Source organism: Pseudomonas helleri (assembly GCF_045830615.1).
GTDB lineage: Bacteria > Pseudomonadota > Gammaproteobacteria > Pseudomonadales > Pseudomonadaceae > Aquipseudomonas > Aquipseudomonas helleri.
Map to the genome: position 1 here is coordinate 3948186 of NZ_CP174501.1, position 228991 is coordinate 4177176.

The following is a 228991-nucleotide window of genomic DNA, read 5'->3' on the forward strand; positions in this document are numbered from 1 at the left end:
GGACAACGATTAACGTGAATCAGCTTAAGTCCAATGGGTAATTGACCTTCGGCTAATTCTTCGCGCCGCGTATAAAGCAGCGCACGAAGCGATTCAGCCTCCATGTCCATTAAAGGCTGCGGATCAAAATGCAGGTCATAGACAATCAATGCATTACGGTTTTTGGGATGCCAGGCCAAGGGTAAAACCACACCGATATAATGCCGCGCCGCCGAAAAACGCCCCGAGATATGCACCATCGGTTGCAACAATCGAACTTGATCCAGCACCCGCTGTTTAGTTCGCAATTGAAATAACCAGTCATACAGTTTTGGTTGTTTTTCACGGATCAGACGCGCCAATGCGATGGTTGCACGCACATCGGACAGCGCATCGTGTGCCTGACCATGGTCAATGCCGTTGGCGGCCGTCAAACGCTCAAGCTTGAGCGTCACCCGCCCGTCTTCTTCGGGCCACACAATGCCTTCAGGGCGTAGCGCATACGCCGCACGCACAACATCAATCAAATCCCAACGACTGTTGCCGCCTTGCCATTCGCGCGCGTAAGGATCGAAGAAGTTGCGATACAGACTGTAGCGCGTGACCTCGTCATCAAAACGCAAGGTGTTATAGCCCGCCCCGCAGGTGCCTGGCTGCGCCAATTGCGCATGGGTGCGGGTCATGAACTCGGCTTCGCCCAGGCCTTTGTCTTCCAGAACGCCCGGCGTAATGCCGGTAACCAGGCAAGCCATGGGGTGCGGCAGGATATCGTCGCTGGGCTGGCAGTACAGATTGAGCGGCTGGTCTATCTCGTTGAGCGCAAAGTCGGTGCGGATCCCGGCAACCTGCACCGCACGATCGTTGCGCGGATTGATGCCGGTGGTTTCGTAGTCGTACCAGAAAATGGAAGTCACGGGGTGTTCCTGGGCAGTATTCCCACTCAGTCTAGGCGTTCAACGCCAGGCAAGACCAGCCCGAAGCCTTAAGGGCAAGCTGCTGGTCTCGTCTGCGCCAGCCCGTCAGGCAGAGGCTTGTCTGGGGTAAAAGCTGAAATAGTGGTGCAGGTCGTCGATCAGCGCGAGGTATTCCTCAGGCGGCTGATAGAGGATAAAACCGGAGTCATAGACGTTGGGCGTGACATCTTCACGGCACCACAGGCACCGGGCGACAAGGTCGATCAAGTGCACATGGCCATCACTGCCGGGCAGCTTGAAACGCAGCTGAAAGTCGGCCTCGACCAGCAGAGGCAAGTGGCTGATCAGCACCAGACCGCCCTCGGAGGCATTGCCCAAATACCCCATGGGCTTGTCCGTGAAGCGATTGAAGACTTTGAGAAAAGATGTCAATTCGTGACGCTGGATGCGGCGCTCAGTAACCATATTGAATTCACTTGTAAAGGCCCGGGGTAACTGCCCGGAAGGCCGCACGCCAAAGGGCTGCCGACCAGGCACTGAGTCTTACGGTGTTGCGTACCGATTCAGGTAAAGCATAGTCAATAAATAATCGGGTGATGGCTATGCGCCATCAATCACCGCCAAGATCCCGCCACGCAGGGGTTATGGCCCTGTAGCGCGCACTCAACACACCTCAGATCTTCGCCGGCAGGGCTTGAGCCTGACTGGGGCCAGGAATGAACTTGAGAATACGCAGCGTTTCGATCCGAGCTTTGGCTCGATAGGCGTACTCGCTCTTCGGGAACTCGTTGATGATGTATTGATAGGTCTGGGCGGCATCCAGGTAAAACTTTGTACGCTCAAGACACAGACCGCGCAACATTGCCGTTTGCGGCCAGATATAAGGACGGCTGCGGCTGTCACGGTCTACCTCTGACAGCTCCAGCATCACCGCTTCACAATTACCACGGTCATACGCCCGGTAGGCATTGTTCAAATGATGGTTCATTGACCAGCGGGTACAGCCAGCAACACTGCTGACCACCACTAAAATAAGCAAAAAGCGCATGGGCATCTCCTGTTCTAAACAGTGTATCGACCCCGTAGGCAAATTCTTCATAGCCTGTGCACCACAACTTAAGTCGAAAGTAGTGCAGAGGAACAATGACTACAGCCAAAGACCATAGTAGCCTTTGGCAGCGCTTGAACTCAGGAGTCTTTGCATGTCCGTTCGTCGAACTAAAATCGTTGCCACACTTGGCCCTGCCAGCAATTCCCCGGAGATGCTTGAACAGCTGATCCTCGCTGGCCTGGACGTCGCCCGTCTGAACTTTTCCCACGGCACTCCCGATGAGCACAAGGCTCGCGCCAAGCTGGTGCGTGACATCGCCGCCAAGCACGGCCGTTTCGTCGCGTTGCTGGGTGACCTGCAAGGCCCGAAAATTCGTATCGCCAAATTCGCCAACAAACGCATCGAACTGAAAATCGGTGATCGTTTCACCTTCTCCACCAGCCACCCGCTGACCGAAGGTACCCAAGAAGTTGTCGGCATCGATTACCCGGATCTGGTCAAGGATTGCGGCGTCGGTGACGAACTGCTGCTCGATGACGGTCGCGTGGTCATGCGTGTTGAAACCGCCACTGCCGATGCTCTGCACTGCGTGGTGTTGATCGGCGGCCCGCTGTCGGACCACAAAGGCATCAACCGCCGTGGTGGCGGCCTGACAGCCCCTGCGCTGACTGAAAAAGACAAGGCTGACATCAAGCTGGCTGCCGAAATGGAAGTCGACTACCTCGCCGTGTCGTTCCCGCGTGACGCTGCTGACATGGAATACGCCCGTCAACTGCGTGACGAAGCCGGCGGCACCGCTTGGCTGGTGGCAAAAATCGAACGCGCTGAAGCAGTAGCCGACGACGAAACCCTCGACGCACTGATCAAAGCCAGTGACGCAGTCATGGTTGCCCGTGGCGACCTGGGCGTTGAAATCGGCGACGCCGAGCTGGTGGGCATCCAGAAAAAAATCATTCTGCACGCACGTCGCCACAACAAGGCGGTGATCGTTGCGACCCAGATGATGGAGTCGATGATCCAGAACCCGATGCCAACGCGTGCCGAAGTGTCCGACGTTGCCAACGCCGTTCTCGACTACACCGACGCCGTGATGTTGTCGGCCGAAAGTGCTGCCGGTGCTTACCCACTGGAAGCCGTGCAGGCCATGGCGCGTATTTGCGTCGGTGCTGAAAAGCACCCGACCAGCAAAACCTCCAGCCACCGCATCGGCAAGACCTTCGAAAGCTGCGACCAGAGCATCGCGCTGGCGGCCATGTACACCGCCAACCACTTCCCTGGCGTTAAAGCGATCATCGCCCTGACTGAAAGCGGTTACACGCCGTTGATCATGTCGCGCATCCGTTCTTCGGTGCCGATCTACGCGTTCTCCCCGCACCGCGAAACCCAGGCCCGTGCGGCCATGTTCCGTGGCGTCTACACCGTACCGTTCGACCCGGCTTCGTTGCCGCCAGAACAAGTCAGCCAGGCCGCTATCGACGAACTGCTCAAGCGCGGCGTCGTAGAGAAAGGTGACTGGGTCATCCTGACCAAGGGCGACAGCTACCACACCATCGGTGGCACCAACGGCATGAAGATCCTGCATGTCGGCGACAAAATGGTGTAAGCCCTAACCGGCCCACACCCAAAGCCCCGCCCGAGCAATCCGGCGGGGCTTTTTTATAACAACCCGCACCGTTCCTGCGTAGGAGCGAGCTTGCCTCGCGATCTTTTGACCTTAAAAGATCGCAGCCTTCGTGATTCGACAGCGCCTACATCAACTGCGGGTCAAAAATGCATCGGCCAACAGTTGATTGCGCGAAAGCCCGGCCAAAAACAGCCGTTTGGCAAACGCTTCAACCGTGTCCGGATGGCCGCAGACCAACGCGTGGGTCTGCCGCGCCACCACCCGCAACTGCAACAGATAGTCTGCCAACTCGCTGCGCAGCACCCACTCAAGCGTCAGATTGGCATGTTCGGCCGCCAATGCTTGCAACTGCGCCCTGAGATAAAACTCGCTGTCATCGCGGGCCACGTGCACCAGCCGGATCGGCCCTTGATGATCCTGACGCAGCGCCTCGCGCAGCACGCCAAACAGAGGCGCCAGCCCGGTCCCCGCCGCCATTAGCCACAACGGTTGCTCTTGCCAGTCCGGGTCGTAACGCAACGCCCCACCCCGCAATTCGCCCAAACGCACAGGATCGCCCACCTTGAACTGCCGGGCCGCATCGGCAAATTCGCCGGGGTGCGCGCAATCGACATGGAACTCCAGAAAGCGGTCTTCATCAGGCAGGCTGGCCAACGAATAAGGCCGGGCGATGCCGCCGGGCGTCCATAGCACCACATGCTGCCCCGCCCGATAGCGCACCAGGCGCTGCGCCCTCAAGCGCAGGCGCAACACCGTGGCGCTGAGCCAGTCGACTGCCGCCACCTCGGCGGGCAGGCCGTCGCGTTGCGGGTCAAAGGCTTCTATATGCAGGTCAGCGCTCACCTGGCACTGGCACGCCAGGCGCCAGCCTTGCTCGCGCTGCGCACGGCTCAGCGCCTCGGGCTTGAGGTCATGCGGCTCACCCTGCACACAACGCACCAGACAGGCATGACAACTGCCCGCCCGGCAACTGTAAGGCACAGACACGCCTGCCTGATTCAAGGCATCCAGCAAATTGCAGCCATCAGCAACTGACCAGCGTTTGTCAGCGACGTGTAACTCGGGCACTTCTGGCCTCCTGTGGGTAATTAGTCTTATAGACGCTAGGGCCGGGCGAGTCGCTTGACCCAGCTCAGTGCGCCTAGCCCCCGAAAAGCGAAGGTCCTGCGGCCCTTATCGCAGCCTTCGGCAGCGGCTACAAGTTTTGCCTGCTCAGGTGTAACAAAGACAGGGGCGGGTTATACTGCCGCGCCTTTTTTGTACCGGTCATGCGTGCCCGGTACATCTCTCAAGTTGTTTACGACAGACCGAAACACCCAGGTCGCAAACACCTTATTGATTGAATGTTCCCGTCTTATAGAGGAGCGCGACCCATGACCGTGATCAAGCAAGACGATCTGATCCAGAGCGTTGCTGACGCCCTGCAATTCATTTCTTACTACCACCCCGTTGACTTCATTCAGTCCATGCACGAAGCCTACCTGCGCGAAGAATCGCCAGCGGCCCGTGACTCGATGGCGCAAATCCTGATCAACTCGCGCATGTGTGCCACCGGCCACCGCCCGATTTGCCAGGACACCGGCATCGTCACCGTGTTCGTGCGTGTGGGCATGGATGTGCGCTGGACCGGCGCCACCATGAGCCTGGACGACATGATCAACGAAGGCGTGCGTCGCGCTTACAACCTGCCAGAAAACGTCCTGCGTGCATCCATCCTGGCCGACCCGGCCGGTGCTCGCCGCAACACCAAGGACAACACCCCGGCAGTCATCCACTACTCCATCGTCCCGGGCAACACCGTGGAAGTGGACGTGGCGGCCAAGGGCGGCGGTTCCGAGAACAAGTCGAAAATGGCCATGCTCAACCCGTCCGACTCGATCGTTGACTGGGTGCTCAAGACCGTTCCGACCATGGGCGCGGGCTGGTGCCCACCGGGCATGCTCGGCATCGGCATCGGCGGCACGGCTGAAAAGGCGGCAGTGATGGCCAAAGAAGTGTTGATGGAGTCCATCGACATTCATGACCTGATCAAGCGCGGCCCGAGCAACCGTATCGAAGAGATGCGTATCGAGCTATTCGAGAAGGTCAACCAGCTGGGCATCGGCGCCCAGGGCCTGGGCGGTCTGACCACCGTGCTCGACGTTAAAATCATGGACTACCCGACCCACGCCGCTTCCCTGCCGGTGTGCATGATCCCGAACTGCGCGGCCACCCGCCACGCACACTTCGTGCTCGACGGTTCCGGCCCTGCCGAACTCGAAGCGCCACCGCTCGACGCCTACCCGGAAATCGTCTGGGAAGCTGGCCCGTCGGCCCGCCGTGTCAACCTCGACACCCTGACCCCGGAAGACGTACAAAGCTGGAAGCCGGGCGAGACCGTGTTGCTCAACGGCAAAATGCTTACCGGTCGCGACGCAGCGCACAAGCGCATGGTCGAAATGCTCAACAAGGGTGAAACCTTGCCGGTCGACCTCAAAGGCCGCTTCATCTACTACGTTGGCCCGGTTGATCCGGTAGGCGACGAAGTGGTTGGCCCGGCAGGCCCGACCACCGCTACGCGGATGGACAAATTCACCCGCCAGATCCTCGATCAAACCGGCTTGCTGGGCATGATCGGTAAATCCGAGCGCGGCCCGACTGCCATCGAAGCGATCAAGGAACACAAAGCCGTGTACCTGATGGCCGTGGGCGGTGCAGCCTACCTGGTTGCCCAAGCGATCAAAAAATCGCGCGTGGTGGCGTTTGCCGAACTGGGCATGGAAGCGATCTACGAGTTCGACGTTAAAGACATGCCAGTGACCGTGGCAGTCGACAGCAAAGGCGAGTCGGTGCACATCACCGGCCCGGCGATCTGGCAACAAAAGATCCACGACAGCCTGGCCGTAGAAGTGCAATAAGCACGTCCACGCCAGACACAAAAACGGCCGGGTGAATAACCCGGCCGTTTTTTTATGCGCGATAACTTAGAACGCGTTACGGAAGATCTCTTCAATCTGCGCCTGATCAGCCTTGCGCGGGTTAGTGAAGCCGCACGCATCTTTCAGCGCATTGGTGGCCAGGACCGGGATGTCATCCAGTTTGGCGCCCAAGTCACGAAGGCCCGCCGGGATTTCTACGTCCTTGGCCAAGGTACGAATCGCCGCAATGGCCGCCTGCGCGCCCTCTTCCGGGCTCAGGCCGCGCACGTCGGCGCCCAGCGCATGGGCCACATCCGTCAGGCGCTGCGCACAGACATTGGCGTTAAAGGTTTGCACGTGGGGCAGCAACACGGCGTTGCACACACCGTGCGGCAGGTCGTAGTAACCGCCCAACTGGTGCGCCATGGCATGCACAAAACCCAACGACGCGTTGTTGAACGCCATGCCCGCCAGGAACTGCGCATACGCCATGTTTTCACGCGCTACCAGGTCTTTGCCGTCACGCACCGCCTGACGCAGGTTCTGGCTGATCAGCTCCATGGCCTTGATCGCACAGGCATCGGTAATCGGCGTGGCCGCCGTCGACACATAGGCTTCAATGGCGTGGGTCAAGGCGTCCATGCCGGTGGCGGCGGTCAGGCCTTTAGGCATCGCCACCATCAATTCAGGGTCATTGACCGACAACAGCGGGGTCACGTTACGGTCGACGATGGCCATTTTTACGTGGCGCTCTTCATCGGTAATGATGCAAAAACGCGTCATCTCACTGGCCGTGCCGGCCGTGGTGTTGATCGACACCAGCGGCAGTTGCGGCTTGGCCGACTGATCGACGCCCTCATAGTCACGGATATGCCCACCGTTGGTGGCGCACAGGGCAATGCCCTTGGCGCAGTCATGGGGCGAGCCGCCGCCCAGTGACACCACGAAATCACACGCGTGCTCCTTGAGGACTTTCAAACCGGCTTCGACGTTAGCAATGCTCGGGTTGGGCTTGGCTCCGTCAAAAATCACCGATTGCACGTCCTGCAACGCCAGCTTTTCAGCAATCAACGTCGCCACCCCGGCCTTGGCCAGCCCTGCGTCCGTAACGATCAACGCCTTGCGAAAGCCATAATTGCGAATCGCGGCCATGGCTTCGTCCAGACAGCCGTTGCCCATGATATTTACCGCAGGGATGAAAAAGGTGCTGGTCATCGTGAGTCCTCTGCGCGGGCACTGCCCGCAACGCTTGTTGTGTCGGTGGGGGGTAGCTTCCTCCAATCAAATGGCGCAGATGTTGACTTGGCTCAACGGTTGGGCGTGATAAAGTCCCGCACCGCCCCAGTATCGAGACACAAATAGACATGACCCCCTTCCAGGAATTTGATGCCGAACTAGAAGACTGGAACACGCTCAGCGCCAGCCAGCCTTGCAGCGGGTTGCTGCTGGGTAACGGCGCGAGCATGGCCGTGTGGCATGACTTTTATTACGACTCATTGTTTGAGAAAGCCAAAAGCGTCAGCGAAAAGCCCCTGAGCCAGACCGAACTCAGCGTGTTTGACGCCTTGGGCACACGCAACTTCGAACACGTGCTCAGCGCCCTGAAAACCGCGAGCAAGGTCAACAAAGCGCTGGCGATCAGCTCGGCCTCGCCGCGCAAACGCTATTACGCGATCAAGGAAGCCCTGATCAACTGCACCCAGGATGTGCACATCCCGTGGCGCTTGATGCAGGCCGACACCTTGCGCTGCTGGCAGCAGGAACTGGCCCGCTACGCCACCGTGTACTGCTCCAACTACGACCTGCTCACCCCGTGGGCGGTGATGCAGGCGCCCAAGCAGTTCAATGACCTGTTCGACAACCCAAGCGCCACCTTTGAGTTGGGCAACGCCCTGGGCAAAGGCAAAGCCACGCGGGTGCTGTACCTGCACGGCGCCATGCACCTGGTAAAAAACCAGGAAGGCAAGGCACGCAAACTCAACGCAGACGAAGCCACCTTGCTCAGCAGCTTTGCGGTCAACCATTCGATCAGCGCACTGGATGATGTGCCGCTGTTTGTCAGCGAAGGCAGCAGTGATGACAAGCGCAAATCCATTCGCTACTGCGACTACCTGAGCTTTTGCCACGAACAACTGATGACCCACAAAGACGCGCTGTGCCTCTTTGGCCACAGCTTGAGCGAGCAAGACCAGCACCTGATCAACGCCTTGCGTCAGGCACCGCTGAAAACCCTGTGCATCTCGATCTACCCGCGCAGCGAAGCGTTTATCCGCTTCCAGAAAAACCACTACACGGCGCTATTTGCCGACAAAAAGCTGACATTGCGTTTCTATAATTCAAAAACTCACCCGCTGGGCTCCACTAAACATTCAGTCCCGGTGGAGGTGTAACCCCTCATCAAACTGTTGGAGCGAGCTTGCCTCGCGATCTTTTGATCTTTCGCAGCCTTCGTACCTCGGCAGCGACTACAGGATTCAGAGACATCGGTAATAAAACGAGACAAATAGCAATAATTCTCGATACCATTCGCGTCTTATTGCTCCGTTTTCCTACAGGGATGTACATGTCTCGCCTTAAACCCGACCCGCTGGCGGCCGAATCCTTTCGCGAGTTCTATACGCAAATTCTGCACTTCCTGCGCAAGCGTACCGACAACGCCAGCGATGCCGCTGACATGACTCAAGATGTGTTCACGCAATGGCTGGGTTATCAGGACCGGGCCAACGTCGAGCAACCGCGGGCGTTTCTGTTCCAGGTGGCGCGCAATCTGCTGCGCGATCACTGGCGTCGTCAGCAGGTACGCCACGAGGCACACAGCGAGCATCTGCAACCGGCAACCGAGCCTTTAAGCGACGAGAGGGATGAGCCCATGGCCGCTGCCCAGCGCCTGCAACGCCTTGAGCAACTCAAAAGCGTACTCGCCGAACTCTCGCCCAGACGCCGCGAAGCCCTTATGCTGCACCGCTTTGAAGGCTTGAGTCAGGCACAGATAGCTGAACGCATGGGGATCTCCGTCAGCATGGTGGAAAAACACATTGCCTTTGCCTTGTTGCACTGCAAGCAGCATTTACACCGGGATAGCGGCAAGGAACAGCCAAAATGAGCCCTTTTCACACAAGCGACACCGACAGCATCGACGCGCAAGCCGCCCTGTGGTTTACCCGTAACCGTGACGCGCACAACGCCCCGGCAGACCCCGCGTTCAGCACCTGGCACGCGGTCCCGGCGCATGCCCGGGCCTACGCCGAATTCGAAGCCTTGTGGGCCGACCTGGGTGAACTTGAACGCCTGAACAAACCCGTGCCGTTGCCCGTTAAAAAAAACCCACGCAAAGGCTTCGGCTTTGCCGTGGCCACGGCGGCCGCGATTGTATGCGCCCTCTTCGCCCTCAACCTCGGTGCGCCCGTTGCGCTTTATCAGCAGCCAGTGGCCACGTACCGCGAAGGGGCAAAAACTCTGCTACTGCCCGACGGCAGCACGCTGAACGTCAACGCCAATACCCAGCTGCGAATCGACTTCACCGCTCAGGTGCGCAACATTTACCTGGAACAAGGCCAGCTCTACATCGACGTTGCGCCCAATAAAGAGCATCCGCTGGTGGTGCATGCCGGTGACGCGCAGATCAAAGTGGTGGGCACCGGCTTTGATGTCCGTCGCAGCCAGCGCCAACTGGAAGTCAGCGTCGCCCATGGCCAGGTGGCATTTATGCCCGATGCCAAGACCGCGACCTTGCTCGGCGCCCAACAACAAGCCACCTATGACTACGCCAAAGGCACCCTGCAAACGCACACGTTGAATGCCAATGAAGTGGGCAATTGGCGCAGTGGCCACTTGTCCTTTCGCAATCGCGAGCTGGCCAGCCTGGTGGATGAACTGGATCTGTATCGCCCTGGGGTCATTGAGCTGGCGAGCGGGCCGCTCGAACACTACAAAGTCTCGGGCAACCTCAATACCGCCGACCCACTGGCGCTGGTCAAAGCCCTGCCCGCCCTGATCCCGGTGAAAACCGTGCTGCTGGACAGCGGAAAAATCCGCATTGAGCCGCGCTAAAAAAACAACTGCGAATATTTTGCATTCGCATATGTGGTTTTTCATGCCTGCCGCGTCTTCCTCCGGTCTGCGTTGCTAACGCACGCCTTTTTTGGCCTTTGTTGCCGCTCTGGGGGATTTCATGTTTCGCGCACCACATCACTTCTCGTATTTGTGCACCCGCCCGACCTTGCTCGCCGCGTGCATGACGTTCAGCCTGTATGCCCAAGCCGACTCGATCCAACTGCAACTGCCTGCGCAATCGCTGGCCAGTTCGTTGAGTGACATCGCGCAACAAGCGAACATCGCCCTGCTGTTCGACGAAGCGCTGCTGCGCAACATCAAAGCCCCGGCACTGAGCGGCGACTACAGCCCGCAAGACGCCATCCAGCGACTGCTCAAAGACACCGATTTCAACCTGATCCTGGTCGACAAAACCTACGTGGTGCAGCCCAAAGAGCAAGGCACCACCACCAGCAACAGCCTCGAACTCGGCGCGCTCAGCGTGGTGGGCAGCGGTAACGAGGTCGACTCCAGCAACGTCGGCAAGTCGACCATGACCCAGACCGAAATCAACCGCTACCAGGCCAATAACATCCCGAGCCTTCTGTCCACGTTGCCTGGCATCTACCTCGGCGGCTCGCTCAAACCTGGCGGCCAGACCATCAATATCTGGGGCCTGGGCGAAGCCGAAGACGTGCAACTGACCGTCGACGGCGCGACCAAAAGCGGCTTTGAGCGCTACATGCAAGGCACGATTTTTGTCGAGCCCGAGCTGATCAAGCGCCTCGAAGTCGAAAAAGGCCCCCACGACGTACGCACAGGCAATGGCGGCTTTGCCGGTGCGGTGCGCATGATCACCAAAGATGCCCCGGACTTGCTCGAAGACGGCAAAAACACCGGCGGCATGCTCAAATACGGCTACAGCAGCAACGACCATCAACAGGTGTACAGCGGCGCCGTATACGGGCGCACCGACGATGGCCGCGCCGATGCACTGGTGTATTACACCAAGCGCGACGGCGACGACATGAAGCTGGCAGGCCGCATGCCCGACCCGAACAACAACTACCCGGTCAACCCCAAGCGCTTGCCCAATACCGCTCAGGACCTGGACGCGCAACTGCTCAAGGTCAACCTGCACTTCAACGACGAACACAGCCTGGGAATGACCTACTCCCACGTGAACAATGCGCTGTGGGTGCCCTTTTCGGCGATCAGCTACCCGGCTCCGCCCAGCCAGGCCAACATCGACAAATACGGCTATGACGGCGCCACCCGCAGGTTCTTGTCTAACCGCTCGACCATCGACAACACCTGGACGAGCCAATACAAGTACCAGCCCGTTAACAACCCGCTGATTGATCTGGAGGTGAAGCTCTCGCACTCCAAAACCGAGCAGACCGACAAGCGCGGCGAAAACGCCTTCTTCCAGCCCGCCAGCGGCGGTCGCAAGATGGACACCGCCTACACCGACAACATGCTTCAGATCGAAAACGTCAGCCTGATCCCCACCGGCCCGTTGAACCATGCGGTGACCACCGGCGTGCAAGTGCGCAAGCACCAACGCGACGTCGACATGTGGATGCCGGGCGGGATTTACGAGTCCGAGAAATACAACTACGGCCACTACCAGCCGGGCTTTATGCCCAAGGGCAAAGTCGACACCCACAGTGTTTATATTCAGGACGCCATTACCTGGGGCGACTTCACCCTGACCCCGTCATTGCGTTACGACCACGTACGCAACCGTGGCCAGGAAAACGACGCGCCCCTGTATAACCAGGCCGAACTGGGCCACGACTACAGCAACCAGACCTACACCGGTTGGTCGCCGCGGCTGTCAGCCTTCTGGAAAGTCACCCCCAATACCGCCTTGTTTGTCGACTACAGCAAAACCTGGCGTGCGCCGGTGATTGATGAGCAGTATGAAGTGCAAGGCACGGGCAACCGCACCACCACCAGCCTGGACCTGGACCCGGAGCGCATCACCGGCTGGCGCGCAGGCAACATCACCAACTTCGATCATATTTTTAGCGACAGCGACCATGCGCTGATCCGCACCACGTTGTTTCGCAACAAAATCGACAACGAGATCTTCAAGGCCACCGGCGTCGGCTGTGCCCAACAAACCACCGCAGGCGGCATGTCCAAGGAATGTGCAGGCATGCTGCCCATGTCCAACTACCGCAACATCGGCAGCGTGACCATCAAGGGCTTTGAAGTTGAGAGTTTCTACGATTCGACCTACGTCTTTGGATCGCTGTCGTACGCCTGGATGACCGGCAAACACGAAGGTGCTTACACCAACCCGTGGGGGCCTGATGTGTGGGCGCGGGACATTCCGGCACCTAAATGGATTGCGGTGCTGGGCACCAAAATCCCGAGCCTCGATGCTCGCGTGGGCTGGAAAGGTGAATTCGTGCGCAAGACCGACCGCCTGCCAAGCGACAAATACGGCCCTGGCCCGTTGACCGCTCTGGGGGACAGTTACTACAACCAATACGGCAACGACGACTACAACGTGCAGGGCCTGTTTGCTGAGTGGAAACCCCAGCAGCCGTACCTCAAAGGCACCGAAGTCAACTTCACCCTGGACAACATGTTCAACAAAAGCTATCGCCCGATGCTCAGCGGCGCCAACGCCTACAGCCAGGGCCGCAACGCCAAAATCAGCATCACGCGGTTCTTCTGAGCCATCCCGACCTCGCGATCTTTTCATCGTTAAAAGATCGCGAGGCTATTGCAGGTGCGCCCCTCCCCCCGTAGCAGTTGACGAGCCTGCGAGGCTACGTCAAAACCAACCACCCCGATTCTCTACGCATGCCCGCTGCTGCGCGGCACCACCGTCAATTCCGGGGCTTGTACCCGGCGCTGGCTCAAATAGCGCGTGCAACTGACCCGCAAGAACGAGGCGAAATTGACCACTTCGCCGCGATAATCCATCACTTCTTCATACAGCTTGGCCACCAATTGGTTGGTGGTCAGGCCATCCGCTTCTGCGATTTCGGTGAGGATGTCCCAAAACTGGTTTTCCAGGCGCAAGGTGGTGACCACGCCACAGATACGCAATGAGCGCGAGCGCGATTCATACAAGATCGGGTCGGCTTTTACATAGAGCTCACACATGGTCACGCCCTCTTCTTACAAAGTGATCCGGGTGCCCAACAACCCCAGGAAAGCCGCCAACCAGCTTGGATGCGCTGGCCAGGCCGGTGCCGTGGCCAAATTACCCTGCACATGGGCCTTGGTCACGTCGATATCAATGTAAGTCCCGCCCGCCAGACGCACTTCTGGCGCACAGGCCGGGTAGGCGCTGCATTCACGGTCTTTGAGCGTGCCTGCGGCAGCGAGCAATTGCGCGCCATGGCAGACCGCAGCAATCGGTTTGCCCGCCTTGTCGAAATCGCGCACCAGCTCCAGAACCTTTTCGTTCAAGCGCAGATACTCCGGCGCACGGCCGCCCGGTATCACCAGCGCGTCATAGTCGCTGGCCTTGACCTTGTCGAAATCATAATTCAGGGCAAACAGGTGGCCGGGCTTTTCGCTGTAGGTCTGGTCGCCCTCGAAATCATGGATCGCAGTACGCACCGTCTGGCCAGCTGTTTTACCGGGACATACGGCATGCACCTGGTGACCGACCATCAATAGCGCCTGAAACGGCACCATGACTTCGTAGTCTTCGACGTAATCGCCAGCCAGAATCAGAATTTTCTTTGCCGCCATGGTGCGTGCTCCTTACAGGTAAGACCTTGGGCCAATAAGAGTAGCCAAGGTAAACCCTATGCGCCTGCACGGGTAATAGCCAACTACTACGTACCCGAGCAGACGCTTCGCGCACGCTTACTTCAACAAGCCATCAGCCTGCAGCAAGGTTTCAAGGCAGTGCTCTTGAATGTGGTAGAACGCCTTGAGTTCCTGAATTTTCACCAACAACTGCGCCGGGTCTTGAGGTTCGGCACGTTTGACCGCGAGGATCATTTTGTTTTTGTTGGTGTGTTCCAGCGAGATGAACTCAAACACCTTGGTTTCATAGCCGCAGGCTTCAAGGAACAACGCACGCAGGCTGTCGGTGACCATTTCGGCCTGCTGGCCCAGGTGCAAGCCGTATTGCAGCATCGGCTTGAGCAGTGCCGGGCTCTGGATTTGCAGGCGGATCTGCTTATGGCAGCACGGCGAACACATGATGATCGCGGCCCCGGAACGGATGCCCATGTGAATCGCATAGTCGGTGGCAATGTCACAGGCATGCAGGGCGATCATCACGTCAATCGGGGTCGGCGCAAAACTGCGCACGTCGCCGTGCTGGAAGCTCAGGCCCGGATGCTCCAGACGCTGGGCAGCGTTGTTGCACAGCGTGACCATGTCTTCGCGCAATTCAACGCCGGTGACCAGGCCTTCAGCGTGCAGGCTGTGACGCAGGTAGTCGTGGATGGCAAACGTCAGGTAACCCTTGCCTGAACCGAAATCCACCACTTTGACCGGCTGATCGAGCTTGAGCGGCGAGCTGCTCAAGGCGTGGGAAAACACCTCAATAAACTTGTTGATCTGCTTCCATTTGCGCGACATCGCCGGGATCAGCTCTTGCTGCTTGTTGGTGACGCCAAGGTCCGCCAAAAAAGGCCGTGTCAGGTCCAGAAAGCGATTTTTCTCACGGTTGTGCTCAGCCGACGGCACTTCTCGCGGTTGCTGGCTTTTACCTTTAAACAGCGAGCTTTTGCCTTTTTTGCTGTACTCCAGCTGCACTTCGTCGGTCAGCGTCAGCAGATGCGCGTTTTTGAACGCTTCGGGCAACAGACCGGCAACCGTTGCAACGGCCTCGTCGAGTGCAAAGTTCTTGGTGATGTCACGGGTTTTGTAGCGGTACACAAACGACAGGCAAGGCTGATCCTTGACCGTGACCTGCTTGATGATGACCCGCTGCAACTCGGCCTCCGGGCCGACATATTTGGCCAGCACCAGCTTGATAAACGAGTTTTGCGCCAGACCGGTTTCCAGCAGGTTCAAAAATTGCGCACGATGATCCGGCACAGACGGGGCGGTGGTAGCAGTCACTGACATTTAAAAAGGTGCCTCGAGGGGTGCAGAAGAGGAATTCGCAATGGCCGCCATTTTAGGCGTGTTGACGGCCGGGGGCACGGGGTTATTTCGCAATCCGGGCCGTGCATAGCTATGTACCGCGTCTGTGCCCCGGCCATTGCGTTAAATCAAGGCCTCGATCTTCGCCGGATAAATCCCGGCGCAGAAGCCCTGTTTTTTGATCCCTGACGCAATGGCACCTCATGAAAACACTCTCATCGACACCCGATTTCCTGGCGCGTTTTGTCGCCCTTGGCAGCTTCCCTCAAGACCAGTTTTTACCGCGCCCAACCTTTAAAAACGTGGTCGCCGAAGCCTTCAAGCAGGCCATGCTGGAGGCATACCCCGGACTCAAGGCCGATGTGTCACACGCGCACATTAGCCAATCACTGCCCTCGGCCGATGCTCAACCCGCCCCGGCACCCGATCCACCCAGCACCTGGCGACTGATCGCGCCATCGACCCTGCTGATTCAAGGTTTTATCGATCAGCGAACACTCAACCTGTCAGCGGACAGACACCGCCTCACCATTGATCAGAAAGTCGAAAATCCCGCGCCCTTGAGCGTGAGCATGGCAACCCTTGAGAAGCTTCTCAATGAGTGGGCCCCTCAGGTGATCGATGTTTTCGCCCAAGCCTTGATCCATTTCTGGAGCACCCCCTCACCCGCCGGTGTCAGCCCCTGGCTATGGTTGAGCCGGGTGCTGCAAGTCGGCTTGAGCGCCACCCACAACGACACCCATCGCCAGCCCGCATTGACTCAGGAACAGTCAGCCGGGCTGGGCGCCTTGTCAGGCTTCGCGGACAAAGAGCAGCGATTAAAGCTCACCCTGGAAACCCCGCTGCACGCTTATCTGGTCAACATCGACACCACCGATGCCCAAGGCCCGCGGCGCTTGCAAATCCCGGGGCTGGCTCTGATTACCCGCAGCATCGGTGAGCGCCTGATCGTCATGGCCTGGTCACTGGCCGACGGCATAGAGGTGTTTGATTCACTGCAAGACTTCGCCCAGACACTGCCCCGGCGCATATCGGGCCTGGCAGATGACAGCCCGGTGGTCTGGAGCGCGTATGAGCCCGAAGGCCATTTTTTTCAGGCATTGGCCCAAACCCTGCTCGACAAAACCCTGCGCACGCTCACTGCACTGGGCCAAACCGCCCGGGCTGAACGCTGGAGCGCTGGCCGGCTGGCATTGGCGCTGGATGAAGAGGCGTTGATGTTTCATTTTTTCAGCGCCCAGGAATCCAAAGATTTTGAGCAACTGGTCAGCAAACTCCCTCAATGGTTGACCACCGCTGCACGCGCAGACATTCGCGCCTACAGCCGCCTGCTGGCCAATCAAGTGGCGCAACAACAGAGTGCAGAGGGCAAAACCTTCCTCGATGACATTCCCACGCTGCTGGATTTCGCTCTGCAAACCCTCAATGCCCGAATGCAGCAAGATCACCCGGACGACCCGGTGGACGCGGCCCGGATCGACATTCACGACATTGCCATCCAGGACCTGCAAATGGCCTGGCTGACAGAAGACGTCATGCCTCTGACCGAGTTTTCGCTGACCTACGTGGGCGGTAAACCGGCGGCGTTTATCCAGGTTATAGAGCGCAGCGGCCTGCCTCTGCCCACTTGGCTGAACGCCAGCTATATCAAAAATTTGCTGGAAGAAATCGACATCGGCTCGCTGTACATCAGCCTGCTTAAAGCCAATCTGGTAGACGATGCCGAGCAAGTGACGAAGCGCAAGGCGCTGTTCAAGTCCCAGTTGCAGGCGCAACTGCCACTGCTGGCGCTGGAGCATAAAATCCGCGACAGGTTCGGCTTCACTGAAGCGGGCTGGCAGCTCGTCGCACGCCTGATGAAGTCTAATGCCGTGCCCCTGAATAATCAGGACTGCATTCGGCCACTGGCTTTCACCTTATATGACGGCGCCTCCGCCAATATCGTCGGCAACATGTTTGTGCTCGGCCCCAGAGACCTCAGCAGCGGGCCTTTAGTGCTCTACCGCCCTTTCGCCACTGATTCACTGCTCGAATTTGCTGACAGCAAAGCCCTGATGAAGGCCATCCAGCAACCCGGCGAACTTCAGGATCTGGTCGTGGCCTGGCTGCCTGATTCGGTGCGCAGTTATTACGCCGAGGGTGGCTTTGAACGCCCGCACCTCGAAAGCGTGGTCAATGCCGGGTTGCTGGGGCTGCTGCCCATAAGCCCTGCCCAGTTGGCGGATCTGATCATCAAGGACGATGCGCTGGCGTATGCTTTCGACAGCCACGTAGAGGCCCTGATCACGCTGTCGGACAAACAGACTGTGTCCAGTTCCGAGCGGCGCTGGATTCTGTTCAAGCGCTACGCCTGGATGCTGTTCAACGGCCTGACCTTTTTTGTCAGCGGCCCGTTGCAAAAAGCCGCCTGGGTTTTCCAGACCCTGATCAGCATCGACGAAACGCTGCAAGCCCGAATCGAAAGCGACCCCGAGGCGGCCAAACAAAGCGTGATCAGCCTGCTGCTCAATCTGAGCCAGGCGCTGCTGTACGAAGGGCTGAGTTTTCACGCAGCCCTCAATGTGCACTCACACCTGCAAGCGCCTCCCGACCTGCCCATGCCAGCACCGCTGGAGCTGCCCGCTCATTACGCCCTAAAACTTCCGCCAGCCAGTACACCAGCACAGGCCGTGAGCCGTAAAACCGGCCCGGACCCGGATGCCCAGGCCGCCAGGGCCTATTCAACACTGGATTTTTCGTGGTTCAACGGCCAACCCCAGCCATCAATCCGTCAGCGGGCAGTCCTGGACACCTTCATCACCGATCTCGATATAAGCAGCGGCACGCCCATTGAAGTCGGGCCGTTAAAAGGCCTGATCAACTTTCAAAGCAACACATACGCCGTCATCGATAAAAAAACCTATCGCATCAGCCGTCAGGATGATGGCGTCGTCATTCAGGACGCCAAACAACCGACCCGTTTGGGGCCCTGGTTGATGAGCGATGACACCGGCCATTGGGACTTCGACCTGCGTCTGAAGCTGCGTGGTGGCGGGCCTAAAAAGCGTATTGGCGTCTTGCGCGAAGAAAAAAAACAGGCTCTGGCACAGTTAGTGGCCGAGGAAGCACGGTTAATCACTGAAAAGCAGACCCGAGACCGGGTACTGCTGCTCACTGAAAAACTGATGGCGGCGCCAACCGGGCGCCAAGCAACCTTCTTCGAGCGTTACGAAACAGAGTTTACTCAATGGAGCATCAGTGCCCGTGCGTTAATTAAAACCCTGCAAAAGATGAATGAGATCACCCCAGTCTCTTCATTTGAGAGCAAATTGCAGGCGTTATGGGCCGAATTGACCCTGAAACTCTTCAAGATGCAAAACTTTCTTGAAGAGCAGCGCAAAGACTTGCCGCTCACAGCATTAAGTACCGAGTTCAAAATCCGCCTGAGCGCTGCCATTAACCAACTCGACGCCAATAATCAGCAGCCTTACTTGGAAATCATCCAACACCTGAAAAAGGCCGAAGAACTCGAACACAAAGCCTTTGCTATCGCGCTGTTAGAGTATGAAGCGATTGGAGAAACCAGCAAGTTGCCCATACCGCGAGACTCACCGCTAGCAAACCTGTTTCTGAAAAAAGATAAACATTTTTTCGACCGCCACTGGGCAGTCATCTACATGGAAACGCTACTGGAACTGGTCTTGAACCGGGCGGCCAGCGACCTCAACGCCGAAGAACTGCACGCTTTCAACCACCTCAACACCGATGTCTTCGTCAATATGGGCTGGTCGCAGTTAAGACTGCGCCTCCAGGAAGGGCAGGCCAGTGTCGAGCACATCGATTTTTACGAGTCGGCCATCACCCTCTACCAGGGTTTAACAGCCACCTGCGAAAACTTGATCACTCTCAAATCGGAACATTTTCGCAATGAATACCTGCCCTCTTTACTGGCAGCCATCAAACCGTTGCAGTCGTTTGCCGAAATGCAATTGTCGAAGGTGATATGGGAGTCAGAAAGCTCAAGCTCCGAGTCTGATGAGCCGCAGCCCGGCCCCAGCTGGAAAACAGCGCTGCCGCCCGCCAAAACAAAGACCGGCGCGCCCCGACAAAAAGTATTCAAGACCACCGACAAACAAGTTCTGGTGGGCGTGGTCCGTAATCGCAGCCCTGACGACCCCACTGAAATTGTCGATGTGGTGGATGCCTTCAGCCAGATGAAAGTCAGTTCTTACCGGCGTGGTGCGAGCGATGAATGGGAGCAAATCGAAAACCTCAGGCTCACCACCCCCACTGTGGTATCCCATGCCAAATCCCTTGCCAGGCTGGAGGCCGACGCCGTCAAACTGCTGGGCAGGGTCGAGGCCAGCATTCAACAGACACGCGCGTTCGCCAAAACGTCGAAAATCCCGGTAGAAATCGAAGAAATACTGGAGTTCAAAAGCCAGTCCCTGGACGAAACGGCCAGGCAAATGCAAGTTCTACTCGCCGCTGAAGGCCCGGACGTCGAACCTCTGACACGCAGTCAAAGGGGCATCGCCAATGGGTTGATCGCTCAGCTAGAGCTCAATTCAGTGCGGCTGCGCGCGGAAGGTAAACGCCTGCGAATCAGCCTGATTACCGACTTGCCCCCCACCGCGGCGAATATCGACTACCTCAAGACCCATGACCAGGTGGAGATTGTGCGACTGGGCAAACGTCGCCCAATGAGCGGGCCAAGAAAGGATTACGTGCAGGAATATGAGGTCCGCAGTCGCGATGGCAAAGCATTGTGGTACGCGCACTTTCATTACAGCTCGCCGGATGCAGCACCCGAAGCCTTTACCGCCGCACACTTGAAAACAGAGGCGCATCGGTTCATGAGTGCTCAGGCCTTGTATGCCCAAGCGGGCTCAACCTCCGATGTGATTCAGATTTACCGCAGCAAGATCACCCTGGCGCTTGCAGAAAAACTGTTCCTGGCAGTTCAGTCAGTGTGATGAAGGCGCCGTACAGGCGCCTTCACACGGTTACAACACCACTAACCGATTCGGCAATTGATTACGCGTAGCGGTTTTGGGCACGTGTTTTTCAAGCAGTTCAGCACTGGCGTCGATGCAGGCGATAAAGCCTTCTGCGGTGTGCCCCAGTGCAACGCGGCGTACAAAATCGCTGACGATGCTGCCCCAATCGCTGTTGTCCAGGCGCTGGGAGATGCCTTCGTCAACGATGATCTCGACGTAGCGCTCGGCTTCACTGACAAAAATCAGCACCCCGGTGCGGTCTTGGGTATGGTGCAGTTTTTGTTCGAGAAACTGGCGCCGCGCCAGGTTGCTGGCCCGCCAGTGGCGAACCCGCGCCGGGATCATAAAAGTGGTCAGCACCGGAATGCGAAAGATCAAACTGAGGAAGACAAAAGTGGCCCATTGCAGCATGAGCAATGTGTAGATCGTCATGTCGCTGTCTATAAAGTGCACCAGCGCCGGTACCACCAAGGCGATCAAGCTGGCCCAGAGTAAGGGGATGTAGCTGTAATCGTCGGCGCGCGGTGCGAGCACGGTGACGATTTCGGCGTCGGTGCGCTGTTCAGCGCGGGTCACGGCCTCTTCAACCTGCCCTTTTTGCTCTTGCGTGAGTAAAGCCATAAGTGTCGATGCCCGTTTAAAAATGAATTACCAGCCGCCCGAAGCGCCGCCGCCACCAAAACTGCCGCCGCCTCCACGAAAACCACCGCCGCCACCGCCACGTCCAAAACCACCGCCGCCAAAACCACCGGAACGCGAGCCGCCGCCTCCCCCGGAGTTGCAAATGCCATAGAACTGGCAGGCCGCGACCACCACGACGAACGCTAAAAACAACAGCAGCACCACGCCGGGATGCTCAGCCAAAAAGTCATCACCACCGCCCTGCCCGCTGGCGTAGGCAGGCTCAGCCAGCGGCGCACCGCCCAGCACCTGAAGCATGGCCGCCACGCCGTCGCTGATGCCCTGGCTGAACTGTCCGGCTTTAAACGCCGGGGTGATCACCTGGTTGATGATGACCGACGCCTGCGCATCGGTGAGTCGGTCCTCCAGGCCGTAGCCGACTTCGATGCGCAGTTTACGGTCATCCCGGGCGACGATCAGCAACGCACCGTTGTTTTCATCCTTTTTGCCAATGCCCCAGGCGCGGCCCAATTGGTAACCGAAATCTTCAATGGGCTCGCCTTGCAGGTTCGGCACCGTGACCACCACCACTTGCTCGCCGGTGGCTTTTTCGTGGGCTTCGAGGGTCTGTGTCAGTTGTTGACGCGTGGCGGGGTCGAGCATTTGGCCATCGTCCACCACCCGCCCGCTCAGTGTCGGAAAAGTCAGCGCCTGTGCGCTGGCTATTAATAGCCAAAGCAGCAGGCCCACGCCCAGTTTTGATACGCGCATCAGCACCTCGTGTGGTTATTGATACGGTAGGAGCGAGCTTGCCTCGCGATCTTTTGATCTTTAAAAGCAAAAGATCGCGAGGCAAGCTCGCTCCTACCGTAGGGGGCAAGCTGTTAGAACTTCACCTCGGGTGCTTTGTCGGCATTTGGGGTGGTGGCTTCGAAGGTCGCACGCACCGGCAAGTCGCTGTACATCACCGCATGCCACAGGCGACCGGGGAAGGTGCGAATCTCGGTGTTGTAGCGCTCGACCGCGAGAATAAAGTCCCGACGGGCCACGCTGATGCGATTTTCGGTGCCCTCAAGTTGCGACTGCAACGACAGGAAGTTCTGGTTGGACTTGAGGTCCGGGTAACGCTCAGACACCACCATCAAACGGCTCAAGGCCCCGGTCAGCTGGTTCTGCGCATCCTGGAACTGCTTGAGTTTTTCCGGGTTATCCAGGGTGCTGGCATCAACCTGAATCGACGTGGCCTTGGCCCGCGCCTCAATCACTGCCGTGAGGGTCGCCTGTTCTTGCTTGGCCGCGCCCTTGACCGTCTCGACCAGGTTGGGGATCAAGTCGGCACGCCGCTGGTACTGGTTCTGCACTTGCGACCAGGCCGCCTTGACCTGCTCATCCAGCGTCGGGATGGTGTTGATCCCACACCCCGCCAGCACGCTGCTGAGGGCCAGCAATGCGACAACCTTCCACCCCATCCGTTTTACGCTCTGTATGTGCATGCATCGACACTCCGTTTTAATTCCATTGCGTTCATTGACCCGCCAACCCGCTTAAAACTCCCTGACAGCGCGCCAATATCTCCCGGCACCACTGGATTGCGCACGGCGAATCAGCTAAAAGACTGCATCCTGCGCAGGAATACTCACTTTAACGATAGGATATTTCCTTAAGTTGAGTAGCTCATGCGCCTTTCCCAGAACAATATCGCTACGATAGCGCGGGCCTCCCTTCGCGTTCACCGAGCGGCCGCGTAGAAGAATCTCATGAGAAACCTGTGTTTGCTGGGCCTGGCCATCAGCCTGGCCAGTCCTTCGGTATGGGCCCAAACCCCGACAGCGCCGCTCCCGCCCAAAGACGTTTTTGTCGCAGACCTGATGAAGCAAATGACTGAAGCCGAAAAAATCGGCCAGTTGCGCCTCATCAGCATCGCCACCGACATGCCGCGCGAACTGATCCGCAAGGAAATCGCGGCCGGGCACATCGGCGGCACTTTCAACTCGGTGACCCGCGACGAAAACCGGCCCATGCAAGACGCTGCCATGCGCAGCCGCCTGAAGATCCCGATGTTTTTTGCCTACGACGTGATTCACGGCCATCGCACGATTTTCCCGATCAGCCTGGGCCTGGCGGCCAGCTGGGACATGGACGCCATAGCCCAGAGCGGGCGTGTTTCTGCCCAGGAAGCCAGCGCAGACGGCATCGACATGACCTTTGCGCCGATGGTCGATATAGCCCGCGACCCGCGCTGGGGCCGGACCTCGGAAGGTTTTGGCGAAGACACTTATCTGGTCTCGCGCATCGCTGACGTCATGGTTAAGGCTTATCAGGGCCTCTCCCCCGCCTTGCCCGGCAACATCATGGCCAGCGTTAAACACTTTGCACTGTACGGCGCTGTTGAAGGCGGACGGGACTACAACATCGTCGACATGAGCCCGACACGCATGTTCCAGGACTACCTGCCGCCCTACCATGCTGCGATCAAGGCCGGGGCTGGAGGGGTGATGGTGGCGCTCAACTCGATCAACGGCGTACCGGCCACCTCCAACATGTGGCTGATGCAAGACCTGCTGCGCAAGGACTGGGGCTTTAAAGGCGTGGCCATCAGCGACCATGGCGCGATTATCGAGCTGATCAAGCATGGCGTGGCCAAAGACAACCGCGAAGCTGCCAAGCTGGCGATCAAGGCCGGTATCGACATGAGCATGAACGACAAGGCCTACGGCGAAGAGTTGCCTGGCCTGCTGAAGTCGGGCGAAGTGCCGCAGAGCGATCTGGACAATGCCGTGCGTGAAGTGCTCGGGGCCAAATACGACATGGGCCTGTTTGCCGACCCGTACCTGCGCATCGGCAAGGCCGAAGATGACCCGGCCGACACCAACGCCGAAACCCGCCTGCACCGCCAGGAAGCCCGCGATGTGGCACGCAAGAGCCTGGTGTTGCTGAAAAACAACAACCAGACCCTGCCGCTTAACAAGCAGACACGCATTGCCCTGGTCGGCCCGCTGGCCAACTCCAAGGTCGACATGCTGGGCAGTTGGTCCGGCGCCGGGGTGCCTGCACAATCGGTAACCGTGTATGAGGGCCTGCAAAAGGCCATGGGCCAGCAAGGCTCAGTCACCTATGCGCGGGGCGCGAACATCTCCGACGATCCAAAAATCGCCGAGTACCTGAACCACATCAACACCGGCGGGATCGACGTCAAAGACGACCCGCGCCCGGCCCAAACAATGATCGACGAAGCGGTCAAAGCCGCGCAGCACGCAGATGTGGTCGTCGCCGTGGTGGGTGAGTCGCGAGGCATGTCCCACGAGTCATCTAGCCGCACCTCGCTGGACATTCCCGATAGCCAACGCGCCTTGATCAGCGCACTTAAAGCCACCGGCAAACCTTTGGTACTGGTGCTGATGAACGGCCGCCCGCTGTCGATCGAACAGGAACAGGTGCACGCCGATGCGGTGCTGGAAACCTGGTTCAGCGGCACCGAAGGCGGTAATGCCATTGCCGACGTACTGTTCGGTGACTACAACCCGTCCGGCAAGCTGCCAATCACCTTCCCACGCTCTGTTGGCCAGATTCCTAGCTACTACAGCCACCTGAGCATTGGACGGCCCTTTACGCCGGGTAAACCGGGCAACTACACCTCGCAGTACTTCGACGCCGAGAACTCACCGCTGTACCCGTTCGGCTATGGCCTGAGCTATACCGACTTCAGCCTGTCGCCGGTTACGCTGTCGTCGAAAACGTTGAAGCCCGGAGGCACTCTCACCGCCAGCGTCACCGTCAAAAACACCGGCAAGCGCGATGGCGAGACGGTCGTGCAGTTGTACCTGCGTGACGTCACCGCCTCCATGGCCCGCCCGGTCAAGGAGTTGAAGAACTTCGAAAAAGTCATGCTCAAGGCAGGCGAGCAGACAGTGGTGCGCTTTACCCTCAGCGAAGACGACCTGAAGTTTTACAACGCGCAATTGAAGTACGCCGCCGAGCCGGGCGAGTTCGACGTGCAAATCGGCCTCGATTCACACAACGTGCAGCAAAACAGCTTCGAATTGTTGTAACCACGCGCAATAACCGAAAAGGTCTGCAAGGGCCTTTTCGGCCCCTCTATCGAGCATTTTGTGCTTGACCTTTATGATCTTTGCGCCCACCTGAAAATGCGTTCGGACAGGGCTGTTTTTTGTGGTAGGGTTCGCGCCCTCAAAATTCAGACGGCTCGATTGGGTGCTGAAAAATTCAGTGACAAGCGGTTCAATCCAGCGTCTATGCGGCCTACATGGTTTATCAACCCTTCATACACACTTTACGCACAGAGTTATCCACAGGCCGTACATTGCACAGCGCCACTAAAACGCATATCTTGTATCTGTCGCGCCAAAAACACCTACATATAGGGTTTTAGGCCAATAACCCAACACAACTCAGACGAGAATTTCAAGCCCTTTTCTCGCGCCTGTCGGGTTAAACCAAACGCAGTTCTCAAAGTCCAAACCGCTCATGCGGATGGCAACCGTTTTCCGGCTCCACAGCAGGAAAGCGGCCCGGGTGTTGCAGTAAAAATACTGTCACCCACGAGGAATACGGTTTGAGGCTGCACGCACAGACCAAGACTTCGGCACGGAAGCGGCTTAACCCCCCCTTTCTGTACGTCCCGAGGTTGTTATGCCCGGTTCATGATCGGTTGTAGTGCTTCAGGACGGAACGGTGGGCCCCCAAAAGGAGCCCAAATAAACATAGAGAATGTGGAGACACCCCCCCATGCAAACCGACACAGCTCGCGAGAACTCGCAGGGTTCCGATTCAAATCTGGATCTGTCTGCGACCGCGCCAGGCCAATTGCGCGTGATCAAACGTAACGGAACCGTGGTTCCTTACACCGACGACAAGATCACCGTCGCCATCACCAAAGCGTTTCTCGCAGTTGAAGGTGGCAATGCTGCTGCCTCGTCACGAATCCACGACACCGTTGCGCGCCTGACTGAACAAGTCACCGCGACCTTCAAGCGTCGCATGCCATCGGGTGGCACCATCCACATCGAAGAAATCCAGGACCAGGTTGAACTGGCTCTGATGCGCGCCGGCGAGCAAAAAGTCGCGCGTGACTACGTGATCTACCGCGACTCGCGCGCCAAAGAACGCGCCACTCGCGCTCCGGCCGAAAGCGCCGTGGTTGCTCACCCGACCATCCGCATCACCCGCGCCGACGGCACGTTCGCGCCACTGGACATGGCCCGCCTGAACACCATCGTCAGCGAAGCCTGCGAAGGCCTGGCAGAAGTCGACGGCGACCTGATCCAGCGCGAAACCCTGAAAAACCTGTACGACGGCGTGGCCCTGAGCGACGTCAACACCGCCCTGGTGATGACCGCCCGTACCCTGGTTGAGCGCGAGCCCAACTACTCGTTCGTAACCGCCCGCCTGCTGATGGACACCCTGCGCGGTGAAGGCCTGGGCTTCCTGAACGTTGCCGAAAGCGCTACCCACCACGAAATGGCCGACCTGTACGCCAAGGCGCTGCCGGCTTACATCGCCAAAGGTATCGAATTCGACCTGCTGAACCCGGTGCTGGCCACCTTTGACCTGGAAAAACTGGGCAAGGCGATCAACCACGAGCGCGATCAGCAATTCACCTACCTGGGCCTGCAAACCCTGTACGACCGTTACTTCATCCACAAGGATGGCGTGCGTTTCGAACTGCCGCAGATCTTCTTCATGCGCGTGGCCATGGGCCTGGCGATCGAAGAGAAGCAAAAAGAAGACCGCGCGATCGAGTTCTACAACCTGTTGTCGTCGTTCGACTACATGGCCTCGACCCCGACCCTGTTTAACGCCGGTACTCAGCGTCCTCAGCTGTCCAGCTGCTACCTGACCACCGTGCCGGACGACCTGTCGGGCATCTACCACGCGATCCACGACAACGCCATGTTGTCCAAATTCGCTGGCGGCCTGGGCAACGACTGGACCCCGGTTCGTGCTTTGGGTTCGTGGATCAAAGGCACCAACGGCAAGTCCCAGGGCGTGGTTCCGTTCCTCAAGGTTGTGAACGACACCGCCGTCGCCGTCAACCAGGGTGGCAAGCGCAAAGGCGCTGTCTGTGCCTACCTGGAAACCTGGCACATGGACATCGAAGAGTTCATCGAGCTGCGTAAGAACACCGGTGATGACCGTCGTCGTACCCACGACATGAACACCGCCAACTGGATCCCTGACCTGTTCATGAAGCGCGTCTTCGATGACGGCAAGTGGACCCTGTTCTCGCCGTCCGAAGTACCGGACCTGCACGACCTGACCGGCAAAGCCTTCGAAGAGCGTTACGAGTACTACGAAGCCCTGACCGAGTACCCGGGCAAGGTCAAACTGTTCAAGACCATCCAGGCCAAAGACCTGTGGCGCAAAATGCTGTCCATGCTGTTTGAAACCGGCCACCCGTGGCTGACCTTCAAAGACCCGTGCAACCTGCGCAGCCCGCAGCAGCACGTGGGCGTGGTTCACAGCTCGAACCTGTGCACCGAGATCACCTTGAACACCAACAAGGACGAGATCGCTGTATGTAACCTGGGTTCGATCAACCTGCCAAACCACATCGTGGACGGCAAGCTGGATACCGCCAAGCTCAAGCGCACCATCGACGTCGCCGTGCGCATGCTCGACAACGTGATCGACATCAACTACTACTCGGTGCCGCAAGCGCGCAACTCGAACTTCAAGCACCGCCCGGTCGGCCTGGGGATCATGGGCTTCCAGGACGCGCTGTACCTGCAGCACATCCCTTACGCCTCGCAAGCCGCTGTTGAGTTTGCCGACAAGTCGATGGAAGCGGTCAGCTACTACGCGATCCAGGCGTCCTGCGACCTGGCTGACGAGCGTGGCGCTTACGAGACGTTCCAGGGTTCGCTGTGGTCCAAAGGCGTATTGCCACTGGATTCGCAACAGATCCTGATCGAGCAGCGTGGCCAGAAGTACATCGACGTTGACCTGAACGAATCCCTGGACTGGGCACCGGTTCGCGCCCGTGTACAAAAAGGTATTCGTAACTCCAACATCATGGCCATCGCACCGACCGCCACCATCGCCAACATCACTGGCGTGTCGCAGTCGATCGAACCGACGTATCAAAACCTGTACGTGAAATCCAACCTGTCGGGCGAATTCACCGTGATCAACCCGTACCTGGTTCGCGACCTCAAGGCTCGCGGTCTGTGGGATTCGGTCATGATCAACGACCTGAAGTACTACGACGGTTCCGTGCAGCAGATCGAACGCATCCCGCAAGAGCTCAAAGAGCTGTATGCCACTGCGTTTGAAGTCGACACCAAGTGGATCGTTGACGCGGCCAGCCGTCGTCAGAAGTGGATCGACCAGGCTCAGTCGCTGAACCTGTACATCGCCGGCGCATCGGGCAAGAAACTCGACGTCACCTACCGCATGGCCTGGTACCGTGGTTTGAAAACCACCTACTACCTCCGTGCCCTGGCGGCGACCAGCACCGAGAAGTCCACCGTTAACACGGGCAAGCTCAACGCAGTATCGAGCGGCAAAAACAGTGAAGACGTAGCAGCAGCGCCTGCTGGCCCGGCTCCCGTGCCAAAAGCCTGCGCGATTGACGAGCCGGATTGCGAAGCTTGCCAATGAAATTCAGGTAGGGAAAAACGTATACATTAATCTATAAAACACTAAGAACCCCCTGATAATAAAGGGGGTTTTTTGTTTACAGAAAAAAATCACCTACCTATACTCCTCGCCCTGCTATCACAGGTTCAGGGAACGTATACATTGAAAGCCTTCCGAATAAAATCCTTCACCGCCACTGATGGCCTGCCCATGGCTGTACTTGTGGATGAGGACGGCTTCCCTCCCTTCCTACCCAACGTCTACGCGACTGTAAGATACCGTGACAGGGGCGCAGCCCTCACAACCACTGAGAAAGTCCTGCGCGCCATCGGGATGGCCTACCTATGGGCTCACTGTCGCGAGATCGACATCCACACGGCGCTTACCTCAGAAACGTTCCTGACGCTTGAGCAGTGCGAAGACCTGGCCAACTTCCTGAGAATGAGCCGGGCGGGGCAGGATGCAGAAGTGAAAGAATCAGCCACTGCGAAGCCACAGAAGATCATTCGACTCGAACACGTGCGCGGCAGGATGGCGGTAGCTCAATCGCACGATCATGCCTCTGCAGCTGAAGGTGGCTACAGGATCCAGACGATTGCCAAGTTTCTTGACCACCATCACGAACGCCTCTGCAACCAAGTGCTGGCAAAGAATCGCGAGAGCCTAAAGGACGCCCGAGAGAAGGCGATACGCCGACTCCGCTCCCTAGCCCCAAGAGCAGGCAATCCGACGCAGGGAGACCCAGTAGAGGGTCTTCCTGAAGACATGATGATCGACCTGGAGGAGATCTTCACTCCAAGATCGACAGAAAACCCCTTCAAAGAGGGTTTTATCCAGACTAGAAACTTTCTGATGTACAGGATTTTCTCGGATAACGGCATGCGTAGGAACGAACTAAGACATGTTCGCGTTGACGACATCGACTACGCTCGCAAACGCGTGAAAGTGAGAGTTACGAAGACACGTCCCAGAGACTTGGTCATCTCGCAGAAAACCGCAGATGTCTTCCGCGATTTCGTCAGAGACTATTGGAGCACTCTTCCTCCACGTAAGCGTGCACATGGCTACCTATTCATCACTCGCTCTGGTGATCAGATATCCCTATCGGCTATTAATCTCATATTCCAAGTTGGGCGTGATAGCTCGGAACTCGTGTCGGATTATTTCGCTCCACACGCCATGCGAAGGACGTGGAACGACCGACTGAGCCGAAAAATCGATGCAATGCCGCCCGAGAAGCGCATCTCTGCAGAAGAAGAAAAGAAAATCCGAAACTATAACAACGGATGGTCGGCCAACTCTAATCTTTCCTCTAGGTATGCTGCAAGATCAATCAGAGAGAAAGCCGACAGGATTGCAGAAGAATTAGCGAATGATATTGCAGGTAAATAACATGATGGAACCAGCAACCCAGATCGTGCTTGATCTCATTCCTCAAAATGAGACAAGCAGCACGGCCAAGTCAGTGGTACTCCTAGACGGTCGTGTAGTAACCGTGAAGCCTGGAGAAAAATTATATATCAAAGATAGGGATGGTAAGGCGTGCCCGATTCACCTCGACCAGCTTGATGCCAAAAACCCATTACACCTAAGTATCTTCAGCTGCATAACAGGGACTCTATCGACCCACAGCCTTTCCTACAACAACACAATAACTAGGGCGCTTAAGTCATGGTTATCTCTGGACGCCATGAAAGATCGCGCGACTGCCGACCTGAAAGCCATCGGCTCAATTCTTGACATCAGCTCATCATATCGAGCTTTCCTTATCCCGCTTTTGAGGCGAATTAAAGCTCAGGGTTTTCCTGGACTTACCGAAGAAACTTCTGACTTCCTTGAAAATGATCACAAGTGGGAGCAAAAAGGCGGCGGATCTTACTACACGCTAATCACGAACGACCCAGAAAGGGGAGCGCTAACGAATCAAGAGCTGCATAACATTCACCTCGCTCTAAATGAAGGCTATGCAAGCAAACAAATTTCCCTCTACGCCTTTACTCTGTGCTGGTTTTTTATTGGAACTGGAGTTCGCCCAGTCCAAGCTTGCCGAATGAAACGAAGCGATGTAATTATACATGATCGAGCCGGCATGGAAGTTACGCTTAGAATCCCTTTAGCTAAGGGTGAGGGTCTAGCTACCAATGAGTATTGGATCAGAAAAGCACCAACAGTATTAGCAGAGTGCTTAATTACTTACCTAGACTCATACAAAAACAACTTTTCGTCCGGCGAAGCTCCGTTATTTGAAGGTTCACCTTCCGTAATTAGCCACTTAGTAACCGATACTCTGTCAGCACTTCCGACATATTCGGAGCGACTGGAAGCCTCGATTCATATTACGCCATACCGATTTCGTTACACCATGGCCACTCGCGCTTTGGCACAAGGTGCATCCGATGCGGAAGTAGCTAGGCTGCTCACTCACCGGAGCACCTCATGCATCAAGTTCTACAGAGCTTCAATGCCGCAACTTCAGAAGCCAATCAGGCATGCGATTGGTAAAGAGATGGATTACTTCGCTAGCGCCTTCAAGGGGCGTCTGATTGAGCATCTCGATGAAGCTAGCCGTGCAGGAGATGGCGAATGCGTTATTGCTGACTATCTACGGTTGACTGGCGAGACGCTGGGCGCTTGCGGAACTCGCGCTGAATGCCACCAGCACGCCCCTATCGCCTGCCTGTCATGCCCATATTTTGAACCCTTAATTAATGCTCCTTGGGAAACGCTGATGGTCACGTTGATTGAGGATCAAAAAGTTGAAACCGAGCCACGTATCCAGCAGATCAATCACAATGCTATGGCAGCTATTCAGCAGATTATTACAGTGCGCGATAGTAGGATGACTGAGGCAGTGTCTTGACATGGGTGAGCTAGTACATTTCGCAGGCAAGGCCGAATTGGCGGCAAGCGCCAACCTTGAAAACTTTATTCTTCATGCCAAAGCTAATATTCCGTTCACCCATGTGATTTGGGATGAAAATAGCTGGGACATTACCAGCTTCAATATTGGTAAAAACCAAGGGCGAAAGAAAGATATCGCTCATTTTAAATGCATGAGAGACCCTTCAAAAAGCAAGTCCATTGTCGAAATACCATTTGAGCGCCCATTTCTAGATTTCGCAAAATCGGCTTTCAGTGAAATCATGCGACGCTTTCAGCTTAAAGAATTTAAACGTTATCTCTACGCAATGCAGGCGGTAGAGCAGGCTCTATTGAATGCTGGCAGGAATGCATGCGTAACTGCGCTAGACGCCACTGTATTAGACGATGCGGCACAGTTGCTACGTGAGCGCTTCAAAGATGCTTGGAGTACCGGGCGCTGCCTGGAGCGTCTACTAACCCAAATCATTGCGCCCGCCAAGCTAACACCAATGTTTATTGAGTGGGTTTCTCCGATACCTTACAAACAGCCAATCCGGACGGATCGTGTTGCTCCAAAAAATAACGATAAGGTTGTTGGCCGCCTGCCTAGCGTACAAACAATTCTCGATCTCGCAGATATTCACCATACGAGTGACCATATCCCGGATCGAGTCGTTACAGCGTTTGTTACACTAGCAATGTTCGCCCCCAGCCGGGGATCTGAGATCCTGTCGCTCCCACTGAACTGCATACGTCATGTTCAGAGCGACGAAGGCACGATGATGGGACTGGCGTGGGATCCGGCAAAGAATGGAATGCCGCTTACTAAGTTCGCCGCATCGGAGAAGTTCGAAAGATTGGTGACAGAAACTGTCGATTTCTTACTTGACCTGGGAATATCCGCCAGAAAGGCTGCATTGTGGTACGCACAGAACCCTGGACGGCTTTACCTACCACCCGAACTTGAAAACATAAGGGGGAAGCCTATTACCCTTTACGAAGCATCCAAAATCTTAGGCAAAAAAACCGAGATCCATTCCAGCCACGCCGTTAGGTACGGTTTGGTGAGGACAGGGGGAAAAACAAGCGAACCTTCACGTGTAAACGATCTAAAGGCCCGTGGCGCTGCACTCTTCGAATTTTCGTCACTCGAAAGCTTTGTGCTCAAAAAACTTCCTGAGATCTTTCCCGTCCTAGATGGATCGACTGGTTTGAAATGGCAGGACGCACTATTCGTACTACCAGAGAATGTGCTGAACCCTACCGCAGAGTCGCTTTTCAATGTTCCCGCAGTCTTCAGTATTAATCAGATAAATAACCAACTGGGCTCCAATCCAAACGGTGTTACCATTTTTTCTAGGAACGGGAAAACGAACCGTGACGGCAGTCCAATGACTATCACGACTCATGGTTTCCGACACCTACTAAACACCCTTGCGCAGAGCAAGCACCTAAGCCAATCGCTGATTGCCTTTTGGTCGGGACGCAAAGATGTCCGGCAGAATGCGTGGTACGACCATGTACCTCAAGAGGCATTCATCGAAGCCTATCTCAGACTTGGCGACAACGTCGGAGGTTTATCCTCAGGAGAAGCACTGGGCGATAAACTGCACGCTCTGATTGCCAGCCATGGGCTGACAGAACGGGAAGCGATGGGCATTGAGCTAGGCGCAATCAGCATGACGCGCTATGGCCTCTGTAAACATGACTATGCCTTGACGCCATGCCCTCTAGATAAAGACTGCGTAAATTGTTCCGAGCATGTATTCGTGAAGGGTGACAGTCGCCATAAGGCAGAGGCTGAGTTTCAATTCAAAATGCACAAAAACGCTGTCGCTGCTGCCTCAGCAGCGCTAGCAAGCGGCGAACCGGGGGCCTCACGCTGGCTCAAGCAGAACCAACCAAGAATGGAGCGTTGGGCTTTGGTACTTGAGAAAATGAATGATCGGACTATTCCTGATGGAACCATGATCACGCTCCCTCCACCAGAGAACACACAATCCAAAACCGGCTTGGCTCATGCCGTTCGAATGATCACAACAGACAGTAAACAGCAGCAGGAGTCTTATTCTGCCGACGAAGCTGAAGCCGCTCTGCTGTCTTTGGAGTTCTTTTAATGGGCGCGCCGAAGATGACCGATGCGATGATCAATCAATCGGTAAATATACTAGATGGATGGGCAGGAAAGCTCACTTGGGATTTATACTTAGAGACTTTGGCCGTAGATGTAGGTCATCGATACACCAAAGCAGCAATGCTGAGACATGATCGAATTAAAGATGCCTGGAATCATGCGAAAGAGCGGTGCAGGAGTTCAGATGAGGGTTCATCCAAGTCTCCCGAAATAGCACTCATGGAAACTCGGAACAAAGAACTGGAAGAACGCGTACAACGCCTTACGCGCGAAAACAACAGGTTGCTTGAGCAATTTGTACGCTGGGCTCATAACGCCACTCGACGGGGAATGAGCTTTGAGGATTTAGAGCGACCTTTGCCGTACGTCAAAACCAAAGATCTATCCTGAATACAGGTCTTCTGAGAGGTAAGCGTAGGCCGCAGGAGACAGCTGTCTGTGTTGCTGAATACCTCGATTCGCTAGCATTCGAGTCAGAAAGCTTTGAGTACAATGCTCGTGAGATACTTCGGGCTACCGTACTGCTGGAGACACGCATTGAAGCTGATCTCGATTTTTTGGAACCTCATCAGCCCCGACCGCCGCCCTGACCATGAGAAAGCTCTTGAACGCGAGTTCATCAGGGCAGCGAACACCCTCAAAACCCTCAGGGTGACCCCTGAGGGCGGCATGTCCATCGATCCAGAAGAGCTCCGTGAACAGATTGTCTCCGCACGCGAGCAGTTGAAGCACCTCGTGCACAACCCTGGAACGCGTAGTGAGCCGTGCCAAGCAGTCTCAGCTACCGAGGTGGCCAAGGAGGCTGAGCCTTCTTCTGAGGAGCTGCAGGACTCCATAGAGGTTGTGGCTTGGCGTCGACTTCCCAGCGGCGCTGCTGTGCGCTATGTATGCCTTCAATCCACGCATACCGGTAGATATGCCGTAGCTATGGCCAGCATGTTCTCCAGCGCGTTGGAGCCCCTTCCTACTTGGATCGACGGCAATACCAACAGACAGGTTGCTAACGCCCTACAGGGTTCTGAACTCCACTGGTACGCGACTGTGAATAAAGCCATGGATGCCTGGGACGCAGAGCTCTGAAGGTCGTACAGGTGTTACTAACACCAAGGGCCCCAAGTAGGCGGATCTTCGACGATTTCGATTGAGATGCTGAGTTCACGCTGCATGCGCTCGAAGACCCTGTTGAGCGTCGGATGGGCATTGGACTCTCTAAGTGTTGTCACCAAGAGCAATAGCTCTCGGCCTTGAGCCAACGGCATCTGGATGTCGCAGTAGACTGTGTCGTCATCGTCTGTCATTCCAATCGAAAATCCTCGTAGGATGGTATTCGCTTCTCGCTTATCGACCTGGCGTTGGGGCGTGCCCCTTCGGGGGTGGGCTGTCGTGCACCGAGCCTGCGTCTCGGCCCTTCGGGCTTCCATCCCGCACGCCTGCGCGCTCCGCTTGCCCACGTAGAGCGGCCTCTGCACACTACTCGGTACTCCGAACTACTCATCAAGGATGATCCAGCATGCCCGAAACGCAAACCCCGCCAGAGACTGCCCAATGGTTCGCAATGCTCGGCCTGGGCGATGCTCCCCACTACAGCGTCATCTCCATGACGCTGAGCAACGAACCCATCGAGCATTGGTTTTACAAGCGAAATAAATTGAGACCTGAGAGTCTGAAGCTCGAGTTGCTCGTTCCTTCCACGGGGGGCTGGCGGGTCGACCTGGCAAGGCATGACAAGCTGTTCCGGGCTCAATGGCGTCACGGCGTAAGCGTGCGGCGAACTCACCTTGAGTAAGTCAGGCCGATACTTGCCGGCACTGATGCTGCAGCAACTGCTCCCTCTCGCTGGCCGGCTGCGTTGGCAGCCGCGTCAGCAAACCTTTGAGCCAGTAGGCATATAGATCATGCCCAGTGATGTGAGCCAAATGGATCAGACTATCGATCCTCGCCGCCCAACCGAGTTGTTCAGTTGTAACTCCAGCGCATTGTAAGCTCCTGCTGCCCCGTAACTGGATCATGCGACTCAGCAACAGTTGAAAAACCGCCAGCCTGATAAAATGCTATTGCTCGTTCGTTGGCACTATAGACATTCAGTTCAAGAGCCGTACGTAAGCGCTTGGCCTCTTGCAGTAGCTGTCGCCCCAACCCACGCCCTTGGGCGTGAGAACTGACAAACAACGCTTCTAGACGATTCTCATGCAACGACATAAAACCAAGTACACGACCTTCGCCTTCAATTACAAAATTTTCGGCTTGTGGTAGGTAATGGTCGCGCATGGCACCTAATTGCTCCCGCCAGAACGCTTCAGGAATAAAATCATGTGCCTTGATTGAAGCGTCCAGCCACAGATCGAGGACATGGTTAATGTCGCAAGGTTGATAACGCCGGATCATACTGAATTCCTATTTAATGTTGTGTTAGTGTTTGAGCAGCGTACATTGCGCAGCTAAAAGGGCGCCCACTTGTGCGGCAGCAACTGCTCTATCTTGCTGTCCCGCTGTGTCGGCAGCCGCGTCAGCACATCTTTGAGATAGGCATACGGATCATGCCCATTCATGCGCGCCGATTGGATCAGGCTCATGATTGCAGCCGCCCGTTTGCCACTGCGCAACGACCCGGCAAACAGCCAGTTCGAGCGTCCGAGTGCCCATGGCCGTATCTGGTTCTCGACCTGGTTATTGTCGATGGGCACAGCCCCATCTTCCAGGTAGCGCGTCAGCGCTACCCAGCGTTTCAGGCTGTAGTCGAGGGCTTTGGCCGTGGCTGATCCATTGGGCACCAGGTCGCGCTGGGCCAACATCCAGTCATGCAGTGCTTTGCTGATCGGTACCGCCATCTCCTGACGTATTCGCCAACGGTCTTCGTTGCTCATGTCCCGAGCCTGGCGTTCAACCTCGTACAAACCGCCGATTGAGTGCAGCGCCTGTTCGGCCAGCTGGCTTTTGTTAGCGACATGCAGGTCGAAGAATTTGCGGCGAGCATGAGCCATGCAGCCGATTTCCGTGATGCCTTGTTCAAAACCAGCTTTGTAGCCAGCGAAGTCATCGCAGACCAACTTGCCGCTCCAGGGGCCCAGGAAGTTACGCGCATGTTCGCCGGCACGGCTTGGGCTGAAGTCATACACCACTGCTTTCAGTGCCGAGAACGGCGTGCTGCTGTAGGCCCAGACGTAGGCCCGATGGGTTTTCTTCTCGCCTGGCGCAAGCATTTGAACCGGTGTTTCGTCAGCGTGAATCACGCCCTGCTTCAGCACCGCTTTACGCAGAGCATCGACCAGTGGTTGGAGTCGCACACCGGTTTGTCCGACCCACTGGGCCAAGGTCGAGCGAGCGATTGCCAGCCCGGCGCGACCAAAGATTTTCTCCTGCCGGTAGAGCGGCAAGTGATCGGCGAACTTGGCCACCATCACGTGGGCCAACAGGCCTGCGGTTGGAATACCTTTGTCAATGACCTGCGCGGGCACTGGCGCCTGAGTCAGAGTTTCGCACTGACGGCAGGCCCACTTGCCACGCACATGTTGCTCGACCGTGAACACGCCTGGCGTGTAATCCAGCTTTTCGCTGACATCTTCGCCGATGCGCTGAAGTTGGCAGCAACAGGAGCACTGGGTGTTTTCTGGCTCGTGATGAATCACGGTGCGCGGAAACTGCGGCGGCAATGGTGCACGTTTGGGCGATTGCCGTGGCTCGGCCTGCGAAACGGGGAGAAGCTGTTTTAGCTCGGCCTCAATAGCTTCAAGGTCTGTGTCGAGCAAGTCATCCAGCAAGCTGCCTTGCGCCGGGCTGATTTGCTCGCTGCGCTTGGCAAATTTGTGACGTTTGAGCAGGGCGATTTCGAACTTGAACTGTTCGATGAGGATTTCATCGTTCTGGATCTTCCTGCTCATCGCCTCGACTTGGGACTGCAACTGCAACGCCTGTGCCGCCAAGGCACGAAGCTGTTCCGGGGTCATCTGGTCGAGGTTGGGCGAGAAAGTCATGCCGCCGATTGTGCCAGAGCAGGCCCGAAACGACTACAAGCAGGCCGGTCAAATGGCAGGCGATTACAGCATGCTGATCACGCCACCCGCGCCGACTCGCTGCCACGGCAACCCCAGTACCAACGCCCGGAGTTGTTCGCTGTCGAGTTCGACCTCGCAGCCGTGGCGAATACCGGGCCAGTGAAACTTGCCTTGATTCAGGCGCCGCGCGGCAAGCCAGACGCCCACGCCATCGTGCACCAAGACTTTCATCCGGTTAGCCCGGCGGTTGGCGAACAGGTAAGCGCAGTGCGGCTTCGCCGCACCGAACACCGCGATCACCCGAGCTAATGCAGTTTCGGTGCCGGCGCGCATATCCATCGGCTCGGTGGCCAGCCAGATCGCATCGATGCGGATCATTGGGCCACAGCCCGGATAAATTGCGCGCAGCCCTCAGGATCCGAGGCTGGCCATTTCACCGTGATCAATTGCCCGGCTACGGGCAACTCAATGATCACTGACGCTTCGGCTGGCCGTTTAGGTGCGGCTTTTAGCGGAACGAATGCCGGTAGTGAAGTCGCTGCGGGCTGGTCTCGATAGAGCGGCATCCATTTGCGGATGACATTGGCATTGATGCCGTGGCTGATGGCGACACTGGACACGGTTGCGCCAGGTTGCAGGCATTCCGTAACCGTCCGGCCAAGGCACCTACCGAACTCCACCATCGCCCTTATCGCTAGGACTTTCATGCGCCAACGAAGCTCTTACCCCAAACCATTCAAAGCCCAGGTCGTCCAGGAATGTCTGCAACCCGGAGCGACGATTTCCAGCGTGGCCATCCATCACGGCATCAACGCTAACGTGATCCGCAAGTGGCTACCTGCTTACCGGGATCAATCGCCTGCAACCTTGCCGGCTTTTGTTCCAGTAAAAGCGGTACCAAGGCGAGCAACAGAAGAGATGGTCACCATCTCGCTGCCTCTGGGTGATAAATCCATCACCGTAAAGTGGCCAGCCTCGGATCCGGACGGCTGCGCGTGTTTTATTCGTGGCCTGGCCCAATGATTCGTGTCGATGCCATCTGGCTCGCCACCGAGCCCATGGACATGCGCGCCGGCACTGAGACCGCGTTGGCCAGAGTGGTCGCGGTGTTCGGTGCGGCGAAGCCGCACTGCGCTTACCTCTTTGCCAACCGCCGGGCGAACCGGATGAAAGTCCTGGTGCACGACGGCGTCGGTATCTGGCTGGCGGCGCGGCGCTTGAACCAAGGTAAGTTTCATTGGCCAGGCATCCATCGGGGGACGGAGGTCGAACTCGACCCCGAACAACTTCAGGCACTGGTACTTGGATTGCCCTGGCAACGAGTCGGTGCGGGCGGCGCAATCACATTGCTTTAAACGCTCCTTTCAGCTGTAGCACTCGGGCTGCTTTGGTAAAATCCACGGCATGACTTCCTTGCCCGATCTCGACCAAATGACTCCTGAACAACTGCGCGCACTGGCTGCGCAGTTGATGTCCAAGATCGACACCCAGGACAGAAAGATTCATCGTGATGAGACGATCATCGAGCAACTCACTCACGAAATCGCCATTCTCAAACGCCACAAGTTCGCCAAGCGCAGCGAGCAGATCAGCCCGGCGCAAGGCAGCTTGCTCGATGACCTGCTCAATACCGACCTAGAAGCCATCGAGGCGGAGTTAAAAGCACTTCATCCTGCACCTGCGCAGACAGAACCACGCCAGCAACCCAAGCGTGCACCGTTACCGCCGCAGTTCCCGCGTACCGTGATCCATCACGAGCCAGACAACACCCAATGCACCTGCGGCTGCCAGCTTCAGCGCATCGGCGAAGATGTCAGTGAGAAGCTGGACTACACGCCGGGCGTGTTCACCGTCGAACAGCACGTTCGTGGGAAATGGGCCTGCCGCCAATGCGAAACGCTGATCCAGGCGCCGGTGCCGCCGCAGGTAATCGACAAGGGTATCCCCACGGCGGGCCTGCTGGCCAACGTGATGGTGGCCAAGTTCGCCGACCACCTGCCGCTGTATCGACAGGAAAAGATCTTCGGTCGTGCCGGTCTAGCCATCCCGCGTTCGACACTGGCGCAGTGGGTGGGCCAAACTGGCGTGCAGCTTCAGCCGCTGGTCGATGCGCTGCGCGAAGTGGTGCTGGCCCAGCGTGTGGTTCACGCCGATGAAACGCCGGTAAAAATGCTGGCGCCCGGCGAGAAGAAAACCCACCGTGCCTATGTGTGGGCCTACAGCACGGCGCCGTTTTCGGCACTCAAAGCCGTGGTCTACGACTTCAGCCCCAGCCGTGCCGGCGAACATGCGCGTAACTTCCTGGGCACCTGGAACGGCAAGCTGGTTTGTGACGACTTCGCCGGCTACAAGGCCAGCTTCGAGCTGGGCATCACCGAAATCGGCTGCATGGCCCATGCGCGCCGCAAGTTCTTCGACTTGCATATCGCCAATAAAAGCCAGTTGGCGGAACAGGCTCTTCACTCGATTGGCGGACTGTACGAAGTCGAGCGAAACGCCAAGGAAATGAGCGACGAAGATCGCTGGCGATTACGCCAGGAAACAGCGGTGCCCATCGCCGAAAAACTGCATGAGTGGATGCTGGCCCAACGCGAACTTGTGCCCGAGGGTTCGGCTACGGCCAAGGCTCTGGATTACAGTCTCAAACGCTGGATAGCGCTGACGCGCTACCTGGAAGATGGTGCTGTGCCCATCGACAACAATCAAATCGAGAACCTAATCCGGCCGTGGGCTCTTGGCTGCTCGAATTGGTTGTTCGCAGGCTCGCTACGCAGTGGCAAACGTGCCGCAGCGATCATGAGTTTGATCCAGTCTGCGCGGCTCAATGGGCATGATCCATATGCATACCTGAAGGATGTACTTACACGCCTGCCGACGCAACGGGCGAGTGAGGTTGATCAGTTGTTGCCACATTGGTGGACGCCTACCTAAGCACGTAAGTGGATTTAGGTAGGCGCTATTCCGCTAGCTATAGGATCCGAGACGGATCAGATCCAATCTAGCGTCCAGCGGATTCAGCTTTGGCAGAATCTTATCCGATTACCGAAAGGGTCATAAACCTCCAGAACCTGCCCCCATCCCTGCTGGACAATATCCGGACGACCGTATCCGTACCGTTTGCCAAGTAGCTCATCACGAAGCATTTCGATATTTTGCATCGGAACAAATATCGTCGACCCTGGACTGGCATCACCATGATGTTCGGACAAGTGGAGCTGTAACCCGTTTCGATTGATCCCTAAATACAGCGGTAGATCCGCTTCGAATCGGTGCTCAAACTCGACGCTGAAGCCCAGAAAATCAATATAAAACTCGCGGGCCTTGGTTTCGTCAAATATTCGCAATATGGGAATTGCTTTGTCGAATGTTACAGCGGGTTGAGGATTTTCATCCGGAAGCATCGCTGATGCTACGTTCCAGTCCTTATAGCCCAGTTGCTGTGCCACCAGTTCGAGTGCAACGGAGTGCGACACTTCCTGATTGCGCTTCTCCAACGAAGCACGCAGGCTCTTGGCCATCTGTTTGGCTTTCTGGATTGAAGACATTATTTCTCCTGGAGTCGAAGCATTTTGGTGCTCGCCTTGCCAAACCTCGACCATCAAGAGAGATACGATGTGGTTTGTAAAAATATGCTTTCACCTTTCCTTTACGGAGCGAGCGGCTGGCAGCATCGGCCAGCCCTGATAATACACAACCACTAATAAAGGCGAAAGTTTGTGCCAGCAGGCCGCGTAAAATCACGCAAGGTGGGTTAACCGGGCGCATACGGCATTCCTGAACGACCTGGGCTTTGAATGGTTTCGGATAAGAGCTTCGTTGGCGCATGGAAATCCTGGCGATAAGGGTGATCGCGTCCGCTTAAAAATACGAGGACACCATCGCCCTTAATGCTGGAGTTCGGAAGGTGAGTTCGCTGGACGCTTACGTCACGGCGACGATCTAAGAATTGAGTCTCAGCAACTGCGATATCGAAAGCTTTTGGAGTGGCCGCGCCTGGCGAGCGTCATGGACTTTCCGCAATTGATCGGATCGTTGGAGCGCACCCTTGAGGTAAGTTTCTTGCCGCATGCAGATATAGGCGCGCGCCTGCTAGAGCCTGAGGCGTTGGCCTCCAAACCGGAGCTACGCCAGTGGTTGGCTCCCTGCGCCAGTAACCTCGGTTGGAACTGGAAAGTGCAGTCGGTATAGAGGCGAATCGGCAATCGGCCACTCGCCTTGTTAGAAGGCCTCAAGCCTCGCCTGAATACCGGCGTCACTGGCCATAGCAATCATGATGTCGACGCGGTCGAGATCTACGATGAAGCCTACGTACTCGTCACCGCCGGTATTCAGGTGCAGATAGCGTTTGCCGAACCTGGTCAGCCACTCATCAAACTCGGCCAGCACCTGTACAACGGTCATCCCTTCGCGTAGCTCGTACGGATATGGTTCTTGGATGCCATAGGCCTTGGTCAGGTATGGGGCCAGATGTTCGAAACCATCGAATCCTTTCCAATCTATGGCGAGCAGGATGAGGTGCTCGAGTGATTGTCCTTTGTCAGGATCCAGCAAGCCTTCTGTCAGCGCGCTCGATGGCTCCTCTCCCTGGCCATAGGAACGTATGACTCGTCGAACCAGACGCGCCTGCTCCTTCTCAGGGAGAGGTGTCAGCAGGCTCTGAGTGAAAGCCTTGAGCTCATCGCGGTAAGGATGAAGATCTCGCATGATTGCGGCGTCACTCAATGGCGGCTCATCAGGAGGTTGTTGAGTGAAGCGGCCACCGAATAATCTATCCAGAATTCCCATATATCTCCCTTCCTTTGACTGAAGGCTTGCGCCCTGCCCCATCGATAATCAGCTCTTACCTAGGTTAGAGCATTGAGTGCTACAACAGTTGGCCGTGGCCTGGGGTACGGCTGTCGTGAACCAAGCCGCCAGCAGGCGTCTTGGCCCTTCGGGCTTCCATCCTCACGCGCTCGTATTTGCTTACGAACTACAGTGCCATCCGCGTTATTGGTTGCGCGGTAAGGGGGTACGGAAATGGGAATGGAGCCCTGATTCGACCGAAGGATACTCTCCGGTGACACCTCTATCTTCGCTAGTCGCTGAGCTACTAGGTCATACAATGACCCAGTTACAACGCTGCCCATACACGAGAAATATCTTCAACTGACGCCGTTCGGCCCTATCAGAACCTGACGCACCTTCTTCGCCAAATCGGTTGGTATGTACGGCTTGGAAATGACATCAAGATCTTTTCCACCGGCGTCTGTACGCTCCAGAGAGTTTTCGGAGTAGCCGGTAGTCAGTAATACTTTCAGACTGGGGTACAGCCGTTTTGCCTCACGGGCCAGCATTACCCCGTTCATACCACCCGGCATTATCAGGTCTGTGAACAGTAAGTCGAAATGGTCGGTCTTTAGAAGGCCCAGCGCCTCCTTGCCGTTGTAAGCCAACTCGCACGAGTAGCCATACTCTTCCAGCACCATCCTGGCTAGCTCGGCAACATCAGGTCGGTCTTCCACAATCAGGATCCGCTCATTTCCTAACTGATCATTAACGTGCTCTGCTGGGCCCAATGCATGGAGTTGGCTATCGTCAGCCGGGAAATACATGCGGATTGTTGTTCCGATGCCTTCTTCCGAATAAATGCGCGCAGTCCCACCGGATTGCTTTACGAAACCGTACACCATGGATAAGCCCAAGCCTGAGCCTTTACCTTCGTCCTTGGTGGTGAAAAATGGATCCATCACTCTATCAACAATCGCAGCGGGCATCCCAATACCGTTGTCGGTTATGGCGATGCTGACGTAGCGGCCCGGCATCAGGCCGTCATAAGAGGTTGATCCTAAATCTTGGATAGTTACGTTCTTCGTCTCAACCGTCAGCCTGCGCGCAGAACGAGAGTCCATCGCGTCTCGGGCATTGATGAAAATGTTCAGTAAGGCCACTTCGGTCTGCGTTGTATCGACGCGGCAGTTCCACAGATCTCCCTGCAACGCCAACCTAAGCTCGGTGTCGACAAGAGTACGTTCAGCCATTTCCTGGGAGGAGCCGACGATGTTGTTCAGGTTGACTACACGTCCCTGTAGTTTCTGTTTGCGAGAGAACGCCAGCAATTGCTGCGTCAAGGTTTTAGCCCTCTCAGCCGCATCACGGGCATTTGCCGCGCTGCGCAGAATACGTTGTTGATCGTAATTAGGCTTGTCGGCGGTGCGCTGAATCATGTCCAAGTAGCCGATCATGACTTGCAGCAGATTGTTGAAATCGTGCGCGATACCTCCTGTTAGCTGACCGAGAGCTTCCATCTTCTGCGCCTGCCGCAAACCATCCTCGGCGTCCCGGCGTCGGCTGACATCCAGTTGCGACGCGAAGAAATAGATCAGTTCGCCAGCTTCGTTATATACCGGGGAAATGAAAAGGGCGTTCCAGAAGGAGGATCCGTCCTTCTTGTAATTCACCAGCTCTACCGCCACTTCGGTTTCAGATTCAATGGCGTCCCGTACCTGCATTACAACAAGCGGATCTGTTTCCGGGCCCTGAAGGAAACGGCAATTATGACCAACAATGTCTTCTCGATCATAGCCAGTCATGTCGATAAAGGCGTTGTTCGCAAAAATGATCGGATTGTCTGGTCGTTTGGGATCCGTGACGATCATTGGCATGCGCGTAGTTTCAACTGCGGCAAAGAAGACGTTGTGATCTGAACCGCTAATATCGCCGGTTGAAGTGTTGCTGACGGGTGTCGAGCGGTTCGGCATAAAGATCCTTACTTGAGTTGGTACGCGGCCAGGGCGCGAGCGACATGAGTACGACCGGCTATCTAGGCTGAGGTGCAAGTTTTTTACAGATGGTATGCAACTGCTCAATTTCGAATGGTTTGATCAACCAGTGCACGTTGAGCGAATGCAGTTCTCTTGCTGCAGGATGAAACCCCGAGGCAACGACTATCGGCACCTCTGCATCAGCATCGCGCAGCCGTTTGGCCAGTTCGAGACCATCTATGTGGCCTGGCATCCGTAGATCGGTGATTAGCAAGCGTGGTGGGTAACCGCTTTGCTGAATGAATTGCCAAGCGAGGTCAGCGCTTTCAAACGCACGCACACGTTAGCCGTACATTTCAAGCGCTTCAGTGATGAGCTCCAAGATCAGAGGCTCATCCTCCACAACCAGAATAGAGTCCATAGCATGAGGGTTCGTGAGAATTTTCAGTGGGACAATCGCTGCCGTCCAAAATTCCACTGAGCAGGAATCGCTCGTAGTTTTCAGCTGTCCTCAGGCGATGTACAGCAACGCAGCTGACCTGCAGTGTTCGGCTGCCTTTGCGCGGTAGGCGATGCGGTATTTGCTCCAGGGCTTCTTGGCGCTGGAGAGGAGATCGTAGTGTCTAGCTACTCAGCCATTTTCGCCAGACGCTTATGAATCTAGTGGAATCGAGGTAGGTATTTGCCATGCAGGTTTCTTGTCATCCTGGCTGTCGAAAATCTGCCGGGCCTTGCGGAAATCCTCAGCGTTTTCGACTACCCAAGTCCAGATAGGGGACATACGAACCAGCAGCCCCATACCCAGCGAGGTCAGCTCATACTCGACACGTGGCGGAACCTCACCGAACTCCCGCCGAAGTACCAGGCCATCCCGCTCCATCGAGCGTAGCGTCTTGGTCAACATCCGCTGAGTCACCCCAGTCATCTGCCTTTTTATTTCGGCATGACGCATGGTGCCGTACACCCCCAAGGCGTGCAGGATACCTAGCGACCAGCGGCTGCCTGCGTGAGCAAGCACTTCCCGCCTGACACCATCATCGTCCTCTCTTAGCGTTCTGCAGATTGTCTCTGCCTGGCTAAGAGCCTCCTCATCGGTCACTTCTTTGTCTGGTATCACAGGTGTGCCTTCTTACGAGCGTTGCCTAATCGTGCAAGCATTTGCTCATCTTACAGGCACGAGGTCTCAGGAGAAATCATGACCGAAGTCACCCCATTTCAATCCCAATTCATTCTGGTTTTAGGCGCCGGTGAGCTTGGGCTACCGGTTTTGCGAAATCTTGCGCGGGTAGCAAAACGCGCGCCCGGTTCCACAATCAGCGTCCTGCTTAGAGATTCAACCATCAACAGTGAGGTGCCCGAGAAAAAGATCGAAATCGATGAGCTTCGGGCTCTTGGCATCCAGATGGTGGCCGCAGACCTCGTGAATGACTCAATTGATCAGTTGGCTGAAGTCTTCGCACGTTTCGATACCGTAATAGGCTGTGCAGGCATGGTTGCAGGCCGGGAAACTCCGATGAAGCTGGCCACCGCTGCGCTCAAGTCCGGAGTGAAGCGCTACTTCCCATGGCAGTTTGGCGTCGACTTTGAAGTCATCGGTCGGGGCAGTCCCCAGGATCTGTTCGATGCTCAGCTAGATGTTCGTGAATTGCTTCGTGCACAGGACAAAACTGAATGGGTGATCATCTCTACTGGAATGTTTACCAGTTTCCTATTCGAGCCTGTATTCGGGGTGGTTGATTTCGAAAACGATACCGTGAACGCACTCGGCAGCCTTGAGACCAGCGTGACCCTTACGACTCCAGACGACATCGGCGCATTGACAGCGGAAATCGTTTTCTTCGAACCCCGCTTTCGCAATGAAATAGTTTATCTATCGGGAGACACTGTGACGTACGGAGAGGTCGCCAGCCTCCTTGAACGTGTGCTGGGCCGCCCGTTCAAACGAAACGTGTGGACTGTTCCATACTTGCTTGAGGAATTGGAGAAAGATCCAACGCATCACATCAAGAAGTATCGTGCTGTCTTTGCCCAGGGTAGAGGCGTGGCTTGGCCTAAATCGGGGACTTTCAACGCGCAGCAGTCGATTGAGGTCACGACTGCTGAGCAGTGGGCCCAGGCAAATCTGGCATCACGCACACCAGCGATTAATTGATGGGCGTCAGTCCTTCACTGACGGGCAGGATGACTCGCTCAAGAATACCGAGCGCTCGTGCCAATTCCAGATATTCGACTAGATCACTTGGCCGGACGGTTTCAGATAACCGTCCTCCAAAGTAGTCAAGCTTCGAAAAAAACCCGGCAGGCAAGCATCAAAGCAGACGCATCAGGGAGAGCTCGGTGGATCCTGGTTGTGGGCAGCAGACGATAAATGTCACTGGCAGCCTGCCGGCCCACGAACGATTCCAAAGGCTTCAACTGGAAGGTGGGCGCCAGCTCTGCTGCTTCGTAGAGGACATCGAGCCAAAAAGTATCTTGTGGCGAGTCGCTGCAGAGAATTTGACCTGAAAAAAGCTGGTTCATACGTCTCGCCACACCGACCGGCGCATCACCTTGCTCACGCAGTTGATCCTGACTGAGACCATGCATGTCCTGTGCATCGAAAGACCAGTGCGTCCAGTAACGAGCGGGCTTGATCAGCGAGCTGAAAGAGGTGTCACTCGACACGACAGCTACCTCAATGGGATAGCTGTCCGGTGCTATCCCTGAGGCCTCGAAATCGATAAAGAACGAAGGCCGTTCCATCCTGCTACTCCTGTTTTGAGGTTGCGATTCCAGCTACTCCTAGCCAGTTGCTCTAGCCGCTAGCAGGTTGTGCAGCACGGTGATTTTGCAGATGCTGCATCTCACGCTCCCATTCAGTCAGAAACTTCTCCCAGTCACATGCGTATGGCCCTTCAGGGAGTCGCGTTGATCCGATGGAGGCTTGTAAGAAGCGCTCTCTCCAGGGCTCGGGGATGCCTAGTTCCAAGACTATATCGATGCCGGAGGTGTGGCGTTCCACCGGGACAGAATGACGAGCTTCGTTGAGCTCGAGTGGCTGCTGGGTGGAGGCTGAGATGCCTCGTTCCTGCGCTTCAAGATCGTCAAGGATGGCTAAAACACCGATTGCCAATGAATCACCCGGATGCAGGCTGGCAAGCGCCCAGAGAGCCCTTCGTCTTGTTCTTTCAAGCTCGCTGAGCTCATCACTACTCAATGCAGACTCCTCTGAGTTGGTTCGAAGCTGAGGAGCGATAATGGCGTGCCGCCCCTGGCGGAAGGGCTGTCGTGAATCGAGCCACGGCAGGCCGCGTCTCGACCCTTTGGGCTGACATCCCGCACGCCTGCGCGCTCCGCTTGCTTGATGCTCGCATGGGACGTAGCTCCGACGTTGCGAATCTGGGATTCTTGCTGCGCTTTCTAGCGAGTGGGGCACGATGTTGCACGTACCCCTGCGTACCACCAGGTTGGCTACTTATGAAATTTACTGAAGCGACTCGAAAGTGTCGCAGGCTCGATGCTTTCCCAACCCTCTGGGTTCGCCGTTGCGCTGAGCATCACCTGAGCGCGCCAAAGAAAAAACAGCGCAGCCAAGCTGCCTTCCACTACCGCAAGCACAGTAGCGTTGGAAAACACGTCCGGGTTAGGCCCAAACAGGAGTCCCAGAGCGAACAAAGACGGAACCCACCCAATTACGAACATCGCGCAAAACGCGATAACTGCAAATCCTGTCATAGCGACAGGTACTTTGAATCGCTGGCTAGTATCAAATATTTGCTCACCGCGCTGGTTCAGACCGTAAAGCACTCCATGATTTTTCTCTTTTTTCTTACTCCGGTTGAAAATTCCATAGAGGGTCGCAGGTTCACCTGCTTCTAGCTCTTCGTAGAGCTTGTTGGAGACCTGGAGGTTCGGAATCACCGCGCCATCAATGCTAACCAGGATTTTGTGACCACCATTTATAAGGTTTACAGACCTTACATAGTCGACCTTTCCGGCGAATTTCACACAATCAAACTTCATTACTAACTATCCCTGCCATCGCGAAAAAAAGATCCCATTGATGCCAGGAAGCTGCTTGATGACGACTGCGGGCTGGCTGACGCGGCTCATGGACGTCGGCTCAATGGCGCATCTGATGAGCGTGGTGGTCGCCAGGACTCCTTTGCTATGCCAGTCCTCACATCACGCCACCGTAAACAAACGTCTGCCTGGCAAACAACATGTCACGATAATATCATTATGATCTGTTTATCGGAACACGCCAACCGTGGCTCTATCCTCAGTTTTGGGGGTATGGGTCATGCAACTGAAAGAGGCGCTAGCGGCGGCGTTGCGTGGAGCGCGTGCTCATCAGGGCTTGGACTACGAAGACCTCGCTGGTGCAACACACAGGACGTACGTTGGAATGCTCGAGCAGGGACGAGCGAATCCCACGCTCGAAAAGCTCAACGAGATTGCTGGCTATCTCGGGCTCGACTTATTGACGGTAGTCGCATTGACCGTAGCTGCTCAGGGAGATGAGCCCCCTTCAGAGCTAATGCAGCGTACGGCATTGAAGATCCGGGAGTTTGAAGTGACCGGAGGATGGGCGTTGGTGGTGGAGCAATTCAGTGACGGTAAGCTCATCAGGCGCTCGCAGGGGAAACCCAGGCAGCCCCTGAATTCGGACGCTATCCGGGCCCTGAAAGCACAAGGTCTGGACAGGAAAACAATTGCTGAAAAACTTGGCGTTGCCAGAAGTACAGTCCAAAAATATTGGAATACCTGAGCCGGCAGAACATCAGCGATCCTTGACCCACCCTGGCGCAACCATCCTACTCGACTAACCGTTTCTGCCTGTATTCGCTCATGCAGTTTCTGACACGGTTTTGAGTGGTTGCTCTAACTTCGCAGAGGTAAGGTCTGCCCTCAATCAAAGAAGAGAGCAGGTGTTTTGATGAAAAAAGTCTTAGGCGTAGCTTTGCTGCTAATTGTGGTTGATGCGCAGGCACAGACTGTGGAAGCGGAGATGACAAAGCTGAAGCAGCTTGCCGACAGCTGTATCGCTTCACTTTCCACTCAGAGCTGCGGCGCTACCAATGCCTGTGATGTGTTCAAGAGCTACAGCAGAGAGTTGATGCCGGATGGCCCTGCTGGCTATTACGAGTTGCATGGCCCGGATAAGTCAATGAACCCTCAAAATGGAAAGCTGGTTAGCGAGGCAGTGAAAGCCGCTTCCAAGGCTAATAAGGCTGGAGAAAAGTGCAACCCGACGTAGCTGCTTTTGGATCTCATGGGATTCAGGTAGCCGACAGCAGTCTAGCGCCAGGCAGCTATAAGCCGGTTCCGTCCGTTTACGTAAAGCCCAGGCGCTCGAGCGACTGCTGAAGACAATCTGAGCAAATCGCGGTTTATGGCGCGCCTTATCGGGTCGGCTGTCGTAACCCATGCCATGGCTGACGCCATTTCATGGCCCTTTGGGCTTACATCCTCGCGCCTTTGGCTTACTGGCCTATGCGCTCCGCATCATTCGATGATTTCTGGCGCGAAACGGTATGCGTCCGAGCAGATTAATCAGGACGGGTGAGCGAAAATATGGCGACCATTGGCCGCCATACGTCATCAATCTGGTGTGCGGTACAGACTACTGACACAAACTCCGCAAACCGAACGCCCCCTTTGAGCGCAACTGACCCTCGCTGCAGCTTCCTCCTGACAGGCAAAAGGCGGAACTGTCACCTTCCCATCTAGACCTTTGCTTCGTTCTCCCTTGTCCATTTTCTTGCAGATGGACTTGAGTGCAACCGTGCAAGTCTTGGGTTCGATGGTTTCGTTTAACTCTCCCTCGAACAAATGGTACTCATCAGAGTCCCCATTCTTAAGCAGTGTGTAGACCTTCATTACAACTCCAAAAATAGCAGGATGCCATCATGCTTAGTAGGGTTGTGGGGTTACACCTTCAAGCCTTTGAAATATTCGCTTACAGTCTTGATGCGATGTGTCCCTCTAGCTTCCACGGCGTACGCTTCCTAGTTCAGCGTTAAGCATCCCCGCTGCTATGCTGCTTTTCTTTTTCCGCCTGACTGAGGGGAGCATCATGGCCGGGTACTCGCTACCCGATATTTTCGACCAAAGCCCACTCGCCTGGGGGAAGGCTTAATGGAGTTGACCCTTCATATGGTAGCCCTCGGATGTGCGGGTGTAGGAGCTAGAGTCCGTGGTGCCCTGGAGGCAATCGGCGAGAACTCGGGCCACAAAGAACAGGGCTTGGCATATCTCAATAGGCTCCCATGATTAAGCCGCTCTTAGATTATGACCTCAAACGTGTTTCTCGCCGGCACTACATAACTGGCAAGGCCGCAATCAATTTTCCGTACCCAGGGTGCACCACTGGTGGATGGCATTTCCTTTCTTACTTCGACCGAGATTCGGTCGTTGCAAAGGTGTCGCTTGCAGGGATTCACTATCCAGACACCGATGCGTTTTTTGGCGACACGGGCATCACCGATGTGACCGAACAACTGAGGGAGCGTGGCTGGCTCGTCGAAGACAGAAGACTCTTCATGGCTGACCACTACAGAGCCGCAGCAGACATGGTAGTGAAATGGGCGATCAGTGATTCAAGGCACTGCAACGTGGAGGTCGCCGAATGGTTTTCTTCCCCTGAGGCGAGAAGTCGGCTGCTTGAGTTACTGGATCTTGGCAAGCCCAAGCTTTCGGAACTGGACAGGCTGCAAAAAGTGGAAGCTTGGCTAAGCTCGCAATAGGTGATGACGTCAGGTTGGTCAGGAGGACAGCCTGTAATACGTGCTGAATGAGAGCAATGGATATGCGCAAGAAGTCCCAATCATGGTTTGTCCCGCTTCTGATTCTTTTTGCCGTTCTGTGGGGAATGGGGAAGAAAGACGCCCCTCCTGCCCCGGTACAACCGAGCGTCCCGAGCACGCCAAATACGCTAACGTCAATTTCGCCAGCTCAGTTCTCTGCGCCGGCTCCCGCCTCTGCGACTGAGCACTTTGTAAGTGCTGATAATCTCAATGTCCGGGATCAACCAGGTGGCAAGGTCGTCTCGAAGCTGAAGCGAGGAGAAAAGGTTCAGATTTTCGAGACGAAGAATGATTGGGCACGCATCAGCACTGACGGTCAGTCTTCGAAATGGCTTTCGTCAAAAAGCCTGTGCAGCGGGCCGGGCTGCTATATCGTTTCGAAACGCAAATCAGTGACTCAGCCACTACAGCCTGCTCGCCAACAGCTACCTGCGTACGGCTCGTCCTGTCCTTGCTCATCAGGCAACGTGTGCATTGGGCCTCGAGGTGGTCGGTACTGCATAACGTCGGGAGGAAACAAACGCTACGGCGTTTGAGCCATTATTTGATGACGGTCTTCACGAAGATCAGTGATTTTGCAGACCCGTTGGCAGAGCGCCCAATAGATCATGCTGCAACGTCACGATAAATTTCCCTTCCGATCACGGGGTATTGGCGTTGGATCGGTACAACCGCCCCCATTACCGACCGATGGGCAGGATCAAGGGGCGGGAGGATGAGCGCAAGAGGCAGCTCTCTATTGGAGAGTCCTTCCTGCCTGAATCAGCCTGGATCAGCGGCGCAGTAGCCGGTTAAGTACCAGCAGGGCTACTGCACCAATCGCGATTGCAGCCACTGGTTTTTCTTTCGCGAATCTAGACACGCTATCAAGCGCATCGCCATAGGTTTGAGTCAGCTGGCCAGCAGCTTGGCGTCCCGCACCTTCGGCTTCAATCTTCGAATCACCCAGTAGTTTTCCCACTGCGCTTTGAGCTTTGCCGGCAACCTTCTCTACAACGCCTTCAACCTGTTCGCTTTTCATAATTTCAGTACCTTCGTGAGTGAGCAGCTCAGATTCAGCTGAGCTAGCGGCGATCTGCAGAGCTTTAGGGGGATGAACTTCAAAATAAGTTCAAAGTTGATAAGACCCTGGAACGAACCCATCTAGTAGATAGGACATTTGCGACTCTGCTATCTTGACCGTCGACCGCTACCTGCATGGAGGGGCATTGGATGAATTATTTGGCTCATCTGCACCTTGGGGGGGCAGTCTACTGACGAGCTCTTGGGTAGCCTGTACGGGGACTTTGTTAAAGGCCCACTCGCAGGGCGCTTTTCTCCTAAAACTGAGGCTGCGATTCAGCTGCATCGTACGATTGATGCATTCACTGACGCCCACCGGGTCGTCAAGCGAGCGCTGTCACGATTTCCCAGCGAGAAAAGGCGCTATGCGGGGATCGCTCTCGATATGTTTTTTGACCACTGCCTCGCGCGGGATTGGGAGCAATACTCTAACGTCCCGCTGGATGACTTCGCGCAGCATATTTACGGGATGCTGGAGGCAGAGCCTAACCTTCCTTCGTCACTGGCGCAGGTCGTGCCCTTGATGATCTCGGAGGACTGGCTGTGCGCTTACAGAGACATTGAAATGATTGGATATGGCCTGGGCGTAATCTCGAAGCGCCTCTCCAGACCAGAGGGCCTTGATGGCTTGTTCGAACATCTCGAAGGCAACTATGAGCTGCTGAGCGCAGACTTCAGCAATTTTTACCCAGCACTCCAAGATTTTGCGCGTGTGCCTGGGGACGCAAAAGTCACCTAATGAGGTTGGGGGGAGCAGCGAGCAGTCACTTCGAAGCTGCGCTCTGGCGACCGACATCGCTTGATGTTCTCGGCAGGAATGAACGCTCACAGCCGCGAACCTGTTGTGGCTGGCATTTCAGAGCGTTTCACGCATCAGGTAGCGCGGTGCTGCTCATTGCGAACGCTGTCTTATGAGGAGTGACTAATTTATGATGTCCGGATGACAAATTCGGATGCCGCATCATGAGTACACGTTCAGACCTTTTGACCAGCGCTGAAATCCTGTTGCGCACAAAGGGCTATGCGGCCTTCAGCTATGCCGATCTGGCAGAAGACATTGGTATCAAGAAGGCAAGCATTCACCACCATTTCCCTACCAAGGAAGGCATGGCGATTGCCATTGTCGAAAGCTACCTGTTTCGTTTCAGAAATCAGCTAGACGCTATCAATGACGAAAATACCTGCGTTGTCGACCGACTAAACGCCTTTGCCTTGATGTTCTCGAATAGCAGTGAAAATGGAATGCTTCCACTCTGCGGCGCCTTGGCCGCAGAGCTTTTAGCCTTGCCTGAAAGTCTACGGGCATTGACTAAGGATTTTTTTGAAATCCATCTCACTTGGCTCCAGGGGAACCTTGCTCATGGGCAAGCCATGGGTGAGTTCAAAGCCGATCTGGATGTTACTAAGGTGTCGAGGTTCATGCTGAACACTCTTGAGGGTGCAAGCTTTGTCTCGTGGGCCATGAACGATGATTATCAGAAGTCTTCTGGGTTTGATTTGATTCTGGCCGGGCTTTTAGTTCCTCAATCTAAGCATTGAGAGCCTTATTGTAAGGCTCTTCACCGGCGTGATTCCGCTGAACGTTTACCGCTCAGTATTAGACCGATGCCTCCCAGTACGGCAAGTGATGTGATCACTAAACGAGAGGTGAGGCTTTCGTTTAAAACTAGAGCTCCCGCCAGCGATGCTAATACAGGAACGCTCAGCTGGATGGAGGCCGCCTGGAATGAGGGAAGCGTACGCAAGGCTGCGTACCAAATCGCATAACCTACTCCCGAAGCAATCGCGCCTGAACCAATCGCACAAAGAGCACCTGTAAGATCGATGGACAGGTGACCGAGGAAAGGTGTTGAGGCCAAAAGCATGAAGGGAATGGCTCTCAGGAAATTCCACGCGCTTGAATTGAGCGGGTCATTCGAGTGCCTACCAATCAAGGAGTAGATGGCCCATGCGAACCCTGAAAGCGCCATTAGTGCAGCACTAGCCGGCGCAGGCGATGTCGCTCCTGGAAGCAGTAAGGCAACCAGCCCTCCTATGGCGAGTACGAGGCCCAGAATCGCCACTGCTTGCATCCTTTCGCCTTTGTAATACCCGTATCCCAGCATGGTGAGTTGCACTGCGCCGAACAGCAGGAGTGCGCCTGCTCCAGTTTCCAAATGTACGTACGCGTACGAAAAAGCGAAAGCGTAGACAAATAATGTGAAGGCACCAAGCCAAGTTCCAGAGCGCCGGGCGCGAACACCTTTAATTGCTACAATCACCCAGAGCATGATAGCTCCGCTTAATAACCGGATCAGTGTAAAAGATGTAGGATCTATTTCAGTGTGACGAAGTGCAACTCGGCATAGTAGCGAGTTGGCTGCAAAGGCTAGCATGGCCAGAATGGTAAGGGTGATTACTTTGCTGGGCCCATTGAAAGAAAACTGCTTAATTGTTGGCACCAGACGCTCCTAACTGGACGAATACGGTATTACCTGCCTTGCAGCACAGTCCGATTGAAACTGTGCTAAATGCACTTTTCAAGAAATATCAGCTACTACTGATTACGCAACTTGTTAAATTGCGCAAAGCCATTCTCAAGATCCGCGATAAGGTCGTATGGATCCTCAAGGCCAATGTGGAGTCGGATCAAATGACCATCAATTTCCCAGCGTGTAGCACTTCTGACAGGCTTTGGATCTGCCATCATTGCCAGGCTTTCAAAGCCACCCCAAGAGTAACCAATTGAAAACAGCGATAGACTGTCCAAGATAGCGTCAGCAGCTAACTGCGAAGAAGGCGTTGTGGTAAACGACAGCAAACCAGATGCCCCTTTAAAATCTCGCTTCCACAATTCGTGTTGGGGATGGGACTCCAATGCCGGATAATAGACCCCGGTTACTTCCTCTCGGCTCTCCAACCACTTGGCTACTATTGTTGCATTTCTATAGTGTCGCTCCAGTCGCACATCCAGCGTCCTCAATCCCCGAAGAGCTAGTGTCACATCGTCAGGGCTAGCAAATAAACCCATGCTGAAATGGTATTTCTTAAGACTCTCCCAAGCACGCTTGGATGCGGACACGGTGCCAAGAACTGCGTCTGAATGGCCAACAATGTACTTGGTTGCTGCCATTATTGACAGGTCTACACCAAGCTCTAACGCTTGGCAGTAAAGCGGCGTGCCCCATGTATTATCTGCAATGACAAGAATGTCATTATCATGAGCAACTTTGGCTATTGCGGGGATATCCTGTATTTCTAATGTCAGTGAGCCTGGCGATTCAAGGTAGATGGCTCTGGTGTTGGATCGAAGGAGATCACTGATGCCTGCCCCTATAGTGGGATCGTAAAACGACACTTCGATCCCCATACGCTCACCCACCTGCTTACAGAAGGCTCTGATAGGCGCATACACGTTGTCAGCGATCAAAACATGATCACCCATCCCCACTACTGAAAGTATGGCAGTTGTACAAGCAGAGAGCCCTGAAGGGCATAGAACAGTGCCTTCTGCCCCTTCCAAAAGCTGGATGGCCTGGGTGAGGGCCTCGGTAGAAGGATTGTTCCAGCGTCCGTAGGCATATTTCTGACGCCCTTCACGCATCGATTCACATGTGGGAAACGCGACGGTCGAGCCTCGGTAGACAGGTGTATTCACAAAACCGTGATGCTGCTCCGGATCAATTGACGCGTGGGCCAAAAGGGTTGATGCATTCTTGTAGGTATTCATACGAGCTTCCGGATGACCACGCTTGTAGGTGAGTGTCGGCTGAGATTCATATCGCCTCCTTCGCATACTAATCTACATTTTTTAAATGTCTATCATTAGGTAGGCTTTTAGCGCCTTTCGACTAAGCTCATCCTCGGCAGCGCTTCGGCGATGGGTTGGTGGGCACGCGGTGATGTGGAGCATGCTTCTGCGGATTGAGCAGGTTGATTCGTGATGAACGTAGCCCACACGGCGGAACTAGATATGAACTCGGGTGTTCCTGACTCGATGTCAGGGAATGAGGGAGCGGAGGATCAATCTGAAATTAACGATGGGGTGGCTAGAGGAAGACAGGGCTTTGCCTGGAGCGCCGTGAGCATTTACACGTGATTCGATACCAGTCCAATAAGGCGTTGCTGGTCACGCAATCCCGAACGCAGATCTGCTGTCGCTTTTAGTCTGATGGTCGGTCTATGGTGGCAGTGAGTTACGCTCGCAGCACGAAACCGGTTAGGCGACCAGAAGCCAAGATTACATTTCGATTTTCAGAGCTACTAGGGGCAAGCTCAATGCCCGGTAGCTTCCAAGGACTTCACAAGCCTTTGTCCGTGGGAGGTGACGTGATCTGCCGCTAAGCGCTCAGCCAAGATGCTGTCACCAGACACAATTGCGTCTACCAAAGCCCTGTGTTCTGGGTAGATCGACTCTGCACTCTCCACCATCCTGTTGGTATGGAGGATGTAGAGCAACACTGTATCAATGATCAGCGCATACTGCTCTAGAAGCCGTCGATGCCCGGCAATCGACACGATAAGCTTGTGCACCGCCAGATCTGCCCCAGCAATCCCGCGCCAGTCTTCGGCTCCAATTGCGATCTCAAGGGTATTGAGCGCTGTCAGCAAGGTGGTCTTGCCCACCTCATCGATAGTTTCCGCAGCAAGCCTGGCAGCCAGACCTTCGAGGCAGCTCCGCAGGGTATACAGCTCGCGTGCGTCTTGAGAGGAAAGCGAAAACACCTCCCACCCCGTGTAAGCGTGCTGAACCACCAATCCTTCCCCGCTTAACCGGTGCAAGGCCGCACGTATCGTCGAGCGAGATAGACCGATCTGCGTCGCCAAACCGATCTCGGTCAGGCGAGAGCCAAGAGGAAGCTGCCCAGAAATTATGGCATCCCGGATGCAGTCTGCTGCTTTGCGGTCGAGGCTACGGCGGTCGATATTTTCGCCGGAAATGGAGTGGGCATTTTTCTGATTCATGCCACGATAGTGGCAACCGAGCTGGTAGCTGTCAACAGTTAACAATTAGCTTCGTTAGCCTCCGACCCGCTGGAAAAGAGGGGCTTCGAGAGGGTGTTGACGAGCCAAAGCTTTCGGCCTAGGATCGATCTCGTCGATTGTTAACAATTAACTGTTGGACGATATGGCCTTGGAGAACAATAAGAATGCGTATTGAACAGATCGAAACTATTGCTTGTGACGCAGGTTGGCGGAATTACCATTACCTCAAGATCGTTGCTGACGATGGGACTGTAGGGTGGGCCGAATACGACGAAGCATTCGGGCCCGCTGGCCTCACTGGCGTGATCGAAAAAATTGCACCCAGACTTATAGGGCAGTCAGTTTTGGGTCATGAAGCGGTGATTGGCCCACTTGCTGCGACCTTGAGACCAGCTCCCCACGGACTGGCGGCAGAAGCTCTCGGGGCTTTCGAGAATGCGCTTCTTGATCTCAAAGGGAAGGCGCTAGGAGTACCGTGCTATGAGCTCCTGGGCGGAAAGCACAGAGATAGCATTCCCGTGTACTGGTCGCATTGCGCTACCTGGCGCATCAACCATCCAAAATTTTACAGTCCGGTCATCACCGATCTGGGTGGGGTTACGCAGGCTGGCGTGGACGCACGCGAGCTTGGAGTCCCGGCGGTTAAAACAAATTTGTTTGTCCATGATGAGCGCGGTATTCGGCAGTGGATGCCAGGATTCGCGGCTCCGTACGAGCCTTCCCTGAACTTGGATAAGAAGCTGGTCACGAGTGTGCGCTCCCACCTTGATGCATTGATAGCAGGTGCGGGCCCAGACACAGAGCTCCTGATCGACTTGAACTTCAACTTCAAAACTGAAGGGTTCGTGAAGATCATCAAAGCGCTGCGTGACTATGATTTTTTTTGGATAGAACTGGACAGTTATAATCCCCAGGCTCTCGCATACATACGCTCGCAAAGCCACGCACCAATCGCTGCCTGCGAAACGCTGTTCGGCATACGTCAGTTCCTACCGTATCTACAAGCTCAAGCCGTTGACGTTGCGATCATTGATGCAGTTTGGAATGGAGTGTGGCAATCCATGAAAATTGCGCATGTGGCAGATGCACTAGACGTAAATATCGCGCCTCATAACTTTTATAGCCATCAAGCAACAATGATGAACGTGCACTTCGCGGCTGCGGTTCCGAACCTCAGGATCATGGAACACGATATTGATCGCCTGGCGTGGGACAAGGATCTTTTTAGTTATATACCCGAAATACAAAATGGCGCAATGGTTGTGCCTGATACTCCAGGTTGGGGATGTGATCCAATCGAAGACATGATGCGAGCCCGCCCTGCTAGAGCTTTTAAAGGATACCTAGGTTTGTAACAGCTACTTAAAAGCGAGGGGGATCACTCCTCGCAAACAAACTAACGGGAGAATAAAAATGATAACCTCTCAATTTATAGCGGCAAGAATCTACAAGCCTGCTAACCCAAAACTGTACTGCTCTTCGATGCCTTTCGGTTCTGGTGGGCATCATCATGAATAAATCAAATACTGTGAGCGGCCAAGAGGCAGGTGGCGCGGATGTCTGTGTGCTGGCGCCTGATATCTACAGAAAAATCACGATTCGCCTAATTCCTTTCCTTTTTATATGCTATGTCTTCGCCTATCTTGATCGTGTGAATATCGGATTTGCGGCCATTCATATAAAACAGGATTTGGATTTTTCAGACGCTGTATACGGGTTGGGTGCTGGAATTTTCTTCCTAGGCTATTTTTTGTTCGAAATACCTAGCAATCTGATTCTGGAGAAAATTGGCGCCCGGCTTACGCTAATGCGCATCATGATTGTTTGGGGACTGATCTCGGGCAGCTTTGCGTTTATCCAGACACCAATGCAATTCTATATTGCACGATTTCTTCTAGGTGCGTTTGAGGCCGGGTTTTTCCCAGGAATCGTCCTTTACCTGACATTCTGGTATCCGTCTGCAATGAGAGGAAAAATCATTGCGATGTTTATGTCCGCAATCGCAGTTGCAGGAATAATCGGCGGGCCCGTTTCGGGTTGGCTGCTGGCCCACATGGATGGTGTGCTCGGCTACCGGGGCTGGCAGTGGATGTTCGTGATTGAGGCGATCCCGACTCTAATATTGGGTATCTCTGTATTCTTTGTGCTCTCGAATAGTCCTAACGAAGCCAGCTGGCTCAGTAACAGCGAGAAGAGCGTTGTTGTTGACGCCTTGGCGGAAGAGAACTCAAGTGATAAAGGGAAGACTCATCATTTTGGTGCAGCACTGAAGGATTATCGACTTTATATTCTCGGCGCTGTTTACTTCTCTATCTCGGCTAGCTTGTACATTATAAGCTTTTGGTTGCCATCTCTGATTCGAGAGCACGGAATTTCCGACGCAGTAAATATAGGCCTGCTGACTGCAATACCCTATATCGTAGGTGTAATTGGAATGATCTTGATATGCAAACACTCTGACAAGAAACAGGAGCGCCGTTGGCATTTGGCTGTTTGTATGTTCGGTGGTTGCATCGGGCTTTTAATGGTTGCGTGGTTCGGCCAAAGCTTGGTGGTTTCTTTGGGCGCGATCACGCTAGCAGCTACGTGCATACTGACTGCGATGCCCGTTTTCTGGACAATTCCAACCTCCTACATGTCCGGTTCTGCGGCAGCAGGTGGAATCGCCGCAATCAATTCCATTGGCTTGCTGGGCGGTTTCACCAGTCCAGCTGTGATCGGTTGGATCAAGATCACTACCGGATCCATAAACTACGGCCTATGCATTTTCTCAGCTGTACTTGCATGCGGAGCTGTTCTTTTGTTGAAGGGCATACCTGCAGCACTGATACCGCGTAAAGACTTTCAAGCTACTGTAGGTAGCCATTTGCACGCGGGGCAGATCCACTGAAATCGTGCAGTGCCAAGTCAGCGGATGGCTTGGCACTGCACGGCTCGGCTCGGCTCGGCTCGGCTCGGCTCGGGCAAGAATAGAGCACATCCCTGTCAGCATTTTCTAATCGTATTTCCCTTTCAAACAGCCGCTCAGCGGATGTGGAACAGTTGATTCCTCCCACGCTATCTCTCTGATTCTTGACCAGTAATTGCCCTATCCCATTGATTAACCTGGATTTACTCGCGGGGGAGAGGCCTCGATGCGCACTCCAATATGCGGGTCTCTACAGCTACCCGCTTAACAATTTTGCTAAACTCCTTGCAAGCAAACCATCTAGTTGGTAGGGTTGTTTGGTCAACGATTCATTCAAGCGACCTTACGTAACCTAGAGGATTTACCAAATGACTAACAACCTGAACGGTATTGACGTAGCTGCCCTGCAACAGTTTGCTCAAGGTGTTGCTGAGGATGCGAACAAGCGCCATGCCAGCTTCAACGTTAAGACCGCGTGGAAAGGCCAGACCCGCTCCGTGGCCAAAGTAAGTCGCTACAGCCTCGCCGGTGAAATTTACTCGCGTGATTTCGAAATCGTTGCAGACGAGCCAAATGAATTGCTGGGTGAAAACACTGCGCCTAACCCTCAGGAGCTGCTGATGGCTGCTCTCAACGCCTGCATGTCGGTCGGCTATGCCGCCAATGCCGCGATGATGGGCATCAAAATTCACAGCCTGGAGATCGAGACTGACGGCACCCTCGACCTGCGCGGCTTCCTGGGCATCGACGAAAGCGTTAACCCTGGCTACGACGAAGTGAGTGTTGTCATTCGCCTGCACACCGACGCCTCGCGTGAGCGTGTAGAAGAGCTGCACAACCTGGTGCTTAAGACTTCGGTCAACTACGCAAACTTCTCCAGAGCCATTCGCATGGTGCCAACCCTCGAAGTGCGCGAGGGCTGATCCCAAGCCTGGTCACATCCGAGCACTGGCGTGCACCGGCAGTCTGCTTGCCGGTGCCACCCTCAATGAAATCTGGATAAACGGCGCCTGCAATGAACGATTTTTTTAATGGCAAAAAACTGTTGGTCGTCGGCGGCACGAGTGGCATGGGCCTGGAAACAGCTCGCCAGTTCTTGAAGTCAGGCGGCAGCGTGGTTCTCACCGGCAGCAAACAGGATAAAGCCGACGCTGTGCGTGCCGAGCTGAGTCCGCTAGGGAACGTATCCGTGATCGTTGCCAACCTCATGACGGAGGAAGGGATGAATCATGTACGCAACGAGATCAATGCCAACCATAGCGACATTGGTTTCATGGTGAACTCTGCAGGCATCTTCATTCCGAAGCCTTTCATCGAGCACGATGAGGCTGACTACGACATGTACCTGGATCTGAACCGCGCTACATTCTTCATCACTCAGGCTGTGGTCAAGAACATGCTCGCTGCCAAGCGCGAAGGCTCCATTGTCAACGTTGGTTCCATTGGTGCCCAAGCCGCACTGGCCGGTTCTCCAGCGACTGCTTATTCGATGGCCAAGGCGGGTCTGCATGCCGTTACCCGAAACCTGGCAATTGAATTGGCTCACTCAGGTATCCGCGTCAACGCCGTTTCACCTGGCATTGTTCACACCTCGATCTATGAAGGCTTCATGGACAAGGATGCGATCCCGGATGCGATGAAGTCGCTGAATGATTTCCACCCGTTGGGTCGAGTGGGTGTTCCCGAGGACGTCGCCAACACCATCCTCTTTTTGCTCTCCGACAAAACTTCCTGGGTCACCGGTGCTATCTGGGATGTTGATGCTGGGGTGATGGCGGTACGCGCCTAGTACCGTAGCGAGCACTGCGTGTAGCGCCTCCGAGCGAGGCGCTTTTCCAGTGCACTGCTTCGGTGGAAAGGATGCTGGCTGTAGGAGTTCTAAATGTCTATCACGACAAAAGCTGCGCTGATGAGTTATGCGGAAACCCAAATGCGTTCTAAGGGTTATTCAGCATTTAGTTACGCTGATCTCGCCGCGAAGATCGGTATCAAAAAAGCCAGTATTCACCATCACTTTCCTACCAAGGAGTGCCTGGGCGCGGAGCTGATCAACGACTACATCGCTCGGTTCAATGAGACTTTGCTCTCAATCGAGAGCATGCATTCCGAGCCACTGCAGCGCTTACAGGCTTTTTCCCGACTTTTTGTGATCAGCGCGAATGAGGGACTGCTGCCGTTATGCGGCGCATTGGCGGCAGAAATGGCTGCTTTGCCTCTGTCGCTCCAAGGGCTCACCAGGGATTTCTTCAATTCGCAGCTCGCCTGGCTTCAAAGCACCCTCGAGGACGCCGTCCGGCAGCACAACTGGTCACTGGGGACAACCGCTGAAAACTTCGCCTTCATGCTGCTGAGCATGTTGGAGGGAGCCAGCCTCATTGATTGGACACTCGGTCGATCAACCGACCCTTTGGCTGGTTTTAACCATTTGCTTGAAATGGCGGCAATTCAGTCTTCATTTCTTCGTGCAGGATAAATCATGAAAACTCCTTCGAAAAAATACGTTGTCGATATCTGGTCTGATTATGTGTGTCCTTGGTGCTGGATTGCCAAGCGCCGCTTTGAGAAAGCACTTGAAAGCTTCCCAGAGAAAGACGACGTACAGGTCAATGTTAGGGCCTATCGATTGGCTGCGAACCACACCCCAGAACCGATGATTCCGGCCTTGAAGCGTAAGCTCGGAAACGCAAACTCCGCTTTATCGATGATGAGTACCGTCAGTAAATATGGCGAGGCCGACGGGCTGGATTACCGCTTTGACACCATGATGTTTGGCGACACTGCAGATGCTCATGTGCTTGTAAAAGCTGTTGAAGACTCTGAGGTAAAAAAACGTCTTGTGGAAGCGCTGTACGAGCAGAGTACCAGCCACGGTAAGTCCCTTTTTGATCGCGCCAGCTTGGCGGCGATTGCTAAAGGCGCAGGTGTGTCGGACGAGTCCCTTCAACTGGCTTGGTCATCTGCAGAGCTGCGTGCTGAGATAAAAGCGGATGAACAGTTTGCCGCCCAATTGGGTTCCGGCGTACCGCTCTTCGTTTTCAACAATGAGTTTTCGGTGGCAGGTGCGCAGCCTGAAGCTGCGTTTCTTGAAGCACTGAACCACATGGTTGAGAGCATGAAAGTCGACGATAGCGCATTGACAGGTCAGGTCTGCGGGATCGATGGCTGCAAAATTTGATTGGCATCGAATGGCGGCACTCTCAAGGTGCCGCCTTGTCCTGACACGGAACGAGAGACCTAGATGATCCGTATCGTTGAGTTGAGTGCTCCCCAATTTGCTCGCTTCGTAGCCAAAGGCAGCAGTGTCGTAATGTTTTCAGCCTCTTGGTGCAAACCCTGTAAAGAAATGAGGCCGGTCTTTCTTGAACTCGAAGGAAAACTCCATTCGATAGCATCTTTTGGGAGGATTGATATCGCTGTGTCTCCGACGATTGCGCAGATGTACGGCATCCGCTCTGTGCCATCCTTGGCCGTGTTTAACGAAGGCCGGTTGTTGAAAGTCTTCGCAGGGTCTAAATCGGTCTCAGCCTTGAAGAAAGCGATCATCGCTGAGCTGGAAGACGCCAGCTAATGGGCGTCCTCCATGCTCATCAGTCTGGTCGCCTATGCACCTGGTGATGTCGAAGACTCGTTTTTACCTGGGCCAGCGTCCATTGGATGAGCGCGATCCTCATTGAAAATTTCTGTTAGCAATGCGTTGGCACGTTTGTAAGCGTCGTATCTGAAATCGGTATCACCCTCGGGTTGAGCCGCCATCTCCTCCAACATTTCCAGGTTCAAGCGACGGAACCGATCTGCACGCTCACGGGCTTCGTAGCGGCCTATCCCGAGTTGCTCCAAAGCCCTGCGCCCGAGGGACAGCGCGCTTTCAAAGGTTTCCCGCTCGACGTCTTCAATTCCCATCTGACGCAGCGTGATGATATGTCCCATATCACGAGCGCGCACCACCAGCTTCAGCGATGGAAAATGCTCTTGAGCCAGCTTGGTCAGTGCCAGATTATCTTCCTGATTGTCGATGGCATTGATAAGCACCACGGCTTGTGCGGCACCCGCAGCGTGCAGTAAATCGAGACGAGTGGCATCTCCGTAGAATACCTTCACCCCAAACTTGCGAAGTGTCTCGATATGGTCTGGGTCGTGATCCAAGACCACTACCTCGAAACCACAGGACATCAGCAGACGTCCCGCGATCTGACCAAATCTTCCGAAGCCTGCGATGATCACTCGAGGATTACTTTGGTCAATGGTGTCCGCTTCCTTGCTGCCCTGTTTGTTCGCTGACTCCAGGTGATTGAGCAAGAGGATCAACAAAGGCGTTACACACATGGACAGCGCCACTGCCAACGTCAGGCTTTTACCCCAAGGATCGACCAGGATGCCGGCGACTGTGGCGGCGCCAAATACAACAAAGGCAAACTCACTGCCTTGGCCAAGGAACACCGCCTGCCATGAACGCTGGTCATTTGGGACATTCAGCAAGCGACCCAAAAGCTTGATCACGAGTAGCTTGATCAGGATGAAGCCCAACGTCAGGGTGATGACTTTCAGAGGGGCGTCGATCAGCGTTCCGAAGTCAATCGACATACCTACGCCGATGAAGAACAAACCCAGCAACAGTCCTTTGAAAGGTTCGATATCGCTCTCCAGGGCATGACGATATTCAGAGCTGGCCAACAGCACGCCGGCTAGGAACGCGCCCATGGCCATGGATAAGCCCGCCTCTTCCAACAAGAGGCCGAACCCGAACACCAGGAACAGTGCGACAGCACTAAAGATTTCTCTCAGGCCTGAGCGCGCTACGAAGCGGAGGACGGGGCGGGAGACGTATTGACCCAAGAGAACGACCGCGACAATTGCACCGACGATTTTGGCGATAGACAAGGCCAGCGCTGCCCCTGAGGGCGTACCACCATCTGCGGCCAGGAGCGGGATCATGGCCACCAGGGGAATCGCGGCGATGTCTTGGAAAAGTAACACCGCAAAGCTGCTACGACCTACAGCGGTGGAGTTCATGTTTCGCTCGCTCATGGCCTGCATGGCGATAGCAGTCGACGACAGGCTCAACGTCAGGCCGACCAACAATGCAGCCGTCCAGTTCAAGCCTAGGGCTGCGCAAAATATTGCGATGGCAACACCGCACGCCAACATCTGTAAAGCTCCGCCCCCGAAGACCATACGGCGCATGGCCCAAAGACGCTTGGGGTCGAGTTCCAGGCCAATGATGAACAGCATCAAGACCACGCCAATTTCGGCGAAGTGCAGGATGGACTCGACGTCAGTCACGAGCTTCAAGCCCCAGGGGCCGATCACGCAGCCAGCTATCAGGTAGCCCAAAACAGGCCCCAATCCTAACCGGACGGCAATCGGGACTATCAAGGCAGCCGAGCCCAGGTAGATGAGCATTTCAATCAGGCTGTGAGTTTCCATTCAGTCTTCCTTCCATGAGGCCAGGCGCTCGCCGTAACGACGAATTTGCTTAAGTAGTGCTGTTTGATCTGCTCTATATGCGCCATGAATTGCTACAGGACTTAACCAGTTCATCGCGCAGTAATTCGCGGTCGCCTGAAGGGGTTGGGACAACACCGCGAAGCCTGGGTGGTCGCCTCCTTCAAAATGATCGTGCTCTCCGCCCGTAGTTACGGCCCACAGCAGACTCTTGTTTTTCAAAGCAGTAGCGCCCGCACCGTAGGCCCAGCCTTGCGTGAAGACCTTATCGATCCACAGCTTTAAAAGTGGCGGGTAGCTATACCAATATAATGGGTGTTGGAGAACCAACAGGTCTGCTTGCTCCACGGCCTTTTGCTCGGCTTCAACGTCGATATTGAAATCGGGGTAAAGGTTGTACAGGGAGCGGATTACAACATCAGAATTAATCGCTGCGAACCTGAGCATCAACTCATTTACGTTGGATTTCTCAGGGTAAGGATGGGCGTAAATGATCAGAATCACGGCGTGACCCCCCACAAACCGGGCGTTCTTCTAGAACGGAAAAAGCCCCCTGACCATTGAGCGTAGATGCACTCAGCAATCAGGGAGCTAGTAGTTAAGCGATGAAGCCTTATTGACCTGCTTGCAGCTTCAAAACATCCTGTGCAGTGACGGGGTTGCCAGCGATCCCCCAGTCTCCGCTCTTAACCTCTTCGAAAATGACCCAGGTCAGGGCACGCATGTTTTCGCCTTCCACCGACACCATAGCATCGGTTACCTTGCGAATGACCTCTGCTTTTTGCTCGTCGGTAAAAACGCCTTCGATGCCTTTGATAGTCACGAGTGGCATGGTGTTCTCCTAAGGTCTTGAATGGGAATATCAGGCTTTGGCAGCTGAGTATTCCGGGTAGTCGGTGTAACCCTTATCAATCGAATCGCTAACCCCGTAGTAGGTCGCGCGATCACCCTCGGCCAGCGGCCAATCGTTCTGCATGCGCTCTACCAAATCCGGGTTGGCGATGTAGGCAGTGCCGAAAGCGATCAGATCGAGTTCGCCTTTGGCCAGCTCAGACTCTGCGATCTCTTTGGTGAAGCCGCCAGCAGCCATCAGGGTGCCTTTGTAAGCTTCACGGAACGCAGCGCCGAAACCTGGTGGTGTTTGCGCGGCCAGGATGGTCGGCTGGTAGTTCAGGTGAACAAATGCCAGCTCTCGTTCGTTGAGGGCAGCCGCCATGCTCATCCAGGTTTCTTCTTCGCCTTCGTACACACCGAAATCGTACAGTCGACCGAACGGAGAGAAACGCACGCCAATTTTCGATCCGCCGATTTCAGCAGCAATCGCGTCAATCGTTTCTAATAGGAAGCGCTGGCGATTGGCGATGGAGCCACCGTACTGATCAGTACGAGTGTTCAAGGCGCTGCTCAGGAATTGGTCGAACAGGAAGCCGTTGGCTGCCATGATTTCGATACCGTCAAAACCGGCATCCATCGCCATCCGTGCAGACTTAACGAAGTCCGCGATGACGCGTTTCACTTCTTCGGTTTCTAGGGCACGTGGAGCGCTCGGTTGAACAGGGCCCGCCTTGGTAGGTTCGATCCAGGCGTACACTGTGGTATCCACCGCAGGCACCGTGCCGGAGGAGACAGGCACCATGCCGTGTATCGAGACGTGGGACATACGGCCAACGTGCCACAGCTGTGCAAAAATCTTCCCGCCTTTGGCGTGCACCGCGTCAGTCACGTTGCGCCAACCTGATAGGTGCACATCTTCGTAAATGCCAGGGGTATACAGATAGCCACGAGCCTCATCGGAGATAGGCAGGCCTTCGGTTATCAGCAAGCCAGCAGAAGCACGTTGCGCGTAATACAGCGCGTTCGATTCATTTGGGATGTTGTTCAACGTTCGGGTGCGGGTCATGGGCGCCATGACAACGCGGTTTTTTAGCGGGATACCCGCCAAATCGTAAGGGGTGAACAGCTTATTCATGATTGCTCTCGAAATCGTCTAAGAGGAAGTCGGCGTAACGCTTAGGACTTATCGAAAGCGTCGAGTACATGAGTGCTGTAGACCAGAGCGGCACCAGCGTTCATGTTGATGGCTACGCCCAGTGCTTCGGCCACTTCTTCGCTGGTAACACCGAGCTTTTTAGCTTCCGCTGCGTGGAATGCAATACAGCCATCGCATCGGGTTGTCACAGCTACTGCGAGGGAGATCAGTTCGCGAGTTTTCGCATCCAAGTGATTAGTCTTGCTGCCGGCAGCACCAAGAGCAGCCATGCCCTTCATGGTTTCAGGGGAAAGGCCGTTCAGCTCTACCAGACGAGTGCTGATGTCTTTGCGGGTTTGCTTCCAATCTTGCATGGGGCTCTCACGTGGGCGTTCAACGCCCTGCAGGTTCATGGGTGATTTCTGAATCTGCATATAATCTACCATCTAGTTGGTAGGCTTGCAACAGGTCATTAGCAATCATGTCACTCAACAGGATTTTAGTGATAGTTTAGATGGGGATTTTTCTAAGCGTGGGCGGTAGGCCTTTCCAGTAAGTTTGACTGCCTATAGGTAGCCTTTCTTAGGGTAGGATTCTTATTTTGAAAAGGCAGTGCACCTGCTCGAATGGATGCACGTGCCGAATGCTCCGGGGGGTAAAGCTTGCCGTATCAAGGTTGAGGTTCTTTACACGGAGCTGGGCACAACCATGCAGAGGTGCGTATCGTCCAAGACGATACGGCGAGAAAAACGTTTACACCCAGCTGCTGCCATTGCGACAGAGCTGAGTGCATAAAAACTGCCTTAAACCGATCAGCCTCCGACCGGGGTGCGCATGGTTACAAACTCTTCAGCGGATGTAGGATGCACGGCGATGGTCTCGTCGAAAATGCGTTTGGTCGCCCCCGACTTCAGCGCAATCGCTAACCCCTGCACAAGCTCCCCGGCTTCAGGGCCTACCATGTGGCAGCCCAAGACCTTGTCGGTCTTAGCATCCACAACGAGCTTCATCAACGTGCGCTCCTGGCACTCGGTCAACGACAGTTTCATAGGTCGGAAGCGAGTTTCAAAGATTACTACCTCGTGCCCTGCCTCCCGTGCCTCATCCTCGGTCAACCCCACGGTTCCGATATTAGGTTGGCTGAAGACTGCCGTCGGGATCATCTGGTAGTCAACCGGACGATATTGCTCAGGCTTGAACAAGCGACGTGCCACTGCCATACCTTCGGCCAGTGCGACCGGCGTGAGCTGAACTTTCCCTATCACGTCTCCTAAAGCTAGGATTGACGGCTCAGCAGTTTGATATAGCTCATCGACCTCAACAAAACCTCTTTCGTCTAAGTTTACACCCGTATTTTCCAAGCCCAGGTTGTCGAGCATCGGGCGTCTACCCGTAGCGAAGAGGACACAATCTGTCTCAAGCTGCCGACCATCCTTTAGGGTTACTTTCAGGCTGCCGTCAGGTTGCTTGTCGATACGCACAATGTCGGAATTGAATTGCAGATCCATCCCACGCTTGGCCAACTCTTCCTGCAAATGCTTGCGTACAGTACCGTCGAAGCCGCGCAGGAACAGATCACCGCGATACATCAGCGTGGTGCTGGCACCTAAGCCATGGAAGATCCCGGCAAACTCAACGGCAATGTACCCGCCACCGACTACAAGAACGCGCCTGGGCAGATCTTTGAGAAAGAATGCTTGGTTGGAGCTGATCGCGTACTCGTGACCTGGGATTTCGGGGATCTTCGGCCAGCCACCTGTAGTAATCAGGATGTTATTAGCTGTGAAGCGTTCGCCATTGACCTCGACGGTATGCGGATCAACGATTTTCGCGTGTCCCTCATGGAGGGTGACGCCGCTGCTGACCAGCAGATCGCGATAGATATTGTTCAGACGATTGATCTCACGATCTTTGTTGGCGATCAGCGTCGCCCAATCAAATTTCGCCTCACCAGGAGTCCAGCCAAAGCCCTGCGACTGCTCGAAGTCTTCGGCGAAATGTGCGCCGTAAACCAGTAGCTTTTTCGGCACGCAACCAACGTTCACACACGTACCGCCCAAGTAACGACTTTCGGCAACTGCCACCTTCGCGCCAAATCCGGCAGAAAAGCGAGCAGCACGCACGCCACCAGAACCTGCGCCGATTACATATAGATCAAAGTCGTAAGACATAGATAATCTCCGAATGGGTTGGCACCATTTCACGGCCTGTATGACAAGTGGTGTTGGCTGATTTAAAAAGAAACTAATTTAATGATTAACACTGCGCTACTATTTCCATAGGTCGGCTATTAACGCTACAGTAAGCGAGACGACTACAATCGACACAAAAATATTTGGCCAAAGGTTGCTGTCATCACTGCCCTGCTGGCGGTGCGCGAACTCACTGTCACAACAAAACGGTTGTTTTTTCTCTCTTTCCCTGGCTGCTTTTAGAGCCAATACTGAGCAATACCGCATAGAATTAACCTCTATAGGATTTAAGGTGATGAAATACGTCTTACAAGTATCTCGAACTCCAAGCTGTAATGCATGACGCTACATAGCTTGCGTCTTTGCTGTTGGTAAGGAGGTGGTCTGCTGAGTCCAATGAGATGAAACTTTTCGGATGCTTAGCCTTGAGATAGATCTTCTGTGCTTGTTCTATCGATACAACGTTGTCTACTGGTGAGTGGAAAATAAGCAATGCGCGCTGCAGGTTGGCGATGTTTTGATCCTGTTGCTGCGATTCGATGTCATCAAGGAACTGCTTCTTTATCGTGAACTCTCGTCCTGCGAGCGTAACTTTGAATTCACCAATATCTCTAATCGCGTCCACGTCTCTCCTGAATTGCTTCATTACATGGGCAGCTTCTGCGGGGGCCCCAATGGTGACAACTCCCTTTGCTTCCGGGATGTGCTTAGCCGCAGAGATAACCGCCGCACCGCCCAGACTATGACCAATTAATATGGAAGGAGCCTGGTGCGTTGTACGCAAGAAATCAGCCGCCGCGAGTAGGTCGGCTACATTGGATGAAAAGTTGCTATTCGAGAAGTCACCATCACTACCACCTAGGCCAGTAAAGTCGAAGCGAAGCACTGCCACATTATTGTCTACCAGAGCTTTGGAAATCCTCGCTGCGGCTTTGATATCCTTTCCGCACGTAAAGCAATGGGCAAATAAAGCGTATGCGCTAGGCGCATCGGGGGCTTCAAGCAGGCCAGATAGACTGATGCCTTGGGGGTTTTGGAACGTGATCTTTTGCTTTTTCATATGGAGTCTTCCTTAGCACGTAGGCCTTCGGTCTCAGGCTGAACCGCCGCATGACGAATGCGTCCGAAGCGTAAAAGGCTTTGACCATCAGTAAAGGCCGCCTTGTGAAAGGCTACCATTCAGTTGGTAGGGTATCAATGCGGCAGTCTAGATTTCCAGTCTCCTCCGGTCGGAGTAGGAGCTTCTGAAAGTTTTGAAAAGAATGTGCAGGGGGGGTAGCCGTAAAGCGTCACGCTGATTCGCGCGCCCTGTTTTGACAGGTGCGCCTGAAGCCAGTATCAGTTTTACGTAGGGCGGGATCGCAATCGCGGAGAGAAGATCTCTGCCGTACTACACCGCGAAACGCGGGGGTCTGAGGTTTCGCTAGCAGGTACTCACTGTTGTGAGACCACCTGTTCCTTTGGGCGATGTAGGTCACTCGATGGAACTCACCGCCTCGCGACACGTGGCTGGTAATGGGCGGTTACCACCTGCCTCGTGGCGAAATCATGAATTCACCACGAAATCAGCAGCGCTGATACCGAGCTGGGATCATGACAAATGTAATGGTCGGAATAGTGACCACATATGAGATATGCGATCAGTTCGCAGCAATCAATTTTGAGCATGCCACAGTCGTCGAACGGTGGTTCTGGGCATTCCTAGCTGCGCGCTGATTTCAGTTTGCGAAAGCCCTGCGCGTTTCAGCTCCTGTACCTGTCTCAGCTTTCCTTCCACCGCCGCTGTTTGAGGAGGGGTGAGCGTTTGAGGCTCATGTGGCAGAAACTCGTCCAATACACCGAGCTGGTGCAATTCGGCCAGGACTTCGTCTAGGGCGGCGCGTGCTGTTTTACCTTCATCCGCCGCAGCCACAAGCGTCAGAAACGACAAAGGCCGAAGGCCAAGAGCCTGAGCTAGATCTGCACTGAGATCGACGCTGGCTGAGACCGACGAGGCTTCCAGCCGACTGATGTGACCTTGATCAGCTTTATCCTGAAAATCAGCCTGCGATAAACCACGCCTCACTCTCAGCCACTGCAACGTCGCCGCGTAAGCCTTGCGCAATGACATCAGACCATTCCCTCCCAAAAAGAGGACGGTATGCCGGGTTTGATTGAGGCCAAACAAATGTATATAGTCATGGCGATGGCCTTTTAGCCATAATCGCTGGCTGATTAGCGCCCGGAGGATGCTCCATTTCTCTCCGCTGTTTTTAGGAGTTGCAATTTATGGGTAATTCTTCAGACCCTGGACTGCTTCGGGAGGGGGAGATTTCCTCTTTCGGAACACAACTACCCAGAGCCGAAATCGAGGCATTGGTTGAGGATCGCTTCGGTCGAAAGCCGTATTGCCTAGTCGAGGATTGGCTCATTTTTCACGTCGACGAATCTCCCGAGTCGCTCGCGAAGGTACGAGCAACAGGCCTGCAACCGATGTTCATGTACGCACATTGCGTGATCCAAGACCAACAAGGCCGATTTCCACCAGGAGGATGGGTGCGCTCGACTCTGTGCAAGTCTTTCGACGGTGTTTGCCTGTTTGAGACGCGGAACACCGTTTACGTGCTGGTAGGCGAAGGGCGCGAGATGAGGGCCTCGCTGAAGACAATATTTGGCTTATGTTAATCGCAGGTGCGCTAGGCGGGCCTGCATCACAAGAGATACATAATGTTCCGTATTTGCATGCAAGACCAAGCCGGGCCGGTAGGGATGTTTGGCGACGGCTTGGCTCACTTTCACGCGGTCTCACGATCTCTCGCGACGCATTGGTATCACGTCAGTCTCAAGCGCCGACTTGAAGGAAGATTTGTGGCCTTTGAGGAGATGGTCAGCGATGAGCCCCGCCTTGTGGAGCTTCTCATTGCTCAGGATGAGAGCTTGGTTGTCCAGGACGTCCAAGTCGTAACACCTGACTGGATGAACAAAGGTTCGGGCTGGAAGATGGAGCAATTGACGTCTTTGTCGATGGGACTCAACCAAGTAGAGGTGCCGATCTGCGTTCTTCATGTCGAGAGCGGTGATGTGTACGTCAATACTCACCAGCGTGATCTCGACGTTGGCTCACTGACTGGGTTGAAAGAGCTGTATCGGCGTAGTGCTGTGGTCAATGGTGCGCATTGCACCTCTGGGGCCGCGTAGTCATGGCAGAGATCAACACCGTTGCGGTCGACCTGCACGTAAAGCGTTACTCGGACTTTGACCTCCTTCGCATCGCAAAGGCTGTCAGCCACGATTACGAAGGGTTGATCACTGCTTACCTGGTCAATGTGCATATCCATGCGTGCAGTGCTGTTGGCGTTGTATTTGGCCATCTTCTCGCGATAGCAGATCCGCGATTCTCGGATGGTCGACTACTCCGGACTTCGGACATCCAGAGCGTCAAAAAGGAGGGAAGATTTTGGGTGATCACCACGGTCAATTCCTCGTACGTGATTGCGACCTTCAGGCGTGATGTGGGGCGGCGAAGCTTGCGTGAATTCCTGCGCATTGCGGGGGATCGGTACATCCCAACGCCTCGTCGAGTTCAATAGCCGTTGCGCTGCTTTTTTGAGCTTGTCCCGCTTCGGGGGCGACTGTCGTGAACCCATCCCGGATAACGCCGGGCTTTGGCCTAGGCTGGCGTCCATCTTAAGCCATCGCCTGTGCACACTGCTTCATCTTGACCGCCTGAATGATGCCTAGTCTTCATCCCTGACGAACCTTGGACACTATGAATCAGAACACTGAAGCTCTGCCCGAGATCGACATCAAAGAGTTCAGAGAACGCTTCCCCCAGATTTTCTCTGACCCTGCCGTCGACGAGATCTACTGCGACCCCGGCTGGAAGAATCTCCTGATTGCGGTATGCGAAGTTCTTCAGGACTACCTAAGGCGACACCCTGAGGTCACTCCAGTCACCGTCGCGCAGATCAAATCCAAGTTTGGGGAGCTGCGTTTTTTCTACGATGGTGGGGACGCTTTCTGCAGGGGAGCAGTAGACGTAGCGATCCAGCTATCTGCGAAGACCTGTTCGCATTGTGGTGCACCTGGCAAGCAAGTCGGCAGAGCATGGATCAGCACTCTGTGCTCGACCCATGATGGGAGTGATCAGTCGCACACTGGTCGCTGACAGGTTTGCCTCCGATCCCTTCCGCGCTTAGATGCGATTTGATAGGAGTCGGAGGACAGGCATTTATACTTGTGCGACATTTATGTCAAATTAGCGACAAAATAAAATGCTCGCCCTTGAATCCGTTTTTCAAAAACGGAGATGTATATTTTGAGTTCAAAAGAAAAGCAGCGGTGCCTGAGCCTCTTCATTTTTTCTTTGAGAATCTGGTTGTTCTTCTGATCGCTTTTTTTGGTGTGGGCTCTTCGATCTGAAGGATTTTTTAAGCAGATCTTCAAGCCCATAACATCGTTTCGGGTTGCCCTTCCGACCTCTGCATCCTACTCGCCATTTGGGGCCGCAGGCCCCGGCTCGTTTTTGCCCCCAAAAGCCAAGTATTTAACCCTACTTTTTTGTGTAGTTATTCGAGGTTTGGTGTGAATAGAGATCGAAAAATCCAGCGAATAAGCAAGAGGCATAATTCCGTCTAGCCCGCTCAGGTTCCATCTGGCGTTCCTCGGCACTCGGACGCGAACATACCGGCGATAATCCTGGCATCGAGCAAAGCGTGATGAGGCAGCTCTTTTCCTTCGTGGGTAGGAGCCAGCTTCGTCGCGTCGGTAGGAAAATTCCGAACATTTCTAGGCCAGCGTCCAGACTCATAGACCAAGTCGCAAAAAAGCTCCCAGTCGAATTGCGGGGCGTCTGTGACGATTTCGACCTCGTTTTTGAAAGACGTCAGAAACCCCAGTATTGCGCTCCTCGCCTCCAAGGTCGGCAGCGAGTAGTTACCACCCCATAACTGCGGAAGCACGATCTCCTTCACAAAGTCACTGCAGTCACCGGCCTGCCACGTGTCCTGCAATTCAACGTAGAATTCGCGCCCATCCTCAGCCACAAGTGCCAGCGATATCAGCTTCGCTGCAGATGAGAGCTGGGTGAACTCGCAATCGAGAAAAAGCCTATGCATTCAGAACCCAGTAATGACTAGAAGTCGCTTGGATATAGCGCAGGAGCGTCTGCTTTGGGATATGGCTCTCGACCATTTGGGCTCAGAAGGGCTGCTCCTGCTAGTCGTAGAAATGTGGAGCAGCGCCGTTCCTCCAGCAAAGCCAGTAGTTGAGCACCTGTCCACGAAACAGGTGAGCCAGGATGTCCTGAATATACTGAAAATTGCCCAAGAGCGAGTCGGAGCTTTTGTACCGGGCCGAGGCCCAGCTCTAGGTATCGTAACGCTGTACGCTCGTCATGCGAGTGATCTCGCGGACGGGCTCATTACGCGACTGCCGAAAGAGCTGCTATCGCGAGCATGGAGAGGCTCCTGTCTCGAAATCGACCTGGGCATTTGATGTCCATCTTTACTCAATAGGGCGTTGTGGCATAGCCACCCTACTAGAATTCATTAAGCAGATTTTCGCTCCATCGAGAGGTTTTATGAACGCGGATCTAACCGAAGAAGAAATGCGTCGTGCATTGTTCGGTACGGCTGAACCTGAGAGACAGGTGCCTGCTGCTCCAGTTCGAGACCCTGTGCCAGAGGTCGTGTTTAACAGGCCGGTAGCAGCTCCCTTAGCCAACAAGAAAGTGGCGAAAGCATTCACGCCAAGGCTTAGGGTCACGCTACGAGTCGGGAACGAGTTTGAGGGGAAAACGTACGAGCTGATTCACGAGGCTGATACGCTGAGCTCGTTGCTCGCTGAGCAGGAAGCAGTGAAAGCGGCCCGGAAAAAGTACAAATATTTAGAGGTGGTCTCGGCCAAATCCATGTGACGCACTTTCATGAGTCACGGTTTTAACCCGTCAGAGAGTCCGCCTCTAGAACCGAGTGACGTTCAAATTGTAAGAGGAAAGCAAATCGAGAACTCTGTCCCCACAGCTAGATTCCGCGCTTTCAAATCACCCCGGAGGTCGTTTACAAAAGACTGAATCAACCTGCTGCCAAGCCGACCTTTGCTGGACACAAACACGCCATTCGGCAGGCCTTTTCCATCATCGGCAACGGACAGCACTGCGGCGTCACGGTAGCGTCGCAAAGTCACCGCTATCGTGCCCTCATGGTCTTCGCCAGTGAACGCGTGCTTCATCGCATTCAGCACAAGTTCAACCATGAGTAGGCCAAGCGAGGTGCATTTCTCTGGAGGTAATAATATACCGTCATCTTTCGCAACCACCAGATTCACTTTTTCGGCAGAGACAAACGCCTGGGAGATGGCGCCGGCTAGGTCTGCTAAGAAACTCGAAGCATCGAGATCAACCTGCAGGTTTTGAGTGACGGCGAAGAGCTTCTGGTGAACCATAGACATTGAGCGAATTCGCTCCAAGGCCTCCGATGCGATGGCCTTGGCATCCGGATCACTGATAGAGCGGATTTTCACAGAGAGAACACCCTCCAGCACATGGAACGTATTCATCACTCGATGGCTCACTTCGCGCGTGGCCATTTCACTTCGGCACAGAGCCTCCAAAGTCATCTGTAATGTGTTGTCAGCGACTGATCGCTCGATCAGCATCCCGGCGGTGTTAGCTAGGAACTCGATTGCCTCAAGCTCGACGGGTGTAGGTATTTCCGGCGTCCGATGATAGATCGCGTACGTACCGATAACTTTGCCCTGGGCGTCAGTCAATGGCTTCGACCAGCATGCGGCGATGCCATGCTGATTTGCTAATTGGAGCAGTGGAGCCCATAGCTGATCGCTCGCCACATCACCCACAATCACCATTTCGCCGGTGTAGGCTGCCGTGCCACAGGAAGGTGAATGCGGCCCGATCTGAAATCCCTCAATCGCCGCAATGTAGCTGGCATCCAGTCCCGATGAAGCCCCGTAACGGAGGGTTTTACCGCCTTCGTCGACCAAAAACACTGCTGATCTACCGCCCAGGTGGTTGCTTCCGACCCCTGCTATGAAGGTTAGAAGGTCATCCAGATTAGAGCGTGACATTGCCATCTGAAGTACACGCCGCTGAGCGGTCAAGAGTTCAAGCCAAGGGGACGGCTGAGATTGGTTGTTCACTACTGGTTCGATAACGGCCTCCGGGCGCAACCTGCCAAGCACAACGCTTCCACGTATGGCGGCGGCGCTCGAATCGACCAGGTGACGCCATCAGGATTTAAGTAAAAAGGACTGGTGGAGAGATGCCGTCCTAAATCAGCACTTTTCCGCAGCAAATCATCCAAGCCATAAGATAGTTCACCGGATATAGATTATCACCTACCAGCTCGCGCTGTATGGATGAACAGGTTTAGGGCTCCTGCTCGTTACGCCGCGATGGCCGGTCTAATCCGTGTCAAAGGGGTAAATGCTGTGTCCCTCAAACGTAAGCGGAGCGCGCCGGCTCGCGACGGGCCAGAGGCTTGAGGATGGAAGCCCGTTAGGGCCGAAACCCGGCGCAGCAGGGGTTTCGTTCACGACAGCCGTGCCCCGACAGGGGTCAAGCACAAACATACTTAATCAGTGATGACCAAGCACAATGATGCGGGAGGTCACGCTAGAGAGCGACAACGGATTTGAGTGGAAGACCTAAGATTTGAGGCATAAGAGCGACACGTTGATTGTGCTTGCTGCAAAGTTAGGTGTAAGTGATATCCGTTAAGCCGATGCAGCGAAAATCAACTGATGAAGGTGTGATGGCTTTTAGCATCTACTCCAGCTAAATTCAGAGCTTCAACTATCAAGGACGACCATGAAAAATTTGATCGCAGTTATGGCCATTTGTCTGGCACTGGGCGGTTGCGCTACGTCGCACTTCACCGCAGGTAGAGACTTTCCCTCGGCCAGTGTGGCGAGCATCACTAAAGGCAAAACCACCACCTCTGAGTTGAAGTCGCTGCTTGGTGAGCCCTACGCCAAGAGCGCTGTCAGCGAAACTGACGAAAAGTGGATCTACACTTACACCAATGGCTCAGCACATGCCCAAAGCTACGTGGTCACCATGAAGGTGACGACCACGGGCACTCAGAAAACTCTCGACGTCCTGATCCGTAATGACGTAGTTATCAACTACACGTTCAGCGAAGGCCCTGCTCCGGGCACTACTACTGCGACGAACTGAGGTCGCCACCTTGCCATTGGGTGACCACCGCTCAGTAAGGTGTTGATGGAGCAAACTCATGGATAGAACGTATGCCTTCGTGGATGAGTCCGGGAATTCCGACCTTGATACTTCAAAGGGTGGAAGCTCGGGCTTCTTCGTCGTGTGCTCCATTCTAGTGGCAGAGAAAGACCTCGAAGCGGCTTACGCCCAAGCTGAAGCACTCCGCAAGCGTCATTTCCAAACAGGCGAGATCAAATCCAGCAATCTGAAGCCCAAGGATTCAGATCGCCGTGGCCGGATCCTCAACGAGCTAGCCGAGCTGCCATTCAAGCTCTATTTCACCGTCGTTGATAAGTCCCGAATCCACAAAGATGGCGGCCTCCGTATCAAGACCTCGTTCATAAAATATGTGAACGGGTTGCTCTATGAACGCTTGTTCCGCGCATACCCTGACCTCCAGATGATCGTAGACGAGCATGGTGGTCAGGAATTTCAGGACAGCCTAAAAAGCTACGTTGCAGCACGGTTCGTCGACGACTTATTTGGCGATAAGGATGCCTTCCAGACGATGGCCAGCAAGGACAACGTTTTGGTTCAGGTTGCAGATTTCTTTGCTGGCTCAGTGGCGCAGATTTACGAGAAGAAAGCCTCGGAAGAAGCAGTTCTTGCCTACAAAAAAATGCTGCGCAGTCTGACTCTGGGAATGCTGGAGTGGCCATCGAAATACCAGCCTCTCCTGCCGCCGCCGGCTGATGAATTTGGGTACGCAGACTACCAGGTACACCAAGAAGCCCTCCGCCAGGCTGACCTTTTTAGCGAACGGGTTGGTGAGCACCCTGATGAGGATGAGCGCCTACAGCTAAGCATTTTGCGGTTCTTGAGATTCCAGAGCGAATTTGTCACCAAAGACTACGTGCCAACCGCAGAAATAGTCGCCCACCTAAAAGATAGCGGCTTCGGAGATATCAATGACCAGAGGATCCGCTCCAGCGGCATCGCCAAACTTCGCGATTCAGACGTGATCATCACAAGCGCGGCCAAAGGCTACAAAATTCCTCAGACACGGGCTGACATCAATGAGTTTCTGGAAAGGGCGTCAGGCATAGTCGTCCCTCTGCTAGAGCGTGTCAAAAAGGCACGAGAGGTTTATCGGCTGAGCAGTCGGGGGGAATACGACATCGTCACGGCAGGCAACCTGACTGAGCTAGCCAAGCTGCTCGGTGCGCTCGAGGCTTTTGCAGATGACTGACTGTGCACTCATGCCGACGCTTAGTCGGCTGAGCTGCAAGATATTCTCGATTTCGAGAGCCGCTGAAACCAAACACGGCTCTAACTGGTACAGAGTATTCCCTAATGAAAATATTGATGTACCCTAATTAAATTTTCAAACCACACCGTTAATTATGAGTCAAATGGATATAACATGCCAATCACTGATCTTAAAGGAAAAGACGGCTTTGAAGTCGATGACTATTTTTCAAAGAAATCGCTGGAGGGTCTAGAGGTTTCAGAACTAGCGTATCTCCACTTGAACATGATAACTGCAAAAAAGCGCCTATCAAATACAGCAGTATCTTCCAGTCTGTACGATTTGATGGAGACGGCCAATGCATCCTTCAATAATTCGAGAACCAGGATATACACACCACTTCTTTCATGTTTTTCAATATTGGATCAAATTGGTGGAGCATATAGCAGCCATTTAAGCACTTCTGACTTCCAAGCAGGAGTTAAATTTGCTCTAGCCACTTTTGGGAATTTCACTAAAGAAGAAATAGAAAAGATATATTCGCTTAGAAATGGTCTGTATCACGACGGAAGCCTTGTAAACATTAGCAAGCATGGGAGCGCCAAGGTTGTTTTCCGTTTGTCAGCCGAGTCATCAGATAAAACCATCACTCCTTCAGAGATTGAGTGGGACGGAATTTATCACGACGACCTGACCAAATACGTCACAAAAATAAATACAAAAATGTTCAGAGATGACGTTTATGAAATTATCAAAAGGTGCACGACTGAACTTCTCGACGGAGCACTAATTATGAAAATAAGTGACCCTAGAGAGTTTTTCTATAAGTTCTTATTTACCGCCCCTCTCTGACACTGCCTACACCAGAGCTCTGGTGAGTTACTCGGATCCACACTAGGCTGCGGAGATATAAGCCTTTAATTGCCGAGAATTAAGGGGCGTCGTCCAAGGGCATGTTGCTTTCACCTTTGGCCGACGGGTTGGATGGACGCCCGCAAGGGCCAAAATCCGCCTCCTCTGGGGTTTGGTTCACGACAGCCGTACCTAGCCAGGCGGCAAGCCCGAAAACTGAAGTAATGTGAACCACCATCGACTACGAGACAGGATGGTCGCCAAAAGCTTCATGTAGCAGGTTCTGCATCATCATCGAAGCAGGGCCTTCAAGAAAGTGCTCTTGGCTGCTGACATCGAAGCGCACAGGGTTGACGTGTACGACAGTTGCCCCCAGTCCCAACGCTCGTAGTGGGAGCTCCGCAGCTGGGTAAACAATCCCTGACGTACCAATCGACAGAAATACATCACACCTTTCTGCAGCAGCGAGCCCTAAGCTCCAAGCGCCTTCCGGCATCATCTCACCAAACCAAACGACTCCAGGTCGAACATGCCCATCACATGCAGTGCATCGTGGCGGCTCAATTCGACCCCCACCTTCAGGCTGAGCTTCGGACGTGAGGGGCAACATATAATGCAGCCCACAATCGATGCACCTAGGCGAGTGCAGGCTGCCATGCAGATGGATCACATCCTGGCTGCCCGCCCGCTCATGCAGGTCATCAACATTTTGTGTCACCACGGTCAGCTTGGGCACATGCCTGGCCAGTTCGGCGATAGCGAGATGGGCTCCATTTGGATGGGCCTGTAGAACCTTATGCCGGCGCCATTCATACCATCCCCAACACAGTGATGGATCAGCTCGGAATGCGTCGCTAGTAGCGAGCTGTGCAGGATCAAACCGCTCCCAGAGTCCTGTCAAAGCGTCCCTGAATGTCGGGATACCACTCTCTGCTGAAGCACCCGCCCCGGTGAAGACTACGACGTGCTGAGCGTTACGCAATTGCTCAGCTAGGGAGCGGGTGATCATAAGCATTCCTTTGGGCCGTATCTCATCTGGGTGCCGTCATTATGGTCTGGGGCTAAGCTTGCCTGTCTCGCGCCATCATAAAGTCAGCGAAGGCATTCGCTGGGTTGTGCCCACCTTCATCACCAGCCCTTCCAAGTGCTTCTGGAGTGACGTCTGTCGTCGGCCAAACACAGCCGCTCACGAAATCATGCAGAAAGCCTACCCTACTTCACCTGCGTTTCCTTCAACAACCAGTGCGCAAATGCCTGGATTGGTCTTTGGCTAAGCTCAAGATTTTGGGGCAACACAAGGCAAAAGGTCTTGGCTACATTCTCCTTCTGGGGCCATGGCGCCACCAACTTGCCTTGCGACAGCTCTGTTTCCACGTATATGCGCGGTACGAGTGCCACACCGAGGCCAGCTAGTGCTGCCTCAATCAACATCGCATGCAAGTCGTAGCGTGCGCCCATCGCTGGGTTACTCAGGACAATTCCTGTTTCCTCGGCATAGCGCTGCCACGCATCCGGGTTCTGTCGTCGGTGTAATCGCGGCAATGAGTTTAGCGCCGTTCCCTGCTTTCCCTGCTTCAGTAGGGCAGGATGACAAACCGGAATTAACACTTCGCTCAACAGGCGGTGGGTGTGCATGCCTGTCCAGGCCGGATGCTCAAAATGGATGGCTGCATCAAAACCACTTCCGGCGAGTACGAATGGTTCAATGCGTTCCGAGAGGTGTACACAGATATTTGGGTGTTGCTGGTGAAAGCTCGGCAAACGAGGGATTAGCCAGCGCAAAGCAAAGGTAGGGCTGACGGCGATATCAAGGCTTGCGCTGTTTACAGGCTGGCCTTTCAAATACTGGGTATCTCTATCCAAGCGGTCGAGTAGTTCGCGCACTTGGGATGAATAGCGTTCACCGTTAGGCAGAAGCCGCACGCGGTTGCCCACGCGCTCAAAGAGGGTGACACCCAGAAAGGCTTCAAGGCGGCCTATCTGTCGACTGATTGCGCCCTCGGTCAAGGCCAGCTCATCAGCAGCACGGGCGAAGCTGCCATGGCGGGCAGCTGATTCAAAGGCCACCAATGCAGTGTTACTGGGCAGTGCTCGACGCATGGTTTTTTCTCTTATCAATACAACAGCTTGATTTTTAGTCACTGAAGGGTGTCAAAATGTCGTTTTCTTGGTCGCTACCGTGCCACTAGCATGACGGAACATCAACTCATGTGGTGGCTTTATGATTTACACAGTCGAATGCAACTACACTGATCCTTCCAGCGAAGCCGAGTGGAATGATTTTTACAGCTTTGAAAAACTGCCCGCTCTGATATCGGTAGTGGGATTCAGCTCTTCACAGCGCTTCAAGGCCTTGAGCGGAAATTGCCCGGCCTACTTGGCCTTGCATTCAGTCGAAGCGCCTGTCGTATTGCAGAGTGACGAGTACCGCCAAAAGGGAGGTGGCAATTTTTCCCGCTGGCAGTCGCACATTACTGACTGGAGACGTAATCTCTACGGCGGGCAAGACCGAGCATTTGCCTTAGGGTCGGACGAGTTCCTGCTGGTAAGTGAGCAAGGCCCTGATGTACTCATCGAGTTAGGCCTTACGCCTGTAGCGCTGCACGCCGTTGCGTTGGATAAGACTCCTAAGCAGCGCTGGTTGGCCAAACTAGATTGTGTTCAAGCGGGGGCTAGAGATCTGCAGGGGCTGTATGTATATCGTGCAATGGCAGAGCAGTTACAGTCATGAGTAATGCGAACATACCTTGCCCGCGACTCCCCAGTCAGCACGTAGGCGAATTTTCGATTACCGCTATCAGCGACGGCTATCTGGACGCCAGTCTGGATTTTCTGGCTAACATCACACCTCCGGAGGCAGCCCACATTCAGTCAGCCGCCGGAATTAGCAATCCTGCGTCGATCCACATCAATTGCTATCTGATACGTGGTCGTGGCCGAACAATTCTAATAGACGCAGGTGCTGGGGGCTTAAATCAATGGGGCGGCGAATTGGAGGCAAATCTTGCACTGGCGGGCGTGCAACCCGCTGACATAGACACAATTCTGCTTACTCATGCTCATCCCGATCATATCGGCGGCTTGTTGACCGCCTCCGGAGAAATGGCCTTCGCCAATGCTGAGTTGGTTGTGCACCAGCGGGAGTTGGCATTCTGGAAGGACGATGGACACCTTGGTCAGGCCAGCGAACGCGCACGTGGAAACTTTCTTTTTGCACGAAGGATGTTTGAGCGATACCGGAATAATCTGCGCCCATTCACGTCGAATGACGTTCTGCCTGGCATCAGTGCGATGCCACTACCTGGGCATACCGTCGGGCATTGCGGCTACCGACTAGATTCCGTGGCAGGAAATCTGCTGATATGGGGCGATATTGTTCATTTTCCTCAGATTCAGATTGCGCGCCCTGACGTTACGATTGCATTCGACCACGACCCGATGCTATCAGCGGCCACGCGGACGAAGCTGCTGGACGTTGCGTGCTCCGACAACTTGATGGTCGCTGGGATGCATCTGGGGGCGCTCGGTTTTGCCCGTATCAAGCGTGTCGGGAACGACTACTCCATTGCGTATGAACCTTTGGCCGCTGGGAAACAGGAGTTATCCTGCTAGTAGGTGTGCCCGTCGCACCGGATGGGCGATGCAAATAAGTACCGATAATCGAAGGTACGCAAGGGGGGCACAAGGGACTCGCCCATCCGTGCTTCGCGTTAAGCGTAATCACGATAGCAACGCAAATTGGCAGTCGTTGTTTTCGTAACAACGCTTCGATCTGCTTTTGCGAATGGCAAAGTGTCCAGGCGCATGGCCACTTTTTCGACCCACAACGCTTAGTGAAACTGCTCATGATTTCGTACTCGCGAAGCATCGAGCGCAAGCGGAGCGCGCCGGCCCTCTGGGCCAAAGGCCTGATGATGGAAGCCCGCAGGGTCAAAACCTGGCGAAGCCAGGGTTTGGTTTACGACAGCCGCACCCCGATAGGGGGCTGGCCCAAAGCAGGGATATTCAGATCGCCGTCAACCTATCAGAGCAGGGAAACCGCCAATGGCCTCGCGAATGGAGCTCTGTACCATTTCCGACTATGGCCCTAGTGAACAGTGCTACTGGTTGTCCGTAATCCGACTGCGTATGCCAATGACGTGTTTGCTGAGTGGTGCCCCATCCTCTCGCTCATTTTGCGTATCAAATCAGCATACACGAGCGGAAGTTCTTGATGTGTATTTTGCTTAAGGAGTGCATCGTGGAAATTTCCTGTCTACGGTGGGCATAGCACCACAGCGTAGTCGGAAAGCGGCCATGCGCCCCCCCCCTCCTTCACTATGGTTCTGGCCAGCATCTATAACCTTTTGTCGGAAACGACCACCGACGCCTCGCCCTAAAAACCACTACGAGAGCCCGGACGATTTCCGTATACTTTAAGACAAGAAAGCGCTGAAAAAGCGCTAAATGTATACGATTCACAGCTACAAAAACGACAAAATCGCTCTGTAGAGCCCGACTGGCGTCGACTTCAAGAAAGTATACGAATCCTGGCTGGCTACTATGCCAGTAAGCTGAGTGGCCAGGCGGCTTGACCGCCTGACTAAAAACCCCCGTTAAGCCCTGGATACAGTTGGGTTTAGCGGGGGTTTTGTTTTTTGGGGTTGTCACGATGTAACGCTTCAACCCTGTAGTCGCTGACGAGGCACGAAGGCTGCGAGCTTCCAAGATCAAAAGATCGCGAGGCAAGCTCGCTCCTACAGAGGTTTCAGGCGGGCTGCAAACGCCAGCTCACCACATTCATCAGGTCGCAGCCATCACGCAGCAACAGCATGGCCGTGGTTGCCAGGTGTTTGAGGTCGACCGCGTCGGCCTGCTCTATCTCGCGGCAGGAAAAGGTTTCCATCAATTGGGTAACCGCCAGCACACGGGCCATGGCGTTGGCATGCAACACATCCAGCGGCGCGTTTCGGTCAATCAGTAAGGCGGGAATGGTGCAGTCGATCGCGGTTAACGGGATGTAGGGGGATGCAGTCATAAGTAAAGCTCCTAAATGTCAGATTTGAGCCAACCACTCTCGTCGCCAAACGAAAATAGGTGGCCACTGTGCGCGGGTTGGCGAACCGGTAACATTTAGGAAAACCCGGCAGACCCGAAGATCTCCCACGCACAGCTGCCATAAAGCAACGCAAGCAAAATACACGCTCCGCCGCATATAACAACCGCATGCCAGCTAAATGTTGCCCAAGTCGCCAAACCCGGTCGCCCAAACGGCGAGCAACGACTATAGGCGTCGCCCCCTTGGCCCGGCAATTGGCAAACCTGTGCGAAACATCCCGGAAAATCGTGAGCCACTTGACCCTGCCACCTCTGTAGGAGCGAGCTTGCCTCGCGATCTTTTAAAAAGATCAAAAGATCGCGAGGCAAGCTCGCTCCTACCGGGGGGTTACCTTTCTCCCCGCCTAAAACAGTGCACGCGCGCTTCAAAATAAAGCAAAATGCACACCATCCTTATAAAAATACAACTCGGTATGTGCACTTTGAACACCCTTCATTATTACTTCTGCCCGCTTTTATTCAGCATGTTGCCACCTAGTAAAATAGGCCCGGTAATTGCTTTGGCCCAGCCAGGCCACGGACCACGGCCAACCCACTAAAGGCGGAGAAAATCTCATGAGTTCACACGGTGAATTTGCGTTGAGCGAAGCACCCAGCACTGCTCGCAAGGGCCTGCTACCGATATCGATGGTGTTGTTCAGTTTTACCTTTTTCACCGGCACGATGTTCGCCGGCGGCAAGTTGGGCATGGCGTTCAATTTTGTCGACATGCTGTGGATTGCCGCTATCGGCAATGGCTTGCTGGCGCTGTATGCCGCCGCGCTGGCGCTGATCGCATCGCGCAGCGGGCTGAACACGGTGTTGATGGGGCGCTTTTGCTTTGGCGAGGCCGGCAGCCGTCTTTCGGACTTTATTTTGGGGTTCGCCGAACTGGGCTGGTACGCCTGGGGCGCGGCGACGGTGGCGATTGTGCTGGTCAAGATGCTCGGCCTGGCCGAGGGCTTTACCGTCCCGCTGATGATCGTGTTTGGCTTTGGCTTCAGCATCACCGCCATCATCGGCTTTAAAGGCCTGGATGTGCTGTCGCGTATTTCAGTGCCGTTGATGCTGGTGCTGATGATTGTCTCGATGGCCCTCGCCACCCAGCACGTCGGCGGCTTCAAGGCGCTGGCAGCGGTGATCCCGCATGAAACCATGACCTTCTCGGCCGCGATCACCATGGTCTTCGGCACCTTCGCCAGCGGCGCGACGCAAGCCACCAACTGGACGCGCCTGTCGCGTACCGGGCGGGTTGCAGTCATCGCCAGCGTGGTCAGTTTTCTGCTCGGCAACGGCCTGATGGTGGTCGCCGGTGCCTGGTGCGCCATCGTTTACCAACAGGCCGATATCGTTGAAGTGATGATGCTGCAAGGCTTGTCGTTCGCCGCGGTGATTATGCTGTGCCTTAATTTGTGGACCATTCAGGGCCCGACCATTTACAACGTGTCGGCCGCTGCCTGCCACTTGGTGCGCACTGAACGTCGCCGCACCATGACCCTGATTGCCGCCGCCATCGGCGTGGTGCTGGCCATCGGCGGCATGTACGAAATGCTGATTCCGTTTCTGGTGCTGCTCGGCTCGGTGATCCCGCCCATCGGCGGCGTGATCATGGCCGACTTCTGGTATCGCCATCACGGCAAGTACCCGCAACTGGCCTCGGTCAGCCTGCCGCGCTACAACCTGCGGGGCCTGGTGTCGTATGCCGTGGGCGCCATACTGGCCTACTCATCGCCCTGGATCGCGCCGCTGGTAGGCATTGCCGCTTCGGCCCTGTGCTACGTGTTGCTGCTTGAGATCGGCAAACACCGCACGCAGGAGGCGGTTTGAGCCTCACCGTTGAAGAAATTCTGGCGCTGCCCGGCCTTGAAGAAATGGCCATTCGGGCAGGCGCCCGTAACCTGCATCGCACCGTGCGCTGGTCGTACGTGGCCGAGAACGAAGGCATTGGCGAATGGGTGATGGGCGGCGAGTTGGTGTTTGTCACGGGGATCAACCACCCCCGCGATGAAGCCAACCTGCTGCGGCTGGTGCACGAAGGCGATGCCAGCGGCATCGCCGGGCTGGTGATTCTGACCGGCGAGGCGTTTATCCGGCGCATCCCCCAGGCCGTTGTAGAACTGGCCGAGCACTATGGCTTGCCGCTGATTGAGCAGCCGTACCTGCTGAAGATGGTCATCGTCACGCACCTGATCGGCACCGCGCTTGTGCAAATGGCCCAGGCCAAGCGCTCGCGCCATGACATTCTGGCGCAGTTGCTCAGCGGCGATTACCCGAGCCTCGCCACCGCCCGCCAACGTGCCGCGCATTTAAAGCTGCCGCTGGACAGCCCGCGACGCCTGGTAGCGTTGCGCCTGTCGGCGGTTGCTACGCTGTTTGACAGCCACGCCCCGGATGAAGCCGAGCGCTTGCTGCAACTGATTCGTCAGGCCGTCCAGGACCATCTCGACGCCTGGAGCCGTGCCCTGCCGGATGCGCTGCCAGTGGTGGTGCAAGGCGATCTGTTTATCTTGCTGCTGGCAGACCACGACAACGTTCGCGCCGACCTGGCCCGCCTCTCTCAGCAGTTGCAACCGGTGATCGGCGACCTGGCGCTATTCATGGGGCTGGCGAGCAAGGTCGACGCCTGTGAGCACTACCCTCAAGCCCTCAATCAGGCCCGTCAGGCGCTGGACGTTGCCGAGAACCTGCGCCCGGCCACCGGCCTGTGCGACTTCAACGAACTGGGGGTGCTGCGCTTGCTGCAGGCCATTGGCGATCGCTCGGTGATCGACCTGTTCGTCAAGCAAACCCTCGGGCGAATGATCGAGAGCCGCCGCAAACAGCCCAATAGTTTGATCGACACCCTGGACGCCCTGCTCCAGGAAAACGGCAACGCCCTCAAGGCCGCGCAACGTTTAAGCATCCACCGCAACACCCTGAACCAACGGATTCAACGTATCGAGCAGCTCAGCGGGCAATCGCTCGATGATCCACTTTTTAGAATGAACGCTTCGGTCGCCCTGCTGGTATGGCGCATGACCGAAGCCCAACGACAGGACCGACCATGAACATCATCAACGCCACCTTGCGCAAAACCCCAGGCCTGTACACGGTCAGCTGTGAAGGCGAGCGCATCAGCGCCATCACCCTGCAAACCGGCAGTGTCGCGGCACAACCCGGCGATATCGACGCTCAAGGCCAATTGGTGATCGCACCGCTGGTTGAGCCGCATATCCATCTGGATGCAGCACTCACCGCCGGCCAACCCGAATGGAACCTCAGCGGTACGCTGTTCGAAGGCATCGAGCGTTGGGCCCAGCGCAAAGAAACCATCACCCACGAAGACACCAAGCAGCGCGCCCACACCACCATTCGCATGCTGGCCGAAAACGGCATTCAGCACGTGCGCACCCACGTCGACGTGACCGACCCAACGCTCGCAGCGCTCAAGGCCATGCTCGAAGTGCGTGAAGAAGCGCGCCACCTGATCGACCTGCAAATCGTCGCCTTCCCCCAGGAAGGGATCGAGTCGTATGCCAATGGCCGCGAACTGATGACCCGCGCCGTGGAGATGGGCGCAGACGTGGTGGGCGGGATTCCGCACTTTGAAAACACCCGCGACCAGGGCGTCAGTTCGATCAAGTTTTTGATGGACCTGGCCGAGCGCACCGGTTGCCTGGTGGACGTGCACTGTGACGAAACCGACGACCCGCACTCGCGCTTTCTCGAAGTGCTGGCCGAAGAAGCCCGCGTGCGCGGCATGGGCAGCCGGGTCACGGCCAGCCACACCACCGCCATGGGTTCTTACGACAACGCTTACTGCTCCAAGCTGTTTCGCCTGCTCAAGGCCTCGGGCATCAACTTTGTCTCGTGCCCGACCGAAAGCATCCACTTGCAAGGCCGTTTCGACACCTTCCCCAAACGCCGCGGCGTGACCCGCGTGGCCGAACTGGACCGCGCCGGCATGAACGTCTGCCTGGGCCAGGACTCGATCAAAGACCCGTGGTACCCGCTGGGCAACGGCAACATCTTGCGCGTGCTGGATGCCGGTTTGCACATCTGCCACATGATGGGCTTTGAAGACCTCAAGCGCTGCCTGGACCTGGTCACCGACAACAGCGCCCGCACTCTCAACCTGGGTGAAGGCTATGGCATTGCCGTCGGCCGTCCGGCCAACCTGGTGATCCTCGACGCAGAAAATGATTACGAAGTGTTGCGCCGCCAGGCCAAGGCTCGCGTCTCGATCCGTGCCGGTAAAGTGCTGATGAACCGCGTTCCTGAGCGCGTAGAGCTGATCGGCGCGTGATCAAGCCCCGCCAGCCGCCGCCTCGTGGCAGCGGCTGGCGGGTTATCGAGCCCTGCACGTTTACGGCATAATGTGCACCGCTGGACAACCCGACCTTGGGCTAACGCACACTTAAAAGCATGGATGTAGGGATTCCTCCCACCTGTTGTACCTGCTGTACGGTGGTAATGCCGTTTACCGCCAAGAAGCCAAACTCAGCATTCTTTCGGCCCTGCGCGAACGACGCACGCCCGACAGTTTCACCATCACGTTAATGACCGACGAGCCCCAGACCTTTGAAGGCTGGCCCGTCACGGTCATCGCCCTGAGCACCGAGCTACTGGCGCAGTGGAAAGGCGCCTATGGCTACACCCATCGCCGCAAAGCTTGCGCCATCGCCGCCGGGGCCAAACTCGCGGACAAGACCATCTTCGTCGACACCGACACGGTGTTTTTCAAAGACCCGGCCCTGCTGTTTGAACGCGTCAGCGATCAGCAGTACTTATTGGATGAATTTGAATGGGAGTGGGCCGAAGCCAAGTTGCGCGCCGATTACGTGGCGTTTTCAGATGAACTGATCGCCAACGGCAAAGCCCCTGCCGACAGCCTCAAGCTGTACAACAGCGGCATTTGCGGCATGACTCGCGCCAATGCCGGGCTGCTGGACAAAGCCATCGCGCTGATCGATGAATGGAACGGGCATTACGCCAAGCTGCACACCATCGAGCAGATCGCCGTGTCCTTTGCCATGGCCGGCACGAACGTGGTGACCGCCAATGATTGCATCCACCATTACTACTCCAAAAAACGCTATCACCACACGATGAACCAAGGGTTCTTCGATCATCACGGTGAACGCTACCACGCCGAACTGCCGACGCTGGCAGCCACGGTGCCGGTGCACTTCCCAAGCCGTCCTTGCTTGCCAAGGTCAAGGCGCAACCGCGCCTGATCGCTGTCAACAAAGCGTTCAGACCAGCGGCCAAGTTGATGATTCAGGGGCAAAAAGTAGCTACCGCGGAGTATCTGCAACCTTATTGCCGCAAAGCCCTGTGGGTCAGGGCGATTGAGTTGCTGCAACAAAAGCACGCAACCGCCCGGCAAATCGAGCATTTGATCAAGATCTGCATCGCCCCGGCGCAGCAGGCCGAGTTCAAGGCGTTGCTTAACGGCTAGACCCTCGTCTTAGACGCCGCGCTGTCGCGCAGCAAGCAGGCTACCGAGAAACCCCGGCATCCCCCAATCAGTCCCCTCTCCCTCCGGGAGAGGGTTAGGGTGAGGGGCTCTTAGATCAAAAGATCGCGAGGCAAGCTCGCTCCTACGGTTTGCCAGCGGTTATCAGGTCATCTGGATGATGGTCTGCATGATGGTGCTTTGGGTCGAGATGGTTTTGGCGTTGGCCTGGTAGTTGCTCTGCGCCTTGATCAAGTCGACCAGCTCGTTGGTCAGGTTGACGTTGGAGTCTTCCAGCGAGTTGGAGGCAATGGCGCCCAACGTGCCGGTTTTCGGCACGTCAAAACCGGCCTGACCCGAGGCGTAGGTTTCTTTCCAGGCGGTGCCGCCTACCGGTTGCAAGCCCTGCTCGTTGGTAAAGCTGGCCAAGGAGATCTGGCCAATGGCACGGCTCTGGTTGTTACTGAAGTTGGCGAACATCACGCCCGAGCCATCAATGGTCAGGTTGTTGATGTGGCCGGTCGCGTAGCCGTCCTGGGTAGGCGGGTTGCGGGCGGTGTCGGTATTGTACTGAGTGGTATTGGCCATGTTGATGGCAATCCCCTTCTCGTTGGCCCCCGCGCCATTGGACACCCACGCACCGTTCACGGTCGCGCCCGGCATCCAGTTACTGATGGTCAGCGTGCTGCTGACGATCGGGTCCCCACCGGCCACCGGGTTAGGCGTGGTCACACTGACCAGCCCGCCGCTGGAATCAAAGCTCATGGTCGAGGGCACGGGCGCTTTGGCGTTTTCGCCGGTGGCCACGCTGCCATCGGGGTTGCGGCCGTCAATCAGGGTGTAGGTGTTCCAGGTGTTGGAACCGGTCTTGACCATGTACTGATCCATCGGGTGCGGGTTGCCCTGGGTATCGTAAATGGTGGTGCTGAATTTTTTGCTGTAGGACGACGTTTCATTCGGGTCGAACGGCGTGGTGGTCTGATTGATCACGTCCGACGTGGAGTTCAGGTTGATCGTCGAGTCCACTTTGCTGCTGGCTTTAGGCGCCAGGTTCGAGGTGTCGATGCGCAGGTCGGTCAACACGCTGGTGTTGATCACGCCGTTGGCGTCCACGCCATAACCTTGCAGGCGCGCCGTGCCATTGGTGTTGGTCACGTAGCCGTCTTTGTCGGCCTTGAACGTACCGGCACGGGTGTAGCTCAGAGCGCCGTTGTCGCTCAGCACGAAGAAGCCGCTGCCTTCAATGCCCATGTCCAGCAGGTTGCCGGTGTTGTTGACCGCGCCCTGACCAAAGTTCTGCGACACGTTGGCCAGGTTGACGCCGCTGCCGATGGTCTTGCTGCCCACGCCCAGCTTGCTGGCAGAGTAGACGTCCGCGAATTCGGCACGCGAAGACTTGAAGCCCGTGGTGGCAACGTTGGCAATGTTGTTGCCGGTCACGTCGAGTTGTTTGTTGGCTGCATACAGGCCGCTAAGGCCGATATTGAATGACATATGTCTCTCCTTAAAGGCCTATCGTCTGGACTTTTGATATACCAATGCTGCCCAGCCCGGCGAGGTTGAGCATGATTTCGCCACCGGTCTTGCTCAGGGTCACGCTGTTGACCGTGGCTGGCAGGTAGGTGGTCAACGCCGTTGTACCGGCGTCAGTTTTGGTCGAGGCGCTGAAGGTGTAAGAGCCCTTCTCCAGCAGCTCGCCGTTGGCGTCTTTGCCGTCCCAGGTGAAGTCGACATTGCCGGCCTTCTGCACACCCATGTCGATGGTTCTGACCACTTCGCCGTCGGCATCCTTGATGGTGATGGTCGGCCGCGAGTCCGCGTCTTTGACCACCACAGTGCCGTTGAACGGCTTGCCGCTCGACGGGTCGACATAAGCTTCGCCGGTTTGCACGATCACCGAGCGACCCACCAGCGACGACGCTTGCAACGCTTGCGAAGACTGCAAGCCGCCCGACAACGAGGTCACGGTATCGTTGAGGGTGGTGATGCCTTCCAGGCTGCTGAACTGCGCCAACTGCGCGACGAACGCGGTGTTGTCCTGCGGGTCGAGCGGGTTCTGGTTTTTCAGTTGGGTCACCAGCAACTGCAAGAACGCATCCTTGCCCAGCGACTGGTTGCCGGTTACCGCCCGGGATGCCGCGCCCACGCTGGTGTCGGTGGTGGTGGTCCGGGCAGAGTTGGCGAGGATCTGATTGAGGGTCAAACCACTGGTGCTATCGGTCACGCTCATGAGTGTCGCCCCTTATCACTGACCGAGGGTCAGGACCTTCTGCATCATGGTTTTGGCGGTGTTCATCATTTCTGCGTTGGTCTGGAACGAACGGCTGGCAGAAATCATGTCGGCCATTTCTTCAACCACGTTGACGTTGGGGTAGTACACGTACCCTTTGGCGTCGGCAGCCGGATGGTTGGGTTCATAACGTGCTTGCAGCTCGCTCTGGTCTTCGACCACGCCCAACACTTGCACGCCCTGACCGGCAGCGTCCTGATTGTTGAACAGCGAGTCGCCGTTACCGCCCTGCGCGCCCTGGAACATGGTGGCGAACACCGGGTGCCGGGCGCGGTAGGTCTGATCGATGCTCGACGACACGGTTTCGGCGTTGGCGATGTTACTGGCGACGGTGTTCAGGCGGGTGGTCTGAGCGCTCATGCCGCTGCCGGCAATGTTGAAAACACTGGCTAGGGACATGACTTACTCTCCACGCAGGGCCGACATCAGCCCTTTGAATTTGCTGTTGAGCAGCGTAAAGCTGGCCTGAAAGTTGACCGCGTTTTCGGCGTAGTTCGACTGTTCGAGCTGAGCGTCCACGGTGTTCTGGTCGATGGAAGGCTGCATCGGCGTGCGGTACTGCAGCGATTCGTCGCCACTGCTCAGGCCTTGCGCTTCGATATGACGGCTGTTGGTCATGTTCAAGGCAAAGGTGCCGTTCTGGTTTTTATCGTTTTGTGCGGCAAGCACAGACGCAAAATCCAGATCCCGAGCCTTGTAGTTCGGGGTGTCGGCGTTGGCGATGTTGTTCGCCAATACTTCCGCGCGCTTGGCGCGAAAGCCCAGGGCTTGCTCATGGATACCGAGCGCTTTATCGAAGCTGATGCTCATGTCGGGAAACCTGTGTGGACTGGCCTGAGCGTGTACTTCAGGCATTGCATGACATGAACACAGCAAACCCCGTGCCAGTTTGCGCAGGGCCGTATTTCAAGGGGTTGCAGGGGGATGGAAAGCGGCAACGGCCCAAAAGCGGCAACGGATTTCCGCTGCCTGCCGCTTTTCTGCCGTCCAGAGTTGGATACACCTTCACTGTAGGAGCGAGCTTGCCTCGCGATCTTTTGATCTTTGCGTGAAGCCGCAGCATCGAGGCGCAGGGTTTTACGACTGCTGCGCAGCCGGACGTAGCCTCGCAAGGCTCGTCAACTGCTACAGGTGTAGGAGCGAGCTTGCTCGCGATCTTTTGATCTTTTAAAAGATCGCGAGGCAGCGTTTATTTCGCCTGGTAGATGATCCCAGGGCTGCACTGGACCATCTGGTAGTGGTCCGGCAAGCCGTTCAGCGCTTCGGAGGCACCTAAAAACAGGTAACCACCCGGCTTCAGGGTGCTGTGGATGCGCAGCAGGATGTCTTTTTTCACGTCGGCCGAAAAGTAGATCAATACGTTGCGGCAGAACACGACATCGAATTTGCCGAACCCGGCGTAGCTGTCCAGCAGGTTGAAGGGGCGGAACTCGACACGGCTTTTGATCGGCGCCTTGATCACCCAGCGGCCCGGGCCTTTGGGCTCGAAGTAACGCTGCAAACGCTCTTGCGACAAGCCGCGGCCGATGGCCAGGCTGTCGTATTCACCGCTTTTGCAGATGTTGAGCATCGTACTGGACAGTTCGGTGGCGACGATCTGCACACCCGCTTTCAATTGCCCAAGGTTGCTGCGCTCGAACTCATCAATCGCCATCGACAGTGAGTACGGCTCCTGCCCAGACGAGCATGCCGCCGACCAGATGCGCAGGCGCTGGCCCGGATGGGCCTTGATCAGCTCGGGCAGGACTTTGTTTTTCAGCACTTCAAAGGGATAGGTGTCGCGAAACCACAGGGTTTCGTTGGTGGTCATGGCATCGACCACCTGCTCGCGCAAGCCGCTGCGTGGCTGGCTCTGGATGCGCTGAATCAGCTCGCCCAGGGTTTTGATCCCCTGCTGCTCCATCAGTTTGTTAAGACGGCTGGAGACCAGGTATTGCTTGTTTTCACCGAGCAAAATGCCACAGGCTTTTTCCAGGAAGACCCGGAATTGTTCAAAATCCAAATTAGCCGTCGACAAGTGATCGTGCCTCTAAAAACCTATTGATCGCCATGGGCATCGCCCCTAGCTGTGATCTGCTGCCTTGATCCGGTCGACAACCCGGGATGCCAGGTCATCAGGGCGGAACTTGGCCAAAAAGTCATCCGCGCCGACTTTCTTGACCATCGCCTGATTGAAAACACCGGACAACGACGTATGCAGAATGATGTGCAAGTCTTTCATCCGCGGATCGTTACGGATCTCGGCGGTCAGGGTGTAGCCGTCCATTTCGGGCATTTCGATGTCCGAAATCATCATTAAAAACTCGTGCGCCGGGTCCTTGCCCTGATCGACCATTGCGCGCAGGTATTCCAGCGCCTGGCGCCCGTCATTGAGTGAAACCACCTCAACCCCGACCGATTGCAGGCAACGGGCAACCTGTTTGCGCGCCACCGACGAATCATCCACGGTCAGCACCCGCAACGACAGGGCTTTTTCCTGGGTCTCGACGTCCACCACACCGTGAGAGATGGTTTCCGGTGAGGGCGACACTTCAGCCAGCACTTTTTCAACGTCGATGATTTCGACTAACTGATCGTCCACTCGAGTCACAGCTGTCAAATAATGGTCACGCCCGGCGCCCTTGGGTGGCGGATGTATGGCTTCCCAGTTCATGTTGACGATGCGTTCAACCGCACCCACCAAAAACCCCTGAGTCTTGGTGTTGTATTCGGTGATGATCACAAACGGATTGCTGTGGTCTCTCAGAGCCCCCGCACCGGTGGCCATCGCCAGATCGAGAATCGGGATGGTTGCGCCGCGAATGCTGGCCACGCCGCACACCACCGGGTGGGATTTGGGCATCACCGTCAGTTTTGGGCATTGCAGCACCTCGCGGACTTTGAACACGTTGATCCCATAGAGCTGCGGCCCACCCAGACGAAACAGCAACAGTTCCAGGCGGTTTTGCCCGACCAGTTGAGTGCGCTGGTTAACCGCATCCATCACCCCAGCCATACTCAGCTCCTTTAAAAATCGTTAAGTTGCGACACGCTGCCCGGTAAACGGCACGGGCTTTGCTATTTATCCGCCATGAAGCCGAAAACGACAAAAACCTGCCACCGATCACGCTTTCAGCCCTTGCGTCGCTGCGCACTGCGCCTGCTCGCGGCCGGGTGCCTGCTGAGTGTAGGCACACCTGCCGGTGCCGACACATTTACCTCTTCTGACCAGCTTATCGGCGTGACCCAAGGGTTTCTTGAGTTCACCGTCGAAGACTATTTGGCCACGGGGCAAATTGAGGGCCGCTACGAGATCCAGGTCAATCAACTGGACCCGCGCGTGCGCCTGGCGCATTGCGACAAGGATTTGACAGCCACCCTCGAAAGCCCTGCCCAGCCCATGGGCCGCGTGACGGTCAGGGTACGCTGTGAAGGTAGCTCGCCGTGGACCATCTTTGTACCGGCACAGGTCAAGTTATTCCGAGATGTGGTCACGGTCACGCATCCACTCAAGCGCGGGGCGATTATCGACTATGGTGATGTGACCTTGCGCGAGCGCGATGTCGGCCTGATCAGCCAGGGGTATCTCACCGCCGTGGAGTTGGCGGTGGGGCAAAAACTGCTGCGCCCGGTGGTCTCCGACCAGGTGCTGACACTCACGCACCTGGAGCAGGCCGCGACAGTGCGCAAGGGTGACCACGTGATTATCAGTGCCCGCAGTGGCACATTAAGTGTCAAAATGCCCGGCGAAGCGCTGTCCGATGGTGGCCTCAGCGAGCAGATCCGGGTTAAAAACCTGAATTCAAACCGGATCATCAAGGCCCGCGTGACGGCGCCTGGTCAGGTTGAAGTCGCGTTGTAGAGCGTTTGGCGTGTTTCTCTCAGCCGGCGTTGACGCAGATCAGTACAGCAATGTGTGAAGCTATGATTAATCGGGCCTAAAGTTTTCTCGGGTTTGGCCGAAAACAAGGCAAGCGTCCAAATACCCAGAGGTTTTTCGTTATGGTTATCGACTTTAGTCGTCTCAACAGCGCCCCGCCCCTGCCCGGCAGCACGCGCAGCAACGCCAACCAGGAAGCAGGCAGCGCCACGCAAGCGGCCCCTGCAGCCAAAACCGCTGAAAACACCGGCACCGAAGCCGCGAGCGGTGAATCTGTGCACCTGAGCCCGCAAGCTCAACAGTTGCAGAAAGTCAGCGATTCGCTGCGTGATCAGCCAGTGGTCAACAAAGAACGTGTGGCCGCGTTGAAACAAGCCATTGCCGAGGGCAGTTACACCGTCGACAGCAACAAGGTCGCCAGCAAACTGCTGAATATCGAAGCCGAGCGCTAGGCCCAGGGCCGGTGCCAGGCTTTTGGACGCCTAATTCCTAGAGCCCGACATGCACGACGAGAATCTGCTGCAACTGATCAATGACGACCTGGCACCTGCCGAGCAACTGCTGGGCCTGTTGCAGGACGAATCTGTCGCCCTCAAGGGGCGCGACATGGTGCTGCTGGAAAACATTCTGGCGCGCAAGCATTCATTGGTTATCTTGCTTGAGCAGCATGGCCGCAAACGCAGCGAAATCCTTGCCAGCCTCGGCTTGGCGACCAATCGCAGCGGCCTCGAAAGCCTTGCCAGCCACTCAAGCGTGGGCGATCAGTTGCTCAGCCAAAGCGACTTGCTGAACCAGTTGCTGGCTCAGTGCCACGCCGCCAACCAGGCGAACGGCCAGTCGATCCAGACCCAACAGGCGATCACCGCCAACCAACTGCGCATCCTCCACGGCGGCGAAACGCCCTCGCTGTATGACGCGCGCGGCACCACCTCGCTCCTCAACAAACACCGCGCTTACAGCCAGGCCTGAGCCTGCACTATCTACACCCGCAGCATGATGGCAGAATGCCCTTTTTTGCGTGTTGCCGTTTTTTGTCTGGAGATTGACGACCCGTGCTAGATGCCCAAGATGCTCCGCAACCGCCCAAGGTGCTGACGACGCCGATGGAGATCGCCTCAAATTTGCGGATGCTGCAAGAGAGCCATGACCCGCTGATCATCACCTTCAACGACCGTACCCAACGTTTTCAGAGCTACATGGTGGACGTAGACCGTGACAACCAGCTTATGACCCTGGACGAGATGGTCCCACGGGACGGCGAGCGTTTTCTGGCGGCGGGCATTCCTTTTCGGGTCGAAGGTTTCCATGACGGCGTGCGCATTGCCTGGGAATGCAACACCCCGCTGAGCATCGACGACAGCGGCTCGCACCGTTGCTATCACGGCGCGCTGCCCAAAGAAGTGATCTACCACCAGCGCCGCAATGCGTTCCGCGCCGCCCTGAAACTGGCGCACCTGGTGGACGTCAACGTGGCGGGCGACAAGCTCGGCAAAGCGATCAAGGGCAAATTGCTGGACGTGTCAGCCACCGGCTGCAAATTGCGTTTTGAGGGTGATATCAGCGAGCTCATCCAGCTGGGCCAGGTGTACGAGCGCTTCAGCGCCGCCCTGCCCTTCGGCCACATGACCACCCCGGTCGAGTTGCGCCACCTGTACTTCGAAGAGCGCCTGAACATCACCTTTGCCGGCATGCGCTTTCACAACATCAGCGGCGCGGTTCAGCGCCAGGTCGAGCGTTTTGTCTACCAGTTGCAGCGCGATGCCCGCCGGTTCGACAAGGATGACGATTTTTACTGAGTGCCCGGCCTGATCTTGCTCGCGATCTTTTGATGTTTAAAAGATCGCGAGGCAAGCTCGCTCCTACAGTTTGGGGTCAGCCTCGGGGCCGCCGAATTCCGGGGCTATTTCTGGCTCAATTTCAGGCTCGACCCCTTCGACCATTTGCTCCTGCACCACCTGCTCATCGACCCGTGGGTCAAGCGCTGCGGCCAAGGGCGAGGTGGACATGCTGTCGGGCATGGCAACGTGTTGCAGCGGTGCGTCGTCGACCTGGTGCAAATTGGTGACCGCGTTCGGGCGAATGCGCCACACCAGAATCAGGCTGGTGAAGCTGAAAAACGCATACAGCATATGGCTGCCGAGCACTTTCATCAGCACCCCGGCCACCAGCGGGCCGACACTGGCGCCAACGCCGTAGGTGACCAGAAGCATGGCGGTCAGCGACACCCGGCGCTCGCTTTCGATGTGGTCGTTGGCGAAGGCCACGGCCAGCGGGTAAATGCAAAACTGCAGCAATGCACTCAAGAACCCCGCCACGAACAGCACCTCGACAGGCACCTGCGGGAAGATCGCCAGCGGCAACGCCGCCGCACACAGCAACAGCGCAAACACGCGAATCAGCAGCGGCCGGTCATAGCGGTCCGACAACCAGCCCAGCGGCCATTGCGCCAGCAACCCGGCAAAAATACAGCAACCCATGTACCAACCGACCAGCTCGGTAGACAACCCTTGCTGCGAGGCGTAAAGCGGCGCCAGGCCGTAGAACGCACCAATCAACAGACCTGCGCCCATCACCGCGATCAGCGATTGCGGCACCCGCTTGATAAAGAATTTAGGGTCCATGGGTGCGGGCCGCAACGGCGCCGGGTGGATGCGCCGGGTCATGGCCACCGGCACCAGACACAAGGCAAAACACATGGCCACGAGCATCAGCAGTTCAAGGCCCAGTTGCGGGTGAACCACCAGAATCAGCTGCCCGAGCACCAGCCCCAGATACGAGGCGATCATGTACAGGCTGAACACCACGCCGCGCTGTTTGGCGTCGGCCTGCTCGTTAAGCCAGCTCTCGATAACCATGTACTGGCACATCATGCCCAGGCCGACGATCAGACGCAGCAGCAGCCAGATCGGCAGCCAGTCGGTCAAACCGTGACACAACACCGCCGCACCGACGATCCCGGCACAGGTGGCGTACGCCCGAATGTGCCCCACGCGGGCAATCAGCCGGTGCCCAAGCTTGCCGCCCAGCACCAGGCCAAAATAGTTGGCCGCCATCAAAGCACCGACCCATAAGCCGTCGACGTCATCGGCGGCCAGGCGCAACGCCAGGTAGGTGCTCAACAAACCTGAGCCGATCAACATCATCAGCGAGGCAAAATACAACGCTCGAAACGACTTCCAGATTTGGCGCATTGGCTTTCCGTACGGCTCCTTGTGCATGGTCCATGGATTCAAACAGGCAGTGGCGACCTGAACGACTAAGCCCAAGCCACCAAAATACGCAGTACACCTTCAAAAAAACAAGTAGTCGCTGCCGCAGGCTACGAAGGGTTGCAGCGCAACCCGTTTCTCAAACCCTCCAGCACCTCCCCGTTACCCCACCTCTGGATACCACCCCCGGACGTAAGATACATTCAAGGCGCGATCTACCAAAACAGCAGCCCCTCAACCGACAAAGGGTGCCACTTGAATAAAAATCAAAAATTGCGAACCTTCGACCTGATCCGTGAAGCGGTACTGCCTGAGTACCGCGACCGTGTAGACGACTACCTGACCTTGTACGAGCACGCGTTGCATGCTGAACCTGCCGACGCCGAGAAGTTGCATGCCATGGCCCATGAGCTTAAAGGCTACCTGCGCGGCCTCAACACCACCCGCGTGATCGGCATGGCCGATTTTGAAGCACTCGACCGCCGCGTCACCGAATCCTGGCTGGAAGTTGAGCCTTACTGAGCGTTGCGACTGAAGATGCGGATCACTTCATCCAGATGCTCAGCCATGGCCTGACGTGCCGCATCCGGGTCGTGTTGCTCCAGTGCCTGAAGCACGCGCCGGTGCTCGTCCTCCGAGCGGTGCGGCATGTCATCTGAGGTGTAGTGGCTTTGCAGGCGCTGGAACATGCTGCCGTAGCTGTGCCCCAGCAAGTGCTGAATCATCAATGCGTAGGCCGGGTTGTCCGACGCTTGGGCAATGCGGATATGAAATAAGCGGTCGCCGGGGTGCGTGTGCGAACCCTCGCGGTTGTCTTGCACATTGCGCTCAAACGCTTCGCGGATCCCGGCGAGTTCTTCATCGCTGGCGTTCACGGCTGCCAGCGCCGCCGCTTCGGGCTCGATCAAGCGCCGCGCCTGGAGCAAAGCAAACGGCGGGATCTCGGCGCTGAAATCCACGGCAATGCCCAGCTCCGGGTCCAGCTCGCGCCATTGATCACGGGTGGCCTGAGCCATCACCGGCTCATTGGACACCGCCTGCACCGGCGGCTCACACACCAACACACCATTGCCGACGCGCACATCCACCAGGCCGATCACTTCCAGGGCAATCATTGCTTCGCGCACCGATGCCCGGCTCACGCCCAATAACTTGGCCAATTCGCGTTCGGCGGGTAGCCGACTGCCCGGCGGGAATTCACCGCTGTCGATCAAGGCCCGCAACTGATCGGCGATCTGCCGATAAAGTCTTTGGTTATCAATAACTTGGAATGGCATCGTGAAATTGGCTCTGGTCTGTGCAACGGCTCGCGAGCGCTTTTTGGAAAAAAAGTCACTTGTTGAAGCGTGAGGTGCATGCTAAAAAAGGTTCAATGGCCTGACCATTGGATGGATAACGTACAGCGATCATAGCTAAAAACGTATCCCGACGCTGCGTCGTTTTGCCAGTTGCTACGCCCGCATTGGCCTGACCATTAGTCCAAAAGACACAATGGCGAAGGGTTCAGGTCAACAATAAAAACAATCACATCGTTACGGAGTACCCATGGATCTTTCCGGCAAACGCGTGCTGATCACGGCCGCAGCCCAAGGCATTGGCCACGCCAGTGTCCAGGCATACCTCGCCGCTGGCGCCGAAGTCTTCGCCGCCGACATCAATGCTGGCGCCCTTGAGGCTCTTACAGGCGCTCACAAAATTATTCTGGACGTCACCGATGCCGCCGCCATTGAGCGCCTGGCCAACGAGCTTGGCCCGCTGGATGTGCTGTTCAACTGCGCAGGCGTGGTGCACAGCGGCAACATCCTGGAATGCAGCGAAAAAGACTGGAACTTCGCCCTGGACCTCAACGTTACCGCCATGTACCGCATGATCCGCGCCTTTTTGCCGGGCATGCTGAGCAACGGCGGCGGCTCGATCATCAACATGGCCTCAGTGGCCTCCAGCGTCAAAGGCGTGCCTAACCGCTTTGCTTACTGCGCCAGCAAAGGCGCGGTGATCGGCCTGACCCGCTCGGTGGCGGCAGACTTTGTCAGCCAGAACATCCGCTGCAACGCCATCTGCCCAGGCACCGTCGACTCCCCTTCCCTGCGCCAGCGCATCCGCGAGCAAGCCGAACGCGAAGGCCGCAGCGTGGACGAGGTGTACGCCGCCTTCGCCGCGCGCCAACCCATGGGCCGTATCGGCACCGCCGAAGAAATCGCCCAATTGGCCCTGTACCTGGGCTCAAGCGCCAGCGGCTTCACCACCGGCACCGCACAAATCATTGATGGCGGCTGGAGCAACTGATCCCGCCCAATTCAGGTAGTCGCTGCCGAAGGCTGCGATAAGGGCCGCGGGACCTTCGCTTTTAAAAGCGCGACCCCTTCGGGCTCGATCGCAGCCTGCGGCAGCGACTACAGGACATTTCCGCACTCTTTTAATAAGAACAAAGGACTATTTATGAAACTGCTCCGTTACGGCGAAAAAGGCCAGGAACGTCCCGCTCTGCTCGATAACAACGGTGATCTGCGTGACTTGTCCGCAGTGGTCACGGATATCGCAGGCGACACCCTCAGCCCGCAAAGCATTGCCCGCCTGCAAGACATCGACCCGGCCACCCTGCCGCTCGTCCAAGGCTCGCCACGGATCGGCGCCTGCGTCGGCCAGGTCGGCAAGTTCATCTGCATCGGCCTCAACTACGCCGACCACGCCGCTGAAACCGGTGCGGCCATCCCGGCTGAGCCGGTGGTGTTCAACAAGTGGACCAGCGCCATCGTCGGCCCGAACGACAACGTCGAAATCCCGCGTAACTCCCGCAAGACCGACTGGGAGGTCGAGCTGGGTGTGGTCATCGGCAAAGGCGGCCGCTACATCAGCGAAAGCGACGCCCTGGAACACGTGGCCGGCTATTGCGTGATCAACGATGTGTCCGAGCGCGAGTTCCAGCTGGAACTGGGCGGCACCTGGGACAAAGGCAAAGGCTGTGACACCTTCGGCCCGCTCGGCCCATGGTTGGTGACCCGTGATGAAATCGCCGACCCGCACCAGCTCGACCTGTGGCTGGAAGTCGACGGCAAGCGCTACCAGAACGGCAACACGCGCACGATGATTTTCCAGATCCCTAAAATCGTCAGCTACCTCAGCCAGTTCATGAGCCTGCAACCCGGCGACGTGATCTCTACCGGCACCCCGCCCGGCGTTGGCCTGGGCATCAAACCAGACCCTGTGTACCTGCGTGCGGGCCAGCACATCCGCCTGGGCATCAGCGGCCTGGGTGAACAAAACCAACGCACTGTCGACGCCGAATAAGCCGGAGAACGCCATGACTACCATTACTGCTGTACGGGTTGAAGACATTCGCTTCCCCACTTCGCAATCGCTGGACGGCTCGGACGCGATGAACCCGGATCCGGACTATTCCGCGGCCTACGTCATCCTCGAAACCGACACCCCGAACCTCGAAGGCCACGGCCTGACCTTCACCATCGGCCGTGGCAACGAGATCTGCTGCGCCTCGATCAAGGCCCTGGCAGGCCTCATGGTCGGCCTCAAGCTTGAGTGGATCGCCGAAGACATGGGCCGCTTCTGGCGCTACGTGACCAGCGACAGCCAACTGCGCTGGATCGGCCCGGACAAGGGCGCCATCCACTTGGCCACCGGCGCGGTGGTCAACGCTGCCTGGGACCTCTGGGCCAAGGCCGAAGGCAAGCCGGTGTGGCGTCTGGTGGCCGACATGAGCCCAGAGCAACTGGTGCGCTGCATAGATTTTCGTTACATCACCGACTGCATCACCCCCGACGAAGCCCTGACCTTGCTGCGCGAGCGCGCCCACGGCAAAGCCGAGCGTTTGGCCCTGCTCGAAGCTAAAGGTTACCCGTGCTACACCACCTCGGCCGGCTGGCTGGGCTACGCCGACGAGAAGCTCCGTCGCTTGTGCCAGGAAGCCGTCGACGCGGGCTTCTCGCACATCAAATTAAAAGTCGGCCACGACCTGCAAGACGATATCCGCCGCGTGCGCATTGCCCGCGAAGTGATCGGTCCGGACCGCAAGCTGATGATCGACGCCAATCAGGTCTGGGAAGTCGACGCGGCCATCGACTGGGTGCGTGAGCTGTCGTTCGCCCAGCCGTGGTTTATCGAAGAACCGACCAGCCCGGACGACGTCGAAGGCCACCGCAAAATCCGCCTGGGCGTCAGCTCGGTCAAAGTCGCCACCGGCGAAATGTGCCAGAACCGCATCGTCTTCAAGCAACTGATCATGCGCGAAGCGATCGACGTGGTGCAGATCGACGCCTGCCGCCTGGGCGGGGTCAACGAAGTCCTGGCCGTCATGCTGATGGCCGCCAAATACAACTTGCCGGTCTGCCCGCATGCCGGTGGCGTGGGCTTGTGCGAGTACGTGCAGCACCTGTCGATGATCGACTACCTGTGCATCGCCGCCACCCACGAAGGCCGCGTGGTGGAGTTTGTTGACCACCTGCACGAACACTTCGAAGACCCCTGCGTGATCCGCGACGCCGCCTACATGCCGCCCCAGGCGCCGGGCTTCTCGATCCAGATGAAAGCCGCCTCCCGCGAGCAGTACCGCTATCGGGGCTAAACCAGCGTTTTGAAGGGACGGAGTACAACAACAATGTCGTCCACACAGCCACCACGCCTGGATGCGCATCAGCACTTCTGGCGGTATGACGCAGCCGGTTACCCGTGGATCAGCCACGACATGCCCGGCTTGCGCCGCGACTTTATGCCCGACGACCTGCGCCCCTTGCTCGATCAGGCCGGGCTCGACGGCTGCATTGCCGTGCAAGCCCGCGCCTGCGAAAGCGAGACCGACTGGCTGTTGCAGTTGGCCGGGCAATACCCGTGGATTCGCGCCGTGGTGGGCTGGGTCGACCTGTGCGCCGCCGACCTTGAACATTCGCTGGAACGCTGGGCGCAGGCCTCGGTGCTGCGCGGGTTTCGTCATCAGTTGCAAGACGAACCCGCGCCTGCCGAGTTCATGCAACGGGCCGATTTCAACCGTGGCCTGGCGACGTTACAGCGCCAGGGCACGGTCTATGAAGTGCTGATCAAGGCCTGCGACCTGAGCGTCGCAACGCAGTTGTGCCAGCGTCATGACCAGCATCACTTGGTGCTCGACCACCTCGCCAAGCCAAACGTGCAGGCCAACAACCTGCGCCAATGGGCCGAGCAACTGGCGCCGCTGGCCGCATTGCCGCATGTCAGTTGCAAGCTGTCGGGGCTGGCGACCGAGGCCGATTGGCTGCACTGGCAGCCCGAGCAACTGACCCCGTACCTGGACACCGCACTGCACCTGTTTGGCCCTGAACGCTTGATGTTCGGTTCCGACTGGCCGGTGTGCCTGCTGGCCAGCGATTACCGCACCACCCACACCCTGGTCGACAGCGTTTTGCACACCCTCAGCGCCGCTGAACAAGCGGCGATTTGGGGCGCCAACGCCTGCTCCATCTACGGGCTTGAAGGAGTGACACGATGAATCTGCATCTGCAAGACAAGGTCTTTATCGTCACCGGCGGCGGCTCCGGCATTGGTGCCGCGATTTCTCTGGGGCTGGCTGATGAAGGCGCGATCCCGGTGATTTTCGGTCACAGCCCGCTGTCGGATGAACTGGCCCGACAACTGGATCAACGCGGCGCACAAAGCCTGTTTATCCAGGTCGAACTGCGCGACGAAGACGCCTGCCGCGCCGCCGTCGCCAGCGTGCTGCACCGCTTCGGGCGCATCGACGGGCTGGTCAACAATGCCGGCGTCAATGACAGCGTGGGCCTGGACGCCGGGCGCTCGGCCTTTGTCGAGTCGCTGGAAAAAAACCTCATCCACTACTACCTCATGACCCACCTGTGCGTCGACGCGCTCAAGGCCAGCCGTGGCTCCATCGTCAATATCAGTTCCAAAACCGCCCTCACCGGCCAGGGCGGCACCAGCGGCTACACCGCCGCCAAAGGCGCGCAACTGTCGCTGACCCGCGAGTGGGCCACCTCGTTGCTGGCCGATGGCGTGCGGGTTAACGCAGTCATCCCCGCCGAAGTCATGACCCCGCTGTACGAGCGCTGGATCAACAGCTTCGACGACCCGCACGCCAAGCTGGCGAGCATCGTCGAGAAAATCCCCCTCGGCCAGCGCATGACTACTTCAGAAGAAATCGCCGACAGCGTGCTGTTCCTGTTATCCCCCCGCGCCTCCCACACCACCGGGCAATGGCTGGTGGTCGACGGCGGCTACACCCACCTGGACCGGGCACTGACATGAGCCGTATCCGCCTCACCTGCCCCCTGTAGGAGCGAGCTTTTAGACGATCAAAAGATCGCGAGACAAGCTCGTTCCTACAGGGCTTTAACAACAATAAGAAGGAGATGCGTCATGTCACTCAAGCACTCGAACGTCGCCGCGCCGCCCTTTACCAAGGCGGTGACGTCTTACCGCTGGGCACTGATTCTGGTGACCTGCCTGTTCTTTCTCTGGGGGTTGTCGTATGGCTTGCTGGATGTGCTCAACAAGCACTTCCAGGAAACCCTGCACGTCAGCAAGGCCCAGTCCGGCTTGCTGCAAAGCGCGTACTTCGGCGCCTATTTTCTGATCGCCCTGCCCGCCGGTTTCTTGATGGACAAGTACGGCTACAAGGCGGGCATTCTGCTCGGCCTGTGCCTGTATGCCTGCGGCGCACTGCTGTTCATGCCCGCCGCTGCCGCGCAAAGCTTTCAGTTCTTTTTGTTCGCGCTGTTTGTGATTGCCTGCGGCCTGGGCTGCCTCGAAACCGCTGCCAACCCGTATGCCACGGTGCTGGGCTCACCCGCAGGGGCTGAGCGGCGCTTGAACCTGGCGCAGTCGTTCAATGGCCTCGGGCAGTTTTTTGGCCCCTTGATTGGCGGTGCGTTGTTCTTCAGTGGTGCCAACAGCACCGACACCACCCAGTCGCTGCAAATGACCTATCTGGTGATTGCCTCGCTGGTGCTGCTGGTCGCCGTGCTGATCGCCCGCACCCCGCTGCCGGACCTGCGCGAGCAAGAAGTTCAGGCCCAACAACTGAGTGATAAAGGCCTGTGGCAACACCGCGAGTTTGTCACCGGGGTTGTCACCCAGTTCTTTTACGTCGGCGCGCAAGTCGGCGTCGGGGCGTTTTTTATCAACTACGTCACCGAGCACTGGGCGCAGATGGGCAGCCAGCAAGCGGCGTATCTGCTTTCGGTGGCCATGCTCAGCTTCATGTTTGGGCGCTTCTTCAGCACCTGGCTGATGGGCCGCGTCAATGCCCAGCGCCTGTTAATGATTTACGCACTGATCAACGTGGCGCTGTGCGCGGTGGTGGTGCTGGGGGTTGAAGGCGTGTCGGTGGTAGCCCTGGTGGCGACCTTCTTCTTTATGTCGATCATGTTCCCGACCCTGTTTGCCATGGGCGTGAAAAACCTCGGCGCGCATACCAAGCGCGGCAGCTCGTTCATGATCATGGCCATTGTCGGCGGGGCCCTGCTGCCCTACGTGATGGGTCTGGTTGCTGACCACTCCTCCACCGCCGTGGCGTATCTGTTGCCCATGGGCTGTTTTGTCATCGTTGCGGCCTATGCCCGCTCCGCCTTGAGAGCCCGTTAATCGATGTCCCTGTTGTTGAACTCCACAAAAAAAATAATCGGAGCCACCCATGTCCAATCCTGTGTTGAATCAGGCGCTCAGCAAGATTCGCTGGCGCATCCTGCCCTTTGTCGCCTTGATGTTCGCGATGGCGATCATTGACCGTTCCAACATTGGCTTTGCCAAACATGCCCTGCAGGCAGATACCGGCCTGAGCAACGCCGCGTTTGCCTTGGGCGCGGGCATTTTCTTTATCGGCTACGCCGTGTTTGAAGTGCCCAGCAACCTGATGCTGCACAAAGTCGGCGCACGCATCTGGCTAAGCCGGATCATGATCACCTGGGGGCTCGTGTCGGCAGCCATGATGTTTGCCCACAACGAAACCAGCTTCTACATCCTGCGCTTTTTGCTCGGCGTGGCCGAAGCGGGCCTGTCGCCGGGCGTGGTGCTGTACCTGACCTACTGGTTCCCGCAAAACAAGCGCGGCGCCGCCTACGGCATTTACTACTTCGGCGTGCCGGTGTCGTTGATGGTCGGGGGCCCGGTGTCGGGCTGGTTGCTGGAAAGCGCGCAATTTGGCCTGACCGGCTGGCAATGGATGTTCGTCACCGAAGGCCTCGCCGCCTCGGTCATCGGCGTGTTTGCGCTGTTCTACCTCACGGACAAACCGCGTACCGCCAAATGGCTGACCGAGCAAGAAAAAGCCGCCGTCGAGCACGAGCTGGAAAAAGAACACCTGCTCAAGGCTGATACGGGGCCGTCGTCCTGGCGCTCGGCGCTGATCAACCCGACGGTGCTGTACTTCACCCTGATCTACTTCACCATCCAGGTCAGCGTGTACGGCGTGCTGTTTTACCTGCCGACGCGCATCGCCGAGCTGCTCGGCACCGGCATCGGCCTGGAAGTCGGCCTGCTGACGTCCATCCCGTGGATCGCCACCGTGATCGTGCTCTACGCGGTCACCCGCTACGCCGACCGCAAAGGCCTGCAAACCCGCTTTGCCGCGCTGATGCTGGCCCTGGCTGCGGTCGGCATGGTCGGTTCGACCTTGAGCGCCAGCCTGCCGCTGGTCATCCTCGCGTTCTGCCTGGCGGCCGCCGGTTTCATCACCGTGCAACCGCTGTTCTGGACCTTGCCGACGCGCTTTCTGAGTGGCGCCGCCGCGGCCAGCGGGATCGCCGTAATCGGCGCCCTGGGCAACCTCGGCGGCTTCCTGGCACCCACGGTTAAAACCTGGGCCGAACAGCAGTTCGACAGCACCCATGCCGGCATGTACTTCCTCGCCGCCATGGCACTGCTGGGTACATTGATGTTGTTGCGCTCGGCCAGAGCGGCGGGCACGCCGAATCAAAAAGTCGGCGCGGCGCGGGCGGCAACGGCGCCATAAATTGCCAACGCCCTCACCCCAACCCTCTCCCGGAGGGAGAGGGAGCTTTACCGAGGTGTTCTCTGGTTCAGCGCAAAGCTTTTAGTCCCCTCTCCCTCCGGGAGAGGGCCAGGGTGAGGGTTATTGAAGTTCATCGCAGTCATGTCAGACCTCATAACGCTCAAGCATCCCTCAATCCCCCCCACATTCCCCTGAGTTTTTCCTTAGCCAAGCGCGTACACTGCCAGCGTTGTTTCAGTATGTTACGAAGGAAAGAAGTCGGTCCGAATCCGACGCGGTCGCGCCACTGTAGTCGGCACCTTGCCGAGAGCCAGATCTTCCTTTGCCTTTGCACTCTTGCCGGGACGCGTAATCCCAGAGGTAATCATGGTTTCTAACGCTGCTACTCAATCTGACCTCTCCATTCCTGCCATTCCCCTGCGCGATGTATTGCCGTGGGCGATTTTCGGTGGCCTGTTGCTGTTGCTGGCGATTTATTTCGTCGGCGCGGAACAAGGCGCCACTGCCGTCTTCAAGGGCATGTACGTGCACGAGTTCGTACACGACGGTCGCCACCTGCTGGGCTTTCCCTGCCACTGATCCGAGGGGTTTCACATGACTGGTCGTTTACTCGTCAGGGGCATGCTTGTCGGTCTGTTGGCCGGCCTGCTGGCTTTCAGCTTTGCCAAGGTGTTCGGCGAACCCGAGATTGATCGCGCTATCGCCTTCGAAGAAGGCATGTCCCATTCCCACTCCCACGGTGACGCCGAGGAAGAAGAACCCGAGCTGGTCAGCCGCGAAGTGCAAAGCACCTTCGGCCTGTTGACCGGGGTGCTGGTGTACAGCGTGTCGCTGGGCGGCATTTTTGCCCTGGTGTTCGCCTACTCCCTGGGCCGTGTCGGTAACGTCGGCCCGCGTGGTCTGGCGGCCTTGCTGGCGCTGGCCGCTTTTGTGGTGCTGTATCTGGTGCCGGGGCTGGTGTATCCGGCCAACCCGCCCGCCGTGGGCAACCCGGACACCATCGGCAAGCGCACGCTGTTGTTCTTCCTGATGCTGCTGGTGTCGCTGGCCGCCGCGATCATTGCCGTCAGTGCAGGCCGAAAGTTCATTGCCAGCTCCGGTCTGTGGAACGGCGTGATCAAAGGCGTGGTGCTGTACCTGGTGATTGTCTCGATCGCGGGCTTTTTGTTCCCGACGTTCAATGAAGCCCCGGACGGTTTCTCGGCCCTGCTGCTGTGGAAATTTCGCGTCGCCTCGCTGGGCATTCAAGCGGTGCTGTGGACCGCACTGGGCCTGATCTTCGGCGTCGTCGCCGAACGTTTGCTGCTGCCCAACAAGCCTTACAAAGCGTAAAGCCCTGTAGGAGGGGCCGCCCCGTCTTCGACGCCGCGCTGTCGCGCAGCAAACAGGCCGCCGAGTATCTTCAGCATCCCCCAATCGGTTCCCTCTCCTTCGGGAGAGGGCTAGGGTGAGGGGGCTCTTGACTTGAGTACATATCCGTTGCTGCGGCAACGGCCACTTAGGGTTCCGGCCTTACGCCGCGTCACTTTGCAAAAGCGTGTAGAGACCGGACACATGGTTGACACATGTGCGGGGACATAGTGGACACATTATGAACCGTAGTCCGGTTTGTTCACGTCGATAGTTCGCAAAAAGTGATGGCAGAAGTAGACGTCAAACAGTTGATCGCTTTCTGGGTTTGGGCGTATAGCAATATGCTGCCCAACCAAACCCTTGGCGATGCTGAAATAACGTTTCTGGAAGCGAAACCGACTGTGGTAAACCTTGGCCAATACGTCATCCGATCCGTATTCAAACTCCGATAGCTGCTGCGGATATGCCCAGGGACTAGACCGGTACCGGTCCATTGGCACCTGGTAGTCCAACCCTTGATGGGGGCGCTGTAGGTTGTAAATTTCACGCCACCGGTCGAAAGCCGTTTGAGCGTCAGTCAACGTAGAAAAATGCCGACCATTGAGCACTTCGGCTTTCAGTGAACGATGGAAACGCTCAATTTTCCCATTGGTTTGCGGGTGATAAGGGCGGCTGAAACTTATCCGGATGCCTAGGCGGATTAGCCAGATACTCAACTCCGTGATCTCGCCGGGATTACGCGGTGAGCCCCAAGGCGGGCCATTATCGACGTTGATGCGGGCTGGCAAGCCGTAAGTTCGGAAAACCTCGATCATCTTCTTCTGCACCGTGTCCCCACGCTCGTTATCACAAGCTTGTATAGCCAAGTTGAATCGGGAATGGTCGTCCAGCAGCGTTAGGGGATGGCATCGGCCTTGTTGCATCGCAAAGTGTCCTTTGAAATCCATCTGCCAAAGGTCGTTAGGCGCAGCATGTTCAAACCTCAGCTTGGCCGGTGGCCCCTTGTCAGAAGGCTGAATCAGGCCGTGCCGATGCAGAATGTTAGTGACGGTGCTGGGGGCGATACGATTTTTCAACAGGCTGCTGATTGTGCGTCCGCCCCATGCAGGGTTGTCTTGTCTAATCGCCAAGACCTCAGACTCCAAACCGGCCTGAGTCAGTTTCGGACTCATATTAGGCCTGCGGGACTTCTCCTCTAAGCCCGGTTTACCTTGGGCTTTGTAGCGTTCTAGCCACTTATAAGCTGTTTGCGGGCTGATACCGAATCGTCGGCACAGCTCGCGTTTATTGCTGCCGGGTTGCCGTGCTAAAGCAACGAACTCTTCTTTCAGGCTCATGGCGTCTCTCGTATTCCAAGGCATGATGGTTCTCCGGCGAAATTAGCTCACCGAAAAGTGTCCACCATGTCCCCGTACACCCGTCAACCATGTGTCCGGTCTCTACAAAAAGCGGCAAAGTAACCAAAACGCTTTTGCCCCTACCCCTCGGTGCCTCGCTTTGGCTCGGCATGCCCTCACCACAGGCCTTGCTCCGTAGGCCCGCCGCGATCGGCCATCCATGGCCGTGTCGCGGCTAACCCGGCGTCCTGCCGGGTTACCCACTGCGCAAAACCTGAGTTCGGCCAGCGTGGTTTAATGGGGCCTTTTAGATCAAGATCAAAAGCAAGATCTAGATCAAAAGATCGCGAGGCAAGCTCGCTCCTACAGGGCCTTTGGAATCAATCACTTATTTTATGTTTGATAAGAGCTGCCGAGGAACGACGGCTGCGATCTTTTAAAAGATCAAAAGATCGCAGCCTGCGGCAGCTCCTACGGGGTTATTGCCCACCCCCCGCCCAAACTCTGGATCAACGCCACGCTGCCCTGGCTCAATTGCCCCTGGGTGTCGCGCAGGTTCTGCTCGGTCTGCAACACGATCAATTGTTGGGTCAGGACGTTCTGCTGGCTGACGGTGCCGGCTTTTAACTGCGCCTGCTGGCTGCCGAACAGTTGCTGATTGCGCGTGTAGATCTGCTGATAGGTGTCCGCCTGCACGTGCAGGTGGTTGATCGCCGACAGGTTGTCTTCGACGTTCTGCAAGGCCGACAACACGGTGCCCCGGTAGGTCGCCGCGTCCTGGTCGTAGCCGGTTTGCGCCTGTTGCACTGCCGCTCCGCGGGCGCCGCCGTCAAACAGGGTCGCGGCCAATGCCGGGCCCAGGGTCCAGATGCGGTTCGGCACGCTGAACAGGCTGCCCAGCGCACTGGCGCGATAACCGCCCTCAGCGGTCAAGTCCAGGGTCGGGAAAAACGCCGCGTCAGCCACGCCGATTTTGGCGTTGGCCGCCGCTGCCGTGCGCTCTGCAGCCACCACATCGGGGCGGCGCAGCAACAAATCCGAGGGCAAGCTCAACGGCGGGCGCGGCACCGCAAAGGCGTACTGCGCCACCGACGCCACACTAAATTGCGACGGCGCCTCGCCGACCAGCACCGCCAGGGCATGTTCGTATTGCTCGCGCGAGCGCTGCGCGGTCTGCAACGCGGCCACCACGGTGCTCAGTTGGTCCTGGGCTTGCAGCAGTTGGTCATTGGCCGCCGTGCCCTGGGTGTATTGGGCCTGGATCATGTCGAGTAATTGCTGGTTGATCTGCTGCTGTTGCTGCAACAGGCCGATGTCGATGTCCTGTTGGCGCAAGGCCAGGTAATTGCTCGCCACGCTGGCGCTGATGGACAAACGCACCCCGGCCAACAAGGCGTCGGAGGCTTGCGCAGAGGCGCTGCTGGACTCAATGCCGCGTCGCACCTGGCCCCATAAATCCGGCTCCCAACTGGCGGTCAGGGTGGCGCTGACCGAGTTCTCAACTCCGCCTGCGCTGCTCGTCCCGCTGCTGGAACCACTGCCGCCCACCCCGCGTGAGCCGGAAAGCCCGGCGCCCAGGGTCGGCCACAAACCGGCGCGGCTCGATGACACTTGCGCCTGCGCGCCGCGATACGCCGCCTCGGCGGCAACAATCGACTGGTTGGCCGTGGCCGAGCGCTGGATCAACTGCGTCAACACCGGGTCGTTATAGGCCAGCCACCACTGGCTGTTCAGCGCGCCTTGGGGGTTGGCCACAGCCCGTTGCCACTGCGTGCCCTCTTTGAAGCCCATGGGCAATTGCATGGCCGGTTTTTGATAATCCGGCCCGACCATACACCCGGCCAGAGTCAGGCTAAGGGTCATGGCCAGCAGCAGCGGTTTGAGGTTCATCGGGTGGTCTCCTTGGGCGCCCGGCGCAGACGTTGCGACAGGCGGTCCAGCCAGAGGTAAATCACGGGCGTGGTGTAGAGCGTCAGCACTTGGCTGAAGAGCAACCCGCCCATGATGGAAATGCCCAGCGGGCGACGCAATTCCGAGCCGTAGCCGGTGCCCAGCACCAGCGGCAAGGCGCCGAGCATCGCCGCCAGGGTGGTCATCATGATCGGCCGAAAGCGAATCAAGCAGGCGCGGCGGATCGCTTGTTGCGGGCTGAGGCCCAGCGCTTTGCCTTCGGTAATGGCGAAGTCGATCATCATGATCGCGTTTTTCTTGACGATGCCGATCAGCAAAATCACCCCCACCAGCGCAATGATCGACAGCTCGGTGTCGGTCATCAGCAAGGCAATCAGCGCCCCCACCCCGGCCGACGGCAAGGTTGAGAGGATGGTCAACGGGTGGATCAGGTTTTCGTAGAGCATGCCGAGCACGATGTACACCGAGACAATCGCCGCCAGAATCAGCCAAGGTTCGCTGGACACCGACGACTGAAACACCTGCGCCGTCCCGGCAAAGTGCCCGACCACGCTGGCCGGCATGCGCAGTTGCGCCACCGCGTCATCCACCAGCGTGGTGGCCTGGCCGATGGACACGCCGGGGGCCAGGTTGAAAGACACCGTCACCGCCGGGAAGGTGCCCTGATGGCTGATGGAAATCGCCGTGCGCGCCACCGACTGCTGAGCCACCGCAGACAACGGGATCAACGTCGCGTTGGCAGTGCTCGCCAGGTTGGGCGCGGTGTTGGTCTTGCTGGCCGTCGAGGCACCTTGGGGCAGGTAGATCGATTTGAGCGCAGACGGATCGGCCCAGTATTCGGGGGCGACTTCCATGACCACGTGGTACTGGTTGGCGGCACGGTAGATGGTCGACACCTGGCGCTGGCCAAAGGCGTCGTACAGGGTCTGGTCAATCGCCGACATGCTGACCCCGAGCCGCGCCGCCGTGTCGCGGTTGACCGCCACATTGGCCTCAAGGCTGTTGTCTTGCTGGTCGGTATTGAGGTCTTTGAGCTGCGGCAGTTGATGCAGCGCCGCCAGCACTTTGGGTACCCAGACATCGAGGCTGCTCTGGTCGTCGGCAGTCAGCGTGTATTGGTACTGCGCGGCGCTCTGGCGCCCGCCCACAGTGATGTCCTGCACCGATTGCAGGAATAACCGGGTGCCCGGCATGTCGCCCAGGGTTTTGCGGATCTGGGCGATGATCTGGTCGGCGCTGGCCTTGCGCTCACTCAAGGGCTTGAGCGAGATAAACATCTGCCCGGTGTTCACCGAACCGCCCCCGCCGCCCGCGCCGCCGATAAAACCGCCGACCGCTTCCACGTTGGGGTTGAGCAAGACTTTGCGGTTGATCGCCAGAAAGTCCTGCTGCATGGCGCCATACGAGATGCTTTGCGAGGCCATGATGCTGCCGTTCAGGCGCCCGGTGTCTTCCTGCGGGAAAAAGCCCTTGGGCACCCGCACGTACAGCACCCCGGCCAGCACGATCACCAGCACCGTGACCAGTCCCATCAGCAAGGTGTGGTTGATCACCCAGCCGAGGGTGCGGTCGTAGAAACGATGAAAGCGCGAGTCTGGCGCCGCCTCCGGGTGTTGGGCGGTTGCCGGGGCACGTAAAAACACCGCCGCCAGCATCGGTGTGATGGTCAGCGACACCAGCATCGACATCGCAATCGACACCGACAAGGTGACCGAGAACTCACGAAACAAACGTCCGACGATCCCGCCCATCAGCAGCAGCGGAATAAACACCGCCACCAGCGACACGCTGATGGTCAGCACGGTAAAGCCCACCTCCCGGGCACCGGCCAGCGCCGCCTGCACCCGCGATTCGCCGCGCTCCAGATGGCGCATGATGTTTTCCACCACCACAATCGCATCATCGACCACAAACCCGGTGGCAATGGTCAACGCCATCAACGACAGGTTGTTGAGGCTGTAGCCCATGAAGTACATGACGCCAAAGGTGCCGAGCAGCGACAGCGGCACGACAATGGCCGGCACCAGGGTGCTGCGCCAATCACGGAAAAACGCAAACGTGACCAGCGTCACCAGCAAAATCGAGGCAATCAGGCTGATTTCTACGTCGCGCAACGAGGCGCGAATGGTGGTGGTACGGTCCATCAAAATGTTGAGCTTGATCGAAGCCGGAATCGACGCTTGCAGAAACGGCAGCTCGGCCTTGACCGCGTCCACCGTCTCGATCACGTTGGCCCCCGGCTGCTTGAAGATCACCAGCAGCACCGAAGGTTGGCCGTTGTACAACCCATAGTTGCGCAGGTCTTCTACGTCTTCGCGCACGTAGCCCAGGTCGCTGATGCGCACCAGGTCACCATTGTTCTGCTTGACCACCAGCGCGCCGTAGTCCGACGCGTTGTAAAGCTGGTCATTGGCGGCAATCACATTGCCCTGTGCGCCGATATCGATCGTGCCTTTGGGCAGGTTGACGTTAGATGCGGCGATCACCTCGCGCACCTGTTCAAGGCTGATGCCGTAATGGTTGAGGCGGTCCGGGTTGAGCTCGACCCGCACCGCCGGCAAGGCCCCGCCGCCCACCGTCACGTCACCCACGCCGCTGGTTTGCAGGAGCTTTTGTTCGAGCAGGGTCGAGGCCACGTCGTACATGTGCCCCGGCGTGGCCGCGTCCGAGGTCAGGCTGATGACCATGATCGGCGAGTCAGCCGGGTTGACCTTGCGGTAGGTCGGGTTGCCTGACAGGTCGCTCGGCAAGTTGCTGCGCGCAGCGTTGATCGCCGCCTGCACATCGCGGGCGGCGCCGTCGATGTCGCGATTGAGGTCGAACTGCAAGTTGATCCGGGTCGCGCCCAGGCTGCTGGACGAGGTCATTTGCGTGACCCCGGCGATCTGCCCGAACTGACGCTCCAGCGGCGTCGCCACCGAGGTGGCGACGGTGTGCGGGTCGGCCCCCGGCAACTTGGCACTGACGCTGATGGTGGGGAAATCCACCTCCGGCAGCGGTGCCACCGGCAGCAGGTTGAACGCCAGCACGCCAAACAGCGCGAGCCCGACAGCCAGCAAGGTGGTGGCGATGGGACGTTGGATAAATGGCGCACTGAGGTTCATCGCGATCAATCCGCCCTGACTGTGCGGCGACCCTTCAGGCGCTGCCCGAGGTCGTGCATCGCGAGGAAGATCACCGGGGTCGAAAACAGCGTCAGCAACTGGCTGAGCAACAGCCCGCCAATGATCGCGATCCCCAACGGATGGCGCAGTTCAGAACCAATGCCGGTGCCCAGCGCCAACGGCACGGCGCCGAACAACGAGGCCATGCTGGTCATCAGAATCGGCCGAAAGCGCAAGGCCGCCGCCTGTTTGATCGCCTGCACCGGGCTCAAGCCTTCTCGTCGTTCCAGATCGAGGGCAAAGTCGACCATCATGATGCCGTTTTTCATCACGATACCGATCAGCAGCACGATGCCGATCAAGCCGATGATGTCGAACTGGGTGCCGGTGACCAGCAGCGCCAGCAACGCCCCCAGCGCCGCCGAGAGCAAGGTAGAGAGAATGGTGATCGGGTGCACGAAGCTCTCGTAGAGCATGCCCAGCATCAGGTACACCACCACAATCGCCGCCAGCACCAGCACCGCCTGATTGGCCAACGACGCCTCAAACGTCGCCGCCGCGCCCTGCAACGACACTTGCACCGAGGCCGGCATCGCCACCTGCTGCTCGACAGTCTTAAGCTGGTTCAGGGCCGTGCCCAGGGTTTGGCCCGGCGCCAGGTTGAACGAGATGTCGGCATACGCGAACTGCCCCAGCCGGTTGATCGTCAGCGGTGCCTGCACCACCTGCATCGTCGCCATGCTCGACAGCGGCGCCACCCCGCCGCCGGGGATGTCGACGTAGAGCCCGGTGAGCAAATCCGCGAGGTTTTTCGGCGGATGGTCGGTGGCCATCACCACGTGGTACTGGTTGAGCTGGGTGTAAATGGTCGACACCTGACGCTGGCCGAAGGCGTCATAGAGCACGTCGTCAATCGCCTGCGGGGTAATGCCCAGACGCGAAGCGGTGGCGCGGTCAAACGTGAGCTGGATCTGATTGCCGAACTGCATCGCCTGGCTTTGCACATCGGTGAAGGTCGGATCTTGCTTGATCGCCGCCATCAGCTTGCCGGTCCATTCCTGCAACACCTGCGGGTCGGTGGCCTGCAGGCCGAGGCGGTAACTGGTGGTGGCCACGCTGGCGTCAAGGGTCAGGTCTTGCACCGAGTGCAGGTACAGGCGAATCCCGGCGTCGTCGGCGTTGGCATCGGCCAGGCGCCGGATCACCGTGCTGGCGCTGTCGCGCTGGTCACGCGGCTTGAGGTTGATCAGCAGATTGCCCTGATTGAGGGTGGGGTTGGTCTGGTCGATACCGACAAACGACGACAGGCTCTGCACCGCCGGATCGCGCAAAATGCGCGAGGCCAGGCGCTGTTGCTCGACCTGCATCTGCTGGAACGAAATAGTCGGCGAGGCCTGGGAAATCCCCTGAATCAGCCCGGTGTCCTGATCAGGGAAAAAGCCCTTGGGCATGACCGTCAGCGTCAGCACCGTGAGCACGGCGGTGAACACCACCGACAGCAGCGCCAGGGTGCGGTGCGCCAACACCCAGTTCAGGCCGCGCACATAGTGCTGGTTGATGCGATCGAAAAAATCTTCGCGGCGCGCCTGCGGGTGCGCCTTGAGCATGCGCGCGCACATCATCGGCGTCAGGGTCAGGGTAATCGCCGCCGAAATCACGATGGTCACGGCCACGGTCATGGCGAACTCACGGAACAGCCGCCCCACTACGTCGCCCATGAACAACAGCGGGATCATCACCGCAATCAGCGCCAATGACAGCGAAATGATGGTGAAGCCGATTTGCGCCGAGCCCTTGAGCGCGGCCTGCAACGGCGTATCCCCCTCCTCCAGGTAACGGCTGATGTTTTCGACCATGACAATGGCATCATCGACCACAAAACCGATGGCAATGGTCAGCGCCATTAAGGTCAGGTTATTCAGCGAAAAGCCCAGCGCATAGGCCACCGCCAGGGTGCCGAGCAGGGTCAAGGGCACGGTCACGGCGGGAATGATCGTGGCCGCGACGTTACGTAAAAACAGGAAGATCACCAACACCACCAGCACCACGGCAACCGCCAGTTCGTACTGCACGTCGGTGACCGAGGCGCGAATGGTCTGGGTGCGGTCGGTGAGCACTGCCACCTTGAGCGTGCCCGGCAAACTGGCGCGCAACGTGGGCAGCAAATGTTGCACGCGGTCGACCACATCAATCACGTTGGCCCCCGGCTGGCGCTGGATGCTCAGCACAATCGACGGGGTTTCGTTGGTCCAGGCGGCCTGGCGCGGGTTCTCCGGGCCTTGGGTCGAGGTAGCAATTTGTGACAGGCGGATCGCGGCGCCGTTTTTATAGGCGATCACCAGATCGCGGTATTCCTCGGCCGATTGCAACTGGTCGTTGGCACCAATGGAGTACGCCTGGAACTTGCCGTCGATGCTGCCCTTGGCCTGGTTAACGTTGGCGGTGCCCAGGGAGGTACGCAGATCGTCCAGCGACAGCCCGAGGTTATTCAGCGCCGACGTATTGGCCTCGACCCGGACCGCCGGGCGCTGGCCGCCGCTGATGGTGACCAGGCCGACGCCACTGATCTGCGAGATTTTCTGCGCCAGCCGGGTGTCGGCCAGGTCTTCGATTTTGGTCAGCGGCAGTACGTCCGAGGTCAGCGACAGGGTCAGCACCGGCGCATCGGCCGGGTTGACCTTGCTGTACACCGGCGGGTACGGCAGGTTGGCCGGTAAAAAAGTGCCGGCGGCGTTGATCGCGGCCTGTACCTCTTGCTCAGCCACATCCAGCGACAGCGCCAGATCAAACTGCAAGGTCACCACCGAGGCGCCATCGGAGCTGGTAGAGCCCATGGACTTGAGGCCGGGCATCTCGCCCAACTGGCGTTCAAGCGGCGCGGTAATCGACGAACTGATCACCTCGGGGCTGGCGCCGGGGTATTGGGTAAACACCTGAATGGTCGGGTAATCGACCTCCGGCAAGGCCGACACCGAGAGCAGGCGGTAGCCCAGAATCCCCAGCAACAAGATCGCGACCATCAACAAACACGTGGCCACCGGGCGTTCGATAAAGGGGCGAGAGACGTTCATCAGCTGAGACTCACTGTGCGACTACTTTAATGGCCGAGCCGTTGTCGAGCTTGTCTGCACCTTCCGTGATCACCTGCTCACCCGGCTTGACCGAGGCGTCGAGAATCGCAGTGACATCGCCCACGCTCGGCCCGGACTTGACGTTGCGCAGGCTGGCCTTGCTGCCCGCCACCACAAACACGAAATCGCCCTGGCTGCCGTGCTGAATGGCCCGGGTCGGCACCACCGGCACTTGATCCAGCGTCTGCGCCTTGAGCCGCGCATTGACGAACTGATTGGGGAACAGCACGTGGTCTGCGTCATCGAACTGCGCCTTGACCTTGATCGTGCCAGTGCTGGTGTCGACCTGATTATCCAGCGCCAGCAACTGCCCGCTGGCCAACAGGTTTTGCTTGTTGCGGTCATAGGCCAGCACGCTGACAGCGCATGCCGCCCTGGCCTGATTGATCGCCCCCAGGTAGTCCTCGGGCACGGCAAACACCACCGTGGCCGGGTTCATCTGCGTGATCACTGCAATCGCAGAGGTGCTGGCGGTGGTCACATAGTTGCCGGGGTCAACCTGGCGCAACCCGACAATCCCGTCCACCGGCGAGGTGATGGTGCAATAACTCAACTGCACCTCAAGGTTTTGCACGCTGCCCTGATCGGCGGCCACCGTGCCCAGTTGTTGCGCCACCGTAGAGATTTGCGTATCGAGGGTTTGTTGGCTGATGGACCCGGCCTTGATCAGCTCGCGGTAGCGCGCCAAGTCACGCTGGGCGTTGCTCAACACCGCCTGATCGTGGGCCAGAACGCCTTGGGCTTGAGCCAGTTGCGCCTTCAGCGCACGGTCGTCGATGCGGGCGATCACCTGCCCTTTGCGCACCTGCTGGCCTTCCTTGAAGTCGACCGAGGCCAGAATGCCGTCGACCTGGGTGATCACCGTCACGCTCTGCGTGGGCGTGACCGTACCGAGGGCATCGATATACACCGGCACATCCTGCGGCACCACCGCCACCGCCGCCACCGGCTCGGCCCGACCGCCCATGCCCATGGGGCGGTCTTTGTGCGCCATGGCGGGCCAATGGGCATACAGCGCCCAAGCAAAGGCCAGCACAACCAGCGCGCTGAGCGCCCAGATAAAAGTGTGTCGTCTGCTCGTGTTCACACGCGTCACTCACCAAAAGAAGGCTGAGTTCAGAGTATCGAAGCGGTGACGCGTGAAATTAAATTCGGTGACAGCTTACAAAGGTTTTACACAGCCCTGACAGGACGCTGAATCTGCGGTGTTTATGCAGTGGTTTTGGCTGTTGGTGCAACGTCGGCACATTGGATTGTGCTAAGACGTACGCAGGCAACTTTTTCATTCACGCTCAAACTCACTTACATAAGGGGAAACCATGTTCAGTCACATTCAGATTGGCGCACGAAACCTCGACGTCATGATTGCTTTTTACGATGCCGTACTTACGCCTTTGGGATTAGTACGCATGACTGATCATGATGACGGCCCCGCCGGTGCGGGCTGGCACTTGCCCGGTCAGAGCTGGCCACAATTTTTCGTGCAATTGCCTTTTAACGGATTACCCGCAACGTCGGGTAACGGCGTACAGGTCAGCTTTGCAGCAAGCTCGCAAGACCAGGTAAGAGCTTCCTGGCAAGCGGCGACCACTTTAGGGGGCACGGATGAGGGAGCGCCGGGGTTGCGACCTCAGTACTCAGCCGATTTTTTTGGTGCGTACTGTCGGGATCCCGAGGGCAACAAACTCTGCTTTGTCCACGCCGAAGGCCTGGTTCGATAGAGCAATCACCCTCCTCGTCGTGCGTAGCGGTTCTCCCGACATGCACGCCGGGAGCACCACTACGCCGCTAAGCTACGCCGTGGCCGCTGTAGCTTTCATATTGGTCACCGGCGCTGAAGGTTCTTTGAGCAGTGCAAAGTAGGCAAACGCCGAGCACAGGGCGACGACTGCGCTGATGATGAAGGCCGAAGAGAACGAGCCGCTCTGTTGCACGCTAAAACCCGTGAGGATCGGCGCGATAGAGCCCGCCAGGTAGCCACCGAAGTTCTGGATCGAACCAAATGAGGCGACTCGCTCTGAGGGCACGATGGTGTTGACGATCATCCACGCGGTGGCGCTGGAGATGTTGATGAAGAACATGGTCAGGCACAGCAGCACTACGCACGCGACGACGTTGGTGGTGAAGGCCACGATCAGGGTGAACAGCGCCCCGCCGAGCAACCCGAGGATGACCATCAGCTTGCGGCTGGCCAGCACGCGCATGCCGCGCGCCACCAGTTTGTCGCAGCAACGCCCGGCCACGATGGTGCCCAAGGCGCCAAACAGGTAGGCCAGCGACACCACCCAGGCGGTGCGGTACAGGTCCAGGCCGTGTTCGCGCTCAAAGTAGCCCGGCAGCCAGGTCAGGTTGAGCCAGATCATGTAGATCACGCCCATAAAGCCGAGAAACGCGCCCCAGGTGTTGCGCTCTTTGAACAGCGCGGTCCAGCGCAGTTTCGGCGCCGCTTTCTGTTGCACCGCCACCGGTTCTGCACGGCCGGTGGCGGCCATGTATTCGGCTTTGCTTTTGTAGAATTTGAACCAGCACAGCGCCAGCACCAAACCGATGACACCGGTGAGGATAAACATGCCGCGCCAGCCCAGATGGACCATGAACAACGTCAGCAAGGGCGGCGCCAGGCAAGGGCCGATGCAGGTCGAGGACCACACCCAGCCGGTGGCGGTGCCGCGCTCTTGGGTGTCGAACCATTCGGACAAGGCCTTGGCTGCCGAGGGGAACACCGGCGCTTCGCCGATGCCCAGCAGCACCCGCAGGCCGACCAGATGGCCGTAACTGCTGAACAGGCCAAAGGCCGCTTGGGCCACCGACCACACCACCAGCGAACCGCCCAGGGCGAGTTTGCTGCCGAGTTTGTCGATCAACGCGCCGAGGGGTAATTGCGAGAAGGCGTAAGCGATGGAGAAGGCGGAGAGCATGACGCCCATTTGCATGGGGCTGATGGCCAGGTCTTTCTGGATGGTGGTGTTGGCGATGGACAGAGCACTGCGATCGAGGTAGTTGACGACTCCAATCATAAACAGGAAAAAAATCGTCAGCGTTTTGTAGCTTTTTATTGTTTTCATACGCGCCTCTAGTGAGCGGTGGCGCCCTACCCGCGCAACACATCGGCGGGTGGGCGACTTGCACTCTAAATGCCCACCTGCGCGCTGCCCAATCACAAGATCCCATCGGTTAATAACCGCGCGTTATCAAGGCGTCTGCCGGGCTCCGCGCACGGCATCGGGGCCGCTCAACAACGCGTCGATAAACGCCTGCATCGACCAGCTCGGCGGTTCGTTGCGCCGGGTAATAATCCCGTAGTCGGCCAGCACCAACGGAAACGGCAGGGCCAGACGGGTCAGGCGCCCGGCCTGGATTTCCGGTTCGGCCATGGACTCGGCCAGCATCGCGACCACCGGGGCGGTTTGCAGCAGTTGCATGGTGGTTTGCAGCGACACGGTTTCGACGGTGTTTTCCGGGGTTTGCATGTTGGCTTCGATAAACGCCCGCTCCAGCCGCGCGCGCATCGGCGTGCCCGTCGGGTAGACCACCCAGGGCCAGCTGCCGAGGTCGGTCAGCGGGGTTTCGCTGGCGCCCGCCAACGGGTGCTGGCTGCCCGTGACCAGACACAGCGGCTCGGGGGCCAGCGGCTGAAAATCAAACAACTCACGGTGCCGGTCAAGAGTGAAGCGCGCCACCACCAGGTCCAGCTCCTTGTGTTCGAGCATGGTCAGCATGTTGGCGCTGGTGCCCTCCAGCACCTCGATCGTGAGCAAGGGCCATTGTTGTTTGACCTCGACAATCGCCGCGGGCACTGCCACCGCCGCGGCCGCGTAGATGGTGCCGACTTTCAAAAAGCCATGCCCGCCCTGGCGCAGGTGGTTGATCTGGACCACAAACTGCTGGGTGTCATTGAGGGCGATTTGCGCAAAGCGCGCCACGTGACTGCCAAGGTCAGTCAGCGACATGCTGCGCGGCAAACGCTGGAACACATCAAAGCCCAATTGGTGCTCGATTTCGCGCAGCATCTTGCTCACCGCCGGCTGGCTGATGTTCATTTCCTGGGCCGTGGCGTGCATGTTTTGCGTGCGCGCCAGGGTGTCGATCAGCACCAAATGGCGGAACCGTAACCAGTTGCACAGTTGATTGAACGCGACATCCGCCATCCGATAACCTCCCGTTATTAAGGCTTGAGAATATCTCATTGGCGATTATCGCAGCGCAACATTAGTGTTGGCCCCATAAGAACAATGGATCAGCACTCATGAACCTCGCCAACAAACGCGTTTTGATTACCGCGGCGGCAAACGGCATTGGTCGCGCCTCGGTACTGGCCTTGCGCGATGCAGGCGCCACGGTCATCGCCACCGACTTGAACGTCGATGCCTTGCACGATATTGCGGGTATTCAGGCGTTATCGCTGGACGTCACGCAACCGGCAGCCATCGACGCCATTCGCCAGCAAGTCGGCACCCTCGACGTGCTGTTCAACTGCGCAGGCTACGTGCACAGCGGCGCGCTGCTGGAGTGCGACGACAGCGCCTGGCAATTCTCATTCGACCTCAACGTCACCGCCATGTACCGGATGATCCGTGCGTTCTTGCCGGGCATGCTGGAAAACGGTGGCGGCTCGATCATCAACATGGCTTCGGTGGCGTCCAGCGTGAAGGGCGTACCGAACCGTTTTGCCTACACCGCCAGCAAAGCGGCGGTGATTGGCTTGACCAAATCGGTGGCGACCGATTACATCAGTCAAGGCATTCGTTGTAACGCCATATGCCCAGGCACGGTAGATTCACCTTCGCTGCGCCAGCGCATCGCCGAACAGGCCCGTGAGCAAGGGCGTTCGGAGGCTGAGGTGTATCAAGCGTTCGTGGCTCGCCAGCCCATGGGCCGCATCGGCAGCGCCGAAGAAATCGCCCAGTTGGTGGTGTACCTGGCCAGCGACGCCAGCAGCTACACCACCGGCACTACGCAGATTATTGATGGCGGGATGAGCGTTTAACCCTCCATGTAGGAGCGAGCTTGCCTCGCGATCTTTTAGAAGATCAAAAGATCGCGAGGCAAGCTCGCTCCTACAGAAGGTCAGGTTTTTAATTCGATACAGGAGCTTTTATGAAACTGCTGCGCTACGGCGAAAAAGGTCAGGAAAAACCCGGTCTGCTCGATGCCCAAGGCAATATCCGTGATGTGTCGGCGCATATCGCCGATGTCGCAGGCAAGGCACTGGAGCCTGCAAGCCTTGAAGCCCTGAGTAAAATCGACCCGGCCAGCCTGCCGCTGGTCAACGGCTCGCCGCGTATCGGCGCCTGCGTCGGGCAGGTCGGCAAGTTCATTTGCATCGGCCTTAACTACGCCGACCACGCCGCTGAATCCGGGCTGGCCGTGCCGTCGGAGCCGGTGGTTTTCAACAAGTGGACCAGCGCCATTTGCGGCCCCAATGATGACGTCGAAATCCCTCGCGGCTCGGTCAAGACTGACTGGGAAGTTGAGCTGGGCGTGGTCATCGGCAAAGGCGGCCGCTACATCGACGAGAGCAACGCCCTGGACCACGTCGCCGGTTACTGCGTGATCAACGATGTGTCCGAGCGTGAATGGCAACTGGAACGTGGCGGCACCTGGGACAAAGGCAAGGGTTTTGACACGTTCGGCCCCATTGGTCCATGGCTGGTAACCCGTGATGAAATCCGCGACCCGCACCAACTCAAGCTATGGCTTGAGGTCGACGGACAGCGCTACCAGAACGGCAATACCAACACCATGGTGTTCCAGATCCCGGCGCTGATTGCCTACCTGAGCCGCTGCATGTCGCTGCAACCGGGCGATGTGATTTCTACCGGCACGCCTCCGGGTGTGGGCCTTGGGGTCAAGCCTGTGCCGGTGTTCCTGCGCGCTGGCCAGCAGATGCGCCTGGGCATCGAAGGGCTGGGCGAACAGCAGCAACGCACGGTTCAAGCAGACTGATCCAGCGCCTCAAATAAATATAAGAAACAGGAGCAACACATGCGCATCCTCATCACTGGCGGTACCGGCTTTATCGGCAAGCAACTGGCTCAACGCCTGGCAGATTTGAACACCCTGACGCTGGAAGGCGAAGCACCGCGCACCATCGAACGCATCGTGCTGTTCGACGCCTTTGCCGGTGAAGACGTGCCCAACGACCCGCGCATTGAGCTGGTGACCGGCGATGTTGCCGACCCTGAAGTGATCGCCCGTGTCACCGATGGCGTGGACCTGGTGTGGCACCTGGCGGCAGTGGTCAGCTCGGCCGCCGAGGCGGATTTTGACTTGGGCATGCAGGTGAATTTGCACGGCCTGATGCTGCTTCTCGAAACCCTGCGCAAGCAAGGCACCGCGCCGCGTCTGGTGTACGCCAGCGGCTTCGCGGTGTTCGGCGGCAAGCTGCCGGAGGTGGTGGACGACGACACCGTGCTCACCCCGCAATCATCCTATGGCATGCAAAAAGCCGTCGGTGAATTGCTGGTGGCCGACTACGCCCGCAAAGGCTTTGTCGATGGCCGCGTATTGCGCCTGCCGACCGTGGCGGTGCGCCCCGGCAAACCGAACAAAGCCGCGTCGACCTTTTTTAGCTCGATCATCCGCGAGCCGCTGGTGGGTCTGCCTGCCGTGTGCCCGGTGCGCCCCGACACCCGCGTGTACCTGACCTCGCCACGGCGCATTGTCGAGTCGATGTTGCTGGGCATGACCCTGTCGCCGCAGACCCTGGGCGGCGAGCGCATCATCCCGCTGCCGGGCGTGACCACCACCGTGGCCGACATGGTTGAGGCGCTGAAACGCGAGGCCGGTGATAAAGCTGCGCAACTGATTCGCTGGGAGCCGGATGCAACCATCCAGCGTATTGTCGAAAGCTGGCCAAGCAAGGTAGAAGCTCCACGTGCCCGTGCACTGGGCTTTACCGCCGACCCGGACTTCGACGCCATCGTGCGTGCGCACATAGAAGATACTGCACAGTAAACACCCCTGTAGGAGCGAGCTTGCCTCGCGATCTTTTGATCGTTTAAAAGATCGCGAGGCAAGCTCGCTCCTACAGAAAAAACAACAATAAAAATTGAGGCCGTGCGATATGACCACCACCCCGCTTCCGGATGTCACTGACATCGAGCAACAAACGATCAAGCGCGTCACCAAGCGCATGATCCCCTTTCTGATCCTGCTGTTTGTGGTCGCCTTTCTGGACCGCAACAACGTCGGTTTCGCCGCCCTGCGAATGAACGACGACATCGGTATCAGCCAAACCCTGTATGGCCTGGGTGCCGGTATTTTCTTCCTCGGTTACTTCATTTTCGAAGTACCGAGCAACGTCTTGCTGCACCGCTACGGCGCCCGCGTGTGGATCGCCCGGATCATGGTGACCTGGGGCATCATCGCCGGGGCCATGGGCTTTTTGCAGACGCCGGTGCACTTTGTCTCACTGCGTTTTCTGCTGGGCATCGCTGAAGCCGGGTTCTTCCCGGGGGTGATTTACCTGCTGTCGCTGTGGTTCCCGAGCCGCTACCGGGCACGCATGATCGCCACCTTTTACCTCGGCGTACCCATCGCACAAGTCATCGGCGCACCGCTGTCGGTGGGCCTGATGGAAATGGGCGACGCACTGGGCTTCGTCGGCTGGCGCCTGATGTACATCGTCGAAGCTGTACCGGCGGTGATTCTCGGCGTGGTCTGCTACTTCTACCTCACCGACCATCCGCGTCAGGCCCACTGGCTGACCGATGCGCAGCGCAACTGGCTGATCAACACCCTGGAGCATGAAGAGCGCAATAAACCGCTGGTCGTGGGCATTCAACCGAGCAAGTGGGAGATGATCCGCAAGGCCTTGTCCAGCCGTCAGGTATGGCTGCTGGCGCTGGTGTACTTCGGCATCACCTCGGGCTCCAACGCCATGAACTTCTTTATGCCGACCGTACTGGCCTCGTTCCGTGGCTCGTTCGGGCTGGAAATCGGCCTGATGCAAAACGGCCTGATCACCGCCATCCCTTACGCCTTGGCCGCTGTTGCCATGATCTGGTGGAGCCGTCGTTCGGACCGCCTGCAAGAACGTCACTGGCACGCCGGTGGTGCCGCCATGCTCGCTGCTGTGTCCATCGCCGTGGCGCTGTGGCTGAACCAGCCGTGGATCATCGTGATCGGCTTTATCCTGCTGGCCATGGGCGTTTACAGCGCGATCAACGTGTTCTGGGCGGTGCCAGGGCAAGTGCTCACTGGCCTGGGCGCTGCCGCCGGGATTGGCCTGATCAACTCCATCGGTAACCTCAGCGGCTTTATCGGCCCTTACCTGACCGGTTACCTGTTCAACGTGACCGGCAGCTACACCCCGGGCTTCCTGGTGATTGCCGCACTGGTCGGCGCCGGTGGTCTGGGCATGGTGTTGATGCCACGTAACAAGGTGTCGCTGGGCAACGCAGCCGGCGCAACCTCTGCAACCGTAGGAGGCAAGGCATGAGCCTGCAAACCGTAGCGTTTATTGGCACCGGGATCATGGGCAAGCCCATGGCCCGCAACCTGTTGCACGCCGGCTACCCGGTACGGGCCTGGAACCGCTCGGCGGCCAAGGCCGAGGAATTGTCCGCCCAGGGCGCCGAGGTGTTTGCCACCCCGGCCGAGGCGGCCGAAGGCGCTCAGGTGCTGATCTGCATGCTCAGCGATGGCCCGACCTGTGACGAGGTGCTGTTTGGTGAAAACGGCGCCGCCAAGGCTCTGGCGCCGGGCGCGCTGGTGGTGGTGATGAGTTCGATCCCGGTCGACACCGCCGTCGAACACGCCCGGCTGAGCGCCGAACTTGGCTTGCGCTACCTCGACGCCCCGGTATCGGGGGGCGAGCGCGGGGCCCGTGAAGCGAGCCTGGCAATCATGGTCGGCGGCGAAACCGTCGCCTTTGAACAAGGCCGCGCCGTGCTGGCGGCCATGGGCCGCCCGGTGCATGTCGGCCCGGCCGGCACCGGCGAGCTGTCAAAACTGGTCAACCAATTGATCGTGGCCAGCACCATCGCCACCGTCGCCGAAGGCCTGCTGCTGGCCGAGCGCGGCGGCGCCGACCCGTCCAAGGTGCATGAAGCCTTGATGGGCGGTTTTGTCGATTCACCGATCTGGCGTCAACACGGTCAGCGCATGCTGACCAACGACTTCACCCCCGGTGGCCCGGCCAAATGGCAACTCAAAGACACCCGCACTGCCCTCGCCCAGGCGCACAAGCTCGGCTTGTCGCTGCCGGTGGCCAGCCTCGTCGACGGGCTGTTTGCAGCCATGGTCGAGGCCGGTGACGGCGAACTTGATCACGCCGGATTGATCCGCCAGTTACGCCGCAATAACACTTTGCCTGAATAAAAATAATTTGCTGGAGCCTGCCATGACCGAATCCACCCCACGCCGCCTGCGCAGCCAGTTATGGTTCGATGATCCCAGCCATGCTGACCTCACTGCGCTCTACGTTGAGCGCTACATGAACCAGGGCCTGACCCGCGCCGAACTGCAATCGGGGCGGCCGATTATCGGCATCGCCCAGACCGGCAGCGACCTGACCCCGTGCAACCGTCATCACATTGAACTGGCCAAGCGGGTCAAGGATGGTATCCGCGATGCGGGCGGGATCCCGATGGAATTCCCGGTGCACCCGATTGCCGAGCAGTCACGCCGCCCGACCGCCGCACTGGACCGCAACCTGGCCTATCTGGGCCTGGTTGAAGTGCTGCACGGCTACCCGCTGGATGGCGTGGTGCTGACCACCGGCTGCGACAAAACCACCCCGGCGTGCTTGATGGCCGCCGCCACCACCGACTTGCCGTCCATCGTGCTGTCCGGCGGGCCGATGCTCGACGGCTGGCACAAAGGCCAGCGCATCGGCTCCGGCACGGTGCTGTGGCATGCGCGCAATTTGCTCAGCGCAGGCGAGATCGACTACGAAGGGTTCATGACCCTGACCACCGCCTCATCGCCCTCGGTGGGCCACTGCAACACCATGGGCACCGCGCTGTCGATGAACGCGCTGGCCGAAGCGTTGGGCATGTCGTTGCCGGGTTGTGCGAGCATTCCGGCGCCGTACCGCGAGCGCGGGCAAATGGCTTATGCCACCGGCATGCGCATTGTCGATCTGGTACGCGAAGACGTGCGCCCGTCGCAGATCATGACCCACGCCGCCTTCGAAAACGCCATCGCCGTGGCCTCGGCCCTAGGCGCCTCCACCAACTGCCCGCCGCACCTGATCGCCATCGCCCGCCACAGCGGCATCGACCTGTCGCTGGACGACTGGCAGCGCGTCGGTGAAGACGTGCCGTTGCTGGTCAACTGCATGCCGGCCGGTGAATACCTGGGCGAAAGCTTCCACCGTGCGGGCGGCGTTCCGGCGGTGATGCACGAACTGGACAAAGTCGGCCGTCTGCACCGCGATTGCCTGACCGTGAGCGGCCGCAAGATGGGCGAAGTGGTGGCCGATTGTGTGACCGGCGACCGCGACGTGATCCGCTCCTACGAAGACCCGTTGATGCACCGCGCAGGCTTTATCGTGCTCAGCGGCAACTTCTTCGACAGCGCGATCATGAAGATGTCGGTGGTCGGTGAGGCGTTTCGCAGCACCTACCTCAGCGACCCCGAGCGGCCGAACAGTTTTGAAGCGCGGGCCATCGTCTTTGAAGGCCCGGAAGACTATCAGGCGCGGATCAACGACCCGTCGCTGGACATCGACGAACGCTGCATTCTGGTGATTCGCGGCTGCGGCACCGTGGGCTTCCCCGGCAGTGGCGAGGTGGTCAACATGACCCCGCCGTCCGCCATGATCAAGGCCGGTATCGACTCGTTGCCGTGCATGGGCGACGGTCGCCAGAGCGGCACCTCGGCCAGCCCGTCGATCCTCAACATGTCCCCGGAATCGGCGGTGGGCGGCGGCTTGTCATTGCTGCGCACCGGTGACCGCCTGCGCGTCGACCTCAATGCGCGCAGCGTCAACCTGCTGGTGGACGAAGCCGAACTCGACGAGCGTCGCAAAGAACCGCTGCCACCGCTGGCCCCGTCGCAAACCCCGTGGCAGGAACTGTACCGCCAACTGGTCGGCCAGTTGTCCACCGGCGGCTGCCTGGAACCGGCCACCCTGTACTGGCGCGTCATCCCGGAAAACGGCCCGCCGCGCCACTCTCACTAACGCTCAGCTCCCTGTGTAGGAGCGAGCTCGTCTCGCGATCTTTTGATCTTGAAAGATCGCGAGGCAAGCTCGCTCCTACAGGACACGTTCGCCCAAAATTCGAGGATTGCCCCCATGAACACGCTGCAATTGAACATAGAAAACTCCCTGCCGCACGACTGGCAACGGGCAACCCTGGTCGGTCGCGTGTGGCTCCCCGGCGAGCGCGGCGGCCCGGCCGTGGCGGTGATTCGTGACGGTGAAGTGATCGACTGCAGTGCGCACTTCGCGACCCTCAGCCTGTTGCTCGATCATGATCAACCTCTACAAGCCGTGCGCGAAATCAGCGGCACATCGCTAGGCTCGATCGAGGCGTTGCTGGCTAACAGCGGCGAACAGCGCGACCCGGCAAAACCTTACTTGCTGGCCCCAACCGACCTGCAAGTGATCAAGGCCGCAGGCGTGACGTTTGCCTCCAGCATGATCGAGCGAGTGATCGAAGAAAAAGCCGGTGGCGACGCCCTGCGCGCCGAAGAAATCCGTGCCCTGGTGCAAGCGGCCATCGGCGACAACCTGCGCGACCTCAAGCCCGGCTCGCCCGAGGCGATGCGCCTCAAGCAGGTGCTGATCGAACAAAAAATGTGGTCGCAGTACCTGGAAGTCGGCATCGGCCCGGACGCCGAGATTTTCACCAAGGCGCCGATTTTGGCCGCCGTCGGCAGCGGCAACGCGATTGGCATCCACCCCGGCTCCAGCTGGAACAACCCTGAACCCGAAGTGGTGCTGGCCGTCGACAGCCAAGGCCGCATCCACGGCGCGACCTTGGGCAACGACGTCAACCTGCGCGACTTCGAAGGCCGCAGCGCGCTGCTGCTGAGCAAGGCCAAAGACAACAACGCCTCGTGCGCCCTGGGGCCGTTTATCCGCCTGTTCGACGAGCATTTCAGCCTCGACGACGTGCGCAACTGCGAAGTGACCTTGCGAGTTGAAGGCCAAGACGGCTACGTGCTCAACGGCAAAAGCTCAATGAACCAGATCAGCCGCGACCCGGCCGACCTGGCCGAACAGACCCTCAACGAAAACCACCAATACCCGGACGGCTTTGTGCTGTTCCTCGGCACCCTGTTTGCCCCCACCGACGACCGCGACCATCCCGGCCAAGGCTTCACCCACAAACCGGGCGATGTGGTGAGCATTGCCTCCACCACCTTGGGCGCCCTGCACAACCGCGTAACCACCAGCGACCAGGCCCCGCGCTGGACGTTCGGCGTAGGCGATTTGATGAAGAACCTGGCCGGACGCGGGTTGTTGGGCTGAAAACAACTACCCCTGTAGGAGCGAGCTTGCCTCGCGATCTTTTAAAAGATCAAAAGATCGCGAGGCAAGCTCGCTCCTACAGGGGGTTTGGGGCATCAGTAGACGGCTTCGCCCGCCCCGGCGGCGAGGCGGCGGAATACCAGCGCCGAGGCCATGCAGGCGATGCCGCAGAGCACCAGCATGGCGGCAACATCGCTGGTTTGCGGCACGCTGTGCCCGCGCAGGTTCATCAATACGCCCAGCAGTGAGGCCATCAGGCCTACCGACAGGCTCATGCTCAATTGCACGGTCATGGCCGACAGGCTGCTGGCGCGGCTGCTCAATGCGGCAGGCACGTCGGCGTAGGTCAGCGCGCCGAGGGTGCTGTATTGCAATGAGCGAATCACCCCGCTGCCAAACAGCATTAGCACGATGACGCTGTAGGGGGTGGCGTCGGTAAAGCTCGCGCATGAGGCCAGGGTCAGGCCGGTTAACACGGCGTTGATCACCAGGGTGCGGCGGATGCCGTAACGGCGCACCACGCGCACGGCCAGCAGTTTCATTGCAAAGGCCCCGGCGCCTCCGGCCAATGTCAGTAACCCGGCGTGCAACGGGCTCAGGCCAAAACACAGCTGGAACATCAGCACCAGTAAAAACGGTAACGATGAGGTGCCCAGACGCAGCAGGTTGCCGCCCCAAAAGCTGATGCCGTAGCTGGGGATGCGCAGCAGTTTGAGGTCCAGCAGCGGCTCGGCGCAGCGCTGTGCATGGCGGATGTATAACGCGCCGCAGAGCAGGCCGAGGGCGATCATCAGCGCCACCCACAGGTGCGGCAACAGGCCGTGCCCCAGCGCTTCGAAACCGAACACCAGCGCCGCCATAGCCACCGCGCTCAGTGCCAGCCCGCGAACATCCAGCCCCTGCTCGCGCACGCCGGGGTAGTACGGCACATGGCGCAGTACCAGCACGATGCCGACCACACCGATGGGTACATTGATCAGGAAGATCCAGTGCCACGACCAATAGGTGACCATCAGGCCGCCCAACGGCGGGCCGAGCATGGGGCCGATCAGCGCCGGGATGGTCAGGTACGACAGGTTGCGCAGCAGGTCTTCACGGGGTGACCAGCGCAACAGGATCAACTGCCCCACGGGCACCATCATCGCCCCCGCCGCGCCCTGGAGCATGCGCGCCAGACACAGTTGCAGCAGGGAATTGGAAGCAGCGCAGGCCAGCGATGAGGCGATAAACAGCGAGATGGCGATCACGAATAATCGACGCGGCCCGTAGCGGTCGGCCACCCAGCCGCTGACCGGCACACACAGCGCAGCCCCGAGCATGTAGAGCGAAACCACCAGGTTCATGCGGATGCTCGGCGCGCCGAAGTCGTTGGCCATTTGCGGCAAGGCGGTCATGACGACGGTGGAGTCGATCAGTTCCATGCACAGCGCACAGCCAATGATCATCGGCACGCGCCGCGATAACGGGCGCGTGTGCGGGAGGGTTTGGGCGATGGTCACTCAGGGGGTTCTCGGTGAGGATACGTTTTGCACGGTTTCGCCCTGACGGCATGGCACATGCCAGATCAAAAGATCGCGAGGCAAGCTCGCTCCTACAGGGCGTAGAACGGGGTTAAATGGCTAGTTTGAGGAAGTCGAAGGCCATGCGGCGGCCGCTTTCCAGGTGCGGGATGGCGTCCAGCAGGGCTTGGGTATACGGGTGTTGCGGGTGGTCGAAGACGTCGCGCACGCGGCCGCTTTCGACGGCTACGCCGTCTTTCATTACCAGCACGTCGTCGCTGACGTGGTTGATCACGCCCAGGTCGTGGGAGATGAACAGGCAGGCCAGGCCCAGGCGCTGTTTGAGATCGTCGAGCAGCTCGAGGATTTGCGCCTGCACCGAGACGTCCAGCGCCGACACCGGTTCGTCACACACCAGTATCTGCGGCTGCGCCGCCAGGGCGCGGGCGATGGCGATGCGCTGACGCTGGCCGCCCGACAGTTCGATCGGGCGGCGCTCCAGCAGTGCCGCGTCAAGTTTGACTAAAGCCAGCAGTTCTTCGGCGCGCCGGGGCCATTCGCTGCGCTTGTGCCCGGCCACTTCCAGCGCTTCGTTGAGCACCCGGCGCACGCTGTAGCGCGGGTCGAAGGAGCTGAGCGGGTCCTGGAACACCACTTGAATGCTGCGCCGCAGTTGGCGTTTTTCTGCGGCAGACAGGCTCAGCCACGGCTGGCCCTTGATGTGGATGTCACCGCTGTCCGGGGTTTCCAGACCGAGGATCATCCGCGTCAGGGTGGTTTTGCCCGAGCCGGATTCACCAACAATGCCCAAGGTTTTGCCCCGGCGCAGTTGCAGCGACACTTGGTTGACCACGGTGCGCTGTTTGCCGTCCGGCCCCTTGAAGGATTTGCTCAAACCGTTGACCTGCAACAGCGGCGGCGTTTGCTCGGCCTTGGCCGTGACGATGCTCAGCGGTGTACGCGCCGCGCCATGGTTGCGGCGAAAGTGCACCGCCCTGCCCGTGCGCAACAAGTATTGGGTGTAAGGATGCTGCGGGTCGTGCAGCACGTCGTCGACGTTGCCCTGCTCGACGATGATGCCGTTGTGCATCACCGCCACCCGGTTGGCCAGCCGCGAGACCACGGCCAGGTCATGGCTGACGATCAGCATCGCGGTGCTCTCGCCGCGCAGGGATTCGAGCAAGGTCAGCACCTGCGCCTGCACGGTGGTGTCGAGGGCCGTGGTGGGTTCGTCGGCAATCAGCAAACGCGGGTTGCAGGCGATGGCCGAAGCAATCAGCGCCCGTTGGCGCAAGCCGCCGGACAATTGATACGGGTACTGGCGCGCGCGTAATTCGGGCTCGGGCACGCCCACCGCGCGCAGCAGCTCGATGACTTTGGCATCGCACTGCGCCCGGTCGAGGTCGGTGTGCAGGTGCAGCGGCTCGGCGATTTCCTTGCCCACCAGCCGCAAGGGGTCGAGGGAGCCCAGGGCGTCCTGCATGACAAAGCCAATTTGCGCGCCGCGTATTTTGCGCCAGGTGCGTTCATCGAACTGGCGCAGGTCCTGCCCGGCAAACGCCAGTGTGCTGGCCTGAACCTGGGCACGGGCGCCGGTGAGCCCGGCGAGGGTGCGCGAGGTCACGCTTTTGCCCGAGCCGGACTCGCCCACCAGCGCCAGACACTCGCCGGGATGCACCTGGAAGCTCACGCCCTTGAGGGTCGGGGCCGCGTGCGCGCCAAAGCGCACATAGAGGTTTTGCACATCGATCAGAGGTTGTGTACTCATGCCCGTTTCCCTTCGCTGCGACGCAACAGTTCGCGGCCGATCGCGCTGATCGAAACCACGGTCAATGTGATTGCCAGGGCGGGCCATGCCACCAGCCACCAGGCGTTGGCCAAATAGTTGCGGCCCATGGCGAGCATCCCGCCCCACTCCGGCGCTGGCGGCGCGGCGCCGAAGCCCAAAAAGCTCAAGGCCGCGCCGTTGACGATGTTGCCGCCAATGCCGATGGTGGCCAGGATCAAAATCGGTTTGATCGCGTTGGGCAGCACGTGCCGCCAGATCACCAAATGCCGGGGCAGCCCAAGCGTGGTGGCCGCTTCAACGTAACCGGCGCCGCGTACCACCTGGGTTTGCGCCCGTACCAAACGCGCGTAACGCGGCACGTTGGCGATGCCGATAGCGAGGATGATGTTGAGCTGGCCCTGGCCGAAGAAGGTGATGATCACCAGCGCCAGCAGCAGGTCGGGAAACGCCAGCAGCACGTCGATCACGCGCATCACCGCGCCGTCCAGCCAGCGCGGGCCGAGTCCGGCAGTCAGGCCCAGCAAAGTACCCAGCAGCAGGCCGACCGCAGTGGCGGCCACGCCCAGCACCAGTGACGGGCGCACGGCGTAGACCAGTCGGGTGAGGATGTCGCGGCCGTTTTCATCGGCGCCGAGCCAGAACAGGCTGCTTGGGGCGCTAAAGGCCAGACGCGAGTTGGCGTCGAGCGGGTCGCCCGCCACCAGCCAACCCGGCTGGATGGCCGCGATCAACAGCAACAATACGAACAACCCGGCCAGCAAGAGGCCCGGGCGTATCGCCCAGCGCCGCGCACTGCGCGATTGCATGGCGAACAAAGGCTCGGCCTGGATCACGCTGGCAACAGTGCCTGGGTGGATGGACTGGCTCATGTGCAACTCCTGATGACGGGCTTAAACCGCGCTGGCTTCATCGCGGGTGGCGCCGTGGGCGCTGTCCTGCTCATGCAGGGCACGCCAGGCCGCTCCGGGGCTGATGCCGTTGAGGTAGTAATTGCCCAGCGCCCGCTCGCGGTAGATGGCCGGGTTGTGCGAGGCCAGGGTGCGGGCGTTGCGCCAGTGCCGGTCGAGGCGGCGGGCCTGGCTGGTGGCCGAGGCGCCGCCGACTTCGAACAACAGCGTGGTGGCTTCGAGCGCTTGCTCCAGCACCACTTGCTGGGCCTGGAAGGTGCGAATGTCGGCGTCGACGTAATCGGCTTCCTGCGCGCTGTCGGTCAGTTCAGCCTGATGCACGCCTTCCAGCACGTTTGCGGTGGCCAGCACCAGGCTTTCGCTGGCGTAGGCCAGGCTCGACAGGCGGCCGATCACCCGTTGCACCAGCGGGTCATCCTTGGGGCTGGACTGGCCCGGCACGCCGAACGCGCGGGTGCGGCCCTGCACAAAAGCCGTGGCATCGCGCAAGGCGGCCCGGGCGATACCGGCCAACGTGGCGAGGTGGAACAGTTGGTAGAACGATGAGATGTACGACTCGGCGCGCAGCTCGCCGGGTTTGAAACGGCGCAGCACGTGCTCTGGCGCCACCGCGACCTGGTCGAAACGCGTGGTGCCGCTGCCGCTCAGGCGCTGGCCAAAGCCGTCCCAGTCGTCTTCACGGGTCACGCCCGGCGCATCAACGGCCACCACCACGCTGAAAAAGTCTTTGTCGTGCATCGCCACCGCCGCCACCCAGTCCGCGTAGATAGTGCCGGTGCAGTAGTATTTTTCGCCGTTGAGCACCCAGCCCGCGTCTTCGTTTTGCGGGTCGTTGGGCGCCAGCGACACCGAGTTGGTGCTGCTGTCACTGCGCTCGGCCATGGCCGCGCCCCACAACTGCCCGGCCACCACCTTGGCAAACCAGTAATCCTGCGAGGCGGCGTCGCGGCTGGACAAGCGCCCTTCAACAAAACCGAAATGCGCACGCACAATCTGCGGCAGGTTGGAGTCGGCCTCGGCCAAGTCAATCAACAGCTGGAACAACACCGGCAAGCTGACGCCCGCGCCGCCCAAAGCCTGCGGCACACGCAGCGCCGTAAAGCCCGCCTCGCGCAGTTGGTTGACGGCGTCAAAGGCCAGTTCGCGGTGCTGCTCGCGCTCGATGGCCCCGGCCGCGATCTGGTCGAACAGCGGTTGGAAACGCGCCTTCAATGCGCGGTAGGAAGTGGTGTCGGTCATGGCAAGTCCTTGCGAAAAGATGGCGTCACACGGCTTTCGCTCGCGGGTCCACCAGGTGATTGATCAGGTCGACGAGAAAATTCACGACCACATAAATCGCTGCCGCCAGCAGGGTGATCCCCAGCAGCAGCGGCACATCCTTGGTGTTGGCGGCGTCGAGCATCAGGCGGCCGATGCCCTGGCGCGAGAACAGCAGTTCAATCACCACCGCCCCGCCCAGCAGGCTGGCAAACACAAAGCCGGACAAGGTCACCAGCGGCACCAGCGCATGGCGCAAGGCGTGCTTGAGGCGCACCCCGGTTTCAGACAGGCCACGGGCGCGGGCCATGGCGATAAAGGGCTGTTCGAGGGTGTCTTCGAGTTCCTGGCGCAACACCTGGCTGAGCACTGCCGCCACCGGCAAGGCCAGGGCCACGCTGGGCAGGATCAAGGCTTGCCAGCTGTTGGAGCCGGACGGTGGCAGCAGGTGCCAGCCAAAGGCGAACACCAGCAGCAACCCCAGGCCGATCACGAACGACGGCGCTGACGACAGCACCAGTTCTGTGCCCGATACCAGCGAGCGCACCCACGGCGCCCGGTTGGCACTGAGCACCGCCACCACCACGGCCAGCAGCACCGCCAAAGCAGCAGCGCTCAGCGACAGTTGCACGGTGGCGCCGAGTTGCCCGCTGATGACCTGCCCCACCGGCCGGCGCAAGTTGTACGAATCGCCCAAATCACCCTGAGCCAAACGCCCCAGGTACTGGCCGTATTGCACGATCAAGGGTTGGTCGAGGCCGTATTCAGCGCGCACCTGGGCTATCAATTCGGCGCTCGGGTTGGCCCCCGGCCCGCCGAGAATGGCCATCGCCGGGTCGCCCGCACTCAGGTTGATGGCCAGAAAGGTCAGGGTTGCCGCGCCCCACAGCACGCCAATGCCGGACAACAATCGACGAAGTATCAGGCGCAGCGGGTTCATTTGGCCTCCTGGTCGAGCCAGACCGTGGTGAAAATCGGAGTGTTGTGCGAGGTGTCGAAGATCAAGCCCTTGACCGCGTTGCGGTAGGCCACCAGCACATGGCTCTCGTACACCGGCGCTGCCGGGACGTTTTCGGTGAGGCGTTGCTGGGCGATGCTGTAGAGCTTTTGCAACTCAACCGGGTCGGTGGTCTGCCGTGCAGCGCTGAGGGCGACGTCCAGTGGCTCGTCGCGAAAGCTGCCGATGTTCTGCCCGATAAAGCTCGGCGTGCTGATGGATTTGCTGTGGTAGAGGATGTACAGGCCGTCCGGGGTGTTGGTGTGCCAGTAGCCCGCGGCGATGACCTGGAAGTTGCCGGCATAGCGCTTTTCGAGGATTTGCGGCAGCGGCGCGATGTCGATGGTTAGTTGGAAGCCGACCTTTTTCAGGTCAGCCTGAATCGCTACTGCAATGCTGCTGGGGTAGGCACCGGTTTCGTAAGTCAGCAACTCGGCTGCCAGGCGCCGGCCATTTTTAACCCGGTAACCTTCGGCGTCGCGCTGCTCCCAACCGGCGCTGTCGAGCAGGCGGTTGGCTTCGGCCACGTCGTACTTGAGCACGTCTTTGTAAGCCGGGTCGTAGAAGCGCGTGTTGCTGGCCAGAAAATCGCTTTTCGGCTGGTACTCACCAAAGCCGGCGATCCAGGCAATGCCATCGCGATCAACCGCTTTGGTCACGGCACGGCGCACCACCACGTCCTGAAACGGAAATTTCTCGGTGTTGAACTGCAGGCTGCGAAACGGGTTGCCCTTGCGGATCAGGCTGCGGATGTGCAAATCGGGGTTTTGCCGGATGGCCTTGGCGTTTTGCGCCGGCGCATCGACGGTGAAGTCAGATTGCCCCGACTCCAGCGAGCTGAAGCGGATCATCGCCTCGGGCACGATGCTCACTTCGAGGCGGTCGAGGTAGGCCTCGCCCTGATGCCCGGTGACTTCGGGCGCCCAGTGGTAGCCCTTGCGCTTGACGAAGTTCAGGCCTTGGTCGCGCGTATAGCTTTCGAGCACAAACGGCCCGGTGCCGATAGGGTGTTCGGCAATGGACTTGGGTGCCTCGACGATCTGGCGCGGCGACAGCATGCTCAGGTACGACTGCGCCAGCACATCGAGAAACGGCGAATAGGGTTCGCGCAGGTGCGCTTCGAAGGTGTACTCATCAATGATGCGACCGTCCACGTACGGGGCGATGTAGGCCGCCGCCAGCGGTGATTTGGTCTTGGGGTCACGCATGTGTTCAAGGTTGAGCTGTAGTGCGCGGGCGTTGAATTTTTCGCCATCGCTGTAGGTCACGTCGTCACGAAGATGAAAGGTGTAGATCTTGCCATCTGGCGAAATCTCCCAGGACTTGGCCAGCCAAGGGGTGATGTTGCCCTGCTCGTCCTGGTACACCAGGCAGTCAAACAGGATGCGCCCCAGCCATTGCGTATTGCCGTGGGAAATCGAATGCAAATCGAGCGTGGTGGTGTCGGATGAGGTCGACAGGCGCAGCGTGCCGCCCGGTTTGCCGGGGCTGCTTTCGCGGTAGTCATCGGGCTGGCTGGCGCTGGCATCGGCATTGACGACGATGGCGCGCGGCGCTTCGCTGGCCGGTTTGCAGGCGCCCAGCAGCCCGATACCGGCGATCAGCGCCAGGCGGGCAAGCCTTGTGGTCAGGGTCATGTGCTTCCTCCACCAGCGCCGCGCACTTCGCGACGCTGGCCGCGCAGGCTTAGAAGTTGTAAGTCACGCCGGTAAAGGCGCCGAAACCATCACCGGGGTACAGCACCGCCGTGTCTTTGCCCTGCACGTCATACGACGGTGCCACGGCAGTCACGTAGGCCTTGTTGGTGAGGTTTTTCAGGTCCAGGTACACCTGCCAGGTTTTGCCCGGATCGTCGAAGCCAAAGCGTGCGCCCCACAGGGTGTAGGACGGCGCGTAGAAGCTGTTGGCGTAGTCCACGGCCGTGCTGGAGGCGGTGCGCACGTTGACCCCGGCATACAAGCCGTTGGCAAACTGGTACTGCAATTCGCCCTGGTAGATGTGCTTGGGCAAGCCCGGCAGTTCGTTCTTTTTGAACAGCGGGTCGTTTTCGTAGTGGAAGTCGTTGAGGGTGTACGCCTGACGCCAGGTCAGGGTGTCGCCATTGGCGCCTTCCCACAGGCGGGTGCTCAAGCCGGCTTCAATGCCCTGGTGAATGGTCGGTGTGGCGTTGGAGGTTGACACCACGGCTGCCGCGGTAGCGGTGGCCGGGAGTACTTGAACGTTGAGCAGCTCGTTTTTCACCCATGACTTATAGAACGCCAGGCTGCCGTCGAAGATGCCGTATTTGCCCTTGATGCCGAACTCCACGGTGTTGGCGTTTTGTGGCACCAGTGGCTTGGTGTAGTTGGTGGTGACGCCCGAGCCGGAAATCGACCAGGAGCTTGGCGGGTCGATGGTGCGGCTGACGTTACCGAACAGTTGCACGTCGGGGGCGATGTAATAACGCAGGCCAATACGCGGGGCGAATCGCCACTCATCGTAGAGGTACTCACTCGGCAGGCCGCTGGTGTTAGGGCGGTCGCTGTACGAGACCTTGACGTTGCGCTTGATCTGGATCGCCGACACGCCGGTAGACAGGTACAGGTTGTCGGTCAGGCCCAGGTCGTTGCCGAGGCTGAACACGTGGTCAAACGAGCCGTCGTACTTCACGTCTTTTTGCAGGATGCCGAGGTCTTTATTGCCTTTGTAGGTGCGCACGCCAGCATTGATGTGCTGAGTGCTGGTCCAACCCGCGGTCGTGGTGCTGGACAGGCCGAACAGGTGATCGGTGCGGGTGTAATTAAGCGAATAGTTGATGTCGCGCCAATCCCAGTAGTTGGGGTTGACGGTACTTTTACGGCTGAGGATCTGCGGGTAGTCGTGGTACACCAGCCCGGCTTCGAGCTTGGCGTCATCGTCGAAGGTATAAGTGGTTTTGCTGCCGATCCAGGTGGAGCCGAGCTTGGTCGAATCGCCGCGCGTGTCACGGGTGGCGATGTTGGTTTGCGAGGGTTTTTTCTTCAACTGGGCCAAGGTCAGCTGGCCCGAGTTTTCGTGGTATTCCTCGCGATAACGCAGGTACACGCGGGTTTCCAGTTTGGGGCTGAAGCGGTAACCAAAGTTGCTGACGATGCCCTTGGCCTTGGTGTAGGTGAAGTCCTGGAAGCCGTCGCGCTTGGAGTTGTCGACGCTGACAAAGTAGTCGGCATCGCCCACCACACCGCCGGTGCTGAGGGTCTCTTTTTCCCAGCCGAAACTGCCGCCTTCGACTTTGATGCGTGTGCCCGGTGCCGTGCGGCCGGTGTTGGTGACAAAGTTGATGGCGCCGCCCAACGACAAGGCGCCGTATTCAAAGGCGTTGGCCCCGCGCAGCACTTCGGTGTAGTTCAGGCCCTGGGTGTCGAGCAACTCATAAGGCGTACCGCCCGCGCCGGTCAGCGCCAGGCCGTCAAAGAGGAACTTGGTGCCCTCCCGGAAATACCCCGGTGACGTGTTAGCCCCGGAGCCGCGAATCGAGATCTTGATCGCATCGTTGCCGCCCGCCGCCTGGGCATACACGCCCGGCTGATAGGCCAGGGTGTCTTCCAGAGTAGCCGAGCGGCCCTTTTCGACTTCCGCCTGAGTGACCAGGCTGGTGCCGCCGGCCACTTCATCGAGTTTGGCTTTCGCCGCTTGCACCTCGGTTTGTTGGGCGGCTTGCACGGTGACCGTGCCCAGACGTCGCTCGCCGTTCGGGCTGGCGTCTTCGGCCAGGGCAAAGGGTGCGAGGGTTAATAAGGCGCTGCTGACAGCGAATAAGGAGGAATGCCGTTTAACAGCAGAAGTAGCCAAGTGCACGCGTTTCAAATTATTACCCCACCTGAATAGAAAATAGGCGAGTTTCTATTGGCATAGTCAATCTCACGATAACAACGCTATTGCAGCGAACGTGCCAACTGGCGAAGTGCCTTATTTGCGGGTGTTTAAGGTTTTAATGTTGTAAGTGCGACTGTTGCGTTACAGCGCTACTGCCGAACACGTGTTTGTTTCCCAACACTTGTAAAAAAGTGTTTATAAACTTTTGGCAGCACCTTAGATCAATAGTTGTTAATTAAACGAGTCGAGGTAACAGCAACTTAGCCACGTAGTCGGCTTCTTCTTGCAGAGGCCAACCCGACAGGCTAATGACATTAAGTCCGGCTTTTTGTTGATAAAGGTTGAGTGTGCTGACGATACTGTCGGGCGATCCGACAAGGTACGCCGACGACGAGCCAGTCCCGAAGACATCCAGCGTCGACCAGGCTGTAATCCCGGCGTACAGGTTGTTTTCCAGGCGCAATTCTTCGAGGGTCGGTAGTTGCCGCTGACGTAGCCGGGCAAGCCAACCGGCACGCTTGGCATCCGGGGCGACAAAGTTGGCAAAGTTGAACTTGCCGCCACTGCGCCGCACGATGGATTCGTTTATTTTGTCGCGCAGCACCTCAACGCCGGTGGCTTCGAACATCGCATAAAAGTGCGCCAGCGCCTCGCTGTCAGTCGGCCTTACAACCACGCTGGCCAAGGCGCCCAGCCCGCTGAACTGGCGCTTTGCAGCCTGCGCCGCCTGTTGCGCCTTGTGAAACTTTTCGCTCACTACCGCCACTTCACGGAGCATGGTCATGTACACGTTGACCAACTCACCGGCGTGGGCCACGCCCGCCGTTGAATCCCCTGTGCCCCACAGTTGCACGCCGTCTTTTTGCTGCGGGTGGATTTCCAGCGGGGTATTCGGGAAGTAGGTTTTGCTGCCCTGGGCATACGAAAAAGCAAACTTGCGCCAGTAATCAATGCCCAGGGTGTAGCGGTCGGCATGGGAGGTGGTAATGCCGTAGCCCTGCATGATGTTGTCGCGCCCATTGACCAGATTGACCAACAACCGGCCCTGGGTCAGTTGGTCAAACGTGAGCGCTTGTTGGGCCAATAACTTGGCCGGAACCATGCGCGAATAAAAAGAAATCAGGAACTTTATACGCCGGGTATAACTGGCCGCAAACGAGGCCGATATAAAGGGGTCATTCGGCCAAGTTGCAACATGCGCCCCATAAAACCCGCCCTGCTCTATGGTTTGCGCCAGCGTTCGATAACGCTCGAAATCAATCGGATATAACCCGCCCGGGCACCACGGATAAGTACCGTCGGCAAAGCTCAAATACCATAAAACTTTCAGGGCCACGGGGGTCTACCTCTGTTCAGATTGGGCGAAGACTAATGAGCCTGTTTCGTGGCTGTCAACGCAGTACGCGGCTTAAATTTAAAGTCATAAGCTTATGTATTTGCGGCATATGGACAGCTTTTTTATATCACTATCGTTAGTGATAAATGTGATTTTGATTATAAGCACGGCCTGCGTACGCTGATCACCACAGGAAACAACCGTCGCCCTTGCGGATTTCCACATCCCCGTAAACATGACGACAGACGTTTCAATAAACCCATGAAGAAGACCACTTACGCCTTACCGTTAACGCTGTTCAGCCTGCTGTCCATCACCCAACAGACGCAGGCGGCTGAAGCCGATCCGGGTGATTACATTGCCGCGCCGCCGGGCACTGATCTGGGGCTGTTGTATTACCAACATTCGTCGGCCGACACTTACCGCGATGCGTCGGGTAATAAAGTCGACGGCAGTAATCGGTTCAGGTCTGACATTGGCATTTTGCGTTACGTGCATTTTATGGAGGTGTTCGGCTACACGATTGACCCGCAAGTGGTGTTGCCGTTCGGGCAGTTGCATGACGCCAAAATCGGCGGCCAGTCCATTGATGGCAACAGCGGTATCGGTGACGTGCAACTGACCTCGACGGTGTGGTTGGTGAACAACCCGCAAGCGCGCCGCTGGTTTGGTATTTCGCCGTTTATCGTCGCGCCCACCGGCGCTTACGATAAGCACGAAGCCTTCAACCTCGGTGAAAACCGCTGGAAGGGCATTGTGCAGGGCGGCTTTGTGCAGGGCTTCGGGCAATACTGGAGCTGGGACTTGATCGGCGACATCACCTGGTACGGAAAAAACACGGACGCCGGTGGCGGTGATCAGACGCTCAAGCAAGACCGCTCTTACCAGGTGATCAACTGGTTGAGTTATCACCCGACTGACACGTCCCATGTGTCGATCGGCTACTCCCACACCTGGGGCGGCGCGCAACAGCTGGACGGCGTGGACAACGGCACCCGCACACGGGTTGATCAGTGGCGCGCACTGTACGCCACCAACGTTACTGCCAAGGATCAGGTGCAAGTGACACTGGCCAGGGACCTGAACGTTCGCGGCGGGTTTGAACGCGACTATCAACTGAACTTGCGTTTGGCTCATGTGTTTTAAAACGAGAGAAAACCTGTAGTCGCTGCCAAGCATTTGGCTGCGATGGGTTGCGCAGCGACCCCAAACGGCGGCCCTGCGGCCCGCATCGCAGCCTTCGTACCTCGTCAGCGACTACAAAAAAATTGCGCTCAACTGTTTATCAACGAAGGTGTTTATGAGCTATCACTCCCCTGCCCTTGCTGCCCCGACTATTGAGTCTGTGATTGCCGCGCACGCGGCGCTGCGGGCCAATACGCCGCTGGTGCAGTGCCTGACCAATGTGGTGTCGGCCAACTTTATGGCCAATGTGCTGCTCAGCGCCGGTGCCGCGCCAGCGATGGTCGACAACCCGGAAGAAGCCGCCGATTTTGCGCGCATCGCCGGGGCGGTGCTGATCAATCTCGGCACGCCGAACACGGCGCAGGTCAAAGGCATGCGCCTGGCCGTGGCCGCCGCCCATGACGCCGGGCGCCCCTGGGTGCTGGACCCGATTGGCGCAGGCGGGCTGGCCTGGCGTGGTTCGGTAGCCGCGCAGTTGCTGGCGTTCAAGCCTGCGGTGATTCGCGGCAATGCCTCGGAGATCATCGGGCTGGCCGGGCTGGGCAGCCATGCCCGTGGTTTTGATACCTCCAACGACCCGGCACAGGCAGTGCCCGCCGCCGTGCAGTTGCTGGAGCACACCGCCGCCGTGTCCGCCTCGGGCGCCATTGACCATGTGGTGGGCTGGGTCGCTGATGCACAAAACCCGCCGCGCCCGTGGCTCATCAAGATTGCCGGTGGCAGCGCCTGGTTGCCCAAAGTGACCGCATCGGGTTGCTCGCTGGGTGCGCTGGTGGCGGCGTACACCGCCGTGGCCAGCGATTACCTGACCGCGCTGGTGAGCGCCCATGTGCACTTTGCCCTGGCCGCCGAACTGGCTGAAGCCACCGCCAAAGGGCCCGGCTCGTTTGCCACGGCCTTTATCGACGGGCTGGATGCGGTGGATGCCGAGCTGATCCGCGCCAAGGCCCGGTTTGAGGCCTCGCCGCTGTAAACACGAGCTGTAGGAGCGAGCTTGTCTCGCGATCTTTTAACGATCAAAAGATCGCGAGGCAAGCTCGCTCCTACAGGGTTTTTGGCTTTTCAGGACAGGTATATGACCCGCCCGTTACTCAGCCTTGATGAGCTGTTGGCCCAACCCGACCACTGGACCGTGCTGGAAGCCAGTGCCACAGGGTTGCGCGAGCCTTTTGCCGCTGGCCACTTGCCGGGGGCGCGCTTGGCCGATCTGGCCAATCAGTTGTCGGATCCGTCGGCGCCGTTTCCGTATACACGGCCCGATGCCCAGGCCTTCACCACGGCGATGCGTGCGCTGGGGGTGAGCAACCAGCGCAAGGTGGTGATCTACGACCGCGAAAACGGGATCTGGGCCGCGCGGGTCTGGTGGCTGCTGAAAAGCTTCGGCCACAGCCAGGTGTTTGTGCTGGAGGGCGGCTTGCGCGCCTGGCTCGCTCGCGGGCTGGCGCTGGACACCACGCCCGAAGCCAACCGCCCCGGCGACTTCACGGCGGTGGATACACCGGAGTATTTCGTCGATCGCGCGTATGTGCAGCAGGTACTGGCCGGGCAACACAACGCCCGTTTGCTCAACGTGCTGCGCCGCCCGGTGTTTCGCGGCGAAGAAAGCAAATACGCACGCCCCGGCCATATCCCGACCAGCCTCAACCTGCCGTATATCGAGCTGATCGACTCGCACACCCACACCTTTATCCCGCGCCCCGCCCTGCTGGCAACGTTGCAGCCGTTTATCGAACGCCCGCAGGTTGAGTGGGTGCTGTATTGCGGCAGCGGCATCACGGCGGCGGGGTTTGCCCTGGCCCTGGCGCTGGTGGGCGTTGAACACGTGAGCGTTTACGACGGCTCGCTGTGCGAGTGGTCGGCTGACCCGGCATTGGCGATGGACCTCGAACCGATTTCGAACCCTTGAATCAGGAACACGACTGATGGCAATTAAAGCACTGTGGTACCTCAGCATGGCCGACGGTCATTACCCCTGGATGGAAGACGGCATCTACCCGGTGGATTTCGACCGCTACCGCCGACTGGCCGAGACCATCGACCAAGGCGGTTTTTATGGCGCGCTGGTGGCCACATGGCCCAACGACCCGCTGGTGTCTGCCACTTCGGTGGTGGGCTTTACCCAGAAAATGCGTTTTCTGGTGGCCGCCTACGCGGGCATGACCGCACCCAAGTTGCTGGCCGAACAAGCCCTGACCTTTGAAAAACTCAGCGGCGGGCGTTTGCTGTTCAACCACATCAATGGCCGCGAAGAACGGGCCAAAACCTACAACCTCACCGCCGGTCACGACGACCGCTATAAAAGCGCCGAACATTACTGGAAGGCATTTCAGGAGCATTATCTGGCGGGTAATCCGTCGCTGTTCCCCAATACCCGTTTCAGCCTCGAACCTGTGCAAGCGGGCGGTGTGCCGCTGTGGGGCACGGGTGAGTCCCAGGCCGGTGTTGAACACGCGGGCAAAGTGGTCGATGTGTACCTGCTGATGCTGCGTGAAATCTCAATCATCAAGGACCGCTTCGACGCCGCCCGCGCTTCGGCCCATAGCCAGGGCCGCGAGTTTGCCGACATGGGCGCGCTGGCCAGCGTGACCGTGCGCAAGACCCGCTCCGAGGCCGAAAAAGCCTTTTATGCCCTGTTTGAAACCACCGGCGTCGACCTGCTGCGCAGCAAACTCGAAGAAGTGGTGGCCCGGCGCAGCAAGGGCGAACAGACCCTGGCCAGCTACCGCGCCCCGGATGCGCAGCGCCAGGAGTGGGTGGATTACATCCTCAAGAGGCAACTGCCGCCGCTGGAGTCTCTACGCCTGGAAAACAGCCTGTTTGCCGGGATGAGCGCCTGGTCGTCGCTGGACATCTTCGGCACCGGCTCATCGGCGGCGTACCTGGTGGGCGACGCAGACGCCATTGCACAGAACGTCGAGGCGTATCACCAACAGGCCGGGCTGAGCGCGCTGATCCTGTCGGGCTGGCCGCTGATTGACGAAGCAAAACACGTGGCCGAGTTGCTGATACCCAAGCTGAACGAGATCGGCTGAATCACTCGTCTTGCCTCGCGTTTTTTTGAACGATCAAAAGATCGCGAGGCAAGCTCGCTCCTACAGGGCGGGGTTCGCAAAGCGTGACCCATTTTCGTTCGCAGTTGTCAGAATCGTTACTCGAGTGTTCTTGGACAACCAACGAAAGGCCAGCCATGCCATTTGAAAAAAGCCTGAAAGCCACCTTGCTCGTGCTCCTTGCCGCCTCGCTGGGGGCTTGCCTGCCTTGGCCGCGTGAGCGCTCTGCTTACGCCGACCTGTGCCAGTCCGAGTATCAATTCAAAGTGCCTGGAGCGGATGGCAAGAAAACCATCATCCTCGAAACCTACTTATACGATCACGCGGCGCAGTATTCAGATCGCCCGTTTGAGCAAGGTGTGTCCAAGACCTTCCCCGGTGAAACCTGGTCACGCAGGCACTTTTACATCCAACTGATCGCCTACAACAAAGGCCGCATACGCCCGACGCGTTCAAGCAGTGGCGAGGCGCCCATCCCGATTCTCTACGACAGCCGCCAGGCCTACATCACCTTTGAAGACGGCTCGCAGTTAAAAGCCCTGCCCGACGTGTACCTGGGTGACAACGAGACCTACGACTACCCGATGTATTACGAGAAATATGCGCGAACTTCGCCGTATGACATCAACAGCGATGAAGTGCACAGCCGTGTTCCGCGAATCACCAACAACAGCAGCTACGGCTCGGTCTATCTGATTTTCCCTACCGAAAAATTTAATGCTGATTCGAAATGGACGATCAACCTCGGCTCGATGGATGTCGGGGGGCAAAAAGTCGATCTGCCGCCGATGAAAACCTGCTATCAGCCGGTGAAAAAATGGATCGGCATTGAACCGCTGATGCGGCCGTAAACGCCCCCTCTGTAAAGAAAAAGCCCCGCCGGGGCTTTTTAACTTACCGCCCCCAGCACGCGGCCATCCAGCCGCCCATGGGGTGCAACCGCTCAGACACGGCGGCGTATTTGGGGTTGAGCAACGTCGCCATGGCATACAGGCCGGTCGCCGACTGCGGGTTCCACAGGCCGGAGAACCCGCTCTCCCCCGCCTCGCGACGCTGGTCATCAAATTTGACGTGGGAGTGCACGAATTCTTCGTGGGTCTTGTCACCTTTTGCGTAAGGCGCGAGCCAGTCCAGCGCGTTCTCCAGGCTGGCGTCTGAAGCGCCCTTGAACACCAGCCAGTTTTGCCCACGCAGACGCGCTGCCACGGCGGCCCGGGTCAGTGGCTCCAGGTCGTAGACCACATAGTGCAGGGCATCACGCTGCTCGACATCCACCGTTGAACCGCCCGGCCGCAGATTGCGCCTCAGTTGCTCAATAAACTGCGCCCGCGCCCGGGCAAACATGGCTGGATCCTCCAGCGCCACCGCTGACAGCGTCGCCAGCTTCACGCGGTGCGAGTTCCAGTTATTGATCCAGCGGCCATCACCCGGCTTGAAATTGTGCTCCATCTGATTGAGATACCCCTCACCCAACTCGCGGATAAAGCGCTGTGCCACTGCGCGCACCGGCGGCGCCAAATCGTTGCGGGTCATGGCATAGGCATCGATGTAAGCATCCAGCCCGGTTTCATCCACCGGATTAAAACTGGGCTTGTAACGCGTGCCCCAATCGTTGAGCAACCGCGACAGCGCTTCCAGATCACCGGGTTGATGCTGTTTTTGCCACAGCAGCGCCAAGTCGCGCATCAGCGGCCAGTCTTTCTTGGCCTCCAGGCTTTGATCACGAATGCCCTGATGCGGCAGCGTCCCTTCGGTGTGCACCCGCTCAATGGCTCGCGATTGCGGCAATAGCTGTTTATTGACCTCATTGCGTAACTGCCCCAGCGGCCCCGGGCCGGTGTTCGTGCACCACGACGCCGCCAGGGTCGGGGCGCTCACCACGATGCTGAGCGCTAAAAAAAGCGGGTTGAGAATCGGCCGTTTGGTCATCGAAGGTCCTGGAAAAAGGCGTCTGGTCAGTCGGGAAATTAGCCGTCTGTGGCGGGTTGGGACTCCTTGTTGAGAACTGTAGGTGACGGAAATTGAACGGCGGCTTACTGGGAACGGGATTTCATGCGGGAGCGCGGTTGGGGGTCGCTGCGCAACCCATCGCAGCCTCGCAAAGCTCGTCAGCTCCTACAAGTTTTTTGGCGTACACGCGCCCCCGTAGCAGTTGCCGAGTTTGACGAGGCTACGTCTCCCGCAAACAACACAATCCCTGCAGTCGCTGACGAGGTACGAAGGCTGCGATGGCTTTAATCAGTCCACATCCCGCCTTGCCAGTCTGTGGCGATATTGCTAGTGTCGATTTATGACCAAATATTGCCTCACCTCGACTACCACCACCACGACCGCTGAAAGCGGAGCGTGCGAAGTGTCGTGAGCCAATAACAGACGAACTTCAAAGGCCCGCCAGCAATGGACAGGGCCTTTTTTATGCCCTTGTGTTGCTGGCTCATACGCAAGGAGATTCACCTCATGCACGCTCTATTGATACTCGATATGCAAGTGGGTCTGGTTCATGGCCCGGAAAAACCCTGCCGTGGCGAGGCGTTGCTGCAAACCTTGAACAGTCTGATGGATAAGGCCCGCAGCGCAGGAGCGCCGATTTTTCTGGCGCGTCATATCGGGCCGGTGGGTTCGCCCATCGAACCCGGTAGCCCGCTGACGATGATCGTGCAAGAACTGAAGCTTCAGGGTGGCGAGGTGGTTTTCGAAAAACGCCGCCCTAATGCCTTCGCGATGACCGATCTGGCAGACAACTTACGGGCCCACGGGTCGACGGGTGTGGTGATCACCGGCATGAAAACTCAATACTGCGTCGACAGCACGTGCCGCGCGGCGCGTGACCTTGGCTTTGATGCGGTGCTTATTGCCGATGGCCATAGCTGTTCTGATACGCCGGTGATGAAGGCGCAAGACATTGTGGCGCATCACAATGCAACGCTTGACGGGCCGTTCTGCCGGTTGGTTCGGGCTGAGGAATGGCGTTTTTAGGTGACAGCCACGCAAAATTTGTAGTCGCTGACGAGGTACGAAGGCTGCGATGCGGGTCGCAGGACCGCCGTTTGGGGTCGCTGCGCAACCCATCGCAGCCTCGCAAAGCTCGTCAGCGATTACAAGTTTTTGGCGTACACGCGCCCCTGTAGCAGTTGCCGAGTTTGACGAGGCTACGTCTCCCGCAAACAACGCAATCCCGATGCGGGCCGCAGGACCGCTGTTGAGGGATCGCTCACGCCCTCTCAAACATATAAAAACCCAGAAGCCAGCTTACAAACATATGAATTTTTACAAATGTTTGACTGCTTTATGCTGCGCCCGCTTCTCGTAGGGGGAGGCGGTTCGTCGGGATGTCTGGGCAAGCAGGCCCTCGTCGGACACCAGCGCCTGCGCCCTCAGCGCAGCCGACTACAGCCAGATTTTTGTGAATGCCGTGCACGGCATTCTGCCGGGAGCCAAACGATGAAAGCAGCACAGTACATCAACGCACAGTGGCTAGCAGGCGAAGGCGCGGAGTTAATCCGCGTGTTCGATCCATCCCTGGACCAGTCGTTCGCGGAGCTGACGAGCGCCAGCACAGCCCAAGTGGATCAGGCCGTTGCGGCGGCGCGTGAGGCCCTGCCCGCCTGGCGCAAAGTCGATGCATCGGTGCGCGCCGGTTACTTGAGGGGCTTTGCTGAGCAGCTCGAACAACGCCGTGAAGCCTTGATCGCCCTGCAAATGCAGAACAACGGCAAGCCCCGGCACGAGGCGGTGGTTGATGTGGACGATGCCATCGCTACGTTCAGCTACTACGCGACCCTGGCCGACGCCCTGGCAAGCAACCCGAGCCCTGAAGTGCCGCTGTCGGTGCCCGGCTTTACCTCGCACACACGGCTGGAGCCGGTGGGCGTTGTCGGTTTGATCGTGCCGTGGAATTTCCCGCTGGTGACCAGCGCCTGGAAGCTCGCCCCGGCCCTCGCGGCGGGTTGCACGGTGGTGCTCAAGCCGTCGGAGATCACCCCGCTGATCGAGCAAACCTACGGCGAAATTGCCGATGCCCTGGGCTTGCCGCCCGGCGTGTTGAACATCGTTTGCGGCAAGGCCGAGACCGGCATTGCGCTGAGCAATCACGCGGGGCTGGACAAGTTGTCGTTCACCGGCAGCAACGCGGTGGGCACGCAGGTGATGCACAGCGCCGCCGCCCATTGCCGCCCGATCACCCTGGAGCTGGGCGGCAAGTCGGCGATTGTGGTGTTTGAAGATTGCGACCTTGATCAGGCCGTGGAATGGATCGTGGCCGGGATCGCCTGGAACAGCGGGCAAATGTGCTCGGCCACCTCGCGCCTGCTGGTGCACGAGCGCATTGCCGATGCGCTGACGCAACGTTTGCAGAGCGCTTTCGAGGCCCTGCGCGTGGGCAACCCGCTGACCGGCGAAGTCGATATGGGGCCGCTGACCAGTCAGGTGCAATGGGCCAAGGTGAGCGAGTACTTTGCCATCGCCCGCGCCGAAGGGTTGCACTGCGTGGCCGGTGGCAAAGCCTGGTGCGACCCCGGCTGGTTCGTCAGCCCGACCCTGTACACCGACGTGCCGTTGAACAGCCGCCTGTGGACCGAAGAAATTTTTGGCCCGGTGCTGTGCAGCCATCGCTTCAGTTCAGAAGACCAAGCCGTGGCGCTGGCCAACGACAGCCGCTTCGGCCTGGTGGCCACGGTGATCAGCGCGGATCTTGAGCGCGCCGAGCGGGTGGCGCAGGCACTGGAGGTGGGCCACGTATGGATCAACTCGATCCAGGCAGTGTTCGTCGAAACCTCTTGGGGCGGCACCAAGGGCAGCGGCATCGGCCGCGAACTGGGGCCGTGGGGGTTGTCAGCCTATCAATCTGTCAAGCACGTGACCCGTTGCCTGGGCTAAAGCCCGTGTTCAAGCAACAGATCGGCGATAAAGGCACGCACCGCTTCGCTTTGCGGGTGCCCGGCATGGGTGATCATGCTGTGCTGCACGTCGTAGCGTAACGTCGCTGGCTGAAGGGCACGCATTTGCCCGCTCTGCAGCCAGACCTGGGCGTAGTGAGTGGGCAGATACCCCAGATGGGTGCCGGCCAGCACGCCATGGACCACCGCCTCCATGTGATGCGCCGTGGCCGAGGCGCGATCGGGGATGATGGGCAGCACCTGATCGACAGGCAGGAAACCATGGCGAATCCAGTCACAGGCCTGAAGCTGCGCATGGCTGGGCGAGCGGATCGTGAACAGCGGGTGCGCCTGACCGCAGAAAATCCCGATCTCTTCCGAGTACAGCGGCTGATACGTCAAGGTCGGCAGCGGGCGGCTGAAATACGAAATGGCGATGTCCAGTTGGCCGTCAATTACCGCTCGCTCAAGCTCGGTGGGCGAGTTCACAAAAATGTGCAAATGCATGTCGTGTTCACGCTGATAAAAGCGCGCAATGGCGGCATCGACCCGAGCTGTCGGCAACGTCGCGATATTGTCCGCCAGCCCCAGATACAGATCCCCCACCAGCCGCCCGGCAAGGTCTTGGGCCTCATTGCGAAACGCATCTACCGCCCCGAACAGCACCGACGACGCCTTGAGAATGCGCTGGCCTTTTTCGGTCACGCGAAAGCCGCCTTTGCCGCGCTCACAAATGCGGTAGCCCAGACGTTTTTCCAGCCCGGAAATGTGCGTGCTGATGTTCGACTGGCTCATGTTCAACTCAGCCTGAGCCGCCGTAAACCCACCGCACTTGACCACCGTGGCGAAGATACGCAGCAGGCGCAAATCCATGTCCGTAACGTTTCTGAGCACAGGGGTTCTCGATGGGAGTGGGCGCAAGATTGACGGGCAGTAGTATCGGGGACTGACCAAGGCCGGGGCAATGGTCGGGGTGGAGGGCAGATTCTGGATTGACAAATAAACTGTGATCACATATCACTGTATTCGCATTTCTCAGCAGGCGTTCGCCGCTCAGCAGAACGCCCACACAACAATAAGACAGGTAAAACGCTATGAGCATTGTGAAACGACTCACGCCTTATTCCGGGTTGAAAGTGCTGATTTCCGGGGGCGCGGCCGGTATTGGTGAGGTGATTGCTGCGGCCTATCTTGAGACCGGGGCCAAGGTGCATGTGTGTGATGTCAGCGAGCAGGCGGTGCTGGCCTTCCGCGAGCGCTACCCGCAAGCGCTCGCCACCCAAGCCGACGTGTCAAACCCGGCCGAGGTCAAGCGAGTGTTTGAACTTCAGCGCGAGTGGGTCAATGGCCTCGATGTGCTGATCAACAACGCCGGCATCGCCGGGCCCACCACCGGCATTGAAAAAATCACCGAGGACGAGTGGGAGCAGTCGATCAATATCAACCTCAATGCCCAGTACCGCTTCGCGCATCATGCGGTGCCGCTGCTGGCTGAATCCGATCATGCACACATCATTCATATTTCGTCGGTGGCCGGGCGCCTGGGGTATGCCTGGCGCACACCGTATGCGGCGACCAAGTGGGCCATTATCGGGTTGATGAAATCGTTGGCGGCGGAGTTGGGCGACCGGGATATCCGGGTCAATGCGCTGCTGCCCGGCATCATTGAAGGCCCGCGCCAGGATCGGGTGATCCGCGACCGCGCCAAGCAATTGGGTATCTCCGAACCCGAGATGTTGCAAAAGACGTTAAACAAAATCTCGCTAGGGCGCATGACGCCCCCGGACGATGTGGCCGCCATGGCGCTGTTCCTCTGCTCGCCCGCCGCGCAGAACATCACCGGGCAAGCCATCAGCATCGACGGCAACGTCGAGTACCTCTGAGCACCCTTTGCAGCAACGGCTTGCCAGCAGCCCGCTGGTGAGCCGTGTTTAAGGGTCTTTGAAACCTGTTTTATGCCCCTGCGGCCAATTGTCTGACAATCGCTAAAATAGTCTTGTGATCTGTGATCACAGCGAATACCATCCGTTTCAAACCACACCGGTATCGACTCGCTACACGGTGTGGATGCGCCAGCTAAAAGCGCAACTCCTGACCATAAATACAAAAATGTGGAGAACAGCATGCAACGACCATCCTCCCCTGAGCGTGGCCCCGTCGCCATTGTCGGCGCCGGATTGATTGGCAGAGCCTGGGCCATCGTGTTTGCGCGTGCGGGCCACCCCGTGCGCCTGCACGATATGGACCTGCACACCCTGCAAAGCAGCCATGCGTACATCGAAGCGCGGCTCGGTGAACTCGCAGAATTTGACCTGATTGATGAAGCCCCCGGCACCGTGCTGGCGCGCATTACCTGCGTTGCGGACTTGGCAGAAGCACTGCGTGACGTGGTGCTCGTGCAGGAAAACGTGCGGGAAACCGTCGAGGCCAAAATCGAGATGTTCAGCCAACTGGACGCGCTGGCCCCCAAAGATGCGCTTCTGGCCAGTTCGACCTCATGGCTACCGGCGTCGGAGTTCACTAAAGACCTGCCGGGGCGGGCCCGCTGCCTAGTGGCGCACCCGACCAACCCGCCCTACCTCATCCCGCTGGTTGAACTGTGCCCGGCGCCATGGACTTCGGCGGATGTGATGCTCCGCGCCCACGCGCTGTACAGCGCAGCCGGGCAAAGCCCCGTGACGTTGTCCCGTGAGATCTACGGCTTTTTGCTCAACCGGGTTCAGGCCGCAGTGCTCAACGAGTGCTTCAACTTGCATGAAGACGGCCTGGCCAGCGCGGCAGACATTGACCGCGTGCTTAAAGAAGGACTGGCCCTGCGCTGGTCGTTTATGGGCCCCTTCGAAACCATCGACCTCAACGCCCCGGCGGGCGTGCAGGATTACGCCCGGCGCTACGGCCAGCAGTACCGGCACACCGCTGCGTCGCAACAGACGTTCAACTGGTCGGACGAAGCGGTTGCCCGCGTGGACGAAGAGCGCCGCCGCACCCTTGAGCGTGAAGACATCAACCAACGCTCAGCCTGGCGCGACAGACGCCTGATGGCCCTGGCCGCGCACAAGCGTCACGCCCCGGACGCTTGATTGCGGCTTGATCCTGAACAACAAAACCAATACACCCAGGAGATCACCATGGCTCGTAAAGTCATCATTACCTGCGCTGTGACCGGCGCCATCCACACCCCGTCCATGTCCCCTTACCTGCCGGTGACACCGGGGCAGATTGCCGAAGCCGCCATTGGTGCGGCCGAGGCTGGCGCGGCAATTGTCCACCTGCACGCCCGCAACCCGGTAGACGGCAGCCCTTCGCAAGACCCGGAACTGTTCAAACAATTTTTGCCGGCCATTAAAGAAGCCAGCGATGTGGTGATCAACCTCACCACCGGCGGCGCGCCGACCATGTCGCTTGAGGACCGGTTGCGCCCGGCGCATCAGTTCAAGCCCGAAGTGGCGTCGCTGAACATGGGCACGATGAACATGGGTCTGTACCCCATGCTCAATCGCTTCAAGGAATTCAAACACGCCTGGGAGGAACCCTACCTGGCGGGCAGTCATGACCGTATTTTCAAAAACACCTTCACCGACATTGCCCACATCCTGGAGTCGTGCAGCGAAAACGGCACGCGTTTTGAGATCGAGTGCTATGACATCGGGCATCTGTACACGGCAGCGCACTTCATTGATCGCGGGCTGATCAAGCCACCGTTTTTGATCCAGTCAGTGTTCGGCATTCTGGGTGGCATTGGTGCTCACCCCGAAGACGTGCTGCACATGCGCCGCACCGCCGACCGGCTGTTTGGCGACGACTACCAATGGTCGGTGCTGCCGGCCGGCAAGCAGCAAATGAGCATTGGCGCGCAGTCGGCCACCCTGGGCGGGCACGTGCGCGTGGGCCTGGAAGATTCGCTGTGGGACGGGCCAGGCCAGTTGGCCAAAAGCAACGCGGAGCAAGTGTCGCGCATGCGCACCATTCTGGAAGGTCTCTCACTGGAAGTGGCGACCCCTGACGACGCGAGAGAAATCCTCAAGCTCAAAGGTGGCGACAACGTCAACTTCTAAGCACCGGCACTCACCTGACTAAAAACAATAGAGAGGATATTGCTGGCACTGACGGGCGCTGAACACCCACAGCGCCCTGGAACCCTATCCTCATGAGGAGACCTGAGCCATGTTCGCAACGACCCATACAAAAACAGAAAAGGGACAGTCGCTGAACGCTTTAATGTTTCGCAAGTTAATGCCGATGTTGATTTTTGCTTACGTCATCAGCTTTTTGGACAGGACCAATATTTCGCTGGCCAAAACCCACATGGCCGTCGATTTGGGGATCTCCGCGGCGGCCTATGGTTTTGGCGCCGGGCTGTTCTTCCTCACCTATGCCCTGATGGAAGTGCCCAGCAACTTGATCATGCACCGCGTGGGCGCGCGGCTGTGGATCACCCGGATCATGATCACTTGGGGCATTTTGTCAGCGGGCATGGCTTTTATCACCGACGAGACGACTTTTTACATCGCCCGCGCCCTGTTGGGCGCTGCGGAAGCGGGGCTGTTTCCGGGGGTGATGCTGTACCTCACCTATTGGTTCGGCAAGGAACAAAGAGCGCGGGCCAGCGGTTACTTTTTGATCGGCGTGTGCCTGGCCAACATCATCAGCGGCCCTATTGGCGGGCTCTTGCTGGAAATGGACGGCATCATGGGCTGGCATGGCTGGCAGTGGCTGTTCTTTCTGGAAGGCATCCCGGCGGTGCTGTTCTCGGTGGTGATCTGGAAAAAACTCCCGGACAAACCCTCCAAGGCCAGTTGGCTGACCAAGGAGCAAGCCGATGAAGTTGAGCAGGCCCTCAAAAAAGAAAACGATGAAGAGATCGCCTCGGGCAATGTGGGCCATTCCTTTAAGGGCGTGTTCAAAATCCCCCAGTTGTGGCTGGCCATTGCCGTGTACTTTCTGCACCAGATCAGTGTGTATTCGGTCATCTTCTTTTTGCCGGGCATCATCGGCACTTACGGCGGGCTGACGTCGGTTGAGATCGGCCTGCTCAACTCAATCCCCTGGATAGCGGCCGCGCTGGGCGCCGCCTTTTTGCCTAAATACGCCACCACGCCCAAGCTGTCGCGCAAGATCATGTTTGGTGGTTTGATCCTGATGTCAGCTGGCCTGACCCTGGCCGCCTATACCCCGCCGATGATTGCTCTAATCGGCTTTACCCTCACCGCCTCGATGTTCTTTGTCGTGCAGCCGGTGGTGTTCCTCTTCGCCAGTTCGAGGCTCGCCGGAGCCGGCATGGCGGCCGGGCTGGCGCTGGTCAATACCTGCGGCATTACCGGCGGCTTCTTTGGGCCCTCTTTGCTGGGGTTTGTCGAGCAAACCACCGGGAGCACCAAAAACGGGCTGATCATTGTGGCCGCGCTGTTAACCCTCGCCGCCTTTCTGAGCACCCGCCTGCGCCAAGCCCAGGAATCTGCCTCTACAAAATCACGGGACAACATCGTATTGCCCCACGTCGCACCGTGCCTGACTGAAAACTCGAGGATCAAATGAACACTCTGTCCCTGGCCCTTCAACTCCACCCCAGCGATAACGTAGCCATCGCCCGTGCGCCGCTGGCGCAAGGCACGGTGGTCACTGAGTTCAACGATATTGTGGTGCGCACCGAGGTGCCCGCCGCGCACAAAGTCGCGCTGGCGCACATCAACACCGGTGAACCGGTGCTGCGCTACGGCCAGATCATTGGCTTTGCCACGCAACCTGTTGCGCCGGGTGATTACGTGCACACTCACAACCTGGAAATGGCCACGTTCGAGCGCGACTATGCGTTTGGCGAGGACGCCAGAGTGGCCACGCCCCCTGCTGAGCCGGTCATGTTCCAAGGCTTTGTGCGGGCCGATGGCCGAGTCGCCACGCGCAACTACATTGGCGTGGTGAGCACGGTGAACTGCTCTGCCACGGTGAGCAAAATGGTGGTGGAGCACTTCTCGAAAAACGGTGCGCTGGATGCCTACCCGAACGTGGATGGCGTGGTGCCGATCACCCACAGTTTTGGTTGCTGCATCGAGCACAACGGCGAAGGCGTGAACCAACTGCGGCGAACCTTGGGCGGGTTTATCAAGCACGCCAACTTCGCAGGCGTGGTGGTCATCGGCCTGGGCTGTGAGGCCAACCAGATGGGTGCGCTGTTTATGGCGCAAGGCATCGAGACCGGTAAGCTGATCGCCCCGGTGGTCATTCAGGACGTGGGCGGCACCCGCAAGGCAGCGGATGCGGCCATTGCTGCCGTAGACGCCATGCTGCCGATTGCCAACGCGTGCCAGCGTGAGCCGGTGTCGGCCAAACACCTCACGGTCGCGCTGCAATGTGGCGGCTCGGACGGTTACTCCGGCATCACCGCCAACCCCGCACTCGGGGTAGCCGTCGACCTGCTGGTGGCCCAAGGCGGCACCGCCATCTTGAGTGAAACCCCTGAAATTTACGGCGCCGAACACCTGCTGACACGCCGTGCGGCCACCCGCGAAGTGGGCCAGGGCATCGTCGACCTGATCAAGTGGTGGGAGAACTACGCCGACCGCGAAAAAGGCAGCATCGACAACAACCCGACTCCGGGCAACAAAGCCGGTGGCCTGACGACCATTCTTGAGAAGTCGTTGGGCGCGGTCGCCAAAAGCGGCTCTTCGGCGTTGATGGGCGTGTACCGCTACGCCGAGCCGATTACCGCGCGCGGCCTGGTGTTTATGGATGCGCCGGGGTACGACCCCATGGGCGCCACCGGGCAAATCGCCAGCGGCGCCAACCTGGTGGCCTTCACCACCGGCCGTGGTTCGTGCTTTGGCGCCAAACCCGCGCCCTCCATCAAACTGGCGACCAACACCAAAATGTACACGCGCATGCAGGACGACATGGACATCAACTGCGGGGACGTCATGGACGGCGACGCCACCCTGGAGTCCAAGGGCCGGGAAATCTTCGACATGCTTATTCGCGTTGCGTCGGGGGAAAAATCGAAAAGCGAAGCGCTGGGCGTCGGCAACGAAGAAACCGTGCCCTGGATGATCGGCGCGCAGATGTAAGCAGCCAGAGGTAAACGCCCATAAAAAAACGAGGCGGACTGTTCAGTCCGCCTCGTTTTTTTGCATCTGCCGCCGGGTTACTCCGCGTCGACAGGCTTGATCGCATCCGCCACCACCAGCGCACCGGTGTTCACAATAAATTCGGCGGCACTCTTGATGTCGCCTTGCAACGCCTCACACGCCGCCACCGGATCGCGCGCCTTCAGGGCCTGCACCAACGCCGCATGGTGACTGGCCTGCACCCGCTGAATCACCCGCTCGGTGCCGGAGCGCAAATCGTAATTGAGGATAGGCCCGATCCGGAGCCACAGCGACTCAACAATCTGCAGCAAAATCGGCATGTCCGCCTGACGATAAATGGCAAAGTGCAGCGCCTTGTTCAGGGCAATAAGCCGCGACTCATCGGGCGGGTTCTGCGCAAACTCTTGGCAAAACGCATCGTGAATCCCTTGAATCTCCTGCAATGCCTCAGCACTCACCAACTGCGCCGCACGAGCCGCCGCCTGCCCTTCCAGATTCAGCCGAATACTGGTGATCTCGCGAAACTGGCTGACCGTCAGCACCGGCACCCGGATATACCGATTGGCCGCCATCTCCAGCGCCTGCTCAGCGACCAGCCGATGCACCGCCTCACGCACCGGCATCACACTCACGCCCAGCGCATCGGCAATGGACCTGAGCGACAGCTTCTCCCCGGGCATGACACGGCCACTGATCAGCAGATCACGAAGCTGGGAATAAACGTCCGCACTGAGAGTCTGGCGGATCATGGGCGACACGAGTTTGGATAGATTCATGGGCGAGGATTATAGGCGGATTGGGGCGTCGGGTGTAGGTGGTTGGAGGGGGTGTGATCACAGTTTTTTTGGGGGATGGCTGAGCGCGCTGAACAGGCCGTCGGAGGGTATCTGGGTACGAAAACAGGCCTGATGCCGAATAAACCCCTGTAGACGCGGTCACAGCAACACTTATGGAGAGGAAGGGACCTATGTCGACACGCTCAACACTCTGCTTACTGCTGTTGCCGATGTTCGCAGGTTGCCAGTATCTACCCCACACGGATTACTTCGTCGCTCCGGCCAATGAGCCGAATCCGGCATGGATCCGGGTCGTCAACTTCACCCAGCATGCGGCCATTTATCAATCGGCAAACGGTGTGAAGACGGGGGGCGTGGTCCGTACCGGGCCTCTGCCATTTATCCATACCCAGGACATCGGCATGCCCAAAGCGGGGCAAAATCTGACCTGGGACTACTATGAGTCAACGCTTCGGCCGGGCCTCGAAACGAGTGTCTACATGTCGTGGGAGGGTACGCGCACCAGGACTTGTTTTGTCACAACGACCTTCACTCCAGAAGCCGGGCGCTACTATCAGTTCCTCCTCACGTCAGGCGACGGTGGGACCTGCACGCTTTACCCCACCCTGATCGAGCGAGATAAAGACAGCACAGGCTGGCATTTAGTCCCCAACAAGGACGTGACCTACAAGTACGACGGCCCCACAGCCAAGAGCTTCTATACCAACAGCCAGTTCGAAGATCCCAACTACCAGCCACCGCCCGAGCGCTATCCCGGTATAGATGTCAGGTAGGCAACTATCGCCCAGGCGTAGCGATGAGTGTGCCTACACCCACCCTGCGCCTCTTACGAAAGCTGGCTATCGGCCAAGCAACCCTATCGAGAAATACTAGCCAGATCCGACTTGCCACACGCCCTAAGGCAAGCGCGACATAAAGCAAAAGCTTGATACTCATATATTTCGTATGTTAACTATATTGCTTTGCATGCGAAGTAATTCTATGAGCCCCGTACAACACACAGCTATTTGCCCTGACGGTAGCCCGGTAAAACTCACAGTTCACGGGGCGATTGGTGCTGCTAAAGCCGTCGTGCAGATCAATCCTGCAACAGCTGTCACCGAACGAATGTATTTCCCTTTTGCACAATTTTTGGCAGAGAACGGCTTCACTGTCATCACTTACAACTATCGTGGCGTCGGTAGAGATGGGCTACATCCAAAGGATGTTGAAGCCGGATTTATGTCTTGGGCTGACAACGATGTCGAGGCCGTAACCCAGTGGGTGTCTGAGCATTACCCAGGCTTTGCCCATTTGGGTGTAGGCCACAGCTTTGGTGGTCATGCTATCGGGTTGAGTGCGAGCAGCCGCAAGCTGAGTGCAGCGGTGACTGTATGCTCACATGCGGGCTGCCTCAGATTTATAAAGCCCGGCATGGAGCGCTTGAAAGTATCGGTTCTGCTGAAGATCATAGGACCTCTGACCGCCAAGCTCTTGGGTTACGTTCCGGGGCGCAGACTGGGCCTCGGCGAGGATATCCCTGCGAATGTCATGCTCGAATGGTCACGCTGGACAAGCCTTCGCAATTATTTTTTTGATGACCCATCAATTAACGCAGCCGCCAGGTTTTCTCGCCCCTCGATACCTGTTCTGGCGTTAGGTTTCAATGATGATCCTTGGGCACCGGCGCAAGCTATCGACCTAATGATGGGGCATCTGACGGGGTGCACTGTTGAACGCCGCCAATTAGGCCCCGAAGACAGTGACGGGTCTTCCATAGGTCATTTGGGGTTCTTCCGTAATCGACATGCGGACACACTGTGGCCGATAGTGGTCGCTTGGCTTAAGACCCACTTGCCGGACACTCCATATGAAACATGACCGTCGCTACATTTATCTACTGAACTCAGCACAAAAGAGCTTAGCCAGGCATATTGAGCGGCACGTATCCAATACCGCGGGCATCAGTGCAACTCAAGCCGGAGCCCTGTTTGTGATCCGCGCCCAAGATGGGGCACTTAGCGGAGAAGTGGCATCTGCCTTGGATATCGCGCCATCGGCCATGACGGGGCTGGCGGATCGAATGGTGAAATCGGGGTTGATCGATCGTCGGATAGATGGCCAAGACAAGCGCAGCTATCGGCTCTGGCTAACAGAGACCGGGCGAGAGGCAGCACTGCTGGCGACGACCGAACTGGCCCCATTGAACGCGACACTGACGCAGGACTTTACCGACAAAGAGTTGGAGGTTGTTTCCCGCTGGCTAACCGCTGTGCGTCAACGTTGCCAATGACTCTGGGTCGATAGCTTACCTAGTAGAAATACCGTAAGCCGCGCCAACAGTGAGCACGGCTTGCATTTACCCAAGATCCCGTATTCGTAAAGCAGAGCCAAGGGAGCTGCGATTGGCCGATAGCTGGCGATCAATCATTGACCATCGAACACGACCTTTAGCCTGTTTCTAAGCCTATGTTCAGAGCGCACAAGCGTCCATGAAGACACAGTCTTGATCTCCCCTCTCAGCGATTAATGAGCAAATCTCATAAACCCTTGCCGATTTAACCGTCTAGTCCCCACTCGTTAGCTCACCTATTGTTCTCCCAACGCCAAATGGGAGATCCACATGCACAAGCGCTCACTCGGAACAAGTTCACTCGAAGTGTCAGCCCTGGGCTTGGGTTGTATGGGCTTGAGCCATGGCTACGGCCCGGCGACTGACACACAACAAGCCGTTGCGCTGATTCGTTCGGCGGTTGAGCGAGGCGTCACGTTCTTCGATACCGCCGAGGTTTACGGCCCTTACCTGAACGAGCAAGTGGTAGGCGAAGCCTTGGCACCGGTGCGCGATCAAGTGGTCATCGCCACCAAGTTCGGCTTCACCTTCGGCGACGACAATAAACAGCAGATTCTCAACAGCCGCCCCGAGCACATTCGGGTCGCGGTTGAGGGGTCGCTGCGTCGACTGAAGACCGATTACATCGATCTGCTTTACCAGCACCGCGTCGACCCGGACGTGCCGATCGAGGACGTCGCCGGGGCGGTGAAGGACTTGATTGCTGAAGGCAAGGTCAAGCACTTCGGCCTGTCGGAAGCCGGGGCACAGACCATTCGCCGGGCGCACGCGGTGCAGCCGGTCACCGCACTGCAAAGCGAATACTCGTTGTGGTGGCGCGAGCCTGAAAAGGAGATTCTGCCGACGCTGTGGGAGTTGGGCATCGGCTTCGTACCGTTCAGCCCATTGGGCAAAGGTTTTTTGACCGGCACGGTGTCGGCGCAGACCACGTACGGCAGCGACGATTTTCGCAGTATCGTCCCGCGTTTCAGCCCGTCGGCGCTGCAAGCCAATCAGGGCCTGGTGGTGCTGATCCGTCAGATTGCTGCGCAAAAACAAGCGACCCCGGCACAAATCGCGCTGGCCTGGCTGCTTGCGCAGGCGCCGTGGATTGTGCCGATTCCGGGGACAACCAAACTGTCACGCCTGGAAGAAAACCTCGGCGGCGCGGACATCACGCTTGATGCCAGCGAACTGAACGCCATTGATAGCGCATTGGCGCAGATCCGCATTGAAGGCGAGCGTTATCCAGAGGCCCTTAAGGCGCGTGTCGGTCGATGAGCACCGATCACGATCCGCTGCGGCGTACGGTAATCGCCGCACTGGCCAGCGCCCCGCTGCTGTCGCTTGCCGATACGCAAGATGCCAGTGCAACGCCGCGTTCAGGCTCACGGATTCTGGTCGCGTATTTCTCGCGCTCGGGTAATACCCGCGTGGTCGCCGGGCTAATCCAGCGTGGACTGGGTGCCGATCTCTTCGAGATTCGCCCGGCCCACGCCTACCCCGAAGATTATCTGCAAACCGTGGAACAGGCACGTCAGGAGCGTGACAGCGGCTTCGAACCCGAGCTGCAAAACAAGGTTCACGCCCTCAGCGACTACGACACGGTCTATCTGGGCTTTCCGATTTGGGGTGAAACCGCCCCGCCGGTCGTGCGTGCCTTCCTCAGCGCCCACGACCTGAGCGGCAAGACCCTCATCCCCTTCAACACCCATGGCGGGTATGGCTTGGGCAACAGCCGCAGCGTGCTCGTAAAACACGCCCTGAAGGCTAAGGTAGTGGAAGGTTTTGTGATGGAGGGCGAGCAGGAACGCAAGACCATGGAGCGCGTGAACGGCTGGCTGAACGATCATCCTCTCACTCGTTAACCGAATTTTTTACGGAGTGACACCATGAAAATCCGCACGTTGGGCAATGGCCTGGAAGTGTCCGCACTGGGCCTGGGTTGCATGAGCATGACCTCGGCCTATGGCCCGGCTGCCGACAAAGCCAGCATGATCAAGTTGATTCGTTCGGCCCACGAACAAGGCATCACTTTGTTCGACACTGCTGAAGCGTATGGCCCGTTCGCCAATGAAGAACTGCTGGGTGAGGCCTTGCAGCCGATCCGCGAGCAGGTGGTCATCGCCACCAAGTTCGGTTTCGATATCGACCTGACCACTGGCGTGCGTGGCAGCGGTACCAACAGCCGCCCGGAACATATCCGCGCCGTGGCCGAGGCGTCATTGAAGCGTTTACGCACCGATCGCATCGACCTGTTCTATCAGCATCGCGTTGATCCGCAGGTGCCCATCGAGGACGTCGCCGGCACCATCAAAGATCTGATCAGCGAGGGCAAGGTCAAGCATTTCGGCCTGTCTGAAGCGGGCGTGCAGACCATTCGCCGGGCGCACGCTGTGCAACCGGTTACGGCTGTGCAGAGCGAATATTCACTGTTCTGGCGCGGCCCGGAAGTGGAACTGCTGGCAGTGCTCGAAGAGCTGGGTATCGGATTCGTGCCGTTCAGCCCGCTGGGCGCGGGTTTTCTCACCGGTCAGATCGATGAGCACACGCAGTTCGACGCCAGCGATTTCCGCAATGTCGTGCCGCGCTTTTCACCGCAAGCGCGCAAGGCCAACCTGGCTTTGGTCGATGTGGTGAAAGCCGTCGCGCAGCGCAAACACGCCACACCGGCGCAAGTGGCGCTGGCCTGGTTGCTCGCTCAAAAACCATGGATTGTGCCGATCCCGGGCACGACCAAACCCCATCGGCTGGAAGAGAACCTGGGCGCAGTCGACCTGCAATTGACCGGTGACGATTTGCGCGAGATCAACGAGCAAATGGCGCAAATTCACGTGCACGGTGATCGCCTGCCGGAATCGGCACTGAAGATGACCGGACTCTGAGCCTGCTCGACGCGGCGCTGCATTGGGCGCCGCTTTCACTGTGTGACCGGAGTTGACCCGATGAATCGATTGATCGCACCCCTCGTTGCGTTGTCACTGATGACAGCTGAAACCCAAGCCGCCAGCGAAATCCGCATTACGCCGAACGGCTCGCAGCCCTCGGTCAAGGGCGCGGCGCAAAACTTTACGGGCACCGTACGCGTTGATGGCCTGTTCAAAGGCGATGCGCCAGCGCGCATCGGCGGCGCCACGGTGACCTTCGAGCCCGGCGCACGCACGGCGTGGCACACCCATCCGCTGGGGCAAACGCTGATCGTCATCGCAGGCGTCGGCTACGTGCAGCAAGAGGGTGGCCCGCGACAGGAAATCCGACCGGGCGACACTGTCTGGATTCCACCGCACACCCGCCACTGGCATGGCGCCACACCCAGCAACGGCATGACCCACATCGCCATTGCAGAAGCCGAGGACGGCAAGAGCGTCACTTGGGCAGAGCAGGTCTCGGAGGCGCAATACGCCGGCCATTGAAGTTACGAAATGTGTCGAAGCGGCTAGTCGGCACCTTCTGCGCAAACTGTCACCCGGCCTCCATCCCCAACACCCGCGGTAGCGCGCCGTGATTGCAGCGGCCATGGCACTGGCGACTCATGAGTTCTGCTCAGGAGTCCTTGCGCAATTTCGGGGTTAATCACCCCTTTCATACTCCGTACGATCCAGTGACACCGCAGTGACCCGTAATGGACGGAGCCTTTCACGATGACCACTGATGCACGCATCTGCCCAGCCCTCCCCGCATTCATAGCGCTTTGTCTCGGCATCGGGGCGATGTTCAGCATGACCACTCAAGCAGCCGAGGCATCACAGAACATGACCAGCTCACCAACCAGCGCAACGACCCTGTCGCCCCCACAACAAACGATTCCACTGATCGCCGCATTCATGGCGACCAGCGACATACCGAGCCTCAACACGGCACTCAACCAGGGACTCGATGCCGGTTTGAGCATCAGCGAAATCCGCGAAGTTCTCGTGCAGCTCTACGCCTACGTCGGCTTCCCGCGCAGCCTCAACGCCTTGAATGAATTGATGACAGTGGTGCAGGAGCGCAAACAACGCGGCCTTGACGATGCGCCGGGGCGTGAGCCGAGTCGGGCGATTCCGGTCGGGGATGAGCTATTGGCAGCGGGTACGGCGAATCAAACGAAAATCTCCGGCGCCCCGGTCATAGGCCCGGTGTTCGAGTTCGCCCCAGTGATCAACCAGTTCCTGCAAACGCACCTGTTCGGCGACATCTTCGAGCGCGACAACCTCGACTGGCAAAGTCGCGAACTGGCGACTGTCGGTGCGCTGGCAGCGACGCCGGGGGTCGAGCCTCAGTTGCGCTCGCACATGGCGGCGAGCCTGCGCGTCGGTCTCAGCGCGGCGCAGTTGCACCAAGTCACCGAGCTGCTGAAAAAGCATGGCGATGCACAGACTGCCGAGCGGGCCAACGCAGCGCTGGCCCAAGCCCTCACGGCGTCGAGGATATGACATGAGAACTGCAAAACATTTGCTGAGCGTCACGCTGTTGAGCCTGTTGGCGGCCTGCGCGAACCACTCCGAAGGCCCGCTGCTGATCCAGAAACAAGGCAGCTTCGCCGCCGGCGGAACGATGACTACGGCACCGGGCACCTTCAACCCGCGCCAACCGATGACGCCCAACGGCCAGACCTACCACGGTGACCACGCCTACGCCTTCTATCAAATCCCGGTGGACGCGCGAAAACTGCCCATCGTCATGTGGCACGGTGCGGGTCAGTTTTCCAAGACCTGGGAAACCACCGCCGATGGTCGCGAGGGTTTTCAGAACATCTTTCTGCGCCGCCACTACGGCGTCTATCTGATCGATCAGCCCCGGCGTGGTGATGCCGGGCGCAGCATGGTCGAGACCACCATCAAGCCTGAGCCGGACGAACAACTGTGGTTCAACCAGTTCCGCATCGGCCTCTGGCCCCGCTATTTCAACGGCGTGCAAGTGGCGCAGGACGCCCAGACCCGCGAGCAGTTTTTCAGGGCAATGACGCCGAACACCGGGCCGTTTGACATGGGCGTGGTCTCCGATGGTGTGTCGGCGCTGTTCGACAAAATCGGCCCCGGCATCCTGTTTACGCATTCTCAGGGTGGCGGGCCGGGCTGGTTGACGGCGATCAAGAACGACAAGGTCAAAGCCATCGTGGCGTTCGAACCGGGCAGCAGTTTCGTGTTTGCTAACGGTGAAGTGCCGGCGCCGATCCCCAGCGCGTTCGACACTGTGCAAGGCGCAGCGGTGCCGATGGAACAATTTATGGCACTGACGCGCATTCCGATTCTTATCCTGTACGGCGACAACATCCCGGAACACGCAGTCGATCTGCCCGCTCAGGACAGTTGGCGCGCACGCCTGAAAATGGCCCGGCTCTGGCGTGACGCGGTCAATCGCCATGGCGGTGATGTGCGACTGATACACCTGCCGGAGATTGGCATTCACGGTAATACCCATTTCCCTATGTCGGATCTAAACAACGTGCAGATCGCTGACCTGGTCGCGCAGTTCCTCAAAGAGGAACAGCTGGACTGACCCAAATAGGTTTGCAACTGCCGCCCTTTTTTTGCTCAGGAGTTTCACGTGAAGAACACCCTCAAAGCCACGTTCATGTCGGCATTGGTCGGCCTCTCGGCAGGCGAAGCCCTGGCCGCCGATTACCAAAAGAACCCGTTCACCCTCGCCTATGATGGCGCGATCAGCACCAACGAACCGGGCAAGGTCAACATCCATCCGGTCAGCTACAAGCTCAATGGTCTGGACATCGCCGCCAACGTCTATACCCCGGCTGGCTATGACGCCAAGAAGACTTACCCGGCCGTGGTCGTTGCACACCCCAATGGCGGCGTGAAGGAACAAGTCGCCGGTCTGTATGCCCAACGCCTGGCCGAACAGGGCTACATCACCATCACGGCCGATGCGGCGTATCAGGGCGCCAGCGGTGGTCAACCGCGCAGCATCGATAAACCGGCGTACCGTATCGAAGACATTCACGGCATGGCCGACTTCATCAGCCAGTTTGCCGGCGTTGATGACAAGCGTCTGGGGCTGCTCGGGATCTGTGGCGGCGGTGGTTATTCGTTGGCGGCGGCGCAAACCGACAAACGCTTCAAATCGCTGGCCACGGTGAGCATGTTCAACTCGGGCCGGGTGCGCCGCAACGGCTACAACGACTCGCAAATGGACAGCATCCAGCAACGCCTGCAACAAGCGTCAGCTGCCCGCGCGCAAGAAGCGGCCGGCGGCGAAGTGCTGTATTCGGGCGATGCCAACCTCACCGAAGAGCAAATTGCCAAACTGCCCTTCGAGCTGTATCGCCAAGGTTATGAGTACTACTGGAAGACCCACGCGCACCCGAACTCGACCTTCAAATACACCACCAGCAGCCTGATCGACTTGATGCGTTTCGACGCCACTGACCAGATCGAGTTGATCAACCAACCGTTGCTGATGATCGCCGGGAGCAAAGCCGACAGCCTGTACATGACGCAGGACGCCTTCTCCAAAGCCACCGGCACCACCGACAAAGAACTGTTTATGCTCGACGGCGCGACGCACATCGAAACCTATTGGGTGCCGCGTTATGTCGATGCCGCGATTGGCAAACTCAGCGCGTTTTACGCCCGCACCTTGTAATCAACCCTCTTGGGGGTCGCGCATCGGTGTGCGACCTGCTTTTATGGATGAATCCCGCGCCCCTCATGAGAGGTTCTCATCAATGTCCCGCGCCAACCTTAACGACCTGCAAGCCTTCGTGGTCATCACCCGCGAAGGCAGTTTCACCCGCGCAGCCGCCCAGCTTGGCGTCTCGCAGTCGGCACTGAGCCACACCCTGCGCACACTGGAAAGCCGATTGGGCGTGCGCTTGCTGACGCGCACCACGCGCAGCGTTTCACCGACCGAGGCGGGCCAGCGGCTGTATCAGTCGATGGCGCCGCGGTTCGATGAGATCGAACTCGAACTGGCCGCGGTCAGCGAGTTTCGTGACACCCCGGCGGGCACCGTGCGGATTCAAGCATCCGAACATGCCGCCAACAATATTCTGTGGCCCAAGCTTTCAAAGGTGCTGCCCAACTATCCGGACATCCATGTCGAAATCACCGTCGACTACGCCCTCTGCGACATCGTCGCGCAACGCTATGACGCCGGTGTTCGCCTGGGAGATCAGGTGGCTAAAGACATGATCGCCGTGCCGGTCGGGCCATCCTTGCGCATCGCCGTTGTGGGCTCACCCGAGTATTTCAAACAGCGGCCAATACCGAAGGTGCCCGGTGATCTGGCGGCGCAAAACTGCATCAATCTGCGCCTGCCTACCCATGGCAGCCTGATGCAATGGGATTTTGAAAAGGATGGTCACGAACTGAAGGCCCGTGTCGAAGGGCAATGGACGTTCAACAGCAGCGTGCCGATCCTGCGGGCGGCCGTGGCGGGGTGTGGCTTGGGCTTTCTGCCGGAGGACATGGTGGCGCAGGAGCTTGCCGACGGTAGGCTTGTGCGAGTGCTGGAAGACTGGTGCCAACCCTTCGCCGGTTACCACCTCTACTACCCCAATCGCCGTGAACAGTCATCGGCGTTTGGCGTTGTCGTTGAAGCGTTACTTTACAAGCCTTGATGCATTGATAAATCGGCAGCGATGAACATGCCGCCCTGCATCGACGGCACACTGTTTGAGGACACGTCAGCGGGCTTAGCCCCTGGCCAGGCAATGTGAGTTGACGAACGTTGCAGTGTGCTGCAAAGACTGGCCTATCTCTGGCTTGGCTATTCCATGCCTGTTGGCAAATTGCTCGACCGCCGTTGTATCGAAACGCGTGGTCTGAATAAAGTCCAAGGCTTCGGGCTGGGTATTCAACATCCGCGCGACGGGAGGGATACGCAGCAGTAATTTCAGTAATCGCAGTGAAATAAAGTAGTTGGGAGACTTTATGCCCAAAGGGTGTGCCAACTGCTTCAAGAGTTCCCGCAAATCTGGCGTTTGGTCATCAAGCGCCAGTAGTTCCTGCCCCGCCATGGCAGGATCAAAAGCACACGCCGCCACCAGCTCAACCAGGTAATCCACGGTGACCAGTGGCAGCCAGTGCCTGGCGGTACCCGGCACTGCCGTCAGTTTTCCCTGGATAAGGTTGCGTATCAGTTCCACTAGCGGCTGACCGTCAACGATATGCCCCGTGCGGCTGTGGCCACAGACCGTCGCGGGGTGGACAACCGTCATCTCCTCTCCTTTGGCGGCCATGACGTCTAAGGTCGCAAAATGCGCTTCCAGCTTGCTCGCCTCGTAACCACCGACTTGCCGGTAGACGGCAGGCCAATTCGTGCGCTGCGGATAACGAGGATCAATACCGATGCGTTGCAGATGATCATGGTTTTTCAGCATGTAGCCGCCGATCATCACTAACCGGCTTTTTTGCTCAGCCGCCAGCAGCGCAACGCGTTTTGCCCCTTCTACGTTCACCGCACGAGATTGCTCGATTGAAAGCCCCCACGCGAAGTGGGCGCCCAGGTGGAACACGACGCTGGCGTGCCGTAGCACTTCTCGATCAGCAAGACTCAGCCCCAGAGAGTCCCGTTGCAGATCACCCGCTACGGCAAATACCCGGCTTGCACACCCGCCCAACGTATCGATTTGGTCGCGCAGCTCAGCCAGTCGCTCCGGGCGACGCATCAACACCCGAATGGTGTGACCCTGTGCACTCAGGTACGCCACTAAATGTTGACCGATAAAACCGGTCCCCCCCGTGACAAAGCACTCCACGCCCATTTCCCAGTTCCTTGTTTGAGGTCAGGAGCCGAGCGTAAACTGTCGACCCAACTCTAGGGTCAAGCGGTGTTTTCATGAAAATCGGCGAACTCGAAGCCCGCAGCGGTGCCAGCCGCCATACGCTACGTTACTACGAGCAAATCGGCCTGATCTCACCGCAGCGGCGGACGAACAACTACCGCGATTACACAACGCAAACGCTGCACGACCTGGACTTTATCAAGCGCGCACAAAGCATGGGATTTTCCCTGGGGGAAATAGGCGAGATTCTGGATGCGCAGCGCAATAAGCTGATCGATTGTGCTGACGGCGCCAAGCTCATTGAAAAAAAGATGGCAGAAGTCCAACTGAAAATCGCCAACCTCCAAAGTATTTATCGGTATCTGGATGAAGAGCGGGCAAACCTTGAAGCCAGTGCTGCTAAACAGCTTGAGTTGGAGCGGTTGAATAACTCATTCGGACAACAGGGGTTGGGTGGTTAAGTGGCGTCCGTTCGATAACTTGTAGACGTCTGGCGGTGGCTGATAGTAGATGGTTGTGAAGGGTGGCTTTCGGCCAAGAGCTGCCGCTCACCAAGGGCAAATATCAGCCATTTGCGCAGATAGCATTGCTTTCAATCCCCTGAGCTAGTCGCTAAATTACTGACTCATGGAGCTTAGAGACGAGCAATGAAACTGAACCACAGGCCAGTGAAGGCTAGCGACGTAATAAAGATCTGCGGCTTTCCTCAAAACGCTCAAGAGTTGTTTTTCATGTTTCCGAAGGCGCACTTCCCGCTAACGGAAACGCAGTTGAATATCGCGATCTCCCAACGCTTCGACTCTACCGTTGTGGAGATCAATGGGACTGTCGTTGGGTTTGCCAATTTCTATCGAGCTGAACGCAATGGCGTTTGCTGTATCGGCAATGTCATCGTCTCGCCGAGCGCTCGGGGCGAAGGAGTGGCTACGTTTATCGTAGAGACGATGACCGGTTTGGCATTCAAGCGTTATGGAGCCAACGAGGTGCAGATTTCCTGTTTTAACGAAAACACGGCAGGGCTGCTGCTCTACCCCAAGCTTGGGTTTGTCCCTTATTCCATTGAGGAGCGACCTTCTTTGGGAAACGGCCGATCGGCCCTCATACACATGACGCGCAGCAGAAGCTCGACAGATTGAATACACCGTCGATGACTACCGTGGATGACAGCCTGAAATCGACCCATAGCATCCCTTAGCCAGGGGCCACTAACGGCAATTGGAGGTCCAGATTACCTATAGCTACTTACAGTGGTAGGAGCTATACACTTACGGCTTTTCTACATAGGCAAGAGTGAATTTATGACCTATTTCCAGCGCGGCCTTTTAGCCGCTGTACTGATAGTCATTGGTTTTTTCTTCTGGCCGTTGCTCGGGGTCGGCGGCCTCATTGCCTGGTCGGTCTACAGCGACATTCGAAATGAGCCGGAACGCAAGAGGCAGGAGGCGCAAGTCGCCGCCCGCATCAATGAGCCCGTTACGGTAGAGGACATGCGCTTTACCTGCGATTCTCCTGCGGAAGAAGCCTTCTTCGACACTATGGTCTGCGCGTACAAGATGACGACGGGGCCAGGTTGCATCGCGGGTGAAGGCATAAAGCTACGTACCCAGGTTGGGCTCGGCAGGCTGCACATCGGGCGCAACTCTGCATGGAGCCAATTCCGGGGAGACTTTCTAATCGACGAGAAACTCGTGGTCGAAATCGACGGAGAGACGTGGCACGGCAGTCGCGACGCCAAGGCCAGAGACGCCGCGCGCGACGAGATCATTCGCGCGGAGGGTTACACGGTCTTGCGTATTCCTGCGACCATTGTCTTTAACTCGCCTACTGAGGCAGTAAGACGGGTCGAGGAGGCTCGCCACCGACTGCGCGCCGCGGCCTATACATGTGCGTGAAATTAACAACACCGATAATTCGTTGTCAGCTTCGGCCGAAAGCCGCCTTTCGTGACGTACTAGCGGACTTTCACGACAGCCATTTAAGACGTGCAGACGCCCCATCCATCTATTGATAGGGCACGCAAAAAAGTTTTGCTCACTTCAACATCACAAGCCTCCGAAAATATCAGCTCACGCCTGCGCTTATATCCGGTGATGTTCCAGCAAGAAGTCCACGAACAATCGCACCCGCGCCGGCATTGCCGCCCCGCCGACGAACACCGCATGAATCGGTTCGCGCTCCCCGGGGTTCCAGGCTTCCAGCAGCGCAATCAGGTCGCCGCGCTGCAAGTCCTCGCGCACGCTGAACTCACCGATACGTGCAATGCCGGCACCTACTCGCGCGAGTTGTGCCAGCGCTTCACCACTGCTGCATTCGATGTTGCCGCTGACCTTTAGGGAGAACTCTTTTCCATCGCGGATGAACGGCCAGTTGGGTTCGGCACGCCGGAAGTTGAAGCGCAGGCAGTTGTGCTGCAACAGGTCTTCTGGTTCTTGGGGGATGCCGTGGCGTTGCAGGTACTCGGGCGATGCCACCACGACCTGGCCGGTTTCGCCGATCCTGCGCGCGGTCAGCGGGCTGTCGGGCAGGTGGCCAAAGCGGAGCGCAACGTCGGCCTGCCCGCCGAGAATGTCGACCACTTCGTCGCCCAGGGTGAGGTCGACGACGATGTTCGGGTAACGGGCGCTGAATGCTGCAACCAAGGGAACGATGGCCACCCGCCCATGGACAAAGGCGGCACTGACCCGCAATCGCCCCTTGGGTACGCCCTGGTCGGCGATGGCTTCTTCGACCTCGTCCATGTCGGCCAGGATACGCCGGGCACCGCGCAGGAACGCTTCGCCCTCGGCCGTGAAGGTGATCGCTCGGGTGGTGCGCAACAGCAGGCGGGTGCCAAGGCGTTGCTCGGTACGCGCGATGATCCGACTGACTGCCGAGGGTGTAAGGCCCAGTGCACGCGCGGCGGCCGACAGGCTGCCTTCCTGCGCCACGGTGGTGAACACGCTCATTTCACCTGACCTGCCGTTGAAGTCCACTTGTGCCTCCCGCGCAAAGGTGATTGCCAAAAATGCTATCTACCGCTTGAAAAGACTGGATCGTAGCATTAGCGGCATAGATAAGGAGCCTTTTATGCGTATCAATCCACCCCTTGTAGCACTCGCCATCGGTGCCTTTGGCATCGGCGTAACAGAATTCGCCCCCATGGGCATGTTGCCGGGTATCGCTGCGGACCTGGGCGTTTCCATTCCCGCCGCCGGTTTGCTGGTCAGTGCTTATGCGCTGGGCGTATTGCTCGGTGCACCGCTGATGACCCTGACCACCGGCAAGATTCCCCGGCGCTATCTGCTGGTCGGGCTCATGGCGATTTTCACCCTGGGTAATCTGATGTCAGCTTTGGCCACCGATTACTACAGCCTCATGGTCGCCAGAGTGGTGACCTCACTGAGCCATGGTGCATTTTTTGGCGTTGGCTCCATCGTCGCCGCCAGCGTAGTCGCCCCGGAAAAACGTGCCGGGGCGGTTGCGGCGATGTTCATGGGCCTGACCCTGGCGACCATCGGCGGTGTGCCGCTGGCCACCTGGTTTGGTGAACTGTTCGGTTGGCGCACCGCGTTCTGGGGCATCACTGGCCTCGGCTTGTTGACCATGGCCGCATTGTGGTTCGCCCTGCCTAACCTGAAGACGCCGCCAAGCGCGGGTGTCATGGCCGAAATTCGAGTACTGGGGCGCGGCCCGGTGCTGGGCGCCTTGGCCCTGACCGTCGTCGGATCGAGCGCAATGTTCACCGTCTTCACTTACATCGCGCCGATCCTCAGCAGCGAGACCCAGGGTTCCACCGCCTACATCACCGCCATGCTGGTACTGTTTGGTGTGGGCTTGACGCTGGGCAATATGTGGGGCGGCAAGGCCGCTGACCGCTCGATAGATCGCACTTTGATCGTGTCGCTAAGCGTGCTGATTCTCGTCTTACTGGCGTTCACCCTGCTGATGCGTTGGGAAGTGCCGGCTGCACTGGCCATCCTGATATGGGGCATCGCCAGCTTCGCCCTGGTGCCGCCGCTACAGATGCGCGTCATGGAAGCAGCCAAGGACGCGCCCAACCTTGCCTCTGCGGTGAACATTGGCGCCTTCAACTTTGGCAACGCGATTGGCGCAGCGCTGGGCGGAGCGGTGATCAGCGCGGGTTGGGGTTATCCGGCGATTTCCCTGGCAGGAGCGGCGATGGCGGGTCTGGGGTTGCTGATGGTGTTGGGTTCTGTTTGGCGTTCTAGAGCGGTTGAAGTCGCGGTGGTGTGAGGGGGATGAGGGGCGGCAAGTGACAGGATTGCTGCCCTTGGTGAGGGGCGGCAATCGACCAGAAGCGGCCGCTCCTTCTCAGCCGTTTATTTCAGATACCTGCCAGACGGTACAGTGCCTGGGCATGGGATGCCGTGAACCCGGCACGCTCCAGATTTCGGCGGCTTTGGGAGCTGGCCAGCGCGGTCGCAACCACCCATTGACCGCCATGTTTCTTTGCTTGCTCTAATCGGTGAGAAATCAGGGCTGCGTGGTAACCGTAGCCCCGAGCATCTTTTCGAGTTGCCGCCGTTCCAAGGTAGGCAACACCATTGCTGGCCAAGTACATCGAAGCCCCTGCTACCACCACTCCCTGCGCTTTCAAGACATAGATTTTCAGACGTCCATCAGGCCTCTGCCCTGCAAAGGAAGCCTGATTCAGCAACCGATGCTCCGGCTTAGTATGAAAGCCAGCCGCGTGCACTTCTGCGAATAGAGGCAGAGTTTTCGGCGTGACCTCTTCAATTTCGAATGAGTGATAACTCAAAATCACGTTTTCAATAGCACACGCTAATTGCAGGTGAGTCCAGCCCCTCAAACGCTCAAGCCGTTCCTCGCCCAAAATGGCGTATTGCTCCAGCGCCGAAGATTTTCCGAAAAGAGGGGTGACAGCCGATCGCTCCGCTGAGTCATTGAGCAATTTCAACACGGCCAAGGGGTCGCTGGCGATGTCACCGTAGATGCGGTTGAACATCGGGCTAGGCGATGCTTTTACTTGAAAGCACGGAAAGTCAGCATTGAAAAAAACACGTGCACCATAAGGATTGCCGCTGACATCTGCCAGATTCTCAACGCGCGAACGTAAATACTCGCATTCTGCGGCCTCAATCTTATGAGCCAATTCAACATCCATGTTCATCGCCCTTTTTCAGGATTTTCTGGAGGGGTAAAACGCATCGAGCAATACGCTTGTATCCGGCACGCACAGTGGCGGTTTCAGCTTTATTGCCCGCTTTGGGTCATTAAAAGCACTCGGCCGTTTCCTTCGAAAGCCCAGCAATAGCAATATTTTGGATTCTGCGCAGGTGTTCGCTTAGAAGAAATGTTGTGCCAATTACTGACATCAATACCCGCCATAGCGACTGAATCGTAAACACGCATTTTGGTTGTAGGCTTTAGCTTTTCGCGCAAATCGCTGCTCATAGAATCCTTTTCCGCATTAGCGGCTACGCCTGATTAATCCATCAGCACACAACTTGAAACCCTTAGGGGTCGGCAACGAAGAAGCCGTACCCTGGTTAATCCGCGTCGACAGGCTTGATCGCATCCGCCACCACCAGAGCAACGGTGTTCACAATAAATGTTGGGGTAGGTAGTCGAAAGGCAGTGATCACAGTTATTTGGGATGGACAGTTGCAGCGGCTGCTATGAAGCAGCCTGCTGCGTTGGAGGTTTGTTCGTAGTTGGTTGTATGAGCAAAGTTAAGGTTACTCCCCCGCATTGAGGCTGCAGATAATCGACCATCAGACAAATCGGTGCTACCAATTTGCCACCCATTCAAGTGAAAATACCGCCTTTTTGTCAAGGAGGGTGCAGGGTATGGAAGGTGAAAATTACTTCAGTCAGATTCCGCTTGGTGAAGTACAGAAAATCGTGACGCCCATCGATGCTTCTGTGAAATTTCCTGAGATCTTAGAAATTCTTTTAGAAAAATATCAAGATGATATTAATTTGTTTCAAAACTTGATTTTCCAGTCATCGTCGTCCGAAGAACTACTTGGCTACATAAGATCTACTAATTACAACGCAAAACAGCGTATGTCGTTACTAAAGATGTTCAGACGATGCGTGAGCCCTGTTTGCGACACAGAGGCGACAAAGAAAATAAATACTATCTCGACTCACGCCTTGATAGAAGCATACGGCCCAACATTTAAACCAATTCATGAACTGCAAAGTCAGTTTGCGAATATCTCACCCACGACAATGAGCGCACTTGCGGTCTTGATTGGCGAGTATGACACTCGAGGCCAATCGGGCTATGCTCTAACTGATTTGTTTTTTAACTGGTTTACAGGAACTCATGGCCATGAAATGACCATCGAGGGGCCCAGAGGTGCCGGCAGAGATATTGAGCTAAACACAATTTTCCCGAAGTTTGTTGGTCAGTACCCGTTAGACTTTGTAATTAGACTCAGCACCACCGGAGAAGTATTAGCCGTTGGGTTTGCCAGGTATGATGCGACTAGAGGAGGCGCCCAGTCGGATGATCGAACAGGAGGAAACTCTCATAAAGTGATGAAAGCTAAAGAATACAATCAAACAACAGGAGATTTGATTAAGCTAATCTTCCTTTCCGACGGGCCGGGACTTATGCACAAAGACACTTGGCTTGAAGCCTGCAACCTTGATTCTTCTTGGGCCGATAATGTGCGGGTTACGACACTCAAAACTGCTAATGCACGTGTAACCCGCGAATGGCTTCTAAATGCTATATCAAATAGAGCCTAAAGCTTCTATCTCACTGTAAAAGTCTTCGGCAACATGAGCGTCAACTAGAAAATCAAAACTAGACGACGCTCGATTTTTTTTGACCGTGTTTTCAGCATCAATCGATGCAAACAAGTCCACGATTTTTTCCGACTTTCCTGGCTTATTAACAAAATCGCCCATAGGGTTTGAACCGTGCCGGAGACGAGTAATCGTAGCTTTAATAGCCTCAAAGGATTGATCTAGACCAATCCACTGCCGATTCAGGTCACTAGCGGCATTTAGGGTCGTGCCTGAGCCACAAAACGGGTCAACCACTAAATCGCCCTCGTCACTGCTTGCCCCAACAATGAGCTTTAGCATGCTGAAGTTCTTTTCTGTTGGGTAACCTGTGATTGCAATACTTTGATGATGAGCGTCTCGAAAGCGATCCCAATAATCTGAATAAGAGATCAGCTTGTCGTCTGTTAGGTAAAGCTTCCTTCTGGGATTACCGTTTCTAGACCAATGGATCTCGCCTGCCTGGTCTAAAGCCTCCAGTTTGGAAGGCACATACTGCCAGTGCTTACCTGGCGGCGGCATCATATCACGCCACGCCTCACCCGTCTCACCATTACGTGTGCCTGGTGCATGGATAGGCACAAGCTTGTAACGCCCCCTAGCATCAACTTTTGTATATTCTTTTTCAATCCAAGCATCGTCGGGCTTTTCGCCAGGCTTATTCCACTTGTAGTTATCAGACTTAGTGTAAAAAAGAATGTAATCGTTCGTATTTGAGAATGAGTGCTTAGTGAAGTTTTTGCTGCTACATTTTTTTCGAGTGATAATATTTCTAAAATTTCGCGGCCCAAATATTTCATCAAGGATCACTTTAAGGTGCGAAACCATCTGATGCCCAATATGGACATAAATTGATCCATCGTCCGTTAGAAGCTCTCTCATTAGAATAAGTCTGCGACGCATAAACTCTACGTAATGCGCAGTACCAAACTGATCTTTATATGCGTGCGCCAAATCCCTAGAGTGAAACTCCATTCCGGTATTATAAGGCGGATCCAGATATATCAAGGTGGCTCGGCGGCCACTTTTCAAAAGTTCATGAAGACCAAAGAGATTATCACAAAGCAAGAGTTTATTATTGAGCCCAGCAGAACTAGCAAATCCTTTTTGACCGGGAATTATGAAGTCCGATGGCAGATATTCAAGAACATCTTTTTCCGAAAGGCGGTTTGGATAATGCATAACCGGCAATGCGGACGAGGCTGGCAGAGGATGAGGATCCCGCCCTGGTATGGATGCTATTAGTGCATCTGCCGATAGTTTTTCGCGACCTGAAATGCCGGTAGCCATGCGTTTGCTTTCCCCCTAATTGAGGCGCACAGGGTAACCCATGTGGTTACCGAATGAAATGGTATTTTTGCATTTTCCTGGGCCTGAAAATGCTCAAAAAATGAGCAATGCTAAGCTCACAAGCTGTAAAAAATAGGCAGCGCCTCCAAAGACGGTAGCTGTTCCAGCTGAGCAGTCTAGGGCCAAGCAACTATCTTTTAGGTACTGGTAGTCCTGACCTATCGCTCTTCTCACGCCTAAAGGAGTGCAACGCGCAATGGCAGCCGATAGCGTTCCGCCCACCCTGCGATGACCAGACCAGAAACCGCTAAGACTCCTCGTAGCATAGTGACACCGACGCGGTTGGAAATGCGGCGGATCTCTGGGAGCCTTCTGTTTGGATCTAGAGGGTGGGAAGGAGGGAGGCGATTCTAAATGCCTTCCCCATAGCTGCTATTCGAAAACCATCCTACGAAATATAAGGCAGAGTTTGGGGAGCTCTGTCTTCCTTTCGACCGTCTAGTATGCCTTTCTGCTTGGCTACGAAGACTTCCGGCGAGACGCTAGCCCGGTGATAGCCTGCTAGACGCCATCACACCGGCTAAGCAACCAACCTATTGAAAAATATGGTGTCCCAGGGCAGGTTCGAACTGCCAACCTTCCCCTTAGGAGGGGGATGCTCTATCCAATTGAGCTACTGAGACAAACGTTTGCGCCACACGCTGATGGCGTGACGCAGAGGACGGCGTGCATGTTAACGGGCATGCCTTTGTTTGTCATGTCGTCCGTGGGCTTTTTGCGTGTGGGTGGGTGCGCTACAGGGTGGAGGGTGGGTGGTTGGGTATCGCAGCCTCGCTGCGCGAGTCAGCGACTACGGGGTGGTTGGGGTGGCGGGATTTTTGCGGGGATCAAAAGATCGCGAGGCAAGCTCGCTCCTACAGTTTGATTGGGGATGGTGGCGGGGGTTGGTGCAAAATAAGGCTTTTCGTACGACGCTTCGCTTTCCATCTGGAGAAACTTCCGAGAAAATCCCATTCGCTTGCGCCTGTTCAGTCCGGGGAATAGTCTCGGCCCATCGCTGTCTTTCAGCGGTCGGGTTTAGTAGCCCGACTTGCAAACTTGGCGCAAGTCGCCACCTCCGCAAGGCGCTTTTTTTCGGCCTGCGTTTTATGGTGGCCGTGCGCAGGGCACTTTCAAGTGCGCCGGTTTCCAAGTTTGCCGGTCTACTAACCTGCGTACGGCTGCCTCCCCCTCGTTTAGTAGCGATTAAGGGCAGCTCCCTAAACTTGGAGAGACCTATGAAGAAGATTGTTCCCGATCCACCTACCCTCCCCTTGCACGAGGCTGCTCAGTGCAGTGATGTGTCGTTGGACCGTGCCGCCGCTGAGCGTGCACTGGACTTTTATTTGCTCGACCCTAAGCCTCCACGACACGTGGATCAGGCCACGTATGTCATCCCCGACAGTGTCAATTTAGAAGCGGCTTTGGCCCAGGCGTCAGACTTGTTGCGCTGCGCGGGCGCTTCGGCGAGTGAGGCGGGAAATGGTCTGAGCGGCCATGCACGCAGTTTGGTGTTGTCGACCATGCACTTGGTGGAGCTGGCCAAGGCGTATGTCGATAAGTCGCTGGATGGTTTGACGACGCACTAGAGCAGTACGTGCCTGGGTGCAAGCAGGCACGGTTTTCAAGATTAAGAGCTCGCGAGGCAAGCTCGCTCCTACAGTTAAAAATCGTATACAGGTTGTCACATAACGGTGCACTCATTGGGTGCGACGCGGGGGGCGTGCATCAAAAAGTAACAGCCTTTTTGGGGCGCACACTTTTGGGCGTTTGCTGGTTTTTCCTGCCTTACGCATTTCACGCTTTTTTATACTTTTTTAATTCATCTTATTTTTCAAACTGTTACAGAAGTATTCGAAGTTTCTGAGTACACGCACGCTGCCGCGGCGCGGTTGGCTGGCATGAATATCGCTTTGAGCTAAACGACACTTGTATACAAATACGTACGAAATTAAGTACACGTTGTTTAGTAGCTTGCACCCTAACTGCAGGCATAACGCGGACTTCATCACCAGTGATTCCACCCTGTCATGACGCAGGTACGGGGTCAGGAGCTTGCCCAGAATGCGCACAAGACTCTCCAGCACTATCGCTCTGGATTTACCCTCTTCCGTTACTACCCCGCAATCGCTGGTGGACAGCTCGTCTGCCACGCTGGCGCTCAGCCCACGCTTGCATAACAACGATCTGGCACCGACCAAAGCTGAAGGTCGACGCTGGGGGCGTTACAGCATTTTTGCGCTGTGGACCAATGATGTGCACAACATTGCCAATTACTCGTTCGCCATCGGTTTGTATGCACTGGGGCTGAATGGTTGGCAGATTCTGCTCTCGCTGGGCATCGGTGCAGGGCTGGTGTTTATGTTTATGAACCTGTCCGGCTATATGGGCCAGCGCACCGGGGTGCCGTTTCCGGTGATCAGCCGTATCAGTTTCGGTGTGCATGGGGCGCAGATTCCCGCGTTGATTCGTGCAGTTATCGCGATTGCCTGGTTCGGGATTCAGACATATTTGGCGTCGGTGGTACTGCGCGTGCTGCTGGTGGCGGTGCACCCCGGTTTTGCGGCGTATGACCATGACTCGATCCTGGGGCTGTCGAGCCTGGGTTGGGTGTGTTTTGTGGCGATCTGGCTGGTGCAACTGGTCATCCTGGCGTATGGCATGGAGATGGTGCGCCGTTATGAGGCCTTTGCCGGGCCGGTGATTTTGCTGACGGTAATAAGCCTGGCGGCGTGGATGTACTTTCAGGCCAACGGCACCATCGCCTGGTCTAACCGCGTGCCGCTGAGCACCGCCGAGGTGTGGCGCAATGTGTTTGCAGGCGGGGCGTTGTGGCTGGCGATTTATGGCACGTTGATTTTGAATTTCAGCGACTTTTCCCGTTCTTCGCCGTGCTGCAAAACCATCAAGGTCGGTAACTTCTGGGGGTTGCCGGTGAATATTCTGGTGTTCGCCGGGATCACCGTGCTGCTGTGCGGCGCGCAGTTTCAAATCAACGGGCAAATTATCGAAAGCCCGACGCAAATCATCGCGTCCATCCCGAATACGTTTTTCCTGGTGTTGGGCTGCCTGGCGTTTCTGATTGTGACGGTGGCGGTGAATATCATGGCCAACTTTGTCGCCCCGGCGTTTGTGCTGAGCAACCTGGCGCCCCGCCATTTGACGTTTCGCCGCGCCGGGATGATCAGCGCCACCATTGCGGTGCTGATTCTGCCGTGGAACCTCTACAACAGCCCGCTGGTGATTGTGTATTTCCTGTCGGGCCTGGGTGCCCTGCTCGGCCCGCTTTACGGGGTGATCATGGTGGATTACTGGCTGCTGCGAAAAGGTCAGATCGATGTGCCCGCACTGTATAGCGAAGACCCACGCGGCGCTTATTTTTACTCACGCGGGGTCAATATGCGCGCCGTGGCGGCCTTTATACCGGCAGCGCTGATCGCCATCGTGCTGGCGCTGGTGCCGGGGTTTCATGAGGTGTCGCCGTTCTCCTGGTTGATTGGTGCGGGCATCGCGGCGCTGTTGTATCTGATTTTTGCCAAGCGCCAGGCGCATTACGCCAGTGTCAGCGGCGAGTCGATTGCGGTTGATAACGTCAGCCATTGAGTGTTGTGCGGCCCGCGGATGGCGGGCCGTGTTTTTACTTTTTTGTTGCAGGAGCTTGCATGCGAATTCTCGTGGTCAACGTCAATACGACTGACAGCATCACCCAGGCCATTGCGCGACAAGCGCAGGCGGCCGCGGCGCCCGGGACTGAGATTATCGGGCTGACCCCGGATTTTGGGGCTGATTCGGTTGAAGGCAATTTTGAGAGTTATCTGGCCGCCATTGCGGTGATGGACAAGGTCATGTCCTACGACCAGCCGTTTGATGCGGTGATTCAGGCGGGTTATGGCGAGCACGGGCGCGAAGGTTTGCAGGAGTTGCTCAACGTGCCGGTGGTGGACATTACCGATGCGGCAGCCAGCACGGCGATGTATGTGGGCCGCGCGTATTCGGTGGTGACCACGCTGGATCGCACGGTGCCGTTGATTGAAGATCGCCTGCGCCTGTCGGGGTTGTGGGATCGCTGTGCGTCGGTGCGGGCCAGCGGCCTGGCGGTGCTGGAGCTGGAGGAATCACCCGAGCGCGCGCTGGAGGCCATTGTGCGCCAGGCCGAGTTGGCGGTGAGTGAGGACCGCGCCGAGGTGATTTGCCTGGGCTGTGGCGGTATGTCCGGGCTGGATGAGCAGATTCGTCAGCGCACCGGGGTGCCGGTGATTGATGGCGTGAGCGCGGCGGTGACGGTTGCTGAGTCGCTGGTGCGCCTTGGGTTGTCGACGTCCAAGGTGCGCACGTATGCGCAGCCGCGCCCCAAGGTGATTTCGGGGTGGGCGGCGAAGTTTATGCGGTAGTTTTAGGTTAGATTTTTAGAGCAAAAGCCCCTCACCCTAGCCCTCTCCCGCAGGAGAGGGAACTGATTGGGGGGTGCTGAAGATAATTGGCCATTAACACCTTGCGTTGAATCCAACGCCGCGAGAGCGTTTGCGTCAGGTTTTTAGTCACTTCCCCGCCTGGTTTTCCAGCATCGTGCATTTTGCATTACACCAAAAAGCCATCATTGCAATTTGCAATTGAAAGGCCCTCGCAACCTTCATCAAACCGTTGATATATAAGGGTTTTATAAACAAAAAGAGTTGGCATGATGCCTGCTCTATTCATGGCATCACCTAATTCTAAGAGATGACTGCCATGACCATGAACAGCACCCTTTTCTTGTTGAATGTTCTTGCCCTGGCGGTTTTGACTGGCTTTCACTTTTACGCCGACCCGGTTGCCGCCGAGCCCGGTATGGATGTAGCCGGCACGTACAGCAAACCTCATACGCCGATGCCACAACGGGCCGTGATGATGGGTAACAGCCACGTTACCCCGCATTTGGCCACCGAGCGCTCAACCACTCCTGCCGCCTTCGAGAACACCCAGGGCGATCGCTGGGTTTTCTGAAAATAGAGATGTCTAATCCATGTCCAAAATTGCTTTCGGCTTGTTGATGCTCGCCCTGCTGAGCCTTGCTCTGGGTCTGTTCTCTCAGGACGAGTTGGGGAATACGCCGTTGATTGCCGCCACCGTGTTTTTTGCTGGCTGGCTGGTGGCCCGCGCGCTGGGTCGCCGCTTCAAGTTTGATCCTCAGTTGCGCTGAGGCGTCGCGATGGCGGCATCTATGAGCGCGAGCAAGCGCTGAACGCCAATCTGCAAGGCGGCCGAGTTGTCCAGCAGGTGCACGTCGTCTGCGACTAACGCTTCTACAGACTCCAAAAAGAGTTCATTGCGCGCCAGACGGGCGTTTATTTCTGCCGGGGTTTCTCGGCCACGGGCCAGCAAGCGCTGACGCAAGACGTCGGTATCAACCCGCAACATAATCGCCAGCAAGTTCGGGTAGCGTTCGCGGGCCTGTTTCAGGTGCCCTCTTGATCCGTTGACCAATACGTGGCGCCCGGCCGCCAGCCAGTGATCCAGCTGCACGGGTATGCCGTATTCCAGGCCATTGGCTTGCCAGTCCAGAGCAAAGGCGCCGCTGGCCTTGAGTACTTGGAACGCTTCGCGGCTAACGCCAATCGCTTCTTCACCTGCCGACTCTGCCGAACGGGTAATTACCCGCTGGATCACTTCACATCCGCGCGCCGCCAAATCAGGGCGTACAGCTTCGATCAGGCTGTCTTTGCCTGAGCCTGAAGGCCCCATCAAATAGATCAATTTACCTGGCACTCGGTGGATCTCCGGGACGCGGCTGCGTAAGGCTGGGTTCACCCGCACAGGGTGAGGAGGCAACAAGATGGGGGCTGCTAAGAAGCATTCAAGTCAGTCAATGATGGCCTTTACACATAATGGTTCCTTTTAGAAAAGCCGATAGCCTGTAAACTACGTAGGACAACGCACATTTTTGACAATAGGTGCTGGCTTATAGCCTTTATCCCGTTCAATATTTGTCACAGAATTGACGCCAGGGAAGTGGCAGATATGAGGCATGATGCGCGCCTCTTTGCAATTCAGGTTGAACATTTGGCCACAAGCCTGGTCTGAAACCATAGCTTGCGGCCAATTTCCGAGAACCGCTCCCCTGAACTAACCGGTTAACTATAATGCGCCCATTGAAACAGGCAATTTACTCAAGCCGTACGGCTGACAAGTTCGTCGTACGCCTGCCAGACGGAATGCGTGAACGCATTGCCGAAGTGGCTCGCAATCACCACCGCAGCATGAACTCCGAGATTATTGCTCGCCTGGAGCAAAGTCTCATTCAAGAAGGTGCACTGGGTGATGAACCTAGCCTGCGTCTGGACAGCCCTGAGCTTTCCCTGAACGAACGCGAGTTGCTGCAACGCTTCCGCCAACTGTCTCACCGCCAACAAAACGCTTTGGTTTCCTTGATTGCTCACGATGTTGAAGCTACATCCGACGCGTCTTGATTTAACCCAGGCAACAAAAAAGCCAGCGCTCTGCTGGCTTTTTTATGCGCGCTGTTCAGGCGCCCATAAAAAAAGCCTGACGGGCTAGTTGCCGGTCAGGCCTTTTTGGTCAGAGCAAGAACAACGTTGCCAGCCCCAGGAAGATAAAGAACCCGCCGCTGTCTGTCATGGCGGTGATCATTACACTCGCGCCCATGGCCGGGTCACGCCCGAAGCGGGCCAGCGTCATGGGGATCAACACGCCCATGAGCGCCGCCAGCAGCAAGTTGAGCGTCATGGCGGCTGTCATCACCACCCCCAGCGACCAGCTGCCGTATAGCAGGTAGGCGACCACACCGATCACCCCGCCCCACACCACGCCATTGATCAAGGCCACGGCCAGCTCTTTGCGCATGAGACGCTTGGTGCTGCCGGTGTTCACCTGGTCCAGCGCCATGGCGCGCACGATCATGGTGATGGTCTGGTTACCGGAGTTACCGCCGATACCGGCCACGATGGGCATCAGGGCCGCCAGGGCCACCAGTTTTTCAATCGAGCCTTCAAACAGGCCGATCACCCGTGAAGCAATAAAGGCGGTGATCAGGTTGATCGCCAGCCAGGCCCAACGGTTACGCAGAGATTTCCACACCGAAGCGAAGATGTCTTCTTCTTCGCGCAGACCGGCCATGTTGAGGACTTCGCTTTCGCTTTCCTCACGGATCAGGTCAACCATTTCGTCGATGGTCAAACGGCCAATCAGCTTGCCGTTTTTGTCGACCACCGGCGCCGAGATCAAGTCGTAACGCTCAAACGCCTGGGCGGCATCGTAGGCGTCTTCGTCCGGGTGGAAAGTCACCGGGTCGCTGGCCATGACGTCAGCCACTTGTTTTTCAGGGTCATTGACCAGCAAACGCTTGATCGGCAGCACGCCCTTGAGCACGCCGTCGTAATCGACCACAAACAGTTTGTCGGTGTGGCCAGGCAATTCTTTGAGGCGACGCAGGTAACGCAAGACCACTTCAAGGCTGACGTCTTCACGGATCGTCACCATCTCGAAGTCCATCAGGGCGCCGACCTGATCCTCGTTATAGGACAACGCGGAGCGAACGCGCTCACGCTGTTGCGCATCGAGGGTTTCCATCAGTTCATGGATGACGTCTCGCGGCAGCTCAGGGGCCAGGTCAGCAAGTTCGTCGGCGTCCATCTCCTTGGCGGCAGCCAGGAGCTCGTGATCGTCCATGTCGGCGATCAGGGTTTCACGCACAGAGTCAGACACTTCAAGCAGGATGTCGCCATCGCGGTCAGCCTTGACCAACTGCCAGACGGTCAGACGATCGTCCAGGGGCAAGGCTTCCAGAATGTAGGCAACGTCTGCGGAGTGCAGGTCTTCCAGCTTGCGCTGGAGCTCAACAAGGTTTTGGCGATGAACCAGGGTCTCGACGCGATCCTGGTGCTGGCCTTCCTGACGGTGTGTCAGGCCCTCAACCACGCGCTGGCGGTTGAGCAGCTCAATCACTTGAGCCAGGCGGCTTTGCAGGCTGTCTTGCGCTTTCTTTACTTCAACTTCGGTCATAGGCGAACTCCACTCCCAGCAGCAGGGCACGCCGGAAGGATCAATCAGTCAATTCATGATTGGAAAAACGGGATGCTGAGTTACTACTGGGTAAGTCCATGGAGGTATTCCACAAGCCCCGGCGGGGCTGACGGGCGCAATCATACACGGCTTAAAAATTAATGACGCTATAAATCTGTGGAGATAACAAACGTTTACGGCTGCGTCTGGACCGCTGAATCTGCGACGCTAAAAGCGCTTGGCAGAGCACACCTTTTTTATGAATCTTCGTGCGGTCTGGCATTTTTTAGAAGATCAACAGATCGCGAGGCGAGCTCGCTCCTACAGACAGACCTCGCCCGGCCCGGTTAATTCCTGGAGGCGGGTTCACGATAAACAGAAGATAAGTCGGGGACGTGACAAAAAAGGCTGCCTGCCGGGGCGATTCGATATTTCATAAATCGCAGACAGCAAAAAGCCCGCATAAAATGCGGGCTTCTTGGTGTATGGTGCACTCGACAGGATTCGAACCTGTGACCGCTCGGTTCGTAGCCGAGTACTCTATCCAGCTGAGCTACGAGTGCAAGTTGTGTTTGTTAAACCAGACCACCCTGGTTGAAGCAAAGTTAACTACCGGAGCAACTAACTTATAAATGGTGCACTCGACAGGATTCGAACCTGTGACCGCTCGGTTCGTAGCCGAGTACTCTATCCAGCTGAGCTACGAGTGCAAGTTGTGTTTGTTAGACCAGCCCACCCTGGTTGAAGCAAAGTTAACTACCGAAGCAACTAACTCTTAAATGGTGCACTCGACAGGATTCGAACCTGTGACCGCTCGGTTCGTAGCCGAGTACTCTATCCAGCTGAGCTACGAGTGCATTTGAAGCTGCGTATTATAGACCGTTGAATCTCTCTGCCAAGTGTTTTTTTCAATAAATTCAACAACTTACTGAAGTGGCTAGATTCTAACGTGCTACATGAATAATGGCGGAGAAGGGGGGATTCGAACCCCCGACACCCTTTTGAGGTGTACTCCCTTAGCAGGGGAGCGCCTTCGGCCACTCGGCCACCTCTCCGCAACACGGGGCGTATAATAACCAGCCTTTTCCCCGTATGCAACTAAAAACTTAAATAAAATTAAAGACTTGGTTCCTCGTCCTTTTCTTTCTTGATCCGCAGGTAGATTTCCTCGCGGTGCACGGCCACTTCCTTGGGCGCATTCACACCAATTCGCACTTGGTTTCCTTTGACGCCGAGCACGGTCACAGTAATTTCACCATCGCCTATGATCAGGCTTTCTGCGCACCGGCGAGTCAGAATCAGCATACGTTTCTCCTCACACTTACATTCAGGGACAACAGTCTGCAAAAAAAAAGGGCTTGGGCTTGCAGCTATATAGCGACAAAACCCTGCGCCCTTAGTATTGACCAACATGGCAAAAGATAAAGCCCTGTGCCACATCCATCAAAAAAACAAAGGGCGCGGGTTCACCGCGCCCTCTGGGCAACGCTTACTCGCCCTGCCGGGCAGGTGCGTCCAAATCAAAAGCCGTGTGCAGGGAACGCACCGCGAGCTCCAGGTACTTCTCTTCGATCACCACCGACACTTTGATCTCGGAGGTCGAGATCATCAGGATGTTGATGTTCTCTTTGGCCAACGATTCGAACATGCGGCTGGCAACGCCTGCGTGCGAGCGCATGCCCACGCCGACAATCGACACCTTGGCAATGTTGGTATCGCCGACCACTTCACGGGCACCGATCTCGCGGGAGGTGTTTTCCAGGACCTCAAAGGCGGCCTGGTAGTCGTTGCGGTGCACCGTAAAGGTGAAGTCGGTGGTGTTATCGTGCGCAACGTTCTGCACGATCATGTCGACTTCAATGTTGGCCGCGCTGATCGGGCCGAGGATTTTGAATGCAACACCCGGGGTATCTGGCACGCCACGGATGGTCAGCTTGGCTTCGTCGCGGTTGAAAGCGATGCCAGAAATGATCGGCTGTTCCATGGATTCCTCTTCATCGATAGTAATGAGGGTGCCCGGACCCTCTTTAAAGCTGTGCAATACGCGCAGCGGAACGTTGTACTTGCCAGCGAACTCAACGGCACGGATCTGCAACACCTTGGAGCCCAGGCTGGCCATTTCCAGCATTTCTTCGAAGGTGATCTTTTCCAGGCGCTGAGCCTTGGCCACAACCCGTGGGTCGGTGGTGTAGACGCCGTCAACATCGGTGTAGATCTGGCATTCGTCAGCCTTCAGGGCTGCCGCCAGCGCCACGCCGGTCGTGTCCGAGCCACCACGGCCCAAGGTGGTAATGTTGCCGTTTTCATCCACGCCCTGGAAACCAGCAACCACCACTACGCGCCCTTCCTTCAGGTCGGCGCGAATTTTCTGGTCGTCAATTTTCAGAATGCGGGCTTTGGTGTGCGAACTGTCTGTCAGGATGCGCACCTGGCTACCGGTGTAAGACACCGCTGGGACGCCGCGCTTGTTCAGCGCCATGGCCAGCAAGCCAATGGTGACTTGCTCGCCGGTGGAGACAATCACGTCCAGCTCACGAGGCAACGGCTGATCGCTGATCTGTTTGGCCAGATCAATCAAACGGTTGGTCTCGCCGCTCATCGCAGACAGCACAATAACCAGGTCGTTGCCGGCTTCGCGAAACTTCTTAACTTTATCGGCGACCTGCTCGATTCTCTCGACAGTGCCGACCGAGGTGCCTCCAAATTTTTGTACGATCAAAGCCATTTCAAAGCAGCCTCAGCCCATAAAGGGCGCCCATTTATCATTCAAACGACGCGCCGCCACTAGACGACGGCGCGTACTGGACCTCAGATACCCTGCTCGACAAATGGCACAGTCAGGGCCAGCGCGGCGTCCAGGGCTGCGGCATCAACACCGCCGCCTTGCGCCATGTCCGGACGACCACCGCCCTTCCCGCCCACTGCTGCAGCGGCCTGCTTCATCAAATCACCGGCTTTGAGTTGGCCAGTCAGGTCTTTGGTCACGCCTGCAACCAGTACGACCTTATCTTCATGAACACTGCCGAGCAGGATCACTGCGCGGCCGAGCTTGTTCTTCAGCTGATCTACCAGCGCCAACAGCGCCTTGCCATCTTGACCGTCCAGGCGGGCGGCCAACACGTTCACGCCTTTTACATCGACTGCCGAGGATGACAGATCATCGCCCGCAGCGCTTGCGGCCTTGGCCTGCAATTGTTCCAGTTGTTTTTCCAGCTGGCGGTTACGCTCCAGCACGGCCGACAGTTTGTCGACCAGGTTGTCACGCGAGCCTTTAACCAGGCTTGCGGCTTCTTTGAGCTGCTCTTCGGCGGCGTTCAAGTAAGCCAGCGCCGCAGCGCCGGTGACCGCTTCAATACGACGAACGCCCGAGGCCACACCGCCTTCGCTGGTGATTTTCATCAGGCCGATGTCGCCGGTGCGCTGAGCGTGGATACCACCGCACAGCTCTACCGAGAAATCGCCACCCATGCTAAGCACGCGCACGCTGTCGCCGTATTTCTCGCCAAACAGCGCCATGGCGCCTTTTTGCTTGGCGGTTTCGATGTCGGTTTCTTCTGTCTCGACCGGGGTGTTCTTGCGAATCTCGGCGTTGACGATGTCTTCCAGTGCCTTGATCTGCTCAGGCTTGATGGCTTCAAAGTGGCTGAAGTCAAAACGCATGCGCTGACTGTCGACCAGCGAGCCCTTCTGCTGAACGTGCTCGCCCAGCACTTGGCGCAAGGCGGCGTGCAGCAAGTGCGTGGCCGAGTGGTTCAGCGACGTGGCGTGACGCACATCGGCATCTACGTGCGCTTCAACGGTTTCACCGACCTTCAGGCCACCCGCAGCCACAACACCGTGGTGCAGGAACGCGCCGCCGGTTTTGGTGGTGTCACGCACGTCAAAACGCGCAGCACCGGCTTGCAGGTAACCGCAATCGCCAACCTGGCCACCGGATTCTGCGTAGAAAGGCGTCCGATCGAGTACAACCACGCCCTCGTCGCCTTCATTGAGGCTGGTAACCGACTGGCCTTCTTTATAGAGGGCAATCACTTTGGCCGAGCTGTGGGTCGCGCCGTAGCCGATAAACTCGGTAGGCACGTCAACTTTAACCAGCGTGTTGTAGTCCAGACCGAACGAGCTGGCCGAACGCGCACGCACACGCTGGGCTTCCATTTCGCGTTCGAAGCCTTCTTCGTCCACGGTCAGGTTGCGCTCGCGGGCGATGTCGGCGGTCAGGTCCATCGGGAAGCCGTAGGTGTCATACAACTTGAACACCACGTCGCCCGGCACCACGGTGCCTTTAAGCTCAGCCAGATCCTGCTCAAGGATTTTCAGGCCCTGCTCCAGGGTCTTGGAGAATTGCTCTTCTTCGGCTTTAAGTACGCGCTCGATGTTGGCCTGCTCGCGCACTAGCTCCGGGAAGCTCTCGCCCATCTCGGCCACCAGGGCCGCGACGATCTTGTAGAAGAAGTTACCGGTTGCGCCCAGCTTGTTGCCGTGACGGCAAGCGCGACGAATGATGCGACGCAGCACGTAGCCACGGCCTTCATTGGAAGGCAACACGCCATCAGCAATCAGGAAGCTGCACGAACGGATGTGGTCAGCCACGACTTTGAGCGACGCCTGGCCTTCGTTGGCGCAGCCGATCGCTTGGGCGGCGGCTTTCAACAGGCTCTGGAACAGGTCGATGTCGTAGTTGGAGTTCACGTGCTGCATCACCGCACTGATCCGCTCCAGGCCCATGCCGGTGTCTACCGACGGCGCTGGCAACGGATGCAACACGCCGTCGGCGGTGCGGTTGAACTGCATGAAAACGTTGTTCCAGATCTCGATGTAACGGTCGCCGTCTTCCTCTGGCGAGCCCGGTGGGCCACCCCAGATCTCAGGGCCGTGATCGTAGAAAATCTCGGTGCAGGGGCCGCACGGGCCGGTATCGCCCATGGTCCAGAAGTTGTCGGACGCGTACGGCGCGCCTTTGTTATCGCCAATGCGGATCATGCGCTCGGCCGGCACGCCCACGTCTTGGGTCCAGATGTCATAGGCTTCGTCATCGCTGGCGTAAACCGTAACCCAGAGCTTTTCTTTAGGCAGCTTCAATACGCCTGTCAAAAAGGTCCAGGCGAAGTTGATCGCGTCTTTCTTGAAATAATCGCCAAAGCTGAAGTTGCCGAGCATTTCAAAGAAGGTGTGGTGACGTGCGGTGTAACCGACGTTTTCCAGGTCGCTGTTCTTACCACCGGCACGCACGCACTTCTGGCTGCTGGTTGCACGGGTGTAAGCACGTTTTTCTTGACCCAGGAAGCAGTCCTTGAACTGGTTCATCCCCGCGTTAGTGAACAGCAGGGTTGGGTCGTTATTCGGGACCAAGGAGCTCGAAGGGACACGGGTGTGACCTTGCTCCTCGAAGAAGCGAAGGAAGGCTTCACGGATTTCTGCGCTTTTCATAGGTTCTTCCACGGAGGCTGCGGCCAGAGGCAAATCATTGCTGTCAATTGATGGCTATTGCTCAGAAGCGGGACGGATCGGAACCCTTCCTGCCCAGGCAAACAATTCTCATCAATTGACAAATGACTCGCAAAGGGCCGCATTATATCGGCCCTTCGCCTTGGGTACAGTGTGTTTATACGATAGCTGCAAGCAATTGGACAGATTGCAAGCTTATTGACGGATAAAGTCGCGGAAAACCTCGATGGTTTGCTCGATTTGGCTGCGGCTGACGTCCATGTGGGTCACCATGCGCAAGCGCGGCGCAGCACTGAGCTTGATGCCCCGCTCCCCCGCAAAGGCTTTAAGTGCTGGCGCCTGCCCATCAACTTGCACGTAAACCATGTTGGTCTGTACCGGCTCAACGCGATAACCGGCCTCACGCAGGCCATCGGCCAGCCGTTGCGCATTGGCATGGTCATCGGCCAGGCGCGCTACTTGATGGTCCAGCGCATATAAGCCCGCCGCGGCCAGTTGCCCGGCCTGGCGCATACCGCCACCCACCATTTTGCGCAGGCGCCGGGCCTTACCGATCAATTCAACGGTGCCGCACAGCACAGACCCCACCGGCGCGCCCAAACCCTTGGACAAACACACCGACACCGAATCGAAATGCCGGGCAATTTCGCTCGCGTCCACCCCCAGCTTCACCGCCGCGTTGTATAACCGGGCGCCGTCCAAGTGCAGCGCCAGGCCGTGTTCGCGGGTCAAGCGGCTGGCCTGCGCCAGATACTCGACCGGCAGCACTTTGCCCTGCATGGTGTTTTCCAGGGCCAGCAAGCGGGTGCGAGCAAAGTGGAAGTCGTCAGGCTTGATTGCCGCTGCCACCTGTTGCAAATCCAGCGAGCCGTCGGCCTGCACCTCCAGCGGCTGGGGCTGAATAGAGCCCAATACGGCCGCACCGCCACCTTCGTACTTATAAGTGTGCGCCTGCTGCCCCACGATGTATTCGTCACCACGCCCACAATGCGCCATCAGCGCCATCAAGTTGCTCATGGTGCCGGTGGGCACAAACAGCGCCTGTGCAAACCCCAGGCGCGAGGCCAGCTCAGACTCCAGCTTGTTTACCGTCGGGTCTTCACCGTATACATCGTCGCCCAGCGGCGCGCTCGCCATGGCGTCACGCATGCCAGTGCTGGGTTGGGTCACGGTGTCGCTGCGCAGATCGATAACACTCATGCAAAAGTCCTCGGCCGTCGGCTCATCAAAGAAATCCTTGTGGCGCAAGAATAGCCTTATACAGGCATCAGAAAATACGATGGCTATTAGCAAAAAGCAGCGATGCATCTTTGAAACATTTGTGATACAAAATGCCCGCTGCCCTGAAACACGGGCGGCAACGTTCTCAGGGCGGGGTGTAACTCCCCACCGGCGGTAATTACGCGCAATGCGTATAGCCCGCGAGCGCTTGGCGCGTCAGACAGCTTTTTGGCTGATGATGGGGCAAGGTCAGCAGACCCGGTGTGATCCCGGGGCCGACGGTCATAGTCCGGATGAAGAGAGAACGGGATTGGCGCAAAAGGGCCGTCAACCAGAGGGGGACTCCCCGTCTGCACGTACCCTTAAATCCCATTCGATTCATATGCCCTGTTTTTCACACAAACAGGAGTCAGAACATGCAACCTACCGCTATTCACCACAACGAACGCGTCGCTTTCATCCAGGCCAGCTGGCACAAAGAGATCGTCGATCAGAGCCGTAAAGGCTTCCTGGCCGAGATGCTTGAACAGGGCTATCAGGAAAGTGACATCGACTTCTTTGAAGTCGGCGGTGCGTTCGAAATCCCGCTGCACGCCAAACTGCTGGCCAAGACTGGCCGCTACGCCGGTATCGTCGGTGCCGCACTGGTGGTCGACGGTGGCATTTATCGTCACGATTTCGTGGCTCAGTCCGTGGTCAGCGGCCTGATGCAAGTGCAGCTGGAAACTGAAGTGCCGGTGTTCTCGGTCAGCCTGACCCCGCACCACTTCCACGCGGGCGAAGAGCACCAGAAATTCTTCTTCGATCACTTCGTACACAAAGGTCAGGAAGCGGCGAAAACCTGCGTAGACACCCTGCAGAAAATCCGCGCTATCAAGCGTCTGGACAGCCAGCAAAAACGCGCGGTTTAACTAGCCGACCTTGTAGGAGCGAGCTTGCCTCGCGATCTTTTGATCTTCAAAAAGATCGCGAGGCAAGCTCGCTCCTACAGTTTTAAGCGAACGCTTTTGCTTTCACCGGCTTGATGATGATCCCCGCCCGCAGGCCGTTCTTGACCATGGGGTTGGGAAAGATGATCCGGGCGCCCTCTTCCTCAATAACCCAGCGGGTTTTTGGCGTGTCTTGCGCCAGCAAATAACCTTTGGGCAACTCAGAAAAATTCTCGATGTCCGCCGGCAAGTGCAGCAGGAACGCGTCGCTGTGCTTGATCACTTCTCGCGCCACGCTGAATATCTGCAAGCCGTCCAGTGACGCGCCTTCCAGCGACGGCTCAGTGCCTTCGATGATCTGCTGCAAGCGCAATTCCAGACGCTCGACGTTAACCCCGTCGTTGTGCCCAAACGGCCGGGCCTTGCCCAGTTCCAGGGTAAACGCCTCGGCACCCAGCTGATCATAGGTGTAAGCGCTGAACACAATGGAAGGTTTGTTCTGCAACAGCACCGCTTCCATGCCAGCGGCCCGCAGGCGCGCCAGTTGATCGCGGGAATGCTTGCGCCCCTCTTTATAGGGGTACAAGGCGAATTGCTCAATCTTGGAACCACGAATGGCCGTGTGCAGGTCGAAATGCAAACGGGTACGCTCGGGGGCATTGAAAAACGTCTCGGCCAGGTGCTCAAGCTCGCAAGCACGCAGGGCTTCTGGCCCGCAACTGCTTGCATGGCGGCCGTTAAACAGACGATTGAGGTCTTCTCCGACATACCGTTCGCCCCTGCGCATGGCGACCGGGTTGCCGAACAAAAAAAGAATACGTGCGCGCGGCTTTAACTCACCGCGAGCAATGGCATGGATCAGGCGATCGAGCAATTCGATCGGCGCTGTTTCATTACCGTGGATGCCGGCCGACAACAGCACGTCCATGCCGTTGTCGCGCGCCTCAGGGGGGCGCACTTCAAGCGCGCCCTCGGCCAGCCAGCGCAAACGCACGCCATCGACAGTCAGTTGAGTTTTCTGGGCCGGTTCACGTCCGGCCAAGGTCAGTTCAAGCAGTTTGCCGAGAGCGAGCATAGGGCATCCTTAATCAGTGATTGCAGTCCGGGCCGTGCACGTGACCGTCTTCGCCATCTTCGTCACTCATGTCAGCCGGTTCCATTTCCAGCTGCAGACTAACAAGGTTAGTGGCCAATGGGCGCAGCAACAGGTTGGCGTATTCAGCATCGCCCTCTTCTACGTCTACACCAATCAGCAACTGGCCACGGCCGTCTTGCTGGATCCACAGCTCTTTACCCTGCCACAGGACCGCGACGCGGGTGCAGGAGGTTTGCAGTTGCGTGCCGTCGGTGTCTTCAAGGATCAGCTGCAGGGAATCGCTCATAATTTTGCTCTCATTGGAAAATCAGGTGGCGCGTGCGCAACAGGCAAACACGCGCGGGGTCAATTGATCTGAAACGGATAAACCGAGCCCAGTTTAAGGATTTGCGTCAGTTCATCCAGTGCCGTCCGGCATTCAAGCAGCAATTGCGGGTCTGCCAGGTCGCTTTCGCGCAAGGCATCGCGGTAGTGCTTGTTCACCCAACCGGTCAGCGTGTCGTACAGCGGGGCCGACATGATAACCCCAGGGTTGACCGCCGCCAGCTCTGTTTCGTTAAGCGCCACACGCAAGCGCAGGCACGCCGGGCCGCCGCCGTTCTGCATGCTCTGCTTGAGATCAAACACCTTCACTTCACGAATCGGCCCGCCAGCGCTGGTCAGGCCTTGCAGGTAGCTCCAGACACGCGGGTTGGCGCGACACTCTTCGGGCACGATCAGCAGCATCGAGCCGTCGGCAAGGCTGAGCAGTTGGCTGTTGAACAGGTAAGAGCGCACTGCGTCATCGACGGTCACTTGGTCGCGCGGCACGCTGATGGACTCAAACTTGGCTCCGCGCGCGGCCAGCTTGCGACGCAGCTCGTCGAGCATGGCTTCGGTATTGAGGAAGGCATCCTGGTGATGGAACAGCAACTCGCCATTGCCCACCGCGATCACGTCGTTATGGAACACGCCCTGGTCGATCACCGACGGGTTTTGCTGGGCAAACACCACGCCCTCCTCGCTCAAGCCGTGCAGACGCGCCACGGATTGTGAAGCTTCGAGGGTTTGGCGTGCCGGGTACTTTTGCGGCGCGGGATAACGGCTGTCGAACGCACTGCGCCCGTAGACAAAAAACTCGACCCCGGCCTCGCCGTAGTCACGGCAAAAGCGTGTGTGGTTGGCGGCGCCTTCGTCACCAAACTGCGCCACGGCCGGCAAGGCCGCGTGGTGCGCGAAGTGCTGCTGATCGGCAAACATCGCGCCCAGCACTCGGCTGGTGGTCGGGTGCTCGATGCTGCGGTGGAACTTGCAATTGAGGTTGGCAGCGGTGAAATGCACGCGGCCATCGGCGGTGTCTGCGCTTGGGCTGACCGTGGCGGCGTTGGCCACCCACATGCTTGAGGCCGAGCAACTGGCAACCAGCAACGGCATGGCGTCTTTGGCGGCGCGCTCAATCACTTGTGCGTCAGTGCCGCTAAAGCCCAGGCTGCGCAAGGCGGCGACATCCGGGCGCTCTTGCGGCGCCAGCACGCCCTGGACAAAGCCCATGTCCATCAGCGCTTTCATTTTTTCCAGGCCTTGCAGCGCGGCTTCCTTGGGGTTGGATGCCTGCTGGCTGTTGCTCTGGGACGCGACATTGCCAAACGACAAACCGCCGTAGTTATGGGTCGGCCCCACTAGACCGTCAAAGTTGACTTCAAAGGATTTCATCGGTGAGGCTCCGGCAAACGGTGGTAATAGACAAGGCTCAACATTCTGTAGTCGCTGCCGCAGGCTGCGTTAAGGGCCGCAGGACCTTCGCTTTTTATTCAAAAGCAGGGCCGCTATGCGCCCCATCGCAGCCTTCGGCAGCGACTACAAGGCTCGCATCAAGACAATCGCACGCCTGGGGTCAAGGCGGCGGGCAGCGCCAGGGTCGGGGTTTCCAGCGACGCGACCGGGTAAGCGCAGTAATCAGCGGCGTAATACGCACTGGCGCGGTGGTTGCCGGACGCGCCGACACCGCCAAACGGTGCGCTGCTGGCGGCGCCCGTGAGTTGCTTGTTCCAGTTCACAATCCCGGCCCGGCTCTCAAGCCAGAACTGCTGGTAGCGCGCTTCGGAGTCCGAGAGCAAACCTGCGGCCAAACCGAACGCGGTGTTGTTGGCCTCGGCAATCGCGGCGTCAAAATCGCTGTAACGAAACACTTGCAGCAACGGCCCGAACAGCTCTTCGTCCGAGCGCTCGCTCACGTCCGTCACATCAATAATGCCCGGTGTGAGCAACGCCGCCGTGGTGCTTGGCTGGGTCATGCGCAGCAAGACCTGCGCCCCGCTGTCGATCAACAACGTCTGCGCGGCCAGCAGATCACGCGCCGCTGACAACGAAATCACCGAGCCCATGAACGGTGCCGGCTGCTGGTCAAACGCCCCCACTTCAATGTCTTTGCTGACCTCGACCAGACGCTCAAGCAGGCGGTCGCCCCACGCGCCCTGCGGCACCAGCAAACGCCGCGCACAGGTGCAACGTTGGCCAGCCGAGATAAAGGCCGACTGAATAATCGTGTACACCGCGGCGTCCAGGTCTGCCACCTGATCAACCACCAGCGGGTTATTGCCGCCCATTTCCAGGGCCAGGATTTTGTCCGGGCGCCCGGCGAACTGTTGATGCAGGCTGTTGCCGGTACGGCTGGAGCCGGTGAAGAACAACCCGTCGATGCCCGCATGGGCGGCCAACGCGACACCGGTTTTGCGCGCACCTTGTAGCAGGTTCAGCACGCCCGCCGGCAATCCGGCTTCGATCCAGCACTTGACCGTCAGCTCAGCGACTTTAGGGGTCAGCTCGCTCGGCTTGAACACCACGCTGTTACCCGCCAGCAACGCCGGGACGATATGCCCGTTAGGCAAGTGGCCCGGGAAGTTGTACGGGCCGAACACCGCAACCACGCCGTGGGGCTTGTGGCGCAGCACCGCCGTGGCATCGCCCAGCGGGCCGCTTTTTTCACCGGTGCGCTCGCGGTAGCTTTGTACCGAGATCGCCACCTTGTTGATCATGCTGGTGACTTCGGTGGCCGACTCCCACAGCGGTTTGCCGGTTTCTTCACCGATGCAGCGGGCCAGTTCATCGGCGTGATTTTTCAGGCTCGCAGCGAAGGCTTCGAGCACGCTCAGGCGCTCTTCGAAAGACCGCTTGGCCCAGGCCGGATACGCCTGACGCGCAGCTTTGACTGCCTCACTCACCTGCTCGGCATTGGCCGCGTGGCCCGTCCACAGCACTTGCTGGGTCACCGGATTCAGCGACTCGATGATTTCGCTCTGACCGTTCTGCCAGGCGCCTGCGATATACAACGTGCTCATTATTTGGACTCCCGCGAAGCGGCTGGCTGGGCAGATAACGGGACAGCGCGCACTTGATCGCCTGCACTCAGTTGCAGACGCTTGGCGGTCAGCTTGTCGACCACCAACGTGCCCGCCGCCAAACGTGCCGGGGCGGCGGTGATGCGGCACTCTTCACGTTTGCGGTTGTGAATCAGGTACGCCGGGGCGTCATCGCCCGGTGTGCCGATGGCCAGCACCAGCGCTTCACTGTCACGCACCGCGCGAATCTTGGTGGTTTCGCATTCCACCGCCGGGCCCGCGTCGAAAATATCGACGTAACCCTGATAACTGAAGCCTTCGCTTTTGAGCATGTTCAGGGCAGGTTCGGTGTCGGTATGCACCTTGCCGATCACGGCGCGGGCGCTTTCGGACAAGAAGCACGTATACACCGGAAACTTGGGCATCAGCTCGGCGATAAAGGCTTTGTTGCCCACGCCCGTCAGGTAATCGGCCTGGCTGAATTCCATTTTGAAAAAGTGCCGCCCCAGGCTTTCCCAGAAAGGCGAGCGGCCGTTCTCATCTGACATGCCGCGCATTTCGGCAATGATCTTGTTGCCAAACAGCTCGGGGAATTCAGCGATAAACAGCATCCGCGCCTTGGCCAGCATGCGGCCGTTAAGGCCATTGCGGTGATCGGCACTGAGGAACAACGAGCACAGCTCAGAGTTGCCCGTCAGGTCGTTGGCCAGGAACAGGGTCGGGATTTCGCGGTATATGTTCAGTTCCTGGGAGGCGCTGACGGTCAGGCCGACCCGGAAGTTGTACCAAGGCTCACGCAGGCCGACGGCGCCAGCGATGGCCGAAATGCCCACCACTTTGCCGTCGTCGTTTTCGAGCACGAACAGGTAGTCGGCATCGGCGCGTTCAGCTTCGCCACGAAAGGTTTTTTCAGCCCAACTGACACGGTGCAACAGGCGCTGTTCATTGGCCGGCAAGGTGGTCAGGCCGGTACCCGTGCTGCGGGCCAGTTCAATCAGGGCCGGTAAATCACTACTGCGTACAGGACGAACGATCATGCTATCTCCTTAAACAGGGCTCGCGGGCGAACCCCGTGACACTCGCTCAAACGCGTTAAACCGCAACCACTCGCACGCTGACGCCTTCGCCAACGCCGAGCGCTTCGGCCGCTTCCAGATCCAGCGTGACCGGCTTGCCCGGCGCCCAGTCGAGCTCCAGCAAGACGGCGCGGTAGTCCTGCAACTGGGCATTGGCCACCAGGTACTGGCGACCGCCGCCGCGAATCGGCTCACCGATCTTGACCGGCACTACGCGGCTTTGAGCGATCGAGCGGATGCCCGAGACCCGCGCATGCAGGGTCGGGCCGCCGTCGAAAATGTCGATGTAATGATCGGTTTCAAAACCTTCACGCATCAAAATGTCGAAGGTGATTTGCGCACGCGGGTGCACCTGGCCCATGGCTTCCTGGGCAGTGTCGGGCAGCAGCGGCACGTAAATCGGGTAATGCGGCATCAGTTCGGCGAGGAAGGTGCGGCTTTTCAGCCCGCACAGGCGCTCGGCGGCGGCGTAGTTCAGGTCGAAAAAGTTGCGGCCGATGGCGTCCCAAAACGGTGAGTCGCCGTTTTCATCGCTGTAACCGACGATCTCGGTGACCACCGAATCGGCAAAGCGCTCCGGGTGGTTGGCCACAAACAGCAAGCGGCCTCGGGAGTTGAGTTCGGACCAGGCCGTGCCCACCAGATCCGGGACCACATAAAAACTGGTCAGCAGGCTGTTGCCGGTCAGGTCGTGACACTGCGACAGCACGTGGATCTTGTTGTGGATCTTCAGTTCGCGCGAGGCGTGAACGAAGGTCTCGTTACGAAAACTATAAAAAGGCTCGGAGTACCCGGCCGACGCGACGATGGCTGAACAGCCCACCAGCTTGCCTGCGGTGGTGTCTTCAAGGACGAAGAAGTAACTTTCTTCGCCATTGAAGCTGACTTCAGCGGCAAACGAGGCTTCGGAGGCGGCGATCTTGTCGCGCAGACGGTCGAGGTCGTCCGGCAATGAAGTGACACCAATCGGGCTGTCCGCAGCCAGACGCTGTACCTCGCTCAGGTCAGCCATTTGCGCGGGGCGCATCACCAGCATGGTGTCACTCCTTAATCCAGAAAATAAAAAATGGGGCCCTGTGGGAGCGAGCCTGTCTCACGGTCTTTTAAAAGATCAAAAGATCGCGAGGCGAGCTCGCTCCTACAAGGTTATGGCGTGGATCAGGCGGTCAGGTGTTTGATGGCACGCTCAAAACGATCCAGACCTTCGGTGATGTCTGCTTCTTCAACCACCAGGCTTGGGGCGAAACGCACCACGTCCGGGCCGGCTTGCAGGATCATCAGGTTTTCTTTTTCAGCCGCGTTGAAGATGTCTTTGGCGCGGCCTTTCCAGGCATCGCTCAAGACGCAGCCCAGCAACAGGCCCAAACCACGCACTTGGGTGAAAACGCCGTACTGCTGGCCGATTTTTTCAAGGCGGGTTTTGAACAGTTGATGCTTGGCTTCAACGCCCTGCAACACGTCCGGGGTATTGATCACGTCGAACACAGCATTGCCCACCGCGCACGCCAGCGGGTTGCCGCCGTAAGTGGTGCCGTGAGTGCCGACGACCAGGTGTTTGGCCAGGTCTTCGGTGGTCAACATGGCCGCGATCGGGAAACCGCCGCCCAGGCTTTTGGCGCTGGTGAGGATGTCCGGGGTCACGCCGTAGTGCTGGTAGGCAAACAGGTGGCCGGTACGGCCCATGCCGGTTTGCACTTCGTCAAACACCAGCAAGGCATTGTGCTGGTCGCACAGCTCGCGCGCGCCTTGCAGGTAAGCCTGCTCGGCTGGCAGTACGCCGCCTTCGCCCTGGATTGGCTCCAGTACCACGGCACAGGTTTTGTCCGAGATCGCCGCTTTCAGCGCGTCGAGGTCGTTGAACGGGATGTGCGTGATGCCAGTGATTTTTGGACCGAAACCGTCCGAGTACTTCGACTGCCCGCCCACGTTGACGGTGAACAGCGTGCGCCCGTGGAAGCTGTTGAGGGCCGCGATGATTTCGTATTTCTCTTCACCGAAACGGTCGAACGCCACGCGACGGGCCAGCTTGAAGGCGGCCTCGTTGGCTTCGGCGCCGGAGTTACAGAAGAACACGCGCTCAGCGAAAGTGGCGTCTACCAGCTTTTTAGCCAGGCGCAGCGCAGGTTCGTTGGTGAACACGTTAGACACGTGCCACAGGTTGTTGGCCTGCTCGGTCAATGCGCCTACGAGCGCCGGGTGGGCGTGGCCCAACACGTTAACCGCGATGCCGCCTGCGAAGTCGATGAGTTCGCGCCCCGACTGATCCCAGACTCGGGAACCGGCGCCACGCACAGGAATGAAAGCAGCAGGTGCGTAGTTCGGAACCATGACCTGATCGAAATCGGCGCGTTGCACCGGGGCTTGCTCAACGGACATCGGAGTCTCCTGATGAGAAACGCCTGCCTAAAATGGCGAGCGATGGGGGGATTGTAAGGACAGATGGTGATGCGGCCTTGCCGCCAAGCGACAACTTCTTATAGCGCCAAACCCCGGCTTAAGCGGGTTTACAGCAATGCGACATATTGCGTCGCAAAGACGCAGTTTAAACGCTGAGCGCGCCAAACGGCAGCACGACAACAGGTTGATTTATGCCGTGCCTGGCAGGGCGATCCAGCACCTGCGGCTAAACCCTTGAGCGGGGGCTATTTATTTATTGCAACGGGGCATATTTACGATACGTCTGCCCCCTCTTCCAGCAGGTATTTGCGCTTTTTAAAAACGCTGCCGCGGCTGATCTTAATCGCTCTAATTCATTGATTAATCAGGTGCTTTCATGCCCAACAGCGATCTTGAAGGTCTGCCCGCACAGCCACCGCTCACGCAAAACACACCTCATAAAGAGGCGCACTTTCTGTCCCATCATGCCCAGATCACCCACACGCTACCTCAGTGGTTAACACGGGCGCCCTCTCACAAACAGCAAGCACTCAAGGCTCTCAGGCCTAAACCGACGCACTGGCCGAAAGGGCTTTCGATCTCACAGCAAAACGCCCTTGATCACGCGCACATTAATAGCTGGAAAACCCACCAGGATGCTGAGCAGGAACTTGAAAACCTCAAAGATGTTTACGCCTTCGCCGAACCGTTGCTCTTACAAGCGTTGGTCGAGCGCTTTCAGGTGGACTCTGCGCTCAATCTGAAAAACACCTTCATCAACCTCTACCTCCCCCTGACAATACCGTTGCTGGGCCTTAAAACCGGGGCATTTAAAAACTGGCGTGTGTCCATGCTGGATGCCGCCCTGCATAACTTTGAGGCTTTTGAAGCACAGCCAGACGCTCACTCACCTGATTCCGGATTTATTACTCGCCCAAGCGCAGGCGGGCAATACCAGATGATGGATACGCTGACCCGACAAGTGCCGATCCCGGCTTTCATTACGCTGTGCCGCCAGCTGGATATCGGCAAACTGTACAAGGCTCATCTGGACAATGAGCTGATCCTTTGTGAGCCGGCCAAAGCACTGCGTATCAAAACAGCTGTTCGCCAGCACTTGAGAACGGCGCTTGTCGCGGCATCGCATCATGCGCTCGCACACAAACAGATCACGCAAAGCATCCATGATGCGCTTTGCAATCCGGCCCTGGCGCCGGGCTGGACGAACCAGAACCCACCGACACTTTATCCTCACAGCATGACGCTACTCGGCAGCGCGCTGACCGGGGTGATGGTTTTTTCTACCCAAACGGCCCCTGCGTCACTGCAAGGAGAGGTCATCGCCTACCTCCCTGACGACCCGCAGCAGCCTGTAAAGCGTCACGCTTCAATGACCGCTTTCGCCAGTGACCTGGCAATAAAATTACGCGATGACAGCTACCAGCAATACTTCAGCCGTTTTATTGACCACAAGGAGCTAGAGCCGTTTTTAACGACCCTCAGGAGCAAACTTTTCATTACCCAGATCGACCCGGCACACGTGCGTAAAGGAGAAGGACGGCCTGAAGACTTCCCTCTTGTTGTTCGATCAAGCCTTGTTGAGCACCCTGTTCTCAATTTCACGCTGCTCAACATCTATCAGGACTACAGCGAATACCTGTTCATCCAAAAGCGACGAAAGTTACTTGAAGATGCCCCCTTGCTGGCTGTCAGTACCGATACGGAAGATCAGAAAACACGCCATGATCGCCAGCAACGCCTGAAAAAAATCGGTGAGTGGGCCGTCAACGCGATTGAGATTGCGGGCTCTTTTTTCATCCCGGGTCTGGGTGAGTTGATGATGCTGCAAATGGCGTATCAGATCCTTGATGACACCTACGAGGGCATCAGGGACTGGACCCAGGGTAAAACCATTGAGGCCTGGGACCATTTATTCAACGTTCTGTCCAGCACCGTCCAAATTGCAACCCTGAGCATTGGTAGCAAAATAATCGCTGATGCCCTGAAACCCACGCCCTCTTTCGTCAAGGGTTTAAAACCCGTCACACGCCATACGGGTGAAAAGCGCCTGTGGGATCCGGACCTGACGCCTTACCGACATCCGACAGACCTGCCCTCCAGCACGCCCGCCAACGACCTCGGGTTGATGGTGCATGAAGACGCACAGTTTCTATCTCTCGAAGACCGCACTTACCGCGTTGAACAAGAACCCCAAACCCTGCGATACCGCATCAAGCATCCTTCTCGAACACAGGCCTACTCGCCACGATTGCGGCACAACGGGTCAGGTGCCTGGACAGTCGAAACCGAGCAACCGCTCAATTGGGATGATTTGAGACTCTTCAAACGCTTGAACCGAACCGCAGCCTCTTGCTCTGACATCACCGCCTCACGCCTTTTGGCTATCACACAGACCGACACGGCTGTGCTGCGCAGCCTGCATGTGGATGCGCTGCCCACACCCGGCTTGCTTGCCGACAGCATCCAACGCTTCAAAATTGACCAGGACCTGCAGTATTTCATCGAGCACATGCAAAGCCGTGACCCTTTGGTTCAGCAACTGGCAGACCCTCAAACCCAGTTGCAACTATTGATCAGTGATGAGATGTGGAGCGCGTCAAAAAACTTACGGGTCGTCAATGAACACGGTGAAACCGTGGTGCACTATCCATCCGAGTCCTCTACAGCCGAGCACATTGAAATCACAGATGAGCAGGTACGGGAGGGCCAATTACTGAAAACCGTCCTCCAGGCACTGGATGAAAAAGACATAAAGCACCTGCTCGGCGTTAGTCCAGCGATGGCCGACCCGCTACCTAATCCCACCGAACAAATGACCCTGCTCTGCAACCGACTGGCACGCTTGGCACACAAAAAGCGCAACGACTTGTTCGCATCACGTTATGCCTCGTTGCAAAACAGTGCCAATGCAGAGGTCAAACTGCTGCAGACGAGCTTTGCGCAACTGCCGACACCCGCAGCGCAAGAACTGATCTGGAATGCCCAGGGCGATGAAATCCTGCAACTGCTTAATGAGCGAATCATCCCCGAACGCCTGCAAGAGCTCGCACTCGAACAGGTCTACGAATCAAGGGTCAACCGCGCCTTCGAAGGCCTTTTTCTCGACTCTACGCACAGCGCAGACAGTGAGTGGCTCACGCTAAAAACGATTGAGTCGCTACCTGGCTGGTCAGACAACCTGCGCCTTGAAATTCGCGACGCCAGCTTTGACGGTCCATTGCTCAACAGCCTTGGAGGCGAGCAAGCCCCGATACGCAAAGTGTTGATCAAGTCACAAAACCGCTATAGCGCACGGGATGCGCAGGGCCTGGAACTGCATGGACCAGATGATCTGTATGCGGCTTTATTGCACGCACTGCCGGATGCAGAGCGTTCTCAATTGGGATTTCCCCATACCTACCAGGGTAAAGCCCTGAAAGCCGCTGTACGCGAGCATCCTCTGCTGCAGCGTCAACTCGTCAGAGCACGCGTAGAACCCTCGCGCACTGCGCTAGATATAAACCCGGAGGCCCGCCCACGACTCAAAGCCACCGCTTACCCATTATTAGGTGCCGACGCCCCAGGCCTTGCGCCCAGCCCACTCGAACGCCGTGTAAACGAGCTTTACCCCAGCCTGAATCGGCAAGAGCGGTTAAGAGTTATTCGTAACCTGCCCGCTGACCCGGCCGCGGCAGATCAAACCTTGACCGATTTAGGACAATCACTGCAAAGGCTGCGTGATGATTTGGAAGTGTGGACTGTCGACGCACCCGCAACTAACCAGCGAACCGGCGAGTTAATACCGCCAATTGCAAGAATGGCGATTGTTCAAGACCGACGCGCATTCAGCAGAGAACTCGAAAGATGCTGGCGCAGACAAACAGCGTTCGACAATCACTACGCGGACCCTACGCGAGATGGTTTTGAGCTGTCGTTTACACGAACAATATTAGATAACATGCCCAGTATTAATGCCGACTTCAGCCACGTGACTTATCTGTCCTTGAGAGGATCCGGCCCTGTTACCGGGGTTAACGAGTTCTTGCAAAACTTCCCAAAATTACGCGCATTGAAGCTTCAAGGCTTTGCTCTTGATGCAGTGCCAGAGTCGCTGTCCTCAATGCAGAACTTAACTGAGTTGTATCTCGAAGACAGCAACATCACGCTCACCCCTACAACAGCCCAGGCCTTATCCGGACTGGAAAACCTGGAACACATCGATCTTGATGGCAACCCGCTTAACCTCACGCCCGACTTCAGCAATATGCACAACTTGAATTCAGTGTTCCTGAGCAACACTGAACTCAGCGAGTTCCCGACATCCCTTTTGGGGCTGTCCGAAATTGAAACGATAGATCTAAGCGACAATCTCATCATTGATTTGCCGTCTGAACTCTTCGAGGCCCCGGCATTTATCACCGAAGCGCTCGACTTGGCAGGAAACCCCTTGTCCGAAGCGAGCCTGAACCAGGCGCACCTATATTTCAGCCAGACCGGTATTGATATGAATCTTACATTCGACGATCTGGACCCCGTCGCTGTCGATATCGTCGAACCTGAACAGTAGCTTCAGCCTCGCTCAGCAGGCACCGAGGACAATTCAAACGGGCTGCTGCTGCGGCGCTGGTTGCGGTCTTCGCGCGGCGTGGCACCGAAGAAGTTGCGGTAGGCACTGGAGAAATGCGGCCCCGAGGAGAACCCGCACGACAAGCCGATCTGGATGATCGATTTGCTGGTTTGCATCAACATCTGACGCGCCTTGTTCAAGCGCAGCTCCAGGTAGTACTGGCTAGGGACGCGATTGAGGTACTGCTTGAAGATGCGCTCCAACTGACGACGGGAAACGCACACATGCTGAGCGATTTCGTCCGTGGTCAGCGGTTCTTCAATGTTGGCTTCCATCAGCAAAACGGCTTGGGTCAGTTTCGGGTGGCTGGAACCCAAACGGTTTTGCAAGGGGATGCGCTGGCGTTCACCGCCTTCACGAATGCGCTCGACCACCAGCTCTTCAGACACCGCGCCCGCCAGTTCGGCGCCGTGGTCGCGGGCCAGCAAGGCGAGCAACAGGTCCAGTACCGACATGCCACCACAGGCGCTCAAGCGATCACGGTCCCAGTCAAACAAGTGGCTGGTGGCAATCACCTTGGGGAAGCGTTCAGCGAAGTCATCCTGCCAACGCCAGTGCACGGCTGCGCGGTAGCCATCGAGCAAGCCCAGTTGCGCCAGCGGATACACCCCGGCCGACAACCCGCCGATCACGCAGCCTGCACGCACCAATTGCTTGAGCGCACTGCTGAGTGCAGGGGCAATTGCGGCGGGCGGCTCATCGGCCACCAGAAACAACTTCTGGCAACCTTCAAGCTTCCCGACCCACGGCTCACCGGGCAATTGCCAACCGCCTGCCACGACGTCGGTCGGTGCCTCTGCCTGCAGAAACACCAGCTCGTAAGCCACTTCGGGATGCACCCGTTGGGCGACCCGCAAGGCCTCCTCGGCCAGCGCCAGCGTCAATGCTTTGGTGCTGGGCCAAATCAGGAAACCTATTCGATGGGCAGTCATGGCATGCAATCCGAAACGAAAACAGTGTTAATGCCGAAGGTGGCAACAACCAAGCTAGATCCGCCACCGCTTTTTCCGGGAAGCATGCACTAAGTTGGTGCAAAAAGCAGTCTCACAATCCATTTAATTACTTGAGGCTGCCCGACAAGAACTGCTGCAAGCGCTCGCACTGCGGGTTCACCAGCACTTCACGCGGGTTACCGCTTTCTTCAACCACGCCTTTGTGCAGGAACACCAATTGGTTGGACACTTCGCGGGCAAAGCCCATTTCGTGAGTCACCACCACCATGGTCCGGCCTTCCAGGGCGAGGTCTTGCATGACCTTCAATACGTCGCCGACCAGCTCCGGGTCCAGCGCCGAGGTCGGCTCGTCAAACAGCATGACCTCTGGCTCCACCGCCAACGCACGGGCAATCGCCACACGCTGCTGCTCACCCCCGGACATATGCCCGGGGTAGGCGTCTTTACGATGGGACACGCCGACCTGGTTGAGGTAATGCTCGGCTTTTTCCCGCGCTTCGACCTTGGACATGCCCAGCACGTGCACGGGCGCTTCCATGATGTTTTCCAGCGCGGTCATGTGCGACCACAGGTTGAAATGCTGGAACACCATCGACAGACGCGAACGCATACGCTGCAACTGTTTAGGGTCTGCCGCTACCAGGGCGCCGTCTTTTTTGGCAACCAGTTTGAGCTCTTCGTTGTTGAGCAAAATCTTGCCGGCATGCGGCTGCTCAAGCAGGTTGATGCAACGCAAAAAGGTACTTTTGCCTGAACCGCTGGAACCGATGATGCTGATTACATCACCTGCCTTTGCAGCCAGAGATACGCCTTTCAGCACCTCGTGACTGCCGTAGCGCTTATGCAGGTCTTGGACTTCAAGTTTGTACATGCTGTCGGTTCTCACAAAAACAGTGGGTCAGACGTTGAGCGCGGCTCAACACTCAGGCCTTGCGCGGGGCCATGTAGCCCAGCCAGCGGCGTTCTGCCAATTTGAACAGGCGTACCAGAATGAAGGTCAGGCACAGGTAGAACGCACCTGCGGTGATGTAGGCTTCAAACGGCAAGTAATACTGCGCGTTGACGGTACGCGCAGCGCCGGTGATGTCGATCAGGGTCACGATGGACGCCAGACTGGTGGTCTGCAGCATCATGATCACTTCGTTGCTGTATTGCGGCAGCGCCCGGCGCATGGCCGACGGCAGCAAAATACGGCGATACATTTTGCTCGGGGACATGCCCATCGCCTTGGCGGCTTCGATCTCGCCATGGGGCGTGGCCTTGAGGCTGCCCGCAATGATTTCGGCGGTGTAGGCGCTGGTGTTGATCGCAAACGCCAGGCACGCACAAAAGGTTGCACTGGACAGCAAAGGCCACATAAAGCTTTCGCGCACGACTTCGAACTGGGCCAGGCCGTAGTAGATCAAAAACAGCTGCACCAGCATCGGCGTACCGCGAATCACGTAGGTGTAGAGCCACGCCGGGAAGTTGACCCACGGGCGCTTGGACACCCGCATCAGGCCCAGCGGCAGCGCCACCAGCAAACCAAAGAACAGTGAAATGCCCAGCAGCTTGAGGGTTTCAACCATGCCGCTGAGGTACAGCGGCATGCTGTCCCAAATGACGTTGTAGTCGAAGATCATAGCTCAGCCACCTTTACGCCGACCGAGTAGCGCTTTTCAAGTTGTCGCAACGCCAGCAGCGACACACTGGTCATTACCAGGTACAGCGCGGCCACAGCGAGGAAGAACGTAAAAGGCTCGCGGGTGGCATCTGCCGCCTGCTTGGCCTTGAACATCATGTCTTGCAAGCCGACCACCGAAATCAGGGCCGTGGCTTTGGTCAACACCAGCCAGTTGTTGGTAAAGCCCGGAATCGCCAGACGGATCATCTGCGGCACCAACACCCGGAAAAACACCTGGAAACGGCTCATGCCGTAGGCCACACCCGCTTCTGCCTGACCTTTGGGGATCGCCATAAAGGCACCGCGAAAGGTTTCGGACAGGTACGCACCAAAGATAAAGCCCAAGGTGAACACGCCAGCCGAGAAGGGGTTCAGGTCGATGTAGTCGTCGTAGCCCACCAGCGGGGCGACGTTGTTCAGCAGGTTCTGACCGCCGTAGAAAATCAGCAGGATCAGCACCAGATCGGGAATCCCACGAATGACCGTAGAGTACAGATCGCCCAGCCAAGCCAGCCAACGCACTGGCGACAGGCGCATAGAAACACCAATCAGACCTAGAACAATGGCCAGGGCCATGGACGACAAGGCGAGCTGTAGCGTCAGCCAAGCGCCATCGAGGATGACAGCCCCGTAGCCTTTCAACATGATTCAGGCCCTCGAAAAAAAGCGTGAAAATTAGGATGAAAAAATGGCGCAAACTTCAGGGACTCTGTCGCTTGCGCCATTTCAGACTTACAGCCGCGATGATTTACTTGGCTTCTGGGCCGTAAATATCGAAGTTGAAGTATTTTTTCTGGATTTCGTCGTACTTGCCGTTTGCACGGATTGCAGTGATTGCACCGTCAATTTTGTCTTTCAGCTCTTTGTCGCCTTTACGCACGGCGATACCGATGCCGTCACCGAAGTACTTGGCGTCAGTGAACGAAGGACCTACAAACGCGTAGCCTTTGCCAGCCGGGGTATCGAGGAAACCTTCCTGCAACAGGGTGGCGTCAGCCACGGTACCGTCCAGACGACCGGCTTCGACATCCAGGTAGATTTCGTTCTGCGAGCTGTAAGGCACAACAGTGGCGCCTTTAGGTGCTAAGACTTCTTTGGCGAAACGGTCGTGAATCGAACCGCGCTGCACGCCGATCTTCTTGCCCTTGAGCTCTTCCAGCGAATCAGAAACGGTTGTGCCGTCCTTCAGCACCAGGCGCGCCGGGGTCAGGTAGTAGCGGTTGGTGAAGTCCACAGACTTCTTGCGGTCGTCGGTGATCGACATCGAGGACAGGATGGCGTCGATCTTGCGCACTTTAAGTGCAGGGATCAGACCGTCGAACTCTTGCTCGACCCACGTACACTTGACCTGCATCTGCTCACACAGAGCGTTACCGATGTCATAGTCAAAGCCCACAATGCTGCCGTCCGGTGCCTTGGAGGCAAACGGAGGGTAAGCGGCTTCAATGCCAATTTTCAGCGGCTTTGCATCAGCAAACGCCTGCAAGGACAGCACGGACAGTGCCAGGGCGCCAAGAAGCACGAGTTTCTTCATCTTAGGACTCCATCGGTAAAGGGCAATAAATGCAGAGTGAGCCTGAGCCCAATATGCGGAGGTTAAACCGGGAATGCGGCGCCACGTCCTGTTGGTGTTGAAACGAGTTCAGCACTACGACAACGAGCGAGTGATCGGCATTCTAACGACAGGCTTCAAGCCGTTATTTCTTCAATGCGACAACATATTACAAATGCACCGAGAAAGGCGGCTACAAGCATTGACAGCTCTTCAAATTCGTGCAAGAGCAAAAGATATAGAACCTATATGAGTTGCAAATAGCGGGCCTATTATTCGCAAACCCTTCTATTCCGGCAAGTGTAGCCTTTAATCTAATTTTTTAAGGGCCGCCGGAGCGCTCTAAAACGGTGCCTTTGGTGTCACACAGCCCCGTTTTTGGGCGCACGGTTACACACGGGGTAACACTTGAACAAACCCCGGACCCCGCAGGAGTGGCCGCCCCGTCTTCGACGCCGCGCTTTCGCGCAGCAAACAGGACAGCGAGTCTCTTCAGCATCCCCCAATCGGTTCCCTCTCCTACGGGAGAGGGCTAGGGTGAGGGTTGCTCTTAGATAAAGATCAAAAGATCGCGAGCAAGCTCGCTCCTACAGGGCCTTTGGAATCAATCACTTATTTTATGTTTGATAAGAGGGGCCGAAGGTTGGGCGGGGATTTGATCGGCCAAATAAAAAGCCCCGCCTGACAAAGCCTGGCGGGGCTTTCTTACAACGAAGGAGGCGTCAGGCGACCTTCTGAACTGGCCTAATGCTCCCGGACACCTCTTAAGGGCGATATGATTCGCCCAATCAGGAGGTTCCATGCAAGAGCGAAAGACCTACACCCGCGAGTTCAAGCAACGTGCTGCAAGCATGGTTCTTGATGATAGCTGCTCAGTTCCTGACGTCTGTGCATCGATGGACGTTGGGCCTACCGCTCTGCGCCGCTGGATTGATCAGGTTCGCAAAGAGCGTCAGAAAGGGCAGCCAGTGGCAGGTACCAAGGCAATCAGCGACGAACAACGAGAGCTTCAACAGCTGCGAGCCAAGGTCAAGCGCCTGGAGACCGAGGCTGAAATCTTAAAAAAAGCTACGGCTCTCTTGATGTCGGATCCCGATCGTTTTTCCTGATCGAAGAGCTGAGAGAGTCGACCTCATATCCGACCCGCCTCCTTTGTAGTGCTTTGAGCGTTTCCCGCAGCGCGTTTTATGACTGGCTTAAGCGTCGTTCAGCGCCGAATACCAAGCGTGACGCGCTCAGAGCAAAAGTCGTGCAACTGCATGACGAAAGCCGGGGAAGTGCAGGCGCGCGGATGATCTCTCAGCACTTGAAGGCCCAGCAGATCAAAGTGGGGCGGCATCTGGCCGGAAAACTCATGGCGGAGGCAAATTTGGCCAGCAGACAGCGCCGTCGCCATCAGTATCGCTCTAGAGGCGTCGAAGCATTTGTGGCCAAGAACCTGCTCAAGCGTAACTTCGAGCCAACCGCAATCAATCAGGTCTGGTGCGGCGACGTTACCAGCCTGATGGTTGGTAAACGCTGGTATCACTTGGCAGCAGTCATTGATCTGTTCGCCCGCCGAATCGTTGGCTGGGCGTTCTCTCTGATCAATGACGCCAACCTGGTTAGCAGAGCGCTGAGAATGGCGGTGGAGGTTCGAGGTAAACATGCAGGCTTGATGTTTCATTCGGATCAAGGCTGCCAATACACCAGCCAGCTCTTTCAGTCCGCGCTGCTGGAGCATGGGATAACACAAAGCATGAGCCGCAGAGGGCAGTGCTGGGACAACGCGCCAACAGAGCGTTTCTTCGGGACACTCAAATCAGAGTGGGTGCCCAATAAGGGCTACACGACAGTTGAAGAAGCCAGGCAGGATATAACTAGCTTCTTCATGCGATACAACCGAATCAGGCTCCACAGCTACAACAACTACCTGTCGCCAATAGCCATGGAGCAAAAAGCGGCATAAACACCGTAATCGGTGTCCGGGATTACTTGACCAGTTCATTCATGCTCTTGTGGGTGTCGATCAGGTGTTGCACCACGCCCGGATCCGCCAGGGTCGAGATATCGCCCAGGCCGTCATATTCGCCCGTGGCAATCTTGCGCAGGATACGGCGCATGATTTTGCCCGAGCGGGTTTTCGGCAAGCCCGGCGCCCACTGGATGACATCGGGCGAGGCAATCGGGCCGATCTCCTTGCGCACCCAGTTTTTCAGCTCCTGACGCAGCGCCTCGGTCGGCTCTTCGCCACCATTAAGGGTGACGTAGACATAGATGCCCTGCCCTTTAATGTCATGGGGCACGCCGACAACAGCCGCCTCAGCCACTTTGGAGTGGGCAACCATCGCGCTCTCGATTTCTGCTGTACCCATACGGTGGCCAGACACGTTGAGCACGTCGTCCACACGACCGGTGATCCAGTAGTAGCCGTCTTCATCGCGGCGCGCGCCGTCGCCGGTGAAGTACATGCCGCGGAAGGTCTTGAAGTAGGTGTCGACGAAGCGATCATGATCGCCGTACAGGGTACGTGCCTGGCCCGGCCACGAATCCAGAATCACCAGATTGCCTTCGGCCGCACCTTCGATCAGGTTGCCCAGGTTGTCCACCAGCCCCGGCACCACACCAAAGAACGGACGCGCAGCAGACCCCGGCTTGAGCGCATGGGCACCCGGCAGCGGGCTCATCATGCACGCACCGGTTTCGGTCTGCCACCAGGTATCCACAATCGGGCAGCGCTCTTTGCCGACCGTGGTGTAGTACCAGTTCCAGGCCTCAGGGTTGATCGGCTCACCCACCGAACCCAGCAAGCGCAAGCTTGAACCGTCTGCATCTTTAACCGCCGCTTGCCCTTCAGCCATCATGGCGCGAATGGCGGTAGGCGCGGTGTAGAGGATGTTGACCTTGTGCTTGTCGACGATTTTCGACACGCGAGTGATGTCCGGGTAGTTCGGCACCCCTTCAAACAACACGGTGGTTGCGCCGTTGGCCAGCGGGCCGTAGACGATGTAGGTGTGGCCAGTCACCCAGCCCACGTCCGCCGTGCACCAGTAGACTTCGCCCGGACGGTAATCGAACACGCGCTCGTGGGTCAGCGCGGCATACAGCAGGTAGCCACCGGTGGTGTGCTGCACACCCTTCGGCTTGCCCGTGGAGCCCGAGGTATAAAGGATGAACAGGGCTTCTTCGGCGCCCATTTCTTTGGGTGCGCAGTGGGTCGAAGCCACGGCCATCAAATCGTGGTACCAGATATCGCGGTGCTTGTACCAGGCGATGTCGCCGCCGGTACGCTTGAACACGATGATTTTCTGCACGCTGGAGGTGTCAGGGTTGGTCAGCGCCACGTCGACATTGGCTTTCAATGCCGTGCGCTTGCCGCCACGTACGCCTTCGTCAGCGGTGATCACCACTTTCGATTTGCAGTCGATAATCCGCCCGGCCAGCGCTTCTGGCGAGAAGCCGCCGAACACCACCGAGTGGATCGCGCCAATGCGGGTACAGGCCAGCATGGCAACAACCGCCTCGGGCACCATCGGCATATAGATAGTCACAACGTCGCCACGGTGAACGTCCTGGCCGCGCAAGGCGTTGGCCAGCTTGCACACTTCTTCGTGCAGTTCACGGTAGGTAATGTTGCGCTGTTCGGAAGGATCGTCGCCTTCCCAGATAATCGCGACCTGATCACCGCGCTCGGCGAGGTGGCGGTCCAGGCAGTTGTAGGAAACGTTGAGAGTGCCGTCGGCAAACCATTTGATATCGACATGGTGGTCGTCGAAGGAGGTTTGCTTCACGGTGGTGAACGGCTTGATCCAGTCCAGACGCTTGGCCTGATCACGCCAGAAGCCATCCGGGTTGATGACCGATTGCTGATACATCGCCTTGTAGGTCGCCTCGTCAGTCAGCGTATTGGCTGCAACTTCAGGGCGTACGGGATACAGGGAAGCGGCACTCATGTTTCATACCTCTATATTTGTAGTTGTTGTTTTATGACCCTGTTTTAGCCGGGCCTTGGCGTGAGATCCATTCGACGTTGGTAGTAAGAAACACCCAGAAAAACCATGGTTTTTCCGCGCAAGGCTCAAGACCGATGCTTACAGCGCTTTACCCCGCGCCGACGGATTTGAAATACCTGTAAACACAGCCTGTTTTCGACGATTGTTGCAGAATCTGTCAACAGTCTTTATCAAAAGCCCCTCTATATGCCCGCCCGGCAGCGGCCTAAAATTCACCTCGCCAACCAAGGCACTGCGATTAACGCAAGTTACAGCCCCCACGAAGGCATGTTTGATCGCTCTTACTTAAACCAAGTTTCACACGCAGCCTCACAAGGGCCGCGTGACCCCACTCGACCCTAGACAGGTAAATACGAAATGAAAGCGTTGTTAGTTCTGGCCCTCAGCAGTGTGTGTGTTAGCGCGTTTGCTGATGAAGCAAGTACTCAGGTCTCGCACCAGCAACCGGTTGTAGAACACTATTCCTACTCTTCCGAACTTGATATTGCCAAAGTGATTTCCATGAGCGAAATCCCTAATGTTTGCGAAGTAGTACCGGCCCGCATGGTTTACGAAGACTCGCAAGGCATCAAGCACACTCTCGAATACCGTGTCATGGGTAACGGCTGCTCCAACGGTTGATGACGGAGCCAAGACCCCCGTCAATACATAACCAACTTATCTTCTAAAGCGGTTTAATGCGGCATTTAACTGCAACTTTAAAAGCATCAACTTATTGATTGCAGCTTTACCTGCCTGCGCTTATATCGCCAGGACATTAATAAATGAAACGCGCTTTAATCATGGCTTTAAGTCTGTCTGTACTGGCCGGTGCGGCGTTCGCTGCCGACGGTTATGACCGCACACACTCAGCCTCGTTTGCAGAAGACGGCTACAGCAAAACCCGCTCGGCTTCATTTGCCGAAGACGGCTACGACCGCACCCCAAGCCATCGCTTCAGCTAACACTGCATCGACTTAACGCCCGGTTTCGACCGGGCTTAGTCTGCCCCGCAAAAAATCTGCATGCCCCTCCCCTGCGCCCAGCGCCCGCTTTGCTTATGTCCAGGCCAAATTTAGGTCATTTCGTCGCATCGGCCGAAAAAAAACTGGCTGAAATACCCTGTACAAACCCCGTATACTTCGGCCCTCCAAAGGGTGCTAACACCCTGAGCGGGCTGACCACCAAGCTGCTCCGGCTTTTAAGGCCAGGGCGAGATGCTATCGTTACTGCATCCCCCGAGCGACAGCGGGTCGGCCCCGAACACATTCATGTTTATGCGTGCGTAAACCGCTACTGCAGCAACATTTCTTAGATCCAAGTGGCCTATGGGCCGTGTGCAAACCAAACCATCAGTGTTACCACACGGGCACAAGGCCCTCACGCAGGAGACGACACGTCATGCTGAGCTGGGACGAATTCGACAAAGAAGACGAAGGCGAAGTCGCTGTTAAAGGCGCCAACGCAGGCCACGCAACCGAAGCCAACATGGACCGCCTGGACGTAGCTGGCGGCGTTGCAGCCCAGGAAGCCCGTGCTGTCACCGCTACCGACTCGGCAGCGATCAAGCGCGCCAAAGCAGCCCTGGACAAGCTCGACATCGCTGAAGGCCTGGCAGAACTCGAAGGCGCCAGCGCTCGCGTTGCCGTTGACGAAAAAATGATGATCAACTGCCGTGCCGACCTTAACCAGCTCGTACCGTTCAAGTACGACTGGGCCTGGCAGAAGTATCTGGACGGTTGCGCAAACCACTGGATGCCGCAAGAAGTCAACATGACCGCCGACATCGCCCTCTGGAAAAACCCGGAAGGCCTGACCGACGACGAGCGTCGCATCGTGATGCGCAACTTGGGCTTCTTCTCTACTGCTGACTCCCTGGTTGCCAACAACCTGGTGCTGGCCGTGTACCGCCTGATCACCAACCCGGAATGCCGCCAGTACATCCTGCGCCAGGCGTTCGAAGAGGCGATCCACACCCACGCCTACCAGTACTGCATTGAATCGCTGGCCATGGATGAAGGCGAGATCTTCAACATGTACCACGAGATCCCGTCGGTCGCTAAAAAGGCAACCTGGGGCCTGAAGTACACCCGTTCGATCTCCGATCCGAAGTTCGAAACCGGCACCGTTGAAACCGACAAAGAGCTGCTGCGCAACCTGATCGCCTACTACTGCGTTCTGGAAGGCATCTTCTTCTACTGCGGCTTCACCCAGATCCTGTCGATGGGTCGCCGCAACAAGATGACCGGCGTTGCCGAGCAGTTCCAGTACATCTTGCGTGACGAATCCATGCACCTGAACTTCGGCATCGATGTGATCAACCAGATCAAAATCGAAAACCCGCACCTGTGGGACGCTGAAATGAAGGAAGAAGCGACTCAGATGATCTTGCAGGGCACTCAGCTCGAGATCGAATACGCGCGTGACACCATGCCACGCGGCGTACTGGGCATGAACGCGGCCATGATGGAGGACTACCTCAAGTTCATCGCTAACCGCCGCCTGTCGCAGATCGGCCTGAAAGAAGAATACCCGGGCACCACCAACCCATTCCCATGGATGAGCGAAATCATGGACTTGAAGAAAGAGAAAAACTTCTTCGAGACGCGGGTTATCGAGTACCAAACTGGCGGCGCGTTGAGCTGGGATTGATTCCGGGCTTGCGTGGAGTCGCATCAAAACCTGAACCCGTCTCATCAAAAATGAAACGGTTTTTGCGGAAAGGGTTGCCAACTGGCAGCCCTTTTTGTCTTACCATGGTGGAAAGGTAAGAGTTCGCACGGTTCCCTTTGGAAGTTTGCACCTCGCCTGATGGGCGACTCAGTGAGGCTTTCCCGTGTGTTCATCGAACAGAACGGTGCCCAAGCAGCTTTGGAGCCTGCCGCGCGAGTGTAGGTGGGAAAAGTTAATTTCCACTTGGGTCAAAGTTAAGCGGTTCAGCCAAAGTAATTAGCCCTACCCCGCTCAAAGAAAACCCGAGAGAACTAGATTCTCCTGGGGTTTTCTTTTGGCTGCTTCCCGCCTTATCACTTGTTAGACTTCTCCAGATTTGGTGCTCGTGATGCACCAGGCTTAACCCAAGGAATTCCCATTCATGTCCGCCCTTTCCGTCCTGCTGAACACTTACCGCGCTGCTTCGCTCTCCGAGCGCGAAAAAGGGACTTACTTTGAGGAGCTGATCTGCACCTACCTGCGTAATGAAGCAACCTACCGCGATCTGTACGCGCAGGTGTGGTCGTTCTCGGATTGGGCTAAGGAGCAGGGTGTAGACGGGCGTGATACCGGCATCGACTTGGTTGCAAAAACTCAAGGTACCGGCGAGTACCACGCTATTCAATGCAAGCTGTACTCCGAGGACTATCGGGTACAGAAGAAGGACATCGATAGCTTCTTCACTGCTTCAGGAAAAAAGCCATTCACCCACAGCATCATTGTTACCACAACCAACAACTGGTCTGAACACGCTAACGATGCTTTGCTAGAGCGTCATCAATCAATTAATAAAGTCGACCTGCAAGCTCTGGAAGACAGCCAGATCGACTGGGCCAAGTACCAGCCCAAACAAGCTGCCGTGCTAAAGGCCAAGAAGCAGCTACGGGATCACCAACAGACTGCGCTCAATGCCACAGCGGCTGGTCTGAAAACAGCGGTTCGCGGCAAGCTTATTATGGCTTGCGGTACGGGCAAGACCTTTACCAGCCTGAAGATTGCCGAAAAACTCGCAGGGAAAGGCAAGCGTGTTCTGTTTTTGGTGCCCAGCCTTTCACTGATGTCGCAAACCTTGACCGAGTGGACGCAGGAAAGTGAAACCCCGTTGCACAGTTTCGCCGTATGCTCAGACAGCGACGTGGGCAAAAAGCGCAAATTAGACGATGACGTGGTGCAAACCTTTACCCACGAGCTTCGCTACCCCGCCACCACTGAGCCTCAGCGCCTGGCTTCGGAAATGTCCAAGCGTCACGACGACCAGCACATGAGTGTGGTGTTCTCCACCTACCAATCGATTGATGTCATCAGCCGTGCTCAACATCAGCACAACCTGGCTGAGTTCGATCTGGTCATCTGCGACGAAGCACACCGAACTACAGGTGCTACTTTCGGGGAGGAGGATGAAAGCAACTTCGTCAGAATTCATGATGCCGACTATCTTCGCGCCACCAAGCGTCTGTACATGACCGCCACTCCGCGCATCTATGGTGATAACGCGAAGATTAAAGCCGAGTCCGGGGACGTAACACTGTGCTCGATGGATGATGAAACGCTCTATGGCAAAGAACTGTACGTCATCACTTTCTCCGAGGCGGTCAAGCGTGGTCTGCTGGTTGATTACAAAGTGCTGGTGCTCACCGTCGAAGAAAGCGCTATCAGCCGCCGCCTTCAGGAACTGTTAAAGGACGAAGACAACCAGCTCAAGGTCGATGATGCGGCCAAGATCGTCGGTTGCTGGAAAGCTCTGGCCAAGCAGGGATTGACTGACGATTTAGTCGGTGACAATCAGCCGATGAAGCGTGCCGTGGCATTCTGCCAAGTGATTTCGCCTGACTACAAGGGCAGTAAACACAAAGTCAGCTCAAAGAACATCGCAGGGATGTTCCAGTCGGTGGTAGAGGCTTATCAGGAGTCCGAAGAGATCGAGGAGGCTGCACGGCTTACCTGCGAAGCCGATCACGTCGATGGCGGAATGAATGCCAGTCAGAAAGAAACCAAGCTGTCCTGGCTCAAGGAAGAAGCTCCGGAAAACACCTGCCGCATTCTCAGCAACGTGCGCTGCCTGTCTGAGGGCGTGGATGTACCTGCCCTGGATGCTCTCCCAGGTGGATGTGGTTCAATCGGTAGGCCGAGTGATGCGCAATGCACCTGGCAAAAGGCGTGGTTATGTGGTGTTACCGGTGGTCATCCCTGCCGGAATGGAGCCTCACGAGGCACTCAACGACAACCAAACCTACAAAGTGGTCTGGCAGGTTCTCCAAGCCCTGCGCTCCCACGACGACACCTTTGATGCCATGGTCAATAAGCTCGACCTCATCGGTCACGACCCGCGCAAGATGGAAGTCATCGCCATCACCGACAAGGTAGAAAAAAGCAGAAGAGCAGCTCGGGCACCAAAAATAAGGATGCCGGTAAAGGTCAGTTCGGCATTGGAAGCAAGAACCGGCACGATGCCCCTGGCCAAATGACAGAACAGGCCGACCTGACCTATGAAGTGGGCGAAATCGAGCGCGCCATTTACGCCAAGATCGTGCAGAAGTGTGGCAACCGCCACCACTGGGAAGACTGGGCAAATGATATCGCCAAAATCGCCCGTACCCACATTGATCGCATCCAAGGCATTCTGGAAAACTCCGAATACACGGAGGAGAAAGCCGCCTTCGAAGCCTTTGCGACAGAGTTGCGTGACGACCTCAACGATAGCATCACCGATGGCGAGATCATCGAAATGCTGGCCCAACATCTGATCACCAAACCGGTATTTGACGCCCTGTTCGAAAGCTATAGCTTCGCGCAGCACAACCCCATGTCACAGGCCATGCAGGGGGTGTTGGACGCGCTAGATGAGCACCGCCTGGACAAAGAAGTCGACACACTACAACGCTTTTATGACAGCGTGAAACTTCGAGCCCAAGGAATCGACAACGCTGAAGCCAAACAAAAAATCATCCTAGAGCTATACAACAAATTTTTTACGAACGCCTTCCCTCGACTAAAGGACAAGCTGGGAATTGTCTATACACCAGTCGAGGTGGTGGACTTCATCATCCACAGTGTCAACGACATACTGAAGAGCGAGTTCGGCCAGACACTTGGCAGCGATGGAGTACACATCATCGACCCATTTACCGGCACTGGCACTTTTATTACTCGTCTCATGCAATCGGGCCTGATGACACCAGAGCAGGTTAAAGAAAAGTACAAAGATCAGATTCACGCCAACGAGCTGGTATTGTTGGCCTACTATATTTCCGCGATCAATATAGAAGCTGTCTATCACAGCTTGGTCGGTGGCGATTACGTGCCCTTTGAAGGCATCTGCCTGACAGATACCTTTCAGATGTATGAAAAGGACGACTTGGTCAACGAACTCCTAGTGCAAAACAGTGCCCGTCGCACGCGACAGAAGAAGTTGGATATTCGAGTGATTATCGGTAACCCGCCCTATTCCATTGGGCAAGGTAGCCAGAATGACAACAACCAGAACGTAGCTTATCCGCACCTTGACAACCGGATTCGCAAAACGTATGCCGAGCGTTCCACTGCGACGCTCAAAAACTCGCTGTACGACAGCTATATTCGAGCTATTAGATGGGCTAGCGACCGCATAGGTGGTAGTGGCTTGGTTGGTTTTGTGACCAACGCAGGATTCTTGGATGCCAACACGGCAGACGGGTTGCGCCAATGTTTGGCTGAGGAATTTTCTAGTATCTATGTGTTCCACCTGCGTGGTGATCACGCGCACATCTGGCGAGCGCTCACGTAAAGAAGGTGGAAAGGTATTTGGCAGCGGCAGCCGAGCCCCAATTGCCATTTCGCTTCTGGTGAAGAACCCAGATGCTCGAGAACATGGCCAGATTTATTTCCACGACATTGGTGACTATCTAACCCAAGCCGAGAAACTTGAGAAAATCAGCGGCTATGCCAGCATTTCTGGAATTACGGCAGCGAACGGCTGGCAGACCATTATCCCCGATATCCATGGCGACTGGCTGAGTCAGCGTGATGACAGTTTTGGCGAATACATTGTGTTGGGTGATAAGAAGGGAGTTAGCAAAAAACTCTTCTCTAACTACTCTAGTGGAGTAAAAACTAACCGTGACGCTTGGTGTTACAACGCTAGCAAGAAGCGCATAGCTCTTAATATGGCTAGTATGATCGACTTCTACAATGCAGAGGTGGAACGTTTCGGCGACGCCCACTCAGGTGTAGAAAAGAAAGTTCGAGAAACCAAAGTAGACGGCTTTATTGACACCAACCCTACGAAAATCAGTTGGGATTTTGCTCAAAAGGTGGGGGTGGTCAGTGGTCGAATTGGAGCTTTCGACAAAACTTCAATAGTGCGCAGCATGTACCGCCCGTTCACTAAAAGCTGGCTTTACTTTGATGGATTTTTTAACAACCGTGTATACCAAATGCCTAGCATATTCCCGGATGCAACGGCAGAAAATCGGGTGATTTGTGTTTCAGGGAAAGGAGATAAAGTCTCATTCAGTGTATTTATCACCGAAATTGTGCCCAGTCTGCATATGGTGGACATTGATGGCTCTCAATGTTTTCCGCTATATCTCTACGCTGATGAGACTGATGGCGGCGAGGCAAATCCCAAGCAAGCTGGGTTATTTGATGCACCAGCCCAACCCCAGCGAACTCGTCGCACTGCACTGTCCGATGATGGATTAGCTCATTTTCAGGCATCTTACCCCGGAGAAATAATCGGGAAGGAGGACGTGTTCTATTACGTTTACGGCCTGCTGCATTCGCTGGAATACCGCGACAAGTACGCCGACAACCTCAGTAAAGAGTTGCCGCGCATACCCGCAGTAAAAACCGCTGCTGATTTCTGGGCCTATTCCAAGGCAGGCCGTGCACTGGCCGATCTGCACATTGGCTATGAAACCTCGCCCATGTACCCCGCCAACGTGCAAAGCAGCGCCACCAGTGACAGCGACTACCGTGTCGAGAAGATGAAATACGGTAAGAAAGGCAAAGACAAAGACCTCACCACCCTGCATTACAACGCCAAGATCACCGTCACGGGCATCCCGCTGCAAGCCTACGAATACATCGTCAACGGCAAGCCCGCGCTGGATTGGGTAGTCGAGCGCCAATCTGTCAGCACCCACAAAGACAGTGGTATCGTCAACGATGTCAACGACTGGGCCTGCGAAACAATGGGTAACCCACGCTACCCGCTGGAGCTATTCCTGCGCGTAGTCACCGTTAGCCTGGAAACCATGAAAATCGTTAAGTCCCTCCCTCCGCTCGATATCTGATCGAGAGCATGTCACCGGCTCTTCGAAATGGCCGGTGACATTTGCCAGTTGAATCCCTCCCCTGAACTCAGGTACAACTATTAGCGCTGGGTGTTACCGCCCAGGTGCTCTTTAAACATGGTTATCAATCGGGCTTGCAGTTGGTGGTCGGGAAACTGACCAGCTTTGGTGTTCCCCAGAGCTACCTTCGCCCCACACCTGTCGTCATTCCGATGTGCTCAGCGCTGAGGGTTTCGTGGCAAATGTCACGAGGCTGTCAGCGAGGTTCCATCGGGTAATCGACATAAATGCGGCGGACGGCTTATCAAGGATTTGATAAGCAGAACTGTGGTTTGTAGCGGCATCTTCAAAGTTCCATTCGGCCCGGAATGCTTGGCGGCGGGGCAATTTCGCCCGTCTGGAGCTGTAACCATGAAAGATCTAAAGAACGTAGCAGGTTCTCAAACCTGCCTGCGCACGCACAACACTGAAGATGCCCGCGTCATCGTACAAACTGCACCCCAGCAACCGAGTCAACGCAAATGGGTCAAGCTGAAGGCTGTTGCCAAACCGGTGGCAAAATTTATCCTGTACCGTTCTGCAATCTGGGTCTGGGATCACTCAGGGAGTATTTGGGATTGGCTTTGCAGTAATGTAGGGCCTTTCCTATGACGCAACAAACCACATCATTCGAATTCTAGTGAGGCCGATCCAGTGATCGGCCTCACGTCATTTTGGGGACAGGAAATGGATGCTCCGCTCTATCCCTTCAAGCCGATCCACAGCCTGAAAGCGCTGTCATTAACACTTGGTGAGCCCGCCGATCTCCTCGAAAGCTTGGCCAAGCGCAGCTCCAACTTGTATCGTCATGTGCCGCAAACCAAAAAAGACGGCACCCCCCGTGATACCTACGATGCTTACCAGCCGTTGAAAAGAATCCAACGGAAAATCGTAGACCGTTTGCTAGCGCGTGTTCGATTTCCGGCATATCTCCATGGTGGGATCAAAGACCCGGTGAACCGCCGAAGCATTTATTCCAATGCTAAATCCCACGGCAACGCTAAGCTCGTGCTGTTGCAGGACATCAAGGACTTTTTCCCTTCGATCAAGGTGCAGCATGTTCAGCAGATATTTGAGAGTCTCTTTGGTTTTTCTGAAGATGTTTCGAAGCTACTAGCCCTGCTGACCACCCGTGATGGTGTTGTGCCGCAGGGGGCCAGCAGCAGTGGCTACTTGGCCAACCTAGTGTTCTGGGATGTCGAACCCATGCTGGTGACCAGCCTGAAAGCGCAAGGGCTGAGTTACTCGCGATTTGCCGATGACATCACGATCTCGTCCATGACGCCCCTGGATTCAGCGATGCTCACGAAGCTGGTCTCAGCGGTGACTCGTATGCTGGCTGAGAAAGGTTGCTATCAGAAACGCTCCAAGCTGCACGTTCGCCGGCGCGGTCAAACTTTGAAGGTGAAGGTCATCGATGAGTTCGTGCCTTTGACCGTGACGGGACTAACCATCTTTAACCAGGTTCCAGGCATACCCAAGGCCGAACGTAAAGCGATACGGGCAGCTGTAAAACAGTTGGAGGATCAGGCGGAGCATGGCGCGATCTGGACTCAGCTAGAACCACTGGCTCGTCGAGTGATGGGGCGTATTGGCCGATTGATTGCCTGTGCTCATCCGGATGGTGAACGCTTGAAACAACGACTGCACACACTCAAAACCCGTAGCCAGGTTGCACTGCTGGATCGCTATACCGCTGCACAGCCTGAGTCGGCACGTTCAGTCGAGTGACTACAGCTCGACGGCCAGGCTCTTAATTCCGAGCCCGGCGCAGAAGCGGCCCACTGCCGTGAGCGAGTGCCAGTGTCTGATCGGCTCACGTCGCGACCGTACTGGCAGCCATTTGACCCCAAGGCGTAGCTCCAGCCGCCAGACCTCGCCCTCGCGCAGCACGCGGAATTCCCGCGCGGCACCGGTCTCGACCAACGCGGCCAAGGTGTCCTGTTCGATGGCTGTGCGCATACACCGCTCCTCCACTCTCTTCAAGCCACGCCACACCTTTCTGGTATAGCGCAATCTCGGAGCCCGGCTACCAGGTTGGCCCTTCAGTGTCACCAGGCTGTGGATAACTGTGGGGGGCTATTCACCATAACGTCCAATTACGCGCACATCTTTTTATGAAGGACGAGGGATATGCGCCCAACTGCGACCGATCGCCTATCGGGGGAATAACAACCTGAAAGCGAGGTTCACGGATTTTCCTTTACTCGCTTGCAGTGGCCGGTAGGAACTGAAGTCCTCCAGAACTTCAGTGTGCGGATGACGATATCTCTTATGAAGAGGATTGGAGCTGAACACGCTGAATTCGGGGCGGATTTTATCCGCCAATCCGGTGTGCCAATTTGCTCTCGCCCCGTGATGCATAACTTGCAATGCAGCGAGACTTTTCACGCGATGAGGGCCCAGGAAGGCCCGCATACTGGCAAACCGTGCATCGGTATCGAGGTAACCATCACCGGTGTAGAGCAGACTGTTCCTGCCAGTCGGAATAGACTCGAACCAATCGCGCCAATCGCGCCAATACCAATAAGGGTCCCGTGAATAACCCGCAATAACATCCGTCGTGCATGGTTCTTTCGGTCCGGCGTACAGAAACAGGGAGATCAAATTGTTGTTTTCTTCATGACCACTGAAGTCAAACTCCTTTGCGTACAACCTTTTCAGCACCTCCAAGGCACGGGTTGCAATGCTCTTGACACCGCCAAGCAGATCGCTGCGCAAACGGGAGACCTCATTGCGAAATACCGCCGAGGCCATCGGTGCCAGCTGCGCATCGTTGTACGGCATGAACTCCCAGCAGCTTGCGACCACCAGCGCTGTTCCAACCTTCATGAACACAACGCTTGTTCCATTTCTAGCAGCCTCCGCCATGCGCGAGGCATCGAACCTCTTGTCTTCCGCTGCACCTAGGCTGGATAAATCCTCGGCATCAACTTCTACGGAAATAGGCTCCGCACGGCGACGCTCTGCGCGCTCGACACCTGGAATCGGTGGCCGTTCGGGTTGTGGAGAGATGCCTGTATCACGGGACGGTTCTTCAAGGGTAGGCCCGCCTGAAGCAAACAAAATACGTTTGACGTTAGATTCCGGCAGAGCAGCAATGAACGCCACCGGATTCACCAGAAAACTAGTCAAGCGCGAGCGATGGCCTCGATGGGCGTGAAAGGCAATAACAAGCCGTTGCCAGAGTGGCATATATGGCAGTAGAAGGTCACCAACATCGAAGCGCTCCAGCAGCTTCACAAGTCCGCTGATGTGATCCTTATCGAAGTGTGAAATGGTAACCAGATCAAGGTAGGGACGCCGGCCCGCAGGCGGGCGGATGTCACGCTCCAAACCGTCCAGCGCACTATCCAGATAAAGCTGGGAGGAAGAGGTACCGCAGTCATACACCCAGTTGAATTGGCTGCTAGCGGTTCCGTTGAGCATCACAAGGCTCCCCGAACTGAACAACCCTTGACCTACGCCGTGGAACCCATAATGAACTTGCAGACCCCATTTCATACTGTGTGGAATTCCTTTTGCTTTTACGGAAAATCGCTGAAGGAGGTATTGAACTGTCTTTCGCTCAACATAGCCATAGCAAAACGCCATCTCACACGATGCGACCAAATTCCGCATCACGAGGCAGCACTCCGATAGTCACCCAAGGGGCCTGCCAAGTTCAGTCCACAATCGCCTCGGCTCACCCAATCATGAGTCCCACTCCCGAATCGAACTCGCCACCAACCCGCGAGCGGCTTACGGTGAACGCTCCATAACGTCAAGAGCAGCGTGCTCAGCCGCAAAAACAGCGAAGCTGTTGCGAGCAGAATTGCCGATTGGAGCGGCCGAGCTATCAAGATTCAAATGTCGACGGCGTTTCGCCAAGATGGCACAGTGATACACGTCTCAGAACCTGAGGTGGTGCAGCTGTCGGCGTCGTCAAGGGCGGTGCTGTGTTGCATGCATGTGAATCGTCGGCATAAGGATTTGCGTCAATGACCGCGTACACCCCTGCTGTAAATCCCATAAAAGCTTGGCTCAGTGAGTTTTTGCTCACCCGCGAGCTATTTAAAGGGCCAAACGGTAAACCACTGTACAGCTACCAACTGTCCGAACACGAGTACGCCTCCTTACGAGATTTACTTGAAAAGTACCTGCGCCTAACGTCCAGTCCAGTTCAGGCCATACATCTGGGAGCATGTTTTTGTTTGTTCGTCAGTGAGCAGTACCGTAGGAATTACAATAGCTCGTGGTCCTGGTCAGGCGCTGAGAGCGAGCTGACCATCTCACTTTCACACAGCCAGCATGCAACCTTAACCAGTAAAGGCCTGGAATACTGGAGACGCCCTATTCGGTACCGCGAAAACGGTAGGGATTGGCTAGGGTCTCTTTTCGCAGAAGGCGGATTACCTTGGCCCCTAGTTCAAAGGGAATCTCATGGCTTTGGCAAAGCCGTCAAGCGTGGCATTAATCTTTTCAGTGCAGGTAGCAGCCACCGAACAACTGCTGACCTAATCGCAGAGCACGAAGATGAATTACCAATTTCCTTTCGCAATCTAGAAACCAGGCAACTGCTCGCCGGCATTGTTGAACAGTTGATGCATCTGGCTGAGCAATACCCGCTGAAGGATCAAAAAGACCCAGCTGCTTACCTAGATAAAGTCGCTCCTGAGTGGACAGAAGCCTTTCCAATCCCTCTCGATGAAACTAACGCTAGAGGTCTGATTAATGATTGGCTACATGATGCTGGCAAGCAGCGCCTTGATAGAAAAGAGGCCTTAATCCAAGCCAGAGCATTCACCTGTGAGCATTTTCTATTAGGCACACTGCCCGACTGGAGCATTAGGACAG

209 protein-coding genes, 5 tRNA genes, 1 pseudogene and 2 riboswitches (2 of these 217 only partly in view) are annotated in these 228991 nt (G+C 57.3%); of the genes and pseudogenes, 117 read left to right on the top strand and 98 right to left on the bottom strand.

What is annotated here, in order from left to right:
• The 3 genes from sbcB to ACJJU9_RS17790 all read right to left on the bottom strand — a co-directional run.
• On the bottom strand, positions 1-893 hold the 5' portion of the coding sequence (sbcB, locus tag ACJJU9_RS17780; RefSeq protein ID WP_407729129.1) for an exodeoxyribonuclease I. Its footprint begins 559 nt before the window's first position; only the first 893 of its 1452 coding nucleotides appear in the window; the start codon lies at positions 891-893; the stop codon falls past the left edge of the window.
• 105 nt (positions 894-998) lie between these two features.
• Positions 999-1358: a PilZ domain-containing protein gene (locus tag ACJJU9_RS17785; protein WP_273220490.1), complete on the bottom strand. Its 360-nt coding sequence runs from the start codon at positions 1356-1358 to the stop codon at positions 999-1001.
• A gap of 208 nt (positions 1359-1566) precedes the next feature.
• Positions 1567-1941 carry a tol-pal system YbgF family protein gene (locus ACJJU9_RS17790; protein ID WP_048390709.1) on the bottom strand — a complete coding sequence of 125 codons (375 nt, stop codon included), beginning with the start codon at positions 1939-1941 and terminating at the stop codon, positions 1567-1569.
• 154 nt (positions 1942-2095) lie between these two features.
• Between ACJJU9_RS17790 and pyk the strand changes: the two genes are divergently transcribed.
• Complete coding sequence (pyk, locus tag ACJJU9_RS17795) at positions 2096-3547, top strand: pyruvate kinase (protein ID WP_048370609.1); 1452 nt, start codon at positions 2096-2098, stop codon at positions 3545-3547.
• 150 nt (positions 3548-3697) lie between these two features.
• Here the strand turns inward: pyk and ACJJU9_RS17800 are convergent, their stop codons facing one another.
• The gene (locus tag ACJJU9_RS17800; protein ID WP_407729130.1) at positions 3698-4636 is read right to left on the bottom strand and encodes an iron-sulfur-binding ferredoxin reductase; all 939 of its coding nucleotides are present in this window, start codon (positions 4634-4636) and stop codon (positions 3698-3700) included.
• A gap of 305 nt (positions 4637-4941) precedes the next feature.
• Between ACJJU9_RS17800 and ACJJU9_RS17805 the strand changes: the two genes are divergently transcribed.
• Positions 4942-6465 (top strand): fumarate hydratase, encoded by a 1524-nt coding sequence (locus ACJJU9_RS17805; RefSeq protein WP_048391500.1) that lies wholly within the window; start codon positions 4942-4944, stop codon positions 6463-6465.
• Positions 6466-6531: 66 nt separating this feature from the next.
• On the opposite strand, the gene yiaY is transcribed toward ACJJU9_RS17805, so the two are convergent.
• Entirely contained in the window at positions 6532-7680 is a 1149-nt protein-coding gene (gene yiaY / locus ACJJU9_RS17810; protein ID WP_048391502.1) for an L-threonine dehydrogenase, read from the bottom strand.
• A gap of 149 nt (positions 7681-7829) precedes the next feature.
• Here yiaY and ACJJU9_RS17815 point away from each other — a divergent pair, with 149 nt between their 5' ends.
• The 4 genes from ACJJU9_RS17815 to ACJJU9_RS17830 all read left to right on the top strand — a co-directional run bounded on the left by ACJJU9_RS17815 (position 7830) and on the right by ACJJU9_RS17830 (position 13189).
• A complete protein-coding gene (locus tag ACJJU9_RS17815) occupies positions 7830-8855 on the top strand; it encodes a DUF4917 family protein (protein ID WP_407729131.1) in 1026 nt (341 codons plus the stop codon).
• A gap of 173 nt (positions 8856-9028) precedes the next feature.
• Positions 9029-9568 (top strand): RNA polymerase sigma factor, encoded by a 540-nt coding sequence (locus ACJJU9_RS17820; protein WP_048370618.1) that lies wholly within the window; start codon positions 9029-9031, stop codon positions 9566-9568.
• Positions 9565-10515: a FecR family protein gene (locus ACJJU9_RS17825; RefSeq protein ID WP_407729132.1), complete on the top strand. Its 951-nt coding sequence runs from the start codon at positions 9565-9567 to the stop codon at positions 10513-10515. The genes ACJJU9_RS17820 and ACJJU9_RS17825 overlap by 4 nt, the downstream gene beginning before the upstream one ends.
• Before the next feature lie 121 nt (positions 10516-10636).
• Positions 10637-13189: a TonB-dependent hemoglobin/transferrin/lactoferrin family receptor gene (locus tag ACJJU9_RS17830; protein WP_407729133.1), complete on the top strand. Its 2553-nt coding sequence runs from the start codon at positions 10637-10639 to the stop codon at positions 13187-13189.
• Positions 13190-13311: 122 nt separating this feature from the next.
• Here ACJJU9_RS17830 and ACJJU9_RS17835 read toward each other — a convergent pair whose 3' ends face one another.
• From ACJJU9_RS17835 to ACJJU9_RS17845, 3 genes are all read right to left on the bottom strand, one after another.
• Positions 13312-13623, bottom strand: coding sequence for a ribbon-helix-helix domain-containing protein (locus ACJJU9_RS17835; protein WP_048370622.1), 312 nt, complete (start codon positions 13621-13623; stop codon positions 13312-13314).
• A 15-nt stretch (positions 13624-13638) separates the two neighbouring features.
• Positions 13639-14220 carry a DJ-1/PfpI family protein gene (locus ACJJU9_RS17840; RefSeq protein ID WP_407729134.1) on the bottom strand — a complete coding sequence of 194 codons (582 nt, stop codon included), beginning with the start codon at positions 14218-14220 and terminating at the stop codon, positions 13639-13641.
• 117 nt (positions 14221-14337) lie between these two features.
• Entirely contained in the window at positions 14338-15555 is a 1218-nt protein-coding gene (locus ACJJU9_RS17845; RefSeq protein WP_407729135.1) for a class I SAM-dependent methyltransferase, read from the bottom strand.
• 221 nt (positions 15556-15776) lie between these two features.
• Between ACJJU9_RS17845 and ACJJU9_RS17850 the strand changes: the two genes are divergently transcribed.
• Positions 15777-20528 carry a dermonecrotic toxin domain-containing protein gene (locus tag ACJJU9_RS17850; protein WP_407729136.1) on the top strand — a complete coding sequence of 1584 codons (4752 nt, stop codon included), beginning with the start codon at positions 15777-15779 and terminating at the stop codon, positions 20526-20528.
• Between the two features lie 30 nt (positions 20529-20558).
• Here the strand turns inward: ACJJU9_RS17850 and ACJJU9_RS17855 are convergent, their stop codons facing one another.
• The 3 genes from ACJJU9_RS17855 to ACJJU9_RS17865 all read right to left on the bottom strand — a co-directional run bounded on the left by ACJJU9_RS17855 (position 20559) and on the right by ACJJU9_RS17865 (position 22666).
• Positions 20559-21173 carry a TPM domain-containing protein gene (locus ACJJU9_RS17855; RefSeq protein WP_407729137.1) on the bottom strand — a complete coding sequence of 205 codons (615 nt, stop codon included), beginning with the start codon at positions 21171-21173 and terminating at the stop codon, positions 20559-20561.
• A gap of 27 nt (positions 21174-21200) precedes the next feature.
• On the bottom strand, positions 21201-21944 hold the full coding sequence (locus ACJJU9_RS17860) for a YgcG family protein (protein WP_282364227.1): 744 nt from the start codon (positions 21942-21944) through the stop codon (positions 21201-21203).
• 113 nt (positions 21945-22057) lie between these two features.
• Complete coding sequence (locus ACJJU9_RS17865) at positions 22058-22666, bottom strand: LemA family protein (RefSeq protein ID WP_048370634.1); 609 nt, start codon at positions 22664-22666, stop codon at positions 22058-22060.
• Between the two features lie 264 nt (positions 22667-22930).
• On the opposite strand from ACJJU9_RS17865, the gene bglX reads away from it, so the two are divergent.
• The 7 genes from bglX to ACJJU9_RS17900 all read left to right on the top strand — a co-directional run bounded on the left by bglX (position 22931) and on the right by ACJJU9_RS17900 (position 34848).
• Complete coding sequence (gene bglX, locus ACJJU9_RS17870) at positions 22931-25222, top strand: beta-glucosidase BglX (RefSeq protein ID WP_407729138.1); 2292 nt, start codon at positions 22931-22933, stop codon at positions 25220-25222.
• Positions 25223-25919: 697 nt separating this feature from the next.
• A complete protein-coding gene (locus tag ACJJU9_RS17875; protein WP_048370638.1) occupies positions 25920-28793 on the top strand; it encodes a ribonucleoside-diphosphate reductase subunit alpha in 2874 nt (957 codons plus the stop codon).
• A 72-nt stretch (positions 28794-28865) separates the two neighbouring features.
• Positions 28866-30164 carry a tyrosine-type recombinase/integrase gene (locus ACJJU9_RS17880; RefSeq protein WP_407729139.1) on the top strand — a complete coding sequence of 433 codons (1299 nt, stop codon included), beginning with the start codon at positions 28866-28868 and terminating at the stop codon, positions 30162-30164.
• Position 30165: 1 nt separating this feature from the next.
• A complete protein-coding gene (locus ACJJU9_RS17885) occupies positions 30166-31632 on the top strand; it encodes a hypothetical protein (protein WP_407729140.1) in 1467 nt (488 codons plus the stop codon).
• A gap of 1 nt (position 31633) precedes the next feature.
• Positions 31634-33751 carry a hypothetical protein gene (locus tag ACJJU9_RS17890; protein ID WP_407729141.1) on the top strand — a complete coding sequence of 706 codons (2118 nt, stop codon included), beginning with the start codon at positions 31634-31636 and terminating at the stop codon, positions 33749-33751.
• Positions 33751-34158 carry a hypothetical protein gene (locus ACJJU9_RS17895; RefSeq protein ID WP_407729142.1) on the top strand — a complete coding sequence of 136 codons (408 nt, stop codon included), beginning with the start codon at positions 33751-33753 and terminating at the stop codon, positions 34156-34158. The genes ACJJU9_RS17890 and ACJJU9_RS17895 overlap by 1 nt, the downstream gene beginning before the upstream one ends.
• A 147-nt stretch (positions 34159-34305) precedes the next feature.
• Positions 34306-34848, top strand: a complete 543-nt coding sequence (locus ACJJU9_RS17900) for a hypothetical protein (RefSeq protein WP_407729143.1) — start codon at positions 34306-34308, stop codon at positions 34846-34848.
• A 17-nt stretch (positions 34849-34865) separates the two neighbouring features.
• On the opposite strand, the gene ACJJU9_RS17905 is transcribed toward ACJJU9_RS17900, so the two are convergent.
• Positions 34866-35066: a hypothetical protein gene (locus ACJJU9_RS17905; protein WP_407729144.1), complete on the bottom strand. Its 201-nt coding sequence runs from the start codon at positions 35064-35066 to the stop codon at positions 34866-34868.
• A 212-nt stretch (positions 35067-35278) separates the two neighbouring features.
• Here ACJJU9_RS17905 and ACJJU9_RS17910 point away from each other — a divergent pair, with 212 nt between their 5' ends.
• Positions 35279-35554, top strand: coding sequence for a hypothetical protein (locus tag ACJJU9_RS17910; RefSeq protein ID WP_407729145.1), 276 nt, complete (start codon positions 35279-35281; stop codon positions 35552-35554).
• Between the two features lie 170 nt (positions 35555-35724).
• Here the strand turns inward: ACJJU9_RS17910 and ACJJU9_RS17915 are convergent, their stop codons facing one another.
• The 4 genes from ACJJU9_RS17915 to ACJJU9_RS17930 form a co-directional block, all read right to left on the bottom strand.
• Entirely contained in the window at positions 35725-36153 is a 429-nt protein-coding gene (locus ACJJU9_RS17915; protein ID WP_081673703.1) for an N-acetyltransferase, read from the bottom strand.
• A gap of 53 nt (positions 36154-36206) precedes the next feature.
• Positions 36207-37739, bottom strand: a complete 1533-nt coding sequence (tnpC, locus tag ACJJU9_RS17920; protein WP_407729146.1) for an IS66 family transposase — start codon at positions 37737-37739, stop codon at positions 36207-36209.
• 63 nt (positions 37740-37802) lie between these two features.
• Complete coding sequence (gene tnpB / locus ACJJU9_RS17925; RefSeq protein ID WP_407729147.1) at positions 37803-38138, bottom strand: IS66 family insertion sequence element accessory protein TnpB; 336 nt, start codon at positions 38136-38138, stop codon at positions 37803-37805.
• Complete coding sequence (locus ACJJU9_RS17930) at positions 38135-38467, bottom strand: transposase (protein ID WP_407729148.1); 333 nt, start codon at positions 38465-38467, stop codon at positions 38135-38137. Before ACJJU9_RS17930 ends, tnpB (ACJJU9_RS17925) begins: the two co-directional genes overlap by 4 nt.
• Here ACJJU9_RS17930 and tnpA point away from each other — a divergent pair.
• Genes tnpA through tnpC (ACJJU9_RS17945) form a run of 3 tightly spaced genes read left to right on the top strand, consistent with a single transcriptional unit; the run spans position 38466 to position 40691 of the window.
• Positions 38466-38783 (top strand): IS66-like element accessory protein TnpA, encoded by a 318-nt coding sequence (tnpA, locus tag ACJJU9_RS17935; protein ID WP_098950582.1) that lies wholly within the window; start codon positions 38466-38468, stop codon positions 38781-38783. The two genes, ACJJU9_RS17930 and tnpA, sit on opposite strands and share 2 nt — an antisense overlap.
• Positions 38780-39115 carry an IS66 family insertion sequence element accessory protein TnpB gene (gene tnpB, locus ACJJU9_RS17940; RefSeq protein ID WP_177009613.1) on the top strand — a complete coding sequence of 112 codons (336 nt, stop codon included), beginning with the start codon at positions 38780-38782 and terminating at the stop codon, positions 39113-39115. Before tnpA ends, tnpB (ACJJU9_RS17940) begins: the two co-directional genes overlap by 4 nt.
• 49 nt (positions 39116-39164) lie before the next feature.
• On the top strand, positions 39165-40691 hold the full coding sequence (gene tnpC / locus ACJJU9_RS17945) for an IS66 family transposase (protein ID WP_407729149.1): 1527 nt from the start codon (positions 39165-39167) through the stop codon (positions 40689-40691).
• 83 nt (positions 40692-40774) lie between these two features.
• On the opposite strand, the gene ACJJU9_RS17950 is transcribed toward tnpC (ACJJU9_RS17945), so the two are convergent.
• From ACJJU9_RS17950 to ACJJU9_RS17970, 5 genes are all read right to left on the bottom strand, one after another.
• Complete coding sequence (locus ACJJU9_RS17950; protein WP_145187290.1) at positions 40775-41305, bottom strand: glyoxalase superfamily protein; 531 nt, start codon at positions 41303-41305, stop codon at positions 40775-40777.
• A gap of 673 nt (positions 41306-41978) precedes the next feature.
• On the bottom strand, positions 41979-42545 hold the full coding sequence (locus ACJJU9_RS17955; RefSeq protein WP_407729150.1) for a hypothetical protein: 567 nt from the start codon (positions 42543-42545) through the stop codon (positions 41979-41981).
• Between the two features lie 359 nt (positions 42546-42904).
• Positions 42905-44500: a histidine kinase famiy protein gene (locus ACJJU9_RS17960; RefSeq protein WP_407729151.1), complete on the bottom strand. Its 1596-nt coding sequence runs from the start codon at positions 44498-44500 to the stop codon at positions 42905-42907.
• Between the two features lie 58 nt (positions 44501-44558).
• Positions 44559-44843, bottom strand: coding sequence for a response regulator (locus tag ACJJU9_RS17965; protein ID WP_407729152.1), 285 nt, complete (start codon positions 44841-44843; stop codon positions 44559-44561).
• A 312-nt stretch (positions 44844-45155) separates the two neighbouring features.
• The gene (locus ACJJU9_RS17970) at positions 45156-45602 is read right to left on the bottom strand and encodes a helix-turn-helix domain-containing protein (RefSeq protein WP_093125494.1); all 447 of its coding nucleotides are present in this window, start codon (positions 45600-45602) and stop codon (positions 45156-45158) included.
• A gap of 96 nt (positions 45603-45698) precedes the next feature.
• Here ACJJU9_RS17970 and ACJJU9_RS17975 point away from each other — a divergent pair, with 96 nt between their 5' ends.
• On the top strand, positions 45699-46655 hold the full coding sequence (locus ACJJU9_RS17975) for an aromatic alcohol reductase (protein WP_407729153.1): 957 nt from the start codon (positions 45699-45701) through the stop codon (positions 46653-46655).
• A 125-nt stretch (positions 46656-46780) separates the two neighbouring features.
• On the opposite strand, the gene ACJJU9_RS17980 is transcribed toward ACJJU9_RS17975, so the two are convergent.
• The 3 genes from ACJJU9_RS17980 to ACJJU9_RS17990 all read right to left on the bottom strand — a co-directional run bounded on the left by ACJJU9_RS17980 (position 46781) and on the right by ACJJU9_RS17990 (position 48505).
• Positions 46781-47245 (bottom strand): hypothetical protein, encoded by a 465-nt coding sequence (locus tag ACJJU9_RS17980; RefSeq protein ID WP_407729154.1) that lies wholly within the window; start codon positions 47243-47245, stop codon positions 46781-46783.
• Positions 47246-47297: 52 nt separating this feature from the next.
• Positions 47298-47699 carry a hypothetical protein gene (locus ACJJU9_RS17985; protein WP_407729155.1) on the bottom strand — a complete coding sequence of 134 codons (402 nt, stop codon included), beginning with the start codon at positions 47697-47699 and terminating at the stop codon, positions 47298-47300.
• A gap of 254 nt (positions 47700-47953) precedes the next feature.
• Positions 47954-48505 carry a hypothetical protein gene (locus ACJJU9_RS17990; RefSeq protein WP_407729156.1) on the bottom strand — a complete coding sequence of 184 codons (552 nt, stop codon included), beginning with the start codon at positions 48503-48505 and terminating at the stop codon, positions 47954-47956.
• A gap of 280 nt (positions 48506-48785) precedes the next feature.
• Here ACJJU9_RS17990 and ACJJU9_RS17995 point away from each other — a divergent pair, with 280 nt between their 5' ends.
• The 4 genes from ACJJU9_RS17995 to ACJJU9_RS18010 all read left to right on the top strand — a co-directional run bounded on the left by ACJJU9_RS17995 (position 48786) and on the right by ACJJU9_RS18010 (position 51827).
• Complete coding sequence (locus tag ACJJU9_RS17995; protein ID WP_407729157.1) at positions 48786-49253, top strand: helix-turn-helix domain-containing protein; 468 nt, start codon at positions 48786-48788, stop codon at positions 49251-49253.
• 168 nt (positions 49254-49421) lie between these two features.
• A complete protein-coding gene (locus ACJJU9_RS18000; protein WP_221609607.1) occupies positions 49422-49742 on the top strand; it encodes a hypothetical protein in 321 nt (106 codons plus the stop codon).
• A gap of 1012 nt (positions 49743-50754) precedes the next feature.
• Positions 50755-51231, top strand: coding sequence for a hypothetical protein (locus tag ACJJU9_RS18005; protein WP_407729158.1), 477 nt, complete (start codon positions 50755-50757; stop codon positions 51229-51231).
• Positions 51232-51356: 125 nt separating this feature from the next.
• Positions 51357-51827 (top strand): SH3 domain-containing protein, encoded by a 471-nt coding sequence (locus ACJJU9_RS18010; protein WP_407731009.1) that lies wholly within the window; start codon positions 51357-51359, stop codon positions 51825-51827.
• Between the two features lie 236 nt (positions 51828-52063).
• On the opposite strand, the gene ACJJU9_RS18015 is transcribed toward ACJJU9_RS18010, so the two are convergent.
• Positions 52064-52312 carry a CsbD family protein gene (locus ACJJU9_RS18015; RefSeq protein WP_330514949.1) on the bottom strand — a complete coding sequence of 83 codons (249 nt, stop codon included), beginning with the start codon at positions 52310-52312 and terminating at the stop codon, positions 52064-52066.
• A gap of 191 nt (positions 52313-52503) precedes the next feature.
• Between ACJJU9_RS18015 and ACJJU9_RS18020 the strand changes: the two are divergent.
• Positions 52504-53092, top strand: a pseudogene (locus tag ACJJU9_RS18020) (ACP phosphodiesterase).
• A 224-nt stretch (positions 53093-53316) separates the two neighbouring features.
• Positions 53317-53892, top strand: coding sequence for a TetR/AcrR family transcriptional regulator (locus tag ACJJU9_RS18025; protein WP_407729159.1), 576 nt, complete (start codon positions 53317-53319; stop codon positions 53890-53892).
• Positions 53893-53912: 20 nt separating this feature from the next.
• On the opposite strand, the gene ACJJU9_RS18030 is transcribed toward ACJJU9_RS18025, so the two are convergent.
• From ACJJU9_RS18030 to ACJJU9_RS18040, 3 genes are all read right to left on the bottom strand, one after another.
• Positions 53913-54794, bottom strand: coding sequence for a DMT family transporter (locus tag ACJJU9_RS18030; protein ID WP_407729160.1), 882 nt, complete (start codon positions 54792-54794; stop codon positions 53913-53915).
• Between the two features lie 95 nt (positions 54795-54889).
• Entirely contained in the window at positions 54890-56062 is a 1173-nt protein-coding gene (gene metC / locus ACJJU9_RS18035; protein ID WP_407729161.1) for a cystathionine beta-lyase, read from the bottom strand.
• Positions 56063-56607: 545 nt separating this feature from the next.
• The gene (locus tag ACJJU9_RS18040; protein ID WP_407729162.1) at positions 56608-57342 is read right to left on the bottom strand and encodes a GntR family transcriptional regulator; all 735 of its coding nucleotides are present in this window, start codon (positions 57340-57342) and stop codon (positions 56608-56610) included.
• Between the two features lie 140 nt (positions 57343-57482).
• Here ACJJU9_RS18040 and ACJJU9_RS18045 point away from each other — a divergent pair, with 140 nt between their 5' ends.
• The 7 genes from ACJJU9_RS18045 (at position 57483) to ACJJU9_RS18075 (ending at position 63794) form a co-directional block, all read left to right on the top strand.
• On the top strand, positions 57483-58673 hold the full coding sequence (locus ACJJU9_RS18045) for a mandelate racemase/muconate lactonizing enzyme family protein (RefSeq protein WP_407729163.1): 1191 nt from the start codon (positions 57483-57485) through the stop codon (positions 58671-58673).
• Between the two features lie 155 nt (positions 58674-58828).
• Positions 58829-60208 carry an MFS transporter gene (locus tag ACJJU9_RS18050; protein ID WP_407729164.1) on the top strand — a complete coding sequence of 460 codons (1380 nt, stop codon included), beginning with the start codon at positions 58829-58831 and terminating at the stop codon, positions 60206-60208.
• Between the two features lie 386 nt (positions 60209-60594).
• On the top strand, positions 60595-61149 hold the full coding sequence (locus tag ACJJU9_RS18055) for an OsmC family protein (RefSeq protein ID WP_407729165.1): 555 nt from the start codon (positions 60595-60597) through the stop codon (positions 61147-61149).
• Between the two features lie 92 nt (positions 61150-61241).
• The gene (locus tag ACJJU9_RS18060) at positions 61242-62015 is read left to right on the top strand and encodes an SDR family NAD(P)-dependent oxidoreductase (protein ID WP_407729166.1); all 774 of its coding nucleotides are present in this window, start codon (positions 61242-61244) and stop codon (positions 62013-62015) included.
• 93 nt (positions 62016-62108) lie between these two features.
• A complete protein-coding gene (locus tag ACJJU9_RS18065) occupies positions 62109-62699 on the top strand; it encodes a TetR/AcrR family transcriptional regulator (protein WP_407729167.1) in 591 nt (196 codons plus the stop codon).
• Positions 62700-62702: 3 nt separating this feature from the next.
• Positions 62703-63401 carry a DsbA family oxidoreductase gene (locus tag ACJJU9_RS18070; protein ID WP_407729168.1) on the top strand — a complete coding sequence of 233 codons (699 nt, stop codon included), beginning with the start codon at positions 62703-62705 and terminating at the stop codon, positions 63399-63401.
• Positions 63402-63464: 63 nt separating this feature from the next.
• On the top strand, positions 63465-63794 hold the full coding sequence (locus ACJJU9_RS18075) for a thioredoxin family protein (RefSeq protein ID WP_407729169.1): 330 nt from the start codon (positions 63465-63467) through the stop codon (positions 63792-63794).
• Positions 63795-63826: 32 nt separating this feature from the next.
• Here ACJJU9_RS18075 and kefC read toward each other — a convergent pair whose 3' ends face one another.
• The 8 genes from kefC to ACJJU9_RS18115 all read right to left on the bottom strand — a co-directional run bounded on the left by kefC (position 63827) and on the right by ACJJU9_RS18115 (position 71939).
• On the bottom strand, positions 63827-65650 hold the full coding sequence (gene kefC / locus ACJJU9_RS18080; RefSeq protein ID WP_407729170.1) for a glutathione-regulated potassium-efflux system protein KefC: 1824 nt from the start codon (positions 65648-65650) through the stop codon (positions 63827-63829).
• A complete protein-coding gene (kefF, locus tag ACJJU9_RS18085) occupies positions 65651-66172 on the bottom strand; it encodes a glutathione-regulated potassium-efflux system oxidoreductase KefF (RefSeq protein WP_407729171.1) in 522 nt (173 codons plus the stop codon).
• 109 nt (positions 66173-66281) lie between these two features.
• Entirely contained in the window at positions 66282-66500 is a 219-nt protein-coding gene (locus ACJJU9_RS18090; protein WP_122797573.1) for a 4-oxalocrotonate tautomerase family protein, read from the bottom strand.
• A gap of 30 nt (positions 66501-66530) precedes the next feature.
• Positions 66531-67637: an alkene reductase gene (locus ACJJU9_RS18095; RefSeq protein WP_407729172.1), complete on the bottom strand. Its 1107-nt coding sequence runs from the start codon at positions 67635-67637 to the stop codon at positions 66531-66533.
• A 41-nt stretch (positions 67638-67678) separates the two neighbouring features.
• The gene (locus ACJJU9_RS18100) at positions 67679-68011 is read right to left on the bottom strand and encodes a carboxymuconolactone decarboxylase family protein (protein WP_407729173.1); all 333 of its coding nucleotides are present in this window, start codon (positions 68009-68011) and stop codon (positions 67679-67681) included.
• Positions 68012-68449: 438 nt separating this feature from the next.
• Entirely contained in the window at positions 68450-69808 is a 1359-nt protein-coding gene (gorA, locus tag ACJJU9_RS18105; protein ID WP_407729174.1) for a glutathione-disulfide reductase, read from the bottom strand.
• 328 nt (positions 69809-70136) lie between these two features.
• Positions 70137-70889: an alpha/beta hydrolase family protein gene (locus ACJJU9_RS18110; RefSeq protein WP_407729175.1), complete on the bottom strand. Its 753-nt coding sequence runs from the start codon at positions 70887-70889 to the stop codon at positions 70137-70139.
• A 594-nt stretch (positions 70890-71483) separates the two neighbouring features.
• A complete protein-coding gene (locus ACJJU9_RS18115) occupies positions 71484-71939 on the bottom strand; it encodes a helix-turn-helix domain-containing protein (RefSeq protein ID WP_407729176.1) in 456 nt (151 codons plus the stop codon).
• A gap of 158 nt (positions 71940-72097) precedes the next feature.
• Between ACJJU9_RS18115 and ACJJU9_RS18120 the strand changes: the two genes are divergently transcribed.
• The 4 genes from ACJJU9_RS18120 (at position 72098) to ACJJU9_RS18135 (ending at position 73976) form a co-directional block, all read left to right on the top strand.
• Positions 72098-72493 carry a DUF6957 family protein gene (locus ACJJU9_RS18120; protein ID WP_407729177.1) on the top strand — a complete coding sequence of 132 codons (396 nt, stop codon included), beginning with the start codon at positions 72098-72100 and terminating at the stop codon, positions 72491-72493.
• Positions 72494-72535: 42 nt separating this feature from the next.
• The gene (locus ACJJU9_RS18125; RefSeq protein WP_407729178.1) at positions 72536-73006 is read left to right on the top strand and encodes a hypothetical protein; all 471 of its coding nucleotides are present in this window, start codon (positions 72536-72538) and stop codon (positions 73004-73006) included.
• Positions 73007-73008: 2 nt separating this feature from the next.
• Entirely contained in the window at positions 73009-73398 is a 390-nt protein-coding gene (locus ACJJU9_RS18130; RefSeq protein WP_407729179.1) for a hypothetical protein, read from the top strand.
• A 179-nt stretch (positions 73399-73577) separates the two neighbouring features.
• On the top strand, positions 73578-73976 hold the full coding sequence (locus ACJJU9_RS18135; protein ID WP_407729180.1) for a hypothetical protein: 399 nt from the start codon (positions 73578-73580) through the stop codon (positions 73974-73976).
• Between the two features lie 475 nt (positions 73977-74451).
• Here ACJJU9_RS18135 and ACJJU9_RS18140 read toward each other — a convergent pair whose 3' ends face one another.
• Positions 74452-74925 (bottom strand): hypothetical protein, encoded by a 474-nt coding sequence (locus ACJJU9_RS18140; protein WP_407729181.1) that lies wholly within the window; start codon positions 74923-74925, stop codon positions 74452-74454.
• 464 nt (positions 74926-75389) lie between these two features.
• On the opposite strand from ACJJU9_RS18140, the gene ACJJU9_RS18145 reads away from it, so the two are divergent.
• The gene (locus tag ACJJU9_RS18145; RefSeq protein WP_407729182.1) at positions 75390-75725 is read left to right on the top strand and encodes a hypothetical protein; all 336 of its coding nucleotides are present in this window, start codon (positions 75390-75392) and stop codon (positions 75723-75725) included.
• Positions 75726-75787: 62 nt separating this feature from the next.
• On the opposite strand, the gene ACJJU9_RS18150 is transcribed toward ACJJU9_RS18145, so the two are convergent.
• Positions 75788-76900: a GAF domain-containing protein gene (locus ACJJU9_RS18150; RefSeq protein WP_407731010.1), complete on the bottom strand. Its 1113-nt coding sequence runs from the start codon at positions 76898-76900 to the stop codon at positions 75788-75790.
• A 736-nt stretch (positions 76901-77636) separates the two neighbouring features.
• Here ACJJU9_RS18150 and ACJJU9_RS18155 point away from each other — a divergent pair.
• From ACJJU9_RS18155 to ACJJU9_RS18165, 3 genes are all read left to right on the top strand, one after another.
• Positions 77637-78005, top strand: coding sequence for a hypothetical protein (locus ACJJU9_RS18155; RefSeq protein ID WP_407729183.1), 369 nt, complete (start codon positions 77637-77639; stop codon positions 78003-78005).
• Positions 78006-78063: 58 nt separating this feature from the next.
• Positions 78064-79236 carry a DUF3800 domain-containing protein gene (locus ACJJU9_RS18160; RefSeq protein WP_407729184.1) on the top strand — a complete coding sequence of 391 codons (1173 nt, stop codon included), beginning with the start codon at positions 78064-78066 and terminating at the stop codon, positions 79234-79236.
• Between the two features lie 174 nt (positions 79237-79410).
• Positions 79411-80088: a hypothetical protein gene (locus tag ACJJU9_RS18165; RefSeq protein ID WP_407729185.1), complete on the top strand. Its 678-nt coding sequence runs from the start codon at positions 79411-79413 to the stop codon at positions 80086-80088.
• Positions 80089-80329: 241 nt separating this feature from the next.
• On the opposite strand, the gene ACJJU9_RS18170 is transcribed toward ACJJU9_RS18165, so the two are convergent.
• Positions 80330-81097: an SIR2 family NAD-dependent protein deacylase gene (locus tag ACJJU9_RS18170; RefSeq protein ID WP_407729186.1), complete on the bottom strand. Its 768-nt coding sequence runs from the start codon at positions 81095-81097 to the stop codon at positions 80330-80332.
• 203 nt (positions 81098-81300) lie between these two features.
• Positions 81301-82188 carry a LysR substrate-binding domain-containing protein gene (locus ACJJU9_RS18175; RefSeq protein WP_407731011.1) on the bottom strand — a complete coding sequence of 296 codons (888 nt, stop codon included), beginning with the start codon at positions 82186-82188 and terminating at the stop codon, positions 81301-81303.
• A 121-nt stretch (positions 82189-82309) separates the two neighbouring features.
• On the opposite strand from ACJJU9_RS18175, the gene ACJJU9_RS18180 reads away from it, so the two are divergent.
• Together ACJJU9_RS18180 and ACJJU9_RS18185 are read left to right on the top strand one after the other, a co-directional pair.
• Positions 82310-82819, top strand: coding sequence for a sugar ABC transporter (locus ACJJU9_RS18180; RefSeq protein ID WP_407729187.1), 510 nt, complete (start codon positions 82310-82312; stop codon positions 82817-82819).
• A complete protein-coding gene (locus ACJJU9_RS18185; protein WP_407729188.1) occupies positions 82816-83700 on the top strand; it encodes an MBL fold metallo-hydrolase in 885 nt (294 codons plus the stop codon). Before ACJJU9_RS18180 ends, ACJJU9_RS18185 begins: the two co-directional genes overlap by 4 nt.
• A 1135-nt stretch (positions 83701-84835) precedes the next feature.
• Here ACJJU9_RS18185 and ACJJU9_RS18190 read toward each other — a convergent pair.
• Entirely contained in the window at positions 84836-85105 is a 270-nt protein-coding gene (locus ACJJU9_RS18190) for a short-chain dehydrogenase (protein ID WP_123749892.1), read from the bottom strand.
• A 635-nt stretch (positions 85106-85740) separates the two neighbouring features.
• On the opposite strand from ACJJU9_RS18190, the gene codB reads away from it, so the two are divergent.
• The 5 genes from codB to ACJJU9_RS18215 all read left to right on the top strand — a co-directional run bounded on the left by codB (position 85741) and on the right by ACJJU9_RS18215 (position 90604).
• A complete protein-coding gene (gene codB / locus ACJJU9_RS18195; protein ID WP_407729189.1) occupies positions 85741-86991 on the top strand; it encodes a cytosine permease in 1251 nt (416 codons plus the stop codon).
• Positions 86988-88211: a PucR family transcriptional regulator gene (locus tag ACJJU9_RS18200; protein ID WP_153350854.1), complete on the top strand. Its 1224-nt coding sequence runs from the start codon at positions 86988-86990 to the stop codon at positions 88209-88211. Before codB ends, ACJJU9_RS18200 begins: the two co-directional genes overlap by 4 nt.
• Positions 88208-89449 (top strand): cytosine deaminase, encoded by a 1242-nt coding sequence (gene codA / locus ACJJU9_RS18205; protein ID WP_048370657.1) that lies wholly within the window; start codon positions 88208-88210, stop codon positions 89447-89449. Before ACJJU9_RS18200 ends, codA begins: the two co-directional genes overlap by 4 nt.
• Before the next feature lie 145 nt (positions 89450-89594).
• Complete coding sequence (locus ACJJU9_RS18210) at positions 89595-90380, top strand: hypothetical protein (protein ID WP_407729190.1); 786 nt, start codon at positions 89595-89597, stop codon at positions 90378-90380.
• 38 nt (positions 90381-90418) lie between these two features.
• Entirely contained in the window at positions 90419-90604 is a 186-nt protein-coding gene (locus ACJJU9_RS18215) for a hypothetical protein (protein WP_407729191.1), read from the top strand.
• A gap of 162 nt (positions 90605-90766) precedes the next feature.
• Here ACJJU9_RS18215 and flgE read toward each other — a convergent pair whose 3' ends face one another.
• From flgE to ACJJU9_RS18245, 6 genes are all read right to left on the bottom strand, one after another.
• Entirely contained in the window at positions 90767-92095 is a 1329-nt protein-coding gene (gene flgE, locus ACJJU9_RS18220) for a flagellar hook protein FlgE (protein WP_048370659.1), read from the bottom strand.
• Positions 92096-92105: 10 nt separating this feature from the next.
• Complete coding sequence (flgD, locus tag ACJJU9_RS18225) at positions 92106-92831, bottom strand: flagellar hook assembly protein FlgD (RefSeq protein ID WP_123749889.1); 726 nt, start codon at positions 92829-92831, stop codon at positions 92106-92108.
• 15 nt (positions 92832-92846) lie between these two features.
• Positions 92847-93290, bottom strand: a complete 444-nt coding sequence (gene flgC, locus ACJJU9_RS18230) for a flagellar basal body rod protein FlgC (RefSeq protein WP_048370663.1) — start codon at positions 93288-93290, stop codon at positions 92847-92849.
• A gap of 3 nt (positions 93291-93293) precedes the next feature.
• On the bottom strand, positions 93294-93701 hold the full coding sequence (gene flgB, locus ACJJU9_RS18235; protein WP_048370664.1) for a flagellar basal body rod protein FlgB: 408 nt from the start codon (positions 93699-93701) through the stop codon (positions 93294-93296).
• A gap of 379 nt (positions 93702-94080) precedes the next feature.
• Positions 94081-94908 (bottom strand): protein-glutamate O-methyltransferase CheR, encoded by an 828-nt coding sequence (gene cheR / locus ACJJU9_RS18240; RefSeq protein ID WP_153373855.1) that lies wholly within the window; start codon positions 94906-94908, stop codon positions 94081-94083.
• A gap of 45 nt (positions 94909-94953) precedes the next feature.
• Complete coding sequence (locus ACJJU9_RS18245; protein WP_048389534.1) at positions 94954-95886, bottom strand: chemotaxis protein CheV; 933 nt, start codon at positions 95884-95886, stop codon at positions 94954-94956.
• Between the two features lie 75 nt (positions 95887-95961).
• On the opposite strand from ACJJU9_RS18245, the gene flgA reads away from it, so the two are divergent.
• The 4 genes from flgA (at position 95962) to ACJJU9_RS18265 (ending at position 98546) form a co-directional block, all read left to right on the top strand.
• Positions 95962-96732, top strand: coding sequence for a flagellar basal body P-ring formation chaperone FlgA (gene flgA, locus ACJJU9_RS18250; protein WP_173430610.1), 771 nt, complete (start codon positions 95962-95964; stop codon positions 96730-96732).
• Between the two features lie 140 nt (positions 96733-96872).
• A complete protein-coding gene (flgM, locus tag ACJJU9_RS18255; RefSeq protein WP_048389533.1) occupies positions 96873-97202 on the top strand; it encodes a flagellar biosynthesis anti-sigma factor FlgM in 330 nt (109 codons plus the stop codon).
• A 49-nt stretch (positions 97203-97251) separates the two neighbouring features.
• On the top strand, positions 97252-97719 hold the full coding sequence (locus ACJJU9_RS18260) for a flagella synthesis protein FlgN (RefSeq protein ID WP_407729192.1): 468 nt from the start codon (positions 97252-97254) through the stop codon (positions 97717-97719).
• A gap of 134 nt (positions 97720-97853) precedes the next feature.
• Positions 97854-98546, top strand: coding sequence for a flagellar brake protein (locus ACJJU9_RS18265; RefSeq protein WP_153350875.1), 693 nt, complete (start codon positions 97854-97856; stop codon positions 98544-98546).
• 63 nt (positions 98547-98609) lie between these two features.
• On the opposite strand, the gene ACJJU9_RS18270 is transcribed toward ACJJU9_RS18265, so the two are convergent.
• The gene (locus tag ACJJU9_RS18270; RefSeq protein WP_407729193.1) at positions 98610-99941 is read right to left on the bottom strand and encodes an MFS transporter; all 1332 of its coding nucleotides are present in this window, start codon (positions 99939-99941) and stop codon (positions 98610-98612) included.
• Between the two features lie 273 nt (positions 99942-100214).
• On the opposite strand from ACJJU9_RS18270, the gene ACJJU9_RS18275 reads away from it, so the two are divergent.
• Positions 100215-100481 (top strand): hypothetical protein, encoded by a 267-nt coding sequence (locus ACJJU9_RS18275; RefSeq protein ID WP_048370819.1) that lies wholly within the window; start codon positions 100215-100217, stop codon positions 100479-100481.
• Here ACJJU9_RS18275 and ACJJU9_RS18280 read toward each other — a convergent pair.
• Positions 100475-101236, bottom strand: coding sequence for a FadR/GntR family transcriptional regulator (locus tag ACJJU9_RS18280; RefSeq protein WP_048389530.1), 762 nt, complete (start codon positions 101234-101236; stop codon positions 100475-100477). The genes ACJJU9_RS18275 and ACJJU9_RS18280 overlap by 7 nt on opposite strands.
• 268 nt (positions 101237-101504) lie before the next feature.
• Between ACJJU9_RS18280 and ACJJU9_RS18285 the strand changes: the two genes are divergently transcribed.
• The 9 genes from ACJJU9_RS18285 to ACJJU9_RS18325 all read left to right on the top strand — a co-directional run bounded on the left by ACJJU9_RS18285 (position 101505) and on the right by ACJJU9_RS18325 (position 110244).
• Positions 101505-102245 carry an SDR family oxidoreductase gene (locus ACJJU9_RS18285; RefSeq protein ID WP_407729194.1) on the top strand — a complete coding sequence of 247 codons (741 nt, stop codon included), beginning with the start codon at positions 101505-101507 and terminating at the stop codon, positions 102243-102245.
• Between the two features lie 153 nt (positions 102246-102398).
• On the top strand, positions 102399-103247 hold the full coding sequence (locus ACJJU9_RS18290) for a fumarylacetoacetate hydrolase family protein (protein WP_048370683.1): 849 nt from the start codon (positions 102399-102401) through the stop codon (positions 103245-103247).
• A gap of 13 nt (positions 103248-103260) precedes the next feature.
• Positions 103261-104538 carry an L-fuconate dehydratase gene (locus ACJJU9_RS18295; protein WP_407729195.1) on the top strand — a complete coding sequence of 426 codons (1278 nt, stop codon included), beginning with the start codon at positions 103261-103263 and terminating at the stop codon, positions 104536-104538.
• A 33-nt stretch (positions 104539-104571) separates the two neighbouring features.
• Positions 104572-105435: an amidohydrolase family protein gene (locus ACJJU9_RS18300; protein WP_407729196.1), complete on the top strand. Its 864-nt coding sequence runs from the start codon at positions 104572-104574 to the stop codon at positions 105433-105435.
• Positions 105432-106208, top strand: coding sequence for an SDR family oxidoreductase (locus tag ACJJU9_RS18305; protein ID WP_048370688.1), 777 nt, complete (start codon positions 105432-105434; stop codon positions 106206-106208). Before ACJJU9_RS18300 ends, ACJJU9_RS18305 begins: the two co-directional genes overlap by 4 nt.
• A 111-nt stretch (positions 106209-106319) precedes the next feature.
• Positions 106320-107546: a sugar MFS transporter gene (locus ACJJU9_RS18310; RefSeq protein WP_407729197.1), complete on the top strand. Its 1227-nt coding sequence runs from the start codon at positions 106320-106322 to the stop codon at positions 107544-107546.
• A 49-nt stretch (positions 107547-107595) separates the two neighbouring features.
• Entirely contained in the window at positions 107596-108912 is a 1317-nt protein-coding gene (locus tag ACJJU9_RS18315; protein WP_153391083.1) for an MFS transporter, read from the top strand.
• A gap of 231 nt (positions 108913-109143) precedes the next feature.
• Positions 109144-109251, top strand: a riboswitch (cobalamin riboswitch).
• Positions 109252-109278: 27 nt separating this feature from the next.
• Positions 109279-109491, top strand: a complete 213-nt coding sequence (locus tag ACJJU9_RS18320; protein WP_123749878.1) for a CbtB domain-containing protein — start codon at positions 109279-109281, stop codon at positions 109489-109491.
• 15 nt (positions 109492-109506) lie between these two features.
• On the top strand, positions 109507-110244 hold the full coding sequence (locus ACJJU9_RS18325) for a CbtA family protein (RefSeq protein WP_407729198.1): 738 nt from the start codon (positions 109507-109509) through the stop codon (positions 110242-110244).
• Between the two features lie 257 nt (positions 110245-110501).
• Here ACJJU9_RS18325 and ACJJU9_RS18330 read toward each other — a convergent pair whose 3' ends face one another.
• From ACJJU9_RS18330 to ACJJU9_RS18350, 5 genes are all read right to left on the bottom strand, one after another.
• A complete protein-coding gene (locus tag ACJJU9_RS18330; protein WP_407729199.1) occupies positions 110502-111626 on the bottom strand; it encodes an IS481 family transposase in 1125 nt (374 codons plus the stop codon).
• Positions 111627-112073: 447 nt separating this feature from the next.
• Positions 112074-113492, bottom strand: a complete 1419-nt coding sequence (locus tag ACJJU9_RS18335) for an efflux transporter outer membrane subunit (protein ID WP_407729200.1) — start codon at positions 113490-113492, stop codon at positions 112074-112076.
• Positions 113489-116617, bottom strand: coding sequence for an efflux RND transporter permease subunit (locus ACJJU9_RS18340; protein WP_407729201.1), 3129 nt, complete (start codon positions 116615-116617; stop codon positions 113489-113491). Before ACJJU9_RS18340 ends, ACJJU9_RS18335 begins: the two co-directional genes overlap by 4 nt.
• 5 nt (positions 116618-116622) lie before the next feature.
• Positions 116623-119688, bottom strand: coding sequence for an efflux RND transporter permease subunit (locus ACJJU9_RS18345; protein WP_407729202.1), 3066 nt, complete (start codon positions 119686-119688; stop codon positions 116623-116625).
• Between the two features lie 10 nt (positions 119689-119698).
• Positions 119699-120835 (bottom strand): efflux RND transporter periplasmic adaptor subunit, encoded by a 1137-nt coding sequence (locus ACJJU9_RS18350; RefSeq protein WP_407729204.1) that lies wholly within the window; start codon positions 120833-120835, stop codon positions 119699-119701.
• 232 nt (positions 120836-121067) lie between these two features.
• Between ACJJU9_RS18350 and ACJJU9_RS18355 the strand changes: the two genes are divergently transcribed.
• The gene (locus tag ACJJU9_RS18355; protein ID WP_407729205.1) at positions 121068-121469 is read left to right on the top strand and encodes a VOC family protein; all 402 of its coding nucleotides are present in this window, start codon (positions 121068-121070) and stop codon (positions 121467-121469) included.
• 72 nt (positions 121470-121541) lie between these two features.
• Here ACJJU9_RS18355 and ACJJU9_RS18360 read toward each other — a convergent pair whose 3' ends face one another.
• Together ACJJU9_RS18360 and ACJJU9_RS18365 are read right to left on the bottom strand one after the other, a co-directional pair.
• Positions 121542-122813, bottom strand: coding sequence for an MFS transporter (locus ACJJU9_RS18360; RefSeq protein ID WP_048370711.1), 1272 nt, complete (start codon positions 122811-122813; stop codon positions 121542-121544).
• 126 nt (positions 122814-122939) lie between these two features.
• On the bottom strand, positions 122940-123896 hold the full coding sequence (locus ACJJU9_RS18365) for a LysR family transcriptional regulator (RefSeq protein ID WP_048370713.1): 957 nt from the start codon (positions 123894-123896) through the stop codon (positions 122940-122942).
• A gap of 98 nt (positions 123897-123994) precedes the next feature.
• Between ACJJU9_RS18365 and ACJJU9_RS18370 the strand changes: the two genes are divergently transcribed.
• The 7 genes from ACJJU9_RS18370 to ACJJU9_RS18400 all read left to right on the top strand — a co-directional run bounded on the left by ACJJU9_RS18370 (position 123995) and on the right by ACJJU9_RS18400 (position 132175).
• Positions 123995-124735, top strand: coding sequence for an SDR family oxidoreductase (locus ACJJU9_RS18370; RefSeq protein WP_407729207.1), 741 nt, complete (start codon positions 123995-123997; stop codon positions 124733-124735).
• Positions 124736-124845: 110 nt separating this feature from the next.
• Entirely contained in the window at positions 124846-125694 is an 849-nt protein-coding gene (locus ACJJU9_RS18375) for an ureidoglycolate lyase (RefSeq protein WP_273220429.1), read from the top strand.
• A gap of 39 nt (positions 125695-125733) precedes the next feature.
• Complete coding sequence (gene denD / locus ACJJU9_RS18380) at positions 125734-126705, top strand: D-erythronate dehydrogenase (protein WP_407729209.1); 972 nt, start codon at positions 125734-125736, stop codon at positions 126703-126705.
• A 109-nt stretch (positions 126706-126814) separates the two neighbouring features.
• Complete coding sequence (locus ACJJU9_RS18385; RefSeq protein ID WP_048389518.1) at positions 126815-128191, top strand: MFS transporter; 1377 nt, start codon at positions 126815-126817, stop codon at positions 128189-128191.
• Positions 128188-129072 (top strand): NAD(P)-dependent oxidoreductase, encoded by an 885-nt coding sequence (locus ACJJU9_RS18390; RefSeq protein ID WP_407729212.1) that lies wholly within the window; start codon positions 128188-128190, stop codon positions 129070-129072. The genes ACJJU9_RS18385 and ACJJU9_RS18390 overlap by 4 nt, the downstream gene beginning before the upstream one ends.
• Before the next feature lie 22 nt (positions 129073-129094).
• Entirely contained in the window at positions 129095-130879 is a 1785-nt protein-coding gene (locus ACJJU9_RS18395) for an IlvD/Edd family dehydratase (RefSeq protein WP_048370726.1), read from the top strand.
• 114 nt (positions 130880-130993) lie between these two features.
• Positions 130994-132175, top strand: a complete 1182-nt coding sequence (locus tag ACJJU9_RS18400) for a fumarylacetoacetate hydrolase family protein (RefSeq protein ID WP_407729214.1) — start codon at positions 130994-130996, stop codon at positions 132173-132175.
• A gap of 95 nt (positions 132176-132270) precedes the next feature.
• Here the strand turns inward: ACJJU9_RS18400 and ACJJU9_RS18405 are convergent, their stop codons facing one another.
• The 8 genes from ACJJU9_RS18405 to ACJJU9_RS18440 all read right to left on the bottom strand — a co-directional run bounded on the left by ACJJU9_RS18405 (position 132271) and on the right by ACJJU9_RS18440 (position 143795).
• Positions 132271-133620: an MFS transporter gene (locus ACJJU9_RS18405; RefSeq protein ID WP_407731012.1), complete on the bottom strand. Its 1350-nt coding sequence runs from the start codon at positions 133618-133620 to the stop codon at positions 132271-132273.
• 166 nt (positions 133621-133786) lie between these two features.
• On the bottom strand, positions 133787-135442 hold the full coding sequence (locus ACJJU9_RS18410) for a dipeptide ABC transporter ATP-binding protein (RefSeq protein ID WP_407729215.1): 1656 nt from the start codon (positions 135440-135442) through the stop codon (positions 133787-133789).
• Positions 135439-136269 carry an ABC transporter permease gene (locus ACJJU9_RS18415; protein WP_407731013.1) on the bottom strand — a complete coding sequence of 277 codons (831 nt, stop codon included), beginning with the start codon at positions 136267-136269 and terminating at the stop codon, positions 135439-135441. The genes ACJJU9_RS18410 and ACJJU9_RS18415 overlap by 4 nt, the downstream gene beginning before the upstream one ends.
• Before the next feature lie 84 nt (positions 136270-136353).
• Entirely contained in the window at positions 136354-137610 is a 1257-nt protein-coding gene (locus ACJJU9_RS18420) for an acyl-CoA dehydrogenase family protein (protein WP_407729216.1), read from the bottom strand.
• Between the two features lie 25 nt (positions 137611-137635).
• Entirely contained in the window at positions 137636-138568 is a 933-nt protein-coding gene (locus tag ACJJU9_RS18425; RefSeq protein ID WP_048370734.1) for an ABC transporter permease, read from the bottom strand.
• Positions 138565-140262 (bottom strand): ABC transporter substrate-binding protein, encoded by a 1698-nt coding sequence (locus ACJJU9_RS18430; protein WP_407729217.1) that lies wholly within the window; start codon positions 140260-140262, stop codon positions 138565-138567. Before ACJJU9_RS18430 ends, ACJJU9_RS18425 begins: the two co-directional genes overlap by 4 nt.
• A 49-nt stretch (positions 140263-140311) precedes the next feature.
• Positions 140312-142441 carry a TonB-dependent receptor family protein gene (locus tag ACJJU9_RS18435; RefSeq protein ID WP_407731014.1) on the bottom strand — a complete coding sequence of 710 codons (2130 nt, stop codon included), beginning with the start codon at positions 142439-142441 and terminating at the stop codon, positions 140312-140314.
• A gap of 253 nt (positions 142442-142694) precedes the next feature.
• Positions 142695-143795 carry an LLM class flavin-dependent oxidoreductase gene (locus tag ACJJU9_RS18440; RefSeq protein WP_407729218.1) on the bottom strand — a complete coding sequence of 367 codons (1101 nt, stop codon included), beginning with the start codon at positions 143793-143795 and terminating at the stop codon, positions 142695-142697.
• Positions 143796-144056: 261 nt separating this feature from the next.
• Between ACJJU9_RS18440 and ACJJU9_RS18445 the strand changes: the two genes are divergently transcribed.
• From ACJJU9_RS18445 to ACJJU9_RS18465, 5 genes are all read left to right on the top strand, one after another.
• The gene (locus ACJJU9_RS18445; RefSeq protein WP_407729220.1) at positions 144057-144941 is read left to right on the top strand and encodes a transporter; all 885 of its coding nucleotides are present in this window, start codon (positions 144057-144059) and stop codon (positions 144939-144941) included.
• Between the two features lie 154 nt (positions 144942-145095).
• The gene (gene thiM / locus ACJJU9_RS18450; protein WP_407729222.1) at positions 145096-145953 is read left to right on the top strand and encodes a hydroxyethylthiazole kinase; all 858 of its coding nucleotides are present in this window, start codon (positions 145096-145098) and stop codon (positions 145951-145953) included.
• Between the two features lie 102 nt (positions 145954-146055).
• The gene (locus ACJJU9_RS18455; protein ID WP_407729223.1) at positions 146056-146886 is read left to right on the top strand and encodes a sulfurtransferase; all 831 of its coding nucleotides are present in this window, start codon (positions 146056-146058) and stop codon (positions 146884-146886) included.
• 16 nt (positions 146887-146902) lie between these two features.
• Positions 146903-148012, top strand: a complete 1110-nt coding sequence (locus ACJJU9_RS18460; RefSeq protein ID WP_407729225.1) for an LLM class flavin-dependent oxidoreductase — start codon at positions 146903-146905, stop codon at positions 148010-148012.
• 155 nt (positions 148013-148167) lie between these two features.
• Positions 148168-148881 carry a hypothetical protein gene (locus ACJJU9_RS18465; RefSeq protein ID WP_407729226.1) on the top strand — a complete coding sequence of 238 codons (714 nt, stop codon included), beginning with the start codon at positions 148168-148170 and terminating at the stop codon, positions 148879-148881.
• 43 nt (positions 148882-148924) lie between these two features.
• Here the strand turns inward: ACJJU9_RS18465 and ACJJU9_RS18470 are convergent, their stop codons facing one another.
• On the bottom strand, positions 148925-149959 hold the full coding sequence (locus ACJJU9_RS18470) for an alginate lyase family protein (RefSeq protein ID WP_407729228.1): 1035 nt from the start codon (positions 149957-149959) through the stop codon (positions 148925-148927).
• A 528-nt stretch (positions 149960-150487) separates the two neighbouring features.
• Between ACJJU9_RS18470 and ACJJU9_RS18475 the strand changes: the two genes are divergently transcribed.
• Positions 150488-151006, top strand: a complete 519-nt coding sequence (locus ACJJU9_RS18475; protein ID WP_407729230.1) for a cysteine hydrolase family protein — start codon at positions 150488-150490, stop codon at positions 151004-151006.
• Between the two features lie 465 nt (positions 151007-151471).
• A complete protein-coding gene (locus ACJJU9_RS18480) occupies positions 151472-152905 on the top strand; it encodes an aldehyde dehydrogenase family protein (RefSeq protein ID WP_407729231.1) in 1434 nt (477 codons plus the stop codon).
• Here the strand turns inward: ACJJU9_RS18480 and ACJJU9_RS18485 are convergent.
• Complete coding sequence (locus ACJJU9_RS18485) at positions 152902-153798, bottom strand: LysR family transcriptional regulator (protein WP_273218149.1); 897 nt, start codon at positions 153796-153798, stop codon at positions 152902-152904. The two genes, ACJJU9_RS18480 and ACJJU9_RS18485, sit on opposite strands and share 4 nt — an antisense overlap.
• A 200-nt stretch (positions 153799-153998) precedes the next feature.
• Between ACJJU9_RS18485 and ACJJU9_RS18490 the strand changes: the two genes are divergently transcribed.
• From ACJJU9_RS18490 to ACJJU9_RS18510, 5 genes are all read left to right on the top strand, one after another.
• Positions 153999-154787, top strand: coding sequence for an SDR family oxidoreductase (locus tag ACJJU9_RS18490; RefSeq protein ID WP_153375336.1), 789 nt, complete (start codon positions 153999-154001; stop codon positions 154785-154787).
• 240 nt (positions 154788-155027) lie between these two features.
• Complete coding sequence (locus ACJJU9_RS18495) at positions 155028-155984, top strand: 3-hydroxyacyl-CoA dehydrogenase (protein WP_407729232.1); 957 nt, start codon at positions 155028-155030, stop codon at positions 155982-155984.
• Between the two features lie 48 nt (positions 155985-156032).
• A complete protein-coding gene (locus ACJJU9_RS18500; protein WP_048370765.1) occupies positions 156033-156959 on the top strand; it encodes a 3-keto-5-aminohexanoate cleavage protein in 927 nt (308 codons plus the stop codon).
• A 109-nt stretch (positions 156960-157068) separates the two neighbouring features.
• Positions 157069-158439 carry an MFS transporter gene (locus tag ACJJU9_RS18505; protein WP_153375340.1) on the top strand — a complete coding sequence of 457 codons (1371 nt, stop codon included), beginning with the start codon at positions 157069-157071 and terminating at the stop codon, positions 158437-158439.
• A complete protein-coding gene (locus ACJJU9_RS18510; RefSeq protein ID WP_407729234.1) occupies positions 158436-159962 on the top strand; it encodes a UxaA family hydrolase in 1527 nt (508 codons plus the stop codon). The genes ACJJU9_RS18505 and ACJJU9_RS18510 overlap by 4 nt, the downstream gene beginning before the upstream one ends.
• A gap of 77 nt (positions 159963-160039) precedes the next feature.
• Here ACJJU9_RS18510 and ACJJU9_RS18515 read toward each other — a convergent pair whose 3' ends face one another.
• Positions 160040-160732: a GntR family transcriptional regulator gene (locus ACJJU9_RS18515; protein WP_407729236.1), complete on the bottom strand. Its 693-nt coding sequence runs from the start codon at positions 160730-160732 to the stop codon at positions 160040-160042.
• 218 nt (positions 160733-160950) lie between these two features.
• Between ACJJU9_RS18515 and ACJJU9_RS18520 the strand changes: the two genes are divergently transcribed.
• The 11 genes from ACJJU9_RS18520 to ACJJU9_RS18570 all read left to right on the top strand — a co-directional run bounded on the left by ACJJU9_RS18520 (position 160951) and on the right by ACJJU9_RS18570 (position 170649).
• A complete protein-coding gene (locus ACJJU9_RS18520) occupies positions 160951-161553 on the top strand; it encodes a hypothetical protein (RefSeq protein WP_048391174.1) in 603 nt (200 codons plus the stop codon).
• Between the two features lie 208 nt (positions 161554-161761).
• Positions 161762-162640 (top strand): alpha/beta fold hydrolase, encoded by an 879-nt coding sequence (locus ACJJU9_RS18525; protein WP_407729237.1) that lies wholly within the window; start codon positions 161762-161764, stop codon positions 162638-162640.
• A complete protein-coding gene (locus ACJJU9_RS18530) occupies positions 162630-163052 on the top strand; it encodes a MarR family winged helix-turn-helix transcriptional regulator (RefSeq protein WP_407729238.1) in 423 nt (140 codons plus the stop codon). The genes ACJJU9_RS18525 and ACJJU9_RS18530 overlap by 11 nt, the downstream gene beginning before the upstream one ends.
• A gap of 330 nt (positions 163053-163382) precedes the next feature.
• Entirely contained in the window at positions 163383-164372 is a 990-nt protein-coding gene (locus tag ACJJU9_RS18535) for an aldo/keto reductase (RefSeq protein WP_407729239.1), read from the top strand.
• The gene (locus ACJJU9_RS18540; protein WP_407729240.1) at positions 164369-164959 is read left to right on the top strand and encodes a flavodoxin; all 591 of its coding nucleotides are present in this window, start codon (positions 164369-164371) and stop codon (positions 164957-164959) included. Before ACJJU9_RS18535 ends, ACJJU9_RS18540 begins: the two co-directional genes overlap by 4 nt.
• A gap of 24 nt (positions 164960-164983) precedes the next feature.
• The gene (locus ACJJU9_RS18545; RefSeq protein ID WP_407729241.1) at positions 164984-165976 is read left to right on the top strand and encodes an aldo/keto reductase; all 993 of its coding nucleotides are present in this window, start codon (positions 164984-164986) and stop codon (positions 165974-165976) included.
• A gap of 60 nt (positions 165977-166036) precedes the next feature.
• The gene (locus tag ACJJU9_RS18550; protein WP_407729242.1) at positions 166037-166504 is read left to right on the top strand and encodes a cupin domain-containing protein; all 468 of its coding nucleotides are present in this window, start codon (positions 166037-166039) and stop codon (positions 166502-166504) included.
• A 228-nt stretch (positions 166505-166732) separates the two neighbouring features.
• Entirely contained in the window at positions 166733-167506 is a 774-nt protein-coding gene (locus ACJJU9_RS18555; protein ID WP_407729243.1) for a carboxymuconolactone decarboxylase family protein, read from the top strand.
• Between the two features lie 121 nt (positions 167507-167627).
• Complete coding sequence (locus ACJJU9_RS18560; protein WP_407731015.1) at positions 167628-168572, top strand: alpha/beta hydrolase; 945 nt, start codon at positions 167628-167630, stop codon at positions 168570-168572.
• Between the two features lie 48 nt (positions 168573-168620).
• Entirely contained in the window at positions 168621-169673 is a 1053-nt protein-coding gene (locus tag ACJJU9_RS18565; RefSeq protein ID WP_407729244.1) for an alpha/beta hydrolase, read from the top strand.
• Positions 169674-169755: 82 nt separating this feature from the next.
• On the top strand, positions 169756-170649 hold the full coding sequence (locus tag ACJJU9_RS18570) for a LysR family transcriptional regulator (RefSeq protein WP_407729246.1): 894 nt from the start codon (positions 169756-169758) through the stop codon (positions 170647-170649).
• Positions 170650-170724: 75 nt separating this feature from the next.
• Here the strand turns inward: ACJJU9_RS18570 and ACJJU9_RS18575 are convergent, their stop codons facing one another.
• Entirely contained in the window at positions 170725-171795 is a 1071-nt protein-coding gene (locus ACJJU9_RS18575) for an SDR family oxidoreductase (RefSeq protein WP_407729247.1), read from the bottom strand.
• A gap of 74 nt (positions 171796-171869) precedes the next feature.
• On the opposite strand from ACJJU9_RS18575, the gene ACJJU9_RS18580 reads away from it, so the two are divergent.
• From ACJJU9_RS18580 to ACJJU9_RS18590, 3 genes are all read left to right on the top strand, one after another.
• Entirely contained in the window at positions 171870-172277 is a 408-nt protein-coding gene (locus tag ACJJU9_RS18580) for a MerR family transcriptional regulator (protein ID WP_407729249.1), read from the top strand.
• 186 nt (positions 172278-172463) lie between these two features.
• Positions 172464-172952, top strand: a complete 489-nt coding sequence (locus tag ACJJU9_RS18585) for a GNAT family N-acetyltransferase (protein WP_407729251.1) — start codon at positions 172464-172466, stop codon at positions 172950-172952.
• 162 nt (positions 172953-173114) lie between these two features.
• Positions 173115-173708, top strand: a complete 594-nt coding sequence (locus ACJJU9_RS18590; RefSeq protein WP_407729252.1) for an endonuclease domain-containing protein — start codon at positions 173115-173117, stop codon at positions 173706-173708.
• 186 nt (positions 173709-173894) lie between these two features.
• On the opposite strand, the gene ACJJU9_RS18595 is transcribed toward ACJJU9_RS18590, so the two are convergent.
• Positions 173895-174788: a LysR family transcriptional regulator gene (locus ACJJU9_RS18595; protein ID WP_407729253.1), complete on the bottom strand. Its 894-nt coding sequence runs from the start codon at positions 174786-174788 to the stop codon at positions 173895-173897.
• A gap of 94 nt (positions 174789-174882) precedes the next feature.
• Between ACJJU9_RS18595 and ACJJU9_RS18600 the strand changes: the two genes are divergently transcribed.
• Positions 174883-176049, top strand: a complete 1167-nt coding sequence (locus ACJJU9_RS18600; protein ID WP_407729255.1) for an MFS transporter — start codon at positions 174883-174885, stop codon at positions 176047-176049.
• Between the two features lie 91 nt (positions 176050-176140).
• On the opposite strand, the gene ACJJU9_RS18605 is transcribed toward ACJJU9_RS18600, so the two are convergent.
• Together ACJJU9_RS18605 and ACJJU9_RS18610 are read right to left on the bottom strand one after the other, a co-directional pair.
• A complete protein-coding gene (locus tag ACJJU9_RS18605; protein WP_407729256.1) occupies positions 176141-176941 on the bottom strand; it encodes a GNAT family N-acetyltransferase in 801 nt (266 codons plus the stop codon).
• An 89-nt stretch (positions 176942-177030) separates the two neighbouring features.
• Positions 177031-177231 (bottom strand): hypothetical protein, encoded by a 201-nt coding sequence (locus ACJJU9_RS18610; RefSeq protein ID WP_407729258.1) that lies wholly within the window; start codon positions 177229-177231, stop codon positions 177031-177033.
• 396 nt (positions 177232-177627) lie between these two features.
• Between ACJJU9_RS18610 and ACJJU9_RS18615 the strand changes: the two genes are divergently transcribed.
• Positions 177628-178539, top strand: a complete 912-nt coding sequence (locus tag ACJJU9_RS18615; protein WP_407729260.1) for a hypothetical protein — start codon at positions 177628-177630, stop codon at positions 178537-178539.
• Here the strand turns inward: ACJJU9_RS18615 and ACJJU9_RS18620 are convergent.
• Both ACJJU9_RS18620 and ACJJU9_RS18625 read right to left on the bottom strand, forming a co-directional pair.
• A complete protein-coding gene (locus ACJJU9_RS18620; protein ID WP_407729261.1) occupies positions 178525-179868 on the bottom strand; it encodes a site-specific DNA-methyltransferase in 1344 nt (447 codons plus the stop codon). The genes ACJJU9_RS18615 and ACJJU9_RS18620 overlap by 15 nt on opposite strands.
• A 606-nt stretch (positions 179869-180474) precedes the next feature.
• A tRNA-Arg gene (locus ACJJU9_RS18625) sits at positions 180475-180551 on the bottom strand.
• Positions 180552-181145: 594 nt separating this feature from the next.
• Between ACJJU9_RS18625 and ACJJU9_RS18630 the strand changes: the two genes are divergently transcribed.
• From ACJJU9_RS18630 to ACJJU9_RS18650, 5 genes are all read left to right on the top strand, one after another.
• A complete protein-coding gene (locus ACJJU9_RS18630; protein ID WP_401094825.1) occupies positions 181146-181496 on the top strand; it encodes a DUF6124 family protein in 351 nt (116 codons plus the stop codon).
• Positions 181497-181971: 475 nt separating this feature from the next.
• Complete coding sequence (locus ACJJU9_RS18635; RefSeq protein ID WP_407729262.1) at positions 181972-183510, top strand: NCS1 family nucleobase:cation symporter-1; 1539 nt, start codon at positions 181972-181974, stop codon at positions 183508-183510.
• A 59-nt stretch (positions 183511-183569) separates the two neighbouring features.
• A complete protein-coding gene (locus ACJJU9_RS18640) occupies positions 183570-184298 on the top strand; it encodes an aspartate/glutamate racemase family protein (protein ID WP_407729264.1) in 729 nt (242 codons plus the stop codon).
• A gap of 343 nt (positions 184299-184641) precedes the next feature.
• On the top strand, positions 184642-184890 hold the full coding sequence (locus tag ACJJU9_RS18645; protein ID WP_153330474.1) for a hypothetical protein: 249 nt from the start codon (positions 184642-184644) through the stop codon (positions 184888-184890).
• Between the two features lie 19 nt (positions 184891-184909).
• Positions 184910-185086 (top strand): PA3371 family protein, encoded by a 177-nt coding sequence (locus ACJJU9_RS18650; RefSeq protein ID WP_173430620.1) that lies wholly within the window; start codon positions 184910-184912, stop codon positions 185084-185086.
• Here ACJJU9_RS18650 and phnN read toward each other — a convergent pair.
• On the bottom strand, positions 185074-185652 hold the full coding sequence (gene phnN, locus ACJJU9_RS18655) for a phosphonate metabolism protein/1,5-bisphosphokinase (PRPP-forming) PhnN (protein WP_407729265.1): 579 nt from the start codon (positions 185650-185652) through the stop codon (positions 185074-185076). The two genes, ACJJU9_RS18650 and phnN, sit on opposite strands and share 13 nt — an antisense overlap.
• 374 nt (positions 185653-186026) lie before the next feature.
• On the opposite strand from phnN, the gene ACJJU9_RS18660 reads away from it, so the two are divergent.
• Complete coding sequence (locus ACJJU9_RS18660) at positions 186027-186353, top strand: Arc family DNA-binding protein (protein WP_048367856.1); 327 nt, start codon at positions 186027-186029, stop codon at positions 186351-186353.
• A gap of 109 nt (positions 186354-186462) precedes the next feature.
• Here the strand turns inward: ACJJU9_RS18660 and mgtE are convergent, their stop codons facing one another.
• The 9 genes from mgtE to ltaE form a co-directional block, all read right to left on the bottom strand.
• Positions 186463-187905, bottom strand: a complete 1443-nt coding sequence (gene mgtE / locus ACJJU9_RS18665; protein ID WP_407729267.1) for a magnesium transporter — start codon at positions 187903-187905, stop codon at positions 186463-186465.
• A 486-nt stretch (positions 187906-188391) separates the two neighbouring features.
• Positions 188392-188468, bottom strand: a tRNA-Arg gene (locus ACJJU9_RS18670).
• A 70-nt stretch (positions 188469-188538) separates the two neighbouring features.
• Positions 188539-188615 (bottom strand) — tRNA-Arg (locus tag ACJJU9_RS18675).
• 70 nt (positions 188616-188685) lie between these two features.
• Positions 188686-188762, bottom strand: a tRNA-Arg gene (locus tag ACJJU9_RS18680).
• A 107-nt stretch (positions 188763-188869) separates the two neighbouring features.
• Positions 188870-188960: transfer RNA gene (locus ACJJU9_RS18685), tRNA-Ser, on the bottom strand.
• 61 nt (positions 188961-189021) lie between these two features.
• Complete coding sequence (csrA, locus tag ACJJU9_RS18690; RefSeq protein WP_003175645.1) at positions 189022-189210, bottom strand: carbon storage regulator CsrA; 189 nt, start codon at positions 189208-189210, stop codon at positions 189022-189024.
• A 184-nt stretch (positions 189211-189394) separates the two neighbouring features.
• Positions 189395-190630: an aspartate kinase gene (locus ACJJU9_RS18695; RefSeq protein WP_048367860.1), complete on the bottom strand. Its 1236-nt coding sequence runs from the start codon at positions 190628-190630 to the stop codon at positions 189395-189397.
• A gap of 83 nt (positions 190631-190713) precedes the next feature.
• A complete protein-coding gene (gene alaS, locus ACJJU9_RS18700) occupies positions 190714-193332 on the bottom strand; it encodes an alanine--tRNA ligase (protein ID WP_048367862.1) in 2619 nt (872 codons plus the stop codon).
• A 213-nt stretch (positions 193333-193545) separates the two neighbouring features.
• Entirely contained in the window at positions 193546-194550 is a 1005-nt protein-coding gene (gene ltaE / locus ACJJU9_RS18705) for a low-specificity L-threonine aldolase (RefSeq protein WP_407729269.1), read from the bottom strand.
• Between the two features lie 158 nt (positions 194551-194708).
• Positions 194709-194881, top strand: a riboswitch (FMN riboswitch).
• Positions 194882-194987: 106 nt separating this feature from the next.
• On the opposite strand from ltaE, the gene ACJJU9_RS18710 reads away from it, so the two are divergent.
• Positions 194988-195482: a 6,7-dimethyl-8-ribityllumazine synthase gene (locus tag ACJJU9_RS18710; RefSeq protein ID WP_048367866.1), complete on the top strand. Its 495-nt coding sequence runs from the start codon at positions 194988-194990 to the stop codon at positions 195480-195482.
• Positions 195483-195564: 82 nt separating this feature from the next.
• On the opposite strand, the gene astE is transcribed toward ACJJU9_RS18710, so the two are convergent.
• The 7 genes from astE to ACJJU9_RS18745 all read right to left on the bottom strand — a co-directional run bounded on the left by astE (position 195565) and on the right by ACJJU9_RS18745 (position 203365).
• Complete coding sequence (gene astE / locus ACJJU9_RS18715) at positions 195565-196575, bottom strand: succinylglutamate desuccinylase (RefSeq protein WP_407729270.1); 1011 nt, start codon at positions 196573-196575, stop codon at positions 195565-195567.
• 13 nt (positions 196576-196588) lie between these two features.
• Positions 196589-196882 (bottom strand): hypothetical protein, encoded by a 294-nt coding sequence (locus tag ACJJU9_RS18720; protein ID WP_048367870.1) that lies wholly within the window; start codon positions 196880-196882, stop codon positions 196589-196591.
• A gap of 59 nt (positions 196883-196941) precedes the next feature.
• A complete protein-coding gene (astB, locus tag ACJJU9_RS18725; RefSeq protein WP_407729271.1) occupies positions 196942-198288 on the bottom strand; it encodes an N-succinylarginine dihydrolase in 1347 nt (448 codons plus the stop codon).
• 158 nt (positions 198289-198446) lie between these two features.
• On the bottom strand, positions 198447-199916 hold the full coding sequence (astD, locus tag ACJJU9_RS18730) for a succinylglutamate-semialdehyde dehydrogenase (protein ID WP_407731016.1): 1470 nt from the start codon (positions 199914-199916) through the stop codon (positions 198447-198449).
• The gene (gene astA / locus ACJJU9_RS18735) at positions 199913-200950 is read right to left on the bottom strand and encodes an arginine N-succinyltransferase (protein ID WP_048367873.1); all 1038 of its coding nucleotides are present in this window, start codon (positions 200948-200950) and stop codon (positions 199913-199915) included. The genes astD and astA overlap by 4 nt, the downstream gene beginning before the upstream one ends.
• A gap of 55 nt (positions 200951-201005) precedes the next feature.
• A complete protein-coding gene (gene aruF, locus ACJJU9_RS18740; protein WP_262124831.1) occupies positions 201006-202025 on the bottom strand; it encodes an arginine/ornithine succinyltransferase subunit alpha in 1020 nt (339 codons plus the stop codon).
• Positions 202026-202147: 122 nt separating this feature from the next.
• Entirely contained in the window at positions 202148-203365 is a 1218-nt protein-coding gene (locus ACJJU9_RS18745) for an aspartate aminotransferase family protein (RefSeq protein WP_048390138.1), read from the bottom strand.
• Between the two features lie 397 nt (positions 203366-203762).
• Between ACJJU9_RS18745 and ACJJU9_RS18750 the strand changes: the two genes are divergently transcribed.
• The gene (locus ACJJU9_RS18750; RefSeq protein WP_407729272.1) at positions 203763-207932 is read left to right on the top strand and encodes a dermonecrotic toxin domain-containing protein; all 4170 of its coding nucleotides are present in this window, start codon (positions 203763-203765) and stop codon (positions 207930-207932) included.
• Positions 207933-207934: 2 nt separating this feature from the next.
• Here ACJJU9_RS18750 and argR read toward each other — a convergent pair whose 3' ends face one another.
• From argR to ACJJU9_RS18775, 5 genes are all read right to left on the bottom strand, one after another.
• The gene (argR, locus tag ACJJU9_RS18755) at positions 207935-208924 is read right to left on the bottom strand and encodes a transcriptional regulator ArgR (RefSeq protein WP_153433127.1); all 990 of its coding nucleotides are present in this window, start codon (positions 208922-208924) and stop codon (positions 207935-207937) included.
• 127 nt (positions 208925-209051) lie between these two features.
• On the bottom strand, positions 209052-209816 hold the full coding sequence (locus tag ACJJU9_RS18760) for an ABC transporter ATP-binding protein (RefSeq protein ID WP_048367881.1): 765 nt from the start codon (positions 209814-209816) through the stop codon (positions 209052-209054).
• A gap of 52 nt (positions 209817-209868) precedes the next feature.
• Positions 209869-210567 carry an ABC transporter permease gene (locus tag ACJJU9_RS18765; RefSeq protein WP_048367882.1) on the bottom strand — a complete coding sequence of 233 codons (699 nt, stop codon included), beginning with the start codon at positions 210565-210567 and terminating at the stop codon, positions 209869-209871.
• Positions 210564-211253, bottom strand: a complete 690-nt coding sequence (locus ACJJU9_RS18770; protein ID WP_048367884.1) for an ABC transporter permease — start codon at positions 211251-211253, stop codon at positions 210564-210566. The genes ACJJU9_RS18765 and ACJJU9_RS18770 overlap by 4 nt, the downstream gene beginning before the upstream one ends.
• 103 nt (positions 211254-211356) lie before the next feature.
• Positions 211357-212142, bottom strand: a complete 786-nt coding sequence (locus ACJJU9_RS18775) for an ABC transporter substrate-binding protein (RefSeq protein ID WP_048390145.1) — start codon at positions 212140-212142, stop codon at positions 211357-211359.
• A gap of 818 nt (positions 212143-212960) precedes the next feature.
• Here ACJJU9_RS18775 and ACJJU9_RS18780 point away from each other — a divergent pair.
• On the top strand, positions 212961-213269 hold the full coding sequence (locus ACJJU9_RS18780) for a transposase (RefSeq protein WP_076965378.1): 309 nt from the start codon (positions 212961-212963) through the stop codon (positions 213267-213269).
• A gap of 8 nt (positions 213270-213277) precedes the next feature.
• Positions 213278-214108: an IS3 family transposase gene (locus ACJJU9_RS18785; protein WP_407730991.1), complete on the top strand. Its 831-nt coding sequence runs from the start codon at positions 213278-213280 to the stop codon at positions 214106-214108.
• A gap of 22 nt (positions 214109-214130) precedes the next feature.
• On the opposite strand, the gene acs is transcribed toward ACJJU9_RS18785, so the two are convergent.
• The gene (acs, locus tag ACJJU9_RS18790) at positions 214131-216092 is read right to left on the bottom strand and encodes an acetate--CoA ligase (protein ID WP_407729274.1); all 1962 of its coding nucleotides are present in this window, start codon (positions 216090-216092) and stop codon (positions 214131-214133) included.
• Between the two features lie 417 nt (positions 216093-216509).
• On the opposite strand from acs, the gene ACJJU9_RS18795 reads away from it, so the two are divergent.
• The 9 genes from ACJJU9_RS18795 to ACJJU9_RS18835 all read left to right on the top strand — a co-directional run bounded on the left by ACJJU9_RS18795 (position 216510) and on the right by ACJJU9_RS18835 (position 225886).
• The gene (locus tag ACJJU9_RS18795) at positions 216510-216773 is read left to right on the top strand and encodes a DUF2790 domain-containing protein (protein ID WP_048367889.1); all 264 of its coding nucleotides are present in this window, start codon (positions 216510-216512) and stop codon (positions 216771-216773) included.
• Between the two features lie 143 nt (positions 216774-216916).
• Positions 216917-217096 carry a heme utilization protein gene (locus tag ACJJU9_RS18800; protein ID WP_407729275.1) on the top strand — a complete coding sequence of 60 codons (180 nt, stop codon included), beginning with the start codon at positions 216917-216919 and terminating at the stop codon, positions 217094-217096.
• A gap of 436 nt (positions 217097-217532) precedes the next feature.
• Positions 217533-218783, top strand: a complete 1251-nt coding sequence (locus ACJJU9_RS18805) for a ribonucleotide-diphosphate reductase subunit beta (protein ID WP_407729276.1) — start codon at positions 217533-217535, stop codon at positions 218781-218783.
• A 442-nt stretch (positions 218784-219225) separates the two neighbouring features.
• Positions 219226-221130, top strand: coding sequence for a DEAD/DEAH box helicase family protein (locus tag ACJJU9_RS18810; RefSeq protein WP_407729277.1), 1905 nt, complete (start codon positions 219226-219228; stop codon positions 221128-221130).
• A gap of 4 nt (positions 221131-221134) precedes the next feature.
• Positions 221135-221308, top strand: a complete 174-nt coding sequence (locus tag ACJJU9_RS18815) for a hypothetical protein (RefSeq protein WP_407729278.1) — start codon at positions 221135-221137, stop codon at positions 221306-221308.
• Positions 221305-222606: an Eco57I restriction-modification methylase domain-containing protein gene (locus ACJJU9_RS18820; RefSeq protein ID WP_407729280.1), complete on the top strand. Its 1302-nt coding sequence runs from the start codon at positions 221305-221307 to the stop codon at positions 222604-222606. The genes ACJJU9_RS18815 and ACJJU9_RS18820 overlap by 4 nt, the downstream gene beginning before the upstream one ends.
• Complete coding sequence (locus ACJJU9_RS18825) at positions 222554-224116, top strand: type ISP restriction/modification enzyme (protein ID WP_407729282.1); 1563 nt, start codon at positions 222554-222556, stop codon at positions 224114-224116. The genes ACJJU9_RS18820 and ACJJU9_RS18825 overlap by 53 nt, the downstream gene beginning before the upstream one ends.
• Before the next feature lie 411 nt (positions 224117-224527).
• Positions 224528-224767: a hypothetical protein gene (locus ACJJU9_RS18830; RefSeq protein WP_407729284.1), complete on the top strand. Its 240-nt coding sequence runs from the start codon at positions 224528-224530 to the stop codon at positions 224765-224767.
• A 75-nt stretch (positions 224768-224842) separates the two neighbouring features.
• Complete coding sequence (locus ACJJU9_RS18835; protein ID WP_407729285.1) at positions 224843-225886, top strand: reverse transcriptase family protein; 1044 nt, start codon at positions 224843-224845, stop codon at positions 225884-225886.
• Here ACJJU9_RS18835 and ACJJU9_RS18840 read toward each other — a convergent pair whose 3' ends face one another.
• Positions 225887-226117, bottom strand: a complete 231-nt coding sequence (locus ACJJU9_RS18840) for a hypothetical protein (RefSeq protein ID WP_407729287.1) — start codon at positions 226115-226117, stop codon at positions 225887-225889. It lies immediately after the preceding gene.
• A 195-nt stretch (positions 226118-226312) separates the two neighbouring features.
• Positions 226313-227659: a hypothetical protein gene (locus tag ACJJU9_RS18845; protein WP_407729288.1), complete on the bottom strand. Its 1347-nt coding sequence runs from the start codon at positions 227657-227659 to the stop codon at positions 226313-226315.
• 476 nt (positions 227660-228135) lie between these two features.
• On the opposite strand from ACJJU9_RS18845, the gene ACJJU9_RS18850 reads away from it, so the two are divergent.
• Positions 228136-228991: the 5' portion of an STY4851/ECs_5259 family protein gene (locus ACJJU9_RS18850; RefSeq protein WP_407729289.1), read on the top strand. The gene runs 2465 nt beyond the window's last position; 856 of the gene's 3321 nt are visible here — the first part of the coding sequence; the start codon lies at positions 228136-228138; its stop codon lies beyond the right edge, outside the window.

Excerpts from the sequence above, each read along its gene's own strand:
- ACJJU9_RS17785 (WP_273220490.1), bottom strand. The coding sequence starts at position 1,358 with ATGGTTACTGAGCGCCGCATCCAGCGTCACGAATTGACATCTTTTCTC.
- ACJJU9_RS17790 (WP_048390709.1), bottom strand. The coding sequence starts at position 1,941 with ATGCGCTTTTTGCTTATTTTAGTGGTGGTCAGCAGTGTTGCTGGCTGT.
- pyk (WP_048370609.1), top strand. The coding sequence starts at position 2,096 with ATGTCCGTTCGTCGAACTAAAATCGTTGCCACACTTGGCCCTGCCAGC.
- ACJJU9_RS17805 (WP_048391500.1), top strand. The coding sequence starts at position 4,942 with ATGACCGTGATCAAGCAAGACGATCTGATCCAGAGCGTTGCTGACGCC.
- yiaY (WP_048391502.1), bottom strand. The coding sequence starts at position 7,680 with ATGACCAGCACCTTTTTCATCCCTGCGGTAAATATCATGGGCAACGGC.
- ACJJU9_RS17815 (WP_407729131.1), top strand. The coding sequence starts at position 7,830 with ATGACCCCCTTCCAGGAATTTGATGCCGAACTAGAAGACTGGAACACG.
- ACJJU9_RS17820 (WP_048370618.1), top strand. The coding sequence starts at position 9,029 with ATGTCTCGCCTTAAACCCGACCCGCTGGCGGCCGAATCCTTTCGCGAG.
- ACJJU9_RS17825 (WP_407729132.1), top strand. The coding sequence starts at position 9,565 with ATGAGCCCTTTTCACACAAGCGACACCGACAGCATCGACGCGCAAGCC.
- ACJJU9_RS17830 (WP_407729133.1), top strand. The coding sequence starts at position 10,637 with ATGTTTCGCGCACCACATCACTTCTCGTATTTGTGCACCCGCCCGACC.
- ACJJU9_RS17835 (WP_048370622.1), bottom strand. The coding sequence starts at position 13,623 with ATGTGTGAGCTCTATGTAAAAGCCGACCCGATCTTGTATGAATCGCGC.
- ACJJU9_RS17840 (WP_407729134.1), bottom strand. The coding sequence starts at position 14,220 with ATGGCGGCAAAGAAAATTCTGATTCTGGCTGGCGATTACGTCGAAGAC.
- ACJJU9_RS17845 (WP_407729135.1), bottom strand. The coding sequence starts at position 15,555 with ATGTCAGTGACTGCTACCACCGCCCCGTCTGTGCCGGATCATCGTGCG.
- ACJJU9_RS17850 (WP_407729136.1), top strand. The coding sequence starts at position 15,777 with ATGAAAACACTCTCATCGACACCCGATTTCCTGGCGCGTTTTGTCGCC.
- ACJJU9_RS17855 (WP_407729137.1), bottom strand. The coding sequence starts at position 21,173 with ATGGCTTTACTCACGCAAGAGCAAAAAGGGCAGGTTGAAGAGGCCGTG.
- ACJJU9_RS17860 (WP_282364227.1), bottom strand. The coding sequence starts at position 21,944 with ATGCGCGTATCAAAACTGGGCGTGGGCCTGCTGCTTTGGCTATTAATA.
- ACJJU9_RS17865 (WP_048370634.1), bottom strand. The coding sequence starts at position 22,666 with ATGCACATACAGAGCGTAAAACGGATGGGGTGGAAGGTTGTCGCATTG.
- bglX (WP_407729138.1), top strand. The coding sequence starts at position 22,931 with ATGAGAAACCTGTGTTTGCTGGGCCTGGCCATCAGCCTGGCCAGTCCT.
- ACJJU9_RS17875 (WP_048370638.1), top strand. The coding sequence starts at position 25,920 with ATGCAAACCGACACAGCTCGCGAGAACTCGCAGGGTTCCGATTCAAAT.
- ACJJU9_RS17885 (WP_407729140.1), top strand. The coding sequence starts at position 30,166 with ATGATGGAACCAGCAACCCAGATCGTGCTTGATCTCATTCCTCAAAAT.
- ACJJU9_RS17890 (WP_407729141.1), top strand. The coding sequence starts at position 31,634 with ATGGGTGAGCTAGTACATTTCGCAGGCAAGGCCGAATTGGCGGCAAGC.
- ACJJU9_RS17895 (WP_407729142.1), top strand. The coding sequence starts at position 33,751 with ATGGGCGCGCCGAAGATGACCGATGCGATGATCAATCAATCGGTAAAT.
- ACJJU9_RS17905 (WP_407729144.1), bottom strand. The coding sequence starts at position 35,066 with ATGACAGACGATGACGACACAGTCTACTGCGACATCCAGATGCCGTTG.
- ACJJU9_RS17910 (WP_407729145.1), top strand. The coding sequence starts at position 35,279 with ATGCCCGAAACGCAAACCCCGCCAGAGACTGCCCAATGGTTCGCAATG.
- ACJJU9_RS17915 (WP_081673703.1), bottom strand. The coding sequence starts at position 36,153 with ATGATCCGGCGTTATCAACCTTGCGACATTAACCATGTCCTCGATCTG.
- tnpC (WP_407729146.1), bottom strand. The coding sequence starts at position 37,739 with ATGACTTTCTCGCCCAACCTCGACCAGATGACCCCGGAACAGCTTCGT.
- tnpB (WP_407729147.1), bottom strand. The coding sequence starts at position 38,138 with ATGATCCGCATCGATGCGATCTGGCTGGCCACCGAGCCGATGGATATG.
- tnpA (WP_098950582.1), top strand. The coding sequence starts at position 38,466 with ATGCGCCAACGAAGCTCTTACCCCAAACCATTCAAAGCCCAGGTCGTC.
- ACJJU9_RS17930 (WP_407729148.1), bottom strand. The coding sequence starts at position 38,467 with ATGAAAGTCCTAGCGATAAGGGCGATGGTGGAGTTCGGTAGGTGCCTT.
- tnpB (WP_177009613.1), top strand. The coding sequence starts at position 38,780 with ATGATTCGTGTCGATGCCATCTGGCTCGCCACCGAGCCCATGGACATG.
- tnpC (WP_407729149.1), top strand. The coding sequence starts at position 39,165 with ATGACTTCCTTGCCCGATCTCGACCAAATGACTCCTGAACAACTGCGC.
- ACJJU9_RS17950 (WP_145187290.1), bottom strand. The coding sequence starts at position 41,305 with ATGTCTTCAATCCAGAAAGCCAAACAGATGGCCAAGAGCCTGCGTGCT.
- ACJJU9_RS17955 (WP_407729150.1), bottom strand. The coding sequence starts at position 42,545 with ATGGGAATTCTGGATAGATTATTCGGTGGCCGCTTCACTCAACAACCT.
- ACJJU9_RS17960 (WP_407729151.1), bottom strand. The coding sequence starts at position 44,500 with ATGCCGAACCGCTCGACACCCGTCAGCAACACTTCAACCGGCGATATT.
- ACJJU9_RS17975 (WP_407729153.1), top strand. The coding sequence starts at position 45,699 with ATGACCGAAGTCACCCCATTTCAATCCCAATTCATTCTGGTTTTAGGC.
- ACJJU9_RS17980 (WP_407729154.1), bottom strand. The coding sequence starts at position 47,245 with ATGGAACGGCCTTCGTTCTTTATCGATTTCGAGGCCTCAGGGATAGCA.
- ACJJU9_RS17990 (WP_407729156.1), bottom strand. The coding sequence starts at position 48,505 with ATGAAGTTTGATTGTGTGAAATTCGCCGGAAAGGTCGACTATGTAAGG.
- ACJJU9_RS17995 (WP_407729157.1), top strand. The coding sequence starts at position 48,786 with ATGCAACTGAAAGAGGCGCTAGCGGCGGCGTTGCGTGGAGCGCGTGCT.
- ACJJU9_RS18000 (WP_221609607.1), top strand. The coding sequence starts at position 49,422 with ATGAAAAAAGTCTTAGGCGTAGCTTTGCTGCTAATTGTGGTTGATGCG.
- ACJJU9_RS18005 (WP_407729158.1), top strand. The coding sequence starts at position 50,755 with ATGATTAAGCCGCTCTTAGATTATGACCTCAAACGTGTTTCTCGCCGG.
- ACJJU9_RS18010 (WP_407731009.1), top strand. The coding sequence starts at position 51,357 with ATGGGGAAGAAAGACGCCCCTCCTGCCCCGGTACAACCGAGCGTCCCG.
- ACJJU9_RS18015 (WP_330514949.1), bottom strand. The coding sequence starts at position 52,312 with ATGAAAAGCGAACAGGTTGAAGGCGTTGTAGAGAAGGTTGCCGGCAAA.
- ACJJU9_RS18025 (WP_407729159.1), top strand. The coding sequence starts at position 53,317 with ATGAGTACACGTTCAGACCTTTTGACCAGCGCTGAAATCCTGTTGCGC.
- metC (WP_407729161.1), bottom strand. The coding sequence starts at position 56,062 with ATGAATACCTACAAGAATGCATCAACCCTTTTGGCCCACGCGTCAATT.
- ACJJU9_RS18045 (WP_407729163.1), top strand. The coding sequence starts at position 57,483 with ATGCGTATTGAACAGATCGAAACTATTGCTTGTGACGCAGGTTGGCGG.
- ACJJU9_RS18050 (WP_407729164.1), top strand. The coding sequence starts at position 58,829 with ATGAATAAATCAAATACTGTGAGCGGCCAAGAGGCAGGTGGCGCGGAT.
- ACJJU9_RS18055 (WP_407729165.1), top strand. The coding sequence starts at position 60,595 with ATGACTAACAACCTGAACGGTATTGACGTAGCTGCCCTGCAACAGTTT.
- ACJJU9_RS18060 (WP_407729166.1), top strand. The coding sequence starts at position 61,242 with ATGAACGATTTTTTTAATGGCAAAAAACTGTTGGTCGTCGGCGGCACG.
- ACJJU9_RS18065 (WP_407729167.1), top strand. The coding sequence starts at position 62,109 with ATGTCTATCACGACAAAAGCTGCGCTGATGAGTTATGCGGAAACCCAA.
- ACJJU9_RS18070 (WP_407729168.1), top strand. The coding sequence starts at position 62,703 with ATGAAAACTCCTTCGAAAAAATACGTTGTCGATATCTGGTCTGATTAT.
- ACJJU9_RS18075 (WP_407729169.1), top strand. The coding sequence starts at position 63,465 with ATGATCCGTATCGTTGAGTTGAGTGCTCCCCAATTTGCTCGCTTCGTA.
- kefC (WP_407729170.1), bottom strand. The coding sequence starts at position 65,650 with ATGGAAACTCACAGCCTGATTGAAATGCTCATCTACCTGGGCTCGGCT.
- ACJJU9_RS18090 (WP_122797573.1), bottom strand. The coding sequence starts at position 66,500 with ATGCCACTCGTGACTATCAAAGGCATCGAAGGCGTTTTTACCGACGAG.
- ACJJU9_RS18095 (WP_407729172.1), bottom strand. The coding sequence starts at position 67,637 with ATGAATAAGCTGTTCACCCCTTACGATTTGGCGGGTATCCCGCTAAAA.
- ACJJU9_RS18100 (WP_407729173.1), bottom strand. The coding sequence starts at position 68,011 with ATGCAAGATTGGAAGCAAACCCGCAAAGACATCAGCACTCGTCTGGTA.
- gorA (WP_407729174.1), bottom strand. The coding sequence starts at position 69,808 with ATGTCTTACGACTTTGATCTATATGTAATCGGCGCAGGTTCTGGTGGC.
- ACJJU9_RS18110 (WP_407729175.1), bottom strand. The coding sequence starts at position 70,889 with ATGAAAAAGCAAAAGATCACGTTCCAAAACCCCCAAGGCATCAGTCTA.
- ACJJU9_RS18115 (WP_407729176.1), bottom strand. The coding sequence starts at position 71,939 with ATGTCATTGCGCAAGGCTTACGCGGCGACGTTGCAGTGGCTGAGAGTG.
- ACJJU9_RS18120 (WP_407729177.1), top strand. The coding sequence starts at position 72,098 with ATGGGTAATTCTTCAGACCCTGGACTGCTTCGGGAGGGGGAGATTTCC.
- ACJJU9_RS18125 (WP_407729178.1), top strand. The coding sequence starts at position 72,536 with ATGTTCCGTATTTGCATGCAAGACCAAGCCGGGCCGGTAGGGATGTTT.
- ACJJU9_RS18130 (WP_407729179.1), top strand. The coding sequence starts at position 73,009 with ATGGCAGAGATCAACACCGTTGCGGTCGACCTGCACGTAAAGCGTTAC.
- ACJJU9_RS18135 (WP_407729180.1), top strand. The coding sequence starts at position 73,578 with ATGAATCAGAACACTGAAGCTCTGCCCGAGATCGACATCAAAGAGTTC.
- ACJJU9_RS18140 (WP_407729181.1), bottom strand. The coding sequence starts at position 74,925 with ATGCATAGGCTTTTTCTCGATTGCGAGTTCACCCAGCTCTCATCTGCA.
- ACJJU9_RS18145 (WP_407729182.1), top strand. The coding sequence starts at position 75,390 with ATGAACGCGGATCTAACCGAAGAAGAAATGCGTCGTGCATTGTTCGGT.
- ACJJU9_RS18150 (WP_407731010.1), bottom strand. The coding sequence starts at position 76,900 with ATGGCAATGTCACGCTCTAATCTGGATGACCTTCTAACCTTCATAGCA.
- ACJJU9_RS18155 (WP_407729183.1), top strand. The coding sequence starts at position 77,637 with ATGAAAAATTTGATCGCAGTTATGGCCATTTGTCTGGCACTGGGCGGT.
- ACJJU9_RS18160 (WP_407729184.1), top strand. The coding sequence starts at position 78,064 with ATGGATAGAACGTATGCCTTCGTGGATGAGTCCGGGAATTCCGACCTT.
- ACJJU9_RS18165 (WP_407729185.1), top strand. The coding sequence starts at position 79,411 with ATGCCAATCACTGATCTTAAAGGAAAAGACGGCTTTGAAGTCGATGAC.
- ACJJU9_RS18170 (WP_407729186.1), bottom strand. The coding sequence starts at position 81,097 with ATGATCACCCGCTCCCTAGCTGAGCAATTGCGTAACGCTCAGCACGTC.
- ACJJU9_RS18175 (WP_407731011.1), bottom strand. The coding sequence starts at position 82,188 with ATGCGTCGAGCACTGCCCAGTAACACTGCATTGGTGGCCTTTGAATCA.
- ACJJU9_RS18180 (WP_407729187.1), top strand. The coding sequence starts at position 82,310 with ATGATTTACACAGTCGAATGCAACTACACTGATCCTTCCAGCGAAGCC.
- ACJJU9_RS18185 (WP_407729188.1), top strand. The coding sequence starts at position 82,816 with ATGAGTAATGCGAACATACCTTGCCCGCGACTCCCCAGTCAGCACGTA.
- ACJJU9_RS18190 (WP_123749892.1), bottom strand. The coding sequence starts at position 85,105 with ATGACTGCATCCCCCTACATCCCGTTAACCGCGATCGACTGCACCATT.
- codB (WP_407729189.1), top strand. The coding sequence starts at position 85,741 with ATGAGTTCACACGGTGAATTTGCGTTGAGCGAAGCACCCAGCACTGCT.
- codA (WP_048370657.1), top strand. The coding sequence starts at position 88,208 with ATGAACATCATCAACGCCACCTTGCGCAAAACCCCAGGCCTGTACACG.
- ACJJU9_RS18215 (WP_407729191.1), top strand. The coding sequence starts at position 90,419 with ATGATTCAGGGGCAAAAAGTAGCTACCGCGGAGTATCTGCAACCTTAT.
- flgE (WP_048370659.1), bottom strand. The coding sequence starts at position 92,095 with ATGTCATTCAATATCGGCCTTAGCGGCCTGTATGCAGCCAACAAACAA.
- flgD (WP_123749889.1), bottom strand. The coding sequence starts at position 92,831 with ATGAGCGTGACCGATAGCACCAGTGGTTTGACCCTCAATCAGATCCTC.
- flgC (WP_048370663.1), bottom strand. The coding sequence starts at position 93,290 with ATGTCCCTAGCCAGTGTTTTCAACATTGCCGGCAGCGGCATGAGCGCT.
- flgB (WP_048370664.1), bottom strand. The coding sequence starts at position 93,701 with ATGAGCATCAGCTTCGATAAAGCGCTCGGTATCCATGAGCAAGCCCTG.
- ACJJU9_RS18245 (WP_048389534.1), bottom strand. The coding sequence starts at position 95,886 with ATGGCTGGGGTGATGGATGCGGTTAACCAGCGCACTCAACTGGTCGGG.
- flgA (WP_173430610.1), top strand. The coding sequence starts at position 95,962 with ATGAAGCCGAAAACGACAAAAACCTGCCACCGATCACGCTTTCAGCCC.
- flgM (WP_048389533.1), top strand. The coding sequence starts at position 96,873 with ATGGTTATCGACTTTAGTCGTCTCAACAGCGCCCCGCCCCTGCCCGGC.
- ACJJU9_RS18260 (WP_407729192.1), top strand. The coding sequence starts at position 97,252 with ATGCACGACGAGAATCTGCTGCAACTGATCAATGACGACCTGGCACCT.
- ACJJU9_RS18265 (WP_153350875.1), top strand. The coding sequence starts at position 97,854 with ATGGAGATCGCCTCAAATTTGCGGATGCTGCAAGAGAGCCATGACCCG.
- ACJJU9_RS18270 (WP_407729193.1), bottom strand. The coding sequence starts at position 99,941 with ATGCGCCAAATCTGGAAGTCGTTTCGAGCGTTGTATTTTGCCTCGCTG.
- ACJJU9_RS18280 (WP_048389530.1), bottom strand. The coding sequence starts at position 101,236 with ATGCCATTCCAAGTTATTGATAACCAAAGACTTTATCGGCAGATCGCC.
- ACJJU9_RS18285 (WP_407729194.1), top strand. The coding sequence starts at position 101,505 with ATGGATCTTTCCGGCAAACGCGTGCTGATCACGGCCGCAGCCCAAGGC.
- ACJJU9_RS18290 (WP_048370683.1), top strand. The coding sequence starts at position 102,399 with ATGAAACTGCTCCGTTACGGCGAAAAAGGCCAGGAACGTCCCGCTCTG.
- ACJJU9_RS18295 (WP_407729195.1), top strand. The coding sequence starts at position 103,261 with ATGACTACCATTACTGCTGTACGGGTTGAAGACATTCGCTTCCCCACT.
- ACJJU9_RS18300 (WP_407729196.1), top strand. The coding sequence starts at position 104,572 with ATGTCGTCCACACAGCCACCACGCCTGGATGCGCATCAGCACTTCTGG.
- ACJJU9_RS18305 (WP_048370688.1), top strand. The coding sequence starts at position 105,432 with ATGAATCTGCATCTGCAAGACAAGGTCTTTATCGTCACCGGCGGCGGC.
- ACJJU9_RS18310 (WP_407729197.1), top strand. The coding sequence starts at position 106,320 with ATGTCACTCAAGCACTCGAACGTCGCCGCGCCGCCCTTTACCAAGGCG.
- ACJJU9_RS18315 (WP_153391083.1), top strand. The coding sequence starts at position 107,596 with ATGTCCAATCCTGTGTTGAATCAGGCGCTCAGCAAGATTCGCTGGCGC.
- ACJJU9_RS18320 (WP_123749878.1), top strand. The coding sequence starts at position 109,279 with ATGGTTTCTAACGCTGCTACTCAATCTGACCTCTCCATTCCTGCCATT.
- ACJJU9_RS18325 (WP_407729198.1), top strand. The coding sequence starts at position 109,507 with ATGACTGGTCGTTTACTCGTCAGGGGCATGCTTGTCGGTCTGTTGGCC.
- ACJJU9_RS18330 (WP_407729199.1), bottom strand. The coding sequence starts at position 111,626 with ATGCCTTGGAATACGAGAGACGCCATGAGCCTGAAAGAAGAGTTCGTT.
- ACJJU9_RS18335 (WP_407729200.1), bottom strand. The coding sequence starts at position 113,492 with ATGAACCTCAAACCGCTGCTGCTGGCCATGACCCTTAGCCTGACTCTG.
- ACJJU9_RS18340 (WP_407729201.1), bottom strand. The coding sequence starts at position 116,617 with ATGAACCTCAGTGCGCCATTTATCCAACGTCCCATCGCCACCACCTTG.
- ACJJU9_RS18345 (WP_407729202.1), bottom strand. The coding sequence starts at position 119,688 with ATGAACGTCTCTCGCCCCTTTATCGAACGCCCGGTGGCCACGTGTTTG.
- ACJJU9_RS18355 (WP_407729205.1), top strand. The coding sequence starts at position 121,068 with ATGTTCAGTCACATTCAGATTGGCGCACGAAACCTCGACGTCATGATT.
- ACJJU9_RS18360 (WP_048370711.1), bottom strand. The coding sequence starts at position 122,813 with ATGAAAACAATAAAAAGCTACAAAACGCTGACGATTTTTTTCCTGTTT.
- ACJJU9_RS18365 (WP_048370713.1), bottom strand. The coding sequence starts at position 123,896 with ATGGCGGATGTCGCGTTCAATCAACTGTGCAACTGGTTACGGTTCCGC.
- ACJJU9_RS18370 (WP_407729207.1), top strand. The coding sequence starts at position 123,995 with ATGAACCTCGCCAACAAACGCGTTTTGATTACCGCGGCGGCAAACGGC.
- ACJJU9_RS18375 (WP_273220429.1), top strand. The coding sequence starts at position 124,846 with ATGAAACTGCTGCGCTACGGCGAAAAAGGTCAGGAAAAACCCGGTCTG.
- denD (WP_407729209.1), top strand. The coding sequence starts at position 125,734 with ATGCGCATCCTCATCACTGGCGGTACCGGCTTTATCGGCAAGCAACTG.
- ACJJU9_RS18385 (WP_048389518.1), top strand. The coding sequence starts at position 126,815 with ATGACCACCACCCCGCTTCCGGATGTCACTGACATCGAGCAACAAACG.
- ACJJU9_RS18390 (WP_407729212.1), top strand. The coding sequence starts at position 128,188 with ATGAGCCTGCAAACCGTAGCGTTTATTGGCACCGGGATCATGGGCAAG.
- ACJJU9_RS18395 (WP_048370726.1), top strand. The coding sequence starts at position 129,095 with ATGACCGAATCCACCCCACGCCGCCTGCGCAGCCAGTTATGGTTCGAT.
- ACJJU9_RS18400 (WP_407729214.1), top strand. The coding sequence starts at position 130,994 with ATGAACACGCTGCAATTGAACATAGAAAACTCCCTGCCGCACGACTGG.
- ACJJU9_RS18405 (WP_407731012.1), bottom strand. The coding sequence starts at position 133,620 with ATGATCATTGGCTGTGCGCTGTGCATGGAACTGATCGACTCCACCGTC.
- ACJJU9_RS18410 (WP_407729215.1), bottom strand. The coding sequence starts at position 135,442 with ATGAGTACACAACCTCTGATCGATGTGCAAAACCTCTATGTGCGCTTT.
- ACJJU9_RS18415 (WP_407731013.1), bottom strand. The coding sequence starts at position 136,269 with ATGCAATCGCGCAGTGCGCGGCGCTGGGCGATACGCCCGGGCCTCTTG.
- ACJJU9_RS18420 (WP_407729216.1), bottom strand. The coding sequence starts at position 137,610 with ATGACCGACACCACTTCCTACCGCGCATTGAAGGCGCGTTTCCAACCG.
- ACJJU9_RS18425 (WP_048370734.1), bottom strand. The coding sequence starts at position 138,568 with ATGAACCCGCTGCGCCTGATACTTCGTCGATTGTTGTCCGGCATTGGC.
- ACJJU9_RS18430 (WP_407729217.1), bottom strand. The coding sequence starts at position 140,262 with ATGACCCTGACCACAAGGCTTGCCCGCCTGGCGCTGATCGCCGGTATC.
- ACJJU9_RS18445 (WP_407729220.1), top strand. The coding sequence starts at position 144,057 with ATGAAGAAGACCACTTACGCCTTACCGTTAACGCTGTTCAGCCTGCTG.
- thiM (WP_407729222.1), top strand. The coding sequence starts at position 145,096 with ATGAGCTATCACTCCCCTGCCCTTGCTGCCCCGACTATTGAGTCTGTG.
- ACJJU9_RS18455 (WP_407729223.1), top strand. The coding sequence starts at position 146,056 with ATGACCCGCCCGTTACTCAGCCTTGATGAGCTGTTGGCCCAACCCGAC.
- ACJJU9_RS18460 (WP_407729225.1), top strand. The coding sequence starts at position 146,903 with ATGGCAATTAAAGCACTGTGGTACCTCAGCATGGCCGACGGTCATTAC.
- ACJJU9_RS18465 (WP_407729226.1), top strand. The coding sequence starts at position 148,168 with ATGCCATTTGAAAAAAGCCTGAAAGCCACCTTGCTCGTGCTCCTTGCC.
- ACJJU9_RS18470 (WP_407729228.1), bottom strand. The coding sequence starts at position 149,959 with ATGACCAAACGGCCGATTCTCAACCCGCTTTTTTTAGCGCTCAGCATC.
- ACJJU9_RS18475 (WP_407729230.1), top strand. The coding sequence starts at position 150,488 with ATGCACGCTCTATTGATACTCGATATGCAAGTGGGTCTGGTTCATGGC.
- ACJJU9_RS18480 (WP_407729231.1), top strand. The coding sequence starts at position 151,472 with ATGAAAGCAGCACAGTACATCAACGCACAGTGGCTAGCAGGCGAAGGC.
- ACJJU9_RS18490 (WP_153375336.1), top strand. The coding sequence starts at position 153,999 with ATGAGCATTGTGAAACGACTCACGCCTTATTCCGGGTTGAAAGTGCTG.
- ACJJU9_RS18495 (WP_407729232.1), top strand. The coding sequence starts at position 155,028 with ATGCAACGACCATCCTCCCCTGAGCGTGGCCCCGTCGCCATTGTCGGC.
- ACJJU9_RS18500 (WP_048370765.1), top strand. The coding sequence starts at position 156,033 with ATGGCTCGTAAAGTCATCATTACCTGCGCTGTGACCGGCGCCATCCAC.
- ACJJU9_RS18505 (WP_153375340.1), top strand. The coding sequence starts at position 157,069 with ATGTTCGCAACGACCCATACAAAAACAGAAAAGGGACAGTCGCTGAAC.
- ACJJU9_RS18510 (WP_407729234.1), top strand. The coding sequence starts at position 158,436 with ATGAACACTCTGTCCCTGGCCCTTCAACTCCACCCCAGCGATAACGTA.
- ACJJU9_RS18515 (WP_407729236.1), bottom strand. The coding sequence starts at position 160,732 with ATGATCCGCCAGACTCTCAGTGCGGACGTTTATTCCCAGCTTCGTGAT.
- ACJJU9_RS18520 (WP_048391174.1), top strand. The coding sequence starts at position 160,951 with ATGTCGACACGCTCAACACTCTGCTTACTGCTGTTGCCGATGTTCGCA.
- ACJJU9_RS18525 (WP_407729237.1), top strand. The coding sequence starts at position 161,762 with ATGAGCCCCGTACAACACACAGCTATTTGCCCTGACGGTAGCCCGGTA.
- ACJJU9_RS18530 (WP_407729238.1), top strand. The coding sequence starts at position 162,630 with ATGAAACATGACCGTCGCTACATTTATCTACTGAACTCAGCACAAAAG.
- ACJJU9_RS18535 (WP_407729239.1), top strand. The coding sequence starts at position 163,383 with ATGCACAAGCGCTCACTCGGAACAAGTTCACTCGAAGTGTCAGCCCTG.
- ACJJU9_RS18540 (WP_407729240.1), top strand. The coding sequence starts at position 164,369 with ATGAGCACCGATCACGATCCGCTGCGGCGTACGGTAATCGCCGCACTG.
- ACJJU9_RS18545 (WP_407729241.1), top strand. The coding sequence starts at position 164,984 with ATGAAAATCCGCACGTTGGGCAATGGCCTGGAAGTGTCCGCACTGGGC.
- ACJJU9_RS18550 (WP_407729242.1), top strand. The coding sequence starts at position 166,037 with ATGAATCGATTGATCGCACCCCTCGTTGCGTTGTCACTGATGACAGCT.
- ACJJU9_RS18555 (WP_407729243.1), top strand. The coding sequence starts at position 166,733 with ATGACCACTGATGCACGCATCTGCCCAGCCCTCCCCGCATTCATAGCG.
- ACJJU9_RS18560 (WP_407731015.1), top strand. The coding sequence starts at position 167,628 with ATGACTACGGCACCGGGCACCTTCAACCCGCGCCAACCGATGACGCCC.
- ACJJU9_RS18570 (WP_407729246.1), top strand. The coding sequence starts at position 169,756 with ATGTCCCGCGCCAACCTTAACGACCTGCAAGCCTTCGTGGTCATCACC.
- ACJJU9_RS18575 (WP_407729247.1), bottom strand. The coding sequence starts at position 171,795 with ATGGGCGTGGAGTGCTTTGTCACGGGGGGGACCGGTTTTATCGGTCAA.
- ACJJU9_RS18580 (WP_407729249.1), top strand. The coding sequence starts at position 171,870 with ATGAAAATCGGCGAACTCGAAGCCCGCAGCGGTGCCAGCCGCCATACG.
- ACJJU9_RS18585 (WP_407729251.1), top strand. The coding sequence starts at position 172,464 with ATGAAACTGAACCACAGGCCAGTGAAGGCTAGCGACGTAATAAAGATC.
- ACJJU9_RS18590 (WP_407729252.1), top strand. The coding sequence starts at position 173,115 with ATGACCTATTTCCAGCGCGGCCTTTTAGCCGCTGTACTGATAGTCATT.
- ACJJU9_RS18600 (WP_407729255.1), top strand. The coding sequence starts at position 174,883 with ATGCGTATCAATCCACCCCTTGTAGCACTCGCCATCGGTGCCTTTGGC.
- ACJJU9_RS18605 (WP_407729256.1), bottom strand. The coding sequence starts at position 176,941 with ATGGATGTTGAATTGGCTCATAAGATTGAGGCCGCAGAATGCGAGTAT.
- ACJJU9_RS18610 (WP_407729258.1), bottom strand. The coding sequence starts at position 177,231 with ATGAGCAGCGATTTGCGCGAAAAGCTAAAGCCTACAACCAAAATGCGT.
- ACJJU9_RS18615 (WP_407729260.1), top strand. The coding sequence starts at position 177,628 with ATGGAAGGTGAAAATTACTTCAGTCAGATTCCGCTTGGTGAAGTACAG.
- ACJJU9_RS18620 (WP_407729261.1), bottom strand. The coding sequence starts at position 179,868 with ATGGCTACCGGCATTTCAGGTCGCGAAAAACTATCGGCAGATGCACTA.
- ACJJU9_RS18630 (WP_401094825.1), top strand. The coding sequence starts at position 181,146 with ATGAAGAAGATTGTTCCCGATCCACCTACCCTCCCCTTGCACGAGGCT.
- ACJJU9_RS18635 (WP_407729262.1), top strand. The coding sequence starts at position 181,972 with ATGCGCACAAGACTCTCCAGCACTATCGCTCTGGATTTACCCTCTTCC.
- ACJJU9_RS18640 (WP_407729264.1), top strand. The coding sequence starts at position 183,570 with ATGCGAATTCTCGTGGTCAACGTCAATACGACTGACAGCATCACCCAG.
- ACJJU9_RS18645 (WP_153330474.1), top strand. The coding sequence starts at position 184,642 with ATGAACAGCACCCTTTTCTTGTTGAATGTTCTTGCCCTGGCGGTTTTG.
- ACJJU9_RS18650 (WP_173430620.1), top strand. The coding sequence starts at position 184,910 with ATGTCCAAAATTGCTTTCGGCTTGTTGATGCTCGCCCTGCTGAGCCTT.
- ACJJU9_RS18660 (WP_048367856.1), top strand. The coding sequence starts at position 186,027 with ATGCGCCCATTGAAACAGGCAATTTACTCAAGCCGTACGGCTGACAAG.
- mgtE (WP_407729267.1), bottom strand. The coding sequence starts at position 187,905 with ATGACCGAAGTTGAAGTAAAGAAAGCGCAAGACAGCCTGCAAAGCCGC.
- csrA (WP_003175645.1), bottom strand. The coding sequence starts at position 189,210 with ATGCTGATTCTGACTCGCCGGTGCGCAGAAAGCCTGATCATAGGCGAT.
- ACJJU9_RS18695 (WP_048367860.1), bottom strand. The coding sequence starts at position 190,630 with ATGGCTTTGATCGTACAAAAATTTGGAGGCACCTCGGTCGGCACTGTC.
- alaS (WP_048367862.1), bottom strand. The coding sequence starts at position 193,332 with ATGAAAAGCGCAGAAATCCGTGAAGCCTTCCTTCGCTTCTTCGAGGAG.
- ltaE (WP_407729269.1), bottom strand. The coding sequence starts at position 194,550 with ATGAGTGTTATCGATCTGCGCAGCGACACCGTGACCCAACCCAGCACT.
- ACJJU9_RS18710 (WP_048367866.1), top strand. The coding sequence starts at position 194,988 with ATGCAACCTACCGCTATTCACCACAACGAACGCGTCGCTTTCATCCAG.
- astE (WP_407729270.1), bottom strand. The coding sequence starts at position 196,575 with ATGCTCGCTCTCGGCAAACTGCTTGAACTGACCTTGGCCGGACGTGAA.
- ACJJU9_RS18720 (WP_048367870.1), bottom strand. The coding sequence starts at position 196,882 with ATGAGCGATTCCCTGCAGCTGATCCTTGAAGACACCGACGGCACGCAA.
- astB (WP_407729271.1), bottom strand. The coding sequence starts at position 198,288 with ATGAAATCCTTTGAAGTCAACTTTGACGGTCTAGTGGGGCCGACCCAT.
- astA (WP_048367873.1), bottom strand. The coding sequence starts at position 200,950 with ATGATCGTTCGTCCTGTACGCAGTAGTGATTTACCGGCCCTGATTGAA.
- aruF (WP_262124831.1), bottom strand. The coding sequence starts at position 202,025 with ATGCTGGTGATGCGCCCCGCGCAAATGGCTGACCTGAGCGAGGTACAG.
- ACJJU9_RS18745 (WP_048390138.1), bottom strand. The coding sequence starts at position 203,365 with ATGTCCGTTGAGCAAGCCCCGGTGCAACGCGCCGATTTCGATCAGGTC.
- ACJJU9_RS18750 (WP_407729272.1), top strand. The coding sequence starts at position 203,763 with ATGCCCAACAGCGATCTTGAAGGTCTGCCCGCACAGCCACCGCTCACG.
- argR (WP_153433127.1), bottom strand. The coding sequence starts at position 208,924 with ATGACTGCCCATCGAATAGGTTTCCTGATTTGGCCCAGCACCAAAGCA.
- ACJJU9_RS18760 (WP_048367881.1), bottom strand. The coding sequence starts at position 209,816 with ATGTACAAACTTGAAGTCCAAGACCTGCATAAGCGCTACGGCAGTCAC.
- ACJJU9_RS18765 (WP_048367882.1), bottom strand. The coding sequence starts at position 210,567 with ATGATCTTCGACTACAACGTCATTTGGGACAGCATGCCGCTGTACCTC.
- ACJJU9_RS18770 (WP_048367884.1), bottom strand. The coding sequence starts at position 211,253 with ATGTTGAAAGGCTACGGGGCTGTCATCCTCGATGGCGCTTGGCTGACG.
- ACJJU9_RS18775 (WP_048390145.1), bottom strand. The coding sequence starts at position 212,142 with ATGAAGAAACTCGTGCTTCTTGGCGCCCTGGCACTGTCCGTGCTGTCC.
- ACJJU9_RS18780 (WP_076965378.1), top strand. The coding sequence starts at position 212,961 with ATGCAAGAGCGAAAGACCTACACCCGCGAGTTCAAGCAACGTGCTGCA.
- acs (WP_407729274.1), bottom strand. The coding sequence starts at position 216,092 with ATGAGTGCCGCTTCCCTGTATCCCGTACGCCCTGAAGTTGCAGCCAAT.
- ACJJU9_RS18795 (WP_048367889.1), top strand. The coding sequence starts at position 216,510 with ATGAAAGCGTTGTTAGTTCTGGCCCTCAGCAGTGTGTGTGTTAGCGCG.
- ACJJU9_RS18800 (WP_407729275.1), top strand. The coding sequence starts at position 216,917 with ATGAAACGCGCTTTAATCATGGCTTTAAGTCTGTCTGTACTGGCCGGT.
- ACJJU9_RS18805 (WP_407729276.1), top strand. The coding sequence starts at position 217,533 with ATGCTGAGCTGGGACGAATTCGACAAAGAAGACGAAGGCGAAGTCGCT.
- ACJJU9_RS18810 (WP_407729277.1), top strand. The coding sequence starts at position 219,226 with ATGTCCGCCCTTTCCGTCCTGCTGAACACTTACCGCGCTGCTTCGCTC.
- ACJJU9_RS18815 (WP_407729278.1), top strand. The coding sequence starts at position 221,135 with ATGGTCAATAAGCTCGACCTCATCGGTCACGACCCGCGCAAGATGGAA.
- ACJJU9_RS18820 (WP_407729280.1), top strand. The coding sequence starts at position 221,305 with ATGACAGAACAGGCCGACCTGACCTATGAAGTGGGCGAAATCGAGCGC.
- ACJJU9_RS18825 (WP_407729282.1), top strand. The coding sequence starts at position 222,554 with ATGTGTTCCACCTGCGTGGTGATCACGCGCACATCTGGCGAGCGCTCA.
- ACJJU9_RS18830 (WP_407729284.1), top strand. The coding sequence starts at position 224,528 with ATGAAAGATCTAAAGAACGTAGCAGGTTCTCAAACCTGCCTGCGCACG.
- ACJJU9_RS18835 (WP_407729285.1), top strand. The coding sequence starts at position 224,843 with ATGGATGCTCCGCTCTATCCCTTCAAGCCGATCCACAGCCTGAAAGCG.
- ACJJU9_RS18840 (WP_407729287.1), bottom strand. The coding sequence starts at position 226,117 with ATGCGCACAGCCATCGAACAGGACACCTTGGCCGCGTTGGTCGAGACC.
- ACJJU9_RS18845 (WP_407729288.1), bottom strand. The coding sequence starts at position 227,659 with ATGAAATGGGGTCTGCAAGTTCATTATGGGTTCCACGGCGTAGGTCAA.